Source organism: Clostridium sp. AM46-21 (assembly GCF_003480025.1).
GTDB classification, from domain to species: domain Bacteria; phylum Bacillota; class Clostridia; order Lachnospirales; family Lachnospiraceae; genus Coprococcus; species Coprococcus ammoniilyticus.
Genome location: NZ_QUIB01000001.1, coordinates 1 through 230,686, shown reverse-complemented (window position 1 = coordinate 230,686; position 230,686 = coordinate 1). Strand labels below are relative to the sequence as shown.

Genomic DNA, 230,686 nt, shown 5'->3' with positions numbered 1-230,686 from the left:
AAGCCTTTACGAATTTATTTCAAGTAAAATTATCATTACGACACAGTTTTTTCAAGCACTTTTTAACAATCGAACATCCCTACTAATTTTACTTAAAAAACAAAAGGGGAAAGTGGAAGTAATTGTCAGAAAATACCCCATTTTCCCCATAATTGTCTGTTTTGTAGTTAGTTGCTCATAACTATACAGCTTTTAATTTTATATTAATCCTTCAGGACATTTTTGTTTGATATCAGATAATCAATCAGTGAAATGATCGTTAATACAAGTGCAGCATAAATCAGCACCTGGTCAATCACAAATATCACTTTCCCTCCAAGATTACCGATTAGAAAACAAACCATGACCATCTGGACAACAGTCTTTAATTTGCCCCAGATACCAGCCGCAATAACAACACCCTTTTCTGCTGCGATCAGCCGGAATCCGCTAATGATAAATTCTCTCGCAATGATGATAATAACGATCCATGCAGGAATCCGTCCCTGATCAACTAATGCAATCATCGCAGAACATACCAGAAGTTTATCTGCTAACGGATCCATGAACTTTCCAAATGTTGTGACAAGATTACATCTTCTTGCGATCTGTCCATCTAATGTATCCGTGATTGCCGCAGCGATAAAGATACCAAGTGCAATCCATTTGGCTGCTGCAAAATCAAGATACATAAACACAACAAAAAATGGAATCATTATAACTCTCAATATTGTTAATTTGTTTGGTAAATTCATTCTATCATCTCCCCTGTCAGATCATATTCATTCGCATCTGTAATCCGAACCTGTACAAAGGTACCGGACATCAGCTCATATGGTGCATCAACAAATACCATACCATCTACATCGGGCGCATCCCGATAAGTTCTTCCGACATATACATCGTCTTCTGCAACATAGCCTTCGATTAGTACTGTAAGGCTCTTGCCAAGCAGCTCCTGATTCTTGTCGTATGATACTTCCTGCTGCAATGCCATTATATCATCCCGCCATTTTTCTGCAACCTCATTTTCAATCTGATCAGGAAATGATGCTGCCGGAGTTCCTTCCTCCGGTGAATATGTAAACACACCCAGACGGTCAAATTCTGACTCATTCACGAATTCCATAAGCGCCTCATGATCTGCTTCTGTCTCACCCGGGAAACCAGCAATCAGTGTCGTACGGATTGCGATATCAGGAATCCGGATCCGAAGCTTTGCAATCAATTCCACAATATCCTTTTTACAGGTACGTCTTCCCATGTGTCGCAATACAGAATCTTCTGAATGTTGGATCGGTATATCGAGATAATGACAGACCTTTTCTTCCTCTGCGATCGTATCGATCAGCTCGTCTGTGATCTCCTCCGGATAGCAGTACATCAAACGTATCCACTTGATTTCCTCGATCTTGCAGAGTTCATGTAATAATTTTGAAAGTGTCTTTTCACCATACAAATCCACTCCATAGAGTGTTGTTTCCTGTGCAACAAGGATCAGTTCTTTTACTCCCTGTGCAGCAAGCTCTTTTGCAGATGCCAGAAGCTGTTCCATCGGAATACTTCTGTATTTTCCTCTGATATATGGGATTGCACAGTAAGTACACATTTTTCCGCAACCCTCTGCGATCTTCAGATATGCCATAGAAGCGCCGGTCGTAACGATACGTCCGCCAACTGCCTCCGGCATATAATTGATATCTGTAACAAAGGAATGTTCTTCTTCAGATCCGATTGCATCCACGATCGCATCATAATTTGCAGCTCCGACAATTGTATCAATCTCCGGCAGTTCTGCAAGAATATCGTCCTTATACCGCTGTGACAGGCAGCCGGTAACGATCAGCTTCTTTAATGATCCTGTCTTCTTCAGCTCTCCGTATTCTATTATCGTATTAATACTTTCTTCCTGCGCATCTTTGATAAATGCACAGGTATTGATAACAACTGCCTCTGCCTCATGTTCATCATTTGTGATCTCATGTCCTGCCTTATGCAGAAGTCCGAGCATTACCTCACTGTCCACAAGGTTCTTATCGCAGCCCAATGATACCATCAATACTTTCATATATGTTCTTTCCTCAGGTTATTTTATATTGATCGAATCTACACAGTTATGCATAAGCATTGCGATCGTCATAGGACCAACTCCACCCGGTACAGGAGTAATTGCTCCTGCAACCTTGCTTGCTGATTCAAAATCAACGTCGCCGCATAATTTGTTATTCTCATCTCTGTGTATTCCGACATCGATCACGGTTGCGCCCTCTTTGATATAGGATGCATCGATCATCTTCGGTCTGCCGATCGCAACTACAAGAATATCTGCACGCTTACATACCTCTTTCAGATCCTTTGTCTTTGAATGACAGATCGTAACCGTTCCATTCTCGCGTAATAACAGCATAGCCATCGGTTTGCCTACGATATTGCTTCTGCCGATCACGACACATTCTTTTCCTGCGATCACGATTCCGGAACGCTTTAAGAGCTGGATCACACCAGCCGGTGTACAGGATACAAATCCAGGCTGACCGATACTTAATGCTCCAACGCTCATCGGATGGAAGCCATCAACATCCTTTAATGGTGAGATTGCTTTAATGATCTTGTCCTCATCGATATGTTTTGGAACCGGAAGCTGTACCAGAATTCCATTTACAGCATCGTCCTTATTCAATTTATCGATCAGTTCTAACAGTTCTTCCTCCGTTGTCTCTTCCGGAAGCTCATAAGACAAAGAATCAATGCCGATATAGGCACATGCCTTTTTCTTATTGCCGACATATACGGAAGATGCCGGATCATTTCCTACCTGGATAACTGCCAGACAGATCTTTACACCTTTTGCTGAAAGCTCTGCAACCTGTTCCTTTAATTCATCTTTTATCTGTTTTGATATTGCTTTTCCATCAATCAGTTGAGCCATATTTGATTTATTCCTCCTTAGAATAATCCGCAAATTACACCATCATCATTTACACTGATATTTTCAGCAGCCGGCACCTTAGGCAGACCAGGCATTGTCATGATCGTACCAGTGATTGCGACCACAAAGCCGGCACCTGCACTGACATATACTTCACGGATATTAATATCAAATCCTTCCGGTCTTCCAAGCTTCTTTGGATCATCCGAAAGTGAATACTGATTCTTTGCCATACATACAGGGAAGTTTCCAAATCCCATCTCTTCAATCTTAGCGATCGCACGATCTGCTTCCGGACTGTATGTTACATTTGCTGCACCATAGATCTCTGTTGCAATGCATGAGATCTTTTCTTTAATTGACAGCTCATCTTTATATAATACTTTAAAATCACTCTTTTTGTTCTCAAGTGTATTTAATACTGCATTTGCAAGCTCGATACCGCCTTCGCCGCCTTTTTCCCATACATTTGCAAGAGCGAAATCACAGTTTCTGTCTTTACAGAATTTCTCCACAAACGCAAGTTCCGCATCTGTGTCTGTGATGAAACGGTTTAAAGTAACGACAACAGGAACCTGATACTTCTGAAGATTCTCGATGTGCTTTTCAAGGTTTACGATACCTTTCTTTAATGCTTCCAGATTCTCCTGACCAAGCTCTGTCTTCGGTAAACCGCCGTTGTACTTCAATGCCTTTACGGTCGCAACCAGAACAACTGCATCCGGCTTCAGTCCGTTCATACGGCACTTGATATCAAAAAACTTCTCTGCGCCAAGATCTGCTCCGAATCCAGCCTCTGTAATTACATAGTCTGCCAGCTTTAATGCTGTCTTTGTTGCGATTACACTGTTACAGCCATGTGCGATATTTGCAAATGGTCCACCATGCACAAGTGCAGGTGTATGCTCCAACGTCTGGATCATATTCGGCTTGATTGCATCCTTTAAGAGTGCAGCCATAGCACCAACCGCTTTCAGATCCTTTGCTGTTACAGGCTCGTTCTGATAATTATAAGCAACAATGATCCTGCCAAGTCTTTCCTTCAGGTCATTGAAATCCGCTGCCAGACAAAGGATCGCCATGATCTCTGATGCAACCGTGATCACGAAGCCATCTTCTCTTGGCACACCATCTACACGCTTTCCAAGTCCGATCACGGTATGACGCAGCGCGCGGTCATTCATATCCATACATCTTTTAAATACGATACGGTTCACATCAATGCCGAGTGCATTTCCCTGATGAATATGGTTATCCATCATTGCTGCAAGCAGATTGTTTGCAGATGTGATTGCATGGAAATCACCAGTAAAATGAAGATTCAGATCCTCCATCGGTACTACCTGTGCATATCCGCCGCCGGCAGCACCGCCTTTGATACCAAAGCACGGACCAAGTGATGGTTCACGAAGTGCGATAACCGCTTTCTTGTTCAGTCTGCCCATAGCTTCACCAAGTCCGACTGTAATCGTTGTCTTGCCCTCTCCTGCAGGAGTCGGATTGATCGCTGTAACTAAGATCAGCTTACCATTCTTATTTTTCTGTACGGAAGCGATCAGCTCATCTGACAACTTTGCTTTATATTTGCCATACATCTCGATATCATCTTCTTTGATGTCAAGCTTTGCTGCAACCTCCTTTATATTCTTCATCTCTGCCTGCTGTGCAATTTCGATGTCGTTTAACATTTAATATGTCCTCCCTGAGTGTAATTTTATCCTATAGCAGGTAAAATCTGCCTATGCACGCTATATCCCTTCACCGGCATTTTCCCTGTATAAATATCATTTGAATCTGTATTATAAATTATTATCTATATATTCGTCAAATTCTTCCTGCGTCATAAGTATCTTTCTTGCCTTTGTGCCTTCCTCCGGACCTACAACCCCGGCACCTGCAAGCTGATCCATGATACGTGCCGCACGGTTAAAGCCGATCTTAAACGCACGCTGCAGCATTCCGATCGAGGCCTTTTCTTTATCAATGATAAAGCGTCCGGCTTCTACAAAATAATCATCCTTATCACTTCCACCGCTCATACCGGGTGCACCGGCCGCTCCGGTCTGTGTAATAGACTTAGATATATCATCATCATACGTTCCGACACCGTTCTGTTTCTTCAGATACTCCACAACGGCTGACACTTCTTCATCAGAAACAAAAGCTCCCTGTACACGAACCGGTTTTGGATAACCGGTCGGATAAAATAACATATCACCCTTACCGAGAAGCTTCTCTGCACCATTCATATCTAAGATGGTTCTGGAATCTACACCGGATGATACAGCGAATGCAATTCTCGATGGAACATTTGCCTTGATCAGACCGGTAATAACATCTACCGATGGACGCTGAGTTGCTATAACCAGATGGATACCTGCTGCTCTGGCAAGCTGTGACAAACGGACAATCGCGTCTTCCACTTCTCCGTGAGCAACCATCATCAGGTCGGCAAGCTCGTCCACAATCACAACGATCGTCGGCATTTTCTTTAGCTTCTCATCATCTACTGATCCGGAAGCAAGTGCCTGTTCTACTTTGTCATTATATCCCTGTATATTTCTGACTCCACATTCTGCAAACATCTGATATCTTCTGGTCATTTCCTCTACCGCCCAGTTCAGTGCACCGGATGCCTTCTTCGGATCGGTTACAACCGGGATCAGCAGATGTGGAATGCCATTATAACAGGCAAGCTCTACCATCTTCGGATCGATCATGATAAGTTTTACTTCTTCCGGTTTTGCCTTATATAAGATACTCATTATCAGCGTATTGATACAGACCGACTTACCGGAGCCTGTGGCGCCGGCGATCAGCAAATGCGGCATCTTGGCTATATCCGTAACTATAACCTGTCCACTGATATCTTTACCGACTGCAAATGCGATCTTGGATTTGGAATTCTTGAAATTATCCGATTCCACCAGTTCACGAAATGCAACAATTGAATTTTCTTTGTTTGGTACTTCGATTCCGATCGCTGCCTTGCCGGGGATCGGAGCTTCGATACGAATATCCGCGGCTGCAAGATTTAACTTGATATCATCGGCAAGACCAAGGATCTTACTGACCTTCACGCCCTGCTCCGGCTGCATTTCAAACCGGGTAACCGCCGGTCCGCAGCTATAATTTGTGATCGTAACATTAACACCAAAGTTTTCCAATGTATTCTTCAACTTGATTGCTGTAGAGCGTACCTGTGCATCCCGGTTCGCATTGTGATTCTTCGGCGGCTGTGCCAGAAGATTGGGTCCCGGAAATTTATACTTTGCCCCCTCTTTATAGCTCTTCTGTCCGGGCTTGTCTGCCGCCGGTGCAGGCTTTTTCACTGTCTGAGAGTTCTCTGTTTTTCCTGTCACACTGGAAAATGCAGAATCCATATCCGGATCGTAATCATCCGGTATCACACTAACAACCTCCGGATGCTCATTTCCATTGATCGCACCGGAAAGAACATCTTCCTCATCCTCAAATTCAGCATCAAAGATGTCTTTTGTCCGCTGAACAGGAATCTCCTGTGTATCACCCATAGGAACTGTCGACGGAACACTGGCTGCCGTTTCCACAGGAGCAGTTTCTGATTTTCTCCTGCTCTTTGTAACTGACGTTTTCTTCGCAAACGATACCGGTATCTGTTCTTCTCTTTCATCATGAAGTACAATCTTCTCTACATCATTATTAAATGTAAGGAAATCGTCATCCGGTACATTTATTTCATGGATCTCATCCTCATTCTCAAAGAAGTCCTTCGCTTTGCCCTTTTGCTTTTCACCGCTTTCATAGACCTTCAGGTTCTCAAGCCTTACCTGGCTGTTTCCGGACTTTCCGGACTTTTTCTTATTCTTTTTAACCGGTCTGCACTCCTGCTCCGGTTCTGCATATTCTTCTTCCCTGTAAAAGCTGTTGATCAGATTCTTAAATGTATCGATCACTGAGATTCCCGTGATCAGGACAAACATAACAAGCGCACCAAGGATCATTACCAGTGTTACGCCCACGATACCGATCGTATTCCGGAAGATAAAGAACAGACCGCCACAGATAATTCCACCGCCCATATGCTCCTTATATCCATCCAGATATAACTGTTTTACAGATAAATAATCGGTTGTGAAGATCATCTGGCTGATCATCGATATGATCATCAGAACCACACCGATATAGATTACTTCATTTCTAACCTTTTTATTACCAAGATTGGAAATAATAAATGCCGATGATATAAAAAGATATACCGGAAATATGTATTCGGCAAATCCGATCACACCAAACAGGAAACCGGATATTGCATCGCCGACCTTTCCACATTTGCCAAAGTTAGCGATCATCAAGAATATGGAAAAAGCAAGAATGACTAACAGGATTACTTCCAGACGTACTTCCCTGTTATCTTCTTCTATCTGTTGTTCCATCTGTTTTTTTGATGTATTTGGGTTCGATACTGTATTTGACCTTTTAGCTGTACTATTTTTTTTCACCGTACCATTTTTCCCGGTTCCACCGGTGGCTCTGGCCGTTCCGTTCTGTTTTGCCGTCCCGTTTTTCTTTCTGGTTTCAGCCATTTTCTTCTCCCACTTACTTAACTTAAATTAACGTACAAAATAATAAATGACAGATATCACACCTGCGCATAAACAATAAATGGAATATCCCTTGAATTTATTGTTCTTTACTGATTTCAGCATCACTTTGATACAAAGAAAGCCTACAATGCCCGCAACGATCATACCGATCACATAATTCAGGATCTCTGATCCGGCAAGACTTGCACCTGCCAGATCCGGGATCTGAAGAATACATGCCCCAAGGATTGTCGGAATCGACATGATGAATGAATATTTTACTGCAAATTCTCTGTTGAATCCACATGCAAGACCTGCTGTGATCGTAGAGCCCGATCTTGAAATACCGGGAAGAGTTGCAATCCCCTGCGCCAGACCGATAAATAACGAATTCTTATATGTAGCCTCTGCCGGTCCTTTATTGCCCTTCTGAACACGATCAGCAATAAATAAAATCACAGATGTGATACAGAGACAAAATCCCGGAACTAATAAAGTATTTCCGGCATTTTCAATCTTACTCTCAAACGGAAGTGCGATCACCATAGTTACAAGTGTTGATAAAATAACAAGCATTACGAATTTACGGTATTCCGTTTCAATGATCTTACGATATGGTTTCTTCTCCTTGGAAAACAGATTTGCAAAAAATCTCCCTACATTGCAGCAGGCAAGACCGATAATCGTAAATCCTTCTACGATCAGTTCAACAATATCCTTCCAATACACAATAAAGATGGCAACCAGTGTGCCAAAATGAAGCAGGATATCAAACATGATGCCTGTATCTGTATTTACATGAAACATGTTCTTAAAGATTGCGAGATGTCCTGAACTGCTGACGGGAAGAAACTCGGTTGCTCCCTGAATGATTCCCATAATGATTGATTCTAATAGTGACATAATTGCTCCGATCTGCTGTATAACCAGCACTGTTTTATTGTTTTCTCCATCTATACCGTTTTTCTATGTACCGGCCAATAGCCGTAAAAAAACGAACCATCAGCCTATTTTACTATCATTCCATCAATTTATCAAGTCATAGAGTTTGTTTAATGCAGCCGATATTCCTCCGATCCTGTCAATAATGCCGCATTCGACCGCTTCTTTTCCAACAAGAACCGAACCGATATCTTTGGATAATTCCTGTGTATTGAACATAATCGATCTTAATGAATCTTCACCGATCTTGGAATGACAAGACGTAAACTGTATGATTCGATCCTGCATCCGTTCGATATATTCGTAATTTTGTCTCACACCTAGCACAGTATCGGATACTCTGAGAGGATGCACGACCATCGTTGCTGTCGGTACGATAAATGATACATTACCTGATACTGCAAGTGGCACACCGATTGAATGACTTCCTCCAAGCACCAGTGTAACAACCGGTTTGCTGATTGATGCCAGCATTTCTGCTATTGCAAGACCTGCTTCTACATCCCCGCCTACTGTATTTAATAATACAAGCACACCTTTGATGCTCTCGTCATCCTGAACAACCGCAAGCTCTGGCAATACATGCTCATATTTTGTAGTCTTGGTATCGGATGGCAGACTGACATGCCCCTCAATCTCCCCGATGATATCAAGTAACAATATATTATATTTTTCACTGTTTCCATTTATGATGATCTGACCATTTTCTACAATGAGTTCCTGTCTTTTTAATTCCTGATCCATATAAACGACTTCCTTTCTTATAGTCAGAAATGTTCCGCCTGTATAAATACGAATATCATTTTTGCTTTCCCATTCAACCATAACTTTTTTGCAAAAAATAACAGGCAGGAAGATTTTTTCATTTCTTCCTGCCTATTGTTTGATACTTTATATGAAATTATTCATAAATTACATAACGAGTGTAATCTCATTTACATCATCCAGTTCATCAAATAGAATATAGTTATCTTCCATCGCCTTTCCATTTACAGTCATGCTCTGGCAGCCACTTTCATGTCCGTCCGGATTCGTAACATGAATATTTAACTTCTTGCCACGATAGTTCTTTGTGATATCGAACTCTTTCCAGTCGGATGGTACTGCAGGTGCGATCTTAATTCCGTAGAAATCAGGACGCATACCCATGATACCCTCAACACATCCAACCATACAGGTGGATGCTGTTCCTGTCAGCCAGTGAACATGGGAACGGCCTTCATAAGGACTTCCAACTGACTCCGTGAACTGACCATGGCAGTAAGGCTCTAACTTACGAACCTCAGCCTTATCATTCATAGATGCCGGTGAACTCTCGTCAAAGTATTCAAATGCACGATTACCATGTCCCATCAATGCTTCAGCAGGATGATCCAGCCCTGTGGCTGTGAGAAGATACCTGCATTCTCCTTTGTTCCTGCATTGAACAGAAGCATCAGTGCTCCGTCAAACGCATGCTCCTTATATGGCGGGAACATCAGTCTGACACCATATGGTGTATTTAATTCTCTGTGAACAGATTCCAATGCAAGCTCGCTCTGTTCTCTGGTAGCAAGGCCACTGATAACTGCCCATGACTGAGGGTTCAGCCACATGCTTGCTTCAGGATCATTCTTGGAACCGATCACCATACCGCCCTCTTTATATCCACGGATATAACGGTCATCTTCCCAGCATTTCTCCTGAATGGTGTTACCCATCTTATACTGGATCTCATTGATATAGTCAATATAATCTGCATCGTCTTTTAACTCTGCAAAATACTTAATTACAGTCATTGCATAATAAAGCTGCATTGCTACAAATGTAGACTCTCCACGCTTGCCAAGTCTTAAGCAGTCGTTCCAGTCCGCATGAAGTCCTGCAGGCATTCCATTGTCACCCAGACGATTCATAGAGAAGTCGATTGCTCTCTTCAAATGCTCGTATACGGTTCCTTCATCCTTATTTGCAAATGGGATAACCTCATCTATAAAACCAATATTACCTGACTCTGCGATATATTTGTAAATGGTCGGGAATAACCATAATGCATCATCTGCACGATATGCAGGATGTCCGGTCTCTTTTACATAAGATGGATCATCTGGTGTATCCTCATGACCAGGGTTGTGTGTGTACTTAACCAGCGGAAGTCCGCCACCATTATCTACCTGAGCGGATAACATGAAACGAATCTTTTCCAGTGCCATTTCCGGTGCAAGATGGATGATACCCTGAATATCCTGTACGGTATCTCTGTAGCCATAACCGTTTCTCAGACCACAGTATGTAAAGGATGCAGCTCTTGACCAGATAAAGGTCATAAAGCACTGATAAGAATTCCATGTATTGATCATGTTGTTAAATGACTCGCTCGGTGTCTTAACCTGGAAGTTATTCAACTTGCCATGCCAGTAATCGATCAGCTCCTGAAGCTCTGCAGCGCAGGTCTTCTCATCTTCATAGGCTTTCATGATCTCATTTGCTGCAGCCTCGTCCTTCATACCAAGGATGAATGAAAATGTCTTTGATTCACCAGGTGCAAGCGTCACCTTTGTCTGAAGCGCGCCACAAGAATTCTCGTTATAGTTTAATTTATTACCACAGTCACCATTGATAACAGCAACCGGGTCAGCATATGTGTGATACATACCAAGGAATTCTTCTTTATCTCCACAGTAAGAAGCAACTTCACTGCCTGCAAGTCCGAAGAAACGCTTGTTTACAGCATTTCCATCCACTGAATCATTAACTACATTCTCATTGATCACCTGAAGGATCTTCTGATCTCTGTAATAGGTTCTTGAAATAAATAATGTATACTGTAAGTTTACCTGATCCTGCTCATAGTTACAGTCATTTGTAAATTCACAGAAACCGATCGCAGACAGATGCCTGGTCTTATTGGATTTGTTTGTAAGAGTTACATTCCATACCTCATGTGTCTTATCCAGCGGTACATAATAAAGTACCTCAGAATGGATACCGGAATAATCTGCCATAATATTCGTATATGCAGTTCCGTGATGACATTCGCTCTTATACTCATCCAGGCTCTTGCCTACCGGCTGCCAGGATGCTGACCAGAAATCTGAAGTATCGTCATCTCTTAAGTATACATATCTTCCCGGCTGGTCAAAGCTATTGAAGATGTAACGGATAATTCTTCCGTTTGCACCACTCTTCTCAAAGCTGTAACCACCTGCATTATTGGAGATAATTGCACCATAGGCAGGCGAACCAAGGTAGTTCGCCCAAGGTGCAGGAGTATCCGGTCTGTCTATTACATATTCTTTTCTGGTTTCATCAAAATGTCCGTATTTCACACACATACCCTCCCGTATATTTTTTGTTTTATTTATTCTCAACGTCCTTTAAGCTGAGACTGATACGTCCAGCTCTTTCGTCGATCTTGATAACCTTAACAACAACGTCGTCGCCTACATTTACAACGTCTTCAACCTTTGCTACTCTCTTATCAGAAAGCTTTGAAATATGGATCAGACCGTCTTTGTTTGGTGCAAGTGAAACGATCGCACCACAATCAAGGATCTTGACAACCTTACCCTTGTAGTCATCACCAACAACAAGTGGCTCAACGATCATCTTGATCATGTTCATAGCCTTGTCCATGCTCTCCTGATCAACGCCGCATACAGATACGTTTCCATCATCATCGATATCGATCTTAACGCCTGTCTCCTCAATGATCGTATTAATTGTCTTTCCTCTCTGTCCAATTACTTCGCCGATCTTATCAGGATCGATCTTGATCTGAACGATCTTTGGAGCATATTCGTTGACATGTGTTCTTGGTGCAGGAATTGCGCTGCTCATAACACCGTCCATAATGAATAATCTTGCTTCTCTTGTTCTCGCGATAGCTTCTTCTACGATCGGCCTTGTCAATCCGTGGATCTTGATATCCATCTGGATTGCTGTGATACCCTTATAAGTACCGGTTACCTTGAAGTCCATATCTCCGAAGAAATCTTCCAGCCCCTGAATATCTGTTAATACTACATAATCATCATCTGTATCACCTGTAACCAGACCACAAGAAATACCTGCAACCATTGACTTTAATGGTACGCCGGCAGCCATCAGTGACATACAGGATGCACAGGTAGATGCCATAGAAGTAGAACCATTTGACTCAAATGTCTCAGATACGGCACGGATCGCATATGGGAACTCTTCTACAGATGGTAATACTGGAAGCAGAGCACGCTCAGCAAGTGCACCATGTCCGATCTCACGACGTCCCGGTCCTCTGGATACCTTTGTCTCACCAACAGAATATGATGGGAAATTATAGTGATGCATGTATCTCTTGGATACTACATTCTCATCTAAGCCATCGATCTTCTGGATCTCTGATAATGGAGCCAGAGTTACGATATCGCAGATCTGTGTCTGTCCACGAGTGAACATTGCAGAACCATGTACTCTAGGAATGATATCAACCTCAGCAGCAAGTGGTCTGATCTGGTTGATCGCACGTCCATCCGGTCTCTTATGATCCTTTAAGATCATCTTTCTAACTGTCTTCTTCTGATACTGATATAATGCTTCAGGGATCAGTGCAAGCCATTCTTCATTGTCAGCAAATGCCTCTTCTAACTTCTCTCTGATCTGTCTGATATTTTCTTCTCTTACCTGCTTCTCATCTGTAAATACAGCAACTTCCATCTCAGCAGGAGTTACGATCTCTTTCATAGCTGCAAATAATTCTTCCGGAATTGCACAGCTTACATAATCATGCTTTGGCTTACCAACTTCTTCTACCATCTTGTTGATGAATTCAATGATAGAAAGGTTTACATCATGTGCCTTGTAGATTGCTTCGATCATCTTGTCCTCAGGGATCTCATTTGCACCAGCCTCGATCATGATAACCTTTGTGCTTGTAGATGCAACTGTAAGCTTCAGATCACCCTCATCCCACTGTTTCTGTGATGGGTTAATGATGAATTCTCCATCGATCATACCAACCTGTGTCATTGCACATGGTCCGCAGAATGGAACATCTGAAATTGCTGTTGCGATAGCTGAACCAAGCATGGCAACCAGCTCTGGTCTGCACTCAGGATCAACAGATGTAACAAGGTTGTTTAATGTAACATCATTTCTGTAATCCTTAGGGAATAATGGACGCATAGGACGGTCGATAACACGGGATGTAAGTACTGCATTCTCAGATGCTTTTCCCTCTCTCTTATTGAATCCGCCAGGGATCTTTCCTACTGCATACATCTTCTCTTCATATTCAACGCTTAATGGGAAGAAGTCGATTCCGTCTCTTGGCTTCTCAGATGCAGTGATCGTTGATAATACAGTTGTATCACCATAATGCATAAATGCAGCGCCATTTGCCTGTGCTGCTACTCTGCCGATATCAACACGAAGTGTCTTGCCGGCAATGTCCATAGAATAAGTCTTAAATTCTTTGCTCATTTTCTTTTCTCCTGTTTTTCTATTATTAACCGCAGCAGGCTCGAAACAACTACAAGACGCACCTTATAGATACAGCTTGTAGAAGTCTCGAATTGCCATGCCGCAATCTCTTAAAGTTTAGCATACTCATATGTCAAATACAAGATTGAATCCAAAAAAAACAGGCCATCCCAACATACATTGGAACAACCTGTCTTTCTTATCTGTGATGCAGAAATTATTTTCTTAAGCCAAGGCTCTCGATCAGCTTTCTGTAACGCTCAATGTCTTTGCTCTTTAAGTAAGCAAGCATGTTTCTTCTCTGACCAACCATCTTTAACAGACCACGATTTGAGTGGTGATCCTTAGGATTAGCCTTAAAGTGCTGGTTTAAATCATTGATTCTTGCTGTAAGAAGTGCAATCTGTACTTCTGCTGAACCTGTGTCATTTGCATCCTTGCCGTACTTAGCAACGATTTCCTGTTTCTGCTCTTTTGTTATCATAATAACAATCCTCCATAATATTATACTTGGCCTGAACTGGGTAAAAGGACGGAGACTCCTTAAACTAAGTACAGGCTGACCTTTGTCAGACTACCACACTTTCAAAGGTGTGTCAACTTTAAAATCAGGGTTTTCTGTGTTTTTGGCTGCACAAAACATATTTTTTGTTTTTCAACTACTATATAACAAGCATTTTCTGTTGCTTTTTGTTTTTCAACTACTATATAATAGCATCATGACGATATGGAGAGCAATATAAATATACTGTTCTTCAGACATCTGACACAGACACATCAAATGTAAAATGCTGTCTGTGTTTATTCTACATGAAGGAGATTACTTATTATGTCAGGTTCAACATTTGGAAATAAATTCAAGATCACTACATGGGGCGAATCCCATGGAAAAGCACTCGGTGTTGTCATTGACGGCTGTCCTGCCGGTCTTCCACTTACCGAGGATGATATTCAGGTATACTTAAACCGCAGGCGTCCGGGCTTCTCCCAGTTCTCAACGCCAAGAAAGGAATCCGATCAGGTAGAGATCCTTTCCGGTGTATTCGAGGGAAAGACCACAGGCACTCCGATCTCACTGATGGTTCGGAACACCTCCCAGCGCTCCGGTGATTACGGTGACATCGCTACCTACTATCGTCCGGGACATGCTGATTATACCTTTGACCAGAAATATGGTTTTCGCGATTACCGTGGTGGCGGCCGTTCCTCCGGCAGAGAAACGATCGGCAGAGTTGCTGCCGGTGCGATCGCTGCAAAGATCTTAAAGACATTGAATATCTCATTTACAACCTATGTCTCATCGATCGGCGATATCGTATCCGACCCTGCCGACTTTGATGCAGACTATATCTCAAAGAATGAACTGAACATGCCGGATGCAAAAAGCTGCGCAGCTGCATCTGCATATCTTTCTGATATCATGGCACAAAATGATTCGATCGGTTCTACTGTCAAATGTATCGTATCCGGTGTTCCGGCAGGTCTTGGTGATCCGGTCTTTGATAAATTAGATGCAAATCTCGCCAAAGCCCTTATGTCGATTGGTGCCGTAAAAGCGGTTGAGATCGGGGATGGCGTCATGGTATCCGAAAATACCGGCTCTTATGATAATGACGGTTTCCATATCGAAGATGGTGTTGTAAATAAGAACTCGAACCATGCCGGTGGAATCCTTGGCGGAATCAGCGACGGTTCTGATCTGTTGCTCACCTGTCATTTCAAGGCTACACCATCGATCGCCAGCAAACAGAAAACAATCAATAAATCCGGTGAAAATATTGATGTGTCGATCCGCGGCAGACACGACCCAATCATCGGTCCCCGCGCTGTAGTCGTTGTAGAATCTATGGCTGCGATCACAATCATGAATGCGCTGTTTGACAACATGTCCGCAAGAATGGACAAGCTGGTGGAGTTTTATAAATAGTGAGATTTGCTGTTCTCTACAGTATGGACTTTCCCACATACAACCAACTGCCCCATACAGATGACTTGTTGCAATTTCTATTCGATGTATATGCCTGATTCGTAATACTCCTGTGTTAACTCACCTACGGATCAAACAAGCACTTGTATTTACTGGCAATATACATCGAAAAAACGAAATCTTCACAATGTTATTCTATATGGGGCAGTTGTATTTTGTATATCTGGAATATTATTTTATTTCTACAAATCTTCCATTTCTTGCATCCAGTAGAATAAGCTGATCTGGAACCTGTAACTGTGCATCAATATTTGCAAAAAGCCATACAGGAATATAACAATATTCCTCCTCTGTTTCTTCTAAATAGTATGTTAGTTCTACATGATTAAATGCAATTTGCGAATATGACGCACCATGCTTTTTGAGGTATTCCGGCAAGCCATTTTTCAAGGCTTCCATAATCTCATCCCACGTTAAAAGCCGTTCCACTTTTTTCGCTTTTTCATCCTGTTTCACCGGCATTACACAACCAATGCCAACCACACCTTTCGAAGATATTACAATGCGTAATATTAAACCGTTTGTCATAATGCTTGATTGGCTGTCATTTCTGTTGTCATATTGACCTGCTATACTTTCTACATAATACAAATCTGACACAAAAGGAGTAACTTGTTCAATTTTCGGAAGAAATGTTATAGAATATCCATCACACAAAAGTACTTCTTCCTCTGTTTCACCCTTTATATAGGATACACAAAATGGTTCTACACATCCCGTATCAACAGGCAATGAGACACATGCACCAGCATAGCCCAAAGCGGTATCTATCGCTTCCTCTATTGTTTTACTACATTGATTCCCGGCTGAAAGATCTTCTTCATTTTCACTATAATTCAAAAGATCCGAATACAGCAACTCATTTTCAGACAATATATCTGTCGGTTGAACAAGTCCATATCCGTTATCAATCTCAAAAAATTTCTCCATTGAATTCTCCGGATACAACATTAGTTCAAAGGATTCACAATAGTCTTCGTTTCCATAAAATGTAAGAAGATATTTTTGATCGTTAATCATACCAATGTACTGATCCGCCGAAAAATCAATATTCTTTTCTCTTATCTCCTGTGCAGTTTTTTTCTGTTGCTCCAGTTCCTCTATACTCGCCTGGTAATATTGTTTATAAAATGTATCCGAAATATTTTGCTTGTTTTTGCAATATTGGATTTGTTCATCACATTCAGATATTAATGGGTTGCCATCATATATATACAGGCTGTTTCGCCAAATATTGCTTCTGAAATTTTCTTTTTGTATGATGCATCCAGTCTCTCTCTGCTGCACTTCATTGTATAAAGTTGTTCTACATCTGGAATACAGACAGACTTATCTGATATCAATATTGCTTGTAAGTCGGCATCTTCTGTTTCCATCTTGCAATCAACGCTTTGCGGCACTTTCAGTTTTCCCCCTAATTCACTATTTTGAACCTCTCCCTGTATCGACTTTTTCTCCTGATCCAGCACAAACATATCACTGCTTTCTTTTTTATCACAACCTGAAAGCAATATAACAATTCCGCCTATCAATAATAAATATTTTTTAATTCTTTTTTGTATCAGCAATAATCTTTCCATCCTCAATCTGTATTATACGATCAGCATGCTCTGCTATATCTATATCATGTGTTACAATTATCAAGGTCTTTCCCTGCTCATGCAGTCCTTCTAAAAGCTTCATAACCTTAATGCCTGAGTTTTTATCCAGAGAACCTGTCGGTTCATCTGCAAGTACAACAGGAGTATCCATAACCAACGCTCTGGCAATTGCACACCGCTGTTGTTCCCCTCCCGAAAGCTCACTTGGCTTTTTCTTATACAAATCCTGAATTCCAACCTGCATCAATGCGGAAAGAACTTTTTTCTTACGTTCATTCTTCTCTATTCCCTTTGCAAGAAGCGGTACTTCCACATTTTCATATACACTATACTGATTCAATAGTGCAAATCGTTGGAATACAAAGCTCACATATTCCTTTCGAAACAAATGAAGCGCATGAGAATTCATTTTGCTAACATTCTTTTCATCATACAGATACTGACCATCTGTTGTCTGATCCATCCCACCTATGATATTTAAAAGTGTACTTTTTCCCGATCCGGATGTTCCAATAATTGCAACATATTCTCCATTTTCTATCGTCAGGTCTATCCCATTCAACGCAGGATATTCTGTCCTGCCATTTTTGTATATTTTTTTTGCTTCTTTTAATTGAATCATTTATTTTCCTCCAAGTAATTCCGCCGGAGATATTTTCTTTAACAGAATTGACGGTACAATACAGACCAAAAGAACAAGCAATATCCCTATCATTCCAATCGTCAAGACCAACCGACTGTAAATCGTATTCTTCAGCATATAAAATGTCATATTCTCTACCATAATGTCCGCTGCCAGTTTACCGGCTATTACGCACGTCATAATCAGAATTGCAATGATCAATTTTTTTATATTATCAATCAATACCATCTTTATAATATCTCTATGCGATAGCCCATAAGCAAGAAGTATCCCAAACTCTCTTCTCTGTGCCAATATGGTGTTAATTTCAAAGCACGACAGAATCAAACACACAATCACAGTGACATACACAAATAACCCAGTCATTTCTTTCCTTTCTGACTCCCTGCTCATATTATCCAGATATTTTTCTACACTATTGATGTAAAATTCTACATCCGGGTTCAAATTTAACGCATCCAGATAACTTTGAACATCATCAAATGAATAACCATCTTTTAATGTAAAAAAACAATTATATGTATTGTCCATTTCTGAATTTAAAATTATCAAAATGCTATAATCAAGTATTTGATAAGGTATCGCATTCTGGTCTTCCGGATACATGTTCATCAGATCATCACTATTTGGAGCTAATACACTGTTCTTCTTCAGAATCCCCTCTACAACATAAACCTCTTCTCCATGTATAAGGCGGGTTCCCAGCTGCACTTTATCTTTATAACGATACCCCAGATAGATTGGAATCGCATCACCATATAAAGCATAATCAATCTCAGAAGGACATCTGCCTTGCAGCAGATCAATTTTCATCATATCCCACGCTCCAGCGTCCAGCCAGGTAGTTTCCAAACTTTTCCCCTGTATTGCATATCCGGGATCATAAACATTCTTTTTTTGTATATCTTGCAGTAATTTCAAGTCTTCATCTCTGTATTCCGATGCATCATATTCGATACGCCAGTCTCCGGATATTGCCAGTGAACCATTTCCCCATCCAGATGAACATGCATCTATGCCACTAAAACTTTTAACAACTTTCAAAAGATCAAAATTTGAATTATACTGAATATCTGAAGGATTCCCTTCAACACTTATGCTTCCTAATGTTTTTATTTCTTTTCGTATAGAACGCTCTACCGACTTCTTCGTATCTGTTTCTAGACTGACAAAATACACCAGAAGTCCAATTATTGTAATTCCAACAATATATAGAATAACATTAAAAAAACTTCGAATTCCTTGTTTCCATTCATTATCCAACGTAATTTTCCATAAATACCTAAGTTTCATTTATAGATCCATAATCCCTTCTGCCAGATTAATCCGACGCAACTTCATAATTATGATGAAAATTGACATATAAACAAGAACAACAGATGTTCCTGCCATAAACGCAACACCATCATATGAAATACTATACCATACAGAATCTGTCAGCCAGACATTATATACGCTATTTGCAATAAAAACTGCAATAAATGAACAGATAAACATTGGCAGCATCTCCATAAATAATCTTCTTGCGATCATATTGCAGTTGCAACCACAGGCACGATATATTACATAATCTTTATATCTTTTTTTTGTAAACATATCAATCACCTGAATATAAACAACAATACAAAAGAATAACAATAATACATATATTATAATTAACGCTTTTATTTTTTCATTCGGTGATGCAATCGAACGATCTATTACTTTTATATCAAATGTTGTATCGGATATTTTTTCAAGTTCCGAAATAAATTCATCTATTTCATTTATATCAAAACTATTTTCTGATCCAATATAAACTCCAAATATTCCCCACTTCATATTAGAAATTGAAAAAATATTATCTATAAAATTCCTGCAGAATTCCTCAAATTGATATTCTGTTTGAGGAAAATAGGCAAAACACACATCTGCCTTATCTGCAACAGGTTCATAAATTCCAACAACTTGATACTCTTCATTATTAATTTTTATGTAATAATATTCTTCTTTTTTCACCATTGTATTTATCATATCCTCAGATACAATTGCAACTCGAGCTTTTTTCTCTAAATCGTCCGAACATATTGATCGCCCCTTAGTGATATTAAATGGCAATTCATCCTTCAATGAAAAAACTGCCAGTTCTGACCTTTCCTGAAGCATTCCACTAACCCGAACATTGGCATATGAATACACCGTGAACTTTCTTCCATACATTGCTTTTATGATCATTTTGGCAGTTTCAAGATGTTCCTTCTGTCTATGCCTATCTGGAACATCAATCGACATAGCTTCAAGTTCACCCGCCTGATTATATTCTGCCTTAAGATGATTCATACATACATCACACTTTGTTTCAATTCCTGCCAAATTAGAATAATTGCCATTATATAACCTTCCCTTTAACTCAGCCTGCATTTTATTAATAATATCAAAGCATTGAAAAATAATTATAAATATAAGTGTATAAACGACCAAAAACAACCTAAAAAATTCTTTATCTCTTATCCTCATTTTAATCTTCCTTTGATAATCTACAACCATTATATGTAAAAAATTCTTTATCTCTTATCCTCATTTTAATCTTCCTTTGATAATCTACAACCATTATATGTACATCTTCTTGTATTATATATTAATCGTGTGCATATATTTCTTTAGAATCTGCACCTTTTAATGATATTGTAACAGTAAATACACAATATGCATCACTAACAATTTTTGAATCACTATAGGTTTTATTTTTTTTATTTAAATTACCCGTATCCATTCTTTTTACTTTTACATCTATACCCTGTATTTTACCAGATATTGAACCTGATGTAGCTTCAGTTGCCTTTCCTCCCCCCAATGCTGCAGTCATGATGCAGTTATCTTTTTTCTTACTATAATCATACATACGAGCCGATCCTGTTAATGTTGCAGCTCCATTAGTTATAGAGTTACTCGCCGATGTTGCCGAAACAACAAATGAACTAAATAATGTAATACAACATGCCAATAATATTATATTCCTTTTTATCTTCTTCATTTTTCCTCCCTTTTATGCAATATAATGGTTGCAATTGTAGTATTGCATATGCGTATTATATATGTCAACATATATTTATATTTTCTAAATATATGTTGACATATAGTATTTTAAAATTACAAAAAAGACCTTGTAGTTATATATAACTACAAGACCTTTTTAACATATCCAAAATGCTGTTTTCTTTTTTATTTTTCTTTCTTATCAAGCACCAGATGCGCCGCATACAGTCCCAGTGATACGACGATGCCGCCACCAATGATATTACCAAGCGTAACCGGCAGCAGATTATGAACAAAACCGCCAACTGTAAGTGTATCTGAAATCTGTGCTGATGTATATCCATAAAGCTCACAGGCTTTATCTAAATATTTGCTGTTGCCTGATGCAATGATCCTGCCGGAATGTAGTACATATTTGCAACACAGTGTTCGAACCCTGAGATAACGAAGATCAAGATTGGGAAAAATGCTCCAAACAGCTTACCGATCAGATCTTTCGCTGCACTACTCATCAATACTGCGATACATACCAAAATATTACAAAGGATACCGGAAAAGATTGCTTTGCTGATATCAATATCTGCTTTACCCATGGCAACCTTGATCGTGAATGCTCCAAGTGCTCCATCTGAGTAATCATACTGACCAGAAGCATATACACAAGCTGCTGTCAGTATAGAGCCAAGCATATTGCTGAAATATACAACAACCCAGTTTTTTATCATCTGTAATGCTTTGATCTTATGGTCTGCAAGTGCCATTGTCAGCATACAGTTTCCTGTAAATAACTCACCGCCGGTTACAACTAACATCATAAGACCGATCGGGAAAACCACGCCTGTTAATGTTCTTGCAACGCCTACACCTGTCAGATTATGAGCTGCAAGGTTTGACCCCTCTGCTCCGATCGCAATAAACATACCTGCGAACATACCAAGTAATATCATCTTAAGCAGACCCATGTTTGCTTTATTGATGCCTGCCTTTATATTATTTTCCAGAATCTGTACCGGTGAGTAATAATTGTTCTCCATTTTTCTTTCTCCTGTCGTTCTACACTTTTAAACTTTTATCAACCGAAAGGATTATATTCTATTTTACAGACAAGATGCAACTATTTCCATGTACTTTTTTTCGTACAATCCATACTTTGCTGCGTATTAACATTGTATACGGCACAACCGCCCACAAATATGTTTTCTGCTATGTTCATTCCGCAACTTATGCTTTGCCCAGCCAACAAGCCCGTCGACTGACATTTATCGTTTTCTGCTATATTCATTCCGCCTATGCCCGCGGATGTGCTTTCTGATATTCCTCTTTTAAGCGGCTCTGCCTGCTGTTCAGATAAATCTGTGTCGTTGAGATATCTGCATGTCCCAACATTTCCTGTACAGCCTTTAAATCTGCACCGTTATTTACAAGATGTGACGCAAACGAATGACGGATCATATGTGGTGTAATATCCTTATCTATTCCTGCTTTATCGGCATATACCTTGATAATCTTCCAGAAGCCTTGTCTGGTCATCGGTGTTCCCTTGCAGTTTGAGAATAAATATTCTGAATCCTTACACATATCGACTCGAACATTCGAGATATAATTATCAAGTGCGCGCTGTGCTGAATCTTCGATTGGAATAATTCTCGACTTTCTGAGGTCATGGCATTCAATGTAACCCATCTTCAGATTCACATCTGTAATCTTCAATGTAACAAGCTCCGATACACGGATTCCTGTCGCATATAACAGCTCTAACATTGCCCGGTCACGAATTTCCTTCGGAGACTGGTCTCCCGGCTGGTCAAGAAGCCGGTTCACTTCCTCTATCGTTAAGATATCCGGCATTTTCTTTTCAATCTTTGGAGGCTTGATATTAACTGACGGGTCATCCATCAGTATTTTCTCTCGAAAAAGAAATCCAAAAAATGACTTGATCGAAGCTATGCTTCTTGATACAGTAGCCATTGATTTTCCGTTTTTTTCTAAATACAGAACATAAGTGTTGATATTTGTCTCATTTATCGAACGAATATCCTCTGTTCCATTCTCCCGGTAGAAATCAGAAAACTTCACAAGATCGCGCTGATAAGAAGCTACTGTATTTTCACTTGATTTCTTAATATTTTTGAGATAATCAACATATTTCTCTATGTAAATTTCCACGCATTTTTCCCCTTATTATGTAGACTAAATATCATTATAAATACAAATTTCTATAAAATCAAACATAATTTTTATAAGCAAAATCAAGGTTTTTTCGTAATTTCTTTGTTTTCACCAAATCATGTGTCTATACAGAATTATGTATACCACATGTAGTAAAACTTTTTCAAAAAAATTTCAGAATTTTTACTTCCAGAATAATATTCAGTAATAAAATTGTAACAATAATTGCCGTTCCCCAAAAAGAATTATGCAATCTGACAACCATAGCAGCAATCTGACTCATCCCTTCTCCTGTTGTTCCACATATAATTTTAACAACAATTGCATATAATCCCACAATAATCAAAACAATCATATAAAATGCAAACGCACACAACATAGTTCCGTTCATCGCATATAGTGAAACCATCATACCGGTGATCAGTCCGGATATTCCCATAAGAGCACCATCGGATGCTTTATCCGGAACAAGCTTCAAAAGAGCTACAACCGCTACCAGCTCCACGATTCTTTTACAGATCAAAGCGATCAGTTCCTGTTTTCCGGTCTGTATACCTGTCTGGTCTAATATCTCCTGCACATTTAATTGTGTGTTTACAAGCAAGGTTCCAAGGATCAGGCCGATCCAGAACATTGCCCATATAAATTTACGTTTCATATCATCCCCCCTCGTATACATATGTTTTCCTGTCCCAATATATGCAACAAACAATAAAACCACCATTCTCATCTACTATGATTCGTCTGGATATACTCATGGTGATTTATTTTTGCTATACTGCATCTGGTATTTATTTCTTCATTTGTTCTACAGCATATGCCAGGATTGCAATAATAGTTTTTGAATCAACGATCTCTCCTGTCTGTATCATAGTCATGGCTTCTGCCAATGAAAGCCGCCGGATTCGGATAAATTCTTCCGGATCCAGTTGTCTGATTCCCTTTTTCAGATCGGTTGCAATATAAATATAGGTCTGCTCATTACTGGTACCGATCGCAAGATATGTCTTTGTTACAAATCGAAGTTCCTGTGCAATATATCCGGTTTCCTCTTCCAATTCCCTGACTGCGCACTGACCCGGATCTTCTCCCTCTTCCATACAGCCGGCAGGAACCTCTAAGGTTATATCATCTACCGCATTTCTATATTGACTTACCAGGATCAGGTTTCCATCTTCATCCACCGGCAAGACACAACAGCCATCTACATGATTGACCAGATCATATACTACATGTTTTCCATCCGGCAGTCTCAAATAATCATTATATACATCAAATATATGAGCATGATATGCCAGTTCTTTTTTCTCTCTGATAAATTTCTGATCCATCTGTTGCCTCCCAGCTATCCATATTTTTCATATTTTTCATTCACTAAAAAAGCCTGTGGAACATTTTATTCCACAGGCTGAAAATAATTACTTAGCATAATCTACAACGCGAGACTCTCTTATGATATTAACCTTGATCTGTCCAGGATATTCCAGCTCATTTTCAATCTGCTTTGCAATATCCCTTGCAAGTAATACCATATCGGAATCATTAACGTGTTCAGGAACAACTATTACTCGAATCTCTCTACCTGCCTGAATAGCATATGTCTTCTCTACACCCTTATAGGAGTTTGCAATATCCTCCAGTTTCTTAAGACGTGTAGTATAAGTCTCCAGAGTCTCTCTTCTAGCACCCGGTCTTGCTGCTGAGATTGCATCTGCAGCCTGTACAAGACATGCTATCAGGGATTCTGGTTCAACGTCGCCATGGTGAGCTTCTACTGCATTTACAATAATCGGTGATTCCTTATACTTTCTACATAAGTCAGCACCAATCTGTACATGAGAGCCTTCCATATCATGATCTACAGATTTACCGATATCATGAAGTAATCCGGCACGTTTCGCAACTTTGACATCGACACCTATTTCTCCGGCCAATAAACCACATAAATGTGCTACTTCGATAGAATGCTTTAATGCATTCTGTCCATAGCTTGTTCTAAACTTCATCTTACCAAGAAGTCTCACTAATTCAGGATGAATTCCGTGAATGCCAACCTCAAGGGTTGCTGCTTCACCTTCTTCACGCATCATGGTTTCTACTTCCTTCTGCGCTTTTTCTACCATCTCTTCGATTCTTGCCGGATGGATTCTTCCATCGACAATCAGCTTCTCAAGTGCAATTCTTGCAACTTCCCTTCTAACAGGATCAAAGCTTGAGAGAATAACTGCTTCCGGTGTATCATCAATAATCAGATCTACACCTGTCATGGTTTCAAGAGTACGGATATTTCTACCCTCTCGACCAATTATTCTACCCTTCATCTCATCGTTAGGTAACTGTACCAGTGAAATTGTTGTTTCTGCTACATGATCCACTGCACATTTCTGGATTGCAGATACAACATATTCCTTTGCCTTCTTGTTCGCTTCTTCTTTAGCTCTGGTTTCTAATTCCTTGACCATAACTGCTGTTTCATGTTTTACTTCATCTTCAACAGTTTTTAATAAGTATTCCTTCGCTTGTTCAGAGGTTAAACCTGAAATTCTTTCCAGTTCCTGTAAACGTCTTGCCTGAAGCTCTTCTACTTTTGCCTTCTGCTTTTCAAGCTGACCTTCCTTGGATGCAAGACTTGCTTCTTTTTTCTCGATAGCTTCCGTCTTACGGTCGATACTTTCTTCACGGGCGAGAACTCGTTTCTCCATTCGTGAAATCTCTCCACGTCTGTCCTTGACTTCTTTTTCAAGGTCATTCCGCGTCTTCAAAGCATCTTCTTTTGCCTCAAGCAAAATCTCACGCTTTTTCGCCTCAGCATCCTTCTGAGCTTCATCTATAATCTCCCTTGCTGCTACTTCTGCCTTACCAATCTTCGCTTCTGCAATATTTTTTCTATATGCAATAGCAATAAACCATGTGGCAACGATACATACAACAAGGATGCAAATATAAATGATTATCCACGCAATATCACCACTCACAGGAGCACCTCCTTATTAAGTTTTCATTGTACACTTATACAACTATTTAAGTTTAATATTTTTTACTAATTATGTCAAGTGAAAACAAACAAAAACAACAATTTTTCGCCCTGTTTTCTGTGCAACTTTTCTTATATTACTGACTACCCCATTTCTAATATTTCCGAGATACAGGAAGCAACCAGACGATACGGATATCCCTTTCGGACAAGAAATGCTGTTACTTTTTCTCTTTTATCTGAAAGTTCCGAAACCGGACATTTTTTCCGGATCAGTTTCTCTACGATCTCTCTTTCATCCGGAAGCTGGTTTTCTTCAAATGCCTGTTCAATCCATTCATTCAATATTTTCTTGGATGACAATGCAAATGTGATCTCTCGTCTGCTTTTCCTTTGGATATGACTCCGGACATAAACTGATGCATATCTGGCATCGTCAATATACTTATATTTTTTTAGTTTATCAAGCGTCGTATCGATCACTTCTTCATCATAGCAAAGTTCCTTTAACTTCTGCCGGATGTCATATTCACATTTTTCAGAATACTTAATAGCTGTAACCGCCTTGTTCATCGCACGTTTAAAGAAATATTCTGACCGGAACTGCTGCATTTTCTCTGCATCAGTTTCTGATCCGACCGTCAGCTTCAATCTTCGTATATCAGATGCATATAACGGACCAAACGCCTCATAATCCAGATACAGACAGCTTCTCTTATCATCAATCTTCTTAATATCTGTTACAAGCATATATACAGGCACCCTCTACTTATTCTGTTTCTGTTCCCTCTGCATCCTCAGTTTCAACTAAGCCAAGCTTCTCACGGATCTTCTCATCGATCTCAGCACAGATAGCCGGATTCTCTGCAAGAAATGCCTTTGCATTCTCACGTCCCTGTCCGATCTTATCTCCCATATATGCATACCATGCACCGGACTTATCTACAATATCATTTGCTACTGCCAGATCCAGGATATCTCCTTCACGGGAAATACCTTTACCAAACATAATATCAAATTCAGCCTCTTTGAACGGAGGTGCAACCTTGTTCTTCACAACCTTTACTCTGGTACGGTTACCAACGATCTCTCCACCCATCTTCAGAGTATCAATCTTCTGACATCCATACGAACAGATGCATAGAACTTCAATGCACGTCCACCGGTTGTTACTTCCGGATTACCAAATACAACACCAACTTTCTCACGAAGCTGATTGATGAATATTACAACACAATTTGTTTTGCTTACGACTGCCGTCAGCTTACGAAGTGCCTGTGACATCAGTCTTGCATGAAGTCCCATATGAGAATCTCCCATCTCACCATCGATCTCTGCCTTTGGAACAAGGGCTGCAACCGAATCGACAATGATCACATCTACTGCACCGGAGCGCACCATTGTCTCTGTGATCTCAAGTGCCTGTTCACCGCAATCCGGTTGTGAGATATAGAGGTCATCAATATTGACACCGATATTCTTCGCATATACAGGATCCAATGCATGTTCTGCATCAATAAAGCCAGCAATACCGCCACGTTTCTGTATCTCTGCAACAATATGTAATGCAACTGTTGTCTTACCACTGGACTCAGGTCCGAATACTTCTATAATTCTTCCTCTCGGAACTCCACCAAGTCCAAGTGCAATATCAAGGCTTAATGATCCTGTTGGTATTACTTCTATATTCATATTGGCTGAAGAATCTCCTAACTTCATAACAGATCCTTTACCATACTGCTTCTCAATCTGTGCTAACGCTGCATCCAGCGCTTTCTTCTTATCATCATCTTTAATCATCTTTCAAACTACCTCCATAAACAAATGTTCGATTCCTGTTATTATACTACTCAACTTTTATCGAAATGTCAATCCTTAATCTATGATCTTACGGATATTTTTCATTTCTGTATTTCTAACAGTCTTTTTCTACCTTTCTATACCATACTACCTGTTATGCGTAAAATATCGTACATCATTTTCAAAAACGCAATAAAAAAGTGCATCAAAACCGTAGGGACAAAGCCCTATCTTCATGCACATCCCAATTATATCATACTTTACAGAAGAAAAAATATAAAATATAATTTAGAAAATATATTTTATTTCAGGAGGAATTTTTATGCTGACTGCAGGTATCATTACAGAATATAATCCATTTCACAATGGACATCGCTACCAGATCGAACAGACCCATTCCGAACTTGACTGTTCCCATATTATTTCTGTTATGAGCGGTAATTTTCTTCAAAGAGGACTTCCTGCTGTCTGCAACAAGTTTATGCGTGCCGAAATGGCTGTTGCCTCCGGAGTCGATGCGGTATTTGAGCTTCCGGTTGTCTATGCAACAGCAAGCGCAAGGGATTTTGCTTATGCGGGTGTCGACCTTCTGAACAAACTGAACACTGTAGATTATCTGATTTTTGGTGCGGAATGTGATGATCTGTCTCTTCTGGAATCTGTAGCTGAAATTCTGATTGATGAACCAGCCTCATTTTCCGCATGTCTAAAAAATAATCTGGCGGAAGGAATGTCCTATCCGTCAGCACGGGCAGATGCCATAAAAAGCTGTTGTCCTGCCGGTGCTGATCTTCTGAAGGAACCAAACAACATCCTTGCAGTCGAATATCTCTCAGCGCTGAAGAAAACACGTTCCTCTATAAAACCATATATTATAAAAAGGACCTCCGCAGGATATAACAGTGAGGATATCACAGGATCGATCTGTTCAGCTTCCGCGATCCGCCATTATTACAGCAGATCAGTACAGACCACACTGAAGAACCGGATGCATTATTTAAAACCTTTTATCAGGTTCTTCCAGCCGTATCCGCTGATCTGCTGAAGACAGAATATCTGCATACCTATCCGATTTTCGAGAATCATTTAACATCCATCCTGCAATACTGTTTAATCATGCAGAATGATGCTCCTGACACGGTTGATATGACAGACAAGCTGTATAATAAACTGAAAAAAACAAATCTTCTGCAGTCATATGCTGCAATTGCTGAATCCTTAAAATCCAAAGATCTTACCCAGACAAGGATCAACCGTGCATTGCTGCATTTTATTCTGGGCATCCGAAAGAATACTATGTCCATGTATAAAGAAAGCGGCTGGAATCACTATGGACATATTCTTGCGTTGAACCGATCCGGCTCCGATGTGATCCGTCAGATTAAGAGAAACAGTGACCTTCCTGTCTTTACAAAGCCGGCAGATGGCATCCGTTTCCTTTCCGATACCGGCCGTTTACTTTTTGAACAGGATATCAAAGCAACGCGCTTATATAACACGGCTGTCTATGCAGCCTATAAAACAGAATTACCGGACGATTTTACCGCCCGGCTTCCTGTTCGTTCTTAATTGGTGATCATTCCATTCCGTATATGGAATTTTTGCCAAGCTCCTCTTCAATCCGGAGAAGCTGGTTGTATTTCGCTGTACGTTCGCTTCTGGCTGGTGCTCCGGTCTTGATCTGTCCGCAATTCATAGCCACAGCCAGATCCGCAATAAATGTATCCTCTGTTTCCCCGGACCGATGGGAAATCACCGACGAATATCCGGCTTTATGAGCCGTTTCCACAGCATCCATTGCCTCTGTCAGAGTTCCGATCTGGTTCACCTTTACCAGGATTGAATTTGCAATTCCATCTTCAATTCCGTTTTTCAGTCGTTTTTTATTTGTAACAAAGAGATCATCTCCAACTAACTGGATACGATTTCCAAGCCGGTAGGTCAGAACCTTCCAGCCATTCATATCATTCTCATCCAGTCCGTCTTCGATCGAATAAATCGGATATCTTGTCACCAGATCCTCATAGAACTGGACCATCTCCTCTGAATTTCTCCGGATTTCCTTTCCGGTCATCCGGGATTCTCCCGGAAAGATATATCGGTCAGAAGCTACATCATATAATTCCGATGCTGCCGCATCCATTGCGATCTGTACATCGACTCCCGGATTATACCCGGCCTTTGCGATTGCCTCTACTAACAGATCCAGTACTTCATATGTGGTTGCAAGATTCGGTGCAAATCCACCTTCATCTCCAACTCCTGTGCTCAAATTTCTGACATTCAATTCAATCTTCAGCGTATGATAAATCTCACAGGCGATCTCCATTGCCTCCTTAAAGGATTCTGCACCTACCGGAGCAATCATAAACTCCTGAAAATCAACAGTATTATCCGCATGCTTTCCACCATTTAATATATTCATCATCGGAACCGGAAGACGCTTTGCATTTACTCCGCCAAGATACCGGTAAAGCGGCATTCCAAGTGCCAGCGAAGCCGCCTTGGCACAGGCAAGGGATACACTCAGCATGGCATTTGCGCCATACCGTGTCTTATTCTCAGTTCCATCTGCCTCGATCATAATACGGTCAATATCAATCTGTCTTGTTACATCCATTCCGATCAGTTTATCTGCAATTCTGTTATTTACATTGTTGCAGGCTCCGTAAACCCCCTGTCCCATGTAACGTTTTTCTTCATCCCGAGCTCATGCGCTTCGTATTGTCCGGTGGATGCACCGGACGGAACCATTGCCCTACCCTTGCATCCACATGCCAGCGTAACATCGGTCTCAACTGTAGGATTTCCTCTGGAATCAAGTATTTCTCTCGCTTTAATTTCAATAATTTCCAATCTATTCATGTGATTCTCCATTCTGCCTTTCTATCCGTACAATTATTGGCAATTTTTATTCTTTTATAGTATTCACACTTTTTTCCAAAGTATTCATCTTATAAAAAATACCTGCCGGATAAAGCATCTGTAACTATGCTTCTCCGGCAGGTATTTTTTATTTGTTTTTATATTGTTACTCCGTTCTGTGTCCATATAACACAGAACATCGTTCTTTTTATTCTTCTGCTTTTACAGTTGGCTCTACGTCAGATGTACAATACATACATTTTGTAGCCTTAACATCAATGTCACCATAACAATATGGACATTTTCTTGTTAAAGGTGCCGCAACTTCCTCTTTCTTTCCAAGAGATAACAGCTTTTTAATTCCTTTCATCAGAAGGAAAATGATAAATGCCATGATGATGAAGTTGATCACTGCTGTAATGAACGAGCCATAATCAATATACTGGTCTCCCAACAAATGAATCTTGCCCTGTACTTCGGCACCACCGATACATCCAATGAGTGGATTGATAAAACAGTCTGTCAGTGAAGTTACCAGTCCTGAAAAAGCACCACCGATGATAACACCGATCGCCATATCCAGAACATTTCCCTTTAATGCAAATTCTTTAAACTCCTGAAAAAATTTCTTCATTTGTCTGTCCTTTTTTCATTATTTCTTGATAAGAAGTGATTTACCTGTCATTTCCTTAGGCTGTGGAAGTTCCATGATCTCAAGAAGTGTTGGAGCGATATCTGCAAGACATCCACCTTCTCTTAAACCATAGCCCTCATCATAATTTACAAGTACGAATGGTACCGGATTTGTTGTGTGGGCTGTATGTGGTTCACCAGTTTCATAATTGATCATCTGCTCAGCATTACCGTGGTCTGCACAGATAAATAATACACCATCTGCCTTCTTAACTGCCTCTACTGCCTTTCCTACGCAGGCATCAACAGTCTCAACTGCCTTGATCGCTGCAGGGATCACGCCTGTATGACCTACCATATCAGGATTTGCAAAGTTAATAATGATCACATCGTATTTATCAGAACCGATAGCATCTACCAGCTTCTCACATACTTCCGGAGCACTCATTTCAGGCTGAAGATCATATGTCGCAACCGCAGGGGACTTAACAAGGATTCTGTCTTCGTTCTTATTTGGTTCTTCTACGCCTCCATTAAAGAAGAACGTAACATGTGCATACTTCTCTGTCTCTGCAATACGAACCTGTGTCTTACCATTCGCTGCAAGGTACTCACCAAATGTATTGTCGATTTCTTCTTTCTTGAATGCAACGATCTTGTTTGGTATAGACTCATCATAATCTTTGAAGCATACATATACCAATGGAAATCTTCCGTCTGGTCTGTTGAATCCGTCAAAATCGTCACAGCAGAATGCTCTGGTGATCTCTCTTGCTCTGTCTGGTCTGAAGTTAAAGAAAATAACGGAATCATTTGGCTTTACAAGTGATACCGGCTTACCATTCTCTGTAATAACGGTAGGAAGGATAAACTCATCATATACTTCCTTGTCATAAGATGCCTGTACTGCAGCAACAGGATCTTCTGCCTGTACACCCTCACCTGTTACAAGTGACTTATATGCAAGTTCAACACGATCCCATCTGTTATCACGATCCATAGCATAATAACGACCGGAAAGGGATGCAACCTTACCTACACCAATCTTCTTCATCTCCGCGATCAGTTCCTCTAAGAAGCCCTTTCCTGATGCTGGAGCTGTATCTCTGCCATCGAAGAATGGATGAACATATACATTTTCAAAATTATGTTTCTTACATAACTCAAGAATTGCATACAGATGTGTATTATGGCTGTGTACACCACCACTGGATAATAGTCCCCATACATGAAGATCGGAATTGTTCTTCTTACAGTTCTCGATTGCTTCTAACATCTCTGCATTCTCAAAGAAATCGCCATCCTGAATGGACTTTGTAATTCTTGTTAATTCCTGATATATAATTCTTCCTGCACCGATATTCATATGACCAACTTCTGAGTTACCCATCTGTCCGTCCGGAAGTCCAACTGCAAGACCGGAAGCAGCACCCTTTACATAAGGATATTCAGCCTTAAGCTGATCCATAACAGGTGTATTTGCCAGTGCGATTGCATTGCCTTCTGTCTTGTCACTAATTCCATAACCATCAAGTACCATTAAAACTACAGGTTTTTTACTCATTATTTTTCTCCTTTTAATTATTTTTCTTTCTTATCAGCAGCCTTTTCCTCATCTGCCTTTTTTTCAGAAGCCTTTTTTCCAGCATCTGCTTTTTTCTTCTTTGGCTTAGCAGGAATCGCGATCATTTTCGTATATTCCTCTGATATTGTATCAATATCGCCAATGGATTTCAATGTTCCATGATCCAGGATCATTGCTTTATTACAGATCCGTCGTACCTGTTCCAGAGAATGCGAAACAAATAATACTGTTGTTCCGCCTTCCATAAGCTGCATGATCTTCGCTTCACTCTTCTTCTTAAATCTGGCATCACCCACGGATAATACTTCATCCAGAATCAGAATATCCGGATTTGCAATCGTTGCAATTGAAAATCCCAATTTTGATTTCATACCAGATGAATAATTCTTGATTGGGACATCAATAAAACGACCAAGCTCCGAAAACTCAACGATTTCATCATACTTTTCTTCCAGATAACTCTTGGAATATCCAAGCACTGTACCATACAAAAAAATATTTTCCTTTCCAGTATACTGTGCGTCAAAGCCTGCTCCTAATTCCAGCAACGGAACAACCTTTCCATGCTTGATCACATGTCCTTCTGTTGGCTTATATACACCGGAAATAACCTTTAAAAGGGTACTCTTTCCTGCACCATTTAAGCCGAGGATTCCCAGCCTGTCACCCTTGTCCAATGAAAAGCTGACATGCTTTAATGACCAGAATTCATCATAACTGATCTGTCGTTTTATTGATTTAATTATATACTCTTTAATATTGTCAACCTTTTCACTGCTCAGGTTGAACTTCATGCTTACATCATCAACGATCAATGCTTCATTGCCCATGTCTGTCTCCTTAAATATGAAGAATAAATTCGTCCTGTTTCTTATAGAATGTATACGTTCCGATCAAGATTGCAAAAACAGAGAAAACGAACGCATATAACATATAATTCCAGTTTAACGGATCACCCAGAAAACATGCTCTAAAATTATGGATGACGCAATATAACGGATTATATTTTAACAGCCAGCTAAATCCACTCTTTAATAATCTCTGTGGATAATAGAAAATCGCACATGTATACATAATGATCATCAATACAACATCCCACAAATATTCCATATCACGGAAGAATACCGTAACCGTCGCAAGTACCATGCCTACTCCAAATGTAATCATCAGAAGCAGAATAAGCGGAAGGATAACCAGTAATAATGACCAGGTTGGCTTCACATGACAAAATACCATCAATGGGATCATAACAATCAGCGAAATCAAAAATATAATATAGTTAAATAATACGGAAGACATCGGATACAGATACTTCGGAACATATACTTTCTTGATCATACCTGCATTTGACCGTATCGATTTTGCACAGGCTTTTGTTCCGCTGCTGAAAAATGAATATAACAGACGACCGCTCAAAATATAAACCGGGAAGGTTTTATTGCTGTTATCAAATAACGTTCCAAATACGATCGTCAATACGATCGTTGTCAAAATAGGCTCCAGCAAAGACCATAAGATTCCAAGATATGAACGCCTGTACTTTAACTTAATACCTTTTTTTACCAGTTCCTCAAGCAGATATCTTCTGCTCCAGAATGTCTTTAAATATTCCATAGTCAATTCCTTTTCTGCGTATTTGTTCAAAAATCGTTTGAATTATATCACAGTTATACATAATCGTCAACGAAGTATACTTTTCGTAAATGTACAAAAAAATCCCACAAATCTATTCATTTCGTATGAATAATAGAATAACAAAAAATACCGCGGACACCAGGCAGTCATATTATTGGCCACCCGATCCCTCACGGTATCTTTTTTACCAGATCATTTTCCTGATTTTACAGATTCAATATGAAATCCGGCATTAAAATTACTTATTGTAGTTTACGATCTTTCCAAAGTCAGCCTTCAGTGAAGCACCACCTACAAGTCCACCATCAATGTCAGGCTTTGCAAGAAGCTCTGCTGCATTACCAGCGTTCATAGATCCACCATACTGGATTCTTACAGCTTCTGCTGTGTCTGTATCATATACTTCAGCGATGCAGTCACGGATTGCCTTACATACTTCCTGTGCCTGATCGGATGTAGCAGTCTTGCCTGTTCCGATAGCCCAGATTGGCTCATAGGCGATTACCATGTTCTTAACCTGATCTGCTGTGATATCTTTCAGATCACTCTTGATCTGAAGACGGATGAAGTCAAGTGTGATACCCATTTCTCTCTGCTCTAATGACTCACCACAGCAAAGGATAGGTGTAAGACCTGCTTCAAATGCCTTCTTAACTTTCTTATTTAAGAGACAGTCACACTCTTTGAAGTAGTCACGACGCTCTGAATGTCCGATGATGACATACTTAACACCGGCGTCAACTAACATTTCTGCTGATATCTCACCTGTGTATGCACCCTTTTCTTCGAAGTACATGTTCTCAGCACCAACTTCTACATTTGTGCCTTTAACAGCTTCTACTACAGGTACAATATCAATTGCAGGTACGCAGTATACAACATCTACGTCATCATTTGCAACTAATGGCTTTAACTCTTCACATAATTTTACAGCCTGGCTTGGAGTCATGTTCATCTTCCAGTTACCAGCGATGATTTTCTTTCTTGACATGTCTTTTATCTCCTTGAAAATATTATTTTCATTATCTGTATATTCTTCCATCCGATCCAGATGGAGCATGTACATAATTTATTTGTCGTTTGCAGCAGCAACACCTGGAAGTTCCTTACCCTCTAAGAATTCAAGGGAAGCTCCACCACCTGTTGAGATGTGGCTCATCTTAGAACCATATCCTAACTGGTTAACAGCAGCAGCAGAATCACCACCACCGATGATAGTTGTAGCATCTGTCTCAGCAAGAGCAGCAGCTACAGCCTTTGTACCAGCAGCAAGTGTAGGATTCTCGAATACACCCATAGGTCCATTCCATACAACTGTCTTAGCTGTCTTAACAGCATCTGCATATAATTCGATTGTCTTAGGTCCGATATCACAGCCCTCTTTGTCTGCTGACATCTTGTCTGCATCAAAGATCTCTGTTTCAACCGGAGCATCGATTGGATTAGGGAAATCGTCGATCATAACGGAATCAACCGGAAGTAATAACTTCTTACCAAGTTTCTCAGCCTTTTCCATCATTTCCTTACAGTAGTCGATCTTAGATTCGTCAACTAATGACTTACCGATCTCATATCCCTTTGCCTTTAAGAATGTATACGCCATACCACCACCGATGATCAGTGTATCGCACTTCTCAAGTAAGTTAGAGATAACATTTAACTTGTCTGCAACTTTTGCTCCACCAAGGATAGCTACGAATGGTCTTACCGGATTCTCTACTGCATTTCCAAGGAAGTCGATCTCCTTCTGCATTAAGTATCCAACAACCGCTGTATCAACAAGACCTGCAACACCTACATTTGAGCAGTGAGCTCTGTGAGCTGTACCAAATGCATCATTTACAAATACATCACAGATAGAAGCAAGATCCTTAGAGAATGCTTCACCGTTCTTTGTCTCTTCCGGTCTGAAACGTGTGTTCTCAAGTAAGATAACTTCGCCATCTTTCATAGCTGCTACAGCTTCTCTTACCTTTGGTCCAACAACTTCAGGCTCAGCAACAAACTTAACTTCCTGTCCAAGAAGCTCTGAAAGTCTTACCGCAACCGGTGCAAGAGTCTTTGTCTTCTTATCTTCTTCTGTCTTAACCTTGCCAAGGTGTGAGCAAAGAATAACCTTTCCACCATCAGCAATTAATTTCTTGATTGTAGGAAGTGCTGCTACAAGACGGTTCTCGTCTGTGATCTTACCTTCCTTTAATGGTACATTAAAGTCGCATCTGCAAAGGACACGCTGTCCCTTTACATTAATATCATCTACTGATTTTTTGTTTAATGACATTACTATTAAACCTCCTGATTTTTATACTTTTATCTTCATATTTGTTACAGAACGCAAATACATCTCTGTAAAAGAAATATAGGGCCCGGTCCATGAAGACCGGACCCCTTGTAAGGTCAAATTAATTACTACAATTTGTCAGTCAATTATGCTAACTCTGCGAAGTACTTAATTGTTCTAACCATCTGGCTTGTGTATGAGTTCTCATTATCATACCATGATACAACCTGAACCTCATATAAGTCATCAGCAATCTTTGATACCATTGTCTGAGTTGAATCAAATAATGAACCATATCTCATACCGATTACATCTGATGAAACGATAGGATCTGTGTTGTAACCGAATGACTCTGATGCAGCAGCCTTCATTGCAGCGTTGATTCCATCAACTGTTACGTCAGCACCCTTAACAACTGCTGTAAGGATTGTTGTTGAACCTGTTGGAACTGGAACTCTCTGAGCTGATCCGATTAACTTACCATTTAACTCTGGGATAACAAGACCGATAGCCTTAGCAGCACCTGTTGAGTTAGGAACGATATTAGCAGCACCTGCTCTTGCTCTTCTTAAGTCTCCCTTTCTGTGTGGTCCGTCAAGAATCATCTGATCGCCTGTGTAAGCGTGGATTGTTGACATGATACCTGACTGGATTGGAGCATAATCATTAAGAGCTTTAGCCATTGGTGCAAGACAGTTTGTTGTACATGAAGCAGCTGAGATAATCTGATCCTCTGCTGTTAATGTATCCTGGTTAACTGAGAATACGATAGTCTTAAGATCATTTCCTGCTGGAGCTGAGATAACAACCTTCTTAGCACCTGCATTGATATGAGCCATTGACTTTTCCTTTGAGCAGTAGAAACCAGTACACTCAAGAACTACATCAACACCAATCTTACCCCAAGGAAGATTGTTTGCATCTGCTTCCTTGTAGATTGTAAGTGTCTTACCATCAACTGTGATTGTGTTAGCCTCATCATCAGCTGAAACTGTATGAAGGTTCTCACCAATCTTACCACAGTAACCACCCTGTGCTGTATCGTACTTGAGAAGATCTGCAAGCATTGAAGGCTTTGTTAAATCGTTGATTGCAACAACTTCATATCCTTCTGCTCCGAACATCTGTCTGAATGCGAGACGACCAATACGTCCAAAACCATTGATTGCTACTTTTACTGCCATTTTTTATTCCTCCTAAGTTTTGAATAATAAAAGTATTTATAATATACTGCAAAGCGCAGTAATTAATCGTGCTATTCACACAACAAAATCATACCTAATTTGTGTGTAAATTTCAAGTCTTTCTCAAAAAAAAATTGTCCAATTCACGCAAAAATAAACAAACACTATATTGCAAAATGTACAAAGAATCAACTTTTTATGATATTTTCATATTTATTTCAACCATTTAACCCTTTTTTCGAAATATTTCACACATGATTCTTGTGTTGCCGATATATACTTCTTTTGTAAGATTTTTCTTATCTTCTGTTTTTATTCACTATTTTTTCCGTTCCTGCAGGTGTGTTTTATTTCCTGACGTGCTATAATAATATCAATTTTCACAATGTTAACATCTAACAGGAGGTTTTTACATATGAAGCTTTGCGATCATCATTTACATTCCGAATTTTCCGATGATTCTGAAACAGAACTTACAGATATTGTTGAACAGGCACTGCACCTCGGCATGTCTGAGATCTGTATTACAGATCATCATGATATTGATTATCCAAAAGACGAGGAAGGTCATACCTTTCTGTTAGATACAGACCGGTATATTTCTGCTGTAAGAAAGTTGCAGAAACAGTACAAGGATAAACTTACGGTCCGCCTCGGTGTCGAACTCGGCCTGATGTCTCATATCGCAGACAAGATCATTGCCTACACAGATAAATATCATGATTTTGACTTTATTATAGGTTCTTCTCATCTTGTATATGGCAAGGATCCCTACTATCCCGCTTACTATGAAGGACGTTCGGAAAAAGAAGCACTGCTGGAATATTTTGAATCCATTCTTGCAAATGTGCAAACCTTTGATAATTATTCCATATACGGTCATCTGGACTATGCCGTCCGTTATTGTCCATCCGGCGAAGCAGCCTTCCGCTTTTCTGATTATGCAGATGTCTTTGAAGCAATTCTGAAAACAATCATCGAACATGGGAAGGGCATCGAGATCAATACCGGAAGCCTGTATAAAAACATGACTTATGCGCATCCTCATCCGTCTATTCTTAAACTCTACAAGGAGTTAGGTGGTGAGATCATCACTGTCGGAAGCGATGCACATATTCCAAAATACATCGGCTATGACTTTGAAACCTATGCCAGAGACATCCTGACCGCCACAGGCTTCCGCTATTACTGCACCTTTGAACAGATGAAGCCTGTATTTCATAAATTATAAGAGGACTAGAATGGAAGTGTCTTGCGTAATAATAGGTGAGTATGTGGCAGAACAATAATATTTTTTTAAATAATAGCATCCACACCAGCGTCATTTTTATTCCTATCGTATGATCTCTTTTATTGTGCCGCCTCCGACGATATAGTCATTTTCGTAAAAAACAACCGCCTGTCCTTTGGTCGCTGCCCGGACCGGTTCGTCAAATACAACACGAACCCTGGCATCATCCAACATATAAATTCTGCATGGCACACCCTTATGTGCATACCGGATCTTTCCGATCACCTGCATACCATCTTCCGGATGCTCGACAGACATAAAGTTCGTTTTATCTGCAATCAGCTCTTTTGAAAATGTATCTGCATTTTCTCCGATCACCACTTCATTTGTCTCCGGGATAATATCCACAACAAATACCGGGTGTCCCATCGCAAGTCCAAGTCCCTTCCGTTGTCCGATCGTATAATGAATTATACCTTTATGTGTACCAAGGACTTTTCCATTCATATCTACAAAATTTCCCGGTACTGCCTTTAAGCCCTCTTCCCGTTCCAGATATCCGGCATAATCACCATCCAGTACAAAACAGATATCCTGACTGTCCGGTTTATTTGCTACCTGGATACCGATATCTGCGGCAATCTGCCGGATCTGTGTCTTATTATATTCTCCAACCGGCATCAACGTCTTTGATAACTGATCCTGTGTCAGATTATAAAGTGCATAGGTCTGATCCTTCTCGATTCCTTTTGCCACGCGTAAGGTATATCTGCCATTTGGAAGCTGTTCCACTCTTGCATAGTGTCCGGTAGCAATGTAGTCTCCACCGATACTTAACGACCTCCTTAACAGCGACTCCCATTTTACATACCGATTACATGCGATACATGGATTCGGAGTTCTTCCGTTCCGGTACTCATCTACAAAATAGTCAATGACGTATTTTCGGAAATCTTCTTTAAAGTTCATTACATAATAAGGAATCTCAAGCTGTGCAGCTACTCTTCTCGCATCATCTACCGCCGACAAGCCACAGCAACCGCCATGCTCACTGATCTGATCTGCATCCTCATCCTGCCAGATCTGCATGGTCACACCGATCACGTTATATCCCTGTTCTTTTAAAAGATATGCGGCTACAGAAGAATCCACGCCTCCTGACATACCGACACATACTGTCTTTTTATCCATCTTATCTTCCTTCCAGCAATTTCTGCTTGCAGTATAGAACCGGATTTCTCCGGCTGTCAAGTATCCAAATACTGTTTAATCTTCCAGTTCTCTCACCATCCGGTCTTCAATATCCTGTACCGGCCTTACAAGTCCCTGAATCTTGATTCCATGCTTTTCTGCATAGTCCCACAAAGCTGCATGCAGTGTTTCTTCTGCAAGCAAAGAACAATGTTCTTTTTCCGGCGGAAGTCCATCCAATGCTTCCATAACCGCTTTATTTGTAAGCTTCATTGCCTCGGCAACTGTTTTTCCTTTAATCATCTCCGTTGCCATGGAACTGGATGCTACTGCAGCTCCACATCCATAGGTCTTAAATTTGCAGTCTATGATCACCTGCTCCTCATTAATTTTCAGATACAACCGCATCATATCCCCGCATTTAGCATTTCCAACCGTACCGACACCGGAGGCATCCTCAATCTCGCCGACATTTCTTGGATTCTGGAAATGATCGATCACTTTATCACTGTACATATCATTCTCCTTCACATTTTGGGAGTTTTATCTCACACATTTCACAATTGCATTCTAATATTCACTCCGACCGAATCTGATCTTTCATTTTTAACAATCTTACTGTATATGATTTTTCTTGACATAATCCTCATATAATGGTGACATATTACGTAGATTTGTAATGATCCGTTTCAGATTATCGACAACCGTATCCATTTCTTCTTTCGTATTCTCATATCCAATGGTTAGTCTCAGTGAACCATGTGCGATCTCATGCGGAAGTCCGATCGCAAGCAGCACATGAGAAGGATCAACCGAACCCGATGTGCAGGCAGAGCCGCTGGATGCACAGATACCCGCCATATCAAGCATGATCAGAATGGATTCTCCCTCCACGAACTGAAAGCTGATATTGACATTATTTGGCAGTCGTTTCTTTGAATGTCCATTCAGTCTGGTATACGGGATCTCCTTCAATATCCGTTCGATCAGATAATCTCTGAGCTCCGTCTCCTTTTTCATCCGTTCTTCCATTTCTGCCATTGCGATCTCACACGCTTTTGCAATACCTACGATTCCCGGTACATTTTCTGTACCGGCTCTGCGTCCTCGCTCCTGCTGGCCACCATGAATAAAGCTCTTTAACTTTAAACCTTTTTTGATATATAAAAAACCAATTCCCTTTGGCCCGTTAAACTTATGTCCGCTCGCACTTAACATATCAATGTTCATTTCATCTACGTGAATCGGGATCTGTCCAAATGCCTGAACTGCATCCGTATGAAACAAAATACCGTGTCTGTGTGCGATCTCTCCAATCTCTTTTATTGGTTCAATCGTTCCAATCTCATTATTTGCAAACATGATCGAGATCAAAAAAGTATCCGGCCGGATGGCCGCCTCAAGTGTATTCAGATCAACCAATCCATTTTCATCTACATCCAGATAAGTTACATCATACCCTCTATTCTGCAGATACTTGCAGGTATGCAGGATAGCATGATGCTCGATTTTTGTTGTAATGATATGTCCCCCATGTACTCCATAGGCTTCTGCCGTACATTTTAATGCCCAGTTATCAGACTCAGAACCACCGGCTGTAAAATAAATCTCTTCCGACTTTGCACCAAGTGCTCCGGCTATCGTCTCTCTTGCCTCTGTCAGTTTATTTTTATTATTTGCCGCAAATCCATAAACACTGGATGGATTTCCGAATTTATCGGTAAAATATGGCAGCATTTCTTTTAAAACGTCCGGATGAACTGCCGTCGTTGCTGCATGATCGAGATAGATCAAATCACTCATTTCATTTCCTTCTTTCTGATTCTTTATGTACCATAGCTATATCCCGAACCGTCGTTTTCTATTGATCCTTTATGAAACATTCTGCTATTTTATAGAATATGCCATTTTATGACAAATGTTCTGCTTATTCCTATACTGTTTTCACAGAATTCTTTAAAGGATCGATAATTTTCTTTTTTGTCTGTAACGCCATAGCGATCGAAAGAATAACACTGACAACCTCCGCAATCGGGAAGGACAACCATACCAGTTCCAGATTCTGGGTTAATTTTGCAAATGCATAAGCAACCGGAAGCAGAACGATCAACTGTCTGGCAAGGGATACGATCAGACTGTACACACCTTTACCAAGTGCCTGGAACATACCGGAGCATACAATACAGATTCCTGCAAACAGGAATGAAATACTCATCGTACGAAGTGCCGGAATACCGATCGCCATCATGTCCTCCTGTGCATCGAATACCTTAAGGATCAATCCCGGAATTACCTGCATCGCAGTCAGACACAAAAGCATGAAACAGATTGCAGCCATCATTGTATATTTAACAGCTTTGAGCATTCGATCCGGTTGTTTTGCTCCGTAATTATATGATACGATAGGGATCATACCATTATTCAGACCAAATACCGGCATAAATGCCATACTCTGTACTTTATAAAAAATACCAAACACTGAAACTGCGATCGGTGTAAATGTAAATAAAATACGATTAAATCCATATGTCATAACTGAACCTACCGCAACCATCGCGATTGAAGGAACAGCAATGGACAAAATTCTGCCGATCACATCTCCCTCCGGCCGAAAGCTTTTAAATGATAACTGGATATCCGGATTTTTTTTCAGATTATAATAGATTGCAAGTAATGCCGCAATACACTGTCCGATAACCGTTGCTATTGCCGCACCTGCAGCACCCATTGCCGGAAGTCCAAAATATCCAAAGATCATAATCGGATCAAGTATAATATTGATAATAGCTCCAAGTGCCTGTGTCTTCATTGTGTAAAGCGTCCGACCTGTCGACTGTAACATACGTTCAAATGTCATCTGTGCAAAGATACCAAAGGAACAGATACAGCAGATACGTCCATAATCTACTCCATAATCAATGATCTTTGCAACATCCGTCTGACTCTTCATAAATGCTTCGATACCAAATAAACCGATCAATAAGAAAATTGCAAATCCAATAAGTTCCAGAAAGATTCCCTGCCTGGCTGCATCATTTGCTTTTTTCTGATTTTTTTCACCAAGGGATTTGGAGATCAATGCATTAAAACCGACACCGAGACCGGAGGTCACTCCGATCATAAGATTCTGTAACGGAAATATCGTCGATACTGCCGTCAGTGCATCCTGATCAAAATGCGATACAAATACACTGTCGACTACATTATAAAGTGCCTGTACTAACATTGAAATTACCATTGGAAGTGATACTGAAATCAACAACTTCCCCATCGGCATGGTTCCCATCTTATTTTCTCTTGCAGTATTTTCTATTCTGCTTTCTTCACACGCATCTGTCATTTTTACATCCTTACTGTCGTCTGTCAATTTTGTGTTGTCAGCTTCTGTTTTTAACAGCTGCTCTTCCTGACTTAATTCTTCTCGTTTCAATTCTTCCTGTTTTTCATACTTACTCATTTGTCTATTCAACCTTATTCTTCTTTTATCTAACTGTCATTTGTCTTTTTCACAACAGTATTTATCATACAGCATTGTTTTTATTGTTTCAACAGAAAAATATGTAATAGGCACACCCTTTTGTGCGTGAAAGAACATTCTCATGTTCTTTCATGCCCCATCTCGCCTGTCGGCTCATTTACACACAAACTGCCGGGTATAAAACCCGGCAGTTCGAAATGTTCATTTTCAATTATAAACTGAATTACTTGTTAGCAAGCTCAGCCTTGATTGCTTCTGTAAGAGCAGGAACGATCTTGTTCAGATCTCCAACAACACCATAATCAGCTACATCAAAGATAGGAGCATCCTCATCCTTGTTGATAGCGATGATGATATCTGACTCTTCCATACCGGCTACATGCTGGATCGCACCTGAAATACCAATTGCGAAGTATACCTGTGGACGAACTGTCTTACCAGTCTGACCAACCTGAAGCTCCTTTGGCTTCCAGCCTGAATCTACAACTGCACGTGAGCATGATACCTGTCCGCCAAGTACTTCTGCAAGATCATCAAGAAGCTTGAAGTTCTCTGCTGAACCAACACCACGACCACCTGAAACAAGGATCTTAGCGTCCATGATATCTTTGATATCTGAAACAGCCTTTGAGATTTCAAGGATCTCAACATACTTGTTGTTTGGAATAAATCCAGGATTGTACTCAATCACTTCTGCCTTCTTGCCAGCTACTCTGTCAAGCTTCTGCATAACGCCCGGACGTACTGTTGCCATCTGAGGACGATTATCAGGACATGCGATTGTAGCGATTGTGTTACCACCGAATGCAGGACGTGTCATAAGAAGCTGATTGTGCTTCTGCTCCTGATTTGGAAGTGCAACAAGAGGGAAATCACCGATTTCAAGTAATGTACAGTCTGCTGTAAGACCTGTAGCTACTCTTGCTGATACTGTAGGACCAAGATCACGACCGATAGCCGTAGCACCAACTAAAACGATCTCTGGCTTGTACTCATTGATAACTGAAGCAAGTGCATGTGCATATGGCTCAGTTCTGTATTCTTTTAATTCTGGATCATCAACAACGATAACTCTGTCTGCACCGTACTCTGCAAGTTCGTCTACAAGACCCTTTACGTCGGAACCGATCAGGACTGCTGTAACCTTTTCATCAAGCTTATCTGCAAGTCTCTTTCCTTCACCGATCAATTCAAATGAAATACCACTTAACTTATTATCTACCTGCTGTGCAAAGACAAATACGCCTTTGTAGTTCTTCATATCTTCTGCGTTCATTGCGCCCATTTTATTCACCACTTTTCCTTTACTATATTAGATTACATGCTTATCTTTTAACTTGCCAACAATATAGCTAACTGCTTCATCTGGAGAATCAGGTACAACCTTCTCGCCTGCACCCTTTCTTACCTTATCGGAAGCCTTTGCAATCTTTGTTGGTGAACCTTTCAGGCCAAGGTTTGAATCATCAACATCTACAAGGTCTGCTCTGCCAAGTGTTGTGATCTCTGCATTAACTGCATCGAAGATTCCACCTGGAGTCATGTATCTAGGCTCATTTAACTCTGAAAGTGCTGTTACAAGGCAAGGCATCTTAGCCTTTAACATATGATATCCATCATCATACTGACGCTTAACGATTACGGAATCTCCGTCAACCTTGATCTCCTGTGCATATGAAATAACTGGAATTCCAAGATGCTCAGCGATCTGTGGTCCAACCTGAGCTGTATCTCCATCGATAGCCTGACGACCTGTAATAATAAGATCATAATCAAGCTTTCTGAGTGCTCCTGCGATTGTTGTTGATGTAGCCCATGTATCAGCTCCACCAAGAACACGATCTGTTACAAGAACGCCCTTGTCAGCGCCCATAGCGATTGCTTCCTGAAGAACATCTGCAGCCTTTGGAAGACCCATTGTAAGAACTGTAACTTCTGCTCCATACTGATCCTTTAATCTAAGTGCAGCTTCAAGACCTGCCTTATCATCAGGGTTCATGATTGTAAGCATTGCTCCTCTGTTTAATGTACCATCTGGGTTAAACTGAACGCCACCCTTTGTATCAGGTACCTGCTTTATACAAACTATAACCTTCACGTTAAGTACCTCCTAATTATTTTAATAAGTTTGCAGAAATAACCATACGCTGAACTTCTGAAGTTCCTTCGTAGATTTCTGTAATCTTAGCATCACGCATCATACGTTCTACATCATACTCTTTGATATAACCATAACCACCGTGTAACTGTACACACTTTGTTGTTACTTCCATAGCTACTTCTGCAGCATACAGCTTAGCCATAGCAGCTTCTACAGAGTATGAAGTCTTGTGATCAGCCTGATACTGCTCTTTCTTCTTAGCTGCCTTGTATACCAGTAACTTAGCTGCTTCAACCTTTGTTGCAAGATCAGCAAGTACAAACTGAGTATTCTGGAACTGAGCGATTGAACGACCAAACTGCTTTCTTTCCTTAACATAGTCGATTGTGATATCAAGAGCACCCTCAGCAATACCAAGAGCCTGAGCTGCGATACCAATACGACCACCATCAAGTGTATGCATTGCAATACCAAATCCCTTGCCCTTCTGTCCGAGAAGTGCATCCTTAGGAATACGACAATCTGTGAAGATAAGTTCATATGTGGATGAACCACAGATACCCATCTTGTTTTCTTTTGTTCCGAATGTAAATCCCGGAGTGCCTTTTTCTACGATAAATGCTGAAATCTCTTTCTGCTTTCTACCACGTTTTTCAATTGTACCTGTAACTGCAATGATAATATATACATCTGCTTCTTTACCATTTGTAATGAAACACTTAGATCCGTTAAGAACCCACTCATCACCATCAAGAACAGCCTTTGTCTGCTGACCCTGTGCATCTGTACCAGCACCCGGCTCTGTAAGACCAAATGCGCCAAGCTTTCTACCGGAAGCAAGATCTGGGAGGTACTTAGCTTTCTGATCTGGTGTACCGTATGTCTGGATTGGATCTACACACAGAGATGTATGTGCGGAAACAATAACACCAGTAGTACCACAAACCTTTGAAAGTTCCTCAACACACATAACATATGTTAAAGGATCACAACCCTGTCCACCATCTTCCTTAGAAACAGGTATTCCTAAGAAACCATACTTTGCCATCTTCTCTACTGTCTCTCTAGGGAATCTGTGATTTTCATCAATTTCCTGAGCAAGAGGCTTTACTTCATTCTGCGCAAATTCTCTGAATAAGTTCTGCGCCATTTCATACTTCTTGTCTAAAGCGAAATCCATTCTATTTCTTCCTCCATAAATATATTTATCAGTCAATTACTGAGCATCAACTGGTGTCTTTGTGCGGTCAGCATTGTATACATAGAATCCCTTACCACTCTTAACACCAAGGTTGCCGCCACGTACCATCTTACGAAGTAATGGACATGCACGATACTTGCTGTCGCCTGTCTCGTTATAGAGTACATCCATAATAGCAAGACAGATATCAAGACCAACGAAATCACCTAATTCAAGAGGTCCCATTGGATGATTTGCACCAAGTTTCATAGCTGAATCGATACCAGCGATATCTGACACACCTTCCATCTTGATAAATGCAGCTTCATTGATCATTGGGATCAGGATTCTGTTTACAACAAATCCGGCAGCTTCATTTACCTGTACAGGTGTCTTACCGATCTCTTCTGAGATCTTAACGATCTTATCAACAGTCTCTGCCGGTGTGTTAACACCTGCGATAACTTCGATAAGCTTCATTCTGTCAGCTGGATTGAAGAAGTGCATACCGATCATAGGACGGGTAAGACCATTTCCAATCTCAGTGATGGAAAGTGAAGATGTATTTGATGCAAATACACACTCTGGCTTACAGATCTTGTCAAGCTCAGAAAATGTTGTCTTCTTAACTTCCATATTCTCGAAAGCAGCCTCTACGATAAGGTCACAATCTGCGCATAAGTCTTCCTTAAGACCTGGAGTGATGCTGGCAAGAATACCATCAACCTTCTCCTGTGTCATCTTTCCTTTTTCAACAAGTCTGGCATAACCTTTAGCGATCTTGTCCTTACCGCCTTCAGCCCATTCCTGCTTAATGTCGCAAAGTGCTACTTCATATCCATCAACCTGAGCGAATGCCTTAGCAATTCCCTGACCCATGGTTCCTGCACCAATAACGCCAACTTTCATTTTAATATCCTCCTAAAAATTATTTTTAAGCAAACATGAGAAATTCATATACGTTTCGTTTGACATGCTCACTTTGGTATATCAAACATTTAGGATGGTTGATTTCGATTTCAAAATAACCACCCTAAACGTCAATATCAAGATTGTTGATTTATTTATTCTGGAAAGGAACAACCTTTAATTTCTTTTCCTTATCTTTCTCAAGGAAGTTGCCCATTCCTGCCTTCTGATCCTCTGTCTCGAAGCAATCGCCGAATAATTTCTCTTCTACAACGATTGCCTGATCCATATCAACCTGTAATCCATCATTGATTGCTTTCTTACAGTTACGAACTGCAATCGGAGCATTTGCTGCAATGATAGAAGCCATCTTCTTAGCTGCCGGTAATAACTCCTCTAATGGATATACAGCATTTACAAGACCGATTCTGTATGCTTCATCAGCTTTGATATTTCTTGCTGTGTAGATCAGCTGCTTTGCCATTCCTGCACCTACAAGACGGGCAAGTCTCTGGGTTCCACCAAATCCAGGTGTGATTCCAAGGCCAACTTCAGGCTGACCAAATACTGCGTTCTCAGAACAGATTCTGATATCACAGCTCATGGAGATCTCACATCCACCACCAAGTGCAAATCCATTTACGGCTGCGATTACAGGGATTGGGAATGTCTCGATCATTCGGAATACGTCATTACCCTTTTTACCGAAAGCTTCGCCTTCAGCCTTTGTAAGTGTTGACATCTCTCCGATATCTGCACCTGCTACAAATGATTTCTCTCCTGCACCGGTAAGTACAAGACATCTTGTTGTATTCAGGTCAACAGCTTTGAATGTTGCATCCAGTTCTTCAAGAACTGTGCTGTTTAATGCGTTTAATGCCTTTGGACGATTAATAGTGATAACACCAACAAATCCGTCCTGTTCATATGTTACAAATTCCATCGTTTATCTCCTTATATAGAAATGTAATATGGTTTTTCAGCCGACCGGATTAGTCTTCGATCTTAACAACTGTTGAGCAGCCCATACCACCGCCGATACAAAGTGTAGCAAGACCTGTCTTAGCACCCTTTGCCTGCATCTCATGAAGAAGTGTAACAAGGATACGGCATCCTGAAGCTCCTACTGGATGTCCAAGTGCGATTGCACCACCATTTGGGTTAACCTGCTTGTCAACATCAAATCCAAGATCCTTAGCTACTGCAACTGACTGAGCTGCAAATGCTTCGTTTGCTTCGATGATATCGAAATCTTCGATCTTAAGACCTGTCTTAGCCATTACCTTCTTTGTTGAAGCAACTGGTCCGATACCCATGATAGATGGATCAACACCACCAAGAGCACCTGCTACCCATGTAGCCATTGGCTTAACACCAAGTTCTTTAGCCTTTTCTTCGCTCATAACAACGATAGCTGCTGCACCATCATTGATACCTGAAGCATTACCTGCTGTTACGAAACCATTTGGATTGATAGTTCTGAGTCTTGAAAGTGTCTCAACTGTTGTACCAGGTCTTGGTCCCTCATCCTTCTTGAACTCAACCATCTCTTTTTTCTTCTTAACCATAACTGGAACGATCTCTGCGTCAAATGCACCTGACTCCTGAGCTGCTACAGCCTTCTGCTGGCTCTTTGCTGCAAACTCATCAAGTTCTTCACGAGTAAGTCCCCACTGCTCACAGATGTTATCAGCAGTCTTGATCATATGGTAATCATTGAATGCATCCCAAAGAGCATCATGTACCATTGTATCTACAAGTTTACCATCATTCATTCTGTATCCGAAACGTCCCTGCATTACAGCATATGGAGCCATTGACATGTTTTCCATACCACCTGCTACAACGATATCAGCATCTCCTGCTTCGATCATCTGAGCAGCCATATTTACACAGTTCAGACCTGAACCACAAACAACGTTAACTGTAACAGCAGTTGTCTCAATTGGAAGACCAGCTTTGATTGATGCCTGACGTGCAACATTCTGTCCAAGACCTGCCTGGATTACACAACCCATATATACATGATCTACCTGATCTGCAGGAACTCCTGCTCTGTTTAAAGCTTCCTTGATAACGATTGAACCAAGTACTGGAGCTGGTGTTGTACTTAATGATCCGCCCATAGTACCGATAGCTGTACGGCATGCGCCTGCTAATACAATTTTCTTTGCCATAATAATGAAATCCTCCGTATTTTTTTATAATGTAAGTGTTATATCATGGTACATTCATGCTGTAAATGGCACAATAATGACCATTATTGACATAACAGCACACTTTCTGGCTACATTCTAGCACAAAAGAAAGTACCACGCAACCAAAAATGAAATGCACGCATTAGAAATCATTATTTTTTCATTTCTGGTTATTTTCTTAATTTTATATAAAATATCAGTGTTTTTTCTTTCCTGTTTTCTGTTTTTGATATTTTTTATCATTTTGTCCTGCAGGTTTTCCGGTTCTGCTGTTTCTGTTATCCTGCCCGAATTTATAACTTCCTGAATTTTTACCGGATTTATCCTGTTTTCTATGATTACTGTTCTTGTTATTCTGATTCCGTGTTGCCTGTCCTGACGGATTCTTTTTATGGACATCTTTATGTCCCGAAGTATTCCTATCCATCTTTCTTGGAGTTATCAGACAATGCTTTTCGAATCCGATCAGATCTGTCCGCCCCGCCTTTATCAGAGCTTCTTTTACCAGATCATAATTCTCCGGTCTTCTGTACTGGATCAGTGCACGCTGCATTGCCTTTTCATGTGGATCTCTCGCCACATATACCGGTTCCATCGTTCGCGGGTCTACCCCTGTGTAATACATACAGGTCGAGATTGTCGATGGTGTTGGATAAAAGTCCTGTACCTGCTCCGGCATATATCCGATATCACGGATGTATTCTGCCAGCGCGACTGCATCTTTTAAAGTAGAACCCGGATGTGATGACATCAGATACGGTACTGCATATTGTTTCAACCCATACTGTTCATTGATTTTCTCATATTTTTTTATAAATGTCTCATATACCTGATTGGATGGTTTTCCCATGTACTTCAGAACATTATCTGAGATATGCTCCGGTGCAACTCTTAACTGTCCACTGACATGATACTGGCAAAGCTCCCGTAAAAAGGTATCATCATGATCTGCAAGCAGATAATCAAATCGTATACCGGATCTTACAAATACCTTCTTCACACCGGGTATCTGTCTTAATTTACGGAGCAGTTCAACATAATCTTTATGACTGGCATTCAGGTTCTGACATGGTTTTGGAAACAGACATTGTTTATTCTGACACACACCATATTTCATCTGTTTTTCACAAGACGGATGTCTGAAATTCGCTGTAGGTCCTCCAACATCATGAATATATCCTTTAAACTCCGGATCTTTCGTCATGTGCTTTGCTTCTTCAATGATTGATTCATGGCTTCTGGTCTGAACAATCCTGCCCTGATGAAAAGTTAGTGCACAGAAGTTGCATCCGCCAAAGCATCCACGGTTGCTTGCCAGACTGAACTTCACCTCTGCTATAGCCGGGATTCCCCCATCCTTTTCATACATTGGATGATAGGTGTTCATGTAATCATACCCATATACGTCATCCATCTCCATCTGCGTGAGTGGATATGCCGCAGGATTCTGAACAACATATCCCCGGTTGCCATATCCTTCCACCAGCACTTTTCCGGAATATGGATCTGTATTGATATACTGTGTATAAAAGCTTTCTGCATATTTTAAACGATCTTCCTGAAGTGCTGCATAATCAGGCAGGATCACCGGAGTTTCTACACCGGACAGATCTTTTGTCTTGTAGACTGTGCCTCTGATAAATGTGATATCCCTGACATCTATTCCGCTGTCTAACGCATCTGCAATCTCAACCATGCTGTGTTCGCCCATGCCATAGGAAATCAGATCTGCCTGTGAATCGATCAGAATTGAATGCTTTAATTTGTTCGACCAGTAATCATAGTGTGCAAGTCTTCTGAGACTTGCTTCAATCCCACCAATAATGATCGGAACATCCTTATACGTTCTACGGATCAGATTGCAATATACACTGTTGCATAATCCGGTCTCAGCCCCATCTTTCCACCGGGAGAATAGGAATCCATACTTCTGTGTTTTTTTGAAACAGTATAATGATTGACCATAGAATCCATATTGCCACCGGAAACCAGAAAACCAAGTCTTGGTCTGCCGAATACATCTATACTCTTATCATCTTTCCAATCCGGCTGTGGAATCATACAGATCTTATATCCATGTGCTTCCAAAACTCTGCTGATAATTGCCGGACCAAAAGAAGGATGGTCCACATAAGCGTCTCCGGTAATAAACACAAAGTCCGGCTGTTCCCATCCTCTTTCTATCATATCTTTTTTATTCACCGGCAGAAAATTATGTGTATTTGTCATTTTCTTTTCTCTGCTTTCTATGCTTCTTCTTTTCTTGCTGCAATATCAACCGACATACCGGCACCAAGTGCAACTGCTTCTAACGCTTTATCCGAAACATACGTATCAATTCCCGTTTTTTCCTTGATCAGTTTATCCATTCCATACATCAGGCTGCCACCACCGGTCAGAACAATTCCATTTACCGATATATCCGCGACCAGCTCCGGCGGAGCCGTCTCAAGTACCCCATGAATTGCCGTCAAAATATGAGAAGTTGTATCTGCAAATGCTTCTATTGTCTCATTTGCGGTGATCGTGATCGCCTTTGGAAGTCCCTTGATCAGATCTCTTCCCTTTACAACATAGGTGATGTCCTCCGGCCTCTCATAGACCGATCCTACCGCTATCTTTGCTTTCTCCGCAGTCTGTTCTCCGATCAGAAGATTATACTTTCTTCTGATATAACGGATCATCGATGCATTGTAATCATCACCCGCTGCTTTGATCGACTGACTTTCAACTGCTCCACCAAGTGATATAACCGCAATATCCGTTGTACCTCCTCCGATATCTACGACCATATTTCCTTTCGCTTCTTCAATATCAACAGCAGCACCGATTGCTGCCGCAAGCGGTTCTTCCATAACATAGACACTTTTTGCACCCGTCCTGTAGACCGCATCCTCGACCGCTCTTCGTTCAACCTCCGTTACCCCACTCGGAACGCAGACACAGATTTTCGGTCTGCCAACTCCGGTCCGTTTCTCCATCGCGCTACGGATAAATACTTTTAACATTCGCTCTGTAACGGTATAATCTGAAACAACTCCCTTTACAAGCGGTCTTACGACCTCGATTGACTCCGGTGTCTTTCCGATCATCTTCTTCGCTTTATTTCCAATCGCAATAATGCGCTTTGAGTTTTTTTCATATGCTACAACAGATGGCTGGTTGATGACTACTCCACGACCTTTAACATATACCAGCACATTTGAGGTTCCCAAATCTACTCCAATATCCATACTATCTTATATCTCCTTAAAGTTAACAACTATAAGAAACAAATTTTTGTTTGTTTCTAAAGTTATCGCGGCAGTTGTCAAAATCTACTTTAAATACAAATCTTGCCTCATCACCGCACAAAAAAGTGCCAAGTTTACAATAATAAATATTATAAACATTGGCACCATTTTTTTCAACCAAAATATAAGCTGGAAAATACAATCATACGACTGCTATTTTTCTTTCTTATTTTATATCCGTCTTCATAACTTTCTTTGCTTCTGCATTTCTTGCATCTGCACGTTCGATTGCTTCATCGATAGCTGTCAATAATCTGTCAATATTACCAGATTCCATTGCCATAAGTACATTTTTAATATTGCCATCAATACCATCTTCATACTTATAACCTTTTTCAATGATATATTCTTTGGCAATGACGATCAAATCTTCTTCCTTGATCTGATCGAAATATACTCTGTTATTGAAACTTCTCGCCTGTGTCATATTATCTGCAAGCATCTTGCTGAGTGCAACTTTTTCACCGGTAAGAATAACTTTTACATCATTCTTTTCTGTGGAACAAAGATCAACCATTTCTTTGAAACGCTCCGGTGTGATCAATCCGGCACTCTCAACGATCAGGCAGCCACCCTTCAGTTTTGTAACTGCACCTGCAAGTTTACCACTGTTGATTACTTTTGCCTTTACCTTTGCCTTTGCAGGAGATGTACAGAAGCCAAGGTCATAATAGCACTCTGCAAAATCTTCTCCGATTTTGGCAGAACCAAATCCATGTAATCCAAGGATTACCAGGTTCTTTGACCTCTTTGGATCAACCTTCATAGCCTGAAGAACATTTACAATCTGTGCTCCCGCAGGATTTACACACAGATATTTATACAGATATTTTGCTTCTGCAGGTAATGCTTTCTTCATTTCCTGATTGATCTCACTCTGTTCTGCTTCTACAGCAGCTTCATCTGTTGCTTCTAATGAAACATCAATCTTTGCAGCTTCATCCAGTTTTCCGGCTTTCAAGAGTTCCGCCTGTTTTCTTGCTTCCTCTTCCTTCTTAACTGCTTTTTCAAGCACTTTTGCTGCCGCTGCAGCTCTGCTTGTAACTTCTTCTAACTGCTTCTTTGTACTGATTTCTTCTTTTAACAGAGAATCAAGATCACGTTTCTTCTTTTCTTCTGCTTTCTTAACTGCTTCTTCATCTGCAGCTTTTCTAGCTACAATACGTTCTGCCTGTTCCGTCTTAAGATCCGCAATCTTCTTCTTTAATTCTTCTTCTTTCTTCTTTGCAGCATCCAGCAACTTCTTTGCAGCTTCTTCTGCCTTCTTCCGGGAATCAGCAGCTTCTTTTTCTGCCGTCATTGCAGCAGACTGAACCTTTTCAAGTTCTGCAGCCTCTCCTGTTGCATATTTTTCTTCCTCATCTGCAAGGAATTTCTCATGCGCATCATCTCTGGCTTTCTTTTCTTTTTCCAGATTATCTTTACCATCTGCTGCAGTCTTTTCGGCATTCTGGATCTCAACTTCTTCTTCGATCTTAGCCTTTTCCAGAATCTGTTCAGCTTCTTCCTCTGCATTTTCAGCCTTTGAAAGCAGATCTTCCGCTTCAACTACCGACTTCTTTGCAGCATCCAAAGCCTGCTGTGCCTCTGCCTTTGCAGCCTTGAAGGATTCTACATTCTTCTTTGTTTCTGCAATATCTGCATTTGTAGTCTTCTTCTCTTCATTAAGCGTATCAATTTCAGACTGATGCTTCTTCTTATCAGCCTCGCCCTTGGAAATTCTGGTTTCAGCCGCTGCCTTTGCAGATCTTGCCTCCTCCAGTTTCTTTAATGCTTCTGCTTCTTTTGCTTCTGCATCCTTTAAAGCTTTCTTTGCTGTATCTATTGCTTTTGCTGCAGAATCATTATTGTTCATTGCAGTCTTTAACTTGGTCTCACTTTCAGCAAGTTTATTTTCAAGTCCTGCAAGCGCCTTCAATGACTCAGATTCCATCTCAGTTGTATTCTTAAGATTCGATGCTGCCTCTTCTTCTGCTTTCTTTGAATCTGTAAAGATAACGCCAGCGCGCTGCTTGTTCTGTTCTGCATCATCCATCAGCTTCTTAGCTTTGTCATTCTGCTTTTCTTTCTTCTTCTTAGCAGCTTCAATTGCTTTCTTCTTATCTTCCTCAAGCTTGGTTGATGATGTTTCAGCATCTTTACATGCTTTCGCATATTCAGCTTCATGCTTCTCGATATTTGCCTTCTTTGCATCTGCCAGCTTCTTGATCGCTGCATCTGCAACAGCCTGCGCATCATTGATGATCTTTGTCTTAATGGTTTCAGGATCGCATTCCTTCAATACCTTATCAGACTCATTCTGTGCCTTTTTGTTTGTATCCTCAATCTCTTTCTTGATCGAAGTTACCTTTGAATCCAGCTCTGCATCTTCTTTTGCAAGGAGTTCTTCATCTGCCTTCTTCTTTGCATCAAATTCAGCCTTTACCTTGTCATCATAAGCAGCCTTCTTCTTTGCACATTCTTCCAGTTGAAGTTTTAATTCTTTTTCTTCTTTCTCTGAATCTGCAATGGTCTTCTGAGCGGTCTCAACAACATTCTTTGCGTCCTGTGCTTTCCGTTCAGCCAGTTCGATTGCCTGCTTCTTCTTTGTTTCAGCCTCGATCTTTGCTTTTTCTACAGCAGCTTTCTTGCGGGCTTCCTCTACTTTCTTACGGTTTTCTTCTTCTGCAGCTTTACGCTTGGCTTCTTCCTCTGCTTTCTTCTTAGCTTCCTCTTCTGCCTTCTTCTTAGCTTCCTCTTCTGCTTTCTTCCTAGCTTCCTCTTCTGCCTTGATCCGTGCTGCTTCTTCTTCACTTGTCTCATCTATATTTGACAGATTCTTAATGCCGGCACCAAGGAAATCATCATCATCGTCATCATCATCTATATCATACATGGACGAAACATCAGATGCGTTTTTGTTTCTGTCAGGTAAAATACTGAACAAGTCGCCATTTTTATCATTACCCTTTGGTGTCTTTACTTCTTTTACCTCAACATTCTTTCCTGGTGTCCATTCTGCATCATCTGCAGCAACAGAAGACATATCATCCTCATCAAAACGTACAGAATCATCTGTAAGTGTCTGTTTCTCTGTTTCACCAACTTTACTAGGTGAAAGGGAATCATCCACCTTACCTTTAATATTTAATGAAGCACCAAGCCACTGCCTGCGTCCTCTGTTTTTCCGGACAATCCGCCTTCTGAAGGTGCACTGCCAAGTCCGCCACCAAGTCCGCTTCCTAAACCGCTGCCAAGGCCGCCACCGAGACCCTCTCCCAGTCCGCTTCCTAAACCGCCGCCAAGGCCGCCAAGGCCTTCATCGGCAATACCACCAAGGTTAAGACTGATCTTCGGCATTTCCTGCTTGTCATTCTTATCCTCTGTCTTTGCTTCTTTTGCTTCACCCTCTGCCTCTTTATTTGTATCTGGCTTATTAGTTTCTGCTTCGTTGTTCTCTGTCTCTTCAGGCTTATCCTCATGAACAATACCCAATGCTTCTTCTCTCTTACGTCGTTTCTTCTCCTCAATACGCGCAAGTTCTTCAGCAGACAAAGTCTTATATTGGCTCTTGCTTCCACTATCTGAAGACTTCTTTTTATTACTGCTCAGATTTTTCAGTGCCTGCTCTTCTTCCAGTCTCTTCTGCTTTGCAGCTTCAGCGGCTCTTTCTTTTTCAAGCTGTGCCTTTATCGCAGCAATCATAGCTTCTGTTTGATCTACAGCCAATTTGTACGCCTCCTTCCACATTATCAAATAAAAAATAATATTTATATATTAATCTAATTATTTGTCATTCCTCTTAAGCTTGTATTTCTTCTCCCGTTTTTTATCTAGGTGCTCAAGCTGTTCTTTTCTGTTATCTTCTTGTTCCGATATCCCCTTCTCATCAGATGACAGATCCGCGTTTTCGACGTCTGTTTCATCTTCAATCAGGTTAACAAAACTATCACTATGCATATTGAAGTAGTCTGTATTTGATGCATATTTGGTTCCAAGCTCTATACCAAGTCTTGCCAGTAATTCATCTGCCTGATTAATAAGCTGTTCTTCTTTTTCCAGATTATCTGACATTTTTCTGTCATATTCAGCCTTCATATCAACCGTTTCTTTCATCAACTCTACAACTGGAGGTTTGTCGCTGTTATAATCCGGAAACAGACTTGAACGAAATATCGGAAAGTCCCGTCTATGTGCCGTTTTCTCCGATTCAATCCCGTATTCTGGTTCTTGTTCCGTTTCAGATTCCGGATTGACCTCGGCCTCTAAATCCATTTCAACCACAGCTTCAGAATCAATTTCAACATCCTTCTCAGCTTCCGTCTTACTCTCAGATTCTTTCTCAGAATCAGCCTCAGCTTCGACTTCTAATTCTGATCCAGGCTCGGAATCAGCCCTAACCTCCACTTCCGGCTCGATTTCTACTTCCTCTTCAGCTTCATTCTCTGTTTCGACTTCCACTTTTGTGTCAGATCCGGTTGCTGCTTCGATCTCCACAATATCATCATCCTCATATGCCTGTTCAAATGAATCATCTTCCCAGGTATCTGCGTCAAATGTATATTCATCAAGCGACTGAATCGCTATATCTATATCAAACGGATCATCAGAAGTTGTTTTCTCCATTGTATCCGTTGATTCTAACTCCAGTTCCTGATTTTCCTCCAGCATCTCTGCCTTTTCAGCATCTTCTGCAGGCTCAGCGGTTTCTGCTGTTTCTTCAAGCTCAGATTTCTCAGTTTCTTCTACTTCCTCTATAACAACAGAATCATCATCTTCCCCGGCCGGCCCTGGCGTCTCAGCACTATCGGCATCTTCTTCATTCGATTCTGATGTCTCAGGTCCTTTAGCATCTTTTGTCTCCGCCTCAGTAATCTCATGATCTTCAACAGATTCCGTATATTCTGATTTCTTCTCAATCTGTTGCTCATCGGTTTCAGATTTTTCAGGTTCTTCCGATTCAACATTCTCAGGTTCCTCAACATCTGAAGCGTCAGTTATATCTTCAGATATAATCTCTTCCGGAGCTTCTTCGAGAATCTCTTCTGTATGTTCATTCGATGGTTCCGGCATGATTGCATCATCCACATCTACCATCAATACAGAATCATATTCTTCGTTATCAAAATCAAAATCGTCAACGCCATCTTCAAATGAATCCTCTGATAATTCATCCAGACTTCTCGGCTTCTTCTCATCCCCTGTAGGATCAGCAACCGGTTCTGCTTCAGCTTCCATGCCATTCTCAGCGACAGTTTCATCAGATTCCGGATTTACAATCTCGCCAAGAAGCTGATCACGGTCTACTTCTGAGTTCTCCTGCTCCGCAAATGCTTCCTCAATTGCCTCTTCTTCTTTCTTTGACATCCGGTTCTTAAGGAACCACTTTTTCTTTCCGGTATTCTCTTCCTGATCAGAATTCTCCGGAGTATCCAATACTTCCTGATCTGTCTGTTCTTTCTGCTGTTCCGCTTTTTTTTCCTGTTTCTGTAACTTCTTGGATTCTTTCTTTTCTTTCGACTTCAGAAGCATCTGTTTAAACTTCATAGAATTCGTAACTGGTTCCCGATCCTCAACCATCAATGTGATCTTTGGATCTTTCGGATGGATTCTCAAATCATCTGCTTCTAATACTTTCTCTTCCATCAGACGGACATCCTGCTGCGCGATATCGTCATCCATTGCTTCCGTTTCAGGATAACAATAGATGGCTTTATCAACATCATATAATTTCTCTCTTAACTGATTCACCTTGTCAATATAAGATGAACCTTTATAAGTTGCACAGAACATCTCGGCTTCCGACTGGAATTTTTCTTCATTTCCCATTGCTTTATACAATAAAAGCATCTCAAAATCCCAGATATCACTTGTTTCTTTTTCATTTGCCGATATCAGAATACCATACAATTCCTTGTATGGTTTTCTTTCTGCTTTCGCAAGCATATATTCGATCCTGTATGTACCCGCATCTTTTTCATTTTGATTAAATTTATATATTTCATAATAGGTATTTGCCAGTGAATAAAAGCCCATGGATAAATATACCCGGATCAGAGAATATATGATCTTATTCCCTACAGGTGCCATGGAATGTGCTTTTACAAGAGCAGCACGGGCTTCCTGATACCGCCCGTTTTCATAATAAACTTCACCACAGATCTTAATAAACTGTGGCGAAAGGGACTTGGTCAAATCCTGATGTTCAAGTATATCCAAAGCAAGACTATAGTCTCTGCTTTCAGCCAGTTCTTTAATTTTATTCACACTTGACATACTTATTCCAGTACCCATCAAACCATACTCCTAACAATTTTTTCATCTCTTAATTTTATCACATAGGTTTATCTTTTACAACAGCCTTATGGATCAGGATCGCAATTATACCAACTAAAAGTCCAGCGATAAGGCCGCCTACATGCGCTGCATTATCAATTCCATCTGAAACATATCCATTTAATATTGTGAGCACGGATAAAAACAAAAGATCTTTTAACGAAATTCCTGAAATATGTCCTTTATTAAAAAATGCAAATACGATCAGCACTCCCATCAATCCACAGATTGCCCCGGATGCGCCACCTGCATATGTATAATAATTTCCCAGATAACAGCTGATCAACGAACATATTGAAGCGGTGATCCCGCAAAACAAATATGAAATCAGAAAACCAATCCGTCCCATCAGATTCTCAACTCTCGCTCCCAGCGCAACCAGAACAACCATGTTGCTGAATAGATGAATCAGAGAAAAATGATAAAATATGGATGTTATGATTCGATAATATTGCTTTTCTACGATTACGTCATACAAATTATCCGCAAGCAATTCCTCCAGCCAAGAATTTCCCGCTGCATCTCTTGTATATACAGATATCACAAAAATAATAATATTGATTAATATCAATATCGGTGTTATTACACCAAACGTTTTACGGATCCTTGAAAGATTCCTGCCCTTTTCCTGCAGGATCTGTTTGTCAAGCACCGGCTGCAAGCCATCAAAATCCATTGGCTGATTTTCAAACACATACAGTTTGCCATAGTCTTCACTGAACAGCCAGACATTGCTCATCTTTGAAACAATCTCATTTACAGAATCATCAAACAATCCATTCGGTGTCAGTAATATATTAAGCAGTTCGATTCTTTTATCACTGTCTGCAGACAAGTCATGTATGATCTGTCTGTTAAACTTCTGTAAGCTTTCTGCCCTCAGATCTCTGCTGCTTCCAAGCACAACAACATATATGGCATCTGTTCCCAGTCTGCCATATACGTTATTGCTTTCAGGATTCAGTTTTTTATATCCCATTTCTTCCAGATGCTCAATTATCTGTAGAACATATTGCTGCATTTTTATAATCCAAGGAACAGATTCTCTACCTTTTCAATAACCGTATCCTTCATATTGCCACGGGTCTTCTCATACTGAAGACCGGACTCCATGATTTCCAACAACTGCATACGAAGGCCGGAATCAATGTCCTTAATGTGCTTCATAAGAACATCCTTGATCTCCATAACATATTCTTTCTGACGCATTTCCTCAATCATAGGCTCATAATTAAAGGAAACCGTGTTCTTCATCTCATCCTGTTTTCTGGAACAGATCACACATTCTTCTGCTCCGCCCTCATTTACATGACCACAGTTACAGGTCCATACCAGTCCGTCTGACTTATAGTTACATACCGCATCCAGACCTTTTTTCATCTTAAGGGCTTTGAACTTTAATGGACTGAGATCTACATCGATCGGATCATCTCCGCAGGAATATACTCCACGGGAAGTTACATACTTCTGGATATATACCTTTGAGCTTGAAATGATCTTTATGTACTTATCCGGAAGCTTACATTCAATATAATCAGACTTCAGAAGCGACTGACCTGTTTTATCAAATACGAAATCAACTCCGGTCAATGTGATCTCATCACCATAAATATTTGTAAATTTAATATCTGCCTTGATTGCTTTGATATCTTCCATATTGTAATTATTAAACCATGCTGATATTCTGGTTCCTTTTCCTTCTGAAGCAAGAACGATCTTTACAGCTCTTGGAACAAGCTTGTCATAATAGTTATTAACATATAACTCTTTTCTGACAAATACACTCTTCTCAAATTCGGACTGATATTCTTTCTTGATAGAAACCAATGTACCCGCAGCAACAACAGATGTAATATTAGATGAGTAATCTACTACATTTGTATGGAAACCTACAACTGCATTGTACTTGGTCTTGCCAGCCATCTCCTTGAATGACTTGATTGCTTCATTCATTGCTCCATCCAGCTTCTCCTGATATATGCTGCTTCGATCTGTAGCAATATCTGCAATTGATGAACCAATCTCCTTCAGAAAGTTTGAACTTAAAATTGTCTGCACAAATCTATATGGACCATATTCTGAGATCTCATATCCTTCAAAACTTGTGCCAGATGTAATCATAATATCTTCCATGTGTAACGCACCTCCAAAAATATATGAAAATTGTACCACAAATTTTTAGAATAGACAAATACTTTTTGTGAATTTTATCTTAAAATACAATCTTTTTTTAGTAATTTTATTCAAATAACTACAAATATCCGTTAAATCGCGATTGGAATATTTTTCACCTGAGGTCCGGTCTTATATCTTCGATCGTAAAATCATCTACTGTGAACTCATAAAAATCCTTTACATCCGGATTCATTTTAAATTTCGGTGCAGGATAGGTTTCTCTCTCGATCAGTTCCTTCACGATCGGAATATGGCGGTCATAAATATGTGCGTCTGCGATCACATGAACCAGTTCACCCGGTTTGAAGCCTGTCACCTGCGCGATCATATGAACCAGCACTGCATACTGGACCACATTCCAGTTATTTGCTGCAAGTACGTCCTGTGAACGCTGATTCAATATTGCATTCAGGCGGTCTCCGGTCACATTAAAGGTCATACTGTATGCACATGGATACAGATTCATTTCGTGAAGATCCTGATGCACATACATATTGGTTATCATACGTCTGCTGTATGGATTATGTTTCAGGTCATAGATCAGACGATCCACCTGATCCATCATACCCTCTTTATACTGATGTTTTACTCCCATCTGATAACCATATGCTTTTCCGATCGAGCCATCTTCATCTGCCCAGCTATCCCAGATATGGCTCTTCAGATCATGGATATTATTTGATTTTTTCTGCCAGATCCAGAGCAGTTCATCAATAGCAGATTTCACATACGTCTTGCGAAGTGTGATCGCCGGAAATTCTTTTGAAAGATCATACCGGTTCACAACACCAAACTGTTTGATCGTATAGGCACTGGTTCCATCCTCCCATTTTGGACGAACCTTTTCCCCTTCTGTACTGTATCCGTTCTCTATGATCGAACGGCACATTGAAATAAATATATCATCTGCACGGCTCATTTTTATACCTCCATTTTTATCTTCTGAACTTTTGTAATTGTACCGTATCAATATTAAAAACGCAACTTTTTATCCCGAAACATGCAAGTTATTACATCAAACCATACAAGTTATTACATCAACACTCCTGCAGCCACCTTTTCTGTTATGATCGAAAAAAAACAAATGAAAGGAATCCAATATGAAAAAAGAAAACAATCCACTTCCTGACTTATTAAAGTATTTCCGCAAGAAGAAACATCTGACTCAGGAACAGGTCGCAAAACAGCTGTCTGTATCCCGTGCCAGCTATGCCAGTTACGAAACCGGAAGGATCATCCCCGGCATGCAGCATATCATGGAATTGTCCCGGATATTAGAGCACGACTTTCTGTTTGCCTATACTCTGGCTGTCCAGAATGCTCCGGCCGGTGCAATGCCGGAAGCAGTTTATGAAGAAAATCCATACCTTGCCGTTCCGGCTCTGCCCACAGATGCACAGAGCAATGAACGATCTGCAAAAATCGCCTGTCTGTCATCCATCGATCAAAAGCTGATCGACACTTATATAGATCTTCGTATTTCAGACAGTAAAACTACAAATGAAAGGAACTTCTAATATGACAACGAAAACAAATATAGGAAGTGCTCTTACCGCACTCAGAACCGGAAACCATCTTACCATTCAGGAAGCAGCAAAGCATCTGAAACTCACACCCTCCTCCTATTCCAATTATGAACATGGCCGCAGTTATCCGGATATCCGGCTGATCTTCCGCACAGCCGTATACTATCATATCAATATTGAATTTCTGATCTTTCTCGTCTGCATTGATCTTGCTTCTTTCGAAAATCTAAAAAACGAAGAATTGTTCCGTCTGTTTACCTACGGGCACACCTTTTCCTGGGACTTTTTTGAATTGTTTGAACGATATAACTCCCTTTCCGATGTCTACAAACATGCTGCTTCTACTTTTTTAGAAGCAGCATCTATCTGCAATCAGCAGATATAGAAACAACAAAAATGCAGCAATCAGTTTCCCGGGCTATGCCTGCCTGACTGCTGCATTTATCGTATTCATTACTTTTTTCTTATCTGCGCTCCAAAGCGGTGCGATCAATAGTTTCTTTGGCCCATCTCCGGTCAGACGGTGGATCACCATATCCGGCGGCAGTACCTTCAGACACGAAACAACACATTCTGTATAATCTTCCAGCGATAAAACAGAACATTCTCCATTCTGATACAATTCAGCAAGGTTTGTTCCTTTAAGGACATGAAGTAGTTGCAGCTTTATGCCCTGTGCACCGCTCTTTCCTATATACTCTGCTGTTTCGATCATATCTCTCTGCGTCTCTCCCGGAAGTCCCAGTATCATATGTACGATCACATGTACACCAAGATTCCTGAGTTTTTTTACCGCCTCGTCATATACCGAAATGGGATATCCGCGATTGATAAACTTTGCCGTTTCCTCATGTATCGTCTGAAGTCCGAGTTCTACCCACACCGGCTTAATCCTCTGTATATCACGCAGCATATCGATCACCTGATTTCCCAGGCAATCCGGTCTGGTTGCAATTGAAATAACCGCAATGTCTGACCGCATCGCTGCCTTTCTATAAATATCCCGCAAACGGTCGATATCACCATATGTATTCGTAAATGACTGAAAATATGCAATATAATGTTTACCTTTGAACTTCGAAGCAACCAGCTGTTTTGCCTGTTCAATCTGTCGATCTATGTCCATATCCGCTTTTGGGCTGAAATCACCCGATCCTAGACTACTGCAAAAAATACAACCGCCAATTCCTGCCGTTCCATCCCGGTTCGGGCAGGTGGTTCCGGCATTTAATGACAGCTTGTATAATTTCTCCCCGAAGGTATCCTTTATATATTGATTCGCTGTATATATATTCATCTTACATATTCCTTATACATTGATCCGCCATGTACATCTGCATAGTGCATATCTTTCATATCAAACCGATTCATAAGCCCATCCAACTTCCTTATCAGTCAGGCAGCAGCTTTACTGTTTAAAAGAATTCGAGCAGCTCCTCCGGCTTATGGATGATCTGGGTAGCACCATGTTCTAACAGGAATTCTTCATCACGAAAGCCCCAGGTAACAGAGATACATTCCAGTCCGCTGTTCTTCGCGGTCATGATATCCACATCTGAATCTCCTACATAGACTGTACCTTCCCGTCCGATCTGCATTTCCTTCATTGCTTCGATGCAGGTATCCGGTGCCGGTTTCTTTGCTACATTTGCAGACTCCCCAATCGCAGTATAAATATACTCTCCAAAAAACTGATCCCGCAGTCCCTTTACTGCAGCATCAAATTTGTTCGATACGATCCCTGCCGGTATTCCTTTTTCTTTTAACACCTTAAGCACATCGATAACTCCCTCATAAGGGCCTGTCTTATTCAACATATTCTTTGAATAATGCTCCTTGAATATCGCAAGTGCTTTTAATGTATCATCTTCTGAAGTTCCCGTCGGAACTGCACGCTCCATCAGCTTTTCTACACCATTTCCTACAAAACGGCGGACCTCATCGATTGTCCGTTCCGGGTAATTCATCTGACGAAGTGCATAATTTGTACTGTCCGCCAGATCCTCTAATGTATTTAAAAGTGTTCCATCCAAATCAAATATAACTGCCTGATATTTCTTCATTGTACATCTGCCTTTCTGCCTTTATTCTATTCCGGCTGATCGAGTTCCTGTACAGCCCGAACCAGTGCCGGAACAATCTGTTTCTTTCTGGAAACCACGCCCTCCAGATATGCATAATGATCTACAAATTTCGTCTGGAACGCACGGGAACAGATCTCCTCTGCCTCATCTCCAAATGCCAGCATTCCGGAACTATCGTCTAAAATGCTTGTCATTACAAACAAAAATACATCACAGCCGTTTTCTGTATAATCGGTCAGATACTCGTACATACTCTTCTGTATCTGTTCAATCTCTCTGGTATTGATCGATGTGATCTGTCCGATCGCAAAGGTACGTCCGTCAATCTCAAATTTCTTATAATCCTGATGCAGAATCTCATCAATCGTCTTTCCCTTCAGATTACTTCCGGCATCGAACATTTCCATTGCAAAATCATTCACATTTATCTCTGCAAGCTGTGCAAGAGCATATGCTGCATTCTTATCCTCGCAGGTGCAGGTCGGCGATTTAAACAGCAGCGTATCTGATAAAATAGCCGCACACATCAATCCCGCAATCTTCTTATCCGGTATAATATTCTGTTCTCTGTACATCTGATATATGATCGTAGATGTACAGCCGACCGGCTGATTTCTGAAATAAACCGGTGCAAGTGTTTCTACATTTGCAATTCTGTGATGATCGATGATCTCCCGGATCTCTGCCTTGTCGATATTATCAACCGACTGGGTACGTTCATTATGATCGACCAGGATCACCTGTTTTTTTCTGGCATTGATGTAGTTACGTCTGGAAACCAATCCCAGATAATTCCCGCTCTTGTCTACGACAGGGAAATAACGGACTCTCGTCTTCGACATTACGCTTTTGATCGTTTCAACCGAATCATCCTCATTAAATGTCATGATATTATCACGAACCATAAAGAATCTTACCGGTATACTTTGACCGATCAGTCTGGCCACCTTATAGGTATCATTCTGTGATATGATGATCGAACAGCCCTTAAATGCTGCAAGTTTTACTACATCATCATCTACCTTATCTACCAGACAAAGGATCAGCATACCTGCTCCCTTTTCAATTGCCATCAGCTGGGATTCCTTCCGGTCACTTAAGATAACAAGGTCACCCGGTTTTATAAAATGCTCCATCAACTCCACATGAGCCGCTCCAATGATAACTTTTCCATTTGTGATATAGCTGTGTGGATTTCCACAAACCATCTCACCATCGATCGTTTCAATAATATGACGGCATCTGGTTCTCGCTTTATACAGAATGTCGTCCTCCGAATTCAACATATAAGCTTCTGCAATATCTCCGACAGTTAATATTCCACGAATCTTTCCATTCTCCACAACCGGCAACGTCGTTGCATCATTCTTCTGCATGATCTCAAATGCTTTCTTCATTGTTGTATCACCCGGTACACCGGAAACGAGTCGGTAAGAAATATCACTCAATTGGGTGTCCACGTTTTTGATCAACTCCGGCACTTCCACATCAAAATAATTTAATACAAATTCTGTTTCTTTATTGATATTACCCGCTCTTTTGGGAATATATTTATTTTCTGACTGATTCTTAAGATCTGCATACGCGATCGCTGAACAAATTGAATCCGTATCCGGATTCTTATGTCCGATCACAAATACCTCATCTCTTGGAATGTTATGCATATTCCACCTCCTATTAAGAACGCAAAACAGCCTGCTGCAAAATGCAGCAGCCTGTTTTGTCAGGTTGTATCATATTATACTTATAATTCGCTGATGTCAACCAGTGATAATCGTCTGTTTGCGGATGACTCCAAACTTGTAAGCAGCGCATTCGCTGTATCAAGGCTTGTAAGACAGGTAACACCGGTTTCAACTGCATGACGTCTGATCACGAAACCATCCTTGCTTCGTTCAATTCCCTGTGACGGAGTATCGATGATCAGATCGATCTCATGACTTAAGATCAGATCCAACAGATTTGGTGATGGTTCCTCTACTTTGTTGATCAGTTCAGCAGGTACTCCATTCTCATTCAGGATTCTACATGTGCTCTTTGTAGAGAAGATCTCATAACCAAGAGCCGCAAAACGTCTGCCGATTTCTACTGCATCCATCTTGTCTGCGTCCTTAACTGTAAGAATCATCTTCTTTGTCTTTGGAAGATTTACACCTGCACCAAGGAACGCCTTGTAAAGGGCTTCGTTGTAGTCCTTGGAGATACCAAGACATTCACCTGTTGATTTCATTTCCGGTCCCAGACTGATTTCAGCTCCACGGATCTTCTCAAATGAGAATACAGGCATCTTGATCGCAAAGTATTCTGCTTCCGGCTGAAGTCCCGGCTTATATCCCATATCCTTGATCTTCTCACCTGTGATAACACGGGTTGCAAGATCTACGATCGGAATACCGGTAACCTTGCTGATATATGGAACAGTACGGCTGGAACGAGGATTTACCTCAATTACATATACTTCATCATTGTATGCGATAAACTGTATATTGATCAGACCGATTACATGAAGGCTGTTTGCAAGCTTTCTTGTATAATCTTCAATTACACGTTTGATCTTTGGTGAAAGTGTCTGTGCAGGATATACAGAGATACTGTCACCGGAATGGATTCCGGCTCTCTCTACATGCTCCATGATACCAGGGATCAGGATGTCTTCTCCATCACATACGGCATCTACTTCTACTTCCTTACCCATGATATATTTATCAACCAGAACAGGATGCTCCTGAACATGTCTGTTGATGATATCCATGAATTCAATAATATCTTTATCAGAGATCGCGATCTGCATTCCCTGTCCACCTAATACATAAGAAGGTCTTACCAGAACCGGATAACCGAGTTCATTGGCTGCCTCTAAGGCTTCATCTCTGGTAAATACCGTCTTTCCGGCAGGTCTTGGGATACAACACTTCTCAAGGATCTCATCGAATAATTCTCTATCCTCAGCGGCATCTACATTCTCTGCACTTGTACCAAGGATCGGAACACCCATCTCCATCAGTGCTTCCGTCAGCTTGATCGCTGTCTGTCCGCCGAACTGAACAACCGCACCATCCGGTCTTTCCAGATCTACAATTGCTTCTACATCCTCTGCTGTCAGCGGCTCGAAATACAGCTTATTTGCAATATCAAAATCTGTACTGACTGTCTCAGGATTATTATTTACGATAATGGTCTGGTATCCCTTTCTCTCAAATGCCCATGTACTGTGTACGGAGCAGTAATCGAATTCGATACCCTGTCCGATACGAATAGGACCGGAACCAAGAACCATAACCTTCTTTACGGAATGATCTTCCTCTACTTCACTCTCACCGTCGAAGCAGGAATAATAGTATGGTGTAGATGCTTCAAACTCTGCAGCACAGGTATCAACCATCTTGAAAGATGCACGGATACCATAGCCATACCGCAGCTCTTTGATCTCTTTTGTTGTCTTTCCTGTAAGCTGTGCGATTACCTTATCCGGGAATTCTACACGCTTGATCTCCTTCATCAGTTCCTTGGAGATATCTCCCTTGGAATCACGGATCTCCTGTTCATAGTCAACCAGATTGTTGATCTTATCAATGAACCAAAGATCAATCTTTGTGATATCGTGAATTGCTTCCTGTGTAATGCCACGGCGAAGCGCCTCAGCAATAACAAAGATACGTCTGTCATCTACATGATGCAGAAGCTTTAAGATATCACTGTCAGACATATTCTTATATCTGCTGGAATGAAGACCATCTACATGCTGTTCCAGAGAACGGATTGCTTTCATCAATGCGCCCTCAAAGTTTGTGCAGATACTCATAACCTCACCGGTTGCCTTCATCTGTGTTGTCAGATCATGATCTGCCTTGATGAACTTATCAAACGGAAGTCTAGGAATCTTAACAACAACATAGTCCAGTGCAGGCTCAAAGCTTGCAAATGTCTTCTTGGTAATTGCATTCTTGATCTCATCCAGATTATAACCAAGTGCGATCTTTGCAGAAACCTTGGCGATCGGATAACCGGTTGCCTTGGATGCAAGTGCCGACGAACGGCTTACACGAGGATTTACTTCGATTACACAATATTCAAATGTAGTTGGATGTAATGCAAACTGTACGTTACAGCCACCACGGATATTTAATTCAGAAATAATATTTAATGCAGATGTACGAAGCATCTGATACTCTTTATCACCCAATGTCTGGGATGGTGCTACTACGATAGAGTCACCGGTATGGACACCGACCGGATCCAGATTCTCCATATTACAAACTGTAATACAGGTACCATTTGCATCACGCATTACTTCGTATTCGATCTCTTTCCAGCCTGCGATACAACGCTCTACCAGAACCTGACCGACACGGCTGAGTCTCAGACCATTCATCAGAATCTCGACAAACTCCTCTTCATTCTCAGCGATACCACCGCCGCTTCCGCCGAGGGTGTATGCCGGACGGAGTACAACCGGATATCCAATCTTCTTAACAAATTCGAGACCGGCTTTTACCGTTGTAACAACCTCAGATGGTGCTACAGGCTCATGGATTTTCTCCATGGTTTTCTTGAATTCCAGTCTGTCCTCTGCTTTTTTGATTGTTGAAGAAGATGTACCGATCAACATAACATCATGTTCTCTTAAGAAACCGGATTCTTCCAGTTCCATTGCGATATTTAAAGCTGCCTGACCACCCAGTGTTGGCAGAAGGCTGTCTGGTTTTTCTTTCTCGATCACTGCTTTTACAACATCGGCTGTTAATGGCTCAATGTATACCTTATCTGCGATATCCTTATCTGTCATGATCGTAGCCGGATTGGAGTTGATCAGAACAACGCAAAGACCTTCTTCTTTTAATGAACGACAAGCCTGTGTACCGGCATAGTCAAATTCTGCAGCCTGTCCGATTACGATAGGACCGGAGCCAATTACAACAACTTTTTTAATATTCGGATTCTTTGGCATTACTTAGACACCTCCATCATATTCATAAATACATCAAACAAGAAGTCTGTATCAAGAGGACCGGCACATGCTTCCGGATGGAACTGTACGGTCTGTGCATTCTTACCAAGGTAATGAACACCTTCTACTGTACCATCATTTACATTGATAAAGCTGACCTCGGCAACCTTTCTGTCAAGGCTCTCTTCTTTTACCATATATCCATGATTCTGGGTTGAAATATAAACCTTTCCGGTCTTTAAATCTTTTACAGGATGGTTCGCACCCCTGTGACCGTATTTCATCTTTACGGTATCGCCGCCATTTGCAAGTGCAAGCAGCTGATGTCCAAGACATATTGCAAAAATAGGAATATCTGTATCGAAAAGTTTTTTCACTTCTTTGATTGTAACCTTACAATCCTTTGGATCTCCAGGTCCGTTTGTTAACATGATGCCGTCCGGTGCATCTGCGATGATCTCCTCCGCAGGTGTCTCAGCAGGATATACGGTAACCTGACAGCCTCTCTTTAATAAAGATTTGATAATATTTCTCTTAACACCGAGATCGATAACAGCTACCTTGTAGCCATCTCCCGGATAAACTTTCTTTTCTTTGCATGTAACATCAAGAACAACATGTCCCATCTCCCATGCTTTGATCCGCTTCAGACAATCTTCAAGGTCATAAGAAGCATTTGTTGTGATCATGCCCTTCATTGTACCCTGATTTCTGAGGATCTTTGTCAATGCTCTGGTATCAACTCCCTCGATACCTGTTATATTGTTATTAATAAGGAACTGGTTAATACTCTGTTCACTTCTGAAGTTACTTGGCTTCTTCGCAATCTCTCTTACAATAAATCCTGACTGCCATGGTTTATCAGCCTCCATATCTTCCAGACATACACCATAATTACCAATCAACGGATATGTCATACAAACTGCCTGCCCGGCATAGGATGGGTCTGTCAACACCTCTAAGTAACCTGTCATAGACGTATTGAAAACAATTTCGCTTATGATCTCATCGGTTGCTCCAATACTGGTGCCTTCAAATACATGTCCATCTTCAAGTATCAAAAAAGCTTTCATAATACAATTCCTTTCTTCTTTTTTCTATTTTTGCTCAAAAAAAAAGAGTGAACAGAGAATCTGTGCACACATACAAAGATCCTCATCTGCCTCTTTTTTCTAGTTTTGTCAATTCTAACACATTTGTTATTGTTAGACAACACTTTTTCATCGAAATTCGTCAACTTATTTCTGAGCAGCTTCCTGCTTCATTTTTTCTGTTGCTTCATACGCTCTTCTGCTGAACTCACAACCGCAGAAGTTCTGTCTATATAAATTATATTTCTTTGAAAGCTCGATTGAGCGTTTATATCCGTTTTTCTTCTTAAAATCACTATGTAAAAACATTATACCATACTGCTCACCCAGCTCTTCTCCGATTTCATTGAGCCAGTCTGCATTTTTATGTGGACTGATCGACAAGGTTGTAGTGAAATAGTCATATCCATGTTCTTTTGCAAACGCGGCACTTTTATCCAGACGAAGTTTATAACAGGCATAACACCGTATCCCGCGTTCCGGCTCTTCTTCCATTCCTTTTGCCATTTCAAGAAACCGTTCGCTCTCATGCTCTTCCAGATATGACTCCACCCCATTCTCCTGATATACTTCATGAACAAAGCGTTTTAATTCATTCCAGCGTTTCCCGTATTCTTCATCACTTGTGATATTTGGATTATAAAAATAAGCAGTAATATCAAAATAATCGGTCAGAACTTCCAGGCAATGACTGGAACACGGGGCACAGCAGCAATGAAGCAGAAGCTTCTTCTTACTGCCGGAATCCGATATTTTCTTCAATTCTTCTTCCATCATAGTATAATAGTTTGCATTTTTCACTATTTATCTCTCCTTTTTTATCAAAAATAACGGAAGTTTTTTCCTTTTTTTGCCTTTTTGTGCATTATTAACAGTTGACTTTGTGCTATCTATACAATATACTATATTCAAACAAACATAGGCATACTATATGATGGAGGTGTTTATCATGACAGTTGAACAGGCAATCAAAAAATATAAATTACAGCCGGTAAGTGTCAGTGTTGCTAAAGTGAAGGCCAAAGAACTGAATGTGGAGGAAGTTTTGTACATGAATGTACAGAAGAATAAATACGCCTACATTGTTAAAGATGGTGCACGGGGAATCATGCTTTACTCCGACGAAAGAAGTCTTTATACCAAACTGTATAAAGGACTTAAGATGACTCCTCTTCAGCCATAATTTCGTATTTAATTTCACACCACATAAAAGAAGCTTATCATCAGAAGTCCGGGTTTCAGACCGGATCTGTTATAAGCTTTTTTTATTACTCTAAATGTCGCAGCTTCTTCAGCAATAAAAAACTCTCATTTCATTTATTCAAAATAATCTGTACTCCGGTAATTCCTCTCCAAACAGAAAATGCCTGATTCCATCATCCACAAATATTATGATCAATGAAAGAAACATCCACAGCACAGAATACGGCAGACATATCTGCCCCATTACATTATATGGCAGGTATGAATAATCCCATACTCCAACATGAAAGATCAGATTTACGATAACTCCGGTTACAAATTCAAACAAAGTTATGATCCCTGACGATAAAATCATCTGTAGCGGAATCGGCATTCTCGGGAACATCTGATTCAAACCTCCGCAGGCAATCATACACAGCCCCCCACAAATTATCATGGAATAATGAGAATAATCTCTGGTAAATATCTCAAGAAAATAATATACCATCCCTCCGGTCAAAAACAAAGACAGATATTTAAAAAAAGTAATCTTCATCGCAAGCACCTCTTTTTATAGTATCTGTCTTTCTGCTTATAAATATGTGTCTGTTCCTGACTTTCTCTATTCCCGGATTTTTCCCTTAAAAAATTGTTTTACATGTTCAATCGTCTTTGCATCAAGCTCTAACAGGACTTCCTCTGTGCGGTTATTCTTATTCAGAATAAAAGAATAAACAGGATTCTCTGTGTTCTTATCCTTTGAAGTGAAATTCATCGTTTTAATACCGGAATTTGCCTGATGCTCATTATCCCTATAGATTGAATCTACAGTCGTGATCTGCTTTACTTCTCCGCCTTCAAAATGATACATCTGTTTTCTGCTGCTCTTTGCGGTAATCCTTGCAACCTCAACATCATCATTTACGAACAAATATTCAAACTCACACTCTTTTCGATTGATTGCAAGTGAAAATATAATCACACCAACAACCGCAAGCGGAAGTCCAAAGATTGCGCCTCCCGGTACAAAGAACATAAAAAATGCTCCCACCACAGTGATAATTGCTCCAAGTACGATCAATGCCATGATTCCGGCAGAAGTCTTTGTTTTCACTATATGTTCTACATATCCATCTGTTGTCATTTTATTTCTCCTTTTTGTATATACATTCTATAATTATTATACATGGTATCCATACTTTTTTAAACCACTTCATTTATGAAATATGATCTAATTTTCTATATAATTCTGTGCACTCCATATACGGCTCATAAAACATGATCCCATGACCTTTCTTTATCATCTTATGATTCGCATAAGTTCCAAACAGTTCGATTTCCGGAAATACCCGGATGCCACTCTCACAAACGCCATATAACAACGGATCAAGTGAACCGGTATCTGTACAATACTGAACGATCTCTGCATAATCTCCATCATACATAGTTCCATATACTGCCGCTATCTCATTCTCATCCTTTATGATATATACATCACCGAATAGAGACTGACATTCCATTCCAAGATCCTCCAGATAGGCTCTGGTTCGTGGTACAAAGAGATTATAGCATTGTGTCAGTTTTTCAGAAAAGCTCTCCAACTGTTCATCTGTTATATCTTCCAGCCCACAAAGCTCATAATTATTCTTCTCAGGTTTCAGATCTGTTATATTATAAAAGCCGCTTTCTACCACCGGAGCAAATCCCAGTCCTTTATAATAGATCTCTTTCTCCGGCATCAGATAAATATAATCGTAATTATTCTCTGCCGCATATGACAGTACATACTTCATTAACATCGACATAATTCCCTGTTTGCGAAATTCCGGGACTGTCGCAACTCCGACAACATAACCGCCCTTTTTATATGCTGTCACTCCTGCTGTCGTCTCAGCAAGAGTATATGGATTTAAATGCACCATGGAAATGATCTTAGAGCCATTCTTTGCCACAAAGATCTGATTCCTTATTGCTACACTTGAAAAATAATAATCCATATATGCATCCTGATCGTCAAATGACTGTTTCCAGAGTTTTCGTATCTCGTTCAAATCTTCCGCTCCGGCAATCTCTATCCTGATCGAATCAAACGATTTACAATCCATATGATCGTATCTTTCTTCATTCATACCCGAAACTACCTACTGCCTGACCGGACAGCCCTGACAACCGGCACAGCCTCCCTGATTCATTCCCATAACATCATAATCATAGTTTCCAACAGTCTCTAACAGACAGACAGCCTGTGAACTGATTCCAAGGCCTGCTCCGGTAAATCCCAGCCTTTCCTCTGTCGTAGCCTTCACATTCACCCTGTTCACCGGAAGCTCCAGACATTCTGCAATATTCTTTCTCATATCTTCTATATATGGGGCAAGCTTCGGCTGCTGTGCTATCACTGTCGCATCTATATTCTCTATAAAGAAAAAATTCTCGTCCAGAAGCTTCTTCACTTCCTTTAACAGCACCATGCTGTCTGCACCCTTATAACGGTCATCTGTATCCGGAAAATGCCTGCCGATATCTCCCAGTGCCGCTGCTCCAAGAAGCGCATCCATGATCGCATGTAGCAGAACATCTGCATCTGAATGCCCAAGCAGTCCTTTCTCATATGGAATCTCCACTCCGCCAAGGATCAACTTTCTGTCTTCTACCAATTTATGAACATCATAGCCCATTCCAACTCGCATATTTGATTTCTCCTTATTTCTTATTTACCCATCTCACCCGATGATAAAATGTTTATCCATTCTATAATAATTTATCCATTCATAATCAACAAACTTTTCGGCAAAGAAAAAAATCGTCATGACATTCATGACGATTAAAGGTTAGTAGCGGGAGGGGGATTTGAACCCTCGACACTGCGGGTATGAACCGCATGCTCTAGCCAACTGAGCTATCCCGCCATATTTTATTTTAAATGGGACCTACAGGGCTCGAACCTGTGACCCTCTGCTTGTAAGGCAGATGCTCTCCCAGCTGAGCTAAGATCCCATTTCGTTTGTGTTCTCTGTCGAACACCTTTGCTAGTATAAGGGATATACCGATAATTGTCAAGAACTTTTTTCAACTTTTTTTAAAACTTTTTTATCTGTTAAAAATTCTACTTCCGACTACATTCGATGATTGTCGATCAGACTGATAATCAGGTTCACAATAAACAAAATTGCAGCAACCGGAATGATCACATATACAAGAATCTTAACTCCAATCACAACAAGCAATACAATCAATGCAAGTAATAAAATAAGTCCGATTCCGATCACAACCTTCCCAAGCGTTGTAGAAAAATCAAGTTTTCCAAAGCAGACACTGGTATTTCCATTTTCATCCATTTTGACATGCCAGCCCTTTGGTGCGTCTTCTCCATCTCGGCTCACACTTCCGCGTCTGCCGCCTGTTGTCTCTGTATAAGTATAACTCTGTTCTGTCCGGTCAGCTCCTGCGGTATCAACAATCGTCTTTGCGATCAGTCGCCCGGAGCCAAGTTCCGCAACAATCTCCTCCTCAGTCTTTCCTTCTGCCAGTTTTCTCCGGAAATAAGACTCATAATATTCTATTGTTTCACAATATTTCTCATATGATACATTGCCATCCAGCCCTTCTCTGAGCTGATCCATAAATTCTTTCTTGCTCATATCTATCACACTTCACCCTCGCCTGTTCATCAGACATTGAGTTTTCCTTTCTCCCGTACTGTCGCGGGCATTTTGTTTTACAATAATAAAATCATGTATTTACATATACAATGATCACATAATATTCTCCCATATCTTCAACCAGATACTTAAGTTTTTTTATAGCCGAACTGTCATAGAGAAATGACAGATCCGGTCTGTCCGTATCCATATAATAAACAATTGCTTCGAGCACATCCGAGCGTCCGATCTGCTTCGTGATTCCTTTCTTATATGCTTCAAAATCATCAAATACTGCAAACGTCTTCACATAATAATTCATATCTGTATCTGTGCAGGTACGGTAAAACTCCCGTTCCCATGTATGATTTTCGGCAAGTGTATCATCTGTCAGATTAAAATATGTGTGTTTTACATATTCACCCATATCCGGAACCGCATCATCCCAGGTCAGATCAATATTATACCATTCCCCGTCAAGTTCTATCTGATTCCATGCATGCAGATCTCCATCCGCAGTCCCTACCACAATATCACAAGGAATATCCAAACAGGTCATCAGCATAAAAAATGCCTCTGCATAGCCATCGCAGACCGCCTTATGGGATACAAGAACACCATAAGCATCATATGCATCCTGCTGTTCCTCTGGAAAGCCATATACACAGTTCTTTATCAGATAATCATGTGCTGCTTTCTCCTTATCAAAATCGCTCATCGGTTCTTTGATGCAGGTCTTGTAAAATTCTATATATGAATCATACATGGCAAGTGCTTTCTTTTTATCCGATGGTATCTCTTCATCAAAAAGTACCTTCCGGATCACATAATAATTCTCACTCCGATCAAAAGAAAGTTGAATTGCAAGATAATCGCCGGAGGACACCAGTACTCGATAGGTATCTACACTTCCAAATGCCGAATCCACATATTTATTGATATCACTTATATCCTTTATCTTTACATTTTTTACATAAAAGATATCAGAATCATTTCCATCTTCCATCGAATGCATCACATTTGTTCGTAATGCTACCAGTCCGTCCACAACATCCTGACGATGAAATATATTAAAAAATGCCCATCTTCCTGTATAGAAAAGAACGATCAGCACAAGTGCCGTAATGATTCCTTTCAAAATAAAATGTCGTTTCTTCATCCAATCCATCCATTCTGACAATTTAGGTTATTTTATCATCTGTCCGCAACTGCTGTAAACCTGTAAATATCTATTTCATAAAAATTTGATATTTACCGTGCAAAATTCTTCTGCTAATCCCTGTTTTTGTTGATTAAGCTCTCATCCTGTTGTAAAATGAAACAGTTAAAATAAATTTAGAGAAAAGAGGAACTACATTATGGCACAGCTCTGGGGCGGTCGTTTTACAAAAGAAACAGACCAATTAGTATATAACTTTAATGCTTCGATCTCTTTTGATCAGAAGTTCTATAAACAGGATATCCGCGGAAGCATCGCACATGTTACTATGCTTGCAGCATCCGGCATTCTTACGGAAGCAGAACGTGATCAGATCATCGACGGCTTAAACAGCATCCTTACCGATGTAAAAAATGGCACACTTGAAATCACATCCAAATATGAAGATATTCACAGCTTTGTAGAAGCAAATCTGATCGACCGTATCGGTGATACCGGTAAGAAATTACATACCGGAAGAAGCCGTAATGATCAGGTAGCTCTTGATATGAAGCTCTATGTAAGAGATGAGATCGTCGAAATTAAAGCTCTTGTGCTGGAATTAATGAACACCTTACATTCCCTGATGAAGGAACATATTCACACATATATGCCTGGATTTACACATTTACAGAAGGCGCAGCCGATCACTCTCGCCCATCACTTTGGTGCATACATGGAGATGTTCAAGCGCGATTACGGCCGTCTGTGTGATATCTATGCAAGAATGAACTACTGTCCACTGGGCTCCGGTGCTTTAGCCGGCACAACTTATCCTCTGGACCGCGAATTAACTGCTTCCCTTCTTGACTTTGCAGGTCCTACCCTTAACAGTATGGATTCTGTCGCAGACCGCGATTACTGTATCGAATTATTATCTGCACTTTCAACGATCATGATGCATCTGAGCCGTTTCTCAGAGGAGATCATTATCTGGAATACAAATGAATATCAGTTTGTCGAACTGGATGACGCATACAGCACAGGAAGCTCGATCATGCCACAGAAAAAGAACCCTGATATCGCAGAGCTGGTTCGTGGTAAGACCGGACGTGTCTATGGTGCATTGACTTCTCTCCTTACCACAATGAAGGGGATTCCGCTTGCTTATAATAAGGATATGCAGGAGGATAAGGAATTTACCTTTGATGCGATCGATACCGTAAAAGGATGTATCGCATTATTTAACGGTATGATAAAAACTATGACTGTAAATAAAGACCGCATGGAAGCATCTGCAAAGAACGGATTCACAAATGCTACGGATGCTGCCGATTATCTGGTAAACCACGGTGTTCCATTCCGGGATGCGCACGGCATCGTAGGTGAACTGGTTCTCGCCTGTATCGAACGGAACATCTCACTGGATGAGCTTCCATTAGACGACTACAAGGCAATCTGCCCGGTATTTGAAGACGACATCTATCAGGCGATCAGTATGGAAGAATGTGTCAATAAACGTAATACGATTGGTGCTCCGGGACCGGAAGCCATGAATAAGATCATCGAGATCAACGAAGCTTATCTGAAGGATCTGAATAAGTAAGGAGATGAATCAGAATTGAATCGAACAACAAAAGCAAAATATGATCTGGCAGAACGAATGTTAAATGTTCACATCGAACCGGCCGAAGTTGCCATGATGAGTGATCTTCCACTTGAGGAAGTAGAAAAACTGAAAGCAAATCTCATGAAAAACAGCGACACCGGCGGCACAACCGTTCAGGATTATATGGCAGAGCTTGCCACCGAAGCCAAGTCACAGTTAGAAGCCAAACAAAAAAATTAAATAGGTCAAAGCAAAAAAGCACAATAAATGTAAAAAACTATAATAAAATATGGGAAATCACAATAACACAGATTTACCCGTAAACAGATAAAGAGGTATCTATATTTTGTTCTACTGACCCTTTTCATGTCGGTCCTTAACGAACCGCAAGGCGGTGCGTTTAGTACCGCTACGTGATAACTGAGACCTTACCAAGGCTATCAGCCGAGGTTAGTTCGAAGTTATACAGCGTAAAATAGAATGAAAATGCTCTGTAGAAATAATATATAGATACCTCTTTATCGTTCATGTCTCATCGAAGGTAGCCTTTTAGCGATTTGATCGCACTCTTTTCGATACGGCTGACCTGCGCCTGTGAAATGGCGATCTCCGATGCGACCTCGGTCTGTGTCTTTCCTTCAAAGAAACGGAGCCTTAATATATTATATTCTCTCTCATTTAATTTCTTCATTGCCTCTTTCAATGAAATATTCTCTACCCAATTTTCTTCTTTATTCTTCTTATCACTTAACTGATCTACGATATATAACGTATCTCCGCCTTCCTGATAAACAGGCTCATATAATGAAACCGGTGTCGATATGGCATCCAGTGCTGTCGTGATATCTTCCGGTGCTACATCGATCTCCTTTGCAATTTCATCCACGGTCGGTTCCCGATCCAGCTTCTTTAACAAAGCATCCTTTGTGTAGATCGCCTTATATGCAATATCTCTTAACGACCTGGATACCCTGATACTGTTATTATCCCGCAGATACCTCCGGCATTCTCCGAGTATCATCGGAACTGCATACGTCGAAAACTTCACATCCAGACTCCGGTCAAAATTATCAATTGCTTTTATCAATCCTATGCATCCAACCTGAAACAGATCGTCAGGGTTCTCATTTGAATTCGAAAATCTCTGGATCACACTCAGAACCAGTCGCAGATTGCCCTTGATAAAGGTCTCTCTGGCAGCCATATCTCCCTGCTCGATCCTGTCAAACAATTCATCCTTTTCCTTGTCTGTCAGTAACGGAAGTCTGGCTGTATTCACACCACATATCACTACCCTGTTCAGTGCCATATCATGTTCCTCCTGCTTATGTCTGCCTGTCCGTCAAACGGATTTTTTCTTAGGCCTCATAAGAAAAGGATTTACATTTTCAGGGTAGATTATTCATTTATTTAATTCTTTCTGAACTCTAACAGTTCCAGTCCTTCATTATGCTCAAGCACCTGATTGATAACCCATTCATTTGCAAATAATAACAATGGATTACCCTTCATATCCTTCACCTTCTTAACATCGCTGACACGTTTCAGCTTTGTAAGATCTGTAGATGGATCTTTTACCCAGCGGATATAGTTATAAGGGATCGGCTCTAAACGGATCTCACATCCATATTCATTCTCCAGTCTGTATTTTAATACATCAAACTGAAGAACACCTACAACACCTACGATAATCTCCGACAATCCTGCTGTAAACTCCTGAAAGATCTGAATTGCACCCTCCTGTGCAATCTGAGTAACACCCTGTACAAACTGCTTACGTTTCATCGTATTCATCTGAACAACTCGGCAGAAATGCTCCGGCGCAAATGTCGGGATTCCTTCGTACTGAAATTTCTTACCCGGAAATGTAAGAGTATCACCGATTGAAAATAATCCCGGATCAAATACACCGATTACATCACCCGCATATGCTTCTTCTACGATCTTACGATCCTGCGCCATAAGCTGCTGCGGCTGGGATAATTTTAATTTACGCTTGCTGGCTGCATGGTAAACCTCCATACCGGCTTCAAATTTACCTGAACAGATACGCATAAATGCGATTCTGTCACGATGCGCTTTATTCATATTTGCCTGTATCTTAAAGACAAAAGCTGAAAATGGTTCTGTAACCGGATCGATCACACCCTGATCCGACATTCTTCCAAGCGGAGGTGTCGTCATTTTCAGGAAATAATTCAGGAACATATCGATACCGAATGTATTCAGTGCAGAACCAAAGAATACGGGTGAAAGCTCTCCCTTCTGAACCTTCTCGAGATCGACTTCATCGGTTGCACCGTCAACCAATTCAATTTTTTCCTTAAACTGGTCATACAGGTACGGTCCGATCAGATCCTTAAGCTCCTGATCCTCGATATGATATTGCGTCTCCGCAGCCTTCTTCGCACCACCGGTTGAGATAGCTTCAAAGGTATCGACCATCTTGGTCTCTCTGTCATAGACACCCTTAAATTCCTTACCGGAACCGATTGGCCAATTCATCGGACAGGTACGTATTCCAAGGACATTTTCAATCTCATCCAACAATTCAAATGTATCTCTTGCATCACGATCCATCTTATTAATAAATGTAAAAATCGGGATATGACGCATTACACAGACCTTAAAAAGCTTGATCGTCTGTGCCTCTACACCCTTTGATGCATCAATAACCATAACAGCAGAATCCGCAGCCATCAGGGTTCGATATGTGTCTTCTGAGAAATCCTGATGTCCCGGTGTATCAAGAATATTGATACAGTAGCCTTCATAATTAAACTGAAGAACGGATGAGGTAACTGATATACCTCTCTCCTTCTCAATATCCATCCAATCGGATACCGCATATTTGGAATTTGCTTTTCCTTTTACCGATCCTGCCGTATTGATCGCACCACCAAACAGGAGAAACTTCTCTGTTAAAGTTGTCTTACCGGCATCCGGGTGGGATATGATCGCAAATGTTCTTCTTTTCTTAATCTCGTTTTCGATATTCTTGTCTGCCATTTCTAATTTCCTCTTTTACTCATAATTGAATCTTTATTTTTTTTAGCCCACATCATCAACGATTGAATGTTGACTGACATTTTTTCCAACTCAGTCAGAACCGAATCAAACTGTTCCAATTCTCCTTCATCTACAATTCCATCGGAAGTGATATTGATCAGTTGCTCCGTGATATTCTCCATCTTCTGAGAAGATCCAAGGAACTGAAGGATCAGTCGATCCAGGCTATCTGCATTGATCGGTTTCACTGTCTCACGACCGATTGCACACTCCCCTGAGCAATACATATTACAAAGCTCCGGTATCTCATATACATCCGCCATCGCCAGAACTTCTTCCGGATAAGGAACTGACATGCCAAGCTCGATCCTTGATAACCGCGTCCGGTCAATATTTAAAATCTCAGCCGTCTTTTCCCGGCTGGTAAGATTTGGATTATTCTTTGATGCATTATATCTTGCGATATAATACGGATTATTCAGTGCTTTCGTAGCTTTTTTACTCATATCATGTTCCTCCAAAACTTCACTTATGTATCAGTACATAAATTTTCATCATCATATTACCACACAATCTACATTCTGAGAAGAAAAAAGAACCGACTTATCAGAAAATACAGTTTCTTCTAACAAACCTTCCTTATTTGCACAGGCACAGAGATTATATTTCCGACCTGTTTTATCTGTTATTCTGAATTCCCGGAAATAGATATTTTTCTTTTTCATCTCTGAACGATCCATAATTTTTTTCTGAGTCGGTTCTGAAAAATCAAGTCCTTTTCCTGTCATCTTACCAAATGATTCCATCCGGGTCCAGACCCGTGCAAAATATAATGCAGCCGCATCCGGATCCAACTTCTTATATTGTTCTCTATCCGCTTCTGAAAATAACCGGTTCACGATCTTCTCCCGTCCACCCTGTATCAGCTCGATATCAATGCCACAGGACAGATCGTGCTTCGTTTCTTTATGAAAGATCAGAACTGCAACGCATCCGCTGTGACTGATATTAAATGCTATCTCAGGATGATCTGCCAGATAAACCTTGCCATGCTCCATGATCTGATAGCGACAGTCTTTCTCAGACAAATGACACTCTTTTAACGCCCGGTCAAGCAAAATTCCCGCAGCAACCGACAATTTCTTATCCTTCTCATATCGAAGCCTATTCACTTTTTCCAAACGATACTCAGACAGCTCTTCCAGATACTTTTTCATCTGCTCCTCTGTCATATCCGACACATCCGCATACCAAATCAGCATGGAAATTTTCCTTTCTATCTATTCATGTAAACCTTTTTCTAGTATAACCATATTCCGGTAAAAATCGAATTTAAAAAAACCCCACATACGAAAGTTTGAAAAACACTAACGGTTTCATACACCTCCACATGTAGGATTCTTTCATACTATTTATTATAACGTGCAAAGATTCGGGAAATCTCTCATATCCCTATTCACTTCGTCAATATGCAGTCCCTTGTAAGAACTATCTACTGCATTATAGGCTTTCTGCATCTCTGCTGTACATGCCATCATAGATGCAGGCACGCCGACATACATATCATTGATCGAAATCTCGATCTCACCAGGATTCAATGTAATGGAATCCTCCTTCTCATTATATGGTTTATCCATCAAGATTCCTTTTACTGCCCTACTGAAATACGGCATTACATTTGGCACTGATATATATTGCTTATTCAACAAAAGTTCTTTGTAGCCATCCTTGAGCACACATAACTGCTTTTCTTCCTGAATATCATTTACAAATGCAGCAGCTACCTTCTGCATAACTTCATCCCGTCGGTCATTTGTCGGTGAACCAAACATAACATTGATATCATTCTCTGCAAGTTTCTTATCTGAGAATGCAACGGATAACATCTTCTCCGGACCATATGCTCCGATACCGCTGAATAAACGACGATAAATCTTCTCCATCGCATCCTTGACTGGAACAACTCTTCCGTTATCAATATTTGCTTCATTATCTAACATCAACCGGATCAGTCCATCCTTTACCTCATTGATACGACTGTCATTTACATAATCAGTCGGAAGGAATTCATGTCTGGCCGCATTCTTTAATATATTCTTCGTTGTTACCTTACCTTCATTTGCAAGATCCTCGATTGAATTCTTCAGATCTTCTCCGAACTGGGAATAGATCTCATCCAAACGCTCTGCCCGTTGCTGCAACCAACGAAGTGTATCACCAAACAGATCCTGTGCATCAATCTCATCCATGATCCGATTTCGTTCTGAAGCAAGTGTCTCTTTGATACAGGCATCATAATATCCATTCTCTGTCTCACGCTTTGCAGACGGAAAAGTGAAGAAACGTTTTGCTACAATCTCACATATAGATTCTATAATTCTGGAATATTCACCGGATGGTGTATATTTGCTGTGAAGCTCCTGCAGCTTCTTAACCTCTGCCATCATACCTCTGGTAGAATCTGCTACACCGGCTGTTGGTGCTCCGATAATATCAATCGCTGCATACGGACCGCATACCTTGATATATTTGGCAATTACAGCATCTAAGGAATTCCACAATTTATTCTTAATGGACTTGATCATGACCGGAAGCTCTTTATCCATATTATCAAGCTTCTCACCCATATGTTCTCTGAGTCCATCTGTATGCTTCTTGATCATCTTATAGGTTGGCTTCGTAAACTGTCCAAACTGGATTAATCCGTTCACACTGAGGTTGATCTCATCCCCCGGTTCTGCATGAAGAAAATCATCCAGCTCTTTTAACGCATCCTTGATATCCGCTTCAATCTGCGGATTGTCAAATGGTGAAACAAACAAACGCTTATATGCTTTGTTAAACAGATCACTCTCACAGATATTCTCAATCTCACGGATCGGTATCTTGTAATCTGCTTCACTGACAACCTTATAATAACAATTTGCTGTCGCAATCTCAGAATCCGAATGTTCCATCTTCCAGTTTGTCACAGAATATTTCTCATTGTCAAAGAATACATCCCGAAGCAGCTTTCTGTCATCGTTTACATCATTGTTACCGATATATTTGTTACATGCAAGTTTATATAGGAAGCTTGCTGTGTCCATCAGAACTGTACCCTCCGGCAGGTATCCCTGGCTGTCCTTCTTACCGGATACCAGCATACAGGCATCGAACAGATTCTCCCGGATCACCAGCTTATGGGTGGTGCTTTCAAATATATATGCATCATCCTTTTCTGAAAGCTTCATATAGTAATCGACTTCTTTTAACGCAGCACAGCCATTTGCCATCATCCGGAACATTAACTCCGGATCTTCCGTTACGCTCTTGTTGCCAAATATAACATCCGGCATCAACAGGCAGCCTCCGATTCGAAGATTCGCCCACTTCTTTGCTTTTCCACACGCCCGGATATTATATGTAAGATCGGATAAGATACCGCTTCCGGTTCCGCCGGAAAGACTGGATACAATGATCACATCCATCCAATTACCATTCGCCTTATCATGAATCTCTTCCAGTCTGTCAAATAACAGCATACGGATATCTTCATAAGCATTTGAAAACATGAGTCGTCCGATCTGACGATTGCCATGCGCACCGTCTTTTGTCACTGTAACATCCGGAAAGTCTGCATCCATCCAGTTTGCAAGATTCGGATGTACCGGATTTTTCTTGATTCCATCTGCAAGTATATTTTCAATATTCGGTCTGTAGATACTTAATACTTCAAGTGCATTAAAACCAACATGCTCTTTGCTGTCCTCAATTGTCTGTTCCATCTCAGGAATGTCTGAATCAATCATCAGAAAATGAATATTATCCTCCGGTATGATATCATCAACCATCATCCCCTTTAAGTTACAAACGGTTCTGCTTCCGACACCGCCAAGACCGATCACCAGCAGATTCCCATTAAACCGGTCATCGTGACTGATTCTTCCAAATACGCGGATATCCCTCAGCTTGCTAAATTCTTCTTTTTGCGTATCAATAAGTATCATATACAATCTCCTTAATTATAACCATTCCCCCGGCACAGAAGCGGTTTCCGTCAATTCTGTGCAGTCTCGTTACAAATATACTAACATATATATTTATGCTAACACTATTTTATGTGATTTTCAACAAAAAACTACATATTTTTTAGAGGTTTTGCATTCTTTTTTCTATGCAATCTTAATATTCCACGCATAGTTCTTATTCTTTATGCATAAATTTTTGCGACAAAAAAGTCCATCAGACTTGCTCATTCAGAAAACAAGTCTGATGGACTTTTTCTGTCTATAAATTTCTCTAATAAAATATTATACAAAATACTTAATACCATCTTCTCATAGTAATTTTCATTACTATAAGTAAAATGTAGGCAAATTATATATTATTCATTGGTTAAATATACGACAACACCCTTGTTTGCCGGAAGGTCTACGATCAGCTTCCCATCGCGGATCTCAAGGCTTTCTCCGCCTGTACAGTCACCGCCTGCGGCTACAGAGTTTCTCTCCTGCTTATGCATTGTCTGTTCAAATTCACCGATCACACGATGCATGTTATTCATGGTATCATTCAGATTTCCAAACAGATTCCATACTGCCTGGCCGAAGTCTGCGCCTGTTTCCAGTGCTTCTAATGCCTTACGGATATCTTCTGCCTTATAGCGGATTTCACCGGAGGCTCCGACCAACTGACCGGCTTTATCAAGCAACTCATTTCGTGCATTTCCCCATGCCTTTGCTGTTGCATCATCGGTACAGGTATCCTCCTGCGCTTCTGCTGTCTGATCAATCGTCAGGAGGTTGACTGCTTTATTTGCACCAATCGGCAGATTAATCTCCATGTGTGCACCGTTATCTGCATTATTCAATGCCGTTACAACTGCACGTCCATCCAGACATCTTGCAAATGCAAACTGTCCGGTCGTCAGATACAATTCCCGGTAGTCTCCATAGGTCAGTTCCGGAAATCTCTGTTTTAGATGTCCAAGTGTTGTATACAATGCAGGAAGCTCATCTTTTTCATCAAAATCAGCCAGATTCAGATCCGGACGCAGATTCCAGTCTGAACCATTCTCCTTATTGCCCGGTATACCGAATTCAGAACCGTAATAGATTGATGGAATTCCCGGTACGGTATATACGAGGATCGCTACATTGTACATATGCGCCTTGTTATTTAATTTACTGTAGATTCTTGCTACATCGTGGTTATCACAGAAGGTATATAACTTCTTATCACCTACAATGCCATTTAAACGCTTGATCGTATGTGCAATCTCAAAATAGTTATGGTCGTTATGTCCGGAATACAAGCCCTTATGCAGTTCATAATTTGTTACGGAATGGAGCATATCGTTATTTGCCCATCTCGAATAATCTCCATGAATAACCTCACCCATCAGCCAGAAATCCGGCTTTAATCCATTGCAGAAGGAACGTAATTCTTTCATAAAGCCAAAATCAAGTACATCCGCAGCATCCAGACGGATTCCATCAATATCAAATTCATCGACCCAGAACTTTACGGTTTCAAGATGATAATTCCTCACTTCCGGATTCCAGAGGTTTAATTTCGCAAGCAGATTATATCCGCCCCAGTTATCATAGGAAAATCCATCGTTATATTCGTTATTACCCCAGAAATTCACATTACAGTACCAGTCCTTGTACCTGGAATTCTCCCGGTTCTTCTTTATATCCTGAAATGCAAAAAAATCTCTGCCTGTATGATTAAAAACACCATCTACGATGACCTTTACATCATTTGCATGACAGTTCTTTACGAACTGCTTGAAGTCATCATTTGTTCCAAGTCGTCTGTCTACCAGGCGATAATCGGTTGTATCATATCCATGAGAACCGGATTCAAATAACGGTCCTATATAAATCGCATTGCATCCAATCCGCTTCGCATGCTCCGCCCATTCATTTAACTTGTCAAAATGCGCTCCTGTCTCTCCATTGTTATCATGTGGACATCCACACAATCCAAGTGGGTAAATATGATAAAATACTGCGCTGTCATACCATGCCATAGTCTTTATCTCCTTTTATCATTTTTGTATACATATTGCAAAAAGCCATACATATCACTCATGTAAAATTATACCACAAAACTGTCGTATACGCGAAACTTTTATGCAAATTCCGATTTTCTATATATTCCATATAAATTTATCTTCCTGCATTTCATTTTTTTCCGACACATAATCATAAAAACGCTGTACACAGGGAGGCTTATAAGCAGTCGCGTCACAGACCATATAATACATCCGGTCTGCCCGGGGCTTTCTTAGCTTCAGGATTTTTACCGTAAGCCGTTCTAAGAGCTTCATATAAGGAACAACAGCAATTCCAAAGTTATGCGCTACAAGGCCGGCAATTACTTCATCTTCTTCTGTCTCATAAGCAATCTGCGGTGTCTCACCTATCAAGCTATATAATTCGTTTATCACATCCCGCATACCAGAACCTTCCGCAAAATAAATCTGCGGATATTTTAATGTGTCCGCAAGATCTACATTTTTCTCTTCTGCGAGCGGGTGTTCCTCCGGGGTGATCACGACAAGATCCTGTCTGCCAACCGGAAGAACAGACAGACCGCTTTCATCCACCGGTCTGGAACAGAATATAATATCGTACTGTTTCTCCTTCAGTCCATTTATTAACTCATGTGTTGTTCCTGTATGAAATGAAAACTGAACCGTTTCATCCTGTAACCTTTTCCTATAATCATCAGCCAGTCCCGGAACAAAGTCCATACCAAGCGGTCGGACAAACCCTAATCTTATGACACCTTCTCCATGTGCTGCCTTCTGCATCAGGCGGATGCCCTGATCAAGCGTCCGGATCGTATTCTCCGCATAGACCAGAAATTCTTCTCCATACCTCGTAAGTACAGTGTTACGTCCTGTCTTTTCAAATAATAATACCCCAAGTTCTTCTTCTAACTGGTGAATCGCATGGCTTAAGCTCGGCTGTGTGATGTTCAGATTCTTTGCTGCCTTCGTGTACTGCTGTTCCTTTGCCAGTTCCACGAAATATCGTATGTAAAATAAATTCATTCGTTTACCTCTTTCTATCTGACTTTTGATGTTCGATCCATTTTCCCTGTTCTCGTACAAAATTATTTATATCTCTCATTTCTCTCTATTATACTCGCAAATCATATATAGACAATATCTATAGAATTATAAAAACTATTTATTTGTTATCATTTGCATGGAGTGCTACAATACGGAACCGTGAAAGATAAATAAAATGAAGTAAATACACTTACATATGATATCAAAATCTTCTATTACAGATATCTATGATAAGCGCAAATGAAAGGATGTCACTTTAAAATGAATACATATGCACAAAAACAGATCATTCCTGAAACGGATGCTCATATGACACAACGGATCATGTATGGAGAGATCGCCCTGATCGTTGCCGTATGCATAAACAGCTTCGCAGTCGTTCTGATGTTATATTCCGGTGCAGGGATTTCTGCGATTTCGAGTGTTCCTTACGCCTTTTCCGAGGTGCTCCCAAAGTTCAGCTTGGGTACTTGGACCTACATCTTTCAGGGACTTCTGGTTCTCACCCTGATGATTTTACGGAAGAAATTTGTCCCTCAATATCTGTGCAGTTTTATCGTTGGTTTTTTCTTCGGGAAACTGCTTGATGTCCATGAAATGTGGATCAACATTCTTCCAACCGCTATCGGATACCGGATTCTTTATTTTATAATTAGTTATGTGCTGATCTGTATCGGTATCGCGCTTTCCAACCGTTGCGGTCTGCCAATCGTTCCTACCGACCTTTTTCCACGCGAGCTGTCGCAGATCATAAAGAAGAAATATTCAATCGTTAAGATTTCTTTTGACGTTATCTGCCTGCTTACAACTGCCTGTATGACAGGCTTCTTCCTCGGTCACATCAAAGGTCTTGGAATCGGAACGATCCTTGCAGCTTTTACAATGGGAAAAGGTATTGCTATCGCCGGACAGATCATTGATAAACGCATGATTTTTGTTACCTACCTGTCCCGAAAGAAATAAATTTTCATATAAATATTTTGAAGAAAAATAAAATTCCATAAATGGGATAACAGGGAGCCGGAACGCTCCCATGTTACCCCACCATGGAATTTTTTTAACTTAAATTTGCAGTTTTATTTTACTGTGACCTTCACCCGTTTATTTACTCCATTTAATGCAGTAACATAGATATAACAGGTTCCTTTTTTCTTTGCACGGATCGTACCCTTTGCCGTTACAACAGCAACCGCTTTATTGGTACTGCTGTAGCGAAGTTTAGCACCATGCCCTTTGGATAACAGTTTCTTTTTGTTATCCTGTAAGATAAGCTTAGTTGTTATCTTTGCTGTTTTACCTTTCTTTAAGGTATACTCTGTCTTCTTGCACTGAATCTTCTTTACATTTGTATATGTCTTGTTCTTCGGCCCTGCGATATGAAGTGTCAGTCCTGTAGCAATATACTGCTTCTTCCCATTCACAATACGATATGCCTTGACACGGACTCTGTATGACTGTTTCCGGTTCAGCTTCTTGCCTTTATACTTACTCAGTACTGTTGCGTTCTTCTTTGCACCTGAAATCGTCTTAACAACAGTCAGCTTCTTTCTGTTACATGGAGCTGCATAGACATCATATCCCTGTGCCCCCTTAACAGCTTTCCAGGTCAGTTGGATTCCCTTCTGTGTCCAGACAACCTTCTGTTTGCTGGAAAGTGTCTGTGAATTCTTCTCGATCTGCTTCTTAGTCAGTTCCTCTACAACCGGTTCTACCGGAGGCTCCGGCGTCTTAACAACCGTTACCGTGATCTTAATCGGTACATTCTGTAACAGTTTCTCATCAACGGTACATACCAGTTTGCTCAGATCTGTATTGTTCGTACGGACATCTGCTGTGATATCTGTACCATTCATACTCCATGCATTGATCTCGTAGCCAGCGATCACCGATGCTGTCATTGTAACCGTGCTGTCCCGATATACTTCAAGACTGCCGGATCCGGCGGATACATCCCGCATAAGATCATTCTGTTTTTTGCGATCCACATGAACAGCTATTGTTCCTGCCTTTGCTCCATCTGCTGATACCAACTCATACTGAAGTTCTACCTTTGGAATCTCCTTATAAGTAACTGCAACCTCTACATTTTTCTCAAAGCCTGTATCTGGTGCCTGAATCTTGATCTGCTTATTGTCTGTATTTTCTATATCAGAAACCGTCATATCACTGTAAGCTGCACCATCCATCATTACTGTGATCTGATCCACTTCATATCCGGTCTTCGGTACTGCTGTCATAACAATATCTTCTATACGGTATCTGTCGATATAACCGCCGGATACAACATCACACTTCAGTGTTCCGTTATTATCACTGTTATATGTGACAGTTGGACGATCAAGCAGAACGAGTACAACACGCATGGATTTGTTTACACTGTTAAATGAACTTTCCTTCGCATCCTTTCCGGTCGCGATCGTCTGTTCTTCTGAACCGGTAAACAGCTTCCACTCTGCGATCTGATACTGCTCCGGTACATCTGCTTTCATAACAACGGACAGATTCTTTACGATCTTTGTATCGTTATTGATCTGTACAGAATCACTCCATGCCGTAACAACATCATCTACCTGCTGTCCCTGTTCATTTACCGCTTCAAAATGAAGTGTTTCCATCTGGAACATATTGACAACCAACTTGATCTTCATGTCTTTCTGCACATTGGATACTACATACCGGTCTCCACCCGTTGCTGCTACAGTATAATGTGTATCATCGGTATAGATTCTCCATTCTGATACAGTAACGGATTCCGGAAGATCTGCTGTAAGTGCCACCGTTGATCCCTTTGCTGCCTTGCCATCCTGAACCTGTTCTGAGACATTGATCTTACAGCCTGCAACCGATGTATCTGGATCTTCTGCGATCACTTCTGTCTCAAATAAATATGTCTCTACCGGTTCAAATTCAACGGCCACAACAGTATCTGTCTCCACATTATCGAGTGTGATCTCTGTTCCGGCAAAGATACTTCCGTCAGTATTTTTCTGGATCTTTGCTGAACCACCATGAGAAACCGTCCACTGTTTTACGACATAATTCTCATCTGGAACCGCCTGAAGCAGGATACTCTTTCCCGTAAGGACGGTCTCACCTGTATCGATCTTGCTTCCATAGCTTCCGGCCTTTACATAATATGCCTGAAGACTTCCGTTTTCCGGCTGATCGTAATTCAACTGGTAGGTCTTTGCTGCAAAGGATACACTGACATGAACACTGCTGCTCAATGCTGAAATAATCAATGTATCTCCATTTACCATATAATCAGTTCCGAGAACCAGATCATTTCCATCACTTCCTGTTACCTTCCATGCTTTGACCTTATAATTATCCTTTGGAATTGCTTTAAAGGATACCTTGCTCTGATCTGCTAATCCGGCTCCGGATGCAAATGGCTCTTTGGAGTCTCCACAATATCCTTTTATCGTTCCCTTGCCATCAGACTCATATCGGACTGTATACTGGTTCGATACGATCTGATATTTTCCTCTGTTCAGAGTGACGTTATATTTCTTCAGGAATTCTTTTACCAAATCTATATACTCACTGTCTTCTTCGGTTCCAACTGTAAGCCATGCGATTCCGGTCTGGTAAACACCTGCTGTCGAATTTTCATCTAACTTCGGCTCAGCCTCTATTGTCATCAAATCCGACAGTTTATATTTAGCTGCATCTGAATCCAGGATACCGGATTCTGTGTCATCACCCGAATATTTTACAACAACATCTGACAGGCTTAATACTTTATCTGCCGTGTCATCCTCTGATATACCATCCTTTGATGGAGCAGTAATAACGATCGGCCGTTTGCTTACGGTAAGCATCTTCATCGCATATGATTTGGCCTGACTGGTACCGTTCTGTCTGGTTATCGTCGCAACAAATGTATGCTGTCCCGGCCATTTTGGAGCAAATGTATTGCTGGCTATATTTTCCGTTACAACCTTATCATCCCCATCCACATAGGATACCTGATAAGATACAGAAGCATCTGCTGCAAGCGGTTCTGTCGTTATATTGCCGGATGTATCGTTTTCCCGTTTTCCCTGTCTGACTTCTAACTTAATGGTATTGCCATATTCCGCATTGTTTCCGGAAAGAACGTATACCGTATTATCCGTACGATCTACTACATAATAAACAGTCTGTGTATCAGTAGGATATAATGATGTATTTCCGCCATAAGATACAGTCACCGTATAATCTCCGGCTTCTTCCGGATTCCATACAACAGAAGCATTACCATTCTTATCTACATCGGTTGATATATCACGAATAGAACCGGTCCGGTTATTGAAGAAGTTTACATTTACAATTCCTGTTTTATCGATATTGACAGAAGATGTAACTGCCTCTGCAACATGGATCTGAACCGTTGTCTGATCTCCCTTTATGATATCTTCAACCTGTGTATCATATGTTTCATTTACGGTAACAACCTCACCAGGGGTAACACCATACTGCTTAGATGCTCCACTTCCCATAAGAGAAAAGACATCATCCGTAGCGATCTTTAATTCATTAAATGTTGTAATGATCTGCTCCTGCTGGTTCTCATCTGTTACCGTCTGCTCAGTCTTGTAATAATAGGTCTCATCCGCAGTCCGATCTGCTTCGGCGGATTTTGAATACATGATATAAGCATTATTTCCTTCGTATGCCTCCGGCCAGTACAGATACCAGGTTGTTCCATCAACCTCGATATACTGCTGATTTGTAGTGCCAGCAGATTCTTCTTTATATCCGGCATAAGCAGGCACATAGGACTGAACAGTACCGGCATACGCTTTTGCTGTAATTGCTCCATCTGTACCCTGTTCCAACTGATACCACTGTGTAACTGCTTCTGACATAGCATCTGTGCTGTACAACAATATCTCACCATCGGCTGTTACTGCTGTATATGCATAATAAGTCTTGCCCGCTGCAGTCTCTGTCACCTGTTCTGTCACAGGCTTTATTGTATCTGCATCAACTCCATTCCAGAGAGCGGCTGCATCACCGGTTGTTCCACTCTGGAATACATTTGGTATTACTTCATTTAATTTCACCTTTGCAGTTGCTGTTCCTGCTGTCTCATTATATCCTTCCAGTACATACCATTCATTTGTCTGGCTGTCAAAATAGATAAATTCCGGTATTACTGCATCCGGATATACAGCGGATACCACTGCACCATTCTTATACTGGACAAATGTCTCCTTCTGTGTTCCGATTGTAACCGCTACAGTCTTCGATACCATACGTTCATTCGTAACCGTCCGTGTCTGTGTGTACTGTCCAAATGCTGTATTAGTTCCCTTATTTGCACTATCGGACTGTGTATTGCTGATCGTTGCTGTCACCATACTGTCAGCCCTTCCGACATGCAGGATGCCGGGCGCTCCATATGCGTATAACCGCACACCCTTTATCAGCTCAGAAAGAACGCATCGATAAGAATTGCCATCCATATCCTCTGTGATACCATTTAACTTCAATGTACTTCCATTTATACCGGAAGCTTCTTTGTCCGTCAGGTTTACCCAATTGACCGAACCTGCTTTTCGAACCTGCCATGCATAGGACAGACCGCCTTTTGCATTTGCAGATGGAAGTGCATCGATCACAAAGCTTGCATTACCGCCGACAACAACTCTCTGTACACTTGTCATGCTTAAGATATCCGGTTTCTCACTGTCAGCCAGTGTATGAACGGATACCTCCGGTGTGTATTCGGAGTATACAGTCTCACCTCCGCTGTTTGTTCCAACTGAACGAAGTGCAAATTCATATTCCGTCGATGGTTTCAATCCATCATAGGTGTAAGAAGCACTGTCACCGCTGATCGTATCTAACAGACTGTATTTATTGGTTGTGATACCATCATTAAATACCTGATAGATCTCATATTTCTCTGCCTTCTTATAACCACTTTCCCATGCAAGCGTTACGGAATCTGCAGTCACGGTATCCACACTGATATCTTCCGGTGGAGATGGCGGCTGTTCGACATTTTTTACAACAAAGCCAAGGATTGGAACATTGCTGTCGCCAAGTTTTGCCTGCCAGATACCAAATTTTGTACTGAAGCTGTACTGGGAATCCGTCGCCGGCGGGTAAGCTACCACGCCTTCCTTCGATACTGATGAATAATCAAATGTTGTCTTACCGGAGCCCCAGCCACCGCCAAGCTTGACACCACCGCCATAATTCATCTTCACCACTTTGGCATCTATCTCACCTTCTACACCAAGTGTCAGTTCGAAGCTGTTCGTCTGGGTCATTGTCTTACTGCTCTGTGTACTATCCGTGATATTCATCGCTACCGTTGTCTGGTCATTGACCTTATTATTGATCTCTACCCAGTTCGGATAGCCAACAAACCCCTTCATTCCAAGTGAACTGGTCGCATAGGTATCCGGACATCCCGGCGTACTGGACAGAATATCCTTCGTGATCACCTTATTCTGCAGAGTTTCATCGCTTGCTGCAAACCGATTAAAGGAATCTACATCCATGGTCGAATAGACCGGCTGCTGCTGCACTCCGACCTCCATGGTATACGACGCACTTCCGTCGGCCGGCGTGATGACGTATTCATACAAAATAACCGGTGTTCGATAAAGCACTACCTGATTCTTCGTACCATCATTTTCAAAACTGATCGAATACTCATGGGAAAGCTCATCCTCGTATGACCACTCCCAGTCATGGGTATAGGACGCCTCCGTATGGAACTGCAATGCTGAAGAACCGATGGAAAATGATGCATATGCTCCAATGGATGCCATCTTCGTTTTACTGGTTACCGTTCCTTTTCCAGATACTTTACCGTATAAGGTTTCTCCGATATTTCCATTATAATAATTATCCTGAAGCTCGCCAAAATATGGAGCAGCCTGTAATACAGCCAGAATATCTACATTACTGTATGTATATTTCTTGCTCTTAAAGGTAAATACATCCGTATCTTTATCCGCATCAACTGCTGCGATCGCCAGACATGGGAAATCACTCATGCCGACATGCCGCACCAGCTCGTTTGAAGTCGAATCAAAATAACTGCCCGGTGTACAGATACCGGTCGATGAATCCTTGTTCTGTTCCTTACCGGACATGTTCACCCGGTAAAAGTACCGGTTAAAGCTCTGTTGCTTATATCCGGTCGTATATAAGACCTGTTCAATTCCCAGATCATTTTCATCAAAGTTTCCTGCCACACAGCCATCTACCCAGGTATCGGATATGATATAACCGCCGATTCCTTTATCACTGCTCTGACATACCTTGGCTGTATAGTCCTTTTTCCATGATTCATTTTCAAACTTCCAGAAAACACCATCTAAGAAAACCTGCTCCGCATCATTTCTTCCGTTTACTGCCGCACAGGTCAATGCAGGAAGCGGATGCACATTATCATCTTTATCAAAGCCTGCATTTACAAAATTACACATATCCATTACGTTTCCGCCGGATGGAATTAATGTCTCCACCTCTTCATTTGGATCGTATTTCAATGTTACCAGCATATACTTTTTATTTGAACCGGATTTATCTCCATCCGGGCCATCATTATCACTGTATACACCGGCAACTACAACTTCCGGGAAGCCATCAAAATCAATATCACCTGCTGCTACAGATGCGTAACGCATATATACACTGCATGTATCCTTATCCATTACATACTTATTCATCTGCTGTGGTTTCTTGTTCTCTACCTTATAACAGGCAAATACAGAGCTTCTCTGCTGCAGCTTCTTTCCATCACTGTCATCGTGGATATTCGAATAGGAACCAACCAGAAGGATCTCATCTTTACCATCCCGATTGATATCCGAAGTTTCTATCGACATGTTGATCGTTGCTCTTGCTGTCTTACCATTATTGGTAAATTTACCTGCCATATCCGCTCCGGTATTTCCCATAAAACTACGAACCGGAATATTATCACTGATCGGCGATAAGGTGATTCCGTCCAGGATCATAATATACGGATCTCCACGTTTTGGAACATAGACTGCGATATCTTCATCTCCATCACCATCAAAATCTCCTGCCTTTAATGTAAAATAATTCTTATAGGCACTGTATTTTTCCAACTGATTATCCCGAAGCCAGTCATTATCATCACCCGATCCAAGGCTGAAGGTCTTTCTTAATTCCTGACCTTTACCGGATGCACTGTATCTTGCTACAACAAGCTGCGGATCTTTTCCCAGTGATGCGCCAACAAGTGCAACCATATTATCACGGCCGGTTCCATACGGATCATAACCGTCTACATTTACATACTTGACATCAGCTGCGCCGGATGCTGTACGGCTCTGTATAAATCCATTGTTGTTCCGTTTCGAATCCGGTCCAACATAATAGCCCTTGATATCCGAGCTTTTCGTATAGTTATACGTCTCAGCATTTCGGTTCTTTCCACTGGATCGATACCATAAAAATGCTTCCATCTTTTCATTAAATGCAGAATAGCCGGAACCGTATGGATTTTCACCGTCATTTGCATTAAATGAACTTGGTGTCGTCAGATTAAATCCATATTTATCCTTTCCGCTGTTATCTGCATTTGAGGTATCTGCCTGCGTGACCGCCTGCCCCGGCGGCTCATCCGCAAGAACTCTGACCGGATTTCCAACCCCAGGAAACATACCGATCACCATCGAAATCGAAAGCATTGCTGCCATCCATTTCTTTCCCCATTTTCTGTTCATGTTCTCATCATCCCTTTCTTACATAAACGTTATTCTTGTTTCTGAATGCTGTCTCTGCATCCAAACCTCCAGTTACATAATAATTATATCGAAATATTTGCCAAAAAGAAAGAAAAATAGATGCATTTTATAAATATATTCATCTTACAAACACAATATGTGTATTTATTCTGACAATTTGCGTTAGTTTGTTAGAAGCAGATACAATTTAAAACGCATAATGTTATGCAAATATTGTCGGATCAAATCATAAATTATACCCCTCTTGCTTCAAAAAAAGACATTTTCATATGATATCCTTATAAAAATATATCCCAAATTTCGGACATATCTTAAACTGTAACATCATACGAAAATGTCTTATTATGTGCTCCAACTATTCTATTTTTTATTCATTAAACTGCTGTTCTATTATGAATGAATGCTATTCTATTTCCATTTTACCTGGTAAATAAATGCTGTCTTCTGATCACTTCTTACTTTGTAAGTAAATACTGTGTCTGATTACATCTTACTTTGTAAACAATGCTTCTATAAACACATCTGCGATTAACTGCTGTCCCACTGCAGTCGGATGATCATCTGGATCTATATAATTTTCTGCATTCTGATTATTAAGCACAATATCATTTGAGGAAACAAATGCTTCATAGCAATCTGCCAGTACAATATTCTTTTCTTTACATACTGTACGAATGATCGTATTTGCCTGACTGATCTTTTCTTCTGCATACTGGCCGATATTGACCGTTATCCCTCCTGCCGATATTTCATAATCCATATTACGATATGGATTATATAATGTCATGATTGCAATCCGGCAATCCGGCGAAGCTTACGGATCAGATCTATACTATCTGAAAGATTATTATAAAACCGATTCAGATTATCTTCCGCAGACCGGTCTGCCTCCTCAAAGTCCCGGACAAATGTCTTTTTATTAATTTTTCCCCAAAGCGGAGAATCATCTCCTGCACCGGAATATCCATAAAAATAATCTTCATACTGCATAACAAAGAATTCAAACGGAAGAAGTGCATCATTCGTACCAATGCAAAATGTCACATAATCAGCATGGTCTAACAGATCTACCTTGCCTTTCTTGATATTTTGCCACATGTCGCCACTGAGCTGACCATTTACACCTTGATTACATTCGACAACCTGCATCCCCTGTTGTTTCATATAAGCAGCAATTCTTGCAGAAAATCGTTCATTCTCTGCGTGTTCTAATGAATATCCATATGTAATCGAATCTCCCAATGCTACATATATAACAGAATCATCCGATACCTGCTCATCTAACTGCAACAATTTTGCATTATTCTTTGTCCGACCATGCAATCCCCAGACGATTGCAATAACACATGCCCCGGCTACTGTGATCAGTCCGGCAGCCTTCCATTTCTTCATATCGATCACCTCTGTCTTATATAATAACTTTAAGCCTTTCGTATTATCCTAATCCGGTATAATCTCTATATATACCTGATCGTATTTGTATTTCAATTCCTGCTTAATCTCATCCCGGACACGATGCAGAATGCTGATATGTATAACGTCTGTTTTATTTCCAATATATACTTCAACCCATAGCTTCCGTCCGGTCTGGATAACATCTAAGAATGTAACCTCATAGGGATAATCATTCATATGTTTATCCACGATTCCACGTATCTGATTTAAGACATCTTCCTCCGGTGCAAATAAAATCAGATTTTTAATGCTCTGGAAAATCTCCTTTACCGGTTCTTTTATAAGGAGCAGTGCCATAATTACAGCTACTGCAGGATCAATATATGGCGTCAGAAACCGAAATCTCGTTGTAAACAATATCATCTGAACTGCAAATGCTACGGCTACTCCCATACTGCTTATAACATCAAGCTTCCACATATAAAGCTCAGCTTTGATCGTCGTAGACTCATACTTTTTACTGTAATGACCAAGCAACAGATACATGCCTGCACAGCCAAGACATACAAGCAATTCAAATATAGCAATACTGCCGGCATCAACTTCATGTCCACCATGTAATAACAGCTTTATATTTTCAACCATTAGATTGCAGGTAAGTGCTAATAATACACTGTACTTTACCAGTAAAAACAACGATTCTACCTGTGCATATCCATATGGATGCTTCTCTGTCACCGGTTTATAAAGCAGGGGCACAAGCACCAGAAACGGTCCGATCATCACTAAATCCGCTGCATCAAACAAACAATCAGTCCACAAAGAATGGGAATGGGTAAACCATGCCATCACACCTTCCGCTACTATAAACAATACACTTCCAAGAAATGATAGTTGTAATATTCTCTTTTCAATCGTCAGTTTCTCTTTCTTTTCCCTACGTTCTTTCTTTACACTGTTCACTTTTTTCGCACTATTATCTGTCTTCATCTGTTTTCTCTTTCTTACTTTCATCTTTTTCTATTCTTCAATCTCACAACTACCACTATAACACAAAAATCCCGCCCGGCATACACCAAATGGGATTCTTTGTATTGTTCACAATTATGTGCAAACATATAATTTTCATTATTAACAAAAAGCCCCTGTTACTGCAATATAACAGTAACAGAGACTTTTTATTATTGACTATTATAATTCACGTTTTCGTGCAGTCTATTATTTGTTAGCGATTGCAGCCTGAGCAGCAGCAAGTCTAGCGATAGGTACACGGAATGGTGAACATGATACATAATCAAGACCGATCTTGTGGCAGAATTCAACAGATGAAGGATCTCCACCGTGCTCACCACAGATACCGATATGAAGCTTTGGATTAACTGGCTTGCCAAGTTTAACAGCCATATCCATGAGCTTACCAACACCAGTCTGATCAAGCTTAGCAAATGGATCATTCTCGAAGATCTTAGCATCATAGTAAGCATTTAAGAACTTACCGGCATCATCTCTTGAGAAACCAAATGTCATCTGTGTAAGGTCGTTAGTACCGAAACAGAAGAAGTCAGCTTCCTTAGCAATCTCATCAGCTGTAAGAGCTGCTCTAGGGATCTCGATCATTGTACCAACTTCGTACTTAAGCTCAACACCAGCAGCAGCGATCTCAGCATCAGCTGTCTCAACTACTACCTTCTTAACATACTTAAGCTCTTTAACTTCACATACAAGTGGGATCATGATTTCTGGCTCAACATTCCAATCTGGATGCTCTTTCTGAACTTCGATAGCTGCACGGATAACAGCCTTTGTCTGCATCTTAGCAATTTCTGGATATGTTACAGCAAGACGACATCCTCTGTGACCCATCATAGGGTTGAACTCATGAAGTGAGTTGCAAAGTGCCTTGATCTCTTCTACTGACTTATTCTTAGCCTTTGCAAGCTTCTCAATATCTGCTTCCTCTGTAGGAACGAACTCATGAAGAGGTGGATCCAGGAATCTGATAGTAACCGGGTTACCTTCAAGTGCTTCGTAAAGAGCCTTGAAATCTCCCTGCTGATATGGAAGGATCTTATTAAGAGCTTCTTCTCTTTCTTCTACTGTATCTGAGCAGATCATCTCACGGAATGCTGCGATTCTTTCTGGATCAAAGAACATATGCTCTGTACGGCAAAGACCGATACCTTCTGCACCAAGCTCACGAGCCTTCTTAGCATCTGCTGGTGTATCAGCATTTGTTCTAACCTTAAGTGTTCTGTACTTATCAGCCCATGCCATAACACGACCGAATGTACCTGCGATTGAAGCATCAACTGTCTTAATAACTCCATCGTAAATGTTACCTGTTGTACCATCGATTGAGATAAAATCTCCCTCATGGAACTCTTTGCCTGCAAGTGTGAACTTCTTGTTCTCTTCATCCATGATGATATCGCCACAACCTGATACACAACAAGTACCCATACCACGAGCAACTACAGCAGCATGTGATGTCATACCACCACGAACTGTTAAGATACCCTGTGCTGACTTCATACCTGTGATATCTTCCGGTGATGTCTCAAGACGTACAAGAACAACCTTCTCGCCCTTAGCTGCCCATGATTCTGCATCGTCAGCTGTAAATACGATCTTACCACAAGCAGCACCCGGTGAAGCACCAAGTCCCTTGCCCATTGGTGTAGCTGCCTTAAGAGCTGCTGCATCAAACTGTGGGTGAAGAAGTGTATCAAGGTTACGAGGATCGATCATTGCAACTGCTTCTTCCTCTGTCTTATGTCCTTCATCAACAAGGTCACAAGCGATCTGAAGAGCTGCCTGAGCTGTTCTCTTACCATTACGACACTGTAACATGTACAGCTTCTTGTTCTCAACTGTGAACTCCATATCCTGCATATCATGGTAGTGATTCTCAAGAGTCTCACATACCTTAAGGAATTCTGCATATGCTTCTGGGAATTCCTGCTCCATCTGAGCGATTGGCATTGGTGTACGAACACCGGCAACTACGTCTTCGCCCTGTGCATTGATAAGGAACTCACCCATAAGCTTCTTCTCACCTGTTGCAGGGTCACGAGTAAATGCAACACCTGTACCAGATTCATTATTTAAGTTACCGAATACCATAGGCATTACGTTAACTGCTGTACCCCATGAATAAGGGATATCGTTATCTCTTCTGTATACGTTTGCACGTGGGTTGTCCCATGAACGGAATACAGCTTCGATAGCTAACTTTAACTGCTCAACTGGGTCTGAAGGGAAATCTGTTCCTAACTGGTTCTTGTATTCAGCCTTGAACTGCTCTGCAAGAGTCTTAAGATCAGCTGCTGTAAGTTCTACGTCGAACTTAACACCCTTCTCTTCTTTCATCTTATCGATGAGCTGCTCAAAGTACTTCTTACCAACTTCCATAACAACGTCTGAGAACATCTGAATGAAACGTCTGTAAGAATCATATACGAAACGCTCGAATGCTGGATCTGGGTTGTGTGCGATCATTGCAGCAACAACTTCGTCATTTAAACCAAGGTTAAGGATTGTATCCATCATACCCGGCATAGATGCTCTAGCACCTGAACGAACTGATACTAATAATGGATTCTCAAGATCTCCGAACTTCTTGCCGTTGATCTCCTCCATCTTCTTAACACCTTCCATAGCCTGTGCCATGATCTCGTCGTTGATCTTACGACCATCTTCATAGTACTGAGTACAAGCCTCTGTTGTGATTGTGAAACCCTGTGGAACTGGAAGACCAATTGTTGTCATCTCTGCAAGGTTTGCACCCTTACCACCGAGAAGATTACGCATGGTCATGTCGCCTTCGCTAAACATATAAACCCACTTGTTTGCCATTTGTTTATTACCTCCTACGTATCTAATTAAATATATGCTGAAAAAAGCCTGCTTTAGGGCAGAATTTTCCCACCACTCTGACGTGATTATATCATATGACCTAATAATATTAAACCACTTTTTTCAATTTTTTTCTCTTTTTAACCGCATGTTCCGGAATCTTTTTCAAAAAGAAAGAGACATCCGCCAGATAATGTTCTTTTCCGACAAATGTCCCTTTTATTTTACAGATTCGATCAACCGGATACTCTATCTGAGATATTGATTCATTTCGTCTGATTAATATTCGAATTTCTTCTCAAAATATGCCTTCAGATCTTCGATCTTTACTCTTTCCTGCTCCATGGTATCTCTGTCACGGACAGTTACAGCACCATCTTCTTCTGAATCAAAATCATAAGTTACACAGAACGGAGTTCCGATCTCATCCTGTCTTCTGTAACGCTTACCGATATTTCCTCTGTCGTCGTATTCACAGTTGTAGTATTTGCATAATTCAGCATATACCTTTTCTGCTCCCTCGCCGAGTTTCTTGCTCAGTGGAAGGACACCGATCTTAACAGGTGCAAGTGCAGGATGGAAATGTAATACAGTTCTTACATCCGGCTTCTCCTCGGTTCCGATATTTTCTTCATCATATGCAGCACAAAGGAATGCAAGTGTTACACGATCAGCACCAAGTGATGGTTCGATAACATATGGAATGTATTTCTCTTTCTTCTCATCATCAAAGTAATCCATTGGTTCGCCGGATACAGTCTGATGCTGAGTCAGATCATAATCCGTTCTGTCTGCGATACCCCAAAGTTCACCCCATCCAAATGGGAATAAGAACTCGATATCTGTTGTTCCCTTGCTGTAGAAGCAAAGCTCTTCCGGTGAATGATCACGGGCACGCATCTCTTCATCCTTGATACCAAGGTCTTTTAGCCAGTTGATACAGAAGCTTCTCCAGTAATCAAACCATTCAAGGTCTGTTCCCGGTTCACAGAAGAATTCCAGCTCCATCTGCTCAAACTCTCTGGTACGGAACGTAAAGTTACCCGGTGTGATCTCATTACGGAATGACTTACCGATCTGTCCGATACCAAACGGGATCTTCTTTCTGGATGTTCTCTGTACATTCTTGAAGTTTACAAAGATACCCTGTGCTGTCTCAGGTCTTAAATATACTGTGTTCTTTGCATCCTCTGTTACACCCTGGAATGTCTTGAACATCAGGTTGAACTGTCTGATACCTGTAAAATTATGTTTTCCGCATGAAGGACAGCAGATATTCTTTTCTTCGATAAAGCTCTCCATTTCTTCATTTGACCAGCCATCAACGGAACCTTCGATCTCCAGGTTATTCTCTGCCATGTAGTCTTCGATCAGTTTATCTGCACGAAATCTTTCATGGCACTCTTTACAGTCCATCAAAGGATCTGCAAAACCGCCAAGATGTCCGGATGCTACCCATGTCTGTGGGTTCATCAGGATCGCACAGTCAACGCCTACATTATATGGATTCTCCTGTATGAACTTTTTCCACCAAGCCTTTTTTACATTGTTCTTTAACTCAACACCAAGGTTACCGTAATCCCATGTATTTGCAAGTCCACCATAAATCTCTGAACCCGGATATACAAAACCTCTGTTTTTTGCTAAAGCAACGATCTTGTCTAATGTCTTTTCCATAATGTCCTCCATTTATATTTCATCTTTATATTTGTACGTTATTGTACCTTCTCTCCCTGTTTTTTTCAAGACAGGGATTCAATTATTTCTACAGAATTGAATTTTCGGTCTACATATACCGCTAGAAATTCCTTTGCGATCATCATAAGTTCTTCCAGCACGCTGTCTGAAACCGTGAAATTATACAGATTTCCAAGCATTGCTCCATTAATATACTGAAGCACATATCTGGCGTCCTCTGATATATGGATACTTTTCTTAGCCTTGCTCCGGCAGTTCTCACACAGGATTCCACCGGATAAGGGATCAAATATCCGTGTCAGCCTATCGCTTCCACAGATCGGGCAATGAAAGCTCTGCAGTCCCTGTCCAAAGATATCCATGATCTTCAGTTCATATACACAACGGATCAGTTTCACCGGCAGCAGTCCTTTTTTTAATGCATTCAGGCTGACAAACAGCAGATTCAGATAATCTGCCGACCGGTCACCTTCTCTTGTAAAATATGACATCATCTCACAAAAGTAAGATCCGTAACAGTATTTGTTCACATCAAAGGTCAGTTCATGAAAATATTCCTTTGCATCTACGTTGATAAGTGTATATGCATTTCTTCCCGGATATACAGTAAATGCTCCCATGACAAACAGCTGCGTCTTTGAGATCAACTGGCTGCTTGGTCGTCGGACTCCCTTTGCAAATGCTGTGATCTTCCCCTGCTCTCTGGTCAGTATAACAAGCCGTCTGTCATATTCTCCCTGAAGACCGGAGGAAAGCACGATTCCGTTTAATACTATCTCATCCTTCATGATTCATCCATCTTATAACCATAATTTCGAAGAAGGGTATCGGTATCCCGCCAATCCTTCTTCACCTTTACCCAAAGCTTCAGATTCACATGTGTATCTAATAGCTGTTCAATGCCATACCTTGCATTGCTGCCGATCTTTTTCAGCATTGCGCCCTGTTTTCCGATAATAATACCCTTATGGGAATCCCGCTCACAGATGATTGTTGCATCTATATCCATAAGTCGTCCATTCGGACGTTCCTTCATCGAATCAATAACAACCGCGATTCCGTGTGGAATCTCTTTATCCAGAAGTCTTAAAGCCTGCTCCCGGATCAGTTCGGATACGATCTGTCGCTCCGGCTGATCGGTGATCGTGTCTTCATCATAGAACTGTGGTCCGTATGGAAGGTATTTGAACAGCGTCTTTATCAGTTCATCTTTGTTCTTTCCCTTTAATGCCGATACCGGAACGATCTCCGCATGACTGCAGGCATCCTTATAGGTCGAGATCGCCTTGAATACTTCTTCTTCACTTACCGCATCGATCTTATTTACCACAATGATGATCGGTGTCTTAACATGTTCTAACTGTTCAATGATATACCGTTCTCCTGCTCCGATAAATGTCGTTGCTTCAACGATCCACATAACGACATCTACTTCATTTAATGTTCCCTCTGCCACCTTTAACATATATTCACCAAGCTTGTTCTTGGCCCTGTTGATTCCAGGTGTATCGAGGAAAACAATCTGTCCTTCATCCGAGGTATACACGGTCTGAATACGGTTTCTTGTTGTCTGCGCCTTACTGCTCGTTATAGCGATCTTCTGTCCGATCAACTGATTCATCAGTGTGGATTTACCTACATTTGGTCTTCCTATGATCGCAACAAATCCTGATTTGTATGTATCGTTCATACTTCTCCTTCCATACTCTGTATGTATTCATGTTCTCCATTCGGCACAGAATTCTGTAACCTGCCGGAGAACTATTTACAAATCTATATACTTCTATCTTCTTTCGTTACTTCTGTAAAAACTATAGATCTTTTACTTCTTTAAACTTTGCCCGATTCTGTTCGATCTTATCTTCCCCACCGATTGCACAGATAACCCCGCCATCTGTGATCGCCCGGATCACAGGTGCCAGTGAACGGATCGTTTCTACATTTGCAGTAAGCACCTGATCACGTTCTTTCTGAAGCTGCTCATCTGTAATACCTGCAAAGTAACAGGTCTGGCTGAATGCTCCTTCTGCTGATGGTGTCATTGGAGAATCTAACTTCGCGATCGCACCGATCAGATATTTGGTCATATCTCTGTCGCTTGCATCAAAGCCTGCCACATAGTCTGCTGCCTTCTTATAGATATCATATGTCTCCATCAGGTTCGGATCTCTGTAGGATGTAAAATACCCCATTCCTGATCTGGCAAATGAACACATAGCTCCATATGCCCCACCCTTTACACGGATATTCTCCCAGAGATATCCATAGGAGAAGATCACCTGTAGGACTTCCAGTGCTCCGGTATATTCAAATCCTTTTTCCTTATAATTTCCTGTGAGAGCCGCATACTGTACCTGGCTTGCTGTCTTAAAGGCTTCGTTCTTAACAGCTTTTTTCATCACACGTTTTTCTGCAAAAGCAGGTCTGGTCGACAACTTTCTTGCAAACGCTTCAATATCTGCGCCCAATAATTCCTTGATATCATTGTCACCTGTATAAGAGATTGTTACCGCTCCTTTTCTGAGGATCTCGGCAAGCGTTGTCTGCAGCTTCTCAATGATCGCATCTGCATTCTGCTCAAAATCCTGATCCAGCTCCTGTAAGAAATCATAATATCCGATTCCCTCTGTCATATCCTTAAATGCCATCACATCTGAGACATACGACATCGCGCGTGTTGCAGATGTGATATGCCCTGAAGATATCAGATCAGTCTTAAGTCCGGCCTTTTCTTCCGATATAATCTCTTTCAATCTCTTCTTATCCGAAAGCTTCGATGTGAACAGGATCTCCTCGATCAGCTTCAGACCTTCTCCAAGCTTGTCATACATGGCCTTTGTCTTAACGGAGAAGAATGAAAGATGATCCTTCCCGCCATCCTTATACATGGCTCCTGTAGAAAATCCGATACCACCGGTATGGAAATTGATCTGATTGGACAGTTCACCATATGTGTAATGCTCTGTATCCACATATTTGAAAATGTTAGTGAGCAGCTCTGCATATGGAACAAACTCTGCATCCAGATCATTGATATCAAATATAAACTCCAGATAACCGATTCCGTTAGTAAAGATATCATGACTTATTAATGGCATACCATAAATGCTGTCCTCACGGTTCTTTAACGGATGGATCTCTTTTCTGATATCAGAAATATTAAGCAACGGAACCTTCTCCATATCCTCTGCCGGAGATGGTGTCTCCTGATATAATTTTAATTCCTTTGTATCTGATACAACCTGTTCAAGCTCATTTTCCGTAAGAGAGGCCTTATAGTCCGCAAGCTTCTGCTTCTCTGCTGCATCATTCTCCTTATCAAGCCCCTTCTTCGGCTTCATAACAAAAATCATACCAAAGGTATTCTGAACCAGCTTTTCCCAGATCAGTTCTTCAAAATATCCGGTTTTCAGACTTTCTTTCAATTCATCATATACTTCATTTAACTTAAACATTTCAAGTGCAGATGCATCATCATACAGCCATGTATTAAATGCATCCAGACCCATCATAAGCCCCTTCGGAAATCTGCCGAAGTTTGCTTCCTTATGTTTGAACTCAAAATTATTGATCGCAGCCTCGATCGAAGTCCGATCGATCGCCTTTCCTTCTTCTCCATGCCCGGAAAGATCAGTCAGTGTATCCCTGATCACTGACACAAAACGTTCCTTATCGGACATATTTGCATTTCTTGCTACGATTGAAAAGATTGTCTGCCGGATCCCATCATCAAAGGAAGCAAAGACATCCTCTCCGATCCCTGCATCTACTAATGCTTTCTTCAAAGGTGCGCCCGGAGCGTCCATAATTGCGTATTCCAGTATATTCATGGCAACGGACTGCTTCTTATCAAGGCTGCTGCCAACTACCATATTATAGGTTAAAAATGTCTGATTTTCTTCGCTCTCATTTTCTGCGATTGAATAAAAGCAGCTCTCATCCTTCATCTGTTCATAGGCTGTCTGCACAGCGATCGTAGAATCAATCTCTCTATAATCAAAGCTCGAGAGATACTCCTTATCGATATAGTCCAATTCCTTATACATATCAAGATCACCATACAGATAAATATAACTGTTTGACGGATGATAATACTTTCTGTGAAAATCAAGAAAACGTTCCTGACTTAATGTTGGAATCGCTGCAGGATCACCACCGGATTCATTCTTGTATGGTGTGTCAGCAAGAAGAAGTTTTTCAATCTTTGAATACATCTGCTGTTCCGGAGATGAAAATGCACCCTTCATCTCATTAAACACAACACCATTATAGATCAGTTCCCCTTCTACAGTTTCAAGTTCATAATGCCAGCCTTCCTGACGCATGATCTCTGTATGTTCATAAATATTCGGATAGAATACCGCATCCAGATAGACATCCATAAGATTTTCAAAATCCTTTTCGTTACAGCTTGCAATCGGATATACCGTCTTATCAGAATATGTCATTGCATTTAAAAACGTATTTAATGAACCCTTTGCCAGTTCTACAAACGGGTCTTTTACCGGATATTTTCTGGAACCGCATAATACCGAATGTTCCAGAATATGCGGAATACCGGAATCATCATACGGCGGTGTCCGGAATCCGATATTAAACACCTTGTTCTCATCATCATTAGCAATTACAAGCACTCTGGCCTTTGTCTTCTTGTGGCTTAAGATATAACCTGTTCCATTTACTTCAGGGATCTTTTCTTCTGTTATGATGTCATACCCTGTTAATTCTTTTAAGTCTCTCAATCTGATGTCTCCTTTATTCTTCTTTATTCAAATGAAATGTCTCCGGAAGCAGCTCTTCTACCGAATACATCCTATATTCCTGTTTGTTCTTTGCTACAACGATCACGCAGCCTTGTTCGGCAAATTCGGCAATGACCTGTCTGCATATCCCACATGGATAAGTATAGTCACATTCTCCGTTCTTTAGTCCGCCAACGATCGCGATCGCAGACAGCTTTCTGCACCCTTCACTGACTGCCTTAAAAACAGCCGTCCGTTCCGCACAGTTTGTTGCCCCATAGGAAGCATTCTCTATGTTGCATCCTGTATAATAACTTCCATTCTCCATCTTTACACAGGCTCCCACCTGAAAATTCGAATATGGCGCATATGCCTTTGTTCTTGCCTGCATCGCAAGCTCGATCATCTCTGAAATCTCGTTTTCATTCATACAAATTTCCTCTTACTTCCTGTTACATGGAACTAACAGTACCACCCATAAATATAGCCTATTTTCCATGTGTTTGCAATGCGATTCTGGCGTATTCTAACTGCAAACTATACAAAACAGATTGACAGTGGTCTTACCTATTATTACACAAGACATTCTCATTCTATCCTCATGTAGCGGTACATAAGGCAGCAAAATACGCTGCCCAAGTACCGACATTCGTAACTGAGACCTTAGCTCGACTTAATCGAGGTTAGTTCGAAGTTACACAGAGTGGATAGGCTTGTTACATAATAGTAAGACCACTGTCAATCTACTATTTAAAATTTCTACTCTCTATTTAAAAATAAATCATTATTTCAAATTCACCGTCTTCTGTTTTTAAACTTCCGTGGTAGCCAAATATCTGCATGATCTCCTGCACGATGCTCAATCCGATTCCGCTTCCGTTTCTGCCGGTTCTTGCTTCGTCTCCCTTTACAAATGGCTTCCATAACTCCTCCGGATCGGTTGTAATCGGCTGTTCCATCGGATTGCTAAGGATCAGATGATCTTCCTTTAATACCAGCCGGATCACACTTCCTTTCAGTGAATACTTAATTGCATTTACAAACAGATTCTCTAACATATGGGAAAGCATCAGCGGATCACCTTTTACCGTACAGTTTCCTGACATTCTTACCTCCAGACCTTTTTCATCCAGAAGATTCTGATACCGTTCCTGTAACGGCTCCCATATCTGTTCGATGCTTACAGACTCTGTCTGTAACGCTTCCATTTTACCAAGCTTGATATACTCGCTTAACTGACATAAAAGTTCATTCATGTAAGATGTATTTTCCAAAATAACATCTATGTAATGCCGGCACTCTCCTGTCTGGTTTAACTGTTTCAGATTCTCTGCATACCCGGAAATTGCCATCAATGGACTTTTTACATCATGTGCAAGTGCTGTAATAACCGTTTCTTTTCTCTCTGCATCTTCCATCTGTGAAAATGTCCGTCTACAGGATATAAACGCAGTCAAGATCGTTGCAATTATAATGAGAAATACAACTGCAAGCCCTCCATAAAATAACCAGATACCTTCTGTATGCCAGCCAAATGGATCTGCATACATAGCGGATACGATATAATATATATCATTGTCAAAAACAACATACTGGCTTTTAAAATAATAGTTTCCACCCAAACAACCACTTATACTCTCTGTTATATCTGCGGGATGTGCTCCATAAGTCTCCATCTTAGCCAGCAAATACCTGCTCGTCTTACTATACTGATTGGCATCATCTACTCTGCCATGAAGACTCCATGCAAATTCCCCTGCATCAGCATTTTGAACCACCTGCCGGAAAGAAGGCATAATCGGTGAATACATCTGTACTTCGGACTGCATCTGCTCCATATCATCCTCTATATCCTGTACCTGTTGTTCTAATTTTTCTGTATCATTTTCGTCTGTATGCTTCGTAGTTTCTGTTTCTTGATTTTCATCTGCAGCATTTACATCGTCTTTTTCTTCTATATTGTCTACTGCATCTGAGCTTTCCAAATGCCGCCTGTAAACTGCTGTCAAAAAATATGGTGTATTTTCCTCCGCAAAGATCTCCTGTATTCTATTACGGACTTCCTCTATATCTGTCATACCTGCAATATCTTCCTGACATTCAGCCAAACTTGCACTGACACTATTTGTTGATACCTGAAAATATTCTTTTAATTCCAGATTGACCTGATTTCTGTAATAACCGATCACCAGCAGATACAATATTATGCTGACTGCTATAATGCCAGATGAAATCCATATCCATTTTCTTTTTATCTTTTGTCTTTTTCTTTTCTGCCGCTCCGACAATAATGCATTTCTTTTTTTATCATTCTTTTTGTTCTTTTTCATCGTCGTCACCCCGTATCTGATATCCATTTCCTATCACTGTTTTAATCTGCTTTCCTGCACTTCCAAGATGTTTTCGAATCTTTCGAATGTGATTATCCACACAACGATCACTGCCTTCATAATCATAACCCCATACACCGATCAGCAGCCGTTCTCTTGCCACAGTCTTATTTTTGTTCTCAAGCAACATCCGCAACAATGCAAACTCTTTTGGCGCAAGTTCTATTTCCTGAGAATCCACAAGAACCCTATACTCCGATGGCTTCATATGTATCCTGCCACAGACCAGCTCTCCGGTTCTGCTAAGATCCTTTGACCGTCTGATCAGTGCCTTGCATTTCGCATATAAGGTCACAAGAGAAAATGGTTTGATGATATAATCGTCACAGCCGAGATCATAGCCAAGCAGGATATCCCGTTCGGAACTTCTGGCTGTTAAAAACAGGATCGGAACCATGCTCGTCCTGCGCATCTCCCGGCAGATCGCAAAGCCATCCATTCCCGGAAGCATGATGTCTAACAATACAAGATCCACCCGTTCCGTCTCAAATAAATCCAGCCCATCCTGTCCGTTCTGTGCCGTCCGTACTACAATCTCATTTTCGCTTTCTCTGGTAAAATAATCTTTCACTACTTCGCAGATCTGTTCATCATCTTCAATCATCAGTATCTGATATGTCATATTTCTTACCTCCTTGCGCCTATCTTAACAGTGTCATATGACTTTTAAATGTTCTTACATAAAAAGCCTAAATAGAGTTTACTGCTCTATTCAGGCTTTCTTATTTGCTATAGTTTCTCCTCCACAGCTCGTTCCATATTCTGCATGGCACATTCTGTCTGCATGGCTCTCCCTCGTTCCTCTTCGGAAAGTCCGTCGGTTATGGAATAACATGCATCAAACAAGCCGCTCTCCATACATTGTTCGATGCCTTCCCCGAAGCAGCCTGCAAATGCAACCACTTTTTTCTTCTGTGCTTTTGCAAGTTTTGCTACGCCTGCCGGGGTTTTTCCCATTAACGTCTGCGCATCCATCCTGCCCTCTCCGGTAATAACCAGATCGACATTTTTTATTTTTTCTTTTAAATGGATCTCATCAAATACTATATCAATTCCCGGTCGTAATCTTGCATGCAGGAACATTAGAAATGCATATCCAAGACCGCCTGCTGCACCTGCTCCCGGTGTCATACGATTTATTATGCTGTCCATCTGACACTTCTCCGGGTCTGTATTCTTTTGCACTTTATCCTGCTTACAGCCTGACCAGTTCTGCTGTTCTACCAGATCTGCATAACGCACCATGGATTTCTCCATGTTCTCTACCATCTGAGCATCTGCTCCCTTTTGCGGTGCAAAGATATGGCTGCATCCATTCTCTCCAACCAGCGGATTTGTAACGTCACAGGCAATCTGAAATGAACATACTGAAAGCTCCGGTAACATATCTTCTATGTGAATCCCGCATACTTTGGAAAGTCCTTCTGCTCCAAAGCAAACTTCATTCCCATGTTCGTCAAGGAAATGGCATCCAAGTGCCTGCAGCATTCCGATCCCGGCATCATTTGTTGCACTTCCGCCAATCCCTATAATAAAGCTCCGGCATCCATGCAGCATGGCATCCTTTATCATCTCGCCTACTCCATATGTAGTTGTATGCAGCGGATTTCTGGCAGACTCCGGTACAAGCGGAAGTCCTGCTGCCTCTGCCATCTCGATCAATGCTGCTTTTTCTCCTGCTTCATCATAACTGATATAAGAAGCCTTTACGACCTGTCCAAGCGGTCCTGTTACATTAACTGTATGACGTTTCATGTTCGATTTTCCATAGGCGATCGCATCCATGGTTCCCTCTCCGCCATCTGCAACCGGAACCACTTCGATCTCACGATTCTTATAATTTTTCTCCAGACCTTTTTTAACTGCCATGCCTGCCTGAACAGATGTCATACTGCCCTTAAAAGAATCAACAGCCGCAAGGACCTTAAGCGGTCTTTCTCTCAATTTCAGATCATCCTGCAATATGGTGTCATGTATTTCACATGTTCGATTCATTTGAGAAGTCCTCCCTTGCAAATATCACACCGTTTATTTCCGGTTCAGATTATATCCGACAACTGCACCCACAATACCGCCAACGATATGTGCCATATTCGAGATATTGTCCTGTACTGCGATACCTTCATATACCTGCTGTCCGATAAAGATGATCGCAACCAGAATAAAGGATAACGGAATTTCGCCTGCTCGGAATCCGGTAAAGGACGCCAGCACGATAAATGCAAATACGACACCACTCGCTCCACAAAGTGCTACATTCCAGAAAAAGATGTAATTCACAATACCGGTCGCAAGTGCTGTTACACCGATCACTTCCAACATTTCTTTCGAACCATATTTTTCTTCTAACATCGGTCCAAGCAATAACAGATAGGAGGCATTTCCGATAAAATGACTCCATCCTGCATGCCCGAATACATGTGTAAAGAATCGCAGATATGTGAGTGGATTTGTAAGCGATGAATGATACGTCATAAATAATAACCGGGTACTTCCGCCACCGGTCAGAACCCCAAGCAGAGTTACAACAAAACAAATAAATACAAAGCCCAGCGTCACCGGCGCGTTAAATGTGATCTTTAATTTTCTCATCTGTATATACCTCCCCATATAGAATGAATAGCTTTATTATACCCTATTTATGTATAAATACAAAGAGCCGCTTCGACTCTTTTACCCCCAGAACAAAATTGCTTTACAGGATAAATATTTCTATAAAACAAAACTACCGTCCATCCGGCAGTCTGATCATAACAGTTTCAACTGACGATCAAATCTGTATCCGAATAAACGGTAGTCTTATATGTACTTTGCCCATTCTATTCATCCGAAAAATCATTGCCTATACTATGGTCAGATGATTTTCCATCACGATATACCGATGAATTTACAGATTATATTCTTTCTTTGTATCAGCAAGTGCTGCATCCATACGCTCGATAACGGCTGCGATCTGTTCCTCAGTAATAACCGCTGTCGGCTCGAAACGGATACACTTGGAGTTTACAAGTGTTCCGGCTGTCATAACACCTCTTGAGAACAAGCCCTTTGCGATGCTGTAACCGATATCAGATGTAACAAACTCAACAGCAAGCATCAGACCTACGCCTCTGACATCATCGATGATCTCAGGATATTTTGCCTTCAGACTTTCAAGTCCTGCCTTTAAGATCTTACCTTTGCTTGCACACTGTCCTGGAATATCATTATCAATCATGTATTTGATCGTTGCGATCGCTGCCGAACAACATACAGGGTTACCACCAAATGTAGGAGAACCAAGTAACCATGGGTTGTCGATCAACTGCTGTACCCACATGGATGGCTTACAGATAATACCTGTGATTGGCATGATACCACCACCAAATGCTTTACCGAATGTCATGATATCCGGTGTTACGCCTTCTGCTTCGCATCTCCACATTGTACCGGTACGACCCATACCTGTCTGGATCTCATCAAAGATCAACGCTACACCATACTCATCACAGATCTGTCTTAACTCTGTCAGATATCCTTCCGGTGGAACGATAACACCAGCCTCGCCCTGAATTGGTTCAACGATCATGGCTGCAACCTTTTCACCAACAGCGATCAGGTTACGGATTGCCTTTCTTGCATCCTCTGCATTACCATATTCTACATGCTGTACCTGCTGTACCATAGGTGTATATGGAACTCTGTATGTATTCTTACCACCCATTGAGATTGCACCCATTGATTTACCATGGAATGCACCAACGGTTGAGATATACCATCTTCCGCCTGTTGCGATTCTGGCAAGCTTCAATGCCATTTCGACTGCCTCTGCACCACCATTTGTAAAGAAACAATACTGAAGATCACCCGGTGTGATATCTGCAACTGCCTTTGCAAGATATCCACGAAGCGGATCCAACAGCTCCTGTGAATGAAGCGCCTGATGATCAAGCTGTGCCTTTACGGTATCAAGGATCTCCGGATTTCTATGACCACATGTATAAATACCGAAACCACCAAGACAGTCAATGAATTCTTCACCATATAAACCATCACATACGCCGTCATGATCTTTCCACTCAAGCACTGCTGAGTTGGTAGATACTGACTTTCTGTATTTTAACCAGCCCGGGCTTACATAATTATCAAAATAATCTAATGTCTGTTCTGTCATTAATTTCTTTTCATCATCTGTTAATTCATCTGAATGGATATAACCAATTACCTTTTCCAAATCCTTACTTACCTGTTCATAACTCATATTAAAATCCTCCTTAAAATATATTCGTGTTATAATGTGTCTGTCTGATCCTGTATGTTACCTAACACAACCTTTCCATGAACATTTACAATCATTGATTGAAGTATAAATTTTACGGCCATTAAACTGAAAAAAAGGAGCCTGTGACCTGTTCACAAGCTCCTTTGCTTCTATGTCTGTATATTATCGTATCTCATGCTCTTTTTCAATTACTAATTTATACCATTTATCTACCATTTATCTGTTATATATAATTAAATATAAGTATATTTAGCTCATATAACTGACTTGTAATTCCATCGTCATACCTCTATCGAAGTATCATTTTCTACCCTATTTCTGTTATTCGCCAAATCAGTCGGTATTTGAAACGCATTAAAAAGCAATAAAAAACCGCCCACCTTCATTTTTCAGAAAGTGAACGGTCTGTTTTATCTAGTGTTCATACCAGCCTACAATACCCGGGTTCAAATTGATATTGATCTGCTTAACCTCCTGATATTCCTCGATACCATGAACGCCAAGCTCTCTGCCGATACCGCTCATCTTATAGCCGCCCCAAGGTGCTTCATTAAAGGTTGGGTTGTAGCAGTTGATCCATGTGATACCTGCGCGAAGCTCACTGATCACACGATGTGCTCTGGTTATATCGGAAGTAAATACAGCTCCGGCAAGACCATATACGGTATCATTGGCCATCGCAATCGCTTCTTCCTCTGTCTTAAAGGTCTGGATACTGACAACCGGACCAAAGATCTCCTCACGGACGATCTTCATATCCGAAGTACAATTATCAAAGATCGTTGGACGTACAAAGTAGCCCTTTGCACATTCTCCTTCTGTATAGCGCTCACCACCTGTTACAAGTGTTGCGCCTTCCTCGATACCACTCTTTATGTAAGACAGAACTTTCTCCATATCCTTTTCCGTAATGACTGGTCCGATATCCGGATTGTTCACCGGATTGCCGATCGTCATGGCTTCCGCCTTTTTCTTTAATCTGGCAACAAATTCATCATGGATGCTTTCTTCTATGATGATTCTGGATCCTGCGGCGCATACCTCGCCCTGATTGAAGAAAATACCGATCATTGCCCACTCTACAGCGCCATCCAGATCTGCATCTGTGAAAATGACATTTGGTGATTTACCACCAAGCTCCAGTCCGATCTTCTTCACATTTGTAGCGGCTGCTTTCATCAGGCTCTGACCGACTCTGGTACTTCCTGTAAATGTGATCATATCAACATCGGTATTCTCGCCCATTTCCGTTCCGACCTCAGCATCACCCTGTAACAGATTGACGCAGCCCTTCGGAAGTCCTGCTTCTTCAAAGATCTCGAATAACCGGATTGTTGAAAGCGGAGCCTTTGGACTTGGTTTAAACACGATACTGTTTCCTGCTGCAAGTGCAGGCGCCAGCTTCCAGACAGACATCAAAAACGGATAATTCCATGGAGTGATCTGCGCACAGACACCGACCGGCTCTCTGGTCTCATATGAATGCATCTTGCCAAATCCATCATTTACCTCATATACACCACCATGCGGAGTCTTGCAAAGACCTGCGTAATAACGGAAGCAATGAATACCATCACTGATATCTCCTTCTGCTTCACGAAGCGGCTTACCATTATCCAGAGTATCCAGCATTGCCAGTTCATCGGCATATTTGTCGATCAGATCTGCGATCTTTAGAATCATATCACTTCTGGTCTGGGAATCCATATCACGCCACTCTCTTGTCTGGTAAAATGATTTCTTTGCCGCAGCGATCGCACGTCTGGCATCTTCTACACTGCTTTCATAGACCTGCGCGAGCACTTCTCCGGTCGCCGGATTGATAACGTCAAACGGCTTTTCCATACTTCCTGTTACCCACTCACCATCAATATACATCTTTTTTGGTTCCATATATCTTACTCCTCCTGATCAACTTTTTTGTCTGCCTTTTTCCGTTTTGTATTACTGCTTTAATTTGTTCCATATATCGTTGTAAACAGTCAATGTATCTGTATCAAGATTTCCAACAAATTCACCTTTTTCAAATACCTCAGCCGGTATATTCTTTGCTTCATTGTTCCTGTAATCTTCATTTGCCTCCACTGCAGTTGCATTCGCATTCAGATATGGGTATTCCGCCATAACCTTTGTAGCAACATCCGGATCACACATATAGTTGATGAATTTCATTGCATTATCATAGTTCTTGGCACCCTTTGCGATTGCCCAGTTATCAATGAATTTATATGCGCCCTCTTCAGGGAATACAATCTTGATTGATGGGTTCTCATCCATAGCAAGCGCTACTTCAGCAGCCCAGCAGTAACCAACATTACAATCTCCGCTGATCAGAGATGACTTTGGACTGTCACTGTCATATACTGCGATATTATCCTTTAATGTCAGAAGCTTCGTTTCAACCTCGGCAAGCTTTGCTGTATCTGTTTCATTCATGCTGAGTCCCATGCTTCTCTCCGTCATACCGATAACTGCTCTGTAGTCATCCAGTGCTACGATCTGTCCTTTTAATGAAGGATCAAAGAGATCTGCGTATCCCTTAATATCTGTTGATACCTTGTCGGTGTTGACTGCGATCGCTGCCACACCACCCTGATAAGGAACGGAGTAGACATTGCCCGGATCATATGTAGGATCCAGATACTGACTACCAATATTTGACAGATTGGTAAGTGCATCCTGATCCAACTTCTCAAGCATTCCCTGAGCGATCATGGATTCTACCATATAGTCACTCGGCTATACGATATCATAAGTTCCTTCATCCTCTGATTTTACCTTTGCAAGCATATCCTCATTGGATGAGAATGTTGATACATTTACTTTAATTCCATATTCTTTTTCAAAATCCTTAATTACTTCATCCGGTACATACTCTGTCCAGATGAACAGGTTTAACTCTCCGTTTGTACTGTCTGCTTTCTTACCACAGCCTGTGATATTTACTGCTGTCATTGCAAGAACAAGTGATAATGCAATACTTACTGCTCTTTTTCTGTTTTTCTTCATAATTATGTCTCCCTTCTACTCTTGAACCTTGTTCGGTTACTTCTATAAATTGTTTACTGTTTCATTCTATACAGCTACTGTTTTTTCTTCTTAAACAGATTGCCCTGAGTCAGGACAACAAAGATGATCGTGCCTGCTAAGATCAGTGCTGATAATGCATTTACATCAGGTGCTACTCCACTCTTAATACTTGCCATAACCTGTAACGGATAAGTCATCGTATTACCATTTACAAAGTAGCTTATGATAACGTCATCAAGCGATAACGTAAATGCCAGTAATGCACCGGCTGTAATGCCGGGTCTTAAAACCGGAAGTGTGATCTCCCAGAATGTACGGATGCGGTTAGCTCCCAGATCCATACTTGCTTCTTCAATCGAAATATCATAGCCGGATAATCTTGCCCTGACATTGAAGATAACATATGGCACACAGAAGGTGATATGTGCAATGATCAATGTAAGCATACCTCTTGGGATCGAGACCTTTGCGAATACCGTAAGTAAGGATATACCCATTACAATCTCAGGAATAACGACCGGGATATATAAAAGTCCGTCTATGATCCCTTTTCCTTTGAATTTATATTTGTACATTCCGATCGCACCGAGCGTACCTATAATCGTTGAAAGTACAGTTGTGACCAATGCTATGATCATCGTATTGCCAAAGGATGTAAGAAGCGACTGATTTTCAAACAATTTCACATACCAGTCAAATGTAAACCCCTTCCAGGTCAGATATGGTTTTGATGTCGTTGCATTAAAGGAATTCACTACAACAACTGCAATCGGCATAAACAATACAATATAAATCAGAGAACAAAAGATCTTTGAAAGAATACTCTTTGTTCTTACTTTTGCTTTTCTGCTCATCGTTTACACCCCCAGACTATCCATATCGCCGCCTGTCTTCTGGTACAGTTTGACGAGGATCAATGTGACAACAATTAATATGATGGATAAGGCTGCACCAAGAGGCCAGTTATTTCCACTCTTGAACTGGCGCTCGATCAGGTTACCAATAACATCTGCATTTCCACCACCTAAGATATTCGATACAAAGAAATATCCAAGACATGGGATAAATACCATGATACAGCCGGAGAAAATTCCGCTGGCTGTCAGCGGCAGGATCACTTCAAAGAAAGTCCGCCAGCCCTTAGCTCCAAGATCAGAGGAAGCCTCCAGTAAAGTATGATCTAGCTTACCGATCGCAGTATAAAGCGGAAGTACCATAAATGGGAACAGGCAGTACACCATACCAAATACAGTAGTTCCCTGGTTATATAAGAGGTTCAATGGCTCTGATATCAGATGCAGCTTCATAAGCACGGTATTCAACCAACCGGCCGAACCAAGGAATGTCTTCCATCCATAGATACGGATCAGTGAATTCGTCCAGAATGGAATAATAACCAGCATATATAACAGGTTCTTTGATCTGCTCTTTGTCCTTGCAATAATATAGGTAAACGGATATGCAAGCACGATACAGATCACGGTTGTAAGCAATGCAATCACAAGTGACTGAACATAGATCTTAATATAAGAACTGTCCACCAGATGTTTGTAATTATCGAATGTGAACTGAAATGTTACATTGTAATACTGATCAATACTGCAAAAACTCATGACCAGTATATAGATGAGTGGAACTGCTACCAACAGGATCAGCCATAAGGTCACCGGCCCTACCATGATCGTTGCCGGAAGTGTCTTTTCTCTGAATCTCTTTTTATTCATATCAAACACCTCCTTATGCCAGTGTTATATTTTCCATACTCTGATAGAAGCTGTTATCCAGACTGTGGATCAATACCGCATCCTCCGGATTCCAGCAGATAAATACTTTGTCACCGGATTTTGGAAGTTCTTCGCCTGCCAGACGTTCCATCTTTACTTCATTTCCATTTGGAAGAACCGCCAGACACTTGACGACTGAGCCAACATAAATATAATCCTTGACCAGTGCCGGTACGCTGAAGCCCTCTACCGGTTCTGCCGAAAAATGAAGCTTTTCCGGTCGAACAGAAACGGTTACAAATTCACCAACTGAAAATCCGGTGTTCTTTTCCTCTGTCTCGGTCACGGAGCCGGAGGTTGTTACATCTCCATTTTCAATTCCAATAACCGCTTTTCCGTTTGCGATCAATTTGATCGTTCCGTCAAATACATTTGTCTCTCCGATGAAGGTTGCTACGAACTTGGTTGCCGGTCTTTCATAGATGTCTGTCGGTGATCCGATCTGATCCATGACACCATCATGCATAATGGCTATCCTATCGCTCATCGTAAGCGCTTCTTCCTGATCATGTGTAACATAGATAAATGTGATATGTAATTTCTTCTGCAGCCGTTTCAGTTCCAGCTGCATCTGTTTTCTAAGCTTCAGATCCAATGCACCAAGCGCTCATCCAACAGCAGAACCTTCGGACGATTGATCAACGCTCTTGCAATCGCAACTCGCTGCTTCTGTCCACCGGACAACTGACTTGGATACCGCTTCTCAAATCCGGATAACTGAACCATCTCTAACATCTCCGTTACCCGTTCTTTGATCTCTTTCTTTGGAACCTTTTTCATCTTAAGACCATATGCTACGTTGTCATATATGGTCTTATGTGGAAATAAAGCGTAACTCTGAAAGACAGTGTTTACATTTCTCTCAAATGGCTCTTTATCTTCAATCGGCTTCCCTTCTACCTGAATGGAGCCTGTCGTCGGTTCTTCAAATCCTGCGATCATACGAAGCGTTGTCGTCTTGCCGCATCCGGATGATCCAAGCAATGTCAGGAACTCGCCTTCCTCTACCTGCAGATTCAGATCTTTTACAACATGATTTGTTCCGTATATTTTATTTACGTCTTTGATATCAACTATAACATTTGCCAAATCATATCACCTCTTTTTCAAATTTCTCTATAATGCTTTTTCTCCTCGTTCACCGGTACGGATTCGTATAGCCTCTTCGATATTTCGAATGAAGATCTTACCATCTCCGACATGTCCGGTAGCTACCTTTTCTCTGACATCCAGAATAATCTGTTCTACCTTGGAATCTTCAACTACTACTTCAACTCTTACTTTTGGAAGAAGGTTGATCGTAGTTTTAAAGCCTTTAATCTCATTTACGCCCTCAACAGTTCCTTTCTGTGTTCCGCATCCCATAACGGTTGAGATCGTCATACCACCACAATTCTTCTCATCCAATATGCTTTTTAATACTTCCAGCTTTTCCGGTCTGATTATTAATATGATTTCTTTCATTCTTTCTTCCTCCAATCTGCAACATACAACTAATATAACAAAAAAGAGCCGTTCATCTCTGAACAGCTTCTTTGCTTGTTAACGAAAATATACTACTTTCAAATTAATTCTTCAATAGAACAGGATTACCATTTTTTTACTACTTTTATGGTATTAACTACTCTTTTTCTTTAATCAGTTTAAACATCTGAACACGGTTTCGGATTCCCAGTTTCCTGTAAATATTTAAAATATGCTTCTTTAGTGTATTTACCGTTATGGATAAACGGTCACAGATCTCCGTATTCTCCATTCCCTGCAGCAAAAGCTGCAATATGGTCTGCTCCCGCTTCGTCAGATCATAGGTCTTTACTGCCTGTGTCAGCGTCAGTTTCTCCTGACTGGTCATCTGATTGTTTCTGTCCTGTGACAACCGGTATGCCATATGATCCTTAAGCATATCCATCAGGAATACATCTTCATATGTAAAGTCCTCTTTACCAATCGTCCTATATAATGTCACCACGCCCAGAAAATGTTTGTTCCTTCCAAATATCATTTGTAACGCGTAATGCCAGTTATTTGGCTTATATACTCTTTGATAATATTCAGTTTGAACTCTTTTCTCATCCGATATAATATCAGTTTCCCGATATACCATACTCCTGCCGCTGAACATAATACCACGGCTGTAATCCATATTCTCATAAATATCTGACAAGTCTTCATCACAGTTGAGGAATACCGGACGTTCCAGATTTTCTTTTTCATTTGATGATGCCAGATAAAAATCTGCACTGTCAAAATCTATGACGGTCTTGATCTGTTCCAGAAACTGTGTCCGCATGGCATCAAAATCACCGATTGTGTAGATCTTGTATATGATACTGTTCATGACCAGCCAGTCATTTGTTTCAAGGGTCTTCACCAGTTTCACCTCCCTTGTATTTCATAAAACAAAAAAAGTACGCAACCGATGTAACACACCCTTGCGTACTTATTTTTTACTATTCTGTTGGTATGAAGTATAGCACAAAAAGATGATTTGTCAAGCAAGAAAATTCATCAGGCTATTTACTGAAATATCATCAGATTATTAACCTTGAATCTATTTCAAAAGCTTTTTTATCTGCATATCTGTTGCGATCGGATAAATATCATGCATATGCCGGATGATCATATTCCAGGACTCCTGCGGATCATCCTTGTAACAGGATGTTACATAATCATACCCATAGATATGTTCCAAGGACGAGTAAACCGCTACATCCCAGCCATACTCCAGTCCTTTTTTATTTACACGTTTTCTGAAGTCGCAATTACAAAGGTACATCTGCATCATAAGATTTGTGACAGCTCCATCAAATCCCTTTTCGCCGTCTTTTCCATATCCTGCCATTTTCTTCAGTTCGTTGGAATACAGTTCTGCATCCACATGTTCTTCCATGAAATGATCCATGATCTTTTTATTCTTATTCGGAGCTTTTCCATCTTCATACAGTGCTTCAAAATCATATCCATCCCGCCGGTAATTAGCAAATACCGGAAGCCATTTTCTCGATATAAAACCTGCCTTTTTATTAAAAAACTTGCCATATACGATATCATGTCTTCTGGCGATAACCGCCCGCCACATCCATGGATCTCTGTCAACATTCTCACACCACCAGTACTCCGGCACGGTTCGCTCTTCCAGCGAAAATCCCGGTATATCGTTTCTAAAAAGCGGCAGGAAGCCAATCTCATTTATATACTCTATTGCCTCATCTATTGTGTGAATACATTCCGGATCATCCCAGGCTACACCATACATGATCCATTTGCCTGATTCTTTTTCCATGTTTATCTCCTGTTATATCACTACCCCATTACAGTGATCTACCTCTACTTATGTCAAGTAAAAGGCAAAAATTACTTTGACAATAATTGATAATAGCTTTTTATTTTAGTGCCACAATTTAATTTTTTTTATTGATTTGTGGCACTAACTTAAATTAATATTTACTTTTCCTAATAGAAAATCAACAATATTTATATGTGAAATACCATCTCTGGAATAATCGAATCTATCTAATGAAAATACATATTTAGGTGACGCATCGCTTATAGGCTTAAATGCTCCAAACTCCCGTTCAATCGTTTCCCTGCTTCCAAGATAATATGCTACTTGTATGAAACATTTTTTACGACCATAAATTGCAACAAAATCTATTTCACCCTTATATGTTTTTCCTGTAAACACCTCATAATCCCTTGAAACCAGTTCATTATAAATGATATTTTCTAAGAAAAATGTATCTTCAAAATTTACCAAATTCGTATTTATCATACGAAAACCCGTATCAACAGCATACTGTTTTTCAATATATGACATTGCTTGCTTTCCAACAATATTGAATCTTTTCACCCGATCTATGAGGCATGCTTTGTCCATCTTGTCAAGATATCTGTATATTGTTTTACGGTCGAGACCTTCTTCATTTTGATTCTCGAAATAGCTTTGTATATTTTTACTGGAAAATTCTTTTCCAGCATTTGCCATAATATACCCTGCTATCTTTTCAAAATTCTGTCTATTTATTTTTGATTTATCAGTTATTATATCTCTATCAAGGATGCCCAAATATGTTTGTTCCAAATATCTTTTAATATCGCTTTCTTTGGAAAATGAAAATCTCAATGGAAATCCACCCCAATTGATATAATCAATAATAAATTCATCAGGGGGCTGATTTTTTCCTATTACTTTAATATATTCATAACTTTCAGCAAAAGAAAACGGCATTATCCTAAATTCAATACATCGCCCCACCAAAAGTGTTGCCATCTTGCCTGACAACAGTTTGGAATTACTGCCTGTAATGAAAATATCACAATTAATTGTAGCTCTCAGAGAAGCCAATACTTTTTCAAAACTTCTCACATGCTGAATTTCATCAAGAAATATCAGATATTTATCCATATCTTTGATTTGTTTTGTTATATAACTATTCAGCTTTTCAGCTGTACGAATTTTTTCAAACTGTAAATCTTCAAAATTAATCCTTATAATATGTGTCTTATCAAAACCATTTGAAACAAACTCTTCTTCAATCTGTTCAAGCAGAATAGATTTTCCACAACGTCTTACACCAGTTAAAACTTTTATCAGATCAACATTATAATATGGACGAATTTTTTGTAAATATCTTTCACGTTTAATATACATACACATTTACTCCTAAAAAAGATCACTATTATTATGCCACAAATTTAAAAATTTTCAAGATTTGTGGCACATATATTAAATCACTACCCCATTACAGTGATCTACCTCATGCTGAATAATCTGTGCCACAAATCCTTCAAATGCCATCTTTCGTTTTACGAAACCAGCATCCTGAAACTCTACCTCTATCTTCTTATACCTTGTTGTTTTTCGTTTTCCCTCTAATGACAGACAGCCTTCTTCTGTTTCGTAACGTCCGCTCTTTGAACAGATCACCGGATTGATCATAATCATATCTACAGGTCCGGCACTTACAATAATCATATTTTTCTTATACCCGATCATATTTGCTGCCATTCCGACACAGCGCTCACGATTCGCAGCTAATGTATCCCAAAGATCATTTACCACATTCATATCAAGTGGTGTTGCCAGAACGGATTTCTGCCCCAGAAAAAGAATATCTTTTACAATAGGTTTAACCATTTTCTATCCTCCATAAGGTCTCATTTATTTCTTCTATATCGTAAAGATTTGTCACTGATTTGCAAATTATCATAAAATTTCTGCAACACGATCGCCAACTCTTCCGGAGCTTCTATGTTTGCTTCATGACCTGTTTTCACAAGTTCATGGAAACAGGCGTTGTTCAAATATTGGCAAAGTTCTTTTGAAGTTTTTTTGTTTGCAGTGTCCTTCTCTCCACAAATGAGCAATACTGGGCAAGACACCTTATGCAGGGAGTCACTGAAATCCAATTCAGCCATCGTCCCGCACAGGCTGATAACATCCGCTTTTTTGAAACCCATTTTACTGAATGCGAATCGGCATAAGATGAAACAATATATTCTGAACTTTCAATAAGTTTTTTGGCATTTTATATTGTGCTGCAATTAATACGAGCGCCTTTACTTTATCTGGGTGGTCTATCGCATAATTAAGTGCCAAAACAGCGCCTAGAGAAAGCCCACATAAGACAATTTCATCGTTCACCTTGTCACATTCTGATGAGAATGCCGAATATAATTCCTTATATGTAGCAGATTTTCCTTCTAACATCTCTGCCAAACTCAATTTAACACTACTTTCCGATACCTTCGTTTCTTTTATTACTTTATTCCAACTGTCCGGTTTTTGTCCTAGTCCATGCAAATATAAATACTTCATATATTGTCGCTCCTTCAAACTGGAAATTATTCAAATTATCAATTCCTAATTTCCGTACAGAGATTTATAAATCATCTGCTCTCTAATTGTTCGAAATGATAACGCGGTTTTCCAACACTCTTTTTTCCATACTCAATAGCTTCTGTAGGGCAATAACAAATACAAGCCATACAATGAGTGCATTGCTTTCCCCATACAGGCTTTCTGTCCTTAAGCGTAATGTTGTTCAATGGACAGTTCTTAACACATTGACCACAACCGACACAGGTAGCATCCGTACGAAATGCATCAGATTTCACAAAGAAATGATAAAAAATCGGATTTACCGGACCACTCATTAACCGGTCATAAAGATTGTTTCTTGGTACAGCGAACGGCTGCTCTGCCTTAATGTGCGCAATTATATCCATAATAGCAGGTTCCGCATTTCTAACAATCTTTCTTGCTTCTTCTGCTTTCGGTGCACCAAACATAGCAATATAATTTTCCGGCATAATAACCTGAGCTGTACCCATATACCATAAATGTTTTTGCTCCGCAAGGTGCCGATTATATTTCGCTGCATTCCCAATCTCGCCTCCACAGTCCATCACGAACCAAATGCGTTCTGCAGAAAGCAGTTCCGTTTTACAAAGCCACTCCGATACAATTTGTGGAATACGCCACGCATAAGTTGGAACCACTACGATTATATTTCTGCCTGTTTTCATTGGCGAATAATCTGTTGCCTTGATTTTTGCATTCATATCTACAATCTCGTCCTGCAATTCATCTGCAATTTTCTTTGCTATATAACGACTATTACCAGTTCCGGAAAAGCACAAGATCATAATAACATTACCTCCGTATTTGCCTCAAAGCCAAGCTTTTCATAAAAGCTTTTTCTCCAACACTCTTTTTGAAATCATCTCACAATATCGTCATTTTTCTCGTATGGCATCGGCTCCCCATTTTCTTTATGTAGGTGTCCTATTTTATCGCAGATCCTATCGTACAAATTATCATTCACATATGCAATCTTCTCCATATCCACATTGTTCTCTGATTTTTTTCCGCTGTAGAATTTTTGGGCGTATGTTCCACATTCTTTTATGTAAGCCATTATTAAATTAATTTCTTGTTTCTCGACTTCTGAAAAAATAGGTTGTTCCGTTAATTTTCCACTGATAAAATCACAAAAATAGGAATAGTCATCATCCCAGTTAATATTTCCATTGTCCTGGGCTTCACATCGGATCTTTTCTATTTCTCTTAATAATTCTCCCTGCAGATTATGTGCTTGTCCAGCTTGCGGAACATAATTTTTCCAAATATATTTACATTCATCAAAATACTGCTGCTCGTACTCTTCGCCTATGATCGCATCAATCGTCAAATTGCTTTTTCCTCTTTTTAATTTATCAAACAATCCCATAATTCACCTTAATATCTCTTTCTGGAAATATTTCTCTCGTAAAATTGTTCCAACTATCTCATAGTGTTCTTTAACTGTTATTATTCAAGCCACTGGATAAAAGCAGTTTTATCAGAACTATTATATCCTGCATTCTCATAAAATCTTAATGTACTTTCCTTTTTTGATCCTGTCAGAAGCATCATCTTATAGCAGTTATTCTGCTCCGCTATGTACTTTGCATATTCCAAGCATTCCGTAGCATAACCGTGTCCTCTATAATCTGAATGTGTCACAACATTTTCAATAAACGCATATGGTCTTACCCCTCTTGTAAGGTTTGGAATGATTACACAAACACAAGAAGACACTATTTTATCATCTATCTCAAAAACTATTATATGATGATTCATGTCATTCATAATAATATTCCAAGTCTCTTTCAAGCTTTCTGTCATTTCCGGAATCGAATCTTCATGAAGATACAATATAACTCTAATAATTCATTAAGTTCTGTCTTATTTATTTCCCTAACCATAATTTTATCCCAACCTCTCTGTTTTCTGCCCGTTTTAATCAAAAATACTATAACCGTTAAAGTTTATATTGCATGAAGTTACCATTATGTACAAATCCAAAATCTGTATATAATTTAACTCCCATATCAGACGCTGTAATCTGTATTGTTCCACAACCATATTCCCTGGCATCATCTATAACACGGGATAGCAGCTCCTTTGCAATACCTCTTCTTCTATATTCCGGATCAGTAAACATACTGGATAACAATCCTATCTTTCCACTTGGGCATCCAAAATAGGGAGGCTTCTCCACAAATGACATCCCGCTTGTTCCAATAATATTTTCCTCATCAATGGCAAGCCAAGATACAAATGTTCCGTCCGCCATATGTCGAGTATAATATTCCTTCAATGCAGGAACCAAATCCATCTCTTCTTTAGCCCCTTCTTCTCTAAGCTGGTTTATCCTCATGTGAATAAACGTATTCAGTTCTTTTTCTGTAAGTCTTTTATATCTAATATCCATTTTCACGATCCCCTTATACAAACTGATATTTATAAATTACATACCGCATACAATGGTATATTTACCATCCATTCCTGATCCATATACTTTAGAGTCGAAAAACGTACAGCTTTCTCGGGATGGAATTTATCATAATACGCTTTTAAACTCTGCGACCTTATATTCGTTTCTGCTTTTACTTCAATAGGTATAATTGCATCTTCTTTCTGGATCAAAAAATCCTGTTCAAACGTAGCTTTCTCAGTTCCATAATAATATGGTGTGTACGGCGTATCTGAAATCAGCTGCTGCAATACATATTGCTCTGTGAGAGCACCCTTGAATTCTATAAAAATATCATTTCCTTCCAATATAGATTTCGCCGGCAACTCACTTAATGCCCCCCAGCAATCCGACATCCAGCATAAACACTTTATACGCATTCATACTTTGATATGCTTTCAGAGGCATATGTGGTTCATTTACACGATTAACTTTATAAATCAGTCCACAATCAATCAGCCATTGAATTGCTATTTCAAACTCGCTGCTACGAGCCCCCTTTTTTATTTGAGCAAAAAAGAATTTTTTATTTTCTTTTGCCAACTGCATTGCTTTATTTCTTTATTATTTTTAATCTCGGAAGTTCGACAAATTGAAATTAAACTGATAAATAGCAATCAGTCCAAATCGTAAGCAAAAACCGCTTTGTCGAAATTGCGGTTCTTTAAATCTTCATCTGAAATAATCCAAAAGATATTCCACAGACAGCCAACATTGTAATCGTATTGAAGCAATAGATGTGTTTTTTCGTCTACATTCGGAATATTGCCCCCCGTAGGATAACCGAATAATTTGTTTCCGTTATTCGAAAGGTATTCAATATCATAATCTGGAGCGGCTTCTGCAAGACGGTCAAATTGGTTATCGTCAAGCACATATCCAAGGGACTGATAATCTGTGGTGAGTTCAAACTCAACAGCTTTTTCCTCGAAAGCTTCTGTAAAATACTTTGAATAATATGGAACAGGCGGCACAGTTCTCTTTAAATTCGACAGGTCGCCGTTGTACCAAATTACCTTATGAGAATCTGAATTTTCGAGGTCGTCAGCAACGCTTTCAACCCATTTGTTGGTTTGGTGAATTGAGTCGATTTCTCCGCTCCAGAAAAAATACAAAATACCCGTGTGCGGAAGCCTGTTTTCAATATCCAAGTCAGCAATGTCCGCAAGATTGATTTGAGCAACAAGCTGCATTGCTGATTTTTCGTACCGCTCAGTGTCATTTCCACGCTTGCAAGAATAGCCCGACATTGTGGGATATGGAATTTCAGGCGGGAGATCGGGAAAGCCACCGATTTTACTTGTGCCTTTTGCAATTACATTTTCCCCGTTCTTCTCACACATTTTAATAGTATTTTTTCGGTAGTCTTTAATGTCTTCTGCAATATCTGTGTGTCCTTCTTTAATAAGGAATTCAATCAAATCAATTTCGTGCATTTTCATCTCATACCTCCAAATTCCGATTTGTTCTGCGCTTTTTCATGCTCTAACATTCTTTCGTTCTTCCATATATAATTCAGCTATATATGATGGTCCATTGCACCATAGCCTTGTTTCCTCATCATATAATGCTTTCCCTGTCTTGGAACATAAAAAATCTGTTAACACTTCTTTTCTATCCTTGCCTGTTTCCTCAGCAATTTCATCTGTTACCATAGTAATAAGAAGATCTATTGTATAATCCATTTTTTCTTTTGAAATTGTTACTTCAGCCATACCTTCTCACCTTCCACAAATTTCAGACATTCAATAGCCGCTTTTGTTTTGAAACAATACTGATCTTTTAATTTATTAGGCAATAATTGCTTGATACAAAAAGCATCTGCTTCCTTACCCCCTATGGTTCCAAAAGCACCAGCAAGATAGGCAGTAAGTGTAGCATTGGTTGCATCATCCGCAATCTTACCTGCAATAACATCATATTTTTCCATGTCATGTTCAACTTCAACAAATAACTTTTTCTTTCGATGGGCAGCAATACAATGCAACCAATCAACATCCGCTTTTTCAAAAATATGTATTTCAAGTTTTCTGGAAAGTTGTAACTCAAAAGTTGAAATATACCCATAATTCTGATTTTCCTGAATTTTACCTGCTGCCACCGCCTTAACGATTGCAGTTTTTAAAAAATTTGCTGCCTGTTCCTTTGATGTAGTTAAATAGAATCCCTGACCAAAATCTTTTCTTTTAGCACATTGGGTAAGATCTGGTTCTTTTACCTCACAATAGCTTCCATGATAAAAAATAAATCCGTCTTTCAACTCAAGCATTAATTTTTATCCCCTTCCTATCAAGAAATTCTACGATATCTTCAAGTACAGCCTCATCACCTTCACAATGGAAAATACCATAGCCTTTTTCTATATATCCAAGAACATCTACTTTTTTAAATAAGTCAATAATTTGCTCAATTGATAAATGCCATTCTTCTGAAGCAAGTCTAATTAATCTTGTCTGCATAAAGGTAATTTCTGCTTTCTCGCTCATTACGGCCGCCTCCTAACTTACGAATATAGTATCCTTTTTCTTTTCCCTAGTATATCATACCCATATAGAGGTTTTCCATATCATTCATAAATATAAGACTATAACAGATTCGGTTTCGAATCACACAATTGTATATGAAAACAGAATTTCTGAAACAATCTTTATTGCAAATATCCCATTTTATATTTTCATTGTCCTGAGCTTCACATCGTTTTTTTTCTATTTCTCTTAATAATTCTACCTGCAGCTTATCTGCTTGTCCAGCTTGCGGAACATAATTTTTCCAAATATATTTACATTCATCAAAATACTGCTGCTCGTCCTCTTCGCCTATGATCGCATCAATCGTCAAATTGCTTTTTCCTCTTTTGCAATTGAAACAATTATAAATATTCCTCTTCGACTTCTGGTTTCCATCATATTATCCTACTCCTATGGTGCTAAGCCCAACCTCGCTGTTTTCTCATAACAATTCTTTTCACCGTAACAGATTATCCAATACTGTTCCAACCATCATTGAAATTCAGGAACTCCAAAAACTCTCTTCCTCTTAAAATCCACCATAATGAGACAGCGTCTCTGTTGCCAATTCTGTCCCAACTCTCATAGCCTCATAAATATTCCCATTTATCAAATGTGAACATACAAAGCCTGCATGGTAACTATCTCCACAACCTGTAGTATCAATTACTTCTTTAACTTCATTAGCTTGAACAAAATACTTTTCACCATTATGATATGTAACACTTCCTTTATCAGCTAAAGACACATTAAATAGCCCTTTATACTTCTTTGAAAACGCTTCAAATATTGGGAGAATTGATTTCTCTCCACTAATCATGAAATAATCTATATATGGTGCATATTTTTCCATTTCTTTAAAATTACGATATTCTACAAAATCCACTGCCAATCTGAAATTGTTATTCTTTTTTAAATCTATAATTTGTCCAAAACAGCCTGCCCAAAAATGTACAAATACAACATCTGATTTTTTGATAAACTCTAATTCATCATGGTTCAATATCATTTTATCAACAATATCACCCGTCCATGAATCATCTTTGTAATATCTGTCACCGCCGGCTGTAAGATATGTACGATTATTCGCTGTTACTTTATCCTTTTCTACTCTTACGTGGCTTACATCTATTCTCTTATCAGAAATAGAATCCATAATAAATTTTGCGTAAGAATCCTGTCCAACCGCACCCAATATTGAAACATTGAACTCCTCAAATTTTGATGCATGGGCTGCAAAATTAAGGGCTTCACCGCCAGCATATAGTTCATCAGTTCCATCAAAAACATCTACACATAAACACGGAAGTGCTACTAAATTTATCATTCTTTATACCTCTAAAATTTCTAATTTTTCTGTTTTATCAACTTAATTCTATCATAATATAAAATGACTTCCGGCAGGGTTGTCAAAATTTAAAAAACCAGAAAAGCTTCCCCCCATATGGATTTTTCTTACTGAGCAACCATGCTGAAACTGCATGTAATAATAAAAATGCACCGCTTATGATCGTCATTACCAGTTCAAACTGTGATAAGACCGACATAGAATTATCATTCTTCGGCATACCGGCCGCAAAGAAAATCAAAGCATCTACAAGTGCTAAAATCTCAGCCGTATAGAACGCATTCACCGATTTGTTTTTCATTTTTATCTCCTTATCACTACTCCATGGTTTATTACTGAAAATGCGAATTGTTCAACTTTGTTCAAACTCAAATACATTAAGTCCTGTTTCTCCATCATAAACTCTTTCAACTTTTCCATTAATTATCGTAATTACCAGCTCACAGATTGCACTGACAACCGCTCTGTTCAAATGTCCTCCAAACACTGCGCCTTTCTCGTTTCCGGCACTCATATGAAGGTGTGCACAATATTCGCCATTCATTGTACTGATCGTACCTGTCAGCGATGTGATTTCATAATATCCTTTAAAGCTGTTTGAGAAATATTTCTTCTCATCCGTCTTATATACTCCGACCGTGAAATCATTGACAGCTCCAATCGCATTAATACTGGCAAGTTTTATATTCTCATTTATGGCAATTGCTTTCAGTTGTTCTAATATCTCCTCCCCTTTGTCAATCCTTGCTATTATTATATTGTCAAATTTTTTGTATTCCATTTTATTTCTCCATTCTACTTCAAATATGTATCCATAAGTACAACAATTGCAGGTTCATCATCAAATGCTCCTAAATGCATTATTCTTTTCATATTTATCTTTACTCTACATGATGATAAATTTTCAATCTTTGTGCCTCATTTGCCTCAAATCCAAACTTTTCATAAAATGGAATCTTATCAGGGACTGCACATAATTCCACAAAAATGTCTGTACCTTTAACTCCATTGTCATTTATGAATCTTCTTAATTCATTTATTAACATCTTTCCGATACCTTTTCCCTGATATTCAGGTCTGACAACAACATCCTTAATATAGTAATTAAGTCCCATATCACCATTCATTCTTGCCATAGCAACAATGAAATCTCCATCCCATACAGAAACTCTGAATAAAGTATGTTTCATTGCTAACCTTGTCTGTTCAAGAGACGGTCCATCTCCCCATACCGTTTCCCACAATTCAATAAATTGTTCTGCTGTTAATTCATTATATTTCACTATTAAATTTAACATAAGATATTTCCCTCCAATACTGTTCTTTAACTATTGTTATTCACAACTAGGGAATTATCTTAATTTTTCCCACTTCGCAAATATATCATATCCACCAATTGTACGCCATCTTCATATATTGGATGGTCGTAATTATCTGTAAAAAAATGTGGTACGCTATGCGAACAGGCAAAACCACACTCTATGATCTTCATCAATATCACCCCTCCAAATCCATCACCATACACGAATCAGATGCTTTAAACCCTAACGATTCATACAACGGTCTTCCCATCTCTGTTGCATCCAGGCTTATTTCTGTCACACCATTTTCTTTTGCCTCATCAATCAAAATCTCAACCATTTTCTTAGAAATTCCTCTTCTTCTATAATCTGCACGAGTATAGACATTCATTAAATGCGCCCGATTACCTGTTGGATGCGAAAAGGTTGGCATAATCCATGTATAGGATAAGCTTGCACATCCTACAAGAGTTTCTCCATCAGACGCAATAACCGTAGTCTGTTCCCCTGACTCAAAATATCTTCTGCTCTCAAAGATAAAATTCTCGTCATATTCATACTCACCGGACAAGCCATTCACTTCTCTAAACATTTCAAGTCTCAGCTTCATCAGAATTTTCATATCAGCTTTTGTAGTCTTTCTGTATATAATCTTGTTCATTTCCTACCTCCCTTAACAATCTATCCAACAGCATCTACCGATTATTTATAAACATTTTAAAATTTCATCTCTTACAAACGTGTAAATTGATTTTAATCACTCAAATTCTTTTATATCATTCCAACTTCTTTCCTTTATTAATTGCTGTATAATTTTAGTTGAATTCTCCAGCTTTTTCTAAGTGCCACATACGAAATCAGAAAGTTTGCAAGCCAGCCGGCCGGTACAGCAAGCCAGACAAACGCAATACCGAAACGGGGTGCAAAAATCAATGCAACCGACAAGCGTATCGCAAGGTTTACCATATTTGCAATGAGAAACGGACGCATAATTCCAAGTCCGCGAAGGACTCCGTCAGTTGCCATCTTAATACCCATAAAAATGAAAAAATAACCAAGCCATCTCATATAATCACCAGACACCTGATACGCCAAAGCAGTTCCATCTTTACCAAGAAATAGCGAAGAAATTTGTGTGTGCAGTGTTTCAATGACTACAAAAGCAAGCACTGCAAAACATACATCCAACACCAACGCAGCATGATATCCTTTTTTGATACGTTCAATTTTCTTTGCACCATAGTTCTGGGAAACGTATGGTGAAACTGCATTACCAATGGATACGAATATCAATGAAAAAACATTCTCTACTCTCATCGTTGCTGCATAACCTGCAAGCGCCTGCGTGCCGAATGGATTTACAACAGCCTGTACGATCATCATACCAATTGACACTGTAGACTGCTGCAGAACAGACGGAACGGCAATTTGAAGCATAGAAGATAGTTCCTGCCTGTCAAACCAGTTAAAGGGACTTTTATATCGACGCATCCGGCTAAAGAAAATCAAAAGCGAGAACACGGCGGAAATTCCCTGTGCAATAAGAGTTGCGAGAGCGGCACCGAACACACCCAGACCAAGACCGGCCACCAGCCAAAAGTCCATAAAAATATTCAAAATAGAAGAAACTATCAAAAGGCCTAACGGAATCTTCGATTCACCGATTGAGTTAAACATCGTTGAAAGAATGTTATACATAAACAGAAACGGAAATCCCACAAAATAAACGCGAAGGTACAACACTGCTTCCTCCAGTATATCAGCAGGTGTTTGTAATGCAGTCATCATAAAACGAGAAAAACAAAAACCGAAGATACCCAAAAGTACGCTTAAAATCAAAAAACTGATCAAGGATGTTGATACAATTGTTTTCATTTTGCTATAATTTTGGGCTCCAAAATAGCGACTTACGAGCACTCCCGCCCCTACCCCGGCACCAAGTGCTATACAGATAAAAACATTTGTCAGTGCGGCACAGGCGCCAACTGCCGCAAGTGCAGGAGCACCGACATACTGACCAACAATGATTGAATCTGCCATATTGTATACCTGTTGAAAGAAGCTGCCCAGAATCATAGGCATTGCAAATACAGTCAGTGCTTTAATAGGGGCATCTGTAATTAAATATTCATCTTTTGACATTATCATTTTCCTCCATAAAACGTAAAACATTACAAAATCAGAGCTAACGCGGCCAATACAATGTTATTGCATACAGTCAACTTGCTTTTTTCTGTATTTTAACGGAGAAACTCCGTATGTTTTTTTAAAACTTCTGATAAAATAGCTTATATTTTGATAACCGCTCCGCATTGCTGCCTCTGTAACAGAAATATCGGTGTCTTGCAACAGCTGTTTTGCATACTCTAACCGTAAATACGCCACATATTGTGAAAGTGTAATATGAAAATGCTCCTTAAAATATCTGGATATATATTTTTCAGAAAGATGAAATTGCTCCCCAAATTCTCTTAATGATATTTTTCCTGTAAAATTCTGCTGTATATACGAGACCATTTCTTTTTCTACAATATTTCTACCACTTGTGTTATTTTCTACTATAAATCCCTTTTCCCACATTTCAAGAATAAATTGTAAAAGAATTATTTTGGTCTTTATCTGCGTCGCTATGTTCAACTCTCTTTCACTCTTTTTTGTTTTATATATCTCAATTAACTGCTCACACAATTCTTTTATCGTATCTTTTACACTGGGACTAATCATCAGACGACCACTGTCTAATGGTTCAAGTAATCTATCATCTAGTATATCATCTGTATAAAATGATATATATTTCAATGGGAAAAGAAAAGTAAAATAATCTACAGTATCGGTCTTTGAACCCATAAAATGCAGATTGCCCGGTGATACAACGAGGCATCCCCGGGTTTCCCGATATAGTTCTCTCCTGATATATTTACAGTCAAAAAGCCACTTTTTACATATATAATTTCGAATTCATCATGCCAATGTACCGGTATCTGAAAGGACTGCCCCGCATTCTCTATGTGATATGTACTGAACGGATCATCCTTTGTACCATGTGGTTTATTTTCCTTTAATTCAAAATACATAATCTCTCCTATAGTTCTATAAGACTCTTACTTTTCCATTTTCCGCTTTTCCATCGAAGCACCATTCCAACAGCTCTCACACATTCATCACCTGCCATGGCAATATATGCTCCTACCGCCAGAAAGCCCAAATGTATTCCAAGAAAATATGTACCGCCAACCGCAAACAGATACATGAAAATTGCACCCATTATAACCGGAAAAACTGCATCTCCACTGGTTTTTAACGCCTGACTATACACAAGATTTGTCACCCTTCCAAGTTCAAGGAATATATCTATTATTAACAATTTTACAACAAGACTTATCATCTGTGCATCATCCGTAAATATATGCACTATAATGTGTCCGGACAGTGCAAATGTCACAGAGAAGCATGTGGCTATTACAAGGCCATATATCTCTGCTTTTTTTATACCCCTGTCACATTCTTCAAACTCCTTTGCTCCGATTCTCCAGCCTGTCATAATAGCATTAGCCTGTGCCAGTGCAGCTCCTGCACAATATGAGAAATTTGCTATCTGCATAGCATACGAACGAGCTGTGACATTCATTCCGTTCGCATCCATCTGATTCATAAAACGCACTATAAATGTCATTGCTATATTATAAAGTGCTGTTTCAAATGCAGAAGGAAAACCTATTTTAACAATCTGCGCAAGTATCTTTCGCGGCAAAATACGATCAGGGCTTTGTTTTGCTTTTATAAGTACAGCGCCCATCACCGCTACAATAACAAGATTTACAACCCTTGAAATAACCGTGGCAACGGCAACTCCCATTACTCCCCAGTTAAATACAAATAAGAATACCGAATTTAGTATTATATTAAGAACATTTCCAACAATAGTTCCCATCAGGGAATGCTTTGTATATCCAAATACTCTCAAATAGCTGGAAAAAATAGGAATAAGCGCATTTAAAAAACATGTTCCACCAACAATTTTGAGGTATGTTTCAGCCGGTTCAAACAAAGCAGGAGCAATACTTACTATTTTAAGTATTCTGCCGGAAAAAAAGGCAAGAACAACAGACATCAGAATACCTATGAACGCATTAAACATAAGTCCAAGCTGTCTGGCCTGATATGCTATCCCGGGTCTTCCCGCTCCGATATTTTGTGACATAACAGCTATCATACCCGATGATATCACTCCAAACATAACAATGAAAACACCTATATAAGTATTTGCTGTTCCCACTGCTCCCACAGCCTGATCACTTACAGATGATAACATAAGTGTATCAACCATCCCTGAAAGCATATAGAATAAAGTTTCCAGGCATATTGGCACAGATAATTGCGATAATGTTTTCCTTTCAACCATCATGTTTTCTCCTTACATACAAATATAACATATATTATCAATAATACGATATATCTTTCTGTGTTTCTTGTATAATATCAAACAAAAATGGCACTATTTCTACTATTTCACGCAATAATCTATCAAAAATGTTAATCGAATCGTTGACATTAAGACTATTTATTTTAACGAAACGAGATTTGTATTCTATTCGTTTCCTATATTTTTTCCTCTTTTTTCTTTTTTTGCCTTACGAAAAGGAATGCGCATAAGCCTGCAAATATAACGACTACAGCTATAAGTATCAGCAATACCGGAATCCGGCAGACGCTCGAAGAGATAAGCTTAAGTCCCTGATAAAGTGTATACACACCAAATGTCGAGAATATCACAAATGCCAGTGTATTAAGTAGTCCATCCGGAGTTTTGCTCTTTAAGAGATAACCGACCAGCATACCAAGAATGTCCGCTGCAAATAGTCCGAGGGAACAACCGATCCATACAATAAGTGCTGCCCCCATACCTTCATTCGCACCAAATGTTATAGCGGTAAGCTGAGTCTTATCTCCAAGCTCAGCTACAAAAAGTACAGAAAACAGCCAATGGCGCAAACTTGATCTTTGATCTTCCGTTTTCTTCTTCCTCTTCGTCGCCATCTGAAATCGTTGATGCTGCGAAGTAAAGAAATGCAAGTGCTGCAATATTCTTAATGAGCCATTCCGGAACAAATTCGCTGACAAGTCCACCTGCAAGAACCGCCAGACCATTCAGTACAAGAATTGCGGCAGCAGTTCCTATTATGATATCTTTTAATTTGTACTTAGACGTAAGAGCAATCAACATAAGCTGTGTCTTGTCTCCCATCTCCGCTATGAATTCCGTAAAAAATACCTTTAAAAATAATATCATTTGTTATACCCACATTTATCTTATAACAATATAAACTGCATATACTGCATAGAGAGCAACCATACACAAACCTTCGATTCTTCCGATTTTCTTCTTTGTCCCTGCAAATATCCATACACACACAGTAAATGCAACCAGTACACACAGATCAATAATATTCTCTCTGATTATACTGATCGGACTGATCACTGATGCAATACCAAGTACCATAAGTATGTTAAATATATTTGAACCGATCGCGTTACCAAGCGCCATATCAACTTCATTCTTTCTGGCTGCAACAATTGAGGTCACAAGCTCCGGGAGTGACGTGCCTATCGAAACGATTGTAAGTCCGATCAGTGTCTGACTCATTCCGAGATCACTTGCAATTCTTGATGCCGCATCAACGGTCACATCCCCTCCGACTGCAATCGCTATTGCTCCGCCAACGATAAACAGAATACTGACCGGAACGGATACAAGCTTAATTTCCTCATCCGAGCCACCTTCAATCTCAACTTTCTTTCCTTCTTTGTTGGCCTTTAATGCAATCCTGATCATGTAAAAAATGTATCCTGCAAATAAACCAATAAATATAGCACCATCCATATGTCCCAGCGTCATGCCTGTTTTGTCTCCAAGACCGATTATTCCTAAAAGCATTAAGAGTCCGGCACATATAAGTGAAAGCGGAATATCTCTCTTTATCGTTTCCCCTGCAACATTTACTGTGGCTAATATTGCACATACTCCAATAACAACCATCAGATTAAAAATATTAGAACCAACTACATTACTAACTGCAAGTTCATTATTGCCTGCTATTGATGCTGATACACTGACCGCTGTCTCCGGAAGCGATGTTCCCATCGCAACAATTGTAAGTCCAATAATTATAGATGGAACATGCAGTCTCTTTGCTACACTCGAGCTTCCCTCTACAAAAAAATCCGCTCCTTTGATCAGCAGTACAAAACCGATCACAAGAATTACAATTACAAGAGCAAATGGGGCGTTGTTAATGAATTTTTCCATATTATTCTCCTTTTTCTCTATCCATACCAGTGCCGTCAGCCGAACTGTCTGCTACTATAAAGTATGTCCGACAGATTAAAAAAGACTCATGTATATCAATTATCCGCCGGTGTATATTACACAAGCTGTTAATCGATATACATGAGTCTCATTATTTAAGATTTGCCAGATTATACTCTCTTATTATAATCAGAATGTTGACAAATCACACTTTCGCGCTAACTACTCCCTCATGGAATATTAAGTTACTCGATAAATATTATCAAATGTAACCATGTGTGTCAACATCTTATTCTAGAAATATTTTTTCTTTACAAATCAGCTACGCTCCACGCATTTAATGTCTTTAAAATGATTTCAAGTGTATCTTCTCTTGCTTTCTGACATTCCTGTGGATATTTCTTCTCTCTTGGGAGCGCACCATTATTTACCGGAAAATATCCGAGATTATGACTGCCAGTCTCTGAATTGATGTGTTTGAAGCCGTAGCTGAAGTTCTCCCGCTTTAACCGTGCTGTCAATAATTCTGCATCATGCTTTGCCGGAACAGATTCATCATGTGTAGAGGTAAGAAAAAGAATATCTCCACAGATCTTTTCTACCGGTATCTCATTCTCAATCGTTCCCTCTTTCTCCCATTCCTCAAAAAAGTACAACAGCCGCACATGATGTTCCTTTATACATTTTTTCAGGAAGTTGGAGAACATATGCTTATTTGAAACATAAGGGAAATCATTTCCACGATATGAAACCATAGCCTTACATGGATCTGCATCTGCCTTACCACTGCCCTGCATAATATGTCCAAAGGAAGATGCAGCTATAACAAGACTGATATCCGGAACAACTGATGCAGCAAGCAACGCCATTCCTGCGCCTTTGGAATTACCATACATACCAAAATGCCTAAATCTGCCATCTCCATACTCTTTCATACGGTCAACCGCAGTCTGAAACATCTCCAAAGGAATTGCCCGCATCTGATCCGGCTGTCCGGGTGCGCCATAATAAGTCATGGCAAGAACTGAATACCCTTTCCCTGAAAATAACTCCGCGTACTTCTCAGGCAGTTCCAATCCCTTAAGTCCCTGAATAACGATCAGTAGCCTGTCATCCTTATTTTCTACCTCATATAAAACTCCCTCAAATCCATCGTTCAGATATGTATATCTCTGTTTTTTCATAGCTGTCTAACTCCTCTCCTTTATTAAAGCACCTGTATCATTATCTCAAACAATTCCGGTTTCAGCAGAACCAGTCCTGCATGGCCTAATTTAGGCAGTACTTCAAATTCTGTCTGTGGAAATTGACGTTTCACATATTCAATATCCTTTTTTCTCTTTTTTTCCTCATCCTTTGTGTACCAGTAGTGAAGCTTCGTATCTATTTGAGGAACTGGTTCGGGAACTTTATAATTATTGCAGGAATCAAATGTCCGCCATAATGTCTTTCTGCTGCAATGCTTTAAAACATCTGGCACGTACTGCAGATCTTCCTTCGTATAATCATCTGTTGCAAATGCCTTTTTCAATAAACCCACTCCGCCTGCTCTTCCGATCATCATCATAAGATAATCTTTCAATGCAATAAAACGTGTCACGATCCATGGAAGCTGACGACTTTGTATTTTTCACATTCATATGGCGCACAATTTCGCCAGAACATAAAAATTGAAAACATCAAGTTAGTCATTTCTAATCCATGTCATTATAGCACACTGCTCATAAAAGTGGAAAATAAATATTAACTCTCTCTATAGGCTTCTTTTCACCTCTGCGATCCAATCATTAATTTTGTTCTCTGCTGTTTGCAGTACCGGACCGCCTTGTGAGTCAAATTTGATCTCCATTGGCTTTATGATCTCTGCACCTTGACAGATCTTTCTGAGATCACGTTCACTGTTCCCAAGTCCGCTGCCCTCATGTGTCATAAGTGCCATTACCTTTTCTCTCACACCTGCCGGGGAACATTTCTATCGAAAAAAGTCTTGTCATTACCAGTGACATAGCCCAGATGCTCAGAGAAACAAAACGTATTGCTGCTAACGACAATAAACTATTAAGAATCGGCTATTATAAGGGATATAACGGAAATGAATTATCTAAAGCAATTTCTTTATTTTCAGAAAAATATCCCGGCTGTTGATGTTCAGATCTCTGTCGGAAGTCATGAAGAATTATATCACGCTATGGAAAATGGCGTAATCGATCTTTCTTTAAATGACCGGCGCCGTGCATTCTCCGATGCATATAACAATATGGTTCTTGCTGAGAGCACACTCTACATTGAAATATCCACGAAAAATCCACTCAGCAAATTGCATGGCCTGGAAATCATCGATCTGAAAAAAACTCCATGCATCCTCGTCATGAATCAGACCAGTCAAAAGGAAGAACAGGAATACTAGGAAACAATCATCGGACTGCATGGAGAATTTCTCTTTGCCGATACAATACAGGAAGCACGGCTCAAGATCGTAACCGGACAGGGTTATATGCCTGTAGATGTGATCGGTGAGCAGAGCTGGTTTAACACTACTGTATCCAGGCTTCCGCTCACCCGAAATGGCGAATCCGTAAAAAAGTGGAATATAAAGTGTGTAAATTGTTGCTTATAACCTACGCACTTTATATTCCATTTAAAAGCTCCCGTTTTTATTTCTTTACAATTTTAACCTTGTTTCCCTGTCCTTTATTTTTAAGGATCTTCTTATATGCTTTTAATTTCTTAGATGGCACTTTGATCTTTGCATTTGCTTTTATTCCCTTATATGCATTCTTGCCGACACTCTTTAATTTTGTTGTCTTTACAGTTATCGTAGATAACTTCTTACATTTCTGGAATGCAGATGCTCCGATCGTCTTTACATTTCCTCCCATCGTTACGCTCTTTACTTTAGTCTTATTGTACAGCGCTTTCTTTGCGATTGAAGTTACCTTAAAGGTCTTTCCACCAAGCTTCACAGTCTTTGGAATCACTACTTTTGTGGTCTTTGTACTCTTTATACCTGCAAAGGCAACTTCAGAACCACTGGTAAACTTATACTTATATGCACCAGATGTTACTGTTGTTCCTTTCTTTGCATATATTATAAAGTTCTTGGTTATGCCTCCGGTATATTTGCCTTTTCCCTTGATGATCACGGATGCTTTTCCAATATTCTTATTCTTCTTATAGGTAACTGTATAATCAGTTCCTGCCTCCAATTTCTTTCCAGCAAAAGTTACAGATTTTACCAAAGGCTTCTTCGCCTTTCCGTTATAAGCATATTTTGTTGTATCCAAAGTAACAGCTGTCTTTGCATTTGTCAGCTTATAGGAGCTCGCTGGAACAGCGATCACTACCTTTATTGTCGGAGATGCCAGATAGTTCTCTGTCTCTGCATATCGTACATAATAATTACCTGCTGCAAGCCCACTCACCATTGTGCCTGATGTTACACTGACCCAATGGACCTCATCTGTACTGTATTCCATTACTGTCGTCAGCTTATCGATTGCTCCGTCCTTTGCCCCTGCCTTACTTACATTTATGGCAGTCAGCCTTGCTGGCGCTGCTTTGGCTGCTTTCTCGATTTTAAACTGTACCTGTGTCTCATCATGATATATGCCCATACCTGTAATCGTAACAACTGCATTTCCGGCATTTATGTTATCTGCATAAGCAACCGTATAATCTTTATCTTTTGCCAGTGTCTGTCCGGCATAGGTCACAAATACCTCCGGCTCCTTTGCTTTTTTGTCATAGGTATATGTTGTCGGATTCAGTGTAACAGATACCTCTGTATCAGTCATTCTGCGATAACGAAGTTCTGCACTTTGAGCGATCTCTCCACTAGGGTCATTGATTGTATTTCTGTCTGCTGTATCTGTCGGATATTTTTTTCTCCGTACAAGTGAATAACCGTCTGGCAGAAATTCCTGAATGGAACCCAGACTCTCTTCCAGTGTATTCTGACCATAATTTCCGATTCCATCCCCCACATTGTTTAATACCAGTTTTGAAGTTTTATCCATTGTAAGCTTCTCCAACCAGCATTGCTCGGAACTGTTATTTCCTGCTACCGTAACTTCACTTTCTTCGAGCACTACTCCACTATTTGTCATCCATTGCAAATTTCCAAGTCTTGCCTTTGCATTCTGGAAAGTCAATACTTTAGTAAGCCTGGTACCAGTATTTTCAATCTTGCCTTTGTAGTTACCATTTATAATTGTAAGGTCATTTTCTGCGGCAAGTGTACCAATCGCTAACGTATGTCCATTCAGATCAAGTGTCACAGCTTTCGCCTCATCAATCGCCACATATCTTCCGTTTGCATACACATCCCGGATAAGTTTTATGGTATCTCCATCCTCTAAGTATCTCAGATCATTATATGCTCCCCCTCCGCCAAGATCACCATTCAGCATCCTCTTTGAAGTTCCATCTGCTCCTATCAGCTCTGCATATTCAATATTGGATGTTTCACACACCATACAGCGACCGGAATATCCTAATATAATCGGATGTTCACAATTATCTGCATAATATATCTGACCGGTTGCCGTCATCTGTACCCATTTTTTCTCTCCATCTTCATACGATACTGTATTATTCCGGGTCTGCAATGTCCCTCCAAGGAGCGGTATAGTATTGGAATCAGTACTTCCACTTCTGCTTATCGAAATCTCGTTTTCTGATGTATTCAGTATAATGGTGCTTCCCCCTATGACCGGATATCCCCCTGCTCCGGTAAGGGTAATCCCATATTGAGCTTGAAGCTCTGCATTACCAGCAATTACTGCATTATTTGCACTCATCATGGATATTCTTTCTGCATTGATCTTCGCATTTTCTTCGATTAAAGCAGCATTACCATTTGCCTGTAACAGAACAGTTGTCGCAGGTGCATTGATTTCTGTATTTCCGGTTGATACAACACCCTCTTCACTGGTTACTTTTACATAACCGCTGCCTGTTGTATCTATCTTAAGATTACCATTTACTGCGGTCTTCTGGACATTCATCTCTACACCACTTTGGGTTTCTACCTTAAGATTACCTTCTGCTATTGCTTCTCCAATAAACAATATACTCCGATTCGAAGTAGTTCCATTTGATGACAGATAAATATCTTTTGCTTTGAAAAAGGCTTCTGATGCATTAATATTACTGCCATTAATTAAATCCAAATAATTACGGTTGTCTGTTTTTATCAAGCTGATTTCTCCGTTTTGTGCATCCGTTGCCTCTATCATATGCTTCACCGTTCCGTCCGACAGGTATAAGCCAAAATCATTTGCCTCAAGCTTAACAGAGCCGGCATATATGAATGCATCACCGACCATTGCATCATTACTATTAAGTGCTATTTCTCCGGTGGTTTTTAAATCTACCAAAGAAAGTCCTTTTATAAGAGCATTTCCGCCATATCCGTTAAGCACAATATTTCCAGTATACTCATCCGTAATAAGGGATGAATCCTCAGTTCCGGCAATCAATGCTTTCGTATCTTCACTGTTTGCTAAATAGAATCTGCCCGACCCTTTCAGCGTCAGGGTTCCGTTTTCAATTTTCAGGATTTCTGTTGAACTTCCTCCATTTGAATATATCCTTACATTCCCATATACTTCTATAACGCCGGCATCATAATAGATATATACCTCAGGAAGCGAATCCGGGGCACACTCACTCATCGTTCCGCTTCCTCTGCTTCCTCCAAATTCATAATATTTACCATCCTGCAGTTCGGTTCCGTTTATGGATACCTTTAAAGTCTCCGCATGTACCAGACCCATACCCTGCGTTCCAATAAATACAGCCGTCACCATCAGCAGTACTGCTGCCAACATTCCAAACACTTTCTTTTTTAATTTCATAGATTACCTCCCCATATTTGATTTTTAGATTTGAATTATGATTACCCACCTTTTTCTCTTTATAGCATTCTTGTTTAAACAGTGTCAACCCATACAGGCTAAATCACTGAAGAAATCCTGTTAAAAACGGCATAATTTCACGCAGGTTGACACTGTTATGTCGTTGTCTACTACAGAAAACGACAGTGGTCTCAGACTACTGTCCATCCAAGCCACTGCCGAATTTACAACTTCTTTCTATTTACTTTTATTTAACTGTTACCTTTACTTTCTTAGCGCATCCATTTACTGCATAGATATATACATAACAGGTGCCTTTTCCTTTTGCTGTGATCTTACCATCTTTGGATACAGTTGCTACCTTTTTATTTGATGTGTCATATCTGAATTTTGCTGTATGACCAAAGAGTGGAAGTTTATTATTCTTTTTAATAATAGTTGCTTTTATCTTAGCTGTTTTTCCCTTTTTCAGGCTGTAAGCGGATTTCTTTGTCTGAATCTTCTTGACATCTGTTACAGTCGTATTCTTCTTGCCAACCGCATGACCTGTAATGGATTTTCCGATGGTCACTTTCTTGCCGGCAACCTTCTTATATGCAACTACATAACATTTTACATTATCTTTCTGATTTACAGCCTTCTTATCCAGCTTATTGATCGTCACAGATAAGGTCTTTGCAGATTTTACAGACTTAACAACGGTGTATTTTCCCTTCTTACAATATGCCATATATACATCATATCCATCTGCTTTTGCAACCTTGCCCCATGTTACTTTAATCGACTTTCCTGTAGTGATATTGAACTTGGAGCTTAATGCCTGATCGTTTGCTTTTGTCCGTTTTGCTTTTACCACCGGTTTTGTCGGCTCCGGATCTGATGGTGTGGACTGCTTCACCATCCACTTAGCATAAAGAATTGTATTTCCTGTTAATGCTTTACCCGGCACAGCCGCCTTTGTGAGTGCCTCGTCTGTGTACCAGCCTGCAAATTCATATTCAGCTTTACTTGTTGTTGGAAGCACATCCGGGAGCTTCTTCTGGTGTACAGCTTCAGTTACTTCACTTCCGCCATTTGTGTTATATGTGATCTTATATCCAAGGTTATCATTCTCGATAACTGTATATGGAACATTTCTCTCTAATGGACTATTTGAATTTGTTGTATACCAATTAAAATCTGCATATCCAACATCATCTTTATGGTTTTTATGCTCATCCGTCTGCTTAACCTCATAACACTTCTGATCTCCATCACTGATTCCTACATCTATATTATCCGGATCAGAGTCAGCAGATGTGATCCAGATCATATGACATTTCCTACATACAGTGATCCATTTATTAGGCGATAACTGATTACCAAAATAAATCTTGTCTCCGACCTGCACTTCATCTGCTTTTAATACTGTATTTGACGCATCTACGATATCTGCCGCAGCTTTCTTGTCTGCATCTACATACTTACAGATTGAACATGTATATCTGGCTTCACCTGCAGTTCCATAAGAATGTTCCTGGAAATCTTCCTTCAAATCACTATGTTCACAGGTTGCCGCATGCCAATGACCATACTTATTACTTTCCCATAAATGAGAAAACTTATGCGTATGCTCTGTCCATTTCGCATACAGCGTTATGTCTTTAACCACTGTAGAACCTGCCCACACTTTTTCTGTAAGTGCTTCGTCCTTATACCAGCCTGCAAATTCATATCCCTCTTTAGTAGGAACCGGTAAGTCTTTTGGAATATTAGTCTGTTTTTCAGCCTTTGCAACCTCACTTCCACCATTTGTATTATATGTGATCGTATACCCAAGTGTTCCATTTTCCATAATCGTATATGGTGTATCAAATGAAACCGGAGTTTTTATATATGTTGTATTCGTTGTTGCAAAATACCAGTTAAACCAAGCCCAACCAACAGAACTTGCATGATCTTTATGTTCCTCTGTTTTCTTCATCTCTACACTTATATGGTCAGCATTATATGCAATCCAGACCATATGACATGTTGTACATACTGCTACCTCAGGATTTGATGTAGTCTGAACTCCTCTGTAAACCGTATCCCCTACCTGTAGAGTCGTAGGATCAATCGTTCCTGACCTGTATTCTGTTGCATTTACTTTCATTGTTCCCATGCCTACAAACATAACAATGCCAACCAGCAAGGCCGTCAGGATGCCTGTAACTTTGTTTTCTTTTAGTCGTCTTACCATATTTTCTTATCCCCTTTCATTCATCTGAATACAACACATAATACAACATATAGTATGATTATATCTGCATGTCTCATTATGTTGTTCCAAATAAGTTATTTTCTGGTATTGTACCATAATCATTTCCCCATACCGGATTCTGTGCACGAAATGTCTGAAAAACGGCATGAAATGTTTTACTGGGTTTGAAAATACAGTCTATGCGTATGCAAAAAAAAGAAAGATAGCATGCCACTATCATGTATCTTACACGATAATAAACAATACTATCTTCCTTTTTATTCTCTATTTGAACTTTATGAATGATATTTTATTTTTACATCATACCCATTCCGCCGCCCATACCTGCACCTGCCGGCATAGCTGGAGCATCTTCCTTAATATCAGCTACAACAGATTCTGTTGTCAGTAATGTAGATGCTACGGATGTTGCGTTCTGTAAAGCACTTCTTGTAACCTTAACAGGATCGATGATACCTGCTTCGATCATATCTACATACTTCTCATTGTATGCATCAAAACCGATACCCGGCTGTGATTCTTTGATCTTATTGATGATAACAGAGCCTTCCAGACCGGCATTTGCTGAAATGTGGAATAACGGAGCTTCCATAGCCTTAAGAACTACCTTAGCACCTGTCTTCTCATCGCCTTCAAGTTCTGCAACCAGTTCTGCAACCTTCTTAGCTGCATGAATATATGCTGATCCACCACCTGCGATGATGCCTTCTTCAACAGCAGCTCTGGTAGCATTTAATGCATCTTCCATACGGAGCTTAGCTTCCTTCATCTCTGTCTCAGTAGCTGCACCAACACGGATAACTGCTACACCACCTGCAAGCTTTGCAAGTCTTTCCTGAAGCTTCTCTTTATCGAATTCAGATGTTGTCTCTTCAAGCTGAGCCTTGATAACATTTACTCTGCCCTGAATATCTTCCTTTGTTCCGAAACCATCTACGATAACCGTATTCTCTTTTGTTACCTTTACGCTCTTAGCACGACCAAGGTCATCTAATGTCGTATCCTTTAAGTCATAACCAAGTTCTTCTGAGATAACTTTACCATTTGTAAGGATAGCAATATCCTGTAACATTTCTTTTCTTCTGTCACCATAACCAGGAGCCTTAACAGCTACAACCTGGAATGTACCTCTTAACTTATTTACGATTAATGTTGTAAGTGCTTCGCCTTCTACATCTTCAGCAATGATCAAAAGCTTCTGACCACCCTGTACGATCTGCTCAAGTACCGGAAGGATATCCTGGATATTTGAAATCTTCTTATCTGTGATCAGGATGTATGGATTATCAAGCTCTGCAACCATCTTCTCCATATCAGTTGACATGTAAGCTGAAATATATCCTCTGTCGAACTGCATACCTTCTACGAGGTCAAGCTCTGTCTTCATGGACTTGGACTCTTCAATCGTGATAACACCATCATTTGATACCTTTTCCATAGCATCTGCAACCATCTGACCTACTTCATCATCACCGGCTGAAATAGATGCAACTCTTGCGATCTGCTCTTTGCCGTTGATTGTCTGGCTCATCTCTGAGATTGCTTCTACAGCCTTATCACAAGCCTTCTTCATACCCTTTCTGAGGATGATTGGATTTGCGCCTGCTGCAAGGTTTTTCATACCTTCATTGATCATTGCCTGAGCAAGAACAGTAGCTGTTGTAGTACCATCACCTGCAACATCATTTGTCTTTGTTGCTACTTCTTTAACGATCTGAGCACCCATGTTCTCAAATGCATCTTCCAGCTCTATATCCTTTGCAATTGTAACACCATCATTTGTGATAAGTGGTGAACCATATGACTTTGCAAGAACTACATTTCTTCCTTTTGGTCCAAGTGTTACTCTTACTGTATCTGCTAACTGATTTACGCCTGCTTCAAGAGCCTTTCTGGCTTCTGCTCCGTATTTAATTTCCTTTGCCATTTCTTTCTACCTCCAACTGTTTTTCTGCTATCTGATTATTCACTTACAACTGCAAGAATGTCACTCTGTTTTACGATGATATATTCATCATCACCGAGCTTAACTTCTGTTCCTGCGTATTTAGAATAAATAACTCTGTCTCCTGCCTTTACTTCCATAGGAACCTTAACGCCATCGACAACAGCTCCGGGACCAACTTCTACAACATCTGCATACTGTGGCTTCTCTTTTGCCTGCCCCGGTAATACAATACCTGATTTTGTTGTCTCTTCTGCTACGGACTGTTTTAATACAACTCTGTCTCCTAATGGTACTAATTTCATAATATATATTCCTCCTAACATATTAAATCCGTTCTTATCTGCCTTATGTGCTCCGGCAGTTCCTAGCACTCATATCTCTCGAGTGCTAACACAATTATTATTGTATTCATTTTGTGGAAAAAATCAACCCCTAAAATGATAAAAAATATATTAAATGGACAAGGTCTCTTACATTATATGAAATATACCCTGAATTCAGAACGAAAACCGGCGATTTTGATTTGTAAATTCAGGTGTTGCATGATATGCTTCTAATACAGGAATCAAACCGATGATTTCTGACATGATACAGGATAACGCCTGTTCAAAGGCTGCTATCCAAATGATATATAGAAATGGAGAATACTATGGCTGAACAATTATACACAATACCTGTCAACGATGCCTTTCATGCAGACTGTGAATGTCCTCTCTGTCAGATGCAGAAAACGCTGGAGGAACATGCCATCGAATATACGATGGGACCAAGCTATATGGAAGACGATAATCGTGCTATGACAGATAAAATGGGCTTCTGCTCCCATCACATCGGCATGTTATATAAAGAAAAGAATCGTCTGGGACTTGCCTGATGTTAAAAACACACACTGATAAAACGATCCGGGATCTGAAAGCTTTATCAGAAAAAGGAACTCCCGCAAAACCGGGACTTTTTTCCAAGCAGTCAAATTTTTCCGGTGTTGGTGCATATATCAAAGAACTGGAAAGCTCCTGCTTTATCTGTGACCGTATGAACCGTACCTTTGACCGCTATGTCGATACGATCTTTCATATGTGGAAAAAAGATCCTGAATTCAAGGATACCTTCAAGAGCAGCAAGGGCTTCTGTACTTACCACTACGGTATCCTCTACGATACCTCTGTCACAAAGCTGTCCAAAAACCAATGTGAAGAATTCATAGAAGCCTTGAATCACTTATATTTTGAAAACATGGAACGTGTCAACGGAGATATCGGATGGTTCATCGATAAATTCGACTATCGATTCAAGAATGAACCATGGAAGAACTCAAAGGATGCCCTGCCTCGCGGCATAATCAAGACTAATCATACATTTGTAGAATAAAAAGCGACAATATTACTGCCTGATAAACATAGGATACACACAAAAATACTGTGTACATTGCACTTCACATATTATTCCGCAAAACGCTTTCGCTCTACCCTCAACGCAGCAGTACTAAGTTCGCCGTATTATACGGCTCACTAAGGACTGGCGTTCGGGCAGGTTTGCTTCATAATAGTGAGTGTAATGTACACAGTATTTTTTATATAGTATAAAATTCACAGCAATATTGTCACCTTTTTACATTGCCTGTTTGGTTACATGACCGCCAAATGCCTGTGCCAGATCATGTGTCCACAGGTATTCACGATATCTTCTGAGCAGGCCTTTGTAAATCACCTTAACATTACTGCTCTTCCGAAAATCATCCGGCCTTACAAGCCCCGGTTGTTTATCGAGAATATGTATACCAGAACGTTCTAACACACTTGCCACGAACTGGGAACAGAAATAATTATATTTCCTCTCAATCGCCTTATTTCGTATAACACCATAAAGTCCCCAAAAATTATACCGATAGAGATCAGCATTTGCTTTAAATGCCGCAAGCTCCTGCAGTACATGTCTGTACTGCTTATCTGTCACGGTCAGTTCCAGAACAACACAGCTTGTTTCAACATCTCTGCCAAATATTCCGGTATCAATATCTTCTATAATGAATCCACAGTTGAACGGATTATAGATTCCCTTTCTGGCAAAGCTGTACATCTCCCGAAGCTCCAGATCCAATGCAATGGATGCATGTGCATATGGCTCTTTTGTCCAGAATTTGATGATTCTTGCAGGAACTGTGTGTGTCTTGGAGATCAGGATATATAATTTTCTGTTTTCTAATTCTGATATATCATTTTTCATACTTTTAATAGGCTAAATATTATTTTCCCGGCTTATAGGAACTCTTTAATGAAACAATACGGTTATATACAGGATGCTCCTTAGTAGAGTCTTTGGAATCTACACAGAAGAATCCATTACGAAGGAACTGGAATGCTTCACCGGGTTTTGCATCTTCAAATGCTTTCTCGAGCTTACATCCCTGTAATACGGTCAACGAATTTGGGTTCAGATTCAAAGTACCATCCTCATTCAGCTTACCTTTTTCTTCATCCACGATATTCTCATATAAACGAACCTCAGCATCAATTGCACTTTCTGCTGATACCCAATGTATCGTTCCTTTTACCTTTCTTCCTTCGAATCCTGAACCACTCTTGGTTGCAGGATCATAAGTACAGTGAACAACTGTTACATTTCCATCTTCATCCTTCTCATATCCTGTACAGGTTACAAAATATGCATTCTTCAAACGTACCTCATTGCCAGGGAACAGACGGAAATATTTCTTAGGCGGTTCTTCCATGAAATCATCTCTTTCAATATAGAGATATTTGCTGAATGCAACTTCTCTGGAGCCTGCTTCCTCATTTTCCTGATTATTTTCAACCGGCAGATATTCTACCTGATTCTCCGGATAATTATCGATCACCAGCTTGATTGGATTCAGAACTGCCATATAACGGTTTGCTGTAAGCTTCAGATCATCACGCAGACAATACTCAAGCATCGCATAATCAACAGAGCTCTGGCTCTTTGAGATACCAACCAACTCCATAAACTTCTTAATAGAAGAAGCAGTGAATCCTCGTCTTCTGAGTGCTGCGATCGATACAAGTCTTGGATCATCCCAGCCATCTACGATACCATCCTCTACCAGCTTCTTAATATATCTCTTACCTGTAACTACATTTGTCAGATATAACTTTGCAAATTCGATCTGCTTTGGTGGGTTCTCATATTCCAGTTCCCGTACTACCCAGTCATATAGAGGTCTGTGATCCTCAAATTCCAGTGTACAGATAGAATGCGTTACACCTTCAATCGCATCCTCAATCGGATGAGCGAAATCATACATTGGATAAATACACCACTTATCCCCTGTATTATGATGTGTCATACGGGCAACACGATAGATAACAGGATCGCGCATATTAATATTCGGTGATGCCATATCGATCTTTGCGCGAAGCACCTTGCTTCCATCCGGGAACTCCCCGTTCTTCATTGCTTCAAATAATGCAAGATTTTCTTCAATACTTCTGTCTCTGTATGGACTGTTTTTACCCGGCTCTGTCAGAGTTCCTCGGTATTCACGGATCTCATCTGCCGTCAGATCACATACAAATGCCTTGCCTTTCTTAATCAACTTGACTGCTGCTTCATACATCTGGTCAAAATAATTGGATGCAAAGAATACTCTGTCTCCGAAATCGGCACCCAGCCATCTTACATCATCTAATATGGATTCTACAAATTCTGTCTTTTCCTTTGTTGGATTCGTATCGTCAAATCTCAGATTAAACTGTCCGCCATATTCCTGTGCAAGACCATAGTTCAATAATATGGATTTGGCATGTCCTATATGCAAATATCCATTCGGTTCCGGAGGAAATCTTGTGACTACCTTCGTTACCTTGCCCTCCGCTATATCTTTATCAATAATCTGTTCAATAAAATTTTTCCCGATTGATTCTTCTGCCATCATTAATGCCTCCTTCATATAATTAGCATGACTTTTTTAAGTCTATCACATTTTACATAAAGCCTCAACTGCAAATTCTAAAACTCAGCAAAACTCAGTAATTTTCAATAACTTTCAGTAAATCTCTTATTGACAAATACATCATTTTACTATATATTAACTAATGTTGTTGCTACTATAGCTCAGGTGGTAGAGCGCCACATTGGTAATGTGGAGGTCACGGGTCCGACTCCCGTTAGTAGCTCTTTTTTAATGTCCGGATTTATTTATACAGTATTCACATCCAACGGACTGTCCGATACAGTTCTCACAATCATTCCAGTTCTGTATCAGTGGTTCTTCACTGATCAGATAAATTCCTGCCAGACTCATCATCGGCTCCATTCGTTCTTTATGCCAACTGATTCCAACCTGTTCCGTATCCATCAGGCTGCAAAGAATTCCGGCAGCTTCCAATGGCATTCCATAATAACCGGGTCCAAAAGAAGGACTACAGTAATGCACCAACTCTACACTGTGCTTTCGTTCCAGGTATTTTCTTATCCATTTTCTTACAATATCCATACATGCAATCTGAAAGGTTTCCAGATAATAAGTTCCAAGTAATGAATCCATCTCCTCGATTTGGATCTCCGGGGCATGAAATGCATACAGATATCCCTGTGTAATCTTTGACGGATCTATTCGTTCCAGTATCCGGCATGAAATATTCTTTTTGCCGAGCATAAATCCATCAGACTTAATACAGTCTCTGGAAAATGGCTGCAAAAGTACAGGTACCAGATACCGGTTTCGATTATTGTATCTGGATAAAAAACGCATAACCGTTTTCTCGGCTTCATCCTTATGCTCTTTTCTGCTCTCCGGCTCCATCTGTTCCCATGAAGCAATCTCTGCAATCCGTGCCATGATTTCATCCTTCAGATCCCAAATACTGACGAATACCACACAGTCCTGCTTTTGAAACTGTGCAATCACTGTTTCATACATCTCCGGGCGATGTACGATCGTACAGTTACTGCAATCCCGGATTTTCTGTCCTTTCCCATTTAAGATATAATCAGGACTTCCAAGGCAGTTTTCCTTCAGATACAAGGGGCAATAACAGAACAGACAATTAAAGGAATCTTCATTTTCTATTTTATGGCATGGAAAAAATTCACAATCCCGATTCTGAAAAAATTTGTAATTGTTTTTCATATCCGTTTATCCTCCCATTCTTAACATACCCTATGGATTACAGATCTTACATGGCTCATACCCCTGCGTGATCAGATCATCCCGGCTTCCGATATATTCTTTCTTATTGCTGTCATTCATGCGCTTTACTGAACGGCAGGACAGCTCATGAAACTTTCCTGTATTTGTATTAATAATATAAGTATGCTCTGCTGCCTTTTCTGATCCTGCTTCTATTTCCGTCTGAACTTTCTCTGTCGTACTCTCTCTTGTTACATTATCTGTCTTCGTTGTATCATCCGACAGATTCTGATTTTCTCCCACCCCTGACATATCTGATTGCCGTTCCGGTATAAAAGTAATTGTTTTTCCATCACTGTACGCCTGAATCGTACCATTCAGATCCGTACGATACACCGTGCATCCTGCATTTGCCAGACGATCAAGCACTTCTTCGGTCGGATGTCCATATGAATTATCTGCCCCAACGCTGATTACCGCATAACTGGGCTTAACAGCCTCTAATATCTCTTTTGTTGTGGCATTTCTGCTGCCGTGATGACTGACCATCAGAACGTCACTGGAAAGTTTCTCTCCGGATGCGATCATTGCCTGCTCACCGGCTTCCTCTCCATCCCCATAGATCAGGAATGAAGTATCCCCATATGTCATACGAATTCCGACAGAATTATCATTTTCATTATCATCACTATAAGTAATCGGTGCTACTATTGTAAATACCGCATCACCAAAGGTATAAGAATCCCCTGTCTTTGGAAATGTAATAGTCAGGTTCTGCGCCGCAAGCTTATCCATCAACGAATCATAGATCTTTGTATCTGCAACATAATCCGGGCCGATAAAAGTCTCTGTGTCAAATACATTCAACACACCCACCAGACCATTTATATGATCGGAATCATAATGGCTCGCGATCACGTAATCAAGTGACTCTATATTCTGTTTTTTCAGGTATGCCACGACAAATGAAGACGCTGACGACGGGCCTCCATCCATCATCATGTAATGGTCATCACAGGAAAATAACACCGCATTCCCCTGACCGACATCTAAGAAAGTAACTGTAAGTCCAGCAAGATCGTCTGTTGTACCCCCGATATTCGCTTCCGAAGTTATTTGTTCATCTGACGTAGCTTCCGTACTGTCAATCGATTCTGTTATATTCTCTGTTGTATTTCCTGTCTGATTTTCGTTCGTTTCATCCGATAAATCCAGACATCCTGAAAAAAGCCCAAGGACAAAGCACATGCCGACAATGATCATCACTTTCCTCAGGCCATTCTTTTTATTTATAGAATTTATCATAAGCTGCTCCCCCAGAATTATATCTTTAATCCTGTTCTATATCCCGTAATTTCTTTCGTATTCGTTGGATCGCATTATCGATAGATTTATACGGCTTTCCAAATGCTTCTGCTAGCTCATCATAGCTTTTTCCGGCAAGATATCCTTCTAACACCTGTCTTTCAAATTTGCTGAGTTTTTTATCAATCGTCTCCGCAAGCTTCTGGGATTCCAGCTGCCCAAGCATCTGATTCTCCGGTTCAAATGCCTGATCTGCCTGCAGCTCATCCACAAGCGCAACATCATCGTCATTTTCCGTATAAAATGATACATAATAATTAAGCGGAGAATGCTTCTTCCTGTTCGACAGCTTCACCGCAGTGATCAACTGTCGCTTGATACACAGATTTGCAAATGTAGAAAAAGATGCCCCTTTGCTTCCGTCAAAGCTTCGGATAGCTTTAATGAGCCCTATCATTCCTTCCTGAATGATGTCCTCATTTTCTGCACCGATAATATACAGGGCACGACTCTCTTTCTTTACAATCCCCATGTACTTTTTGATCAGATATTCAAAAGCGGCATTATCATTTTCTTCCCGGATCAACCGGATATTTTCTTCATCGGTATTTCTTTCATACACACACACGGCGTTGGTACTCCCCTATTTTACACCCATTCTCTGACGGACAACCTCATATCCCAATACTCCGGCCGCAACCGAAGCATTTAATGAATCGATATCACCACTCATCGGTATAGATACAACATAATCACATTTTTCTTTTACCAGACGACTGACACCTGTACCCTCATTTCCGATCACAAGTCCCATCGGTCCGGTCAGATTGCAGCGGTACATCAGTTCTCCATCCATATCGGCACAGGCAAACCACATACCACGTTTTTTCAATTCATCAATCGTCTTCGCCAGATTTGTTACCTTAACCACCGGTGTATATGCGATTGCACCGGCAGAAGCCTTAACAACTGTTGCTGTGATTCCGACCGCTCTTCGTTTCGGAATAATAACGCCATGTGCACCGCACAGATTCGCTGTACGAACGATCGCGCCAAAATTATGCGGATCTTCAATCTCATCCAAAATAAAGATAAATGGCGGCTGTCCTTTTTCCTCAGCCTTTGCAAAGATCTCATCGATTGCTGAATATTCATAGGCTGCCACATGAGCGATCACACCCTGATGTTTCCCGGTCGAAGACATCTGGTTCAGCTTCTCTTTCGAAACATAATTAATAATCGTCTCCTGCTTCTTTGCTTCACGCACGATTGAATTGATACTGCCATCATGACAGCCATCCTGCAGATATAACTTGTCAACTGTTTTACCGGAACGAAATGCTTCCATAACTGCATTTCTACCCTCTATCTCAAACTTTTCATTTCTGTTTTCTTCCATGCTTATGCTCCATTTCTAATCCACATCATCAGATTGTAAATGCTCAATCAGTTGTTTTGATTCCAGGCAGTCTCTTGTCAACTCAAATAAACGGTCATATTCTTTATTCAGATAAAGATAGCCGATCAGCGCTTCAAAACCGGTAGCTTTCCTGTACTGTCCTACCGATGCATTCTTTGCCTTGGAATGTGTCTTTGTATTCCTTCCACGCTTATATATCGCCATTTCCTGCTCGGTCAGTTTCTCTTCCAACAGATCGATATAACCTGCCTGTGACTCTGCATTTACGATATGAATAGCTTCTTTATGATATTTGAATGCCTGCTTGTTATCCTTTGATACCAGAACGGTCTTTACTAAAAGGTCAAATACACTGTCCCCTATATAAGCAAGCGCCAGCCCGGAATATTCTGCCGGATTGGAATCTTCTACACCCAATATCGCAGTAAAATACTGATCTAAGCTCTTTTCCATTTTACTCCTTCTCTTGTATCCTCAAGAATAATGCCCTTATCACTGAGCATGTTACGGATCTCATCTGCTCTTGCAAAATTCTTTGCTTTTCTTGCTTCCTGACGTTCATTGATCAAAGCCTCGATATCAGAATCTAACAGTTCTTCTTCCCGCTCTGTAATGATACCAAGAATATCACACAGCTTCTCAATCGTCCGGATTGCCAGATCTACTGTTTTCTTTGGTGTATCATTTGAAATATTGATATTTGTATATTTTACTAATTCAAAGATAACTGAGATCGCATCTGCTGTATTTAGATCATCGTCCATAGCTGCTTCAAATCGTTTCGTATATCCATCTAATTCTGCCTCGACAGAAACATCGGAACCCTCCACATCTGCCGGCGCAAGTGACTTTAACTTGTCAACAGCAGTCAGGATACGTTCCAGACCATTCTTGGATGCCTCTACCAGATCAGCCGAAAAGTTCAATGGACTTCTGTAGTGAGCAGACAGCATAAAGAAACGGATAACCTGAAGTGGATATTTGTCTGCAATCTCTCTTACTGTAAAGAAGTTGCCAAGTGACTTGGACATCTTCTCGTTGTTGATCTTTAAGAAACCGTTATGCATCCAGTATCTTGCAAATTCCTTATCATTTGCTGCTTCACTCTGTGCAATCTCATTTTCGTGGTGTGGGAAGATCAGATCCTCACCACCTGCATGGATATCAATGATATCACCGATATATTTCTTAGACATAACAGAACATTCCAGATGCCAGCCCGGTCTTCCTTCACCCCATGGTGACTCCCAGAACGGTTCTCCCTCTTTCTTTGGCTTCCAGAGAACGAAATCCAACGGATCTTCCTTCTCATCCTGACCGGAAACCTTAAGCTGATGATTCTCTGCTCTGTGTCCGGATTCCAGATCATCAATATTCTTATGAGATAATTTACCATAATCTGCAAAGCTTCTGGTACGGAAATATACCGTGCCATTTACTTCATATGCATGTCCTTTTTCAATCAGTGTCTTGATCATCTCGATCATATCCGGGATCTCTTCGGTAGCCTTTGGATGTGTCGTAGCTTCCTGTACATTCATCGCTGCCATATCCTTCTTTGTCTCTGCAATGAAGCGCTCAGAGATCACCTTGGAATCAACACCTTCTTCATTTGCACGTTTGATGATCTTATCATCAACATCTGTAAAATTGGATACGTAATTTACATCGTATCCCTTATATGTGAGATACCGTCTCAATGTGTCAAATACGATCATTGGTCTTGCGTTTCCGATGTGGATATAATCATATACGGTAGGTCCGCAGACATAGATTCCTACTTTACCTTCATTGATCGGTACAAATTCTTCTTTTGTTCTTGTAAGAGTATTAAAAATCTTCATGGGAATCCTCCAATAAATATAGTTTTTATTTTCGCCTGTCTTTCATTCGAAGCGGTTTTATCATGCACTATAGATTACGCATAAAAAAGAAAAAACCTGGAAAAAACTTCCAGGTTATCAAATAGCAGTTCATAGGGGAATCGAACCCCTGTTTTCGCCGTGAGAGGGCGACGTCTTAACCGCTTGACCAATGAACCATATATCTTAGCGACTTGTTTAATATACCAGAAGCTACGATAAAATGCAAGCTTTTTTTTCAGTAAATTTACATTTTTTTGTACTGACCATATTTTAGCTTGTAATAAGGGCATTGTCAATCAAATACGCAAGTGTTTTGGTAATGAAAGGGATACAGGGCTGCTACATAGATCTTCCTTATATCTAAATACAACTTAGCATATTTTTGCATTAATTTTATCATAGACAGAAACAATACCTTTTATCTGCCAAGTCCTGATTCTGTATTCTTTCATGCAGCAAACCTTTTTTCACGTCGGTACTTGGCAAACTGCTGTAAGCAGTGAGCTTAGTACCGCTACGTGAAAAACAGAACGCAAGTGTTTTGCGTAATGAAAGGGATACAGTGTCAGGGCTTACAGAATAAAGATATTGTTTCGTCCGTTTATACAAAGTCAAAGGTAAGCTGGTTGGTATCCGGCATACCGTCTAAGATGCCAAGCTCTGACAGCTTGTCGATCGCACTCTTTCCAATCTTAGAATGAGCCTGCAGATCTTCCTTTGAGATAAATTTGCCTTTGCCGGCTGCATCCTTCAATTGCTTTGCAGCCTTTTCTCCCATTCCTTCAATGGAAGCCAGTGACGGCATGATCTTACCGTCTATTACCTGAAAACGGATATCATCCGCCACATAGATATCGATCGGCATGAACTCAAAACCTCTCGCATACATCTCAAGAACCAGCTTCAGATCCTTTAACTTATCTTCATCCTTTGCGGTTCGTTTATTCTTATCAATACTCTGTATCATATTGATATGATACAGTACCTTTTCTTTTCCAAAGCACATCATCTCATAACTGAAGGCTGATGCACGGATACTGAAAAACGCTGCATAATACTGAAGCGGATAATTCACCTTAAAATATGCAATTCTCCACGCCATCATAACGTAAGCCGCCGCATGGGCTTTCGGGAACATGTACTTGATCTTCTGGCACGACCAGATATACCAGTCCGGTACACCATGTGCCTTCATATCCTCTTTCCATTCTTCCCATTTTGCACATTTGCCTTTAGCTACGTTACCTTTTCGGACATTCTCCATGATCTGGAACGCTGTACCGGATTCCAGGCCCATATGGATCAGATATACCATGATATCATCTCGACAACAGATTGCGGTCGAGATCGTACACTGACCGGATTTGATCAGCTCCTGTGCATTTCCAAGCCATACATCCGTACCATGCGCCAGACCTGCGATTCGCACCAGATCCGAGAAGTTCTGTGGATTTGCATCAATTAACATCTGCATGGCGAAATCCGTACCGAACTCCGGCACACCCAGACTGCCAAGCGGAATGCCATTGATATCCTCTGGTGTAATATGAAGACTTTCTGTTCCATGGAACAACGCCATAACATCAGGATCATCTAACCGGATCGTGGTTGCATCAAGACCGGTCAGATCCTCCAGTCTTCGGATCATCGTAGGATCATCATGACCGAGAATATCAAGCTTCAACAGGTTATGATCGATCGAATGGTACTCGAAATGAGATGTTACGACATCCGTCGTCATATCATTTGCCGGCTTCTGGATCGGTGTGAAGGAATAGATCTCCTCATGCCTTGGAAGAACGATCATACCGCCCGGATGCTGTCCGGTCGAACGCTTAACGCCGGTACAGCCGATTGCCAGACGTTCCATCTCACAGCTTCGTTTCGTGACGATAGCCTTTTCATCGACATATTTCTCGATCTCCTTCTGGGTCAGATCTCCCATTGCCGTAGCCTCTGCTCTCGCTTCATCCTTTGCAAGATCTTTGAAGTAATTATATACATAACCATACGCTGTCTTATCTGCTACCGTTGTTACAGTTCCTGCACGGAATGCCTTACCCTTACCGAATAATACTTCTGTGTAAGCATGTGCACATGACTGATATTCACCGGAGAAGTTCAGATCGATATCCGGCTCCTTATCTCCTTTGAATCCAAGGAAGGTTTCAAATGGGATATCGTGTCCCTCTTTGATCAGTGGATGACCGCATCGAGGGCAGTCACGATCCGGCATATCACATCCCGACATACCGGAATATGATTTTACAAGCTCGGAATCAAAATCAACAAAATGACACTCCGGACAAATATAATGTGCCGACAACGGATTTACCTCTGTGATACCTGCCATCGTTGCTACGAAGGAAGAACCTACAGATCCTCTGGAACCAACCAGATAGCCATGATCGTTGGAATCCCACACAAGCTTCTGTGCAATGATATACATAACGGCAAATCCATTTGATATAATGGAATGTAACTCACGTTCCAGTCGTTCTACAACGACCTCCGGCAGATCCGGTCCATAGATCTTATGAGCCTTTTCATAACAGATATTCGTAAGTGTCTCATCTGAATTCTCGATGATAGGCGGTGCTTTATCCGGTCGAACCGGGTCCATATATTCCACCATATCCGCGATCAGATTTGTATTTGTGATAACAACCTCTCTGGCTTTCTCACTTCCCAGATATTCGAATTCCGCTAACATTTCTTCCGTCGTTCTGAAATAAAGCGGAGGCTGATTAACTGCATCCTCAAAACCTTTACTTTTCATGATGATCGCACGATAGATACTGTCTTCCGGATCAAGGAAATGGACATCACAGGTTGCAACAACCGGCTTATTAAATAATCGTCCAAGCTCCACGATACGCTTATTATAATTCTGAGGTCCTCGATCGTACAAGGATTCTCCTTCTTTCTGGTCATAAACTCGTTATTTCCGATCGGCTGTATCTCCAGATAATCAAAGAAATTAACAAGTCTTGCTATTTCTTCATCCGGTGCATCATCTACGACCGCACGAAACAGCTCACCTGCTTCACAGGCAGAACCTAAGATCAGTCCTTCTCTGTATTTATTGATCATGCTCATAGGCATACGCGGTCTGCGGTTGAAGTATCTGACATGTGCTTCAGAAATCAGACGATACAGATTCACACGGCCGATCTCATTTTTTGCCAGAATGATGCCATGATATGTTCTGCCTTTTTTGATCGTATCATCCGATGCAGAACCTAATTCATTTACATCCTCCACCGTCTTTACGCCACGTTCCACTAACATCTCATATAATTTTACGAAAATTTTTGCGGTTGCATTTGCATCATCAACAGCACGGTGATGGTGTTCATTTTTTACATTTAACGCCTTACAGACACGATCCAGTGTAAACTTACCAAGCTCCGGCAATAACACATGGCTGAGTGTCATGGTATCCATGATCGTATTATCGAATTTTATTCCAAGATCTTTGGCATTTTTCTTGATGAATCCGGTATCAAATGCTGCATTATGTGCAACAACGATATCATCACCACAGAATTCCAAAAACTTCGGCAGGATCACGTCGACGGTCGGTGCATGCATAACCATCTCATCTGTAATGGAAGTCAACTGCTCTATACTATAAGGGATCGGTTCTTCCGGATTGATAAATTCCGAGAAACGATCGATCTCCTCTCCATCTTTTACCTTTACAGCTCCGATCTCTATGATCTTATTCTTCTTCTGACTAAGACCGGTCGTCTCGATATCAAATACGATATATTCTGTATTCAGATCCTGTCCTTTGGGATTGATAACCAGATTCTTCAGGTCATCGACAAAATATCCCTCACAGCCAAAGATCAGTTTAAAGCCATCCTTCATACCCTTTGCATGTGCTGCGATCGGGAATGCCTGTGCAACGCCGTGATCCGTGATTGCAATCGCCGGGTGTCCCCAGTCATTTGCACGTTTCACGATCTTCTCGATATCAACAACACTGTCCATCTCGCTCATAACCGTATGCATATGTAATTCCACACGTTTTTCAAGCGATGTGTCAACTCTTGGCACACGGAAATCCGGTATATGCTTGATACCACGCACAGATGCAATATTTAACTCCTTGGAAAAAGTATCGTATAACGGCACACCCTTTAACCGATAGAAGCTTCCTTCTTTTAACTCATCCTTATAAACCGGCGCATCATCCTCTGATGCAAATATCTTAAATGCGATCGTATCTTCAAAATCCGTAATATTGCAGATGAATAAAGTCTTACCGTTTCGGAGAACCTTTTCTTCCATCTTGATCAACTGGCCATGAATACAGACTTCGCCGATACCATCTACTAATGTAGAAATCTTTACCAGTTCCCCTTCGCAGTCTCTGCCATAGAATACATCCGGATCATTCGAGGTATATTTCTTCCTTCTGGCGGCAAATGTCTCCTTCGGCTTTTCGTCCTGTGCAGGTGCTTTCTTTTCAGCCGGAACATCCTTCTTGCCTTCTCCGACCAGCTTCTTTTTATCTACTGATTTACCATCCAAGGTCAGATCCGCATCCTCATGTACATTACTTAAGATTGCCTCAATCTCAAGCTTCATCTTCTGTTCATTTGCACGGCGGAGCATCTCTTTATCAGATTCCGTATAATCAAAACCGACCTTGATATCCATACCGAACCGTTTCTTATAGGTCTCCTCCAGATATTTTTTGATCCCGATCGAATGGCTCTTTGAAAGCTTACTGTCTTCCATCGCAAGCGTGATAATATCATCTGCATAATACCATTCTGCCCGCTTTAATAAACGATATCCAACATGACTGATCTTCTCGACATCATACAAGATACTGTCCTTATATACCTCTGTTAAGGTTCTGGTATTGTACTGGGAAGACAGCTCATAACGGTCATCAATGATGACCTTATAACCACGTCCACGAAATAAATGTCCGCAAATGATATCTTCCACCTGTACAATCTTCGGACGGCTGATCAGGTGCTTCGACAGCAGGCTGATAATAAGCTGGCGTTCTGCCTGCTTCATTACCACCTTTTCGATCATCGTATCCTCAAACAGGGAAGACAGCTCTTTATCCATATTCAGTTCAGGAAATACTTCAAAAAATAATTTTGCTTCTACCGGCACGTTCTATTCACTCCAGTTATCTAACTCGTACTTTAATGTTGATAATATATCTTTCTCGTCGATCTTCTTTATAATCTGGCCTTTTTTGATCAGGATACCGCAGCCTTTTCCGCCCGCAATTCCAAGATCTGCTTCCTTGGCTTCGCCCGGTCCGTTTACAACACAGCCCATAACAGCAACCTTGATATTCAGATGATCATAATCGGCAACCAGTTTTTCTACCTGTTCTGCCAGTCCGATCAGATCAATCTCCGTTCTTCCACATGTTGGACAAGACACAAGTTCAATTCCTCCTGTACGGAGTCCAAGCGTCTTTAAGATCATCTTTGCTGTCATGATCTCATTGACCGGATCCCCTGTTAAAGATACACGGATCGTATCTCCGATTCCCTCATGCAGGATAATACCAAGTCCTACAGAGGATTTGATATTACCGCTCATAACCGTACCGGATTCCGTGATACCCACATGCAGCGGATAATTCGTCTGATCTGCAATCAGCTCATGTGCTTTTACACACATCATAACATCGGAAGATTTAATGCTGATGACCATATTGTCATATCCGCAGTCTTCGATCATATGAACCTTATCCAACGCACTCTCAACGATTCCTTCTGCTGTCACGCCATGGTATTTTTCAACTAATTCTTTTTCAAGGGAACCGCCGTTTACACCAACACGGATCGGTATATTTCGTTCCTTACATACCGCTACTACCTGTGCCAGCTTATCCTTACCACCGATATTACCCGGATTGATACGGATCTTATCTGCTCCCGCCTCAGCCGCTGCGATCGCCAGACGGTAATCAAAATGAATGTCTGCAACCAGCGGAATATGGATCTGTTTCTTGATCGCAGGGATTGCCGCCGCTGCCGCATCATCATTTACGGTGCTTCTGATGATGTCACAGCCTGCCTTTTCAAGTTTTAAGATCTGTGCAACTGTAGCATCTATATCACTGGTTTTTGTATTTGTCATCGACTGGATCAGGATCGGATTTCCACCACCGATCACCCGGTCTCCTATCTTTATAACTTTTGTATGATCTCTGTACATATTAACTCCTGTTCATCTAATGAAAGAATACATTCTTGATATCGTTAAATAATATCACAACCATCAACAGCATAACCAGAACAAATCCGATCAGCGTCACGATATTCTCCTTATCCTTCGGAACCTTCTTTCTCGTTACTGCTTCAATTAACAGGAAGATAAATCGTCCTCCATCCAAGCCCGGTATCGGCAGCAGGTTCATAACGCCAAGGTTTGCCGACAGCAGTACGATATAATTCATCCAGTTTAAGAACAGATCAAGCACACTGCTCTTTGCTGCCTCATTGAAGGTATCGTTCATGTTCTTCGCTACTCCGACCGGACCGGATACTTCATCCGAACTTACCTGACGGGTAACGATCAGCTTCAGGCTTAAGAAGGTTGCTTTTACCCAGTATCTGGTCTCATAAGCAGAATATTTACAAAGCTCTCCGAAGTTCTTCGGGAGCTGATAACCGACACTCATTATTCCGATCTTATAGCCATCCGGTGTCTTTGCCGGATGTACCGTCGTATCATAGACCGTTCCGTCTTCTTTCTCAAGTGTCAGATCAATCGGTGAACCATCTCCATAGATCTGAAGATAGATCTGTAACTCACGGAAATTTTTAACTGTACTTCCCTCAATCTTTAATACCCGATCGCCATCTGATATCCCGGCTTCTTCCGCCGGATATACACCATTAAAATATTCCTCGGCATTTTCGATCTGGTATTTTTCAATATTATCTTTATTGTATACTGCTCCTATGATCGCAGGATCACTTCCACAGAAATGAATGATCACCATGGAAAATAAAAATGCGATCACAAAGTTCATGGCAGGTCCTGCAAGTACAACCGCCATTCTTGCCCAGATGGATTTCTTCTCAAAGGAATTCTCATCATTTTCGTTTTCTTCATCATCTTCGCTGAGCATCATACAATAGCCGCCAAGCGGAATCAGCCGCAGCGTATACTGTGTTTCTTTCTTATGAAACTGAAACAGCTTCGGTCCGAATCCCATCGAAAACTCTTTTACTGTGATATGATTGATCTTTGCTACGATAAAATGTCCCAGCTCATGAAAGAAAATGATGACACCAAAAACAAGTATGATCAATATGATATTCAAAAACTAACACCCACTTTCAATAAATTCATATACTTCCTGCTCGGTTGCAAGAATCTCATCTATATCAGGATTTTCAATCAATTTATGATGATCCATGGATGCACGGATGATATCATAGATATCAAGAAAATCGATTTTTCTATCTAAGAACTGCTTTACTGCATATTCATTTGCAGCATTGAATACTGTAGGCATCGAACCACCGATCCCAATTGCCTCATATGCGTATCGTAACCCAAGAAAGGTATTCATATCCGGTGTCTCGATCACAATCGATGAAAGCTTCGTAAAGTCAAGACGATCTCCCGGCATGTATCTTCGTTCCGGATAGAACAGCGCATACTGGATCGGCAGCTTCATATCCGGCGTACCGAGCTGTGCGATCACTGCTCCATCTTTATATTCTACCATTGAATGAATGATACTCTGCGGCTGGATCACAACCTGAATATTTTCCGGTGCTACATCAAATAACCATTTTGCTTCAATAACTTCCAGACCTTTATTTACCATCGTTGCTGAATCAATGGTGATCTTTCTTCCCATGCTCCAGTTTGGATGCTTTAATGCGTCCTCTAATTTCACATGCTTTAAAAACTCTCTGCTCTTGCCACGAAATGGTCCACCAGATGCTGTCAACAGAATTTTTTCAATGGAATCATGTGTATTTCCCTGCAATGACTGGAAGATTGCCGAATGTTCACTGTCAACCGGAAGGATCGATACTCCTTTTTCCTTTGCAAGCGGCATAATAATATGTCCCGCTGTAACCAGAGTTTCTTTATTTGCAAGGGCAATGTCTTTTCCCGCTTTAATCGCTGCCACAGTCGGGCGGATACCGATCATTCCTACAATAGCGGTAACTAATATATCCGATGTCTTGTATTCTGCAATCTCGATCAGCCCATCCATGCCTGATACGACACGGATATCCATATCCTTCAGACGATCTTTTAATTCATCTGCCAGCTTCTCATCCCACAGACCAACGATCTCCGGTCGGAACTCTCTCGCCTGCTTCTCTAATAAGTCTATGTTTCTTCCTGCTGATAAAGCACAGATTTTTATATCCTGATTCCATCTTGCGATCTCAAGTGTCTGTGTTCCTATAGATCCTGTGGATCCAATGATAGCTACATGTTTCATATTTGTTCTCCTTTACCCATTTCAAACATCTGTATCTAACATTTTTTATCTGTCTGCACTATTTCCAATGCGACATAAAGGAAAAGCAGCGTAATTATGAGCACAGTTCATCTGTACGCTCTCCCACACTGCTTTTTCTGATTACAACAAATATAATATAAGATAATACATAATTGGTGCTGTAAATATAATGCTGTCAAACCGGTCAAGGATTCCGCCATGCCCCGGTATCAGCTTGCCATAATCTTTGATATCATTATTTCTCTTGATTGCAGAAGCCGCCAGATCCCCGATAACTGCAGGCAGCGCACATACAGCTCCGATCAATGCAAATATCCATACAGAATGTGCAACCTGCATGAAATGATTATAAATCAAACCAAATACAACACCTAATATTCCTGCTCCAACAATTCCGCCGATCAGACCCTCGATACTCTTCTTCGGACTTAAGATCGGTGACATCTTGTGCTTACCGATCGCGCGTCCGACCAGATAGGCACAGGTATCATTACCCCATGAGCTGACAAAGATCAGCAGAACAAGAATCAGTCCATGTTTCATATCTCGTATGAGATACACATACGACAACATTACACCTACATATACAAATGCAAAAAATGCCGCCATGATCTCTTTATCTTTGTAATTCGGATATGTGAGCACATAGATTGCAAGGATGACCAGCATATAGACCGCGATCAACGGTAATATAAACTGATGCAGGTCAAAATACAACAATGCATAATAAAAAACCGTTGCACCGTAAGCTGCATATCCAAGTTCTTTCTTGTTCAGCCCATATATACGAAGTAACTCCATCACACCGATCAGCGAAACCGCACACATTACCAGACATGTAAGTGCTCCGCCAAAATAAAGTGTGATTGCTGCAATGATCACCAGGATCACTGCACTGATTGCCCGTTGTTTAAACATATTATTTCCTCTTTATTTTACCCCGCCATACCGACGGTCTCTATGACTGTAATACCGACATGCATTAACCAGCTCGTCCATATCAAAGTCCGGCCATAACACATCCGTAAAATAAAATTCTGAATATGCGATCTGCCATGGAAGAAAATTCGATGTCCGAAGCTCTCCGCTGGTACGAATCAACAGATCCGGATCCGTCAGTTCCTTTGTATCAAGGTAGGCACTGACTGTATCCTCTGTAACCGCATCCGGTGATAACTTTCCAGCCATACAGTCGGATGCAATCCGTCTGACCGCTCTTGTGATCTCATCCCGTCCGCCATAGTTAATCGCTACAGAAAACTGAAGTCCTGTATTATTTGCTGTAGCTTCCTCCAGATTATCCATCTTCTCTACGATATCCTTCGGAAGGTCCTCACGCTTACCAATGATCCTTATGCGCATGTTATTCCGGTTGGATCGCTCGATGCTGTCAACCAGATACTTACGGAAAATATTCATGATCGTAGATACTTCCTCTACTGAACGTTTCCAGTTCTCGGTAGAAAATGCGTATACAGTCAGGTATTTAATACCAAGTTCATCTGCATTCTCGCATGTTCGCTCGATTGCCTTTGCGCCCTCTGAATGTCCATAGGTTCTTGGCATCAGTCGTTTCTTCGCCCATCTTCCGTTTCCATCCATGATGATCGCAACATGCTCCGGAATATTGATCATTTCTCCATTTATTTCTTTATTCATACTTACTCCAAATTAAACAGTTAATATCTCTGTTGATTTCTTCTCAATAGCCTTATCGATCAGACCAACATATTTGTCTGTCATCTTCTGGATCTTATCCTCGTTTGTCTTTAATTCATCCTCTGATATATCTCCGGCTTTCTCCATCTTCTTGATTGCGTCATTTGCATCTCTTCTGATATTACGGATAGCAACTTTTGCATTCTCACCTTTTTTCTTAATATCCTTAACGATTTCTTTTCTTCTTTCCTCTGTCAGTTCAGGGAAATTCAGGATGATATTCTTACCGTCATTGTTTGGTGTCAGGCCCAGATCTGAATTCAGGATTGCCTTCTCGATCGCCTTTACCAGTGATGGCTCCCATGGTGCGATCATCAGCGTTCTTGCTTCCGGTACGGTGATATTTGCAAGCTGCTGCATCGGTGTTGGCACGCCATAATATTCCACCTTGATCTTATTTAAAATGTTAGGGTTGGCACGTCCTGCACGGATCGTAGCATATTCCCCTTCCAGGTTTTCAACTGTCTTCGTCATTTTCTCTTCGTACTGTGTCAACATATCTTTGTTCCTCCTGTTTATTTATACGTTCACATATGTTCCTGTAAAGCCACCGGTAACGGCCTTTACAATACTGTCTTCACCATTTAAGCCGAATAACATCATCGGCATTTTGTTTTCCATAGCAAGAACTGCAGATGCAAGATCGATAACTCCAAGCTTATTATCAACAATATCTTTCATCTGCATGCTGTCATATTTCTTTGCATTTGGATTTGTCTTAGGATCACTGTCATATACGCCGTCAATTGCTTTTGCAGATAAGACTACATCTGCCTTTACTTCAACCGCCATAAGAACAGTTGCCATATCTGTTGAGAAATACGGATGTCCGATTCCTCCGGCAAAGAAAACAACTTCTCCCTGCTCCATATATTCTACAGCTTTATCACGGTTGAACAGCTCTGTCATTGTTCCGCATGCAAATGGTGTCATGATATGTGATTTGATTCCAAATACACGAAAAGCATCTGCGGTATAGATACAGTTCATAACAGTTGCAAGCATGCCGATCGAATCTGCTTTTACACGATCCATATTTTCTGAGGTTCTGCCACGCCAGAAATTACCACCACCGATTACTACACAAAGCTGGATTCCTTTATCCAGGATCTTCTTTACCTGTCCGGCAACATCATATACAGTCTTTTCATCAAAGCCCTGCTTTTTTTCTCCGGCAAGTGCTTCTCCACTAAGTTTCAATAACACTCTGTTCATTTCCATAATTGTAACCTCTTATGTTTTCTCAAAATTTTTCTATCCTAGTATAGCACAATATAACTATATTTCAAACAGGAAGTTGGAAAGATTTTATTCAAATTATCGAAGCTCCGGATCTGTTCTCCATAACAAAAAGAACACCACAAAATCTGACTGGTTTCATGATGTTCTTTCGTTTCTGGTATGTTTCTATATACTATTTATTAACGATTGAATCCGGATCATCATCTACTGTAAACGTATCCAGATCGATCTGGTTATAATATCCTGTATCGTTGATAATATTTGCACTGATATTTTTAACTGTCTGGGATGGAACATAATCATAATCGTTAAACAGATATCTGTGAAGAACGACTACATTGTTCTCCAGATCTCCTGCTACAACCAGACTTCCCTTACTTCCAAGTGTTGGTGTTGACCATGTAAATGGGAAACCGGTTGAGGATTCCAGTTTGTAATTGAAGCAGTTCGTTGCAAGATCCATAATCTCTTTCTTTGTAAGGCTGGAGCTGATATCATCTACAACTGCATTCAGGCAGTCATTTAACTTGGAGATTCCGGCACTCTTTGCCTTTTCGATCATAAGGCTGATAACCTTTCTCTGTCTCCATGCTCTGGTGATATCACCCTGGTCTGTACTTCGGATTCTTGCATATGCGGTAGCCTGAACACCATCAAGATGTACAACACCTGTATCATATACATACGTAGACTGGATGCCATTGACTCTCTGCTGTTCATCGATACACTGATTCAGCTTGTCAAGCTCGCTGGACTTCAATTCGATATCAAGACCGCCAAGTGCATCGATTGCTTCTGTCAATGCCTTGAAGTTTACAGTTACATAAGCTGTAATATTCAGGTCAAGGTTCTTGTTCAATGTATTGATCGCCTCTGAAGCTCCGCCATAAGCATAAGCATGTGTGGCCTTCTCATAGCTCTTGGAATCATTTGCAAGCTCCAGATATGTGTCACGATATACGGAAGACATCTTAACCTCCTGTGTATCATTGTTAATGCTTACAATGATGATTGCATCGGATCGTGCTCCGCTTTCTACCATATCAATATCACGGCTATCTACACCGAATAATGCGATCGTTGTATAACCGGTCATCTTCTTTACGGTTTCTTCTGCAAGGTCATCATTCACCTTAACGTCTTTTAACTCTTCAAAATTCATTTTATTAAATGCTGAATTGATATAAGCATTTACAAAAAGGACACCTCCAAGAATGATCACCAGTATTTCTGCTATAAGTGCAATGATCCATGGTTTGTTTTTGCTCTTTTTCTTCTTTTTTCCGGAAGATCTGCGCTCAGCAGATTTTTTCTGTGCCCGCTTTGCTGCTGTATCTTCCATATCATCATAATCGTCGAAATCTTCATCGCTAAAAATATTATCGCTCATTATTCATTCTCCTATACGTTTGTGTATATGTTTCATCTCAACAGAACTATTTTTCGTACAAAATGTCAATTTTCCACGAACAAACAAGGTGTATTCTACTACAAATAATATTCAAATTCAACCTGTTCATAAAAATATAACATTTACGCCGGACTGTCTTCTTTATTCGCCCAGGATAAATTTGTCAATAACCGGAACCAGACCATCTTCATCATTTGAGAGTGTAACATAATCTGCATGTTCCTTTACGATCTCCTGTGCATTTGCCATCGCCACACCGACACCCGCATATTCGATCATCGTCAGATCGTTATATCCATCTCCGCAGGCAACCAGATCCTTTACATCCATGTGCAGATATTCCAGAAGCTTTTCAAGAGATGTTGCCTTATGCACACCCTTTGGCATGATCTCAACAAAGAAAGGCTCGGAACGGAAAACAGTAACCGAATCTCCATACAGGGCTGCCAGCTCCTGCTCCACCTGCTCTGCAACATCAGGTTCTGCTGTCAGCAGGCACTTATTGATCGGGAAGTCAATAAAGGAACGAAAATCCTCCACCTGTACGATCTCCATACGATTGATCCTTGCCTCAAGACTCATATAATCATCAACCGGGGTTCCTGTTACAACGATGTCATCCTTATAAGTCACCATCCCAATCTTTTTCTCAACACAGTAATCATATATTTTTCTTGCAATCTCATTATCTACACATGCCTGATATGCGATCTCACCTGTTTTATAATTCACGATACGTCCGCCATTGAATGCCAGCACATATCCACCATACTGATTCAGTTCCAGTTCATCCGCAATCTTCCGGATTCCAGGCAGCGGCCGTCCGGATGCAATTGCCACAACATGTCCTTTTTTCTGGATCTCCATGATCTTATCCAGTGTAGGCTTTGTGATCTCTTTTTTCGAATTAGTCAATGTACCATCAATATCAAGTGCTATTATCTTCTTCATCTTGTTATCTCCACGTTTATCTTCAATTTGTAATGATCAAGTTGATAATATATAGTAGTTTCACCTCTTTGTCCAGTAGTTTCCCCGAAAAAATGCGATTCTATTGTAATTGACGGTGCGATTGTATTATAATAATCAATCATAAATGCATCTTTTTTATTAAATTTCGGAGTTTTGGCATGAATTATACGATCTATATAAAAGAAAAGAATCTGGCACTAAATATAAAAGCGGCTGTTCATGAATATATCAAGCGGCTGTCACCTTTCTGTAAAGCTACAGTCTGTTGTGATGGCAAAAAAAAAGTTGCCTTTGCAAGTAGCGATATCAATATCCTGATCACCCCTGACCAGACAGGCAAGCACACGATCTCTTCCGAAGCCTTTGCCCGAATGATCTCTGACTATGCTCTGGGCGGATATTCAAAAATCAGTTATTTTATTGGATTTTCTCCGGATGATCTGCCGATTTTATCCAATCAGACCTTTTCCGTTTCCAGTATGACATTATCTAACGAGATCTGCTTGATTGCCTTTACGGAACAGCTCTATCGTGCCTATACCATCAATAACAACATTACTTATCACAAATAATACGAATCTGGTCAAGCAACATGACACGCATCAACTGATGTGGGAATGTCATATCCGAAAAACTCATTTTCACATCTGCACATCTGACCAGTTCGTTTGAAGTTCCCAGAGAACCACCGATCAGAAAGGATACTGCTTCATATTCCCGCTCTTCTGCCTGACGGATAATTGCCGCGAACTGTTCGGTTGTATATTTTTTACCTTCTATGCAAAGAGCGATCACAAAATCTTTTTTACCGATACTTGCAAGACTGTTTCTGCTTTCTGTTTCAATAATCTTCTGCTTTACAGCATCGGATGCATTCTTCGGTATTTTTTCATCCTCACTCTGAATGATCTCTACCCGGTTCTTTTTATTGATCTGTTTACAGAGTTCCTGTATCTGACTGCTATAATATTCTTCTTTTATCTTTCCAACACATATGATCTTGAACAGCATCATGCATCTCCATTTTCTATCTCTGATCCAGCTTTATCTGGTCAAACAATTTCTTTTCCGCTTCATTTTTCTTATGCGTAAACATACTGACAATGATCGTTACCGCCAAAGCAAATACAAAGGATGCAGTTCCCGCACTCAGTTCTGTTGATACCGCCAGTGTATTTCCTTCTATCATCGGTACAAAATACCAGACAGAACAAACCGCAAGCCCTGTAAACAGTCCTGCAAAAATTCCCGGTCTGCTTGCTGCTCGCCAGACAACTGCCAATATACATGGAGCTGCCATTGCAGATGCATACTCCCATGAAACCGTGATCAGTTTCTGATACTCCGGCTTCCATATACCGACGATCACCAGTAATGCGCCTGAAAGAATAACCAGCAGGCCTATATCTGCCACATTCTGCTGTTTTTCATTCCTGATCCATTTCATTTTTGGCAGAAGTCCCCGAGCTACTTCCATACTCATTGCAAATATACGCTCGGTCAGACACAACAACGTAATAACCAAAACTCCAAGTATAACATATCGGATCTCTGTCGGAACTTCCAGCTTATGACATAAGGCTGCAATATAAGTCCGGAGCAGTTCGTCAATTCCAGAATCAAGCGTCACCTTTAACGGATAAATACATACTGCATTTAACAATGACCAGACACTGATCACAACAATCATCACGCCTGTATACAGGATTGACAACACCCGTCCACGATCCAGCTCATGACTGTCCTTTGCTTCAAATGCTCCATTAAATAAAAATGGAAGTCCAAGACAGCCAAGTCCCATACCGACCATGGATATAATATATGTAACACCGGTCTGTGTGCCGTTATAATACAGAATATTCAGATATACACTGGTTCCGCCCTTCATATGCAGCTTTCCATAAATATCGAGAAGCTCCGATGGTTTATTTACCATAAACAAACTGATGACCAGCACAAAGAATACAAACAGCAATATTATATAGAAGATACTCCTTATTACACTTCTTACTTTATTTCCGAGTATACACATATAAATGCTTAAGCTCACCACGATTCCTACGGCAACCCAGTGATATTCCATGCCAACCGTCTTGCTGATCACCTTACTCCCATATTCCAGCAATGCTGCAGTCATAGACAGAAGGATCAGCAGCCATACAACAAGAAAGCTGTCCTTTAATATAACCGACCGGTATCTGTCATATAAAAATTCCCACATACTTCCGATGGTCTTCCGGGAAAGATCCCGATAAGAACGGAGCCGCTTTACCAGAAACAACCAGGCAAATGTTGTACCGACAAACAGACCAATATTGATAAAACACACACCGGCTCCATATACTCCGATCACCGGTGGCAGCAGGACCAATGACCAGAGCAGCATCTCTGCCATTGAATTATTTCCAGCCAGCAGTGCCCCGTTTAATGTATTTTGATCATTCTGAAATAAATATTTTCTTTTGCTTCTGCTCATATCAAAGACTCCTTCAAACCCACCCGGGTTCCGATCATTTTTTACTGCTTTATGTTCTCACTATCCGCTTCTTCGTGTCAAGTCTCTTTTTATATAATTTTTCTATATTTCTTTTTTATTTCTATTATATTATTACAAATTTGTAAGCATCCTAATAAAAAATATAGAACAAGAAAACTATCTATGTTATAATATCCAAGCATGTAAATTTTGTTTTACATAGTCATTACATGATTTTGACATTTATTCAGAAGGTAATTTTTATTCACAGGAGGATATGGAAGTGGACTTTTTTTCAATTCTGACTTTACTTGGAGGCGTAGGACTGTTCCTGTTTGGAATGAACATGATGGGCGATTCCCTGAAGAATCTGGCAGGAGGAAGTCTGGAACGGATACTTGAAAAACTGACAACCGGTAAGAGTCAGGCAACCGGCGCGATTAAGGGCTTTGGTCTTGGTACCGGTGTAACAGCGATCATTCAGAGTTCTGCAGCAACTACGATCATGCTGATCGGTTTTGTAAATGCCGGCATCATGAAGCTTGGTCAGGCGATCCCTGTTGTATTTGGTGCCAATGTCGGTAGTACCGCAACCGCGCAGATTTTACGTCTTGGTGATCTTGGCGAAGATATGTTTATCCTCAAATTATTAAAACCGTCTTCTTTTGCACCCGTTCTGATCGGTATTGGTGCTTTTATCATTCTGTTTGCCCATAAGAAAAACATAAAGATATCGCCGGTATCTTAGTCGGTCTTGGTATCTTATTCCTTGGTATGAATACAATGGAAGCTGTGTTCGCTCCTTTAAAAGAATCTGAAGCATTCCAGAATCTGTTCATTTCTTTCAGCAATCCACTCCTTGGTATCCTGATTGGTCTTGTCTTAACAGCGATCATCCAGAGCTCCTCTGCTTCAGTCGGTATCCTTCAGGCATTATCCTCAACAGGAGTTGTTTCCTATGGTTCTTCGATCCCTATTATTATCGGTATTAATATAGGAAAATGTTTCGCCATCCTGCTCGGCAGTATCGGTGCAAACAAAAAGGCAAAACGTGTTGCCATGTCCTATCTGTTATTTAATATTATCGGTGCGATTTTCTTCGTTGTTGTGATCTATGGACTTCAGTTGTTTATCACCTTCCCATTCATAGATAAGATCATCAACCGTGGTGTAATCGCAAACCTACATTTTATGTTTAACTTTATCATTGCGATCCTGCTGCTTCCATTCGCAAATAAGATCGCAGATCTGACCGGTAAGATCATCGGCGACGATAAAGAATCCAAAATTGACAAAGAGCTTGCATCTCTCGATCCAATGCTTCTTGATACACCAAACATTGCTCTTACCCAGGCGCAGAAGGTAATGTTCTCCATGACAGACTCCATCAAGGAAAACTTCGAACTTGGAAGTCAGTTATTATCGGAATATAATGAAGAAACTGCTGGAAAACTTCTGGAAAATGAGATGTTCATTGATAAATGTGAAAGTGCGTTAAACGAATATCTGTTAAAGATCACCTCCAAGCGGCTGCATTCATCCGAACGAAAGCTGGCATCTGAATTATTAAACAGTGTCAGTGACCTGGAACGAATCGGTGACCACTGTGAAAATCTTCTGATCGTCGGCAGAAAGATCACCGATGAAAAAATCTCCTTCTCCACACAGGGAACCATGGAGATCAATACGCTCTTACAGGCTACAGCCAATATCATTGATACAACCTTTATGGCATTCAAAAACGATGATTTAACGGCTGTCTCCCGTATCGAGCCACTTGCTCAGTCAATCACAGAGGTAAAAGAGATCATCAAAGATCACCATGTTATCCGTTTACAGACCGGAGACTGCGATATCGACGGTGGTTTTGCTCTTGTAGATATCCTGACCAGTCTGGATCGTATCGGAAGTCACTGTTCTAATATCGGACTTCATATTGCAAAGAAATTAACTACAGATTCCTTTGACGAAATGCACGGTCATATCTACACAAATGGATATAAGACCTCCGAAGAATATAAAGCACTCTACTGCTACTACATGTCTCTGTACTCTGATCCGATCACCGAAAAGTATAAGGCGAGCCTGCCAGAGCTGGAACATAAGATCTCGCAATCAGATGCAAATAAATCTTCTGCTTCGAAATCTGTGGATCTGAACACAGCTAAGGCAGATAAAAACGAACAGCAGGCAAAAAAAGAGCCTAAATTAAAAGAGATCAAGAAGACAAAGATTGAAAAAGTAAAACAGAAGAAAGACTCTAAGAAAAAATAAAGATTATTCTGATAATAAGCATTATAAAAAGATACTCTGATCACGGGATCATACAGGTCCTTTGCTTTCAGAGTATCTTTTTTATTTCCTTTTATTCTTTAATACTGCATTTTATTATTATTTGATCTTGTATCTCGTTTAGACAGATATACATAATGACTCTATCTCAATCACGGCTTTCAATTACAATTAATAATCCGGATTCAAATTCGATTAGACCGCACTCTGCAATCAGCTCATTGCTGACGCCGATGCTTTCTCCAAGCTTCAATGTAAGCCCCTGTGCATTATAATAAAAACCCTGAAGTGTTACACCGGTCACCTGTTCCGTATATGGAAGCAGTGACACATATCTGTATGCATCGGTACGCTTCACGATATGTTGGTGTGCTGTCATCGTGATCCTGTTATGCTCGTCGATCAGATATGCCGATATTTCGGTCTCTGCAAACTGCTTTAATAAGCCAATATTGGCAAGAGTATGATCCATACGGGTTCCGGTTGCTCCAACCAGAATTACTTCATCCGGTCTGATCTCCTGCTCCAGTATATAAGAGATTGCAACATGGGTATCTGTAAAATCCTTATGTGTATCCAGATCCAGAAATTCTGTCTTTTCCCGATATGATGCTACAATATCTGTCTTTGCCGAATCAAAATCTCCAATAACCAGATCCGGAAGTATGTCACATTCCTGACAGATTTCAAGTCCTTTATCACATGCTATTATTTTTTGAAAATCATAATCGGAAAGAACCGTTTCAAGCACTTTTTTTGAAACGGTTCCTCCTGTAACAACTAAATATCGATTCATATATCCTGTTACCTGTTCCGGCAGACAGCAGATCTGCTTTCTGCCTTTTTATTACTTTCTATTGTATTTCTGAAAAAATCTTATGGAAGGCTTTTACATTCTCAACCTTATCTCCCTTGAATACTGCAGATCCGGCAACTAATACATTTGCACCTGCCTGAATGATCTCAGCCACATTAGAAAGAGTGACACCGCCGTCTACCTGAATATCTGTCTGAAGTCCACGGCTGTTTAACAGTGCTCTGGTCTCTGTAATCTTCCGAAGGGAAGATGGAATAAACTTCTGTCCTCCAAAGCCCGGATTTACTGACATGATCAGAATCATATCTACATCCTCTAATACATAATCAAGTACCGATAATGGTGTTGCAGGATTTAATGCAACTCCGGCTTTCATTCCCAGCTCTTTTATGGCTGCGATGGTTCTGTGAAGGTGCTTGCAGGCTTCTGCATGTACTGTTACGATATCTGCTCCACAATTCTTATAATCCTGTAAGAAACGCACCGGTTCATCAATCATAAGATGAACATCAAACACCTTATCAGATACCGGACGAACACTCTTGATAACCGGTGCTCCAAATGAAATATTCGGCACAAAGGACCCATCCATAACATCCAGATGAATATATTCACTTCCTGCCTGATCTATGATCTGTATATCTTCTGCCAGATGTCCAAAATCCGCAGACAATACTGATGGGGACAGCTTTAACATTACCATTTCCTCTTTTCCTTTAATTCGTTGTATATCATAACATAATCATCATACCGCATCTTACTGATTCTGCCATCGCTGACAGCTTTCTTTACCAGGCATCCCGGTTCACTAATGTGATTACACATGTTAAATTTACAGGTTCCTGTATATGCTGCAATCTCAGGAAAATACAGCTTCAGATCTTCTGCTTCGATTCCTTCTGTATATAACGAACTGAAACCCGGTGTATCCATAATATAAGTATCATCATCTACAAACATCAGCTCTGAATGTCTCGTTGTATGTTTTCCACGCTGGATCTTTTCACTTAAACCTCCCGTCTGCACATTGGCATCCGGAAATAATGAATTCAGTGTCGATGACTTGCCTACACCTGAAGGTCCTGCAAATACCGTTGTTTTTCCTTTTATAACTGCTTCCAACACATCAATCCCATAGCCGCTTTCGGCACTGATAAACAATACCTCATAGCCACTCTTTGTATAAGATCTGCATATATCTTCACTCTGACGAAAGCCCTCCAGATCCACTTTATTAAAGCAGATCACTGTAGAAACCTCATGCTGCTCCATATTGATCAGAAAACGGTCAAGCAGATTGAAGTTAGGTGCTGGTGCAGACACTGCAAAAATAATTACAGTCTGATCTACGTTTGCAACTGCAGGTCTGTTTAACCAGTTAAATCTGGGCAATATATCTTCAATATTGCCCAGATTCTTCTCTTCATCTAATATCTCTATCTCAACATTATCGCCTACCAAAGGTTTAATCTTTCGATTCCGGAAGACACCCTTTGCTTTACATTCATATGTGATGCCGTTTTCACAGACAACATAGTAGAAACCACCAATGCCTTTTATGATCTTACCTGTCATACCTGCACCTATTCCTTTGTAAAGGATGCTGACAAGCCACTGGTGTTAAAGCTTGATGTTACATCCTGTCCTTCTGAATCTGTGATCATAACCGTAAATGTACCGGAATCCTCTGATAAACCGCTGATGGAATCTGCTCCGCCGATATCCAGTGGGAAGGACTCCTCTCCGGCTGCTCCGGAATATATCTTATAAGTTGCATCTCCGATCGTATAAGATACGGTCACTGATACATTACCTGCTGCCTCAAAATCATATCCTGCATTTGTGATAGCACCTGTAAATTTAACTGTATAGGAAACTGTTTCCGGTCCGTCACTGATCACATACTTGATCGTTGAACCTTCTTCTACCTTACTGTCTGCATCAATTTCCTGGCTGATCACCTTTCCTGCTTTTACATCATTACTGTATGCATGGCTTGGATTTCCAACCAATCCTGCATCACTCAGCAGAGATTCTGCTTCCTTCTCTGTCTTACCTACCAGATTTGGCACCGGTACATCCTGTACCTCTTTACCATTGCTGACAATGATCTTAACAGTAGAACCCTCCGGCTGCATTGTCTTTGCTTCCGGCGACTGATTGATTACATAATTTTTCTCTACTGTATCGTCATATTCATAACCATGGGTAACCGTAAAGCCTGCTTCTGTAAGCAAGGTTGTTGCCTGGTCATCGGAATATCCTCTGACATCCGGAACTTCTTTATCTTCCTTGCCTTCTGAAACCGTTACAACAATCTCCTCATCTGCTGAGACCGCCGTTCCTTCGTCTACGCTCTGACTGATTACATAGCCCTCCTGAACGTCATTGTCCTTCTTTGTTTCAAATGTATAATTTGTGAATCCTGCTTTTTTCAGTTCTTCTTCTGCTGCTGTTTTATACAGACCTACTACATTGACCATTGGAATCGTTGCCTGTTCACTTGTAGTAACATCATCTGTACTGGCATCACTGTTCTCATCTGTATCGTCAGTACTTTCTGTTGCTTCCGTAGTCGTCGGTGTATCTGTCGTATCCTTCTTTCCGGAGAATAGCTTGAAACCGGCAATCTTCGAAATCAATAATGCAACAAGGATTGCAATGATAACTACAACTGCAATACTTGATATCATAATGATCTTTTTCAGTTTTGGATCCAGCTCATCCAGTTCTGCATCGTCATCATCTTCCGGCTGTCTGAGTTCTTCCTCGTCCTCCTCCTCATCGTCGTCATCATCAAACAGATTATCAAATTTGGAAGGTGGTATGATCGGTGTGTCTTCCGGATGCTCTTCCGGTTCCAAATCTTCCTCATCCAACACAGGCTCATTCATCTGCCTTCCTTCTTTGATTGCTTTCATTTCATCCGAGGTCATTTCAACCGTTGGCGAACTTGGCACGATTGGAGGCACAACAACACAGTCAATATCCGGATTTGCCTGCACGCGCTTCAGATCTGCGATCAAAGCACTTGCTGTCAGATATCTGCGCTCTGCCTTCTTCTGTGTGCATTTCAAAATAATCTTTTCCAGACTCGTCGGTATGTCCGGATAATATTCTCTAGGGGAGATCATCTCACCCTGTATATGCATCAATGCAACCGCAACATTATTCTCTCCCTCAAATGGCACATGTCCGGTTACCATTTCATACATAGTGATACCAAGCGAATAAATATCACTTCTTTCATCACTGAAGCCGCCTCTTGCCTGCTCCGGGGAAATATAATGAACACTTCCCATGGCATTTGCTGTCATAGTATTGGAAGAAGCTGCTCTTGCAATACCAAAATCTGTAACTTTGATTCCGCCATTTTTTGACACAATAATATTCTGTGGCTTTATATCTCTGTGGATCGTATGATTCTGATGGGCTACTTCCAGTCCCTGTGCGATCTGGATCGCAATATTAATTGCCTCATCTGATTTCAGTCTTCCCTTTTCCTGAATATATTCCTTTAAGGTAATTCCTTCTACCAGTTCCATTACGATATAGTAAATGCCATTGTCCTCCCCGACATCATATACATTTACGATATTCGGATGGGATAATCCGGCTGCTGACTGCGCCTCGATCCTGAATTTTGTTACAAAATTCACATCGGAACTGAATTCCGGCTTTAAAACTTTTATTGCTACATATCGGTTCAGCACATGGCATTTTGCCTTATAAACCTCAGACATTCCGCCCGTACCGATCAATTCTATTATCTCATAACGATTACTGAGTATCATTCCTGGATTTAACATGTTTACACCTCTCACTATTTTACAGCAACCACAACGGAGATATTATCTTTTCCTCCGTAATAGTTCGCTCTGTCAATCAATTTTTCAACCGCTGCTGTAATATCCCCGCTGTCTTCCATCACGATTTCTTTTATCTCATCATCCTCGATCATATTGGTCAAGCCATCTGAACATAACAAAATCCTGTCATTTTCCTTCATATCTAACTCAAAGAAATCGATCATGACCTTATCTGATATTCCCAGTGCTCTGGTTATTATATTTTTTTCGGGGTGATTTCTGCCTTTATTTCTGTCTAACTGTCCGGATCGTATCAATTCCTCCACAAGGGAATGATCCAGAGTTACCTGTCTGATATCATTATCTATAAAATACAGCCGGCTGTCCCCGATGTTTGCAACATACAGGGCATCTTCCTCACATACAGCCGCCACAAGGGTCGTTCCCATCCCTTTCAGATCTTCGTTCTCCCTTGCCATTCTGTATATCTTATCATTTGCATAAACAATCGCTCTTTTTAGAACGGATACCGAATTGTTCAACGTGCTTTCTTTTATATATTCTGTTACACATTCAATCGCAGTCCTTGATGCAACATCACCAGCTTTATGACCACCCATACCGTCTGCTACTATGTACAGATTTGGCAGTGGCCCAATTGGCTCATCACAAAAGAAAATGCTGTCCTGATTCTGGGCTCGTTTCTTACCGATGTCTGTTCTACCATCCGATCTCATCTGATGCCTCCCGTCTAAAAAGTCTCTTTTGCCTCTTCATATTTTCTTCGAAGCTGTCCACAGGCAGCATCAATATCTCTGCCCATACTTCTTCTTATTGTAACATTTATATCTTTCTTTTCAAGTATATATTTGAATTTTTCAACAGAATCACCGAGTGAACGACAATACTCACGCTCTTTGATCGGATTTACCGGAATCAGATTCACATGTCCATGCATATTTTTTAGAAGCTCCGCCAGCTTATATGCATGCTCCGGTGTATCATTTTCATCCTTCACCAATGAATATTCAAAGGTTACCCTTCTGCCTGTTTTTTCAAAATAATACCTGCATACTTCCATCAGTTCTGCGATCGAATACTTATTTGCAATCGGCAACAGTTTTCTTCTGTCTTCATCCGTCGGACTATGAAGAGACAAAGCAAATGTAATAGAAAGTTCCTCATCTGCCAGTTTTTTTATTTGTGGAACCAGTCCGCAGCTTGAAACCGTAATATTTCTCTGGCTGATATTTTTGCCCCGCTCGTCATTGATGATCCGGATGAAACGGATCAGATTATCATAATTATCCAGAGGCTCTCCGGTTCCCATTACAACAATATTTGACACGCGTTCTCCTGTGATCCGTTCGATTGCATAGATCTGATCAAGCATCTCTGATGCTTCCAGATTCCGAATCAGACCGCCTATTGTAGAGGCGCAGAACCGGCATCCCATACGGCATCCGACCTGAGAAGAGATACAGACGGAGTTGCCATGCTTATACCGCATCAGCACACTTTCCAATACATTTCCATCCTGTAAACGGAACAGAAATTTATTGGTTCCATCCTGTTTTGATACCAGTCTGGTCACCTCTTCTACACCATGCATGCCCTGCTTTTTTATCTCCTCGATCAGTTTCTTTGGAACATTTGTCATTTCTTCCGCATCTGCAATTCCTTTTTCATGCACCCATTCAAATATCTGTTTTGCACGGAATGCCGGCTGTCCGACTGCCTGTACCCAGACTGCCAGTTCATCAAACATCATGGAGCGGATATCCAGTTTTTTTATATCTTCTATCTCTGTAAACATATCTTTCTCTTCCTGAACCATAGAATAACCGGAAAAGTGCTCTGCTCTCCGGTATCAATTTTCTTATCTGCTATTTCCGTCTGCGCAATCTTGAAATAAAAAATCCATCGCAGTGATCCACTCCCTGCAGCAAAGTGATATACCCTTTTTCTGCACGTTTTTTTAAACATTCCGGCATATAGTCAGAAAGGCTTTCCAGTTCGTACTCTTCATGTGCCTTTAAAAATGCTGTCACGTTTTCTTCATTCTCGATCCGGTCGATCGTACAGGTGGAATAGATCAGTGTTCCTCCCGGTTTTACATAGGCGGCACAGACATCCAGAATCGTCTTTTGTATTGCTGCAAGTTCTCTTACCATATCCTCTGTTACATGATATTTAATATCATTTTTTCTCGCCATAACACCAAGTCCGGAACAGGGAAGATCTGCAAGAACAACATCTGCTTTCTCAATCATATCCGGATCCGGAATCGCTGCATCCCATACCTTTGTTGATACGTTATGAAGCTCTAACCGTTCCAAATTCTCATCGATCTTATCAACCTTTTCTTCTGAGATATCACGCGCATATACATGTCCCTGTTCTCCGGTCTGTTCTGCCGCATACATGGTCTTTCCGCCGGGAGCTGCACAGACATCAAGAATCACATCACCCGATCTGATCCCTGCTGCAAGCACCTGCAGGCTGGAGCTCTCATCCTGAACCGTAAACAAGCCTTCATGGAATCCCGGAACCGTACGGATATAATCATATCCTGAAATAATCAGGGACGTCTGATTATAATATCCTTTTTCTACTTTTATGCCTTTTTCGATCAGAATATTCCGAAATTTCTCAGTTGTCGTCTGCATCGTATTTACACGGATCGTTGTGCCACGCTCCTGTTCGCCTGCCTGTAGGATCTGCTCTAACTGGTCTGTACTGTATTCCTTTAACAGAAATCCCACCAGCTCCTCCGGAACTGAATATTTCACAGACAGATATGATTCTACACCATCCTCCATGGAAGGATAAGTAATTGCAGCTTTGTTCCTGCATACACTCCGGAGCACGCCATTTACATACCCTTTTAATGTCCGGAACCCTCTTTTTCCTGTCAGGTTCACATATTCATTACAGGCAGCTTCATCCGGTACTGCATCCATATAAAAGATCTCATATGCTGCCATCCGTAAAATACAGCGGATGACCGGCTTACATTTTTTAATTTTTGTTTTTGAAAATTGATTAAGAATATAATCCAATCTGATCTTCTGCTCTGTTACACCCTCCGTCAACCGGCTGATGTAAGCACGTTCTTTTTTATTCATAAATTGATTTGCCCGGAGTGCTCCACCTAGAGCATCCCCTGCAAATCGATCATTACGGTCAATATCAAGCAGAATATCCAGAACGATCTCTCTTGAAGTTTTACTCATATATCATCTGACCTGTCTTAAGTTTATTTCCTGCAAGAAATGCTGCACAATCCATCGGCTTCTTGCCTTCCGGCTGAAGCTTTCTTATCATTAATGCTCCATTTCCACATGCAACCGTAAAGTTTTTCTTCGTCACACGAACGATCATTCCCGGAACGATCTGTGTTCCATCCTCCAATGCCTCCTCCGGTTGTTCACAAACGGAAGCCTCATAGATCCGTACAGTCTTCTGATTCATCTTCGTATAAGCAACCGGCCATGGCTGTAACCCACGGATCAGTCGTTCCAGAGAAGCTGCATCTTTTGTAAAATCAAGCTCTCCCATTTCTTTCTTCAGCATGGATGCGTAACAGCTTAACGAATCATCCTGTGGTGTCCGTATAGCTGTATGGTTTTCAAGCTTTGAAAGTGTAGACAGGATCAGCTCTGCACCTGCGTCTGCAAGTTTATCGTGAAGCGTAACTCCGGTATCGGTATCTTTGATCGGAACAACCGTCTTTTCGATCATATCTCCGGTATCTAATCCCTTTGCCATATACATCGTAGTAACACCGGATTCTGTCTCACCATTAATGATCGTCCACTCAATCGGAGCTGCTCCTCTGTATTTTGGAAGCAGTGACGCATGGATATTGATGCATCCGTACTGTGGAATATTTAAGATAGATTCCGGAAGGATCTGTCCATAGGCTGCTACAACGATAGCATCCGGCTGATAATCCCGGATAATCTGAACATTTTCTTCCTCCCTGAGTTTTATCGGCTGATAAACTGGTATATCAAGGGAAAGTGCCTTTTCCTTAACAGGTGTCGGCTGAAGTGTTTTTCCTCTTCCCTTCGGTTTATCCGGCTGCGTAAAACATGCAAGAACCTTGTGTCCTGCATCTACGATTGCCTGCAAAGGCTTTACAGCAAATTCAGGGGTTCCCATATATATAATATTCATACGATTGTATCTGCCTCCTTATAGTCATCTGGTAATTCTTTTATTCTGTCTCGTATAAGCCATCTTCTACTTTATCTTTATATAAGATCCCATCCAGATGGTCAGTCTCATGGCAAATTGCCCGTGCCAGAAGTCCTTCCCCTGTTACTGTGATCTCATTCATATCTCGATCCAGAGCTTTGCACACAACATGCATAGGTCTTGTCACCTGACCAACCTTACCCGGAAGGCTCAGACAGCCTCATCTCCGGTCTGTTCGCCGGAAGTCTCTATGATTTCCGGATTAATGAGCGTCAACGGATTCTTATCTCCGATATCAATTACAACGATTCTTTTTACAATTCCTACCTGTGGCGCTGCAAGCCCGACACCATTTGCCTCATACATGGTATCAAACATATCATCGATCAACTGAGATAACCGTGGAGTCATCTCCTTAACAGGCTTACATATCTTTCTTAAAATACTGTCGCCATCGATTCTTATCTTTCTTGTTGCCATCTCACGTTCTCTCCTTAATACATATTTAAAGGATTAAAGTCAAATTGAAGACTTAAATCCTGAACTTCTTTTTTCTCTGATATATATTGTTCTATCCGATCTTTTAAAACCACCAGCTCATTATACCGATAATTCTTAATATAGACAACCCTTCTGTAAATATCACGGATTTTTGCAATTACCGGAGCTGACGGTCCGATTATCTTCATGTTCCGATCATCTACCGAACAGCTTCTGATATAATCACAGATATCTTCCGCCATCTGATCCAGAAAAGCTTCATCTGAACTTACCATCAATACCACCATCATATTCCATTCCGGCGGATATTTCATCAGTCCCCGATATGCCTCTTCTTCTTTATAAAAATAAGAATAATCCTGTTCGGCTGCTGCTTTTATCGCATAATGCTCCGGCTTATAGGTCTGGATCACAACCTTTCCCGGCTGTTCCCCTCTTCCGGCTCTTCCTGCCGCCTGGGTGATCAGATCAAAGGTTCGTTCTCCTGCCCGGTAATCATTCTGAAACAGCGTAAGGTCTGCAAGAATGATCCCAACCAGTGTTACATTTGCAAAATCATGTCCTTTTACGATCATCTGTGTTCCGACCAGAATATCAGCTTCTCCGTTTCCAAACTTTTCCAGGATCTGTTCATGCGCATTCTTCGCAGTTGTTGTATCCTTATCCATACGAAGGATCCTCGCCTGTGGAAACAATCTCTGTACCTCTTCCTCCACCTTCTGAGTTCCGGTTCCATATCCGCCGATCAACCCTGAATGACAGGACGGACATACTTTTGGCTGAGGCATCTGGAATCCACAATAATGACAGATCATCCGGTTATTTTCATGCCTGGTCAGGCTGACATCACAGTGCGGACATTTAAGTGCCTCACCACAGTTTCTGCATGAAACGAAGCTGTTATATCCTCTTTTATTGATAAATAACATTACCTGCTGCCTGCGGGCAAGCCGATCCGCGATATCATCTGCAAGCTCCCTGCTTATGATAGATCGGTTTCCTGCTTTTAATTCCTTTCTCAGGTCAACGATCGAGGTCTTTGCGAGCTGTCCGCTTCCCGCTCGTTCATGCAGTTCAAGCAAACGATACGTCCCGTTAAGTGCCCTGTGATAACTCTCAACGGACGGAGTTGCCGAACCAAGCAGTACACTTGCATGTTCAAGCTCTGCCCGCTTTACTGCAGTCTCACGGGCATGATATTTTGGCGGATAATCACTCTTATAACTGGATTCGTGTTCCTCATCTATAATAATGATTCCCAGATTCTGAAATGGTGTAAATAATGCCGAACGTGGACCGATCACAACATCTACATCCCCGTTCTTTGCCCGCATGAACTGGTCATATTTTTCTCCATCACTCAATCTGGAATTCAGGATTGTCACCCGGTCTCCAAAGTAATTCCTGAAATACCGTACGGTCTGATATGTCAGTGCAATTTCCGGGATCAGAACGATCGCCTGTTTTCCCATCTCCACTGTTTTCTTTACAATATTCACATAGACTTCTGTCTTACCGCTGCCGGTAATTCCATGCAGCAGATAAGTCTGTTGATGTCCCTGTTCCATATCATGGGTTATCTCATCTACTACAATCTGCTGTTCTTTGTTTAAAGTGATCTGAAATCCCTCTTTATAGTCATAAATCCCCGCCGTCCGATATCGTTCTTTGCTGATGACTGCGATGATTTTTTCCTGCTGCATCGCTTTCAGTGTAACCGAAGAGATATTCAGTCTCTGTCTGACAATATCCATTGACAGATACCGTTCCGGCAATTCTTCCAGCGCCTGTAGCAGCCGCAGCTTCGCCTGTGCATGTTTTTTCTGATATCGTTCTCTGACCTGTGCTAACTGTTCTGCATCCATCTGATCCGTCAGCACAACCATCTGATCCGTCAACTGCCGGATCGTCTTCTTTACCGGCATTACCATGCGGATTGCATTGATCATTGTAGATCCATAGTTCTCCCGGATCCATGCAGCGAGCGCAAGCAGTCGTCCTTCCACCGGAACCGACCGATCACAAAGTTCTGCAATCTTCTTGATCCGATCCGGCTGATATTCCGTCTGATCCGAAAAACCGATCACATACCCTGTACGAAGGTGGTTGCCTCTGCCAAATGGGATTTTAACCATGCTTCCTATCTGGATTTTTTCCTGTAATTCATCCGGTATCCGGTATTGAAACGGCCGGTCAATGGCTTCATGCGAAATATCGATTATTATATCCGCATATCTTGGTAACATCTTCTTCCTCCAGTATCTCCCGGATCAGGTCTCTCTCATCCATGTGATATTTCACACCCTTGATCTCCTGATAATCCTCATGTCCTTTACCTGCAAGTACGATCACATCGCCCGGTTCCGCATGCATGATAGCATACCGAATTGCTTCCTTCCGGTCAATGATCTCTACATATTTTCCTGTTGTCTTATCGATTCCTGTTTTTATATCATTGATGATTGCCTGTGGATCTTCTGATCTTGGATTATCCGATGTTATGATCGTGAGATCTGCCATATTTCCGGAAACCTCGCCCATCTCAAATCTTCTCTCTTTGGAACGGTCTCCTCCACATCCAAACAGGCTGACCAGTCTGCCAGGATTATATTCACGCAATGTTTCCAAAATGCTTTCAAGACTGACTGCATTATGTGCATAGTCGATCATGATCGTGAATTTGTCTGAGATTGGGATCAGTTCTACTCTTCCCTTTACCTTAATTGTTTTCAGGATTGCCTGTATCTTGTCAAATGAAACGCCCATCAGATCTGCAACTGCAATCGCTGCCAGTGAATTATAAATACTGAAATTACCCGGAAGATTAACCAGAACATCACCATTTAATTTTCCAGACAAATGATAACCAATACCCAGATGTCCGTCTTTGTTATACAGATTATGATCGTTTGCCTTGTAATCATAATCGCCATGAATTCCATAAGTCACAATCTTGCAGGCTGCATGCTCTGTCATCGTATCTACATGTGCATCATCTGCATTGAAGATACCCGTTTTGCACATCGTGAATAATTTGCTTTTCCACATTGCATATTCTTCAAATGTCTTATGTTCATTTGGTCCGATATGATCTCTGGAAAGATTTGAGAAAATACCGTAATCAAAATCAACCCCTGCCACACGGTCAAGCATCAATCCCTGTGAAGACACTTCCATAACAACACTGTCTAAGCCATTGTCGAGCATGTCCTTTAACTTCTTATGCACGATCATGGATTCCGGTGTCGTATTGTTCGCCGGTATGACTTCTTTTCCATCCATGATCTCAATTGTACCAATCAGTCCGGTCTTGTGTCCTGCACTCATCAGCATCTCACGGATCATATATGTTGTTGTTGTCTTGCCCTTTGTTCCTGTAATGCCGATCACTGTCAGCTTGGACGAAGGATTTCCATAAAAATTGCTGCTGACGATTCCCATCGCATACCGGGTACTTTCAACCTTTACGATCAACACACCCGGAACTGGATTTACGTCCTTCTGGACGATCAGACAGACAGCTCCTTTTTCTGTTACATCTTTTATATATTCATGCCCATCAAACTTGGCTCCCACTATACAGAAAAACAATCCCTGTGCTCCAACTTTTCTGGAATCATTATAAATCTCTTTTATCTCAATATCTTCATCTCCGCAGATAACCGAATACTGCAGTCCCTTTAATAATTCGCTTGCTTTCATATGCTGCTCTCCTTTTTAGAAAAGAAAAAGGTTGCGCAAAAATGCAACAACCTCTTTTTTTATTAGTTATCTTCTTCGTCGTCACCGACAATCTTTACTTTGCCGCTGTAAAGCTCATCAACTGCTATGGATAAAGGCTTATTGCTTGCTGTATTTACAAGTGGCTCCTGTCCTGCTATTATCTCTCTTGCGCGCTTAGCAGTTGCAAGCACGATAGAATATCTGCTCTGAACTACCGGATGTTCTCCAGGTTCAACCTCTGAATTTACAACTGCCATTAAGTCTGTGTATGATGGATGTAACATAAAATTATATCCCCTTTCTATATTTTTTCTTACCAGATGCCTTTCAGGTCATCTCTTATTTCTTTTATATAAGCCTGATTATTTGATGTTCTGCATGCATAGCCTACGATCACTGAATTCACCGTCTGTATACATTCTTCCAGATCATCATTGATCACTATGTAGTCATATTTATCCATGTCTGCAGACTCTTCTGTTGCTTTCTTTAAACGCTTCAGAATTACATCCTCTGCTTCCGTTCCTCTGCCCCGCAGTCTGTCGCGCAGGCTGTCAATGCTCGGTGCACTGATAAAGATCAGCAATGCATCAGGGTACTGTTCTTTGATCTTCATAGCACCCATGACTTCTATCTCAAGGATAATATTTTTACCCTGATTCAGACTTTCTTCCACAAATTTTCTTGGTGTACCATAGTAATTCTCAACATATTGTGTCCACTCGATAAATCCGCCATAATCTATCAGATTCTCAAATTCGCTCTTATCCATGAAAAAGTATTCTCTTCCATGTTCTTCTCCGGTCCGTGGACTTCTGGTTGTTGCTGATATCGATAATTCATATCCATAATCAGACACCAGTCTCTTTACAACGGTACCTTTTCCGACTCCGGAAAAACCTGAAATTACAATTAATGAACCTCTGTTTCCCATCTTTGTTTACTCCAAATTCTGTATCTGTTCTCTGACTTTTTCAATGTCCGTCTTTAATTCGATTGCACGGTTTGATACATCCAGTGAGTTTGCCTTGGAAAGGATCGTATTCGCCTCTCTGTTCATCTCCTGCGCAATAAAATCAAGTTTTCTTCCAACACTTCCACCTGCCTCCAGAATCTTTCTGGTGCTGTCAATGTGGCTCTTCAGACGAACCGTTTCCTCATCTACACAGATTTTATCCGCATATATAACAACCTCGGTTGCAATCCGGTTCTCATCGATTGCTGAGCTATCAATCAGTTCTGAAATCTTGTCGATCAATTTCTGACGATAAGCTGTTATAAGCTCCGGTGATACTTCTTCAATATAATCGACTGCAGCCGTCATATTGTCAAGCTTCTCCAGCAGATTAACCTTCAGGTTCTCACCTTCCACCATTCTTGACTTCACAAACTTATCAGCCGCCTCGTCAAGTGCACCTTGTATCAGGCTCCATAACTCATCTTCATCTACTGTCTGCTCTTCCAGAACAAAAACCTCCGGAAGTCTGCATATAATCGATGGACTGATATCATTTGTAAGATTAAAATCTGCTGCCATCTGATTCATATAGCCAACATATTCCTCTGCCAACTCTTTATTATATTTTACTGAGACATTTGTCTCGGTCAGATCTTCATAAGTGATAAAGACATCTACCTTACCACGTTCTATATACTTCTTTAAATATGCTCTTATAGTTGTTTCAAAAAAACTCAGTTTCTTTGGTGTTTTTACATTGATCTCGCAAAACCTGTGATTAACAGCCTTAATCTCCACAACTATCTTACGGGCTCCGGAAACGACTTCGCTTCGTCCAAAACCTGTCATGCTCTTAATCATAAAAATCACATTCTCCTTAAAACAATGGATACTATATTATACTTCAACCGCCATAAAAAATCAAATATTTTATCTCGTTACTTCTTCTATTCCACGGATCACCGGTTCTGCTATCATTGAATAATTCGTATGATAGATGACAAATCCCGGTTTGGCTCCTGCCGGCTTCTTCAGATTCATCCGTTTTGTATAGTCGATCTCCACCTTTGGATTCTCTCTTCCAGACGAATAATATGCTGCAAGCCTTGCCGCCTCTTCATAGGTCTGATCCGGAAGTTCTTCTGCTCCCTCCATCCGTACGATCACATGCGAGCCCGGCATCTTCTTTGCATGGAACCACATGTCCCCGCCATTTGCGAACTTAAATGTCAGTTCATCATTCTGCAGATTATTCTTGCCGACATATATATGAAAACCATCAGATGATATATAGTGATATGGCTTGCTCTTGCTGGTATGCTTATCCCCTTTTTTGCCATATCTTCCCTTGATATATCCGCTGATCATCAGCTCTTCTTTTACCTGAGCTAACGCATTTTCATCCAGTGTCATATCGATAAATGTCTGAACCGATTGTAGATATTCCAATTCATGTCTGGTCTCAACAGTCAGCTTTTCTAACGCCTCATATGTCCGCTTCTGCTTGTTGTACTTTGCAAAATACCGTTTGGCATTCTCAAGCACCGATATTGTCGGATCGAGTGGAATCTCGATTTCTTCATTTGTGTAATAATTCAATGCACGGAAGCTCTTTGTTCCCTGCTCCACTCCATATCCATAGGTATTGATCAGCTCACCATATACCTTATATTTCTCCCGACCTTCGGTATCCTTCATCTGCTTTAACTGCAGATCATATTTCTTGCTGGCTCTTTCAATCGCAGTTGAGATGATTTTCCGCAGATCTGCTGATTTCTGCCGGATTCTTGTTACCTTGCTCTTCTTAAAGTAATACTCATCTAAAACCTTTGAAATTTCATCCTTATCTTCTACCTGATAATTCTGATACATACTGAGTCTTACTGATGAAAATTCAACCGGAATATACCCATCATATACAATATTCGGCACATAGTTTTCTGTCTTTATATCGGAAACCATTTTCTCAAATTCCTGATACAGTTTCTCTTTCTGAATATCCGTTAACGCTGCTGTTGACTGTCCGCCATCGATTCCCACACGATAACAAAGCTCATTTGCGATCAGGGGTGAAATACCTGTAACTGAGGTATAAATTGCCTTTGTAACAGTCACAGGCTTTGTATATACCGCAGATGCAAAATAATCCTGATCTGCATCATATGGAGAACGCTTATCACCGGACGGCGGATATACATAAGCTTTACCTGGAAGGACCTCTCTCACCGAGCTTACCAGATGGGATATATGCTTGATACTGTCAATGATCATTCCATCCGCATCCGTGAAGATAATATTACTGTGCTTACCCATGATTTCTATAATAAGCTTCTTTTTGCACAGATCTCCCATCTCATCGAGGTGCTCGATCGTGAATTCCACGATACGTTCAAAGCCCGGCTGGCAGACATCTACGATCCTGCCATTTCCGATATGCTTACGAAGCAGCATACAGAAATTCGGAGCTGTCATCGGATTCTCCTTAGGCCCCTGCAGCAGATAGATCAGAGGCAGACTTGCATCTGCAGATAACAGTAAGCGGTAATTCTCCCTGTTGTTTTTTATAATAATATTCAGTTCATCATTTTCCGGCTGGTAGATCTTATAGATCCTTCCATCCACTAATTTCTTTTTCAGATCACTTACAACATTTGATATTACAACTCCGTCAAAAGCCATATGAAACCACCTTTCCTGCACAGATCCACCTGTTTTCGTACGACCGCAGCCCCAGATCTGTATGTTCTGCGGTAAAAAGGCAGAAAATGTATCGCAACATCTTCTGCCTGATTTTCATTTATGAAAAATGAGTTTAACCGTTTGTTTTATAATGAATTGTAAAGATCGTTATAGATCTTTGCTGAATTGTACCAGGAGTAATCCATTCTCATGCCACGCTCCTGAATACCATACCATGCGTCTTTGTTGTTATAATAAACTTCCTTTGCATAGTTGATCGCATCTAACAGCTCATATGCATTATAATTTGCAAATGAGAAACCTGTACCTGTATTCTCAAACTGGTTATATGGTTCTACTGTATCTTTCAGACCACCAGTCTCTCTTACGATCGGAACTGTTCCATAACGAAGTGCCATTAACTGGGTCAGACCACATGGCTCAAATCTGGATGGAACAAGCATAACATCACAGCCCGCATACATCTTATGGGATCTTTCATCCGAATAATAAATATTCGCAGAAACCTTTGCAGGATGAATGCCCTGATAATAACGGAACATATCTTCATATCTGCTGTCACCGGTTCCAAGAACGATGAACTGGACACCATCACAACAGATATCATTCATAATGCGATCAACCAGATCAAGTCCCTTCTGGTCTGTCAGTCTGGATATAATACCGATCACAAACTGTTTATCATCCTGTGGAAGTCCACATTCCTTCTGAAGTTCAACCTTGTTGATCTTCTTCAGTTCACGGAAATTGTCGACACTGTAATTCTTGTACACCTGTGAGTCTGTAGCAGGATTCCATACATCGTAATCAATTCCGTTTACAATTCCCCAGAGTGACTGCCATCTTGCACTCAGAAGCCCATCCAAGCCTTCACCGTAATATGGTGTCTGAATCTCTCTGGCATATGTGTTACTTACTGTTGTGATCTTGTCTGCATATACAAGACCACCCTTTAACATACTTGCATCTTTTCTGACTTCCAGCTTATCCGGTGTGAACACATAATCCGGAAGACCGGAATCTGCCTTGAGCGTATCGATATCCCACTTACCCTGGAACTGTAAATTGTGGATTGTCATAACAGACTTCATGCCACTGAAAAACGGATTTCCGGCAAATAACGTTTTCAAGTATACCGGAACCAGACCAGCCTGCCAGTCATGGCAGTGCAGAATATCCGGCTGGAATCCTACTGCCGGCAGAATACATAATGCTGCCTTTGAAAAGAAGCTGAACTTTTCAATATCCCACTTTACATCTCCGTATGGGGTAAATCCATTGAAGTAATATTCATTATCAATAAAATATACTTTTACTCCTTCGTATTCCAGATACATAACCCCGACATAATCATTCTTATATCCGATATCCATATAGAAATGGGTCAGATACTGCATTTTTTCTCTGTATTTATTTGGAATACAAAGATAGTTCGGCATGATAACCCGAACATCATATTCATTTCTGTCAAATATTTTTGGAAGTGTTCCTACAACATCCGCCAGACCACCCGTTTTGATAAATGGTACACACTCTGAAGCAATATAAGCAACTTTCTTCATCTTCTCTTATTTCCTCCCATGGAATAACTCCAAAATAATATTAATTTTATCATATTTATACATATAATTCAATGAATAAAGGTGCTGCATTTTATTGCAATTATAAAATTTGGCTGTAGACTTTTGGTCACTTTTCCATTATGATGAAAATGATCGGTCAACACAGTTTTGAATGGTATCCGGCATACCCGGAAATGACCGTCAATTTTATTTTAATAAGGAGACCAAACATGGCAAAACAGAATGATGATGAATTAGATGATATCGAAATGATGTCACTTGAACTCGACGACGGAACAAACCTCGAATGTGAGATTGTTGCTACCTTTGATGTTGAGGATACCTCTTATATTGCTTTGCTTCCTGTCGAAGCACCGGAAGGTTATGATGATGACGAGGTTCTTGTATACCGTTATATTGAACTTCCAAACGATGAATTCACACTGGAACCAATTGATGATGAAGAAGAATTCGATATGGTTGCTGATGCTTTTGATGAAATTCTGGATGAGATGGAATTCAATTCCATGTCTGAAGATGACTAATCATCTTCAGACACAGTAACCAGATTATTTTTTATCGTATATTCGATACTTAATGTTTTTGTAATCTGATCTTTTTCAAAATACACACAGATTTTTTTATCATCCACAAATGTTATGACACCTTTGCCATATCGTTTGTGGATGATTTTATTTCCAACCTGCAGCATATCATAGTCGATCACCATTTCTGTTACAAACCGGGAAATCTGTCCCGTCTTTCCATACACCACCTTCGGTACATAGATATACAGACCATATCGTGCCCTGGTAACGGCAACATAGAACATTCTCCGTTCTTCCTCCAGTTCCGCATCTGTGACCGATTTCTTATGGGGCGTCATTCCTTCTACTGCATTCATGATAAATACCTGATCAAACTCCAGTCCTTTTGCCCCATGCATCGTCGCAAGTACAACTGCATCCTTTGCGTGTTCCGCTGTTTTCCCCTGTTCCTTCAGTTTTATCCTGTATTCATTTAACAGGTTAAACCACTCAATAAAGGAATCGGCACCTCTTGCCATCTCCTGAAATTCATCCGCAATATCCATATACTCCTGTGGATCGATTCCTCTATATGAAGCATATTCCTTCAGATATTCATCATACCCAACCGCTTTCCTGATATAATTAACGGCTGCATATGGTTTTAATTCTGCGATTCTCCTGAAATCCGTTTCCAGGGTTACCAGATTCTGCACTATCCTGTGATTGTCCTTATAGAATTCCTGCATCCGCTCCAGATCTACCGGATCAGTTTCCAGACACTCCCGGCTTATATACCGGTTCGGTCGATTTATGATCCGTAAAAATAATGCCCGTTCTCGGTTTCCAAGTGCTGCCTTAATATAATCAAGGATATTCACAACGACAAAATGGGAAAACAGATCCGGCATATTATCCTTCATCCGGAATGGAATATTATTCTGCATCAGCTTCATTGCAAGTCCGGATGGTTCCGAATTGGTACGATAAAGAATAGCAATATCCAAATATGGGATACCCTGCTGATTCATCTCCCGGATTTTCTGTATGATACCATCTGTTTCCTGCCGCATTCCCTCGACTTCAATCACATGCACACGCTCACACTGACTTTTCTCAAATGCAGACCGGATCTCCTTCTGATACCGCTTCTTATTGTTCTTAATGATACGTCCTGCCGATTCCACGATTGCACTGCTGCATCTGTAATTTATACTTAAGCAGACCATCCGGGTATCCGGGAAATCATCCGGGAAGCCAAGCATGATCCTCGTATCTGCGCCACGGAATCCATAAACAGACTGGTCGTCGTCTCCCACCGCAAATATATTATGTTCTTTTCCTAACAGCAGCTTCACAGTCTGATACTGGATCCTGTTAATATCCTGAAACTCATCAATCAGAATATACCGGAACCTCTGCTGCCACATTCTCCGGATATCCGGTCTATCCCGAAGCAATTCATATGTAAATACGAGCATATCATCAAAATCAATCTTATTATTCGCCCGAAGTACCTCTTCATACTCCCTGTAAGCGATCCGGAAATCTTCCGGCTTCATGTTCATCGAATGATACTGTCCGATCGGTGTCAGTTCACTTTTTACCAGACCGATCTCTGCAATTACATTTTTTGCAAAATCATCCTGTCCATTGTATTCCATATTATGTTTTTCAATAATACTGCGAATGATCTGATATTTCTCCGATTCCAGTATGATATTGCTTCCATTATATCCATAGGCTTGACGTAAGATCATAAAGAATACCGAATGAAAGGTTCCAAAAGTAACACCACTCGAATATCCCATTATTTTCTCAAACCGGCTTTTCATCTCACCTGCTGCTGCCTTGGTAAAAGTGATCACCAGGATCTGACTTCCATTTACCCGACCATGCTCCAACATATATTTCACCCGGTGCGTGATCACCGTCGTTTTTCCACTTCCCGGTCCCGCCAGAACTAGCATTGGCCCTTTTTCATGCCGGATCGCTTCTAATTGTTCCTTACTGAATTGCTGTTTTTCTTCCAATCGTTCTTCCCTTCAACAGAAAAGAGAACAGGACGGATACAACCATCTGTCTGTTCTCTTTCTCTTTCCTGTTATAAAATTCTGCTGTAGTTCTTCTTTATCAGATTATCTACCGCAGCATTTCTTATACTTCTTACCACTACCACAAGGGCATGGATCATTTCTTCCAACCTTTGGAGGCTTTACAAGTGTTCTGGATGTCTTCTCTTTCTTATAGAGTTCATCTCTCTTTTCCTGTGTAAGGATCTTGTCCCATGCAGGTAATGTATATAACCATTCTGCATTGCATCCAACCATATTCATATACAGCTTCTCATAATCAATACCAAGTGTTACTTCTGAATCCTCTGTAACCTCGTCGAGATTATTCGATGTGATCAGACTGTCATCAATTCCATCCAGGAAACCGATCATGGTCTGGATACTTACTTCAAACTTCTCTGCAAGTGCCTTTACTGTTCCTTTTACAGGATCTGCCTTTGGATTTGCAAGAATTATTTCATAAATACCTTTTTCTGCCTGAAAATAATCAAACCAGAACTGCTTTCCTTCTGGTGTTCTGTCATCAAAACCATACGCATAATCGCGCCACTGTGATAATAAACTCATGTTACATACCTCGTTTCAATTTTTAAAACTTTATAGAGTATATCAGATAATCCCTTATTTTTCAACATTATTCTTTTTTGTTTCATCTGACGACACAGCCTGATCTGCCAGTTCTTTTCCTTTTGCTGTAAGCAGCTTTGTGATCAGACTGATTCCATAAAATAATACCGGGACCAGAATGCACAGAAATAATGCCGCTGAAAAATATTCACTGCCTGTTATTCCCAAGATAAATGCCCAGACAACCAGTCCAAGAATCACAAGGACCATAAGAAAGGCTGCTATCCGCTTCATTTTCTCCATTAAAGTTCTTCCTTTATCTTCTTAAAATATTGTTTTATGTTCTGCTCATATCCATTATCCGTCGGTTCATAAAACTGTCTGTCTGCGATCTCATCAGGCAGATACTGCTGCTTTACATAATGATTTGGATAATCGTGTGCATATTTATAACCTGTATGTCCAAGCTTCTTTGCTCCGCCATAATGTGCATCCCGCAGATAGACCGGAACCTGTCCTGTCTGCTCATGTTCCACAACATTTTTTGCAGAAAAGATTGCATTCACGATCGCATTACTCTTTGGAGCGCACGCCACGTAGATCGCCGCATGTGCAAGTATGATCTGAGCCTCCGGCATACCGACCCGCTCTACCGCCTGCGCACATGCTGTTGCAACACAGATTGCATTTGGATCCGCATTTCCAACATCCTCACAGGCACATATCATGATCCGTCTTGCTATAAATGTAATGCTTTCTCCACCGCACAGCATCTTTGCCAGATAAAATACGGCAGCATCCGGATCGGAACCACGCATACTCTTGATAAATGCAGAAATGATATCATAATGATTGTCTCCGTCCTTATCATATCGGAATGCTCTTCTCTGAATACATTCCTCTGCCACCGACAGCGTAATATGAATCTGCCCATCTGCTTCCGGTTCAGAAGAAAGAACTCCAAGCTCTACTGCATTTAGTGCACTTCTGGCATCACCTTCTGACATATCACTTAAGAATTCCACGGCATCATCATCTATACATGCATTAAAGGCTCCCATGCCCTTCTGGTCATAAACAGCCTTTAATATGATCTCTTTTATATTTTCTTTTGACAACGGTTTTAATTCAAAAATATTAGATCTTGAAATTAAAGCCCCATTCACTTCAAAGTAAGGATTCTCTGTCGTTGCTCCGATCAGGATGATCGTTCCATCCTCCACAAATGGAAGCAGATAATCCTGCTGTGATTTATTAAAGCGATGAATCTCATCAATAAAAAGTATGGTTCGTTTTTCATACATTGCCTTCATATTCTTCGCTTCTTCTATGATCTGCTCCATATCCTTCTTACCGGAGGTTGTTGCATTGATCTGCTTGAAATCCGCCTTTGTCGTATGTGCGATCACCATGCAAGCGTCGTTTTTCCGGTTCCCGGCGGTCCGTAAAAATCAGCGAGCTAAGCTTATCCGCCTTTATCGCACGATAGAGTAATTTCTCTTTTCCGATAATATGCTCCTGCCCGATCACCTCATCCAAGCTCTCAGGTCGCATTCGTTTTGCCAGAGGAGAATCATCATCCTTCTGGTTTTCTCTCATATAATCAAATAAATCCATTCTTATTCATCCTAAATAACATCAAGCTTCTTAAGGATCTCGTTGAATTTCATAATATCAATCGGTTTGCAGATGTAATCATCATAATCATCACTGGCCTGATTGCTGTCAAAGCTGGTTTCATCCAGTGCACTTGTCATAATAACCTTTGACCGTAACATTCTGGATACGCCATGCTTTCTCTCTGCATTTCGAATCGATGCAAGTACCTTATATCCATCGATCTTCGGCATCATGATATCCAGACAGACAAGTTCAAAATTTTCGCCCTTTTCCAAATGATTTACAAATTCATCAACAGCTGCAATTCCATCTGGTGTAATTACAACTTCTCCAAATTTACTTAAATATTTTGATAAAAACTTTGCATTTGCAACATCGTCCTCAGCAATTAATATTCTCATGACAAACTTCCTCCTACTTTAAAATCTAAGCATCTTTTCAATCTGGTTCAGCATCTCTTTTACTTCAACACGAAATGTTTTCTTGGAATATTTGGTTCTTCGCTCTAAAAGACCCTCTGTAAATATACCGTTAAACATCAATGTCAATTCCCGTGGGGTAAATACCTCCCGAATCTCTCTGTCTGCTATAGCGTCTTCAAACAGCTTACAGACAAATTCATTTCTCTTCAGAATACATTCAGAAATAACCTCTCGTGTCTCACTCAGATGCAATAATTCCTCATAATGCAGCATAATCGCACCCATACCGATATAATTATCATAATAGGTTGCATATGTATCTGCATAAAACCGTAACTTATCCATATTCGATCCGGTCTGGTGATCCACGGTCATCTGGATATTCTTATCAAATGCCGCATACTGTACGACCACTTCCGTCAATACTTCATCAATACCCCCGAAGTATTTATAGATCAAAGTTTCGGATATATTTTCCTTACGAGCCAGATTCTTGGTTGTCAGAGCATTCAATCCCAGATCGCCTATTAATTCAACTGCCGATGCAACGATCTTATCCCTTCTTGAAACGTAATTCTCAGCCACACCGTTCTCCTCTCAACACATAAACTTACACCCAATATATACTATATAATTCTATGTCATGCTCTTTCGTTTGTCAATCAAAAAAGCTTCAAATTAATATACGCAGAACACAGTTGTAAACTTCTCTTTTTTCTTTTGTTTTCAAGGTGCTTTTATGCCTGTGTTTCTGATGAAACACCTGTTTTTATACAGTTACAGTCGTCAGCATATGCTTTTTCCGGTCGTAATAATAAACATTATAAGAAAGGATATCCTGTCGGTGAAGCACACTGTCATTTGCTTCTTTCACAATATCTGCCAGCATCTTTGGCTCCGACACTTTTCCAGCCTCCACAAACATACACTCATGAATACTGGACGGCATAATATAGATACTGTCCCCGGCAAGCTCCGTACACATATCAAGGATTCCCCGGTACAACATAGCTCCGGCTCCGTTTAATCCCATTTCATTTGATATTACATACAGTTCTCCGCACTCGCCCGAAAACTCATCTTCCACAAATGCTGGAAGACAGTTTCTCGCCTTCAGATATGCTGTGATCCGGTCGATCACTGGAGGGAAATATCTTGGAGTATTCTTTTCTGCCAGTTGGTAAAGTGTCTTCGTATCTGTATGCCATCGTTTCAGATCATCCTCTGATACCGTTGAGGATGCCAGACCATTTTCACCTTTATGAAAGACACATCGAAATATGATCGCCAGATCATGAAACGGAATATACGGAACATGCTCCAGATATTCTTCATTCATACTTTGATTCACAACCGTATAGATCAGCCGGTTCTTCACCCAGTTAAAATCCATATAGTTCTGAATTTCATTGTCGGATGATACTTTGGTACATCGTTCCGTAAAGATATCCTTTATCCTCAAAACAACAGTATGTATCTCCTCCTTTTGAATATCCTCTCTGTAAAAATCATCAATATATATCGTTGGTGTTATCATGGAATTTCTGTCCCTTATATTGATTCCTGTAAGGATCAGCCCATTATTTTTTACAACTCTGGTAACCGCAACCTCCATATTGTCCGGTTCAAATAAAACCGCCAGCCCATCTCTGACTGTTTCTGTAAATTCATTAAATTTCATTTTATCTCTCCTTCGCAGCTTCTTTGTCTGAAACATTTCGAAAAAATGATAAAATCCGGATTCTATTACTGAAATATTTCTTCCATCATGATAAAGAATTTCCTATGTACCGTCAACATTTTGCGTGTGTTTATTTGTAACAGCTTGTGCGTTTCTGTAACAGTTTTTCTTCCGAACAAGCAAAAACGGATGTGTATTTCGCATCTTTCTTATCAAAATCTGCAAAAAACACATCCGCTCTTATATTTTTTTATCGATGGATAACAATGCTTTTATCCGCCTGCTCACAGGCAAAACCAGCCATCCCTATTTATATTCTTTTACACATTTTGTCAAAAAACTGACAAATGCGTCCATCTCTGCATCCGTTCCGATCGAGATTCTCAGATAATTGTCAATCCTTGGCTTATCAAAATAACGCACATAGATATTATTCTCTTTTGCCGCAGCAAAGATCTCCTTTGCAGGAATACTCTCATGTGTTGCAAATACAAAGTTTGCAGATGATGGCAGACAGGTAAATCCAAGCTCTGCTATCTCTTTCACAAATCTTTCTCTGGTTGCAATGATCTGTCCAACCTTCTCCCTGAAATATGCATCATCATGAATGGATTCTACACCGAGCACCAGAGACGGTCGGTTCATCGTATATGAATTATAGGAGTATTTCACATCATTTAAGGCTTTGATCAGTTCAGGGTTGCTGATCGCATAACCGATTCGAAGTCCCGCCATGGAACGTGATTTTGAAAAGGTTCTGACTACCACAAGATTGTCGTATTTGTCGATCAGCGGAAGTGCTGTTTCTCCTCCAAAATCAATATATGCCTCATCTACGATCACGATCACGTCCGGATTGTTCTTTATGATCTCCTCTACATGATCCAACGATTCGTAGATACCGGTCGGTGCGTTTGGATTCGGGAATACGATTCCACCGTTTTCGCCCTTATAATCATCTATCTTCAGACGGAAGTTCTCATCAAGTGGCATCTGCTTATATGGAATCCGGAACAGTTCTGCCCATACATCATAAAAAGAATATGTGATATCCGGAAACAGAATCGGTTTATCCGAATTAAAGAAGGTCAAAAATGACATTGCAAGTACATCATCGGAACCTACACCTACAAATACCTGTGATGCATCCACACCATGATACTCCGCCAGTGCATCCACCAGTGCGCCTGCTGTCGGATCCGGATATAACCGTAACAGATCCTCATTATCCTGAACCGCTTTTACTCTTGGAGACGGTCCATACGGATTCTCATTTGTATTTAATTTGATCACATTTGTATTTTTTGGCTGCTCACCAGGTACATATGGCTCAACCTGACGAATATTATCTCTCCATGATGCCATGATTTATCCTCCATGTTTTCTCTGCTAATCAGCAGGTTATCGTTTTCAGTTGTCTATTCTATCATTTTGCAGGATGAGATACAAGATAAGAATCATCTGACACTTATTTATAAAAGGACTCTCCAGTTATTCTCACATTTTCCCTGCACGACCAGATTTTCATCTCCGATCAACTGGTAATTATCATACCCCATTGTGACATCTGCAATTACATCAACTGCATTTTTTCCAATGCTTTTTTCATTATTAATCTGCTGCCTATTTCCTTGTGCAACCAGGTTAACAACCTTATTCTGCATCTCGTTTGAAGATTTTCTTGTTATTATAAATGAAACAACCCCTACTGTTATCGTGATCACAATAAAAAACAGCAGTATTGTCTTTGCCTTAAATTTTCGTATCTGAATTTCTGTTTTTGTATTTTCTGAAAATGCCATTTTCCGCTCCATATTCAAACCGACATACTACAACCTTCGTTCTATGCCGGGGATAGGTACATTCTATATCTGTACTGCCCGGATAGAAATGTTATACTCAATTTTTCAGATATGACAAATAAATCCTTTTATAACAGAATGTGTGTTTTCCAAATTCCGGCTTTGTAAAATAAAAATGATATTATAGCTCCAACAGCTGTCGCGATCGGTATAGATATCGCAATTCCTCTTACACCAAGTTCACAAAGGAACGCCAGAACATATGCTAACGGAATACGAACGATAAATGCAGATATCATATTTGTAACCAGCGTAATCCATCCATTTCCAGTTGCGGTTGAAACCGTATTAAATGACATGATAAATGGAAGTCCCACATATTCAAACGAAAAAGCAAAGATATATGGCAGACCATAGGCCAGGACATCTTCTTTTACGCCAAACAGATGAAATATCTGCTCCGGGAATATGTGCATCAACGTAAACACGACCAAAGACACACCAATACAGAGAACCAGACAACAGTGCATAGTCTTTGATGATCGTTTCACATCTTTCTTTCCCATATTCTGTGCGATCATAGCTGATGCAGCCGAGCTGATCGCTGCTTCCGGAAGAATAGCAAATCCATTAAAATTATTTACTATTCCTGCTGCAGCCGATGCCGCTACGCCCCCCGCCCTGTTAATGAATGTAGTCAAGATCAAAAACGAAAAATTTGTACCAACCATTTGAATACTAAGCGGCAATCCGGTACGAAACAGAGTGTGGAATTCCTCTTTTATAAAATGGAAAGAAGATGGTTTGAAATCAAACATAAAATCATGATGTTTTAAATATATTATACAAAATAACATCGAACAGCCCTGTGCAAATACAGTTGCAACAGCGGCACCACCGGCTCCTAAATGAAATCCGGCAACCAGCACCAGATCCAGAATAATGTTGATCACACATGCAATCATAACAAAGATCATCGGTGTCCGGCTGTCACCAAGTCCACGCATAATTGCACTTAATGCATTATAACCATAAATAAATAATAAGCCCAAAGTGCAAATAAACAAATACTGTTCTGCCTGTGAAAATGCCTCTTCAGGTGTATCAAGTAATCGAAGTAACGGCTGTTTTAATATAAATAACAGTACCATAAATACTGCTGCCATAACTGTCAATGTTATGAGTAATGTACTGATTGCTCCATTGATCTTATCCTTACGCTTTGATCCAAGATAATTTCCAAGCATCACAGTTCCTCCGCCTGACAGTCCCGCGGCAAGATTTGTCAGGATCACAAGCACCTGTCCTCCGATATTCGCTGCCGATATGGAATTTGTTCCGCCAAAATGTCCTAAAATGATCAGATCTATCAGACTGTATAAGGACTGGATCAAATTACTGATAAAAAACGGCACAGCAAACCATACAAGCTGCTTCCAGATATTCCCTTTTGTAAGATCATGTTCAAATGTACTCATGTCTGCATTCACCTCTTTTGTAATTAAAATGGTATATATTCTTTATTAAATCCATGTTTTTACTTCTAATTTATATACTCTAACATATTTATATCGCCAGACTGTATTGCCTGAATATTCTTTTTAATTCGTTCTTCTTTCCAGTCCCACCATCTGATTTCTTTAAATTTCTGAATTGTTTCTTCATCAAATCGTTTACGGATTGGTTTTGCCGGTACTCCTCCAACTATCGTATATGACGGCACATCTTTTGTTACTACTGCACGAGTGCCTATAATTGCGCCATCACCGATTGTTACACCAGACAAAATAACTGCTTCATATCCAATCCACACATCATTTCCAATTTTTAGTTTATCCTTATTAACAGGATAATGATACAAAACATTATTTTTTTCAAAATCAATCGGATCATGTACAAAATCGTTGTACATTGTATAATCCCCTACCTCTATATCAGGGGTATTTATTGCATTTTTCAGATAAACGATCTGTTTATCGAATGTTCTTGGGAAAATATTATCTTTCATTTTCGGCCTCCTGTTGTCGAAAATATCTGTATAATTCTCGAAATCTCCATAACTGCAACCTTCAGCATCACGCCACCGGACATTTTAGTTTGATGTATTTTTCTGCATTTCCTGTAGAAAATGATCCATGTGATCTTCCAGAAGCCTTATCACCCGACTCTTGTCATCTACTCCATCATATATGCTGTAAAGCAAAAAAATAGGTCCATAAAAATCAAGTGCTGTCTGCCTGGCTTTTCTTGCATCCCCCAGCATATTCGAGAACAAAGCTTCTATATAAGTTAATGGTCCACCTGCAAGATAATTCTGATATAACTGTGCCATCTGCGGCTCCCTGTACTGTTCCAATGTCAGCATCTTACGGAAACAGGATGAGAATTCTTCTTCTGTCCAGTGAAGAAACTGCACCTTTGTAAACTGCTTAATTTTATTATATGCTGTTTCTTTGTACTCAGCTGTAACCTTTTCCAGATCGCCCTCCGGCATTTCATACCGCTTTACTCTCTCCATATCCAGTTCATTCATTTTGTCAATAATACTGTCCAATATCTCCTGCTTGCTTTTATAATGCTTATACAATGCAGCCTTGGTTACTCCAAGGTTTGAAGCAATATCATTCATGGATGTTCCCATATATCCACTCTGTGCAAATAATTTTAAAGCTTCTTCCAGTATTTTGTCCTTTGTATTCTTTTCTTTAATCTCCACACTTGTCTCCTAAATCGGCCTCATCAATCGGTTACCTTTTGGCCACCTTATTATAGTTACCTATCGGTTACTTGTCAACAGCTATTATTTGAAAATAGAAAAGAACATCGTTAACTGCCTATCAAACTCTTCCACTTCCTGCTCGTCAACCAGATAGCCCTCCGGCAATCCGTGATAACGGATACCATACTCGCTTGCCTGTCTGAAACCACTCTTACCATAAAAATCAATATTTTCCTTCATGATATTATATTTTACAAAATCATCCAATGACACCGTCTCATACTTTTCAGGCATTCTCTCTTTATCATCCTCCGGCATATCATGATCTGATGCCTGCTCACTTTCCTGTTGCTTCATCCGCTCCACAATACAGTTAAAAATATCTTTTTTGCTCTTATAACGACGGTATAATCTCCCTTTGTCATACCAAGTTCTCCTGCTATCTGGCTGACTGAGACAGCCTCGTAACCATCCCTGGCGAAAAGATTAAGTGCCGCAATTAATATTTCTTCTTTCCTATTACTCATACTAATAACCTCCGGGCAAAAAATAAACGACCGTTTACACTTTTATTTTAGTAAACGTTCGTTTATTTGCCAAGGCTTCATTTTTTAACATTTAAGCAAAACCTGAAATGTTCTCATATCGGCTTTTACACAAAACAAATAAACTATAGCCGAACGGTATATTTGTTTGCATAATATACCATTCGGCTATGCCTATCATAAATAAATTTACTTACTAACAGAAACATCCATAATACAATCTGTCTGATCATAATCTATAGAAACACTATATCCATCATCCCGCTCCGCATCATAAGAATCCTCATCTTTATCTGCGTCCTTTGTATATCCCCTTTTCTTGCATAAATCCATATATTCCTCAAATTGTGACTCTGATACTCCATACACATCAAAGCATAGATAATCATCCAGATCTAATGTTACTTTTATAACTTCTGCTTCCGGCTTATCAATCTCTGTTCCAATCTCTTTTTCTGTCCATTGTACGGTCTCTTCACTATCAGATTCCAAGGAGTATTTCTGTGATTTGAAATCATAATATTCTGTATATAATCTACCATTACTTACGAATTCTATTGTTGCAATATCCGGCTGCATAAGTTCCAGATGTGCTTTATCCTTTAAATAATAAATTCCAGAAAAATAGTGACATGGTACGTTAGATACTTCATCTCCTTCTTTCACCAATCTTTCTACACTTGTATTCATTCCAATTGTTTCTTCTTTTATTTTAATCATATCGTCATCACTCAAATTAAATTTCCTCTCTATGTCCGAATAAAACTTTTGTTTTTCTTCTTCCGTTATTTCCTCTTTTTCAGTATAGTCCAGGCCGAAATAAACAATGTCCAACTTTGAATTATTTACATAATTCATCACAATATGTCTGTCTCCATCTATTATTCCTTCTCCTACATTCCAATCAATATCCTCAATTTTTACAGTTTCAGAGTCTGTTTTTTTATTATCTTTTTGCTCTTGATCTGTTCCTACACTGTGACAACCTGCTAGCAACATGATTGCCCCAATAAATGTTGTGATTATAATTTTCTTTTTACTTCTCATTTGTCTTCCCTCCATTTTCAGATTTTCCATTAATGCTATTAATATAAACTCTCGCCTGTTGAATAAGTTCCGTCATTTTTTCTGTTTCACATTCAAGCATTCTCACATGTACTTCCATCGCATCTTTTCTTACATTATCAGGTGCATCTATAATTTCTTTTACCTCCTCCAGTTTAAACCCAAGCTGTTGTAAGAAACGAATCATTTGTGCTCTCTGAAACGCCTGCTCATCATATAGCAAATGACCATATTTATTTTTTGCCGAAGGCTTCAATAAACCAGCCTGCTCATAACATTGAATACTTCTTCTTGAAACATTCAATCGTTCACACATTGTTCTTAAAGTCATTAGTTCCATATACATCCTCCTTCAGCCTAAATCTGCACGTTACGTGCTGTCAAAGGCTTTTATGATTTTTTATTTCATAAAAGAGAATGTTTTTTTCGCGAACCATTTCCCATGCTACAAATTATTCGGTTATGTCCCTCTTTGTATCTTCAATTAATTCATTCAGTTTTTTCATAGCACTCTCAGGTTTATTTCTAACCAGAAGATTTCTCAGTTCCTCTAAATCTCTTAACAATTTTCTGTTAAATGCTGTAAATATAATTGTATTATCTTCCGATTCTCTATACATATCATTTATCTCCTATTCAAATTCTAATTTTACTTTTCCGTTTGTTATGATCTTTCTGATGCTATTTCCAGATTAAATCTGCACGTTACGTGCTGTCAAAAAATTTTTCTCTTATAAAAGAAATTGTATTTTTCGCGAATATGAGAAGCTCTGAAAGATATTCATGAATTTGAAATCTGTCAGGCATGGGACAAAATGCCACATCTGGTTGAATTTACAAAGAACTCGAAGATCGTCATAAGTTTCCAAATTCAAGTAATCCATCTTCTGTCACTATTCCAGAAGAATCATTTGCTAATATTCTTGTATTGACTTTAGAAGATGCATCGTGATATGTTCGTTGTTTCTCCTTGCTGACGTACTTGCCCTCGGACAGATCTGTGTATCTTACATGCTTGAGCTTGTCTGTCTCTGTGCTGTTCTTCTCGTCAATCTTCGCCTGTACCTGCTTATACAGGTCATCTCCTAGCAGTTCCTTTAATTCCATTGTTCCATCCTTTCTGGCTTTAATCGTAGCCACACATGGCAGTTATCACTCTTGCCGGAGTTATTCTTTGTCGGTCACAGTTTTACTGCCTTGAGCCGATTTTGGGCATAAAAAAAGACCATGGTAAAAACACGGTCTGAATTATCTGCTATTCCGTTTCTACTCCACTATTACCCAGTCTTCAGCAAGACAATCGTTTATACTCGGCACCCACATGGAGTGTGAACCATCAACACATCTGATCTGCAGATATGGGTTACACTTGAATAAGTCACCCTCGCTGATTCCCCAGGCTTCTGCGGTCTGCTTGTTACATGGTATGCCATCAGGATATCCCTTCTGGAATACAACAAACATTCCTTTGCCATTCCAACCCTTTCTTGCAACTCTGAAGCCCTTCTTGAGCATTTCAAGAGCAATTCCAAACGTCATGTTGTCACATGGTCTGTATGCTTCGTTAAACTGCTTCTCCGGCGACCAGCTCTCATATCCATCTGAATATCTTACGAGATAGCCTTCATCTGCTGGATTTTCTTCCGCTGGAATCTGCCATCCTCTGTAATTGTTATAGTCGCCTCTTGTCATCGGTCTTGCCTCAATCTGTTTTGTTCCAATGTACTTCTGCATTCTTTCATCCTCCTATTTTTTGCATAAAAAAAACACCATACATCTCTGTACAGTGCTCGTAATCCATCTAGCATTATTTTCTATTCTTCTCCTATGTGTCTTTTGCCGGGTTTATATAGTTCTTCTATAACTCCATTGGCTATATCTCCGCCTACGTATCCTGGACCATACAACTTGTCTAAATGAGATAAAAATTCTGCATCACGAGGCAAAGTACCAAACTTTTCTCTTTGTTTATCATATTCTTCATACGATGTAATATTTAAAAATTCTTCTTTTAAATTCATTTTAAAGACTCCTCTACTAACCCGATTTCATATGTACTAAGGATTGTTTTATCTTTTTGATACACTCTGAAAAGCTCTGAGGTGGATTCCAATAAAAATTCAGTTTTTATACTTCCATCCGGATTAACAGCATCAGATATGCGGCTAACATATAACCTGCCTTGATATTCGCTAATAAATTTATCGCCATGCAAAATATATATTGCAAATTTTTGCCCTGCATCATTTTCGTATATTTCCGTAGTAATATTTTTATCGCTTAATCCCTCAGTTAAATATTTCTTATACTTTTCCACAACTTTAGGATCCAGCATACGTTCTTCTATCAGATGTCCAAATTCATGGTCTATATCCTCTTTCTCAGCGCCTTTGGCAACGTTAATAATGCCTTTTTTCACATCACAACTACTGCCGTTCTGCCCCATATTAAAGGTTACATCAGCCATTGCTTTCTGAACTTTATCCGGTAACTGTGAATATGCGTCAACAACAGCTTTTTCATCTCTAATAATGCCAGCATCAGACTTTGATGCCTTGAACATTATATCTCTTATATTATCACCGTTTTGGGTATTTGCAACATCTTTTTCATGCTCAATCTCAAACGACACCTTAAAGTACTTTGTCTGGTACTCTTCAAAATCCTTTGTCTTATCCAACCCGAAGTATTCCGCTCGCTTTCTCAGAGTCTGAAGCTCTTCATCATCCAGCGCCCATCTGGCACGCTGCAAGAGACAACACCAGCAGTTGCAGTCTTCCGCCGGATCTCCAAACATCCCCGGAGCATCTACTTGTACACCACCAGCTTCAAAAGGTTCATCTATTTCACGAATCTGTCCGTCAAGCAGTCTATGCAGATCTCTTGTATTGCCATCAAAAGTGGAAAGCCTCAGATCATCCATGTTCCATTCACGCCGAAGGAAATAGATCTACTCTGGAAGAACATAAACTATGGTGTTGTTGATATGATTCTAATTGGTATATACAGCGGATGGCGGCCACAAGAACTGTCTATCTTGAAAATAGCTGATATTGATCTGGAAAATAATACCATGTTCGGCGGTCTTAAGACTGATGCAGGGCGCAACAGGTGCGTTCCTATTCATTCAAAAATAAGAGATCTGATCATAAAACGAGTAGATCAGGCTAAAGAATTGGAATCCGATTATTTATTCAATGATCCAGATAGTCAGTCTGGTATGCGCATGACATACGACAAATACAGAAGCCGTTGGAATAAGGTCATGGGAAAATAAAAACTCTCCCACCGTCCTCACGATACAAGACATACATTTATTACATTGGCAAAAAATGCTGGCATGGATGAATACATCATAAAGCTGATAGTTGGTCATTCTATCGAGGATGTGACTGAGAAAGTGTACACCCACAGAACTTTAGATCAATTAAAAGAAGAAATAGAACTGATACAATAATAGCAAAAACCCCGGGAGCATATAATCTCCCGGGGCAATTATTTGTGTTCTACGACTGTGTTCTACCTGTGTCTTATTTGTGTCTTACGCACTAATTTTGGCACATTCTAGCAGAACCAGGAACCGCATAAATACTAGCTTTTTTAGAACTTACCAGCCTTTGCAGCTTCCTCGACAGAATCAATGCACCTAGTAAATTCAAGATAAGTCAAGCATGTGTGGCTTTCGGTGTGGCTTTTCGTTCAATAGCTACAGCAAGGCTAAACAATTTTCCTTCTATAATAAATGTGATACTATCCAGTCTACAATGATGAATTTTTCCCACTATAGCATCTAATATGACCAAATGCAAGCAAGTCACTTATACAACAATTTCATTATGCTAATTTACTTAGCTTCTCTATCTTTTCCTCAATTTCCTCTTGTAACTCTTTGTTATTAACAGAATTTCTGAATGCCTTCCTACACCACTCCAAACTTCTATTAATATCTTTTTCTTTTTCATAAATCTCTGCTATTCTTGCTATAATATTTGATATAATTGTCTCCACATCTGTTAAACTAACGTTAGCATCTTTTATGGTTGCATCCAAATCCATAGTAGCTCTGGCATCCAGACCAACCATTGCTGCCACCAGCATTCCATCTTTTAATATAAATTTGTCTTTATACTCTGATAAAGAAATTCGTTTCAAAAATCGTTCCATCATATAATTCCGCATCAAAATTTGCGCATCAGCAGATTTTTTCTTTGACAGATTCCGAATCAGATCTTTTAATTGCCTTGCTGTTGTTATCATCTAAAGTAGCACCTCCAAATATGGTCTTAAGACCGAATGGAAGTCTGGAACTGCCAAGTACATTAGGAATTGTTTGCAGGAAGATTGCACAGAAGCTGGATGGATTTGAAGGCTTTCACTTTCACCAGTTGCGTCACACCTACACAAGTAACCTTCTGGCAAACGGAGCAGCACCAAAGGATGTGCAGGAACTGTTAGGGCACTCAGATGTCAGTACCACAATGAATGTCTATGCTCACTCCACAAGAAAAGCCAAGCGGTAATCCGCAATGGTTGCTTTAATTATTCACCCTATCATACACCTTAATCATTTTCCCTGATCGTTCACCTTAATTGTTCACCTTTTTGTCCGAATGGAATAATTGGGGTTGTTCGGAGTAGTCCATTTGATAAAATCAATTTACTTTCCAATAACCTTTTCTCGAAGATCCAACTCTTTCAATATATCCTTTATCCTTCAGTTTTTTCAATCTCGCTGCTATTGTTTTTCTGCTTACCTCAAAATGTTCTGCGAATTGAGTAACCGTATAATCAGGATGCAGTTTTAAATAATTCAGCAGTTTGTTCACCTCATCATTCACCCCATCATTCACCTGTTGGCATGTTTGATCACCTGTTTTTGTATTAGTATCTCTTTTACGATACATATTAACTCTGAAATCACCATCAAAATCAATCAGCTCCGGCTTAGGTAATCCATACTCCTCACAGGCTGCGAATAACCTCGGTATTCCGGTTCCCCATTTTTCAATAATTTTCATGTACGCAAAGGCTCTTGCGATTGCAGGATTTCTCGGTCTTGAGTAACCTTCTATCATTTTTTCGATCGTAACATTATTCAGCAGCATGCCCGGCGAAGTAATCTCTAGCCTGTCATCATACAATGCCACTTGTATATTCCCCGGCTCAAGATAACTACGATGAGCTACTGCATTTGCAATCAACTCTCTTATGCTGTCTGTAGGAAGTTCATATACATCTTGTCTGTACATTCCCTTTATTGTCATTCCCATGTTAATTTTTTCAAGAACATACTGGTATGCAGCATCCATTTGTTCCTGAATGGAACCCTCAAACTCTCTCCGGTCAACAAAATGCGCCCGATTGGTTCCCTTGAACACACCGCACTGAATAACCGGCTGCCCCACCATCCGTCCGGTCAAAAGTGCATATGCATTGGTCGGATATACCTTTCCGCATTCCTCCTTCAGAACGCCCCATGAAATCAGTATATTTCTGGTGACATCCTTAATCTTCGCTTTTTCACTATCCTGCCATGTATTTCGCATAGCTGTCTCCTTCAAGCTCTTGCAAAGCTCCTCAATCTCACTGTCTGATATATCCATATTCTGACATATTTCACTGTCAAAATAACGGTTCTTCCCCTCCAGCATCAACTCTCTTAACATGTAATCCTCAACATGCCTAGTCGTACCTGCAACACGCACATAAGTACCATCAAACACGCCTTGTGATTTTATATAGTATGGACGCTCTGCCCCCGGAAATATCTCTATCACAATCACTGTCTTATCCTTAATTGTCTGCATCGCCACATCCGGCCTGATTACAGGTTCGCAAGAATCTGAAATAGCATTGGTAATGTCATCCATTGTCTTATAGATACTATCTTCATCCATTCCCACAACTTCTAAGGTCTTGTCCTCTATTCCGAAAACAATTTTTCCTCCCCTACCATTGGCAAAAGCTACAACAGTTTTCATATATTTTTCGCTTTTATCCGGTACTGCAACCTTATATTCAATATTTTTTGATTCGCCGGAAAACAGTGTCTCCTCTGCCATATTACTACCTCCAATATCAAAAATCTCGTTTCATCTCATTATTCATTTGCCAATACCTTATACATCTCCAGAATCCCAAATATTATTATAACATTTCATAGATATATGTGCCAGAAATGCCATGCATATTCTAATCTCCTTCGTATTTATTATTGAAGTTGTAATATACTTTCTCATTTGGAAGCACTGCCTTAATCGGATAAACTGACATCCCAAAAGAATCTGTAAAAATAACATCTTCTCCAATATGTTTTTCAAGAAACTCATCAGAAAAATCAGCTATTAAACCAATGCTAATAGCTCCATTCCTTGTAAAATTCAATCCTTCAATTTGTATACTCTTTTCAATCAAAGAACAATCTGAAGTGTGAAAAAAATTCAACAGCATTTTTTTAATATCTCGTTCGATTTGAATCTGATTATCAAGATAATATCTGATTGCTTTTTCTTGTTCAAATGAAATTACAGCATCTTTTTGATTTGAGTATATACACAGATACAAGTCAAAAGTTTTATCCCATAATGTAATGATAAAACTCTTCTTTGTGTACCAATCTGTTTTTTTAATCAAAGTTCCTAATACAGGATGCTCAATTATAGTTGGTTTATTTTTTTCTTTGTCTTTCCAAAAAAACATAATCTCTCCTTTAATGTGCCCAAGCGTAGAATTGATTACCAAGATTCCATACAATGTCTGGAACAATCCTAGTAAATCCTTCTATAGCAAGGCGTTTTTCTGTTTGAGCAAATGTACCTGAATTTATCGTATTAATTATATTTGCCGCATGGCTTACACCGCCATTATGTCCAAATACGCGTCTACTATGAAGAACTTCATCCATAATCGTAACGGTGATTTTTTGCTTTCTTGGTCTGTTCCTGCTAGGTTTCAACCTTAGCAGCAACTGTAGCTATATCAATTTTGGGCTTTAGCGTTCCAAGTGCTTCACTAAGCCCTTTTGAAGATTGTGTCACAAATTCATTTTAACCATTTTGAAAGGATTTTATAATCTTCTTCAAAACTAACCCTGTCTCAATTATAGCAAGACAGGATTAATCACTCAATTACTTTTTCCAAAAAGTTCCTTGGCTTTCTGCATTTCAATCTTCTCATGCAAGTTGGTGTTATACGACTTCACCTACCCTCACAAATTTACGTTGAATTAATTCTTCCTTTTCTCCCTGTGTACGAATCGAATGATCGAAAGGATCCACCACAAAAGTTTCCGTAATCCTAACTCTATAAGGATTGTTTCTCTTTCCTGACATTTTGGTGATACCCCCTGTGCCGTTCTTTCTTCGATAACTCATATGAATTACCTCCTATTCATAATTAATATTATTTCGCATAAAAAATTTGCGATATCCAATACAATCTGCCTTGCTGTTTATCTGATTTCTAACATTTTTTACATGTCTCACCAAAACAACTCAGACATTTATTCATTTCAGACACTGCAAATAAATTTTGCGATATTAAGAATTCATCAACTGAGTAATCACCTTATACTGAACATAACAACACAGGAACTACCCCCCCAACTCACACAGTCTACAGGGTTTGTGACTTGTGTGACTTGTTGCTTGTGACTTGCTTGCGACTTTTACGTGTCTTATGGACATAAAAATAGGGCTATCCAGACCGAATTACCTAGTCTGAATAGCCCGAAAAGTCTAGCTTTTAAGCCTTTTATTTAGAATTTACCAGCCTTTGCTGCTTCCTCTACAGAAACAGCTACAGCAACTGTCATACCAACCATAGGGTTGTTACCAGCACCGATCAGACCCATCATTTCTACGTGAGCAGGTACGGATGATGAACCAGCGAACTGAGCGTCACTGTGCATACGTCCAAGTGTATCTGTCATACCGTAGGAAGCAGGACCTGCTGCCATGTTATCTGGGTGAAGTGTACGACCTGTACCACCACCTGAAGCAACTGAGAAGTACTTCTTTCCTAACTCGTTACATTCCTTCTTGTAAGTACCAGCTACCGGATGCTGGAAACGAGTTGGGTTTGTTGAGTTACCAGTGATAGATACATCAACACCCTCTTTGTGCATGATAGCAACACCTTCTGGTACAGAGTTCGCACCATAGCAGTTAACCTTTGCACGAAGTCCTTCTGAGTAAGACTTTCTGAATACTTCTTTAACTGTGTTTGTATATGGATCATACTCAGTCTCAACAAATGTGAAACCGTTAATTCTTGAAATAATCTGAGCAGCGTCCTTACCAAGACCGTTTAAGATAACACGAAGTGGCTCTTTACGAACTTTGTTAGCTTTCTCTGCGATACCGATCGCACCTTCTGCTGCTGCGAATGACTCATGTCCTGCTAAGAAACAGAAGCACTTTGTCTCTTCTTCCAGTAACATCTTACCAAGGTTACCATGTCCAAGACCAACCTTACGTGTATCAGCAACTGAACCTGGGATACAGAATGACTGAGGCCTTCACCGATTGCTGCTGCAGCTTCTGAAGCCTTTCTGCAGTTCTTCTTGATTGCGATTGCTGCACCTACTGTGTATGCCCAGCATGCATTCTCAAAACAAATAGGCTGAATGCTCTTTACCTGATTGTATACGTCTAAACCAGCATCCTTTGTGATCTTCTCTGCCTCTTCGATTGAGGAGATACCGTAGCTGTTTAATACTTCATTGATCTGTTTGATTCTTCTTTCATATGATTCAAATAATGCCATTATATCGTTACCTCCTTCTATTATTTCTCAATCTCTTTGTCTGTACGTGGGTCGATGAGTTTAACTGCATCTGCAACACGTCCATACTGTCCACATGACTTCTCATAAGCTGTGTTAGGGTCATCACCCTTCTTAATGAAATCAGTCATCTTACCAAGGTTAACGAATTTATATCCAATGATCATACCCTCTTCATCAAGAGCGATAGCATTTACATATCCTTCAGCCATCTCAAGGTATCTAGGACCCTTCTTTAATGTACCGTACATAGTACCAACCTGTGAACGAAGTCCCTTACCAAGATCTTCAAGACCAGCACCGATAGCAAGTCCATCCTCTGAGAATGCACTCTGTGAACGACCATATACGATCTGTAAGAATAACTCTCTCATAGCTGTGTTAATAGCATCACAAACAAGGTCTGTGTTAAGAGCTTCCATAACTGTAAGTCCCGGAAGGATCTCTGCTGCCATAGCTGCTGAATGAGTCATACCTGAACATCCAACTGTCTCAACTAATGCTTCCTGAATAATTCCTTCCTTAACATTTAATGTCAGCTTGCAGGCACCCTGCTGTGGTGCACACCAGCCAATACCATGTGTAAAGCCTGAAATATCCTTTACTTCTTTTGCCTGTACCCATTTTGCTTCTTCTGGAATTGGAGCACATCCATGATGTACGCCCTGTCCAACTGGGCACATGTTTTCAACTTCCTGTGAATAAATCATTGTGAATCTCCTTTCGAAATATGAAAATCTGCTTAAAGCGGTTATGAATATCTATTCTTTTTTCGTAACCATCAGACATATTTTCTCATAAACCGTCAATTAAGTCTATACCAATTAATAAAAAATATCAATAAGTTTGTCTAAAAATTTGCCATGTTTTTAGATTCATATTATAATTATTTTGGTTTGCTTTTATCTTTTTAGATTTCGGTAAACCAATCCTACATTGTATAAAGAAAAGAGGAATATATATGCGTTTTATAGATCTACATGTCCATACAACTGCTTCGGATGGTTCTTTTACTCCATCTGAAGTGTGCCAGATGGCTCTTGATAAGGGACTTGCCGCTCTGGCGATCACCGACCACGATACGGTTGATGGAGTCCCGGAAGCAATCCGGTTCATGGAAAATCATCAGCCGGCCCCGGATACACAGGATTCTCTCCCTATGGAATTGATTCCCGGTATCGAACTTTCGTGCAACTATGGTTCACGCGAGATCCATATTCTGGGCTTCTATATGGACTATACCAATCCCGGACTTCTTGCTGAATTGAACGCTTTAAAAGATGCACGTTTTAATCGAAATGTGGAAATGTGCAAGCTGTTTCAGCGTGACGGCATCGATATGACCATCGAAAAACTTCAAGAGGGAAATCCGGATACAGTCATTACCCGTGCACATTTTGCAAGAGTTCTGATTGAGGACGGCATTGTCAAGAACAAGGATCAGGCGTTTAAAAAATACCTTGGCGAAAAATGCAGATACTATCTTCCGAAACCGGAGGTCACATGTGAACGTGCTCTCTCGATCATCAACCAATATGGCAAATGTGCAGTTCTAGCACATCCATTACTCTATAAGCTTGGTTATAACCAGATTGAGGAATTACTGGACTATCTGAAACCACTTGGGTTAAAGGGCTTAGAAGCTTATCATTCTTCTAATAATTCCTATGAGAGCGGAAAGCTCCGGGCGATTGCAGACAGACATGACTTGTTTGTCTCCGGCGGTACGGATTTCCACGGTGTGATCAAACCGGACATCTCTCTCGGAACCGGTCGCGGCGGTATGCGGATCACCACAGGAATTCTGGACAATATTAAAGCGCATCTTTTTTGAAGAACAGAAAAAAATCTCCATATTCAGATTTTCTACTGAACATGGAGATTTTTCTGTTCTGACATCTTCTTATTTAAAAAGATATTCTTTATTTCTTTTCCTTATCTTCTTCCACTACTGCTGCATTCTTCTTTTCAAGCTCAGCAACTGCATTCTTATGCATTGGAATACGACAGTTCTTGTTATTACCAAACTCAACAATGATAGTTGTGTCATCTACAATATCAAGGATTGTGCCATAGAAACCACTGGTTGTCATAATATTGTCACCCGGTTCCATCTGGTTATGCATTTCTTCTGTCTTAGCCTTCTGCTTCTTCTGTGGACGGATCATCATGAAGTAGATAATTGCAGCAAAGATCAGGATATATACAACGATAAACATTGTGCTGCTACCTGTATTTGCTGGTGTACTACCGCTTAAAACCATTCCTAATGTGTTCATAATATTCTCCTTCTAAACTTCATTTGATGTTAAACTCTCTATCATAGACTTTTTATACGATGCATATGAGCCTTCTTCGATAGCCTGTCTAATCTCTTTCATCATATTATTATAAAAATACAAATTATGCAAGACGCAAAATCTCATACCAAGCATTTCATTTGCCTTTAACAGATGTCTGATATAACCTCTGCTGTAATGCTGACATGCCGGACATCCGCAACCTTCTTCAATCGGTCTGTCATCTGTCTCATATTTTGCATTCTTCAGATTCAGTTTTCCATGTTTTGTGTATACATGTGCATGTCGTCCGTTTCTGGATGGATATACACAGTCAAAGAAATCCACACCACGGTCAACTGCTTCGAGTATATTGATCGGCGTTCCGACACCCATCAGATAAACCGGCTTATTCTCAGGAAGATATGGCACGGTTACATCCAGAATATGATACATTTCCTCCGCTGTCTCTCCAACAGCCAATCCACCAATAGCATACCCCGCAGATCCAGCTCTGCAATTCTTTTTGCATGGTCAATACGAATATCCTCATATACTGCGCCCTGATTGATTCCGAATAGCATCTGTTCCTTATTGATCGTATCCGGCAGGCTGTTTAAACGTGTCATCTCTGCCTTACAGCGCTCCAGCCAACGATAGGTTCTGGCAACCGAATTCTCCACATAAGAACGTTCCGCCTTTGCAGGTGCACACTCGTCAAACGCCATTGCGATCGTAGATGCAAGATTAGACTGGATCTGCATACTTTCCTCCGGTCCCATGAATATCTTGCGTCCATCTACATGCGAGTTAAATGTAACGCCTTCTTCTTTAATCTTTCGAAGTCCTGCAAGCGAGAACACCTGAAATCCGCCAGAATCCGTAAGAATTGGACGATCCCAATACATAAACTTATGTAAACCGCCCATTTTCTTCACAACCTCATCACCCGGTCTTACATGTAAATGATAGGTGTTTGATAATTCAATCTGACAGCCGATTTCTTTCAGATCTGTCGTAGCAACTGCGCCTTTGATCGCAGCAGCAGTTCCCACATTCATAAATACAGGAGTTTCCACTGTACCATGAACAGTCGTAAAGGTAGCTCTTTTTGCTCTGCCATCTTTACAAATAATTTTATACATAATTACTCATTCTCCTTTAATATTCTTTCTCTATAATGCCCCAGTCTGAACGGAAATGCAACAGTTTCTTCTTATTAATTTTGTTTCTATCCACAATACGATTGAAAACTGTAACATTTGTACCAAATATAATGACTATTTTTTATTTACTCACTCTATTTTTAGTCATATTTACTTGTTTTTTATCAATTTTCATCGTCCTTTACCGAACCTTTACCGAAAAATATTGACTTTTTGTGCAATCTTCCTATAATGATAAACGGAAAAAAAATATTATAAATAAGAAGAGATACTACCATTATGATTTTCAGGTATCTCTCAAGAAGGAGGAAACATGTTAGCATCCATCTTAGCAGTAACCATCTTCCTGGCTATGTTTGTGCTGATCGTTCTTGATAAGATCGAACATTATCTTATAACGCTGGGCTGTGGATTACTCACCATCATCTTTGTCCTTGGTATCTGTCTGCACAGTGGACAGGCTATCATGGAAGTGTTAAACGTTAAAAGCATTTTTACAACCAGCTTCTGGCATACAGTTGGACAAGCATCTGAAGATTCCAGCGGTATCAGCTGGGCGACCATTATTTTTATTGCCGGTATGATGGTCATGGTTGAAGGTATGAAACGTGCAGGTTTCTTTACATGGCTCTGCATGCTGATTGCAAAGCTTGTACGATACAGAATTGTTCCAATTCTGATCACCTTTATGATCCTGTCAGCATTTCTTTCCATGTTCATTGCAAGTATCACGGTTATTCTGTTCCTTGCAGCTGTAACAGTAGAACTCTCACAATTATTAAAATTCAATCCGGTTCCAATGATCTTGGCAGAAGTCTTCTGCTCCAACCTCGGTGGAACTGCTACCGTCTGTGGTGATCCACCAAACATCATCATCGGTACCTCACTTGGATTTTCATTCTTTGATTTTCTGACAAATACCGGTGTGTTTGTTCTTATTTCACTGGTTATTATGATTGTCTATTTTTATCTTGCTTTTCGTAAGGAATTAAAGCAAAATGAAGGTGGGGTTGATACCTCAACAATACCAAGTCCTTCAGAAGCAATTACAGACAAATCCGGATTTATCTTCAGCTGTGTTATTTTCCTGCTTTCTGTTGTTCTGCTTCTTACACAGACACAGACAGGGCTGACAGTTGCTGCGATTGGTGTTATAATAGCTATAATCACACTGATCTGTTCCGGCAGACATGTACTGGAACTTTTAAAGAAGATTGATTACAAGACACTCTTATTCTTTATTGGTTTATTTGTTGTCGTTGGTGGTTTGGAGCAGACCGGTATTCTGGAAGTCATTGCAAAATTCATCAAAAACGTCAGCGGTGGAAATATGTATATCATGGTTGCTATTATCATCTGGCTCTCAGCTATCTGCAGTGCCTTTATCGATAATGTTCCATTTGCTGCTACTATGGTTCCTGTTATCAAAGAACTTGCAGCAGGTAATGGTGGGGTTCTTGCCGTCCTTGCCTATTCATTAGCCATTGGTACAGATATTGGTGGAAATGCAACACCTATCGGTGCTTCCGCAAATGTTGTTGGTACTTCAGTAGCTGCTAAAGCAGGTCATCCGGTCGGATGGGGCGAATATTGTAAGAAGATGGCTCCTGCTACTATTCTTGTTATGATCATTTGTACACTCGGTGTATTTATTCGATATAACAGCGTCTTCTAAGAAACTTACATATTTTTAGGGAGGTTATAAAATATGGACAAACAGGTTATTATCACGATCGGTCGTGAATATGGAAGTGGCGGACATGTAATTGCTCAGGACATTGCAAAACGTTTTAATGTCCCATATTACAATCGTAATCTAATTGAAGAAGTTGCAAAACAGAATAATTTTGATACAGATAATATTAAAGACTATGATGAGTCACCTAGAAAATATCTGTTCTCTCGTACCGTTCAGGGATACAGCAATTCTCCGGAAGAGATTCTTGCCGGTCTTCAGTTCGATTTTATAAAAGAAAAGGCAGCATCCGGAGAATCCTTTGTAATTGTTGGCAGATGTGCCGACTATGTATTAAAGGATATGGATTGTGTAGCTTCATTCTTTATTGTCGCTGATGCCGAAGCGAAGTTACAGCGTACTATGGAAACCAAGCAGTTATCCCAACGTGATGCTGAAGCTACGATCAAACGTCATGACCGTAACAGAAAAACATATTACAAGGATCACACTGATATGGAATGGGGCAACAGTAAGAACTATGATATGACGATCAATTCAACCGTCCTGGGCTTCAAAAAGACCGCCGATATCATTGAAGATTTTGTAAAAACAAAATTTGATCTGTAATTCATAATTTACTGACAGAAACAAAGCCGGGTATGAAATGTCATATCCGGCTTTCTGCTTTATTCATATCTCTCGTCAATTACACGTTTTGTCTTCTTCTCACTTCTTGGAAGCACCCCAATCTCTACAACCTTAACAAGTGGGGTAAATCCAATCCGACTCTTTACTCTCTCTGCAATACGCTTAGATAACTCTACGAAATCTACGCTTCCATCCGTCTCTACATAGATTCTCATTGTGTCTTTTCCATCCAGATGGGAGATACGAATCTGATATTCACTTGATAATTCAGGGAATTCCTTCAATACTTCTTCAATCTGGCTTGGGAATACATTTACACCCTTAATTTTCATCATATCATCCGTTCTTCCCATAATCACACCTAACCTTGGATGCTTGCATCCACATGGGCAATCTCCCGGAATAATTCTTGAAAGATCATGTGTACGATAACGAATCAGAGGTGCACCCTCTTTTACAAGCGTTGTTATAACAATCTCACCCATTTCGCCATCCGGAACCGGCTCTAAGGTTACAGGATCAAGAATCTCGATATAGACATAATCATCCCAGTAATGCATACCGTTGTCATATTTACAGCTGATTCCGATACCCGGTCCATAAATCTCTGTCAAACCATAGATGTCATATAATTCAATTCCCAGTTCCTCTGAGATACGTTTTCTCATCTTTTCGCCCCAGCGTTCAGAACCGATCACACCCTTCTTCAGGCAAATCTTATCTTTGATACCACGTTTCTCGATCTCCTCTGCAAGAAGAAGTGCATAGGAAGACGTCGAACAAAGGACAGTAGATTTCATGTCCTGCATCATCTGAAGCTGTTTATCCGTATTTCCTGGTCCCATAGGTATGACCATAGCACCTAACTTCTCTGCTCCGTTCTGGAAGCCGATTCCTGCCGTCCAGAGTCCATATCCCGGTGTGATCTGAATACGATCCATATTCGTGATACCTGCAAGCTCATAACAACGCTTGAACATAATCGCCCAGTCATCTACATCCTTTGCTGTGTATGGAATAATAACCGGAAGTCCTGTTGTTCCTGATGATGAATGGATACGAACGATCTCACTTTCCGGCGCTGTCATTAAACCAAGTGGATATGCATCTCTCAGGTCTTTTTTTTCTGAAAATGGAAGCTTCTTAAAATCCTCCGGTGTCGAAATTCTTGTAATTCCTGCTTCCTCCAGCTTCTTTCCATAAAAACTTTCAGCCTTAATCAATGCTTCGATCTGTTTATTGACCTGACTGATCTGTAACTCTGAAATCTCCATTATTTATCCTCCAAACTTTCTATTTTATAAAATATTTTTATTGTATATAATCAAGTGCTCTGAAATTCAGCTCATGTAATTTTTCCGGCAATCTTTTTATCAAAGCCTGTTTGATATCTTCTTTTTCAAGTCCAAGCATACCGGTCGAGATTGCGGCTCCAAGCATCAGGACATTTAACACCTTTGCAGACCCAAGAGTTTCACATGCCTGATCTGTATCGATCACCAGAACCTGATCTACCTGTGTCTTCAAATAATCAATCATAGATGCTCCGTTATAACCGGTCTTCGCCAGCGATGCTGTAACCGGCATAACCGCACGATTGCTGACGACTACTGCTCCGTTTTTTTTCAGATAAGGAAGCATCCGCACCGTTTCTCCCGGTTCAAATCCCAGGATCATATCTGCTGTTCCTTTTGCTATCATTGGTGAATACAGATTTTCACCCATTCTTACATGGCTGAATACGCTTCCTCCGCGCTGTGCCATACCGATCGTTTCCGCACTCATAACCGGGATTCCTTTCTCCATAGCTGCGGCTGCGATCAGCTTGGATGCAAGCACTGTTCCCTGTCCACCGACACCACACAGAATAATATTCTTATTCATTATGCCTGCCCCCTTTCTTCTTGTCCGTCCCCGATTGCATGTACCGGGCAGAGTTGGCTGCACAAAGTACATCCTGTACAGAGACTTTCATCGATACAAACCTTGCCTTCAAATGTGTAAAGTGCCGGACAACCGATCTCTCTGATACATTTCTGGCAACCTATACATGCATCTGTATCTATATGCATACATCTGGACGACTTCGTAATGGCTATACATGGAGATTTGAAAATAATTGCCTTCACACCCGGTTCTGCTGCAACACGCGCAACTGTCTGTACCGCTGCTTCATGCTCAAATGGATTGATCGTCTCTACTGTCTTAAGACCAATTCCCTTTAAGATACCAACAATATCAATCTTATTTACAATATCTCCCATCATCGTATGTCCGGTTCCAGGATGTGGCTGGTGTCCTGTCATAGCCGTCGTGGAATTATCAAGAACGATCAATGTCATATCTGCCTGATTATAAACCGCATTTACGACGCCGGGAATTGCTGACGCGAAGAATGTAGAATCTCCAACAAATGCAAAACATGTCGTATCCGGTTCTGTATGATAAACACCCTGCGCAATTCCAAGCCCTGCGCCCATACACAGACAAGTGTCAACCATATCAAGCGGCATGGCATTTCCAAGTGTATAACATCCGATATCTCCGCAAAAGATTGTCTTCTTTCCCTTCATAGCGCATTTTACATCATAAAAGGAAGCACGATGAGGACAACCTGCACATAATACAGGTGGACGTACTGGAAGCTCCGGCATCTCTGCCAACTCTTCCGACTGATTGTTCTTTTCACCTGCGGTAAGCGCCTTGTACCGGTCTACTGCAATACCCTGATCCAATAAGAACTGTGTGATACTGTCCTTTACACTGTCAATCGTGTTCTCACCTGAGGCTGCTACATGACCGGTCAGCTTACCATAGATCTTTACCGGGAGATGATATTTGCCCGCTATATAGGTAAGCGCACGTTCGATCACCGGATCTAATTCTTCCACACATAAAACCGCATCTAACTGTTCCAGATATTCAACTGCTTTTCGTTCCGGGAACGGAAACGGGGTCGCTACTTTAAATATCGCTATTTTTTCTGCATCGTCTCCCAGGGCTTCCATTGTATATGTATAATTGATTCCACCGGTTGCAATACCAAATCTTGTCTCTGTCTTCCTGCTCACAACATTTCTGTCATATTCAGAAAAGGCATCCCCCAGCTCGACATTTCGCTTTTCAATATTCCGATGTGCCTGAAAGGACAGCTTCGGGAAAATAACCCACCGTTTGGAATCTTTCACAAATCCCTCCGATTCATTCTTTTTGTATTCTGCTGCATCCTTTACTTCAATCGTTGCATATCCATGACACACTCTTGTTGTCGGTCTTAAGAATACAGGTGTTTTATATTTTTCCGAGTACTCAAAAGCCTCCTGTACCATTTCATAAGCTTCCTGTGCCGATGTAGGATCAAAGCATGGAACCTTTGAAAATGCTGCAAATGTCCGCGTATCCTGTTCTGTCTGTGATGAGATTGGCCCCGGATCGTCGGCAACCAGAATCACCATACCGCCTTTTACTCCCACATACTCCAGACTCATCAACGGATCAGATGCCACATTTAATCCGACCTGCTTCATTGTTACCATAACTCTCGCGCCTGAATAAGCAGCACCGGCTGCTACCTCCATGGCAACCTTCTCGTTAACCGACCATTCTACATAACAGTCATTTGTTCTGTTCTTTGCAACCGTCTCAAGTACCTCTGTCGATGGCGTTCCCGGATATCCGGAAATCAAATTTACCCCGGCAGCAATTGCCCCAAGCGCAATTGCTTCATTTCCCATTCGAAATTCCTTATGCATCTTTCTAACTCCTGTAATAATCTTGTGAATGATTTTTATTATAAATCTTTAAAATGAAATTCTTTCTTTCCTGTTGCATAATCATCTACAATCTGTCCACATCCAAACAGTTTGTATTTATAAGTAACAAGCCCTTCCAGACCAACCGGACCTCTTGCGTGGATCTTTCCTGTACTGATTCCAACCTCTGCACCAAAACCATAACGGAAACCATCCGCAAACCTAGTTGAACAATTCTGATAAACTCCGGCAGAATCTACCATCTGCATAAATAATTCTGCAGTTTCCGCATTTTCGGTAATGATACTGTCTGTATGATGGGAACCGTATTTATTGATATGTGCGATCGCATCATTTACCGTATCTACAATCTTAACAGAAACAATCAGATCCAGATATTCTTTGAACTCCTGTTCACCGATTGTCTCTCCGCCAATCAGATCTGTTACTTCCTTTGTTCCACGAAGCGTAATTCCATTTTCCTTTAATGCTTTTGCAAGAACCGGAAGAAATTTTCCAGCTATATCTCTATGGATCAACAAAGTTTCCACTGCATTACATGCTGCTGTATACTGGGTCTTTGCATCGATAATAATCGGAATCGCTTTATTTGGATCATAATCTCTATCTACATAAATATGACAGATTCCATCTGCATGTCCCATAACAGGAATCTTTGTATGATTCATAATATACTGAACGAAACTGTTCGATCCTCTCGGTATCAGAAGGTCAACCGTCTCGTGACACGACAGAAGTTCATCAATCTCACTGTGCTGCTCTGCCTGAAGCATACAATCTGCCGGCAACCCTGCATCTATTATACTATCATGTATAATCTGAAACAGGATACGATTGGTATATGTTGTCTCCCTACCACCCTTTAGTATCGCACAATTTCCACTCTTAATACAAAGAGATGATATCTGAACAAGTGCATCCGGTCTTGCTTCAAAAATAACTCCGATAACACCAATCGGACAGGTGACACGATTCAGAACTAATCCCTCATCCAACTGGCGTTTTAATGTCACCTTTCCTAATGGATCAGGCAGAGCAACTAACTGCTCAATTCCTTTTATAACATCTCTTAGTTTTCCCTCATCAAACTTCAAGCGTTTCATTACTGCCTGTGCAATATGATCTTCTTCTGCCGCTGCCAGATCTCGTTTATTCTCTTCAAAAATCTTTGCCGCATTTGCCCTTAAATTCTCTGCAACCAGTAGAAGTGCTTTATTTCTCTGTTCTACCGAAGAAGCTGCCAGATAAGGTGCTGCCGCTTTCATTTTTATTGTTTCTTCTTTTATTCCCATACCTTTTTCAATAGCTGCCTGCTATTATATTTCCTTTCTATTACAATACATCTGTAATTATTGTTCTTGTTTATCTGATATAATATATCAGATATATACCCTTTTTCGCACTGTTTATGTATGATTCACCATATCTATTTTATAATAGATTTATGTATGTAATTGCAAATAAAAATACATAATCTTT

205 protein-coding genes, 4 tRNA genes and 12 pseudogenes are annotated in these 230,686 nt (G+C 40.4%); 23 read left to right on the top strand and 198 right to left on the bottom strand.

The window, feature by feature from the left end; translation table 11 throughout:
* Window positions 1-203 precede the first annotated feature (203 nt).
* From pgsA to rpsO, 10 genes and pseudogenes are all read right to left on the bottom strand, one after another.
* Complete coding sequence (gene pgsA, locus DW959_RS01085; RefSeq protein WP_118615001.1) at window positions 204-734, bottom strand: CDP-diacylglycerol--glycerol-3-phosphate 3-phosphatidyltransferase; 531 nt, start codon at window positions 732-734, stop codon at window positions 204-206.
* Complete coding sequence (gene rimO, locus DW959_RS01080; RefSeq protein ID WP_118614998.1) at window positions 731-2,047, bottom strand: 30S ribosomal protein S12 methylthiotransferase RimO; 1,317 nt, start codon at window positions 2,045-2,047, stop codon at window positions 731-733. The genes pgsA and rimO overlap by 4 nt, the downstream gene beginning before the upstream one ends.
* An 18-nt stretch (window positions 2,048-2,065) precedes the next feature.
* The gene (folD, locus tag DW959_RS01075) at window positions 2,066-2,908 is read right to left on the bottom strand and encodes a bifunctional methylenetetrahydrofolate dehydrogenase/methenyltetrahydrofolate cyclohydrolase FolD (protein ID WP_117807603.1); all 843 of its coding nucleotides are present in this window, start codon (window positions 2,906-2,908) and stop codon (window positions 2,066-2,068) included.
* A gap of 17 nt (window positions 2,909-2,925) precedes the next feature.
* Complete coding sequence (locus tag DW959_RS01070; protein WP_118614995.1) at window positions 2,926-4,596, bottom strand: formate--tetrahydrofolate ligase; 1,671 nt, start codon at window positions 4,594-4,596, stop codon at window positions 2,926-2,928.
* A gap of 111 nt (window positions 4,597-4,707) precedes the next feature.
* Window positions 4,708-7,473: a DNA translocase FtsK gene (locus DW959_RS01065; protein WP_182430039.1), complete on the bottom strand. Its 2,766-nt coding sequence runs from the start codon at window positions 7,471-7,473 to the stop codon at window positions 4,708-4,710.
* A gap of 27 nt (window positions 7,474-7,500) precedes the next feature.
* On the bottom strand, window positions 7,501-8,406 hold the full coding sequence (locus DW959_RS01060; protein ID WP_347475290.1) for an undecaprenyl-diphosphate phosphatase: 906 nt from the start codon (window positions 8,404-8,406) through the stop codon (window positions 7,501-7,503).
* Between the two features lie 93 nt (window positions 8,407-8,499).
* Window positions 8,500-9,159 carry an ATP-dependent Clp protease proteolytic subunit gene (locus DW959_RS01055; RefSeq protein ID WP_118615031.1) on the bottom strand — a complete coding sequence of 220 codons (660 nt, stop codon included), beginning with the start codon at window positions 9,157-9,159 and terminating at the stop codon, window positions 8,500-8,502.
* A 168-nt stretch (window positions 9,160-9,327) separates the two neighbouring features.
* Window positions 9,328-11,723, bottom strand: a pseudogene (locus DW959_RS01050) (N,N'-diacetylchitobiose phosphorylase).
* 28 nt (window positions 11,724-11,751) lie between these two features.
* Window positions 11,752-13,854, bottom strand: coding sequence for a polyribonucleotide nucleotidyltransferase (locus DW959_RS01045; RefSeq protein ID WP_118614992.1), 2,103 nt, complete (start codon window positions 13,852-13,854; stop codon window positions 11,752-11,754).
* 217 nt (window positions 13,855-14,071) lie between these two features.
* Window positions 14,072-14,338, bottom strand: a complete 267-nt coding sequence (rpsO, locus tag DW959_RS01040) for a 30S ribosomal protein S15 (protein ID WP_008400751.1) — start codon at window positions 14,336-14,338, stop codon at window positions 14,072-14,074.
* 345 nt (window positions 14,339-14,683) lie between these two features.
* On the opposite strand from rpsO, the gene aroC reads away from it, so the two are divergent.
* Entirely contained in the window at window positions 14,684-15,781 is a 1,098-nt protein-coding gene (gene aroC / locus DW959_RS01035; protein ID WP_117807609.1) for a chorismate synthase, read from the top strand.
* A gap of 231 nt (window positions 15,782-16,012) precedes the next feature.
* On the opposite strand, the gene DW959_RS01030 is transcribed toward aroC, so the two are convergent.
* The 13 genes and pseudogenes from DW959_RS01030 to recA form a co-directional block, all read right to left on the bottom strand.
* On the bottom strand, window positions 16,013-16,771 hold the full coding sequence (locus DW959_RS01030) for a hypothetical protein (RefSeq protein WP_118614989.1): 759 nt from the start codon (window positions 16,769-16,771) through the stop codon (window positions 16,013-16,015).
* 260 nt (window positions 16,772-17,031) lie between these two features.
* Complete coding sequence (locus DW959_RS01025) at window positions 17,032-17,421, bottom strand: hypothetical protein (RefSeq protein WP_147353055.1); 390 nt, start codon at window positions 17,419-17,421, stop codon at window positions 17,032-17,034.
* Window positions 17,387-18,064: an ABC transporter ATP-binding protein gene (locus DW959_RS01020; protein ID WP_117807611.1), complete on the bottom strand. Its 678-nt coding sequence runs from the start codon at window positions 18,062-18,064 to the stop codon at window positions 17,387-17,389. Before DW959_RS01020 ends, DW959_RS01025 begins: the two co-directional genes overlap by 35 nt.
* Window positions 18,065-19,348 carry an ABC transporter permease gene (locus DW959_RS01015; protein ID WP_182430038.1) on the bottom strand — a complete coding sequence of 428 codons (1,284 nt, stop codon included), beginning with the start codon at window positions 19,346-19,348 and terminating at the stop codon, window positions 18,065-18,067. It lies immediately after the preceding gene.
* 30 nt (window positions 19,349-19,378) lie between these two features.
* Entirely contained in the window at window positions 19,379-20,581 is a 1,203-nt protein-coding gene (locus DW959_RS01010) for an ABC transporter permease (protein ID WP_117807613.1), read from the bottom strand.
* 121 nt (window positions 20,582-20,702) lie between these two features.
* A complete protein-coding gene (locus tag DW959_RS01005) occupies window positions 20,703-21,098 on the bottom strand; it encodes a hypothetical protein (RefSeq protein ID WP_117807614.1) in 396 nt (131 codons plus the stop codon).
* A gap of 364 nt (window positions 21,099-21,462) precedes the next feature.
* Complete coding sequence (locus DW959_RS01000) at window positions 21,463-22,134, bottom strand: formate/nitrite transporter family protein (RefSeq protein WP_347475289.1); 672 nt, start codon at window positions 22,132-22,134, stop codon at window positions 21,463-21,465.
* A 253-nt stretch (window positions 22,135-22,387) separates the two neighbouring features.
* On the bottom strand, window positions 22,388-23,266 hold the full coding sequence (gene xerD, locus DW959_RS00995; RefSeq protein WP_117807616.1) for a site-specific tyrosine recombinase XerD: 879 nt from the start codon (window positions 23,264-23,266) through the stop codon (window positions 22,388-22,390).
* A 166-nt stretch (window positions 23,267-23,432) separates the two neighbouring features.
* Window positions 23,433-23,927 (bottom strand): hypothetical protein, encoded by a 495-nt coding sequence (locus DW959_RS00990; RefSeq protein ID WP_147340246.1) that lies wholly within the window; start codon window positions 23,925-23,927, stop codon window positions 23,433-23,435.
* A gap of 133 nt (window positions 23,928-24,060) precedes the next feature.
* Window positions 24,061-24,600 (bottom strand): NUDIX hydrolase, encoded by a 540-nt coding sequence (locus DW959_RS00985; protein ID WP_117807618.1) that lies wholly within the window; start codon window positions 24,598-24,600, stop codon window positions 24,061-24,063.
* 87 nt (window positions 24,601-24,687) lie between these two features.
* Window positions 24,688-26,244 (bottom strand): ribonuclease Y, encoded by a 1,557-nt coding sequence (gene rny, locus DW959_RS00980; RefSeq protein ID WP_021943791.1) that lies wholly within the window; start codon window positions 26,242-26,244, stop codon window positions 24,688-24,690.
* 143 nt (window positions 26,245-26,387) lie between these two features.
* Window positions 26,388-26,993, bottom strand: coding sequence for a RecX family transcriptional regulator (locus DW959_RS00975; protein ID WP_117807619.1), 606 nt, complete (start codon window positions 26,991-26,993; stop codon window positions 26,388-26,390).
* Between the two features lie 19 nt (window positions 26,994-27,012).
* Window positions 27,013-28,043: pseudogene (gene recA, locus DW959_RS00970) on the bottom strand (recombinase RecA).
* 322 nt (window positions 28,044-28,365) lie between these two features.
* Here recA and DW959_RS00965 point away from each other — a divergent pair.
* Entirely contained in the window at window positions 28,366-29,088 is a 723-nt protein-coding gene (locus DW959_RS00965) for a nucleotidyltransferase family protein (RefSeq protein ID WP_118614980.1), read from the top strand.
* Window positions 29,004-29,612: a nucleotidyltransferase family protein gene (locus DW959_RS00960; RefSeq protein ID WP_347475292.1), complete on the top strand. Its 609-nt coding sequence runs from the start codon at window positions 29,004-29,006 to the stop codon at window positions 29,610-29,612. The genes DW959_RS00965 and DW959_RS00960 overlap by 85 nt, the downstream gene beginning before the upstream one ends.
* Window positions 29,613-29,619: 7 nt before the next feature.
* Here the strand turns inward: DW959_RS00960 and eno are convergent.
* From eno to gap, 8 genes and pseudogenes are all read right to left on the bottom strand, one after another.
* Window positions 29,620-30,908, bottom strand: a pseudogene (gene eno / locus DW959_RS00955) (phosphopyruvate hydratase).
* Between the two features lie 208 nt (window positions 30,909-31,116).
* The gene (gene mscL, locus DW959_RS00950) at window positions 31,117-31,542 is read right to left on the bottom strand and encodes a large conductance mechanosensitive channel protein MscL (protein ID WP_021943786.1); all 426 of its coding nucleotides are present in this window, start codon (window positions 31,540-31,542) and stop codon (window positions 31,117-31,119) included.
* Between the two features lie 18 nt (window positions 31,543-31,560).
* A complete protein-coding gene (gpmI, locus tag DW959_RS00945; protein WP_118614974.1) occupies window positions 31,561-33,105 on the bottom strand; it encodes a 2,3-bisphosphoglycerate-independent phosphoglycerate mutase in 1,545 nt (514 codons plus the stop codon).
* Window positions 33,106-33,122: 17 nt separating this feature from the next.
* The gene (locus DW959_RS00940) at window positions 33,123-33,956 is read right to left on the bottom strand and encodes an ABC transporter ATP-binding protein (protein WP_118614971.1); all 834 of its coding nucleotides are present in this window, start codon (window positions 33,954-33,956) and stop codon (window positions 33,123-33,125) included.
* Between the two features lie 10 nt (window positions 33,957-33,966).
* Window positions 33,967-34,740, bottom strand: coding sequence for an ABC transporter permease (locus tag DW959_RS00935; RefSeq protein WP_117807625.1), 774 nt, complete (start codon window positions 34,738-34,740; stop codon window positions 33,967-33,969).
* Window positions 34,741-34,999: 259 nt separating this feature from the next.
* Complete coding sequence (gene tpiA / locus DW959_RS00930) at window positions 35,000-35,752, bottom strand: triose-phosphate isomerase (RefSeq protein ID WP_021943782.1); 753 nt, start codon at window positions 35,750-35,752, stop codon at window positions 35,000-35,002.
* A gap of 78 nt (window positions 35,753-35,830) precedes the next feature.
* Entirely contained in the window at window positions 35,831-37,042 is a 1,212-nt protein-coding gene (locus tag DW959_RS00925) for a phosphoglycerate kinase (RefSeq protein WP_117807626.1), read from the bottom strand.
* Between the two features lie 146 nt (window positions 37,043-37,188).
* Window positions 37,189-38,226, bottom strand: a complete 1,038-nt coding sequence (gene gap / locus DW959_RS00920; RefSeq protein WP_021943780.1) for a type I glyceraldehyde-3-phosphate dehydrogenase — start codon at window positions 38,224-38,226, stop codon at window positions 37,189-37,191.
* A gap of 415 nt (window positions 38,227-38,641) precedes the next feature.
* Between gap and DW959_RS00915 the strand changes: the two genes are divergently transcribed.
* On the top strand, window positions 38,642-39,457 hold the full coding sequence (locus tag DW959_RS00915) for a histidinol-phosphatase HisJ family protein (protein ID WP_118614968.1): 816 nt from the start codon (window positions 38,642-38,644) through the stop codon (window positions 39,455-39,457).
* Between the two features lie 102 nt (window positions 39,458-39,559).
* On the opposite strand, the gene mnmA is transcribed toward DW959_RS00915, so the two are convergent.
* The 18 genes and pseudogenes from mnmA to thyA all read right to left on the bottom strand — a co-directional run bounded on the left by mnmA (window position 39,560) and on the right by thyA (window position 63,216).
* The gene (gene mnmA / locus DW959_RS00910) at window positions 39,560-40,648 is read right to left on the bottom strand and encodes a tRNA 2-thiouridine(34) synthase MnmA (RefSeq protein ID WP_021943778.1); all 1,089 of its coding nucleotides are present in this window, start codon (window positions 40,646-40,648) and stop codon (window positions 39,560-39,562) included.
* A 75-nt stretch (window positions 40,649-40,723) separates the two neighbouring features.
* A complete protein-coding gene (gene nifU, locus DW959_RS00905; protein WP_021943777.1) occupies window positions 40,724-41,164 on the bottom strand; it encodes a Fe-S cluster assembly scaffold protein NifU in 441 nt (146 codons plus the stop codon).
* Between the two features lie 99 nt (window positions 41,165-41,263).
* Complete coding sequence (nifS, locus tag DW959_RS00900; RefSeq protein WP_117807628.1) at window positions 41,264-42,451, bottom strand: cysteine desulfurase NifS; 1,188 nt, start codon at window positions 42,449-42,451, stop codon at window positions 41,264-41,266.
* A 130-nt stretch (window positions 42,452-42,581) separates the two neighbouring features.
* On the bottom strand, window positions 42,582-44,105 hold the full coding sequence (locus DW959_RS00895; RefSeq protein ID WP_118614965.1) for an MATE family efflux transporter: 1,524 nt from the start codon (window positions 44,103-44,105) through the stop codon (window positions 42,582-42,584).
* A 244-nt stretch (window positions 44,106-44,349) separates the two neighbouring features.
* A complete protein-coding gene (locus tag DW959_RS00890) occupies window positions 44,350-45,411 on the bottom strand; it encodes an electron transfer flavoprotein subunit alpha/FixB family protein (protein WP_118614962.1) in 1,062 nt (353 codons plus the stop codon).
* Window positions 45,412-45,438: 27 nt separating this feature from the next.
* On the bottom strand, window positions 45,439-46,224 hold the full coding sequence (locus DW959_RS00885) for an electron transfer flavoprotein subunit beta/FixA family protein (protein ID WP_008400713.1): 786 nt from the start codon (window positions 46,222-46,224) through the stop codon (window positions 45,439-45,441).
* Window positions 46,225-46,240: 16 nt separating this feature from the next.
* A complete protein-coding gene (locus DW959_RS00880) occupies window positions 46,241-47,407 on the bottom strand; it encodes an acyl-CoA dehydrogenase (protein WP_008400712.1) in 1,167 nt (388 codons plus the stop codon).
* A gap of 36 nt (window positions 47,408-47,443) precedes the next feature.
* The gene (locus tag DW959_RS00875) at window positions 47,444-48,316 is read right to left on the bottom strand and encodes a 3-hydroxyacyl-CoA dehydrogenase NAD-binding domain-containing protein (protein WP_117822690.1); all 873 of its coding nucleotides are present in this window, start codon (window positions 48,314-48,316) and stop codon (window positions 47,444-47,446) included.
* A 151-nt stretch (window positions 48,317-48,467) separates the two neighbouring features.
* Complete coding sequence (locus DW959_RS00870; protein WP_008400710.1) at window positions 48,468-49,259, bottom strand: enoyl-CoA hydratase-related protein; 792 nt, start codon at window positions 49,257-49,259, stop codon at window positions 48,468-48,470.
* Between the two features lie 49 nt (window positions 49,260-49,308).
* Entirely contained in the window at window positions 49,309-50,493 is a 1,185-nt protein-coding gene (locus DW959_RS00865) for an acetyl-CoA C-acetyltransferase (RefSeq protein ID WP_008400709.1), read from the bottom strand.
* A 217-nt stretch (window positions 50,494-50,710) separates the two neighbouring features.
* Window positions 50,711-52,743 (bottom strand): annotated as a pseudogene (locus tag DW959_RS00860) (YgiQ family radical SAM protein).
* 17 nt (window positions 52,744-52,760) lie between these two features.
* The gene (locus DW959_RS00855) at window positions 52,761-53,747 is read right to left on the bottom strand and encodes a rod shape-determining protein (RefSeq protein WP_021943771.1); all 987 of its coding nucleotides are present in this window, start codon (window positions 53,745-53,747) and stop codon (window positions 52,761-52,763) included.
* 226 nt (window positions 53,748-53,973) lie between these two features.
* Entirely contained in the window at window positions 53,974-56,919 is a 2,946-nt protein-coding gene (locus DW959_RS00850; RefSeq protein WP_118614959.1) for a hypothetical protein, read from the bottom strand.
* Between the two features lie 14 nt (window positions 56,920-56,933).
* Window positions 56,934-57,515 (bottom strand): hypothetical protein, encoded by a 582-nt coding sequence (locus DW959_RS14070; protein WP_182430036.1) that lies wholly within the window; start codon window positions 57,513-57,515, stop codon window positions 56,934-56,936.
* A gap of 57 nt (window positions 57,516-57,572) precedes the next feature.
* The gene (locus tag DW959_RS00840) at window positions 57,573-60,080 is read right to left on the bottom strand and encodes a hypothetical protein (protein ID WP_118614956.1); all 2,508 of its coding nucleotides are present in this window, start codon (window positions 60,078-60,080) and stop codon (window positions 57,573-57,575) included.
* Window positions 60,081-60,120: 40 nt separating this feature from the next.
* Window positions 60,121-61,143 carry a rhomboid family intramembrane serine protease gene (locus DW959_RS00835; protein WP_117807636.1) on the bottom strand — a complete coding sequence of 341 codons (1,023 nt, stop codon included), beginning with the start codon at window positions 61,141-61,143 and terminating at the stop codon, window positions 60,121-60,123.
* A gap of 2 nt (window positions 61,144-61,145) precedes the next feature.
* A complete protein-coding gene (locus DW959_RS00830; protein ID WP_117807637.1) occupies window positions 61,146-62,255 on the bottom strand; it encodes a heavy metal-binding domain-containing protein in 1,110 nt (369 codons plus the stop codon).
* Window positions 62,256-62,386: 131 nt separating this feature from the next.
* Window positions 62,387-63,216: pseudogene (gene thyA / locus DW959_RS00825) on the bottom strand (thymidylate synthase).
* A 181-nt stretch (window positions 63,217-63,397) separates the two neighbouring features.
* Between thyA and DW959_RS00820 the strand changes: the two are divergent.
* Complete coding sequence (locus tag DW959_RS00820) at window positions 63,398-63,814, top strand: helix-turn-helix transcriptional regulator (protein ID WP_117807639.1); 417 nt, start codon at window positions 63,398-63,400, stop codon at window positions 63,812-63,814.
* A 1-nt stretch (window position 63,815) separates the two neighbouring features.
* The gene (locus tag DW959_RS00815; RefSeq protein WP_021943764.1) at window positions 63,816-64,208 is read left to right on the top strand and encodes a helix-turn-helix transcriptional regulator; all 393 of its coding nucleotides are present in this window, start codon (window positions 63,816-63,818) and stop codon (window positions 64,206-64,208) included.
* Between the two features lie 33 nt (window positions 64,209-64,241).
* On the opposite strand, the gene DW959_RS00810 is transcribed toward DW959_RS00815, so the two are convergent.
* From DW959_RS00810 to DW959_RS00785, 6 genes are all read right to left on the bottom strand, one after another.
* Window positions 64,242-65,120 (bottom strand): TIGR01212 family radical SAM protein, encoded by an 879-nt coding sequence (locus tag DW959_RS00810; RefSeq protein WP_117807640.1) that lies wholly within the window; start codon window positions 65,118-65,120, stop codon window positions 64,242-64,244.
* 118 nt (window positions 65,121-65,238) lie between these two features.
* Window positions 65,239-65,886: an HAD-IIIA family hydrolase gene (locus DW959_RS00805; protein ID WP_118614953.1), complete on the bottom strand. Its 648-nt coding sequence runs from the start codon at window positions 65,884-65,886 to the stop codon at window positions 65,239-65,241.
* A gap of 26 nt (window positions 65,887-65,912) precedes the next feature.
* Window positions 65,913-67,571, bottom strand: a complete 1,659-nt coding sequence (locus DW959_RS00800; RefSeq protein WP_117807641.1) for a putative manganese-dependent inorganic diphosphatase — start codon at window positions 67,569-67,571, stop codon at window positions 65,913-65,915.
* A gap of 80 nt (window positions 67,572-67,651) precedes the next feature.
* Window positions 67,652-70,855 carry a carbamoyl-phosphate synthase large subunit gene (carB, locus tag DW959_RS00795; RefSeq protein ID WP_117784906.1) on the bottom strand — a complete coding sequence of 1,068 codons (3,204 nt, stop codon included), beginning with the start codon at window positions 70,853-70,855 and terminating at the stop codon, window positions 67,652-67,654.
* The gene (locus DW959_RS00790; RefSeq protein ID WP_117807642.1) at window positions 70,855-71,928 is read right to left on the bottom strand and encodes a carbamoyl phosphate synthase small subunit; all 1,074 of its coding nucleotides are present in this window, start codon (window positions 71,926-71,928) and stop codon (window positions 70,855-70,857) included. The genes carB and DW959_RS00790 overlap by 1 nt, the downstream gene beginning before the upstream one ends.
* A 165-nt stretch (window positions 71,929-72,093) precedes the next feature.
* Entirely contained in the window at window positions 72,094-72,747 is a 654-nt protein-coding gene (locus tag DW959_RS00785; RefSeq protein WP_347475288.1) for an epoxyqueuosine reductase QueH, read from the bottom strand.
* A gap of 148 nt (window positions 72,748-72,895) precedes the next feature.
* Here DW959_RS00785 and DW959_RS00780 point away from each other — a divergent pair, with 148 nt between their 5' ends.
* Complete coding sequence (locus DW959_RS00780) at window positions 72,896-73,129, top strand: hypothetical protein (RefSeq protein ID WP_021943757.1); 234 nt, start codon at window positions 72,896-72,898, stop codon at window positions 73,127-73,129.
* Window positions 73,130-73,267: 138 nt separating this feature from the next.
* Here the strand turns inward: DW959_RS00780 and DW959_RS00775 are convergent, their stop codons facing one another.
* The 8 genes from DW959_RS00775 to DW959_RS00740 all read right to left on the bottom strand — a co-directional run bounded on the left by DW959_RS00775 (window position 73,268) and on the right by DW959_RS00740 (window position 77,928).
* Window positions 73,268-73,684: a hypothetical protein gene (locus DW959_RS00775; protein WP_021943756.1), complete on the bottom strand. Its 417-nt coding sequence runs from the start codon at window positions 73,682-73,684 to the stop codon at window positions 73,268-73,270.
* 66 nt (window positions 73,685-73,750) lie between these two features.
* Window positions 73,751-74,272 carry a DUF6106 family protein gene (locus tag DW959_RS00770; protein WP_118614950.1) on the bottom strand — a complete coding sequence of 174 codons (522 nt, stop codon included), beginning with the start codon at window positions 74,270-74,272 and terminating at the stop codon, window positions 73,751-73,753.
* Window positions 74,273-74,345: 73 nt separating this feature from the next.
* Window positions 74,346-75,257 (bottom strand): GNAT family N-acetyltransferase, encoded by a 912-nt coding sequence (locus DW959_RS00765; protein WP_118614947.1) that lies wholly within the window; start codon window positions 75,255-75,257, stop codon window positions 74,346-74,348.
* 12 nt (window positions 75,258-75,269) lie between these two features.
* The gene (ispF, locus tag DW959_RS00760; protein WP_118614944.1) at window positions 75,270-75,818 is read right to left on the bottom strand and encodes a 2-C-methyl-D-erythritol 2,4-cyclodiphosphate synthase; all 549 of its coding nucleotides are present in this window, start codon (window positions 75,816-75,818) and stop codon (window positions 75,270-75,272) included.
* Between the two features lie 145 nt (window positions 75,819-75,963).
* Window positions 75,964-76,037: transfer RNA gene (locus DW959_RS00755), tRNA-Met, on the bottom strand.
* Between the two features lie 15 nt (window positions 76,038-76,052).
* Window positions 76,053-76,125: transfer RNA gene (locus DW959_RS00750), tRNA-Val, on the bottom strand.
* A 119-nt stretch (window positions 76,126-76,244) separates the two neighbouring features.
* Window positions 76,245-76,769 carry a DUF1700 domain-containing protein gene (locus tag DW959_RS00745; protein WP_117785011.1) on the bottom strand — a complete coding sequence of 175 codons (525 nt, stop codon included), beginning with the start codon at window positions 76,767-76,769 and terminating at the stop codon, window positions 76,245-76,247.
* A 91-nt stretch (window positions 76,770-76,860) separates the two neighbouring features.
* Window positions 76,861-77,928, bottom strand: a complete 1,068-nt coding sequence (locus DW959_RS00740) for a transglutaminase domain-containing protein (RefSeq protein WP_226801002.1) — start codon at window positions 77,926-77,928, stop codon at window positions 76,861-76,863.
* 199 nt (window positions 77,929-78,127) lie between these two features.
* On the opposite strand from DW959_RS00740, the gene argH reads away from it, so the two are divergent.
* Together argH and DW959_RS00730 are read left to right on the top strand one after the other, a co-directional pair.
* Window positions 78,128-79,513 carry an argininosuccinate lyase gene (argH, locus tag DW959_RS00735; RefSeq protein ID WP_117807647.1) on the top strand — a complete coding sequence of 462 codons (1,386 nt, stop codon included), beginning with the start codon at window positions 78,128-78,130 and terminating at the stop codon, window positions 79,511-79,513.
* 15 nt (window positions 79,514-79,528) lie between these two features.
* On the top strand, window positions 79,529-79,756 hold the full coding sequence (locus DW959_RS00730; RefSeq protein WP_117807648.1) for a hypothetical protein: 228 nt from the start codon (window positions 79,529-79,531) through the stop codon (window positions 79,754-79,756).
* A gap of 292 nt (window positions 79,757-80,048) precedes the next feature.
* Here DW959_RS00730 and sigG read toward each other — a convergent pair whose 3' ends face one another.
* The 7 genes from sigG to DW959_RS00695 all read right to left on the bottom strand — a co-directional run bounded on the left by sigG (window position 80,049) and on the right by DW959_RS00695 (window position 89,573).
* Complete coding sequence (gene sigG / locus DW959_RS00725) at window positions 80,049-80,825, bottom strand: RNA polymerase sporulation sigma factor SigG (RefSeq protein ID WP_021943748.1); 777 nt, start codon at window positions 80,823-80,825, stop codon at window positions 80,049-80,051.
* A gap of 101 nt (window positions 80,826-80,926) precedes the next feature.
* Window positions 80,927-82,525 carry a peptide chain release factor 3 gene (locus DW959_RS00720; protein ID WP_118614941.1) on the bottom strand — a complete coding sequence of 533 codons (1,599 nt, stop codon included), beginning with the start codon at window positions 82,523-82,525 and terminating at the stop codon, window positions 80,927-80,929.
* 2 nt (window positions 82,526-82,527) lie between these two features.
* On the bottom strand, window positions 82,528-83,031 hold the full coding sequence (locus DW959_RS00715) for a helix-turn-helix transcriptional regulator (RefSeq protein WP_117807649.1): 504 nt from the start codon (window positions 83,029-83,031) through the stop codon (window positions 82,528-82,530).
* Window positions 83,032-83,082: 51 nt separating this feature from the next.
* Entirely contained in the window at window positions 83,083-83,787 is a 705-nt protein-coding gene (locus DW959_RS00710) for a 4'-phosphopantetheinyl transferase superfamily protein (protein ID WP_117807650.1), read from the bottom strand.
* A 153-nt stretch (window positions 83,788-83,940) separates the two neighbouring features.
* Window positions 83,941-86,514, bottom strand: coding sequence for a tubulin-like doman-containing protein (locus DW959_RS00705; RefSeq protein ID WP_118614938.1), 2,574 nt, complete (start codon window positions 86,512-86,514; stop codon window positions 83,941-83,943).
* Window positions 86,515-86,891: 377 nt separating this feature from the next.
* Complete coding sequence (locus DW959_RS00700) at window positions 86,892-88,544, bottom strand: alpha-amylase family glycosyl hydrolase (protein WP_118614935.1); 1,653 nt, start codon at window positions 88,542-88,544, stop codon at window positions 86,892-86,894.
* Between the two features lie 120 nt (window positions 88,545-88,664).
* Entirely contained in the window at window positions 88,665-89,573 is a 909-nt protein-coding gene (locus DW959_RS00695) for a LysR family transcriptional regulator (protein WP_117822716.1), read from the bottom strand.
* 282 nt (window positions 89,574-89,855) lie between these two features.
* On the opposite strand from DW959_RS00695, the gene DW959_RS00690 reads away from it, so the two are divergent.
* The gene (locus DW959_RS00690; RefSeq protein WP_243023277.1) at window positions 89,856-90,557 is read left to right on the top strand and encodes a DUF6198 family protein; all 702 of its coding nucleotides are present in this window, start codon (window positions 89,856-89,858) and stop codon (window positions 90,555-90,557) included.
* A gap of 113 nt (window positions 90,558-90,670) precedes the next feature.
* On the opposite strand, the gene DW959_RS00685 is transcribed toward DW959_RS00690, so the two are convergent.
* The 53 genes and pseudogenes from DW959_RS00685 to DW959_RS00425 form a co-directional block, all read right to left on the bottom strand.
* Entirely contained in the window at window positions 90,671-98,299 is a 7,629-nt protein-coding gene (locus tag DW959_RS00685) for a fibronectin type III domain-containing protein (RefSeq protein ID WP_118614932.1), read from the bottom strand.
* A 511-nt stretch (window positions 98,300-98,810) separates the two neighbouring features.
* Window positions 98,811-99,107 (bottom strand): SGNH/GDSL hydrolase family protein, encoded by a 297-nt coding sequence (locus tag DW959_RS00680; RefSeq protein ID WP_118614929.1) that lies wholly within the window; start codon window positions 99,105-99,107, stop codon window positions 98,811-98,813.
* Window positions 99,104-99,712 carry an SGNH/GDSL hydrolase family protein gene (locus DW959_RS00675; RefSeq protein ID WP_118614926.1) on the bottom strand — a complete coding sequence of 203 codons (609 nt, stop codon included), beginning with the start codon at window positions 99,710-99,712 and terminating at the stop codon, window positions 99,104-99,106. Before DW959_RS00675 ends, DW959_RS00680 begins: the two co-directional genes overlap by 4 nt.
* A 48-nt stretch (window positions 99,713-99,760) precedes the next feature.
* On the bottom strand, window positions 99,761-100,705 hold the full coding sequence (locus DW959_RS00670; RefSeq protein WP_118615022.1) for a cation diffusion facilitator family transporter: 945 nt from the start codon (window positions 100,703-100,705) through the stop codon (window positions 99,761-99,763).
* Window positions 100,706-100,933: 228 nt separating this feature from the next.
* On the bottom strand, window positions 100,934-103,570 hold the full coding sequence (gene ppdK / locus DW959_RS00665) for a pyruvate, phosphate dikinase (RefSeq protein ID WP_118614923.1): 2,637 nt from the start codon (window positions 103,568-103,570) through the stop codon (window positions 100,934-100,936).
* 279 nt (window positions 103,571-103,849) lie between these two features.
* Window positions 103,850-105,247 carry a glycine--tRNA ligase gene (locus DW959_RS00660; protein ID WP_117822746.1) on the bottom strand — a complete coding sequence of 466 codons (1,398 nt, stop codon included), beginning with the start codon at window positions 105,245-105,247 and terminating at the stop codon, window positions 103,850-103,852.
* 65 nt (window positions 105,248-105,312) lie between these two features.
* Window positions 105,313-106,056 carry a DNA repair protein RecO gene (gene recO, locus DW959_RS00655; protein ID WP_117822748.1) on the bottom strand — a complete coding sequence of 248 codons (744 nt, stop codon included), beginning with the start codon at window positions 106,054-106,056 and terminating at the stop codon, window positions 105,313-105,315.
* Window positions 106,053-106,958 (bottom strand): GTPase Era, encoded by a 906-nt coding sequence (gene era / locus DW959_RS00650; RefSeq protein WP_117822750.1) that lies wholly within the window; start codon window positions 106,956-106,958, stop codon window positions 106,053-106,055. Before era ends, recO begins: the two co-directional genes overlap by 4 nt.
* Before the next feature lie 121 nt (window positions 106,959-107,079).
* The gene (locus DW959_RS00645; protein WP_117822752.1) at window positions 107,080-110,010 is read right to left on the bottom strand and encodes an insulinase family protein; all 2,931 of its coding nucleotides are present in this window, start codon (window positions 110,008-110,010) and stop codon (window positions 107,080-107,082) included.
* A gap of 13 nt (window positions 110,011-110,023) precedes the next feature.
* Window positions 110,024-110,440, bottom strand: coding sequence for a cytidine deaminase (locus DW959_RS00640; protein WP_021943733.1), 417 nt, complete (start codon window positions 110,438-110,440; stop codon window positions 110,024-110,026).
* A 340-nt stretch (window positions 110,441-110,780) separates the two neighbouring features.
* On the bottom strand, window positions 110,781-112,340 hold the full coding sequence (locus DW959_RS00635; RefSeq protein ID WP_173783589.1) for a histidine kinase dimerization/phospho-acceptor domain-containing protein: 1,560 nt from the start codon (window positions 112,338-112,340) through the stop codon (window positions 110,781-110,783).
* Window positions 112,318-113,022 carry a response regulator transcription factor gene (locus DW959_RS00630; RefSeq protein WP_117807659.1) on the bottom strand — a complete coding sequence of 235 codons (705 nt, stop codon included), beginning with the start codon at window positions 113,020-113,022 and terminating at the stop codon, window positions 112,318-112,320. The genes DW959_RS00635 and DW959_RS00630 overlap by 23 nt, the downstream gene beginning before the upstream one ends.
* 107 nt (window positions 113,023-113,129) lie before the next feature.
* Window positions 113,130-114,395, bottom strand: a complete 1,266-nt coding sequence (locus DW959_RS00625) for a glycerate kinase (protein ID WP_279220974.1) — start codon at window positions 114,393-114,395, stop codon at window positions 113,130-113,132.
* 33 nt (window positions 114,396-114,428) lie between these two features.
* Window positions 114,429-114,992 (bottom strand): rhomboid family intramembrane serine protease, encoded by a 564-nt coding sequence (locus tag DW959_RS00620; RefSeq protein WP_117807660.1) that lies wholly within the window; start codon window positions 114,990-114,992, stop codon window positions 114,429-114,431.
* A 295-nt stretch (window positions 114,993-115,287) separates the two neighbouring features.
* Entirely contained in the window at window positions 115,288-116,640 is a 1,353-nt protein-coding gene (locus tag DW959_RS00615) for a putrescine aminotransferase (RefSeq protein WP_008402829.1), read from the bottom strand.
* A 435-nt stretch (window positions 116,641-117,075) separates the two neighbouring features.
* Window positions 117,076-118,554 carry an aldehyde dehydrogenase family protein gene (locus DW959_RS00610; RefSeq protein ID WP_117822756.1) on the bottom strand — a complete coding sequence of 493 codons (1,479 nt, stop codon included), beginning with the start codon at window positions 118,552-118,554 and terminating at the stop codon, window positions 117,076-117,078.
* Between the two features lie 51 nt (window positions 118,555-118,605).
* Window positions 118,606-119,388 carry a spermidine/putrescine ABC transporter substrate-binding protein gene (locus DW959_RS00605; RefSeq protein WP_118614920.1) on the bottom strand — a complete coding sequence of 261 codons (783 nt, stop codon included), beginning with the start codon at window positions 119,386-119,388 and terminating at the stop codon, window positions 118,606-118,608.
* Window positions 119,389-119,400: 12 nt separating this feature from the next.
* Window positions 119,401-119,670, bottom strand: a complete 270-nt coding sequence (locus tag DW959_RS00600; RefSeq protein WP_118614917.1) for a hypothetical protein — start codon at window positions 119,668-119,670, stop codon at window positions 119,401-119,403.
* Between the two features lie 74 nt (window positions 119,671-119,744).
* Window positions 119,745-120,545, bottom strand: coding sequence for an ABC transporter permease (locus tag DW959_RS00595; protein ID WP_117807663.1), 801 nt, complete (start codon window positions 120,543-120,545; stop codon window positions 119,745-119,747).
* A 3-nt stretch (window positions 120,546-120,548) separates the two neighbouring features.
* Window positions 120,549-121,415, bottom strand: a complete 867-nt coding sequence (locus tag DW959_RS00590; protein WP_117822758.1) for an ABC transporter permease — start codon at window positions 121,413-121,415, stop codon at window positions 120,549-120,551.
* Between the two features lie 13 nt (window positions 121,416-121,428).
* Window positions 121,429-122,564 (bottom strand): annotated as a pseudogene (locus DW959_RS00585) (ABC transporter ATP-binding protein).
* A gap of 27 nt (window positions 122,565-122,591) precedes the next feature.
* Window positions 122,592-122,939, bottom strand: a complete 348-nt coding sequence (locus DW959_RS00580) for a P-II family nitrogen regulator (protein ID WP_008402823.1) — start codon at window positions 122,937-122,939, stop codon at window positions 122,592-122,594.
* Between the two features lie 157 nt (window positions 122,940-123,096).
* Window positions 123,097-123,846, bottom strand: coding sequence for a helix-turn-helix transcriptional regulator (locus DW959_RS00575; protein WP_117807665.1), 750 nt, complete (start codon window positions 123,844-123,846; stop codon window positions 123,097-123,099).
* Between the two features lie 180 nt (window positions 123,847-124,026).
* A complete protein-coding gene (locus tag DW959_RS00570) occupies window positions 124,027-124,758 on the bottom strand; it encodes a hypothetical protein (protein WP_117807666.1) in 732 nt (243 codons plus the stop codon).
* A 144-nt stretch (window positions 124,759-124,902) separates the two neighbouring features.
* Entirely contained in the window at window positions 124,903-126,126 is a 1,224-nt protein-coding gene (locus DW959_RS00565) for an ATP-binding protein (RefSeq protein ID WP_173783587.1), read from the bottom strand.
* 75 nt (window positions 126,127-126,201) lie between these two features.
* Entirely contained in the window at window positions 126,202-126,612 is a 411-nt protein-coding gene (locus DW959_RS00560) for a peptide deformylase (protein WP_117807668.1), read from the bottom strand.
* A 20-nt stretch (window positions 126,613-126,632) separates the two neighbouring features.
* Complete coding sequence (locus tag DW959_RS14355) at window positions 126,633-126,935, bottom strand: alpha/beta hydrolase (RefSeq protein WP_243023275.1); 303 nt, start codon at window positions 126,933-126,935, stop codon at window positions 126,633-126,635.
* A gap of 1 nt (window position 126,936) precedes the next feature.
* A complete protein-coding gene (locus DW959_RS14350; RefSeq protein WP_243023273.1) occupies window positions 126,937-127,293 on the bottom strand; it encodes an alpha/beta hydrolase in 357 nt (118 codons plus the stop codon).
* A gap of 71 nt (window positions 127,294-127,364) precedes the next feature.
* Window positions 127,365-128,123 (bottom strand): EFR1 family ferrodoxin, encoded by a 759-nt coding sequence (locus DW959_RS00550; RefSeq protein ID WP_117807670.1) that lies wholly within the window; start codon window positions 128,121-128,123, stop codon window positions 127,365-127,367.
* Window positions 128,124-128,197: 74 nt separating this feature from the next.
* Window positions 128,198-128,707 carry a hypothetical protein gene (locus tag DW959_RS00545; protein WP_117807671.1) on the bottom strand — a complete coding sequence of 170 codons (510 nt, stop codon included), beginning with the start codon at window positions 128,705-128,707 and terminating at the stop codon, window positions 128,198-128,200.
* 80 nt (window positions 128,708-128,787) lie between these two features.
* Window positions 128,788-129,224, bottom strand: a pseudogene (locus DW959_RS00540) (GNAT family N-acetyltransferase).
* Between the two features lie 56 nt (window positions 129,225-129,280).
* A complete protein-coding gene (locus tag DW959_RS00535) occupies window positions 129,281-129,733 on the bottom strand; it encodes a GNAT family N-acetyltransferase (RefSeq protein WP_117807673.1) in 453 nt (150 codons plus the stop codon).
* A gap of 29 nt (window positions 129,734-129,762) precedes the next feature.
* The gene (locus tag DW959_RS14345) at window positions 129,763-130,083 is read right to left on the bottom strand and encodes a DUF4143 domain-containing protein (protein WP_242996030.1); all 321 of its coding nucleotides are present in this window, start codon (window positions 130,081-130,083) and stop codon (window positions 129,763-129,765) included.
* A gap of 19 nt (window positions 130,084-130,102) precedes the next feature.
* On the bottom strand, window positions 130,103-130,324 hold the full coding sequence (locus DW959_RS14340) for a DUF4143 domain-containing protein (RefSeq protein WP_117807675.1): 222 nt from the start codon (window positions 130,322-130,324) through the stop codon (window positions 130,103-130,105).
* A gap of 68 nt (window positions 130,325-130,392) precedes the next feature.
* Entirely contained in the window at window positions 130,393-131,217 is an 825-nt protein-coding gene (locus DW959_RS00520; RefSeq protein WP_117822760.1) for a YwqG family protein, read from the bottom strand.
* Between the two features lie 36 nt (window positions 131,218-131,253).
* Window positions 131,254-131,490 carry a hypothetical protein gene (locus DW959_RS00515; protein WP_117807677.1) on the bottom strand — a complete coding sequence of 79 codons (237 nt, stop codon included), beginning with the start codon at window positions 131,488-131,490 and terminating at the stop codon, window positions 131,254-131,256.
* Window positions 131,478-132,044 (bottom strand): DUF3990 domain-containing protein, encoded by a 567-nt coding sequence (locus DW959_RS00510; protein ID WP_117807678.1) that lies wholly within the window; start codon window positions 132,042-132,044, stop codon window positions 131,478-131,480. Before DW959_RS00510 ends, DW959_RS00515 begins: the two co-directional genes overlap by 13 nt.
* The gene (locus tag DW959_RS00505; RefSeq protein WP_117807679.1) at window positions 132,037-132,261 is read right to left on the bottom strand and encodes a DUF3791 domain-containing protein; all 225 of its coding nucleotides are present in this window, start codon (window positions 132,259-132,261) and stop codon (window positions 132,037-132,039) included. Before DW959_RS00505 ends, DW959_RS00510 begins: the two co-directional genes overlap by 8 nt.
* Before the next feature lie 550 nt (window positions 132,262-132,811).
* Window positions 132,812-133,609, bottom strand: a complete 798-nt coding sequence (locus tag DW959_RS00495; RefSeq protein WP_021943277.1) for a PfkB family carbohydrate kinase — start codon at window positions 133,607-133,609, stop codon at window positions 132,812-132,814.
* A gap of 82 nt (window positions 133,610-133,691) precedes the next feature.
* Window positions 133,692-133,931 carry a hypothetical protein gene (locus DW959_RS00490; protein WP_226801116.1) on the bottom strand — a complete coding sequence of 80 codons (240 nt, stop codon included), beginning with the start codon at window positions 133,929-133,931 and terminating at the stop codon, window positions 133,692-133,694.
* 51 nt (window positions 133,932-133,982) lie between these two features.
* The gene (locus tag DW959_RS00485) at window positions 133,983-134,411 is read right to left on the bottom strand and encodes a PPC domain-containing DNA-binding protein (protein WP_117822762.1); all 429 of its coding nucleotides are present in this window, start codon (window positions 134,409-134,411) and stop codon (window positions 133,983-133,985) included.
* Between the two features lie 100 nt (window positions 134,412-134,511).
* The gene (locus DW959_RS00475; protein ID WP_117807683.1) at window positions 134,512-134,928 is read right to left on the bottom strand and encodes a GNAT family N-acetyltransferase; all 417 of its coding nucleotides are present in this window, start codon (window positions 134,926-134,928) and stop codon (window positions 134,512-134,514) included.
* A 199-nt stretch (window positions 134,929-135,127) separates the two neighbouring features.
* Window positions 135,128-135,592, bottom strand: coding sequence for a GNAT family N-acetyltransferase (locus DW959_RS00465; protein WP_117807684.1), 465 nt, complete (start codon window positions 135,590-135,592; stop codon window positions 135,128-135,130).
* A gap of 137 nt (window positions 135,593-135,729) precedes the next feature.
* Window positions 135,730-137,073: an MATE family efflux transporter gene (locus tag DW959_RS00460; protein ID WP_181985699.1), complete on the bottom strand. Its 1,344-nt coding sequence runs from the start codon at window positions 137,071-137,073 to the stop codon at window positions 135,730-135,732.
* Window positions 137,074-137,136: 63 nt separating this feature from the next.
* The gene (locus tag DW959_RS00455) at window positions 137,137-137,778 is read right to left on the bottom strand and encodes an AraC family transcriptional regulator (RefSeq protein ID WP_347475287.1); all 642 of its coding nucleotides are present in this window, start codon (window positions 137,776-137,778) and stop codon (window positions 137,137-137,139) included.
* Window positions 137,754-138,005, bottom strand: coding sequence for an AraC family ligand binding domain-containing protein (locus DW959_RS14970; protein ID WP_347475286.1), 252 nt, complete (start codon window positions 138,003-138,005; stop codon window positions 137,754-137,756). Before DW959_RS14970 ends, DW959_RS00455 begins: the two co-directional genes overlap by 25 nt.
* A gap of 8 nt (window positions 138,006-138,013) precedes the next feature.
* A complete protein-coding gene (locus DW959_RS00450) occupies window positions 138,014-139,336 on the bottom strand; it encodes an MATE family efflux transporter (RefSeq protein WP_118614914.1) in 1,323 nt (440 codons plus the stop codon).
* Between the two features lie 194 nt (window positions 139,337-139,530).
* Window positions 139,531-139,923: a TMEM165/GDT1 family protein gene (locus tag DW959_RS14335; RefSeq protein ID WP_243023272.1), complete on the bottom strand. Its 393-nt coding sequence runs from the start codon at window positions 139,921-139,923 to the stop codon at window positions 139,531-139,533.
* The gene (locus DW959_RS14330) at window positions 139,886-140,221 is read right to left on the bottom strand and encodes a TMEM165/GDT1 family protein (RefSeq protein ID WP_243023271.1); all 336 of its coding nucleotides are present in this window, start codon (window positions 140,219-140,221) and stop codon (window positions 139,886-139,888) included. Before DW959_RS14330 ends, DW959_RS14335 begins: the two co-directional genes overlap by 38 nt.
* Before the next feature lie 15 nt (window positions 140,222-140,236).
* Complete coding sequence (locus DW959_RS00440) at window positions 140,237-141,238, bottom strand: calcium/sodium antiporter (protein WP_008402794.1); 1,002 nt, start codon at window positions 141,236-141,238, stop codon at window positions 140,237-140,239.
* Between the two features lie 311 nt (window positions 141,239-141,549).
* Entirely contained in the window at window positions 141,550-142,422 is an 873-nt protein-coding gene (locus DW959_RS00435) for an acyl-CoA thioester hydrolase/BAAT C-terminal domain-containing protein (protein ID WP_118614911.1), read from the bottom strand.
* 23 nt (window positions 142,423-142,445) lie between these two features.
* On the bottom strand, window positions 142,446-142,805 hold the full coding sequence (locus DW959_RS00430; protein WP_243023270.1) for a hypothetical protein: 360 nt from the start codon (window positions 142,803-142,805) through the stop codon (window positions 142,446-142,448).
* Between the two features lie 186 nt (window positions 142,806-142,991).
* On the bottom strand, window positions 142,992-143,192 hold the full coding sequence (locus DW959_RS00425; protein WP_147353054.1) for a hypothetical protein: 201 nt from the start codon (window positions 143,190-143,192) through the stop codon (window positions 142,992-142,994).
* 138 nt (window positions 143,193-143,330) lie between these two features.
* Here DW959_RS00425 and DW959_RS00420 point away from each other — a divergent pair, with 138 nt between their 5' ends.
* On the top strand, window positions 143,331-143,645 hold the full coding sequence (locus DW959_RS00420) for a hypothetical protein (protein ID WP_118614908.1): 315 nt from the start codon (window positions 143,331-143,333) through the stop codon (window positions 143,643-143,645).
* A gap of 247 nt (window positions 143,646-143,892) precedes the next feature.
* Here the strand turns inward: DW959_RS00420 and DW959_RS14325 are convergent, their stop codons facing one another.
* The 4 genes from DW959_RS14325 to DW959_RS00400 all read right to left on the bottom strand — a co-directional run bounded on the left by DW959_RS14325 (window position 143,893) and on the right by DW959_RS00400 (window position 151,588).
* Complete coding sequence (locus DW959_RS14325) at window positions 143,893-147,096, bottom strand: leucine-rich repeat protein (protein ID WP_243023269.1); 3,204 nt, start codon at window positions 147,094-147,096, stop codon at window positions 143,893-143,895.
* A gap of 247 nt (window positions 147,097-147,343) precedes the next feature.
* On the bottom strand, window positions 147,344-149,317 hold the full coding sequence (locus DW959_RS00410; RefSeq protein ID WP_118614905.1) for an InlB B-repeat-containing protein: 1,974 nt from the start codon (window positions 149,315-149,317) through the stop codon (window positions 147,344-147,346).
* Between the two features lie 316 nt (window positions 149,318-149,633).
* A complete protein-coding gene (gene groL / locus DW959_RS00405; protein WP_117807695.1) occupies window positions 149,634-151,265 on the bottom strand; it encodes a chaperonin GroEL in 1,632 nt (543 codons plus the stop codon).
* A 35-nt stretch (window positions 151,266-151,300) separates the two neighbouring features.
* On the bottom strand, window positions 151,301-151,588 hold the full coding sequence (locus DW959_RS00400) for a co-chaperone GroES (RefSeq protein WP_021943267.1): 288 nt from the start codon (window positions 151,586-151,588) through the stop codon (window positions 151,301-151,303).
* A gap of 347 nt (window positions 151,589-151,935) precedes the next feature.
* Here DW959_RS00400 and DW959_RS14965 point away from each other — a divergent pair, with 347 nt between their 5' ends.
* Window positions 151,936-152,160, top strand: coding sequence for a DUF6062 family protein (locus tag DW959_RS14965; protein ID WP_347475285.1), 225 nt, complete (start codon window positions 151,936-151,938; stop codon window positions 152,158-152,160).
* Entirely contained in the window at window positions 152,160-152,654 is a 495-nt protein-coding gene (locus DW959_RS00395) for a DUF6062 family protein (RefSeq protein ID WP_347475284.1), read from the top strand. Before DW959_RS14965 ends, DW959_RS00395 begins: the two co-directional genes overlap by 1 nt.
* 240 nt (window positions 152,655-152,894) lie before the next feature.
* Here the strand turns inward: DW959_RS00395 and DW959_RS00390 are convergent, their stop codons facing one another.
* Entirely contained in the window at window positions 152,895-153,509 is a 615-nt protein-coding gene (locus tag DW959_RS00390) for a hypothetical protein (protein ID WP_118614902.1), read from the bottom strand.
* Between the two features lie 19 nt (window positions 153,510-153,528).
* Window positions 153,529-155,193 (bottom strand): glutamine--tRNA ligase/YqeY domain fusion protein, encoded by a 1,665-nt coding sequence (locus DW959_RS00385; RefSeq protein ID WP_243013777.1) that lies wholly within the window; start codon window positions 155,191-155,193, stop codon window positions 153,529-153,531.
* A 171-nt stretch (window positions 155,194-155,364) separates the two neighbouring features.
* On the opposite strand from DW959_RS00385, the gene DW959_RS00380 reads away from it, so the two are divergent.
* Window positions 155,365-155,437: transfer RNA gene (locus DW959_RS00380), tRNA-Thr, on the top strand.
* A gap of 5 nt (window positions 155,438-155,442) precedes the next feature.
* Here the strand turns inward: DW959_RS00380 and DW959_RS14960 are convergent.
* From DW959_RS14960 to DW959_RS00295, 18 genes are all read right to left on the bottom strand, one after another.
* A complete protein-coding gene (locus DW959_RS14960; RefSeq protein ID WP_117807697.1) occupies window positions 155,443-156,393 on the bottom strand; it encodes a cysteine-rich small domain-containing protein in 951 nt (316 codons plus the stop codon).
* Between the two features lie 30 nt (window positions 156,394-156,423).
* Entirely contained in the window at window positions 156,424-157,698 is a 1,275-nt protein-coding gene (locus DW959_RS00370; protein ID WP_118614899.1) for a ComEC/Rec2 family competence protein, read from the bottom strand.
* 25 nt (window positions 157,699-157,723) lie between these two features.
* A complete protein-coding gene (locus tag DW959_RS00365) occupies window positions 157,724-158,326 on the bottom strand; it encodes a sigma-70 family RNA polymerase sigma factor (protein ID WP_117807699.1) in 603 nt (200 codons plus the stop codon).
* Between the two features lie 15 nt (window positions 158,327-158,341).
* Window positions 158,342-159,097, bottom strand: a complete 756-nt coding sequence (rlmB, locus tag DW959_RS00360) for a 23S rRNA (guanosine(2251)-2'-O)-methyltransferase RlmB (RefSeq protein ID WP_117807700.1) — start codon at window positions 159,095-159,097, stop codon at window positions 158,342-158,344.
* Window positions 159,098-159,112: 15 nt separating this feature from the next.
* Window positions 159,113-159,571 (bottom strand): ribonuclease III domain-containing protein, encoded by a 459-nt coding sequence (locus tag DW959_RS00355; RefSeq protein ID WP_008401608.1) that lies wholly within the window; start codon window positions 159,569-159,571, stop codon window positions 159,113-159,115.
* Window positions 159,556-160,962 (bottom strand): cysteine--tRNA ligase, encoded by a 1,407-nt coding sequence (gene cysS / locus DW959_RS00350; RefSeq protein ID WP_118614896.1) that lies wholly within the window; start codon window positions 160,960-160,962, stop codon window positions 159,556-159,558. Before cysS ends, DW959_RS00355 begins: the two co-directional genes overlap by 16 nt.
* 125 nt (window positions 160,963-161,087) lie before the next feature.
* Window positions 161,088-161,159 (bottom strand) — tRNA-Glu (locus DW959_RS00345).
* A 425-nt stretch (window positions 161,160-161,584) separates the two neighbouring features.
* Window positions 161,585-163,855, bottom strand: coding sequence for a PolC-type DNA polymerase III (locus tag DW959_RS14955; RefSeq protein ID WP_347475291.1), 2,271 nt, complete (start codon window positions 163,853-163,855; stop codon window positions 161,585-161,587).
* On the bottom strand, window positions 163,759-166,128 hold the full coding sequence (locus DW959_RS14950) for an exonuclease domain-containing protein (RefSeq protein ID WP_347475283.1): 2,370 nt from the start codon (window positions 166,126-166,128) through the stop codon (window positions 163,759-163,761). Before DW959_RS14950 ends, DW959_RS14955 begins: the two co-directional genes overlap by 97 nt.
* Before the next feature lie 3 nt (window positions 166,129-166,131).
* Window positions 166,132-167,190 (bottom strand): flavodoxin-dependent (E)-4-hydroxy-3-methylbut-2-enyl-diphosphate synthase, encoded by a 1,059-nt coding sequence (gene ispG, locus DW959_RS00335; RefSeq protein WP_118614893.1) that lies wholly within the window; start codon window positions 167,188-167,190, stop codon window positions 166,132-166,134.
* A 16-nt stretch (window positions 167,191-167,206) separates the two neighbouring features.
* A complete protein-coding gene (locus DW959_RS00330; RefSeq protein WP_021943257.1) occupies window positions 167,207-168,304 on the bottom strand; it encodes a M50 family metallopeptidase in 1,098 nt (365 codons plus the stop codon).
* 3 nt (window positions 168,305-168,307) lie between these two features.
* Complete coding sequence (locus DW959_RS00325) at window positions 168,308-169,450, bottom strand: 1-deoxy-D-xylulose-5-phosphate reductoisomerase (RefSeq protein ID WP_117822791.1); 1,143 nt, start codon at window positions 169,448-169,450, stop codon at window positions 168,308-168,310.
* Between the two features lie 141 nt (window positions 169,451-169,591).
* On the bottom strand, window positions 169,592-170,389 hold the full coding sequence (locus DW959_RS00320; RefSeq protein WP_118614890.1) for a phosphatidate cytidylyltransferase: 798 nt from the start codon (window positions 170,387-170,389) through the stop codon (window positions 169,592-169,594).
* Between the two features lie 12 nt (window positions 170,390-170,401).
* The gene (locus tag DW959_RS00315; RefSeq protein ID WP_118614887.1) at window positions 170,402-171,130 is read right to left on the bottom strand and encodes an isoprenyl transferase; all 729 of its coding nucleotides are present in this window, start codon (window positions 171,128-171,130) and stop codon (window positions 170,402-170,404) included.
* A gap of 12 nt (window positions 171,131-171,142) precedes the next feature.
* Window positions 171,143-171,688: a ribosome recycling factor gene (gene frr / locus DW959_RS00310; RefSeq protein ID WP_021943254.1), complete on the bottom strand. Its 546-nt coding sequence runs from the start codon at window positions 171,686-171,688 to the stop codon at window positions 171,143-171,145.
* Window positions 171,689-171,709: 21 nt separating this feature from the next.
* A complete protein-coding gene (gene pyrH / locus DW959_RS00305; RefSeq protein ID WP_021943253.1) occupies window positions 171,710-172,411 on the bottom strand; it encodes a UMP kinase in 702 nt (233 codons plus the stop codon).
* Window positions 172,412-172,604: 193 nt separating this feature from the next.
* On the bottom strand, window positions 172,605-173,822 hold the full coding sequence (locus tag DW959_RS00300) for an LCP family protein (protein ID WP_021943252.1): 1,218 nt from the start codon (window positions 173,820-173,822) through the stop codon (window positions 172,605-172,607).
* Between the two features lie 162 nt (window positions 173,823-173,984).
* Complete coding sequence (locus DW959_RS00295) at window positions 173,985-174,794, bottom strand: Cof-type HAD-IIB family hydrolase (protein ID WP_117807706.1); 810 nt, start codon at window positions 174,792-174,794, stop codon at window positions 173,985-173,987.
* A 179-nt stretch (window positions 174,795-174,973) separates the two neighbouring features.
* Here DW959_RS00295 and DW959_RS00290 point away from each other — a divergent pair, with 179 nt between their 5' ends.
* On the top strand, window positions 174,974-175,387 hold the full coding sequence (locus DW959_RS00290; protein ID WP_118614884.1) for a 23S rRNA (pseudouridine(1915)-N(3))-methyltransferase RlmH: 414 nt from the start codon (window positions 174,974-174,976) through the stop codon (window positions 175,385-175,387).
* Here DW959_RS00290 and DW959_RS00285 read toward each other — a convergent pair.
* The gene (locus tag DW959_RS00285) at window positions 175,371-175,829 is read right to left on the bottom strand and encodes a 23S rRNA (pseudouridine(1915)-N(3))-methyltransferase RlmH (RefSeq protein WP_243023268.1); all 459 of its coding nucleotides are present in this window, start codon (window positions 175,827-175,829) and stop codon (window positions 175,371-175,373) included. The two genes, DW959_RS00290 and DW959_RS00285, sit on opposite strands and share 17 nt — an antisense overlap.
* Window positions 175,830-175,842: 13 nt before the next feature.
* Complete coding sequence (locus DW959_RS00280; protein ID WP_118614878.1) at window positions 175,843-177,291, bottom strand: hypothetical protein; 1,449 nt, start codon at window positions 177,289-177,291, stop codon at window positions 175,843-175,845.
* 283 nt (window positions 177,292-177,574) lie between these two features.
* Between DW959_RS00280 and DW959_RS14790 the strand changes: the two genes are divergently transcribed.
* Together DW959_RS14790 and DW959_RS14785 are read left to right on the top strand one after the other, a co-directional pair.
* Window positions 177,575-178,039, top strand: coding sequence for a Na/Pi symporter (locus DW959_RS14790; protein ID WP_279220973.1), 465 nt, complete (start codon window positions 177,575-177,577; stop codon window positions 178,037-178,039).
* Between the two features lie 26 nt (window positions 178,040-178,065).
* The gene (locus tag DW959_RS14785; RefSeq protein ID WP_279220972.1) at window positions 178,066-179,565 is read left to right on the top strand and encodes a Na/Pi symporter; all 1,500 of its coding nucleotides are present in this window, start codon (window positions 178,066-178,068) and stop codon (window positions 179,563-179,565) included.
* Window positions 179,566-179,731: 166 nt separating this feature from the next.
* On the opposite strand, the gene DW959_RS00270 is transcribed toward DW959_RS14785, so the two are convergent.
* From DW959_RS00270 to glgA, 16 genes and pseudogenes are all read right to left on the bottom strand, one after another.
* A complete protein-coding gene (locus DW959_RS00270) occupies window positions 179,732-180,379 on the bottom strand; it encodes a thiamine diphosphokinase (RefSeq protein WP_117807711.1) in 648 nt (215 codons plus the stop codon).
* A 58-nt stretch (window positions 180,380-180,437) separates the two neighbouring features.
* Entirely contained in the window at window positions 180,438-181,097 is a 660-nt protein-coding gene (gene rpe / locus DW959_RS00265; protein ID WP_117784975.1) for a ribulose-phosphate 3-epimerase, read from the bottom strand.
* Window positions 181,097-181,975, bottom strand: a complete 879-nt coding sequence (gene rsgA, locus DW959_RS00260; protein ID WP_117822797.1) for a ribosome small subunit-dependent GTPase A — start codon at window positions 181,973-181,975, stop codon at window positions 181,097-181,099. Before rsgA ends, rpe begins: the two co-directional genes overlap by 1 nt.
* An 8-nt stretch (window positions 181,976-181,983) precedes the next feature.
* Window positions 181,984-184,209, bottom strand: coding sequence for a Stk1 family PASTA domain-containing Ser/Thr kinase (gene pknB, locus DW959_RS00255; protein WP_117822799.1), 2,226 nt, complete (start codon window positions 184,207-184,209; stop codon window positions 181,984-181,986).
* A gap of 14 nt (window positions 184,210-184,223) precedes the next feature.
* Complete coding sequence (locus DW959_RS00250) at window positions 184,224-184,946, bottom strand: Stp1/IreP family PP2C-type Ser/Thr phosphatase (protein ID WP_117822801.1); 723 nt, start codon at window positions 184,944-184,946, stop codon at window positions 184,224-184,226.
* A gap of 14 nt (window positions 184,947-184,960) precedes the next feature.
* Window positions 184,961-186,025 carry a 23S rRNA (adenine(2503)-C(2))-methyltransferase RlmN gene (gene rlmN / locus DW959_RS00245; protein ID WP_226801112.1) on the bottom strand — a complete coding sequence of 355 codons (1,065 nt, stop codon included), beginning with the start codon at window positions 186,023-186,025 and terminating at the stop codon, window positions 184,961-184,963.
* 70 nt (window positions 186,026-186,095) lie between these two features.
* Window positions 186,096-187,445 (bottom strand): 16S rRNA (cytosine(967)-C(5))-methyltransferase RsmB, encoded by a 1,350-nt coding sequence (gene rsmB / locus DW959_RS00240; protein WP_117822805.1) that lies wholly within the window; start codon window positions 187,443-187,445, stop codon window positions 186,096-186,098.
* Window positions 187,438-188,391: a methionyl-tRNA formyltransferase gene (gene fmt, locus DW959_RS00235; protein ID WP_117822807.1), complete on the bottom strand. Its 954-nt coding sequence runs from the start codon at window positions 188,389-188,391 to the stop codon at window positions 187,438-187,440. Before fmt ends, rsmB begins: the two co-directional genes overlap by 8 nt.
* Window positions 188,392-188,431: 40 nt before the next feature.
* Window positions 188,432-188,892, bottom strand: a pseudogene (gene def / locus DW959_RS00230) (peptide deformylase).
* A 14-nt stretch (window positions 188,893-188,906) separates the two neighbouring features.
* Window positions 188,907-191,159 (bottom strand): primosomal protein N', encoded by a 2,253-nt coding sequence (gene priA / locus DW959_RS00225; RefSeq protein ID WP_117822811.1) that lies wholly within the window; start codon window positions 191,157-191,159, stop codon window positions 188,907-188,909.
* Entirely contained in the window at window positions 191,116-192,615 is a 1,500-nt protein-coding gene (locus DW959_RS00220; protein WP_117807719.1) for a UDP-N-acetylmuramoyl-L-alanyl-D-glutamate--2,6-diaminopimelate ligase, read from the bottom strand. The genes priA and DW959_RS00220 overlap by 44 nt, the downstream gene beginning before the upstream one ends.
* Before the next feature lie 62 nt (window positions 192,616-192,677).
* Complete coding sequence (gene rpoZ, locus DW959_RS00215) at window positions 192,678-192,920, bottom strand: DNA-directed RNA polymerase subunit omega (protein WP_021943235.1); 243 nt, start codon at window positions 192,918-192,920, stop codon at window positions 192,678-192,680.
* Between the two features lie 29 nt (window positions 192,921-192,949).
* Window positions 192,950-193,570 carry a guanylate kinase gene (gene gmk / locus DW959_RS00210; protein WP_021943234.1) on the bottom strand — a complete coding sequence of 207 codons (621 nt, stop codon included), beginning with the start codon at window positions 193,568-193,570 and terminating at the stop codon, window positions 192,950-192,952.
* 6 nt (window positions 193,571-193,576) lie between these two features.
* On the bottom strand, window positions 193,577-194,455 hold the full coding sequence (locus tag DW959_RS00205) for a YicC/YloC family endoribonuclease (protein WP_117822813.1): 879 nt from the start codon (window positions 194,453-194,455) through the stop codon (window positions 193,577-193,579).
* A 69-nt stretch (window positions 194,456-194,524) separates the two neighbouring features.
* Window positions 194,525-196,273, bottom strand: a complete 1,749-nt coding sequence (locus DW959_RS00200) for an NFACT RNA binding domain-containing protein (protein WP_117822814.1) — start codon at window positions 196,271-196,273, stop codon at window positions 194,525-194,527.
* Window positions 196,274-196,419: 146 nt separating this feature from the next.
* Window positions 196,420-197,856: a glycogen synthase GlgA gene (gene glgA, locus DW959_RS00195; RefSeq protein WP_021943231.1), complete on the bottom strand. Its 1,437-nt coding sequence runs from the start codon at window positions 197,854-197,856 to the stop codon at window positions 196,420-196,422.
* Window positions 197,857-198,086: 230 nt separating this feature from the next.
* On the opposite strand from glgA, the gene DW959_RS00190 reads away from it, so the two are divergent.
* On the top strand, window positions 198,087-198,401 hold the full coding sequence (locus DW959_RS00190) for a DUF1292 domain-containing protein (RefSeq protein ID WP_021943230.1): 315 nt from the start codon (window positions 198,087-198,089) through the stop codon (window positions 198,399-198,401).
* On the opposite strand, the gene DW959_RS00185 is transcribed toward DW959_RS00190, so the two are convergent.
* From DW959_RS00185 to DW959_RS00095, 21 genes and pseudogenes are all read right to left on the bottom strand, one after another.
* The gene (locus tag DW959_RS00185; protein WP_117807722.1) at window positions 198,398-200,416 is read right to left on the bottom strand and encodes an ATP-dependent helicase; all 2,019 of its coding nucleotides are present in this window, start codon (window positions 200,414-200,416) and stop codon (window positions 198,398-198,400) included. The genes DW959_RS00190 and DW959_RS00185 overlap by 4 nt on opposite strands.
* Before the next feature lie 105 nt (window positions 200,417-200,521).
* The gene (locus DW959_RS00180) at window positions 200,522-201,025 is read right to left on the bottom strand and encodes an SEC-C metal-binding domain-containing protein (RefSeq protein ID WP_021943228.1); all 504 of its coding nucleotides are present in this window, start codon (window positions 201,023-201,025) and stop codon (window positions 200,522-200,524) included.
* A gap of 54 nt (window positions 201,026-201,079) precedes the next feature.
* Window positions 201,080-201,328, bottom strand: a complete 249-nt coding sequence (locus DW959_RS00175; RefSeq protein ID WP_117822816.1) for a hypothetical protein — start codon at window positions 201,326-201,328, stop codon at window positions 201,080-201,082.
* A pseudogene (locus DW959_RS00170) lies at window positions 201,328-202,642 on the bottom strand (replication-associated recombination protein A). Before DW959_RS00170 ends, DW959_RS00175 begins: the two are co-directional and overlap by 1 nt.
* Window positions 202,643-202,653: 11 nt before the next feature.
* Complete coding sequence (locus tag DW959_RS00165) at window positions 202,654-203,046, bottom strand: response regulator (protein ID WP_021943225.1); 393 nt, start codon at window positions 203,044-203,046, stop codon at window positions 202,654-202,656.
* An 18-nt stretch (window positions 203,047-203,064) separates the two neighbouring features.
* Complete coding sequence (locus DW959_RS00160; RefSeq protein ID WP_117807723.1) at window positions 203,065-203,652, bottom strand: TetR/AcrR family transcriptional regulator; 588 nt, start codon at window positions 203,650-203,652, stop codon at window positions 203,065-203,067.
* Between the two features lie 184 nt (window positions 203,653-203,836).
* Window positions 203,837-204,748 carry a DUF5688 family protein gene (locus DW959_RS00155; RefSeq protein WP_117822820.1) on the bottom strand — a complete coding sequence of 304 codons (912 nt, stop codon included), beginning with the start codon at window positions 204,746-204,748 and terminating at the stop codon, window positions 203,837-203,839.
* A 306-nt stretch (window positions 204,749-205,054) separates the two neighbouring features.
* Window positions 205,055-206,113 carry a histidinol-phosphate transaminase gene (gene hisC / locus DW959_RS00150; RefSeq protein ID WP_117822822.1) on the bottom strand — a complete coding sequence of 353 codons (1,059 nt, stop codon included), beginning with the start codon at window positions 206,111-206,113 and terminating at the stop codon, window positions 205,055-205,057.
* Between the two features lie 107 nt (window positions 206,114-206,220).
* Complete coding sequence (locus DW959_RS00145; protein ID WP_117822824.1) at window positions 206,221-206,550, bottom strand: hypothetical protein; 330 nt, start codon at window positions 206,548-206,550, stop codon at window positions 206,221-206,223.
* Window positions 206,551-206,678: 128 nt separating this feature from the next.
* Window positions 206,679-208,028: an MATE family efflux transporter gene (locus tag DW959_RS00140; protein WP_117822826.1), complete on the bottom strand. Its 1,350-nt coding sequence runs from the start codon at window positions 208,026-208,028 to the stop codon at window positions 206,679-206,681.
* Window positions 208,029-208,093: 65 nt separating this feature from the next.
* Complete coding sequence (locus DW959_RS00135) at window positions 208,094-208,558, bottom strand: CatB-related O-acetyltransferase (RefSeq protein WP_117822828.1); 465 nt, start codon at window positions 208,556-208,558, stop codon at window positions 208,094-208,096.
* An 84-nt stretch (window positions 208,559-208,642) separates the two neighbouring features.
* Complete coding sequence (locus DW959_RS00130; protein WP_117822830.1) at window positions 208,643-209,266, bottom strand: TetR/AcrR family transcriptional regulator; 624 nt, start codon at window positions 209,264-209,266, stop codon at window positions 208,643-208,645.
* A gap of 84 nt (window positions 209,267-209,350) precedes the next feature.
* Window positions 209,351-209,626, bottom strand: a complete 276-nt coding sequence (locus tag DW959_RS14305; protein WP_226801111.1) for a hypothetical protein — start codon at window positions 209,624-209,626, stop codon at window positions 209,351-209,353.
* Window positions 209,623-209,796 (bottom strand): helix-turn-helix domain-containing protein, encoded by a 174-nt coding sequence (locus tag DW959_RS14300; RefSeq protein ID WP_226801110.1) that lies wholly within the window; start codon window positions 209,794-209,796, stop codon window positions 209,623-209,625. Before DW959_RS14300 ends, DW959_RS14305 begins: the two co-directional genes overlap by 4 nt.
* A gap of 207 nt (window positions 209,797-210,003) precedes the next feature.
* Complete coding sequence (locus DW959_RS00120; RefSeq protein ID WP_117822832.1) at window positions 210,004-210,861, bottom strand: DUF6591 domain-containing protein; 858 nt, start codon at window positions 210,859-210,861, stop codon at window positions 210,004-210,006.
* Window positions 210,851-211,219 carry a MerR family transcriptional regulator gene (locus DW959_RS00115; RefSeq protein ID WP_161117288.1) on the bottom strand — a complete coding sequence of 123 codons (369 nt, stop codon included), beginning with the start codon at window positions 211,217-211,219 and terminating at the stop codon, window positions 210,851-210,853. The genes DW959_RS00120 and DW959_RS00115 overlap by 11 nt, the downstream gene beginning before the upstream one ends.
* A 112-nt stretch (window positions 211,220-211,331) precedes the next feature.
* Complete coding sequence (locus DW959_RS14065; RefSeq protein WP_173784089.1) at window positions 211,332-211,499, bottom strand: hypothetical protein; 168 nt, start codon at window positions 211,497-211,499, stop codon at window positions 211,332-211,334.
* A 235-nt stretch (window positions 211,500-211,734) separates the two neighbouring features.
* Window positions 211,735-212,019 (bottom strand): hypothetical protein, encoded by a 285-nt coding sequence (locus tag DW959_RS00110; protein ID WP_147340247.1) that lies wholly within the window; start codon window positions 212,017-212,019, stop codon window positions 211,735-211,737.
* A 126-nt stretch (window positions 212,020-212,145) separates the two neighbouring features.
* Complete coding sequence (locus DW959_RS14295; protein ID WP_226801109.1) at window positions 212,146-212,613, bottom strand: DUF2829 domain-containing protein; 468 nt, start codon at window positions 212,611-212,613, stop codon at window positions 212,146-212,148.
* An 80-nt stretch (window positions 212,614-212,693) separates the two neighbouring features.
* Window positions 212,694-212,900, bottom strand: a complete 207-nt coding sequence (locus tag DW959_RS00100) for a hypothetical protein (RefSeq protein WP_117822836.1) — start codon at window positions 212,898-212,900, stop codon at window positions 212,694-212,696.
* Complete coding sequence (locus tag DW959_RS00095) at window positions 212,897-213,802, bottom strand: hypothetical protein (protein WP_173784088.1); 906 nt, start codon at window positions 213,800-213,802, stop codon at window positions 212,897-212,899. The genes DW959_RS00100 and DW959_RS00095 overlap by 4 nt, the downstream gene beginning before the upstream one ends.
* Window positions 213,803-213,865: 63 nt before the next feature.
* On the opposite strand from DW959_RS00095, the gene DW959_RS14060 reads away from it, so the two are divergent.
* Window positions 213,866-214,156 carry a tyrosine-type recombinase/integrase gene (locus DW959_RS14060; protein ID WP_173784087.1) on the top strand — a complete coding sequence of 97 codons (291 nt, stop codon included), beginning with the start codon at window positions 213,866-213,868 and terminating at the stop codon, window positions 214,154-214,156.
* 557 nt (window positions 214,157-214,713) lie between these two features.
* On the opposite strand, the gene DW959_RS00085 is transcribed toward DW959_RS14060, so the two are convergent.
* Complete coding sequence (locus tag DW959_RS00085; protein WP_021943448.1) at window positions 214,714-215,136, bottom strand: nucleotidyl transferase AbiEii/AbiGii toxin family protein; 423 nt, start codon at window positions 215,134-215,136, stop codon at window positions 214,714-214,716.
* Window positions 215,137-215,162: 26 nt separating this feature from the next.
* Between DW959_RS00085 and DW959_RS00080 the strand changes: the two are divergent.
* Window positions 215,163-215,399: pseudogene (locus DW959_RS00080) on the top strand (tyrosine-type recombinase/integrase); the annotation flags it as partial.
* A 132-nt stretch (window positions 215,400-215,531) separates the two neighbouring features.
* Here DW959_RS00080 and DW959_RS00075 read toward each other — a convergent pair.
* From DW959_RS00075 to DW959_RS00050, 5 genes and pseudogenes are all read right to left on the bottom strand, one after another.
* Window positions 215,532-216,941, bottom strand: coding sequence for an ATP-binding protein (locus DW959_RS00075; protein WP_021943450.1), 1,410 nt, complete (start codon window positions 216,939-216,941; stop codon window positions 215,532-215,534).
* Between the two features lie 130 nt (window positions 216,942-217,071).
* Window positions 217,072-217,578 (bottom strand): hypothetical protein, encoded by a 507-nt coding sequence (locus DW959_RS00070; RefSeq protein WP_021943451.1) that lies wholly within the window; start codon window positions 217,576-217,578, stop codon window positions 217,072-217,074.
* Between the two features lie 488 nt (window positions 217,579-218,066).
* Entirely contained in the window at window positions 218,067-218,252 is a 186-nt protein-coding gene (locus DW959_RS00060) for a hypothetical protein (RefSeq protein ID WP_117822842.1), read from the bottom strand.
* A 383-nt stretch (window positions 218,253-218,635) separates the two neighbouring features.
* Window positions 218,636-219,645 (bottom strand): annotated as a pseudogene (locus DW959_RS00055) (GGGtGRT protein).
* A 20-nt stretch (window positions 219,646-219,665) separates the two neighbouring features.
* A complete protein-coding gene (locus tag DW959_RS00050) occupies window positions 219,666-220,373 on the bottom strand; it encodes a nitrogen-fixing protein NifU (protein ID WP_008401546.1) in 708 nt (235 codons plus the stop codon).
* Between the two features lie 251 nt (window positions 220,374-220,624).
* On the opposite strand from DW959_RS00050, the gene DW959_RS00045 reads away from it, so the two are divergent.
* Window positions 220,625-221,497 (top strand): PHP domain-containing protein, encoded by an 873-nt coding sequence (locus tag DW959_RS00045; RefSeq protein WP_008401545.1) that lies wholly within the window; start codon window positions 220,625-220,627, stop codon window positions 221,495-221,497.
* Between the two features lie 88 nt (window positions 221,498-221,585).
* Here DW959_RS00045 and yajC read toward each other — a convergent pair whose 3' ends face one another.
* Window positions 221,586-221,942, bottom strand: a complete 357-nt coding sequence (yajC, locus tag DW959_RS00040; protein WP_008401544.1) for a preprotein translocase subunit YajC — start codon at window positions 221,940-221,942, stop codon at window positions 221,586-221,588.
* Window positions 221,943-221,954: 12 nt separating this feature from the next.
* A pseudogene (tgt, locus tag DW959_RS00035) lies at window positions 221,955-223,087 on the bottom strand (tRNA guanosine(34) transglycosylase Tgt).
* A gap of 334 nt (window positions 223,088-223,421) precedes the next feature.
* Between tgt and DW959_RS00030 the strand changes: the two are divergent.
* Together DW959_RS00030 and DW959_RS00025 are read left to right on the top strand one after the other, a co-directional pair.
* Window positions 223,422-224,783: an SLC13 family permease gene (locus DW959_RS00030; RefSeq protein WP_117807737.1), complete on the top strand. Its 1,362-nt coding sequence runs from the start codon at window positions 223,422-223,424 to the stop codon at window positions 224,781-224,783.
* A gap of 33 nt (window positions 224,784-224,816) precedes the next feature.
* Window positions 224,817-225,413, top strand: a complete 597-nt coding sequence (locus DW959_RS00025; RefSeq protein WP_117807739.1) for a cytidylate kinase-like family protein — start codon at window positions 224,817-224,819, stop codon at window positions 225,411-225,413.
* 59 nt (window positions 225,414-225,472) lie between these two features.
* Here DW959_RS00025 and DW959_RS00020 read toward each other — a convergent pair whose 3' ends face one another.
* The 4 genes from DW959_RS00020 to proA are packed head-to-tail and all read right to left on the bottom strand — an operon-like array spanning window position 225,473 to window position 230,499.
* Entirely contained in the window at window positions 225,473-226,708 is a 1,236-nt protein-coding gene (locus DW959_RS00020; protein ID WP_117807740.1) for a phenylacetate--CoA ligase, read from the bottom strand.
* 37 nt (window positions 226,709-226,745) lie between these two features.
* Window positions 226,746-227,318, bottom strand: coding sequence for an indolepyruvate oxidoreductase subunit beta (locus DW959_RS00015; RefSeq protein ID WP_117807742.1), 573 nt, complete (start codon window positions 227,316-227,318; stop codon window positions 226,746-226,748).
* Window positions 227,318-229,186, bottom strand: coding sequence for an indolepyruvate ferredoxin oxidoreductase subunit alpha (gene iorA, locus DW959_RS00010; protein ID WP_117807744.1), 1,869 nt, complete (start codon window positions 229,184-229,186; stop codon window positions 227,318-227,320). Before iorA ends, DW959_RS00015 begins: the two co-directional genes overlap by 1 nt.
* A gap of 38 nt (window positions 229,187-229,224) precedes the next feature.
* On the bottom strand, window positions 229,225-230,499 hold the full coding sequence (proA, locus tag DW959_RS00005; RefSeq protein WP_117822844.1) for a glutamate-5-semialdehyde dehydrogenase: 1,275 nt from the start codon (window positions 230,497-230,499) through the stop codon (window positions 229,225-229,227).
* Between the last annotated feature and the right edge of the window lie 187 nt (window positions 230,500-230,686).

Bases quoted from the DNA above. Each gene is read 5' to 3' on its own strand.
- pgsA (WP_118615001.1), bottom strand. From the start codon at position 734: ATGAATTTACCAAACAAATTAACAATATTGAGAGTTATAATGATTCCA.
- rimO (WP_118614998.1), bottom strand. From the start codon at position 2,047: ATGAAAGTATTGATGGTATCATTGGGCTGCGATAAGAACCTTGTGGAC.
- folD (WP_117807603.1), bottom strand. From the start codon at position 2,908: ATGGCTCAACTGATTGATGGAAAAGCAATATCAAAACAGATAAAAGAT.
- DW959_RS01070 (WP_118614995.1), bottom strand. From the start codon at position 4,596: ATGTTAAACGACATCGAAATTGCACAGCAGGCAGAGATGAAGAATATA.
- DW959_RS01065 (WP_182430039.1), bottom strand. From the start codon at position 7,473: ATGGCTGAAACCAGAAAGAAAAACGGGACGGCAAAACAGAACGGAACG.
- DW959_RS01055 (WP_118615031.1), bottom strand. From the start codon at position 9,159: ATGGATCAGGAATTAAAAAGACAGGAACTCATTGTAGAAAATGGTCAG.
- DW959_RS01045 (WP_118614992.1), bottom strand. From the start codon at position 13,854: ATGAGCAAAGAATTTAAGACTTATTCTATGGACATTGCCGGCAAGACA.
- rpsO (WP_008400751.1), bottom strand. From the start codon at position 14,338: ATGATAACAAAAGAGCAGAAACAGGAAATCGTTGCTAAGTACGGCAAG.
- aroC (WP_117807609.1), top strand. From the start codon at position 14,684: ATGTCAGGTTCAACATTTGGAAATAAATTCAAGATCACTACATGGGGC.
- DW959_RS01030 (WP_118614989.1), bottom strand. From the start codon at position 16,771: ATGGAGAAATTTTTTGAGATTGATAACGGATATGGACTTGTTCAACCG.
- DW959_RS01025 (WP_147353055.1), bottom strand. From the start codon at position 17,421: ATGGAAAGATTATTGCTGATACAAAAAAGAATTAAAAAATATTTATTA.
- DW959_RS01020 (WP_117807611.1), bottom strand. From the start codon at position 18,064: ATGATTCAATTAAAAGAAGCAAAAAAAATATACAAAAATGGCAGGACA.
- DW959_RS01010 (WP_117807613.1), bottom strand. From the start codon at position 20,581: ATGAGGATAAGAGATAAAGAATTTTTTAGGTTGTTTTTGGTCGTTTAT.
- DW959_RS01005 (WP_117807614.1), bottom strand. From the start codon at position 21,098: ATGAAGAAGATAAAAAGGAATATAATATTATTGGCATGTTGTATTACA.
- DW959_RS01000 (WP_347475289.1), bottom strand. From the start codon at position 22,134: ATGGAGAACAATTATTACTCACCGGTACAGATTCTGGAAAATAATATA.
- DW959_RS00990 (WP_147340246.1), bottom strand. From the start codon at position 23,927: ATGAAACGTAAATTTATATGGGCAATGTTCTGGATCGGCCTGATCCTT.
- DW959_RS00985 (WP_117807618.1), bottom strand. From the start codon at position 24,600: ATGGATCAGAAATTTATCAGAGAGAAAAAAGAACTGGCATATCATGCT.
- DW959_RS00975 (WP_117807619.1), bottom strand. From the start codon at position 26,993: ATGCTTGTAACAGATATTAAGAAGATTGATGATAAGAGAAGCTGTCTG.
- DW959_RS00965 (WP_118614980.1), top strand. From the start codon at position 28,366: ATGCTGACTGCAGGTATCATTACAGAATATAATCCATTTCACAATGGA.
- mscL (WP_021943786.1), bottom strand. From the start codon at position 31,542: ATGAAGAAATTTTTTCAGGAGTTTAAAGAATTTGCATTAAAGGGAAAT.
- gpmI (WP_118614974.1), bottom strand. From the start codon at position 33,105: ATGAGTAAAAAACCTGTAGTTTTAATGGTACTTGATGGTTATGGAATT.
- DW959_RS00940 (WP_118614971.1), bottom strand. From the start codon at position 33,956: ATGGGCAATGAAGCATTGATCGTTGATGATGTAAGCATGAAGTTCAAC.
- DW959_RS00935 (WP_117807625.1), bottom strand. From the start codon at position 34,740: ATGGAATATTTAAAGACATTCTGGAGCAGAAGATATCTGCTTGAGGAA.
- tpiA (WP_021943782.1), bottom strand. From the start codon at position 35,752: ATGTCAAGAAAGAAAATCATCGCTGGTAACTGGAAGATGAACATGACT.
- DW959_RS00925 (WP_117807626.1), bottom strand. From the start codon at position 37,042: ATGTCATTAAACAAAAAATCAGTAGATGATATTAATGTAAAGGGACAG.
- gap (WP_021943780.1), bottom strand. From the start codon at position 38,226: ATGGCAGTAAAAGTAGCAATCAATGGTTTTGGACGTATTGGTCGTCTC.
- DW959_RS00915 (WP_118614968.1), top strand. From the start codon at position 38,642: ATGAAGCTTTGCGATCATCATTTACATTCCGAATTTTCCGATGATTCT.
- mnmA (WP_021943778.1), bottom strand. From the start codon at position 40,648: ATGGATAAAAAGACAGTATGTGTCGGTATGTCAGGAGGCGTGGATTCT.
- nifU (WP_021943777.1), bottom strand. From the start codon at position 41,164: ATGTACAGTGATAAAGTGATCGATCATTTCCAGAATCCAAGAAATGTC.
- nifS (WP_117807628.1), bottom strand. From the start codon at position 42,451: ATGAGTGATTTGATCTATCTCGATCATGCAGCAACGACGGCAGTTCAT.
- DW959_RS00895 (WP_118614965.1), bottom strand. From the start codon at position 44,105: ATGAGTAAGTATGAAAAACAGGAAGAATTGAAACGAGAAGAATTAAGT.
- DW959_RS00890 (WP_118614962.1), bottom strand. From the start codon at position 45,411: ATGGGCGCAATGAACGCAGAAGATATGAAGAACTACAAAGGCGTATTT.
- DW959_RS00880 (WP_008400712.1), bottom strand. From the start codon at position 47,407: ATGGATTTCGCTTTAGACAAGAAGTATGAAATGGCGCAGAACTTATTC.
- DW959_RS00875 (WP_117822690.1), bottom strand. From the start codon at position 48,316: ATGAAAGTTGGCGTTATTGGTGCAGGAACCATGGGTCAGGGAATTGCT.
- DW959_RS00870 (WP_008400710.1), bottom strand. From the start codon at position 49,259: ATGGAATTTGTAACATATGAACAGGACGGATTTGTTGGTGTTATCACT.
- DW959_RS00865 (WP_008400709.1), bottom strand. From the start codon at position 50,493: ATGGCAAAGAAAATTGTATTAGCAGGCGCATGCCGTACAGCTATCGGT.
- DW959_RS00855 (WP_021943771.1), bottom strand. From the start codon at position 53,747: ATGGATATTGGAGTAGATTTGGGAACCTCAAATGTGCTGGTATATGTT.
- DW959_RS00840 (WP_118614956.1), bottom strand. From the start codon at position 60,080: ATGGGTACTGGAATAAGTATGTCAAGTGTGAATAAAATTAAAGAACTG.
- DW959_RS00835 (WP_117807636.1), bottom strand. From the start codon at position 61,143: ATGCAGCAATATGTTCTACAGATAATTGAGCATCTGGAAGAAATGGGA.
- DW959_RS00830 (WP_117807637.1), bottom strand. From the start codon at position 62,255: ATGGAAGATATTATGATTACATCTGGCACAAGTTTTGAAGGATATGAG.
- DW959_RS00820 (WP_117807639.1), top strand. From the start codon at position 63,398: ATGAAAAAAGAAAACAATCCACTTCCTGACTTATTAAAGTATTTCCGC.
- DW959_RS00815 (WP_021943764.1), top strand. From the start codon at position 63,816: ATGACAACGAAAACAAATATAGGAAGTGCTCTTACCGCACTCAGAACC.
- DW959_RS00810 (WP_117807640.1), bottom strand. From the start codon at position 65,120: ATGAATATATATACAGCGAATCAATATATAAAGGATACCTTCGGGGAG.
- DW959_RS00805 (WP_118614953.1), bottom strand. From the start codon at position 65,886: ATGAAGAAATATCAGGCAGTTATATTTGATTTGGATGGAACACTTTTA.
- DW959_RS00800 (WP_117807641.1), bottom strand. From the start codon at position 67,571: ATGCATAACATTCCAAGAGATGAGGTATTTGTGATCGGACATAAGAAT.
- carB (WP_117784906.1), bottom strand. From the start codon at position 70,855: ATGCCAAAGAATCCGAATATTAAAAAAGTTGTTGTAATTGGCTCCGGT.
- DW959_RS00790 (WP_117807642.1), bottom strand. From the start codon at position 71,928: ATGAAAGCTTTTTTGATACTTGAAGATGGACATGTATTTGAAGGCACC.
- DW959_RS00780 (WP_021943757.1), top strand. From the start codon at position 72,896: ATGACAGTTGAACAGGCAATCAAAAAATATAAATTACAGCCGGTAAGT.
- DW959_RS00775 (WP_021943756.1), bottom strand. From the start codon at position 73,684: ATGAAGATTACTTTTTTTAAATATCTGTCTTTGTTTTTGACCGGAGGG.
- DW959_RS00770 (WP_118614950.1), bottom strand. From the start codon at position 74,272: ATGACAACAGATGGATATGTAGAACATATAGTGAAAACAAAGACTTCT.
- DW959_RS00765 (WP_118614947.1), bottom strand. From the start codon at position 75,257: ATGAATGAAGAAAGATACGATCATATGGATTGTAAATCGTTTGATTCG.
- ispF (WP_118614944.1), bottom strand. From the start codon at position 75,818: ATGCGAGTTGGAATGGGCTATGATGTTCATAAATTGGTAGAAGACAGA.
- DW959_RS00745 (WP_117785011.1), bottom strand. From the start codon at position 76,769: ATGAGCAAGAAAGAATTTATGGATCAGCTCAGAGAAGGGCTGGATGGC.
- DW959_RS00740 (WP_226801002.1), bottom strand. From the start codon at position 77,928: ATGAAGAAACGACATTTTATTTTGAAAGGAATCATTACGGCACTTGTG.
- argH (WP_117807647.1), top strand. From the start codon at position 78,128: ATGGCACAGCTCTGGGGCGGTCGTTTTACAAAAGAAACAGACCAATTA.
- sigG (WP_021943748.1), bottom strand. From the start codon at position 80,825: ATGGCACTGAACAGGGTAGTGATATGTGGTGTGAATACAGCCAGACTT.
- DW959_RS00720 (WP_118614941.1), bottom strand. From the start codon at position 82,525: ATGGCAGACAAGAATATCGAAAACGAGATTAAGAAAAGAAGAACATTT.
- DW959_RS00715 (WP_117807649.1), bottom strand. From the start codon at position 83,031: ATGAGTAAAAAAGCTACGAAAGCACTGAATAATCCGTATTATATCGCA.
- DW959_RS00710 (WP_117807650.1), bottom strand. From the start codon at position 83,787: ATGCTGATTTGGTATGCGGATGTGTCGGATATGACAGAGGAGCAGATG.
- DW959_RS00705 (WP_118614938.1), bottom strand. From the start codon at position 86,514: ATGATACTTATTGATACGCAAAAAGAAGAATTTAGCAAGCTGAGGGAT.
- DW959_RS00700 (WP_118614935.1), bottom strand. From the start codon at position 88,544: ATGGCATGGTATGACAGCGCAGTATTTTATCATATTTACCCACTTGGA.
- DW959_RS00695 (WP_117822716.1), bottom strand. From the start codon at position 89,573: ATGAATTTATTTTACATACGATATTTCGTGGAACTGGCAAAGGAACAG.
- DW959_RS00690 (WP_243023277.1), top strand. From the start codon at position 89,856: ATGAATACATATGCACAAAAACAGATCATTCCTGAAACGGATGCTCAT.
- DW959_RS00685 (WP_118614932.1), bottom strand. From the start codon at position 98,299: ATGAACAGAAAATGGGGAAAGAAATGGATGGCAGCAATGCTTTCGATT.
- DW959_RS00680 (WP_118614929.1), bottom strand. From the start codon at position 99,107: ATGACATTATATAATCCATATCGTAATATGGATTATGAAATATCGGCA.
- DW959_RS00675 (WP_118614926.1), bottom strand. From the start codon at position 99,712: ATGAAGAAATGGAAGGCTGCCGGACTGATCACAGTAGCCGGGGCATGT.
- DW959_RS00670 (WP_118615022.1), bottom strand. From the start codon at position 100,705: ATGAAGACAGATAATAGTGCGAAAAAAGTGAACAGTGTAAAGAAAGAA.
- ppdK (WP_118614923.1), bottom strand. From the start codon at position 103,570: ATGGCAAACAAGTGGGTTTATATGTTTAGCGAAGGCGACATGACCATG.
- DW959_RS00660 (WP_117822746.1), bottom strand. From the start codon at position 105,247: ATGGAAAAGACATTAGACAAGATCGTTGCTTTAGCAAAAAACAGAGGT.
- recO (WP_117822748.1), bottom strand. From the start codon at position 106,056: ATGAAGGATGAGATAGTATTAAACGGAATCGTGCTTTCCTCCGGTCTT.
- era (WP_117822750.1), bottom strand. From the start codon at position 106,958: ATGAACGATACATACAAATCAGGATTTGTTGCGATCATAGGAAGACCA.
- DW959_RS00640 (WP_021943733.1), bottom strand. From the start codon at position 110,440: ATGAATGAAAACGAGATTTCAGAGATGATCGAGCTTGCGATGCAGGCA.
- DW959_RS00635 (WP_173783589.1), bottom strand. From the start codon at position 112,340: ATGAAAAAGAACAAAAAGAATGATAAAAAAAGAAATGCATTATTGTCG.
- DW959_RS00630 (WP_117807659.1), bottom strand. From the start codon at position 113,022: ATGACATATCAGATACTGATGATTGAAGATGATGAACAGATCTGCGAA.
- DW959_RS00625 (WP_279220974.1), bottom strand. From the start codon at position 114,395: ATGAATCGAACATGTGAAATACATGACACCATATTGCAGGATGATCTG.
- DW959_RS00620 (WP_117807660.1), bottom strand. From the start codon at position 114,992: ATGAGAAAATTAAAGATCACATTTAACGCGCCGGTGACGCTGGGCTTT.
- DW959_RS00615 (WP_008402829.1), bottom strand. From the start codon at position 116,640: ATGAGTTATGAACAGGTAAGTAAGGATTTGGAAAAGGTAATTGGTTAT.
- DW959_RS00610 (WP_117822756.1), bottom strand. From the start codon at position 118,554: ATGGAACCAAAAAAGATGTATATTGATGGTGAGTGGGTAACAGGAAGT.
- DW959_RS00605 (WP_118614920.1), bottom strand. From the start codon at position 119,388: ATGGTAGAATCCATGATCGCTCAGGGAATGCTTGAGAAGTTGGATCAG.
- DW959_RS00600 (WP_118614917.1), bottom strand. From the start codon at position 119,670: ATGAAGAAAAACAGAAAAAGAGCAGTAAGTATTGCATTATCACTTGTT.
- DW959_RS00595 (WP_117807663.1), bottom strand. From the start codon at position 120,545: ATGAGCAGAAAAGCAAAAGTAAGAACAAAGAGTATTCTTTCAAAGATC.
- DW959_RS00590 (WP_117822758.1), bottom strand. From the start codon at position 121,415: ATGAATAAAAAGAGATTCAGAGAAAAGACACTTCCGGCAACGATCATG.
- DW959_RS00580 (WP_008402823.1), bottom strand. From the start codon at position 122,939: ATGAAAGAAATCATATTAATAATCAGACCGGAAAAGCTGGAAGTATTA.
- DW959_RS00570 (WP_117807666.1), bottom strand. From the start codon at position 124,758: ATGGAAAAAGAATCAGGCAAATGGATCATGTATGGTGTAGCCTGGGAT.
- DW959_RS00565 (WP_173783587.1), bottom strand. From the start codon at position 126,126: ATGTATATTAAACGTGAAAGATATTTACAAAAAATTCGTCCATATTAT.
- DW959_RS00560 (WP_117807668.1), bottom strand. From the start codon at position 126,612: ATGGTTAAACCTATTGTAAAAGATATTCTTTTTCTGGGGCAGAAATCC.
- DW959_RS14355 (WP_243023275.1), bottom strand. From the start codon at position 126,935: ATGGGTTTCAAAAAAGCGGATGTTATCAGCCTGTGCGGGACGATGGCT.
- DW959_RS14350 (WP_243023273.1), bottom strand. From the start codon at position 127,293: ATGAAGTATTTATATTTGCATGGACTAGGACAAAAACCGGACAGTTGG.
- DW959_RS00550 (WP_117807670.1), bottom strand. From the start codon at position 128,123: ATGATCTTGTGCTTTTCCGGAACTGGTAATAGTCGTTATATAGCAAAG.
- DW959_RS00545 (WP_117807671.1), bottom strand. From the start codon at position 128,707: ATGGGATTGTTTGATAAATTAAAAAGAGGAAAAAGCAATTTGACGATT.
- DW959_RS00535 (WP_117807673.1), bottom strand. From the start codon at position 129,733: ATGGATATTAGATATAAAAGACTTACAGAAAAAGAACTGAATACGTTT.
- DW959_RS14340 (WP_117807675.1), bottom strand. From the start codon at position 130,324: ATGCAGTTGGCAAAAGAAAATAAAAAATTCTTTTTTGCTCAAATAAAA.
- DW959_RS00520 (WP_117822760.1), bottom strand. From the start codon at position 131,217: ATGAAAATGCACGAAATTGATTTGATTGAATTCCTTATTAAAGAAGGA.
- DW959_RS00515 (WP_117807677.1), bottom strand. From the start codon at position 131,490: ATGGCTGAAGTAACAATTTCAAAAGAAAAAATGGATTATACAATAGAT.
- DW959_RS00510 (WP_117807678.1), bottom strand. From the start codon at position 132,044: ATGCTTGAGTTGAAAGACGGATTTATTTTTTATCATGGAAGCTATTGT.
- DW959_RS00505 (WP_117807679.1), bottom strand. From the start codon at position 132,261: ATGAGCGAGAAAGCAGAAATTACCTTTATGCAGACAAGATTAATTAGA.
- DW959_RS00495 (WP_021943277.1), bottom strand. From the start codon at position 133,609: ATGATAAATTTAGTAGCACTTCCGTGTTTATGTGTAGATGTTTTTGAT.
- DW959_RS00490 (WP_226801116.1), bottom strand. From the start codon at position 133,931: ATGAAAAACAAATCGGTGAATGCGTTCTATACGGCTGAGATTTTAGCA.
- DW959_RS00485 (WP_117822762.1), bottom strand. From the start codon at position 134,411: ATGGAATACAAAAAATTTGACAATATAATAATAGCAAGGATTGACAAA.
- DW959_RS00475 (WP_117807683.1), bottom strand. From the start codon at position 134,928: ATGTTAAATTTAATAGTGAAATATAATGAATTAACAGCAGAACAATTT.
- DW959_RS00465 (WP_117807684.1), bottom strand. From the start codon at position 135,592: ATGAACAAGATTATATACAGAAAGACTACAAAAGCTGATATGAAAATT.
- DW959_RS00460 (WP_181985699.1), bottom strand. From the start codon at position 137,073: ATGTCAAAAGATGAATATTTAATTACAGATGCCCCTATTAAAGCACTG.
- DW959_RS00455 (WP_347475287.1), bottom strand. From the start codon at position 137,778: ATGGGTTCAAAGACCGATACTGTAGATTATTTTACTTTTCTTTTCCCA.
- DW959_RS14970 (WP_347475286.1), bottom strand. From the start codon at position 138,005: ATGTATTTTGAATTAAAGGAAAATAAACCACATGGTACAAAGGATGAT.
- DW959_RS00450 (WP_118614914.1), bottom strand. From the start codon at position 139,336: ATGATGGTTGAAAGGAAAACATTATCGCAATTATCTGTGCCAATATGC.
- DW959_RS14330 (WP_243023271.1), bottom strand. From the start codon at position 140,221: ATGATATTATTTTTAAAGGTATTTTTTACGGAATTCATAGCGGAGATG.
- DW959_RS00440 (WP_008402794.1), bottom strand. From the start codon at position 141,238: ATGGAAAAATTCATTAACAACGCCCCATTTGCTCTTGTAATTGTAATT.
- DW959_RS00435 (WP_118614911.1), bottom strand. From the start codon at position 142,422: ATGAAAAAACAGAGATATACATATCTGAACGATGGATTTGAGGGAGTT.
- DW959_RS00430 (WP_243023270.1), bottom strand. From the start codon at position 142,805: ATGATGATGATCGGAAGAGCAGGCGGAGTGGGTTTATTGAAAAAGGCA.
- DW959_RS00420 (WP_118614908.1), top strand. From the start codon at position 143,331: ATGAATTATCTAAAGCAATTTCTTTATTTTCAGAAAAATATCCCGGCT.
- DW959_RS14325 (WP_243023269.1), bottom strand. From the start codon at position 147,096: ATGAAATTAAAAAAGAAAGTGTTTGGAATGTTGGCAGCAGTACTGCTG.
- DW959_RS00410 (WP_118614905.1), bottom strand. From the start codon at position 149,317: ATGGTAAGACGACTAAAAGAAAACAAAGTTACAGGCATCCTGACGGCC.
- groL (WP_117807695.1), bottom strand. From the start codon at position 151,265: ATGGCAAAGGAAATTAAATACGGAGCAGAAGCCAGAAAGGCTCTTGAA.
- DW959_RS00400 (WP_021943267.1), bottom strand. From the start codon at position 151,588: ATGAAATTAGTACCATTAGGAGACAGAGTTGTATTAAAACAGTCCGTA.
- DW959_RS14965 (WP_347475285.1), top strand. From the start codon at position 151,936: ATGGCTGAACAATTATACACAATACCTGTCAACGATGCCTTTCATGCA.
- DW959_RS00395 (WP_347475284.1), top strand. From the start codon at position 152,160: ATGTTAAAAACACACACTGATAAAACGATCCGGGATCTGAAAGCTTTA.
- DW959_RS00390 (WP_118614902.1), bottom strand. From the start codon at position 153,509: ATGAAAAATGATATATCAGAATTAGAAAACAGAAAATTATATATCCTG.
- DW959_RS00385 (WP_243013777.1), bottom strand. From the start codon at position 155,193: ATGGCAGAAGAATCAATCGGGAAAAATTTTATTGAACAGATTATTGAT.
- DW959_RS14960 (WP_117807697.1), bottom strand. From the start codon at position 156,393: ATGAAAAACAATTACAAATTTTTTCAGAATCGGGATTGTGAATTTTTT.
- DW959_RS00370 (WP_118614899.1), bottom strand. From the start codon at position 157,698: ATGATAAATTCTATAAATAAAAAGAATGGCCTGAGGAAAGTGATGATC.
- rlmB (WP_117807700.1), bottom strand. From the start codon at position 159,097: ATGGAAGAAAACAGAAATGAAAAGTTTGAGATAGAGGGTAGAAATGCA.
- DW959_RS00355 (WP_008401608.1), bottom strand. From the start codon at position 159,571: ATGGAAAAGAGCTTAGATCAGTATTTTACTGCGATATTGGGTGTAGAA.
- cysS (WP_118614896.1), bottom strand. From the start codon at position 160,962: ATGAAGATTTTTAATACTCTTACAAGAACAAAAGAAGAATTTGTACCG.
- ispG (WP_118614893.1), bottom strand. From the start codon at position 167,190: ATGTACAGAGATCATACAAAAGTTATAAAGATAGGAGACCGGGTGATC.
- DW959_RS00325 (WP_117822791.1), bottom strand. From the start codon at position 169,450: ATGAAACATGTAGCTATCATTGGATCCACAGGATCTATAGGAACACAG.
- DW959_RS00320 (WP_118614890.1), bottom strand. From the start codon at position 170,389: ATGTTTAAACAACGGGCAATCAGTGCAGTGATCCTGGTGATCATTGCA.
- DW959_RS00315 (WP_118614887.1), bottom strand. From the start codon at position 171,130: ATGAATAAAGAAATAAATGGAGAAATGATCAATATTCCGGAGCATGTT.
- frr (WP_021943254.1), bottom strand. From the start codon at position 171,688: ATGTTGACACAGTACGAAGAGAAAATGACGAAGACAGTTGAAAACCTG.
- pyrH (WP_021943253.1), bottom strand. From the start codon at position 172,411: ATGGAAATGAACAGAGTGTTATTGAAACTTAGTGGAGAAGCACTTGCC.
- DW959_RS00300 (WP_021943252.1), bottom strand. From the start codon at position 173,822: ATGAGCGATAATATTTTTAGCGATGAAGATTTCGACGATTATGATGAT.
- DW959_RS00295 (WP_117807706.1), bottom strand. From the start codon at position 174,794: ATGAAGAAGATAATAGCACTTGATATTGATGGTACATTGACTAATTCG.
- DW959_RS00290 (WP_118614884.1), top strand. From the start codon at position 174,974: ATGAATTATACGATCTATATAAAAGAAAAGAATCTGGCACTAAATATA.
- DW959_RS00285 (WP_243023268.1), bottom strand. From the start codon at position 175,829: ATGATGCTGTTCAAGATCATATGTGTTGGAAAGATAAAAGAAGAATAT.
- DW959_RS00280 (WP_118614878.1), bottom strand. From the start codon at position 177,291: ATGAGCAGAAGCAAAAGAAAATATTTATTTCAGAATGATCAAAATACA.
- DW959_RS14785 (WP_279220972.1), top strand. From the start codon at position 178,066: ATGAATACAATGGAAGCTGTGTTCGCTCCTTTAAAAGAATCTGAAGCA.
- DW959_RS00270 (WP_117807711.1), bottom strand. From the start codon at position 180,379: ATGAATCGATATTTAGTTGTTACAGGAGGAACCGTTTCAAAAAAAGTG.
- rpe (WP_117784975.1), bottom strand. From the start codon at position 181,097: ATGTTAAAGCTGTCCCCATCAGTATTGTCTGCGGATTTTGGACATCTG.
- rsgA (WP_117822797.1), bottom strand. From the start codon at position 181,975: ATGACAGGTAAGATCATAAAAGGCATTGGTGGTTTCTACTATGTTGTC.
- pknB (WP_117822799.1), bottom strand. From the start codon at position 184,209: ATGTTAAATCCAGGAATGATACTCAGTAATCGTTATGAGATAATAGAA.
- DW959_RS00250 (WP_117822801.1), bottom strand. From the start codon at position 184,946: ATGAGATCGGATGGTAGAACAGACATCGGTAAGAAACGAGCCCAGAAT.
- rlmN (WP_226801112.1), bottom strand. From the start codon at position 186,025: ATGTTTACAGAGATAGAAGATATAAAAAAACTGGATATCCGCTCCATG.
- rsmB (WP_117822805.1), bottom strand. From the start codon at position 187,445: ATGAGTAAAACTTCAAGAGAGATCGTTCTGGATATTCTGCTTGATATT.
- fmt (WP_117822807.1), bottom strand. From the start codon at position 188,391: ATGAATATTATATATATGGGAACCCCTGAATTTGCTGTAAAGCCTTTG.
- priA (WP_117822811.1), bottom strand. From the start codon at position 191,159: ATGTTACCAAGATATGCGGATATAATAATCGATATTTCGCATGAAGCC.
- DW959_RS00220 (WP_117807719.1), bottom strand. From the start codon at position 192,615: ATGAAAGCAAGCGAATTATTAAAGGGACTGCAGTATTCGGTTATCTGC.
- rpoZ (WP_021943235.1), bottom strand. From the start codon at position 192,920: ATGTTACATCCATCATACACAGACTTAATGGCAGTTGTAAATTCAGAG.
- gmk (WP_021943234.1), bottom strand. From the start codon at position 193,570: ATGGGAAACAGAGGTTCATTAATTGTAATTTCAGGTTTTTCCGGAGTC.
- DW959_RS00205 (WP_117822813.1), bottom strand. From the start codon at position 194,455: ATGATTAAGAGCATGACAGGTTTTGGACGAAGCGAAGTCGTTTCCGGA.
- DW959_RS00200 (WP_117822814.1), bottom strand. From the start codon at position 196,273: ATGGCTTTTGACGGAGTTGTAATATCAAATGTTGTAAGTGATCTGAAA.
- glgA (WP_021943231.1), bottom strand. From the start codon at position 197,856: ATGAAGAAAGTTGCTTATATTGCTTCAGAGTGTGTACCATTTATCAAA.
- DW959_RS00190 (WP_021943230.1), top strand. From the start codon at position 198,087: ATGGCAAAACAGAATGATGATGAATTAGATGATATCGAAATGATGTCA.
- DW959_RS00180 (WP_021943228.1), bottom strand. From the start codon at position 201,025: ATGAGTTTATTATCACAGTGGCGCGATTATGCGTATGGTTTTGATGAC.
- DW959_RS00175 (WP_117822816.1), bottom strand. From the start codon at position 201,328: ATGGAGAAAATGAAGCGGATAGCAGCCTTTCTTATGGTCCTTGTGATT.
- DW959_RS00165 (WP_021943225.1), bottom strand. From the start codon at position 203,046: ATGAGAATATTAATTGCTGAGGACGATGTTGCAAATGCAAAGTTTTTA.
- DW959_RS00155 (WP_117822820.1), bottom strand. From the start codon at position 204,748: ATGAAATTTAATGAATTTACAGAAACAGTCAGAGATGGGCTGGCGGTT.
- hisC (WP_117822822.1), bottom strand. From the start codon at position 206,113: ATGGCATCATGGAGAGATAATATTCGTCAGGTTGAGCCATATGTACCT.
- DW959_RS00145 (WP_117822824.1), bottom strand. From the start codon at position 206,550: ATGGCATTTTCAGAAAATACAAAAACAGAAATTCAGATACGAAAATTT.
- DW959_RS00140 (WP_117822826.1), bottom strand. From the start codon at position 208,028: ATGAGTACATTTGAACATGATCTTACAAAAGGGAATATCTGGAAGCAG.
- DW959_RS00135 (WP_117822828.1), bottom strand. From the start codon at position 208,558: ATGAAAGATAATATTTTCCCAAGAACATTCGATAAACAGATCGTTTAT.
- DW959_RS14305 (WP_226801111.1), bottom strand. From the start codon at position 209,626: ATGAAGCAACAGGAAAGTGAGCAGGCATCAGATCATGATATGCCGGAG.
- DW959_RS14300 (WP_226801110.1), bottom strand. From the start codon at position 209,796: ATGAGTAATAGGAAAGAAGAAATATTAATTGCGGCACTTAATCTTTTC.
- DW959_RS00120 (WP_117822832.1), bottom strand. From the start codon at position 210,861: ATGAGAAGTAAAAAGAAAATTATAATCACAACATTTATTGGGGCAATC.
- DW959_RS00115 (WP_161117288.1), bottom strand. From the start codon at position 211,219: ATGGAACTAATGACTTTAAGAACAATGTGTGAACGATTGAATGTTTCA.
- DW959_RS14065 (WP_173784089.1), bottom strand. From the start codon at position 211,499: ATGTATAGAGAATCGGAAGATAATACAATTATATTTACAGCATTTAAC.
- DW959_RS14295 (WP_226801109.1), bottom strand. From the start codon at position 212,613: ATGCAGAAGTACATTGGAACAAAACAGATTGAGGCAAGACCGATGACA.
- DW959_RS00100 (WP_117822836.1), bottom strand. From the start codon at position 212,900: ATGAATTTAAAAGAAGAATTTTTAAATATTACATCGTATGAAGAATAT.
- DW959_RS00095 (WP_173784088.1), bottom strand. From the start codon at position 213,802: ATGGATGATCTGAGGCTTTCCACTTTTGATGGCAATACAAGAGATCTG.
- DW959_RS14060 (WP_173784087.1), top strand. From the start codon at position 213,866: ATGATTCTAATTGGTATATACAGCGGATGGCGGCCACAAGAACTGTCT.
- DW959_RS00085 (WP_021943448.1), bottom strand. From the start codon at position 215,136: ATGATAACAACAGCAAGGCAATTAAAAGATCTGATTCGGAATCTGTCA.
- DW959_RS00075 (WP_021943450.1), bottom strand. From the start codon at position 216,941: ATGGCAGAGGAGACACTGTTTTCCGGCGAATCAAAAAATATTGAATAT.
- DW959_RS00070 (WP_021943451.1), bottom strand. From the start codon at position 217,578: ATGTTTTTTTGGAAAGACAAAGAAAAAAATAAACCAACTATAATTGAG.
- DW959_RS00060 (WP_117822842.1), bottom strand. From the start codon at position 218,252: ATGAGTTATCGAAGAAAGAACGGCACAGGGGGTATCACCAAAATGTCA.
- DW959_RS00050 (WP_008401546.1), bottom strand. From the start codon at position 220,373: ATGATTTATTCACAGGAAGTTGAAAACATGTGCCCAGTTGGACAGGGC.
- DW959_RS00045 (WP_008401545.1), top strand. From the start codon at position 220,625: ATGCGTTTTATAGATCTACATGTCCATACAACTGCTTCGGATGGTTCT.
- yajC (WP_008401544.1), bottom strand. From the start codon at position 221,942: ATGAACACATTAGGAATGGTTTTAAGCGGTAGTACACCAGCAAATACA.
- DW959_RS00030 (WP_117807737.1), top strand. From the start codon at position 223,422: ATGTTAGCATCCATCTTAGCAGTAACCATCTTCCTGGCTATGTTTGTG.
- DW959_RS00025 (WP_117807739.1), top strand. From the start codon at position 224,817: ATGGACAAACAGGTTATTATCACGATCGGTCGTGAATATGGAAGTGGC.
- DW959_RS00020 (WP_117807740.1), bottom strand. From the start codon at position 226,708: ATGGAGATTTCAGAGTTACAGATCAGTCAGGTCAATAAACAGATCGAA.
- DW959_RS00015 (WP_117807742.1), bottom strand. From the start codon at position 227,318: ATGAATAAGAATATTATTCTGTGTGGTGTCGGTGGACAGGGAACAGTG.
- iorA (WP_117807744.1), bottom strand. From the start codon at position 229,186: ATGCATAAGGAATTTCGAATGGGAAATGAAGCAATTGCGCTTGGGGCA.
- proA (WP_117822844.1), bottom strand. From the start codon at position 230,499: ATGGGAATAAAAGAAGAAACAATAAAAATGAAAGCGGCAGCACCTTAT.